This is a genomic window from Bacillus cereus group sp. BfR-BA-01310 (assembly GCF_022664325.1).
GTDB classification, from domain to species: domain Bacteria; phylum Bacillota; class Bacilli; order Bacillales; family Bacillaceae_G; genus Bacillus_A; species Bacillus_A paramycoides.
In genome coordinates this window covers 1-230,686 of record NZ_JAKUHD010000004.1, presented here as the reverse complement: position 1 = coordinate 230,686, position 230,686 = coordinate 1, and the positions used below count along the sequence as shown (strand labels likewise).

The window sequence follows — 230,686 nt, the reverse complement described above, 5'->3', positions numbered from 1 at the left end:
AATTAATGACAGGGCCACAACTTTTAGCTCATTTAGCGCAAATTCATGTTTGGTTTAAAGAGTATGGGGTAAATATTAAAGAGTAGGGAAAGGGCGGCTTGCATGTTGTGTAAGCCGCCTTTTCTTCTATTTCACTTGAATATAAATATATCTATTGTATTTTCCATCATCTGTTGTTGCGGTTAAAACAACGCGTCCAGTTTTTAAAGCTTTCACATGAGTCGTATTATTTTTGGTTTCCAGGGCAATGATGCTTGTGTCACTACTTTTCCAAACTATATTTTTATTTGTTGCATTTTCTGGAAGAACGGAGGCAGATACAAGTTTTTCATCTCCTTGCTTGATCTCAAAAGATCGTTCGTCTACTTTGATGTCTGTAACAGGTACATGATTTGGTTCGACAGTTACTTGACATGTTGCTACATATTCGCCAGTAGCAGTTGTTGCAGTAAGTGTTGCAGTGCCAGCTTGTACAGCATGGACAATTGCTTTTTCATCCGTTGCTTGTATTGTTGCAACAGTTGGATTGTCACTTTTCCAAATTAACTTTTTATTTGTAACGTTTGGAGTGATCTTCGCAACGAGTTCAAAGGTTTCTCTTTCTCTTAAAGAGTGTTCTGATTTGTTAAGTGTAAGGCTAGTAGGGAATGTTTCTAGTAAATTCTCAGGTGTTTTTGCATCCCAAGTCATAGGTTTATTCGAGCGTAGTGCTTGTGCTACAACTGCCGCTGTATCCATATTCGTCATAGGAGTTGTAATAGATGATTTTGCTAGAATTCCAGGGCCGTTCGCCGCCCAGAAAATTGTCTTTTCTTCAGGAGATTCTCCTCCATGTCCGTAGTCTTTTCCTCCATGATCCGTTGTCATAATAACAAGGCTATCTTCTAATAAACCAGCGTCACGAATTGCATCTAATACAATCCCTACATTTTTATCTGTTTTTTCAATTTGTTGCATATATGCGGGGCTGCCGTAGCCTTTAGAATGACCAGCTCCATCAATATCGTCAAAATGAATGAATGTGACCGCAGTATCTTTTCCTTCCGTTTTAATATAATTTGAGATTTTTGGTGCCAATTGGTCATCTGGGACAGACTCTAAGTGAGCGCCTACGGATTGTTCGATAATCCCTTTATTAATGGGACTCCATCCAGCAAATGAAGCCATTTTTGCGTAAGGTCGTTCTTGTTTTAGTACTTTCATAAAGGATGGATAAGGTGAATTTTCAGGGAATGCTATTGACCCTGCGATTGTATTATCCAGTTTTGTTTTATCAGGTGTTACACCATGTAAGATTCCGCCCCAGTTTTGAGCGCTAATCGTTGGTGAAAGAGCTTGCGCATTATAAGTGCTGGCACCATTAGCGATAAAATTTTTAATATTAGGGGCATTAGCATCTTTAACAGCAATACCAGCTCCATCTAACCCGATAATAAAGACATGTTTGTATGGATAGTTTGTAGATTGTTTTAGCTGTTCTTGAAGAGGGAGTATGTCCTTTTCATCAATTTTTCCATCTTCATTTAAATCAGCCCGCTTAATTTCATTCCAGTTTTGACTATTTACATCTGATCCGATGTATTGTTTTACAAAGTTTAAATCATTTTGTTCAAGTAAACCATCACGTGTTATATCTAAAGAATTTCCAACAGTTAGTTCTGCTGTAGCGGCTTTTTTTCCGTCTTCAGAAATGGCTTGAATTGTTGTTTTCCCAACGCCTTTTCCAATTACTTTGACTTTTCCATCTATCGCTTCAACGTCTGCGATGTTTTTATTACTGCTTGTCCAAGTTACTTTTTTATTTGTTGCGTCTAAAGGCTGGATATTGGCTTGTAAATAGGTGTAACCATCAACATTTAAATGAATAGTTGGTTGGTCAATGGAAATGTCAGTAACAGCAATCGGAGGAGCGGATTGATACATTTTTTGAACATCTGTAGCCGTTACTGCTTTTCTTAGGATAGATACTTCATCTAGTGTTGCGTCAAAGTTGTTTCCGAATAAAGTTCCTTTCCCATCAACTCCAATTTTTGTTGTGTAATTTGTATCGATTGTACCTTTCATTTTACTAATATCAATTTGTTGTTCTAGCTTTCCGTCTTTATAAATAGTTGCATATCCATCGCGGTCATGAGAAATCACAATATGATGCCAAACGTTATCAGCGATATTTGGAATAGAGGCATCCAGGCGGGAGCTACCGGATGTTTTGAAATTCCAAAGGAGAGCCTTATCCTTTAAACCGATAAACCACCCTAAGTTTCCACCGCTATTCCAATCTTTATTTGAAATGATGGCTGGATCAGCATTTACTCCGGAAGATTTTACCCAAAAGGCTATTGTGAAGTCTGTACGTTCTCCAAATTTTAATTGTGAAGTATCTCCTAAGTCGATATAGGAAGCATTTTTCTGTGAGGTTGATTTAAACTTGAGAGCTTTATTTATGCGTCCGTCTGTAAATGAAGGATTACCATTTTCATATGAAATTATGTGATTGGATGCGGAGCTATCATTTAGATTTTCCTCGAACGATAGCTTCATAATTTCGTCAGTGAGATTTTCTTGTTGCATTTGTATTGCTGGATTAGGTGCTGCTAAAACGTTAAATGGAATTGTTGTGGATAGGATTGTACTCATGGTAAGTGTAGAAATCAGTACTGCTTTTTTAATAAAAGGCTGTGTCATTTTAAATCCTCCTTATATGTTCCTTTAATTAGAATTCAACGGAATTCTGTTTCCTTTTCTAAGATAAATAGTAAAGTACAAATTTTGAGGAATAATAACCGAAATATTGAGATTTTTTTAAGTTGTTGTGAAGTTCCACAGTGATTAAGAATAATACGAGAATATGACAATTAATATTAAATAAATTGTCATATAAAATTTAAAATTATATTATAAATAATACTTAATTAGAATTATTATTTTGACGTATTTATTATTACTTGTTATAATTTGAAACAAACGTTCTTGAAAAAGATTCTCATTTCCAAAATTGAGGTGTTATATAGATGACGAAAAAGAAAATAGGTTTGCTTGTAATGGCGTATGGAACGCCAGAATCATTAGATGATGTAGAGGGATATTACACTCACATTCGCCACGGGCGTAAGCCGTCTGAAGAAGCGCTTCAAGATTTAATTGAGCGTTATACAGCAATTGGAGGAATTTCGCCACTTGCAAAAATTACGAAAGAGCAGGCACATAAATTAACAGATTCATTGAATAAAATGTATACAGAGTATGAATTTGTTTGTTACTTAGGGTTAAAACATATTGCTCCATTTATTGAAGATGCAGTAGAAGAGATGAAGCGAGATGGAATTGAGCAGGCGATTAGTATCGTATTAGCACCGCACTATTCTACATTTAGCATTAAAGCGTATAATGACCGTGCCATTCGTCTTTCAGAAGAAATAGGTGGTCCTGTTATTGAACCAATTGAACAATGGTACGATGAACCAAAATTTATTTCCTGTTGGGCAGATCAAATTAAAGAAACGTTTACTAAAATCATAGATAAAGAGAAGGCAGTTGTTATTTTCTCCGCACATAGTTTACCGGAGAAAATTATTGCAGCGGGAGACCCTTATGTAGAGCAATTACAGCATACAGCGGACTTAATTGCGGCAGAAGCAGATATAAAGCATTATATGATTGGTTGGCAAAGCGCTGGAAATACACTAGATCCATGGATTGGGCCAGATGTGCAAGATTTAACGAGAGATTTATATGAAGAGCATGGCTATGAATCTTTCGTATATTGTCCGGTTGGCTTTGTGGCGGAGCATTTAGAAGTTTTATATGATAACGATTATGAATGTAAAGTTGTAACTGATGAATTAAATGTTGCATACTTTAGACCAAATATGCCGAACGCTCAACCCACATTTATCGATTGTTTAACTGAAATTGTTTCCAAAAAAATGAAGGAAATAGTTGACAAGAATTTAGTTTTGAATAATAATTAGTTTATAATAATTTTAAATAAATAATAATTACTATGAAAGAAAGAGGAGGATCTCCCTTGATGAATCCAAATAATCGCTTAACAACAAACCAAGGTGCTCCAGTTGGAGATAACCAAAATTCTCGTACAGCTGGTCGACGTGGACCGGTATTGTTAGAAGACTATCATTTAGTAGAAAAACTTGCGCATTTTGATCGTGAACGTATTCCAGAGCGCGTTGTGCATGCACGCGGTGCAGGTGCTCATGGTGTATTCGTAACGAAAAACAGCATGAAGCAATATACAAAAGCAGCATTTTTACAAAATGAAGGAACTGAGACACCTGTATTCGTTCGTTTCTCAACGGTAATTCATGGTCAAGGTTCTCCGGAAACAGCTCGTGATCCACGTGGGTTCGCTGTTAAATTTTATACAGAAGAAGGAAACTACGATATCGTAGGTAACCATTTGCCTGTTTTCTTCATTCGTGATGCAATTAAATTCCCTGACATGGTGCATTCTTTAAAACCAGCACCTGATACAAACGTTCAAACACCAGATCGTTATTGGGATTTTATGACGTTAACTCCAGAATCTACACATATGATGACATGGGTATTTTCTGATTATGGTACACCGGCAAACTACCGTGAAATGGAAGGTTTCGGCGTACATTCATTTAAATGGATTAATGCAGAAGGTAAAATTGTATACATTAAATATCATTGGAAACCACAGCAAGGCGTACGTAACTTGAGTGCGAAAGAAGTGGAGCAAGTACAAGGGAAAGATTTCAATCATGCTACTCGTGACTTATTCGGTGCAATCGAAAAAGGAAACTATCCAAAATGGGATTTACACGTACAAGTAATGCAACTAGATGAAACGGATTCTTTAGATTTCGATCCACTAGATCCAACGAAAGTATGGCCAGAAGATCGCTTCCCATTAATAGAAGTAGGGACAATGACGTTAAATCGTAACCCGAAAAACTTCTTTGCGGAAGTAGAACAAGCGGCGTTTACTCCGAGTGCAACTGTAAATGGTATTGAACCATCTGAAGATAAATTATTACAAGGTCGTTTATTCTCTTATCCAGATACACAGCGTTATCGCCTTGGTGCAAACTATCTACAAATTCCTGTAAACTGTCCATACGCAGCTGTTCGTAATCAACAACGTGATGGTGCGATGCAAATTAATCAAAACCCATCTACAATAAACTACGAACCGAGCCGTCATACTGAAAATCCAGTTGAGGACCCAGCTTACCGTGATTCAACTATGAAAGTAGAAGGCTACGTATCTCGTGAAAAAATTGAGAAACCAAATGACTTCAAACAAGCGGGTGAGCGTTACCGTTCATTCTCTAAAGAAGAGCAAGACAATTTAATTGCAAACTTAACAAATGACTTAAAAGACGTAAATGAACGCACAAAACTACTCGCTATTTGCAACTTCTTCCGTGCAGATCATGATTACGGAATGCGTTTAGCTCAAGCGTTAAATGTTGATATTACGCAGTATGTAGGGAATGCTCCAAAATAAATAGGAAAAGACGTCCGATTCTCGGTCGTCTTTTTTTGTAAAATATGTTGTAATCTTGTCGAATAAATTTTACGTATAAGAGGTGTATTTCATGAATGTCGCTATTTTTATTATTGCGTTATGTGTCTTTTAATTTGTAGTATTTGCTATTGTAAAAATGTTTATAGCAATCGGGAAACAAGGTGATGAACGTGCTACGTTTATAAAAAATAAAGCGATGGCTGAGACATTCCAAATTGCTATGGGATTAATGGTACTTGAGATGATACCGTTTATTTATCATCGATTTAATGAAACAGTAGGAACGCCGTTTAATCCAGTTCGCTTTTTAGCTGTAATAGCGGTGGCGTTTCTTATTATATTAAGCGCAAATAAAAGGAAGTACGGTGATTCGTAATTTATGCGGGGGTATTGTTCATTTCAGTTATGTCGGAATTTGTTGGTAAATCGATATGTTGTATCGAAACGTCGATATAATTAAAGAAGCAATCGGTATAATTGAAAAATCGTCAATATATCCGAAAAGCCGTTGATATATTTACCATAATGCTAGATGGGATATGCACGGGCTTAAAAAAACAATATGTATCAATCCCGATATAAAGCAAAAACGATAATCATAACAATCCCTCCTTTATTTAATAGAGTTAAGCAGCCTGAGTTCTACATTGATAGGAACTCAGGCTTTTTTATGCGAAAAATTTATGAAATCGTTTCGGAATAAAGCTTAAGACAAGAAAGAGTGCGATTTCACCTAAAATAGCGACAATGATATTGAATAAGAAAGTACGGAAATTTACAGTAATGTGATTGAGGATAGCGTATTTCCAGTAGGATAAGCTCATGAAGATCCCTCCTTATAGCGTTTTTTATAGTATATAAAAATTGTTTCGTAAAAGTGCATGTCCTAGTTTGTAATTTGTAAAAATACAAAATAAATTCTCAACAAAATCTCAACAATTGAGTAAGAAAAGAACATGGAATATATTACCTGTTACATTACATAGAAATAGGAGTATTAACAAAAAATGTTTTTAGAATTAACATAAAATTTACAAAAAACAAATAAATTGTTGAAATAATACAAACAAAAATATATACTCGTTATATACTTTTTACAAAAAAAGGATGTGATAGGGTGATTTACACTTTTACTTAGGGATATATGATTGATTCATTTTACAGATTCGAAAAAAATTAAGTGAGGAGAAATGAATATGTTTCGATTTATGAAATCTCCAATCGGTATAGCGGTTGGGGTAGCAGCGGTAATATTGGCATCACCAAAAGCGAGAAAGGGATTACGAAAACTTGCAGTAAAAACAGTATCGGCTTTTCTTGGTGCAAAAGAACAAATGCAAAGTGCTGGTTCAGAAATGGAAGAAGCTTTGCCAAAAGTGAAAGAAGCGGCACGGAAAGTGGCTGTGAAAACAGTATCACCAATTATAGGAGCGGTAGAAGCTGTTCCAAATACAATTTCTAAATTCCAGGAAAAATGGGTTTCTCGTGTAAATGCGTATCATTCTGAGCAAAATATAGATTATGAAAATTTGCCCGTCAGTCCTTAAGTACTACATGAGCAATAAATCTTTTTACTTCCTTCAAGACGATAAGGAGGATGATGATGCAAAGTAAAACATTAAAAACGAGATTTATACGATCATTACCTGGAAGAATTCGAATTGAAATTTATAAGTTAAAATACAACAAGAATATGGCGAACTTGATATTAGACCGATTTAGTCAAGCGGAAGGTATTTATCAAGTAAGTCCCTCAATTTCTACAGGAAGAGCCCTTATTACTTACGATATCAACAAGACATCTCTACATAACATTTGCAAAATAATTCAGCTTATAGAAGAACAAGTGACGAAGCGAAAGAAAAGTAGTACAAATAACAGTGACGAAAAGAAGGAATTAATAGATTGTTCATCTAGTGTAGTTTCTCGTAATAATGACACTGTTCATAGAAAAAAGGATGAAGGTGTGCCGTTACCTCTAGCACTTTCGGTTGTTGGGTTAGGTGCTTTCGGCATAAAACAATTATTTATGGGTAGATCTGCCTTAGCTAGAAGTCCTGGTCTTTTTTATGTATCCGGAGCTTTATCCGTTGTGACGGGTTATCCGTTCCTGAAACGAGGATTCAAAAAAATGGTTGCTAGCAAAAAGGTGAATTCCGATCTTGTGCTTGGTGTAGGGACTCTTGCACTTGCGCTTGCGCGGGAGAATATTGTCGTGCTTGCCGGTCTTAGTCTATTAAACTACTTAAATTGGAAGCGTAGTCAAGCAAACATAAACGAAGAAAATGAGGCGTATAAAGAAAATCTCCTCTCTCCAGAGATTAAAGCGTATAGTGAAAAACAATCAAAGTGGGGAATGATTTTTGGAGGAGCAACTTGGGCTTTCACTAGAAATCCTTTGCGTGGAATGGCAGTGTTGTTAGCGGCTAATCCGAAACCAGCTGTCTCATCGGCAGAATATGCGTGGCGACAAGGTGACCTCGTCGCGAGAGAAAGAGGATATGTCATTCCGAGCGGTGGGTCGTTATCGCAATTGTCTCGAACAAAAACGATAGTATTAGATGATACATCTCGTATATTCCAGGCCTCAGCAGAGGGGATGAGTTGTATTTCGCAAGATGAAAATGAAGGGCAAGTTTGGTGCACGGTGGCTTCTCTTATTGAGAAAAGTGAGCATGTATGGAAAGAGGAAGTCGTGCAACGGGCTGCGCAAACTGGAAGAACATTAAGAAAAGCGTTTGAAGTTCAAGTAGAGAATGAAGGAATAAAAGGTGAAATTCAAGGAATAACTTCCTTTTTCGGAAGTAAAGATTTTGCCGAGCGAAATGGTGTAGATATAAGTGCGTATGAGCTGGAAGCGAAGAGGCTTGAAAAAGAAGGATTCCAAGTTCAGTACGTCGCTAAAAATAAAGAATGCCTCGGTCTACTAGTTGGATCAAAGGTTACTATTATTCCTGAATTCAAAGAAGTAGTGAATGGGTTACATGAAAACAAATGGAGTATAGGCGTTTTGCAAAATAGTTTACATGTAAATCGTAGCATTCTTTCTCAGTATGGTGTGGATGATAGCTGGCAGCAGGGGGATGCTGTCGAACGGGTAAAATTGCTTCGTTCAAATGGAGAAGAGGTAGTATTTGCAACTGATCAAAATACCGATTTTCCGTCTATATCATTTGAAGAAATAAAAAATATCTCTCAATCTACAGCGTATGCAAACCGAATCAATATGTTGGTGAATGAGCATTTCCGCGCAGCGAAAGTGTGGAATGTGGTGGGAGAGATGTTAGCGGTTTGGTCTATATTCACAGCACCTGTAATCGCTTTATTTGCAAATGCTTTATCGTTAACGTTTTTATCTAGGGCGAAAAGAATGAGCGAGAAGATATTTTCTTATGGAGAATTGTCGAAAATGGATTCTTCTCAGCCAAAAGTGATTCCTGCCAAACAAGATCAAATTCCGTGGTATACATTTAATCAAGAAAAAGTAATGAATAGATTACAAGTTGAGAAGCAATATGGATTAAGTAATGCACAAGTAAATATGCGAAAAGAAGAATACGGAATGAACCAAATTGAACCGAAACCGTCAGTTCCTTGGATTGTATCGTTTATGGGCCGATTTAAAGAATTTACATCGCTTATTTTACTCGGAGCAGCTGGATTATCTGTTATATCTGGTGGCTGGTTCGATGGATTAGCGATGGGGACAATTCTCGTTGTAAATGCAATAATTGGGACGCTTCAAGAGCGGAAGGCGGAAAAGGTAGTTGAGGCTTTAAATCAATTCCGAGCCCCTATTTGTAAAGTAATACGAGAAGAAGCGGAAATAGAAATATCAAGTAGTGAACTCGTTCCTGGAGATATTGTCTGCCTTGAAGCGGGAGACCGTGTACCTGCTGATCTTCGCGTTGTTAACTCTTGGAACTTAGAAATTAACGAAGCGATGTTAACGGGAGAATCACTTCCAGTTGAAAAGAAAGCGGACGCTGTGTTAGAAGAGTGTTCGTTAGCAGAGCGAAACAATATGCTCTTTATGGGGACGTCTGTAACACGAGGTAAAGCGGTAGCAATTGTAGTAGAAACAGGTATGCGTACAGAGATGGGCTATATGATTTCCTTAATGAAAGGGGAAGAAATAGAGCCTACGCCATTGCAGCAAAAGGTGACATCTATTAGTAAAACATTTATTAAAGGAGCGTTTGTGGCTGGCGGTCTTGTACTTGTGGCGGGGCTACTAAGAGGACTGCCAATTACGCAAATGATTACAACATCGGTTGCTCTTACTGCTTCTGCTGTTCCAGAAGGATTACCAATTATGATTACGATTGCTTTAAGTGCGGGTATATTCCGTATGCAAAAGCAAAATGCGCTCGTTCGAAAGCTTTCGAGTTTAGAAACACTCGGTAGAACGACGGTTATTTGTTCTGATAAAACGGGAACTCTTACGAAAAATGAAATGACGGTTAAAGTAATTGCTACGCCGAATCGTTTATGGAGTGTAACCGGTGATGGGTATGAACCAGTAGGGACGATTGCTGATGTAACTTCATCTAAAGTTGCTGCTGCTGTAGATACGGAGATAGAAGAGGCTATTTATCATAAAACGGAAAATGTGCCGCTAGAAAATCCGGATTTAGCTCGTATTCTTCAAATTGGTGTTCTTTGTAACAATAGTAAATTAGAGCAGGAAGATGATTTATGGGTTGTAAAAGGTGATCCGACTGAAGGAGCTTTATTAAGTTTAGCTTCGAAAGCGGGGGCATTACAGGAAGGTATGGCGTCGTTTGAACGCCATCATGAAGAACCATTTGATTCAGAGATGAAAATTATGAGTGTTGTTTGTAAAGAGAGTAACGCTGAAGAGTTATATAAGTTCTCAAAAGGTTCTGTAGAGGCGATTCTTACTCGTTGTAAATGGTATCAAGATAACGGTCAAATATATCCGTTATGTGATAAGCAAAAAGAAGTTATTTTACAACAAAATGAAGAGTTTGCAAAACAGGCATTACGAGTATTAGGTTTTGCGTACAGCAATGGCGAAAGTGATGATCTTACTTTTGTTGGATTAGTCGGTATGATCGATCCGCCAAAACCTGAAGTGGAAGAGAGTATTCGTGAAGCGATTGAGTTAGGTGTGAAGCCAGTAATGATTACGGGAGATCATCCGACTACGGCGATTTCTATTGCGAAACAAACTGGAATTTGGAATCGTGAAGATCGTGTTTTAACGGGATTAGAAATTGATAACATGACAGATGAGGAATTAAAAGAAGTTGTGAAAAGTACATCTGTTTTTGCTCGTGTGACTCCGGCTCACAAATTACGAATTGTAACGGCCTTCCAATCCGACGGTCAAATCGTCGCGATGACTGGAGATGGTGTAAATGATACACCGGCTATAAAAAAGGCGAATATCGGTATTGCGATGGGGCAAACCGGAACAGAAGTTACGAAAGAAGCCGCTGATTTGATTTTGAAAAAGGATCATTTCGGTTCAATTGTTGAAGGGGTAAAAGAAGGTAGAACGATCATCGGAAATATTCGTAAAGCAGTTGGTTGTTTATTGACGGGGAATTTAGCGGAAGTGTTAGTGACTAGTGCTGCTGTTATAGCGGGAATGCCGATTCCGTTAGTGCCAATTCAAATTTTATTAATGAATCTTATTACCGATGCTTTACCAGCGATGATTTTAGCTGTAAACCCTGGAAACAAAACGAAGCAAACGAAACGTCAAGATATTGTTGATAAAGATTTGTACAAAAAAGTTATTACAAGAGGAGTACTGCTTGGGGTAGGTTCGCTCGCTGTATTTGGTATTAGTTTAGCGGTTGGAGTACCTCTTCCAGTAGCACAAACATCAGCATTTGCAGCTTTAGTTGCCGGGCAGCTCATTCAAACTTTCTCTTGGAGACAAGAGGGATCAGAAGAAACAGTTCGCGATTGGTCAAAAGACCGGTTCTTTATTACAGCGTTAGGAACGTCTTGGCTTGTATTATTATCAGCTATATATGTACCTCCGTTAGCTCGTATATTCCATACTGTTCCGTTAACGCTCACACAATGGATACCTGTTCTTCTCGTGGCGGGCACAGTGTCTCAAATCGCGAAACCTATTATTAATTTAGTTTCATATAAGAATACTGATTTAGTAAAACCAGTAGTTTCTGAATCTGCATTATTAAAAACAGTGTAAAGGAGCAATGAAAATGATACGAAAAGTTGTTATTGGATCTACTTTAGCGCTAGCAAGTGCCGCTTTATTACCTGTCGTAAGAAATACACTTCGTCCGCTTGTTGAATCGGGGGCAAGGGGTGTGAAGTCTACTTTTGAAACAATTAAAGAGGAAGTAGAAGATATTATTGTGGAAGCGAAAATGGATAGAATGCAAAAGCAATTTGAGAAAGAACTTTCTTATGTGGAAGATGACATTACTGATGAACAAGAAGTGATAGAAGCGGCAGCTGAACAAGCGCAAGATGAAGTGGAGGAGATTAAACATGATGCATAAAGCTGTAGAAAAAGATGTAGATTACCATTTGGAAAAAGCGTTAGAGCACTTTGAACAGGCATTAGATTTAAGTATAAAAGCAGCATCGGAAAATAAAGCGATGCAAAAAGAAATTGCTACGAAAATGGGTTCATTCACTGGTGAGATTTTTCACTCGGTTCGTGAAAAAGGAAAAGAAAACCGTATGAATATTATGAAATGGTTCACTCTTCCTCGCTTTTAAGGGCGGAGTACGAAATGGAAAGAATATAGGGAGCTTTTAACTCCCTTATTCATATTCCATACTATATATGTCGCATTAATTTTCGGAATGTTCAGAATTATAAAATCATTAAGGGGTGAAAGAATTAAATGGCGGCATGGATGATGATATTAGCATTAACATTTTCATCAAGTATCGATAACTTAGGGGTAGGAATTTCTTATGGGATTCGCAACATACGAATTAGCCATTTTTCTAATCTTATCATTTCGGTTATTTGCTTTTTGTTTAGTGTGGCCGGGATTTATTTTGGATTATGGCTTTCAAAAATTTTGCCTGGGATTATGCCAGTAGTCATTGGTTCTTTCTTATTAGTTGTCATTGGTCTTCGAATTGTATTATTAGCAATTCCGCGTAAGGTGGTAGCTGAAGGAGCGGAAGGTGAAGTAGCATCTACGGAAATAAATGGTTTAACGAAAAATATAGGTGAATCTGGAGGAATCGGATTTGTAGAATCTATCTTTCTTGGCATTGGTCTGTCTGCTAATGCATTAACGAACGGATTAGGTGCTGGTTTATTCGGTTTGAATCCGATAGCAATATGTGTTACTGCGGCAATTGGTAGTTTCATAACAGTTTGGGGCGGAGTTGCATTAGGGAGAAAGATAGCTCACGTTCGTATTGGGAAATTTACTTTAGGGCAATTTGGAACATTGATCAGCGGAACGTTACTATTAATTATTGCATTTGCTGCCTTTTTTTGATTGATTTATCCCACTATTTTCGGGCTGATAATCAGTGGGGATGAACAAAACCCCCACTGATTAAAGTCTCACTTTATAGAAAGAGAAAGGGATGATAGTTTTAACATCAGATGAATAGAAGGTGAGAGAAAGTGAGATTGCTTTATAAAAGGTTGAAGTACTCTGAACTTGAGGCTGAATTACAATTAGTAGAAAGTGTTTTAAGTTCAGGATATTTTATTTTATTAGATATATTCTTTTTGTCTTCGTTATTAACAGTGTTAACTTTTTCCTTGCACCATTCATTTCTAGTTGCATTTTTCATTTTTATTAGTTCTTATATTGCTTGTAGTTGCATATTTTTTTTATTGAGAAAATGGTTGCAATAAGTTGCGCTATTAAACTTTGCAGAAGAAGCTGTCTTGAAAAATTTCGATTTTTTGAGGTGGCTTTATTTTATGAATTGTAATATATGTTTACAAAATGTAAACATATATTACGAATTCCTGCCTTGTAACTTGGCAAAAAAATTTGTTAATATGATTGTATAGAAGTTGTAGTTATCTTGCGTGTGTCAACTATGATTATTCTCATGAATAGAGGGGAATGGAATATGTCTGAAGGAATTGAAAGAAGTAATCTTGGGTTGTTATTAAAAGAATTACTGAAGGAAAAGTCTTTGTCAATGCGAAAACTGAGTGCGCTTACTGGGATCGATACTGCTACTATTTCAATGATTATAAATGGTAAACGAAAAGCAAATCCGAAGCATTTGCAAAAGTTTGCAGATTGCCTTGGTATTCCGATTGCGGATTTATTTGCGGCGGCAGGTTATTCTATTGAAACAAAGCAGGAAGAACAATCTGATATTCAAGTATCCATTAATAACATTGAACATTTACTTGAATCTTCACAGTTATATGATCAAAAGTTTAGTATCGCGAATGTAGAGCAACAATTGGCTAATTACGAACAATATTCGCAAACAGAAGAAGGAAAAGAAACGATTGAAAAGGGGTTTACTGAGAAGATTCTGAAGGTAAGTAGTATTGGACCATTTATTAATGATTTGAAAGAATTGTATGAGAGATTTACGAAAAAGAAGGGGACACCTGTAGAACTAGCTTTAATGGGAAGTGCTCTCATCTACTTTATTCTATCAGTTGATGTAATTCCGGATTACATTTTTCCTATCGGTTATTTAGATGACGCTGTTGCTGTGCAACTTGTTTTAAGTATGCTATTGAAAAGATAAGATACTTATATGAATAGATAGATAAAGATATTTATATACCAATAGTTTGGAATAGTTATGTTGTTATGAATATACGAAAAAGGTGTACCCCGTGTTAGAACGGAGTACACCTTTTTCGTATGTTGGTAAGTTTTAGTTCACGGATCTTTCTGTATACTCATAAGCTTTCTCGCCATGCATCGAAATATCAAGCCCCATTTGTTCTTCGTGCTCATCTACACGAACAGGGAGGAAGAAGTTAATGGCTTTAATGATGGCATACGTCATAATGATCGTGAATGCGTATGTTGCCCCAATTGCTATAAGTTGTTTGAAAAGAAGAGATACATTTCCGTAAAATAATCCGTTAGCGCCATCGCTATTTACAGACGTTGTCGCGAAAAGTCCAGTTGCAATACCGCCCCAAGTTCCTCCGATGCCGTGACATCCAAATGCATCGAGTGTGTCATCATATCCGAATTTGTTTTTTAAGAAGAAGACAGCGCTGAAGCATAATATACCCCCGATTGCCCCGATAAGAAGGGCGGAGAATGGTGTAACAAATCCGCAAGCCGGCGTAATTGCAACTAGACCGGAAATCACCCCACAAGCAGCTCCCATTGCGGTTGGTTTTGATTGGAAGAACCATTCTGAGAGCATCCAAGTTAATGCAGAGGCAGCGGCGGCTATATTTGTATTAATAAATGCAGTTAAAGCTACGTCATTTAAGGATAATGCACTACCGACGTTAAAACCGAACCAGCCGAACCATAGTAAGCCCGCTCCTAACATCGTAAATGGTAGATGGTGAGGGGAGGTACCGCTTATGTTTTTTCGTTTTCCAAGGAAAATCGCTAATACAAGACCGGCAACACCAGATGTGATATGAACGACATTACCGCCAGCGAAGTCTAACGCGCCGAGTTCTTTTAGCCATCCACCGACGCCCCATACCCAATGAGCGACAGGGTTGTAAACGATTGTTGTCCAGAGAAGGATAAAAATAAGAAAGGCTGAAAATCGCATTCTTTCAGCGAATGCACCTGAAATTAAAGCGGGAGTTAAAATAGCGAACATGAGTTGGAACATCATAAATAAATTGTGAGGAATAGTAGATGAGTAGTCTGGATTTGGTGCGTAGGTAACTCCGTTTAGGCCGAACCAATCAAGCGTACCTATAAGTCCGTGCCAATCGGGTCCGAATGATAAAGAATAACCAATAACAACCCATTGAATTGAAACGATAGCCATTGCACTATAGCTGTGCATTGTCGTGCTGAGTACGTTTTTACTGCGAACCATGCCTCCATAAAAAAGTGCCAATCCTGGTGTCATCAGCATGACCATTACTGTAGATACAAATATAAAAACCGTATCTCCTGTATTCATTCTTTTCCTCCTCCTGTAATGTTATAAAACATTACATAATTTTGTTATGTTTCATATCATATTGGAAATTAAAATAAAAATCAACTGAATTTTTAGATAATTTTATATTTTATGTAAGGAAATCTTACATGTGTTATTTTCGATGAAGGAAATTAGCCGTATGCGATTTGTTCTAATAATTGGTATAATATTCTTACAATTATAAATTTGGGGGATGCGTGTGAAAAAAATATGGGCTAAGGAACTATTCATTTGTTTTTGTTTAGCTGTCGCTTTGTTTGTACCAGTACATACTTTTGCGGAAGAAAAAAGAGAATGGCGAGATGAAGTTATATACTCCATTATGATTGATCGCTTCAATAACGGAGAGCCGAAAAATGATAAACAATTGGATGTTGGAAATTTAGAAGGGTACCAGGGCGGAGATATACGAGGGATTATAAAAAGATTGGATTACATAAAAGAAATGGGTTTTACTACTGTTATGCTTTCTCCACTTTTTGAAAGTCAAAAATACGATGGATATGATGCGCGTGATTTTCAAAAAGTAAATGAACATTTCGGAACAGAAGCAGATGTGAAAGAACTTGTAAAAGAGGCTCACGGAAAAGGGATGAAAGTTGTATTTCAATTTCCATTTGGAGAAAATGAACAACAATTAATTGATTCCATGAAATGGTGGATAAAAGAAGCCGATTTAGATGGAAGTTATGTTATACATAGTGAAAAAAAGCCGCGAGCTTTTTGGGATGAAGTGCAAAAAGATTTGCAGGCGATAAAGAAAGATTTTCGCATTATGACAAAAGAAGATAATGAATACTATAAAAAAATAGTAGAATCATTTTCAAAAGCAGATATGTCTGTGAAGCCTTTATATGATGTGAGTGAAAAAGAAGGAGAATTCGCTACGTTTTTAGATAATCAGGAAACAGAGAGATTTGCACGTATTGCAAAAGAAAATATGTATTATCCACCGTCTCGTTTAAAACTAGCGCTCACTTATTTATATACATCTCCGGGGATACCGAATTTTTATTACGGAACTGAAATTGCATTAGATGGAGGGAATGCTCCGGATAATAGACGATTAATGGATTTCAAATCAGATGAGAAATTTATGCAGCACATAACAAAGTTAGGTGAGCTTAGACAAACTAGACCATCTTTACGACGTGGTACGTTTGAACTTCTGTATGATAAAAGTGGAATGAGTGTGTTAAAGAGAAAATATAAAGATGAAGTAACACTAGTAGCGATTAATAATACGAAAGAAACGCAAAAAGTTTCCTTACCTGTAAGTGCAATCGGAGAAAAGCAAGAGTTAAGAGGGTTATTAGAAGATGAAATTATACGAGAAGAAAACGGGCAGTTTTATCTCGTTTTAAAGCGTGAAGAAGCGAATGTGTATAAAGTTGGTGAAGAAACGGGTATGAATTGGTTATTTATATCCTTAATCGTTGGTGTTAACGTATTATTTATTACATTTTTGATTGCGGTTAAAAAGAAACGTAAATAATGAGACATTCTCTTTTGAGATTCAATTGATAGTGTAGGGTGAGGTGTGGCGTTTGAGGAAAAAGAAGTTGTTCGTTCTATGTTTATGTCTTCTTATCGTATTTGTAAGTCTGTATTTTTGGGACAACGGTGACGATGGAAAGTTTGTTCAGTGGGGTGATAGTGTTCATTCTGTTGATACAGCAATTCTGAAGAGAAATAACATTAAATACAAAATAGAAAATGATAAAGTATACATTCCTGAAAAATCATTTAATGAAGCGATAATGTGTTGCTCTTAAAAATGTGTACAACTTAAAATGTGATAACTCTTAATAAGTAAAAAACTCCTCTAATGAGAGGAGTTTTTCTTTTTAGCGGTAGTTAATGAACTGTACGTCGATTGGTAAGTCAGCGCTACGAACGGCTGCGATTACTGCTTGCAAGTCATCACGGCTTTTCGCTGTTACGCGTACTTGGTCATCTTGAACTTGTGTTTTTACTTTTAATTTCATTTCTTTAATGATGTTGTTGATTTTTTTAGCGTTATCTTTATCGATACCTTGTTGAAGTGTTGCGCGTTGGCGAACAGTGTTACCAGTCGCAGCTTCAACTTTTCCGTAGTCCAAGTTTTTAATTGGAACGTTACGTTTTACAAGTTTAGAAATTAGAACGTCTTTTACTTGGTCTAATTTGAACTCATCGTCAGAAGTTAAAACAAGTACTTCTTTTTCTAATTTAATATCACTTTTACTTCCTTTAAAGTCATATCGGTTTTGGATTTCCTTTAATGCGATGTTAATTGCGTTTGTTACCTCGGGTAATTCTACTTTCGAAACGATGTCAAAAGAACTATCTTTTGCCATAGTTAGCACCTCCAAATAAAATTCTAATCTTTCTTGCGCCTAAAGGCTATGTACTGTACATACTAAAGTATAGCTGAAAACGAGTCTAGACTTAAGTGTTTTCATACTTATATTCATGTAACCTCATTTTATTATAGTGAATTTTGGGCAGTTGGACAAATAAAGGAAAAATCGTGTTATAATTAACTTTTGTTTGGAATGATAAAAAAGATAATTTTATATATATAGAAGGGAATTAAAAAATATGTATTTGCAATTAGGATCGATTGAACAGGTAACTGTTTTACGCGAAACGGAAATCGGATATATGGTTGGGAATGAAGAAGAAGAAATCTTCCTACATAAAAACGAAGTAGCTGGAGAAATTCAAGAAGGCGATACGATTGATGTATTCTTATACCTTGATCACCAAAATCGTATTTCAGCAACAATGAAGGAACCAATTATTACAACATATGATTGGAATTGGGTAAAGGTTGTAGAAGTTATTCCTAGTTTAGGTGTCTTTGTTGATATTGGTGTATCAAAAGATATACTAATTCCAGCCGATGAGTTCCCGATTTATATGCCAGTATGGCCAGAAGTAGGCGATGAATTATATTGTACGCTAAAATTAACGAATCGTGATCGTTTAATTGCTCTTCCGGCAAGAGATTCAGATATGCAAGAAATTATCGTAGATGCAACGCCATCTATGCGTAATAAAAACGTAAATGGACGTGTGTATCGCTCACTTCAAGTTGGTTCATTCATACTAACTGACGAGCATTTCCGTGCTTTCTTACACCATACAGAAAGAAAAGAACAAGTTCGCATTGGTGAACGTGTAACGGGCCGTATTATTGACGTGAAAGATGACGGTACAATCAACATTTCACTTCTTCCTCGTAAAGAAGAAGGAATGGAAGACGATGCAGCGGTTATTTATGAATATATGGAAGAACGAGGCGGAGCAATGCCGTTTTGGGATAAGAGCCACCCAGAAGATATTAAAGAACGTTTCAACATGAGTAAAGCTGCATTTAAGCGTGCGCTTGGTAAAATGATGAAAGAAGAAAAGATTTACCAAGAAGAAGGCTGGACTTACTTTAAGAAGTAAAGTGGATTAAAAAAGAGGAGGCTGTTTGAAACAGCCCCCTCTTTTTATTTTGTCAGTAAATCGATATATTTGAAAAATCGCCGATATAATTTCATTTACAATCATGCATACTGTTTAAAAAGTTTATACTCTCGCTTTTTAGTTCCCTTGCTCAGAAAGATGAGAAAATGTATCTTTTAAGTCACTATCGTTTATTTTAATATTTGCCTTTTTTAATTCATCTTGTAATAATTTTTGACTGTATGAAGGATCGGCAAGACGTTCTTCTTCTATGTTTTTACGTATAGAGTCTTTCACTTCATCGTAAGGTTTTAAATCTTTTTTGTCAGTTAGTTTAATAATGTGATAGCCGTTTGGTGATTTAACAGGATTGCTAATTTGCCCAACCTTTAATTTGTAGGCAGCTTTTTCAAATTCAGGTGTCATTTTGCCTGCCCCGAAGTATCCAAGGTCTCCACCCTTATCTTTTGATGCTATATCTTGAGATTCTTTTTTTGCTAATTCTTCAAATGAAGCACCAGCATCTAACTTTTTCTTTATTTCATTCGCTTCATTTTCGTCACTTACTAAAATGTGACTAGCTTTAATCTCTGGTTTATAGTAGTCTTTCACATCTTTTTCGGTAACGCTTTTCTTAATGGCCTCATTCATTGCCAGTTTGAATTTGATTTGCTTTTTGAAATCATCTTCATCTTTTAAACGATTGTTTTCTAGTACTGCTTTAAATTGTTCTCCATATTGATCTTTCGCTTTTTGTACTTCTTTATTCACGGCATCGTCAGATACTTTATATTTTTTAGTGATAACATCTTGTGCTATCATTTCGTATAGCATGTCTTTTCCGTAACGGTCTTTCAATTGCTTTTCGAAATCGCCCTTCGTAATCGTTGAGTCTGTTGCTGTAGCGATTGTGGCCGAGTCGTTTTTTTGTCCGCAAGCAGATAACGTTAATATACTTATTAGTGCAGTGATAATGAATATATGTTTCCCTCTCATGCTAACACCTCATCCGAATATGTTATCGCTATTGTAGAATATAGAAGTGAACATGAAGTGAATTTTTAATGTTTTTTCCCTGTAAAATGTAAAAAAAGTACACCAACATTAATGTTGATGTACGATGTGATCAAAGGTGATCTGTTTTCTTAGAATATGCACGCTTACCTTGCTCTATATTTTTTTGCTCTTGTTCATTTTTTTGAGTACGCTTTGCATTATTATCGCGTGCTTTTTTGTCGTTATCGCTCGTATGTGGCATATGTATCAACTCCATTTCTAAACGTTGTACGTTTATCATTTCCTTTTTCGTAAAGACTATGTATAGCGGTGCATTCATGAATAATAAAGGTGGATTAGAAATGGATTTGAAGCTGAATTATACTGAACTTATTAAGAAGTTAGTCGTCGTAATTATTGCAGGCTTATTAAATGCGATTGGGATGAATTTATTTTTAACACCAGCGAAAGTATATGCGAGTGGCTTTGCTGGATTGTCTCAGTTATTATCACAAATATTAGGTGACTTTTTGTCTATTCATATATCTACGGGGGTATTGTTTAGTTTATTTAATATTCCTGTCGTTATTTTGGCTTGGAAAAAGGTTGGGAAGGCTTTTACATTTTTTAGTTTTCTTTGCGTTATATTTATGACTTTGTTTTTAGAAATTATCCCAGTTAGAGCGGTTTCGAACGATATAATATTAAATGCCATTTTTGGTGGTATTATTTCAGCTATTGGGGTAGGAATTGCTTTAAAGTGGGGCGCCTCTACAGGTGGCTTAGATATTATCGCCATGATTTTATCAAAGATAAAAGATAAGCCTGTCGGTACGTACTTTTTCTTCTTTAATGCACTTATCATTATCGCTGCTGGTTACGTATACGGATGGGAAAAAGCGTTATATACTTTGGTCACTTTGTATGTATCGACGCGAATTATTGATGCAATTCATACTCGTCATGTGAAGATTACCGCATTAATTGTTACGAAGAATGGAGCGGATGTGCGAAAAGCGATTCATTCTCGTTTGGTGAGAGGGATTACAACTATACCAGCAACAGGTGCGTATACAAATGAAAATAAAGAAATGTTAATGATTGTTATTACTCGTTACGAGTTATACGAATTAGAGAGGGTCATTAAACAAGTGGACCCAGGTGCATTTACAAATATACTGCAAACGGTCGGAGTGTTTGGATTGTTTAGAAAAGATTAAAGAGGACCAAAGCTGGTCCTCTTTTTTAATGTGAATTCGTAATGTTTTGCAATTGCTCCTGCATTTCATGTAGCTGAACTTTTTCAGCAGTTGAAGAGTTTGCGTAAGCAGAGTGCAAAGCGTTTTTTGCCCTATAAACGAGTTCCTGTTGTTCAGCACCGCTTGAACAAGAAACGGCATTTGCAACAGCGTCTCTAGCTTGTTGGAATAGTAAGTTCCCCATTTAAACCCCTCCAAGAGAAGAGTTACTTCTTGCTTTTTCTGCCTCAGCTAATGTACCTCTGTACGGGAATCTTGCATCATGCTTCATAACAGCATCGGCTCCTTGTTGGATAAAACGTTTTGATTTGTTCTTTTTACCCATTCGAAAAACCCCCTTTATTTAGCTGAAAACAATTGACGCGCTTTTTCGCGTCTAATAATAGTATGAGCGTTTTGCGAGAAACTATAAGCAGGGAATTTTTAGATTACAATCCAAGAACCTCTTCTAAATATAGAGCGATACCATCTTCTTCGTTTGTTAATGTTGTGTGGTTTGCGAGTGATTTTAATTCAGGGATCGCATTTCCCATTGCAATTCCATGACCAGCAAATTCGATCATTTCAAAGTCGTTATCCTCATCACCGAAAGCGATGATTCGCTCTTTTGGAATGTTGTAATGACCTGAGATTTTTTGTAATCCGACAGCTTTATTTAGTCCGCTTTTTACAATTTCAATAATTGGCCAAGGTGCACCCCATTTTCGATGGTCAATTACTTCAGCATGCATATCTGTTAAATGCTGACGAATTGCAGCGGAATGCTCGTCATGTGCGTCGATTAATAAGCAAGTTGGATGGTCGTTTAAAATATTTAATAAATCTCCTGTGAAAATCTTTGGAGAACCGAATTCAAAAATATGTTTTTTATCTTCATCAATTTCACGAACATACACATCATCCATGACTTCGGCATATACATTTTTCACGCCAAAATCAAAGCAAGCTCGGACGATTTCTTGCGCTGTTGAAAGTTCAAGAGGAGAGTGGTGTGTTCCCCAACTTGAATCAAGAGGGTGATGCACGTAAGCTCCATTGAAGTTTACGATTGGTGTATTAAGACTAAGCTCTTTATAATAATCGTAACTAGCGCGGAATGGACGCCCTGTTGAAATAACGACAATATGTCCTTGTTCTTTTGCTTTTGCAATTGTGTTTTTAGTTCTTGGAGAAATTATTTTGTTGTCTGTTAATAGTGTTCCGTCTAAGTCTAATGCGATTAAATGTTGTTTGTTCATAATTTCACCTCTTATAATAATTTTTTTGTGTCTATCTGTATTTCCGTTTTTAATATGCAGAAATAAGAGGTTGGGCTAGGTGAAACCACCGTAGATGGAAGTTTCACTATATATCCATCTTACGTCGCAAAGTGCGGTGGTGTCCACTATTTCTCGCTGGAAATTAGGAAAAGTCAACATCTTTTTAGAAAGTTCAAACAATGTTTCTTTCATTATGTACAATTTGTGAAAAGGGTTACATTACTTGGGCGATGAGACATATAATGAACATGTAATCTTCTCGTATATGTTTGACTCTCCTTTGAAACTAGCCTAAAGATAGGTTGGTTTCTTTTTTTTCAACAAATATAACGGAGATTCCTGCTTAAGCTTGTGTAATTATATATGTAAGTGGATAAACAGTAGTACTTGTTTCCTAAACATGACAGAAAAGCTTTCTTTTAAAATGGATATACTAATGAGGCAAGACGTCATGGAAGGAGAATGAAAATGGGACAAAATCGTAGGTTTCGTTCTGGGCAAAAAGCACCAAATGATGGTATTTATGTAGAAATTGGTGAAACGGGAAGTATGGTAAAGGATCCGCAAATGGTGAAATTAACTGTCGGGGAGAGGTTTCCAGAGAATACAAATCATAACCGTCAGTGGGCATATAAAAGAAAACCGTAACAGAAGCCGCAATAGTTATTGCGGCTTTTTTGATTTGGAAAATGAATGTTACCTTTTTCTTTTTCCGATAATAAGTTTGAAATACATAAGCAAATTTATTGTATAAAAAAGTAAGTTGGCGTATAATCAAATCAAAGGTCAAAGAAAGTCAAACATTTGGAGGGCTGTAAAGATGGACTTAAATCAAATGACAACGAAAACACAAGAAGCGATTATGAGTGCTCAATCTTTAGCGGTATCTCATCATCATCAAGAAGTAGATACTGTTCATCTATTGCTTACATTATTAGAGCAGCAAGATGGATTAGCAGTACGTATTTTTCAAAAAATGAATGTCGATATAGAAGCATTAAAAACAGGTGTAGAAAGTTTAATTAAGAAAAAGCCTTCTGTAACTGGAGGCGGGGCAGAAGCAGGGAAATTGTATATAACGGGTGCTTTGCAACAACTGCTTGTTAGGGCAGGGGCTGAAGCAGAAAAATTGCAAGATGATTATATTTCAATAGAACATGTATTACTTGCCTTTTGTGAAGAAAAGGGCGATATAAATCAATTATTTATAAAATGTAACATTACAAAAGATACTTTATTACAGTCTTTAATGACAGTTCGGGGGAATCAAAGAGTGACTAGTCAAAATCCAGAAGCAACTTATGAAGCGTTAGAAAAATATGGCCGTGATTTAGTGGCTGAAGTAAGAGCGGGGAAAATTGACCCTGTTATTGGCCGAGATAGTGAAATTCGCCGTGTAATCCGCATTCTTTCACGCAAAACGAAAAATAACCCTGTTTTAATCGGGGAACCAGGTGTTGGTAAAACGGCAATCGTTGAAGGATTAGCGCAGCGTATCGTGAAAAAAGATGTACCAGAAGGGTTAAAAGATAGAACAATTTTCGCTTTAGATATGAGTGCGCTCGTAGCTGGAGCAAAATTCCGCGGTGAGTTTGAAGAACGTCTGCAAGCTGTATTAAATGAAATTAAAAAGAGCGAAGGCCGCATTTTATTATTCATTGATGAACTTCATACAATTGTAGGGGCTGGTAAAACAGAAGGAGCAATGGATGCAGGAAATATGTTAAAACCAATGCTTGCTCGTGGTGAACTGCATTGTATCGGGGCAACAACGTTAGATGAATATCGTAAATATATCGAGAAGGATCCAGCGTTAGAAAGACGTTTCCAACAAGTATTAGCAGAAGAGCCAACTGTTGAGGATACAATTTCAATTTTACGTGGTTTAAAAGAGCGTTTTGAAATTTATCACGGTGTAAATATTCATGACCGTGCAATTGTAGCGGCATCAGTGTTATCAGATCGATATATTTCAGATCGCTTTTTACCAGATAAAGCAATTGACCTTGTTGATGAAGCTTGTGCAACAATTCGAACAGAAATTGATTCTATGCCAACAGAATTAGATGAAGTAACGCGCCGCATTATGCAGTTAGAAATTGAAGAAGCTGCCCTTGGGAAAGAAAAGGATCTTGGTAGCCAAGAACGTCTAAAAACATTACAACGTGAATTATCGGATTTAAAAGAAGTTGCAAGTGGCATGAGAGCAAAATGGGAGAAAGAAAAAGAAGACATTCACAAAGTTCGTGACTTACGTGAACATTTAGAGCGCTTGCGCCGTGAATTAGAAGAAGCAGAAGGTAATTACGATTTAAATAAAGCAGCTGAGCTTCGCCACGGAAAAATTCCAGCTATCGAAAAAGAGTTAAAAGAAGCAGAAGAAATGGGCGCGCATAATAAACAAGAAAATCGTTTATTACGTGAGGAAGTAAGTGAAGAAGAAATTGCAGATATTGTTTCACGATGGACTGGTATTCCTGTCGCAAAACTCGTTGAAGGCGAACGCGAGAAATTACTACGCTTAGAGCAAATTTTATCAGAGCGTGTAATCGGACAAGAAGAAGCAGTAAGCTTAGTATCAGATGCAGTTCTTCGTGCTCGCGCTGGCATTAAAGATCCGAATCGTCCAATTGGTTCATTCATTTTCTTAGGTCCTACGGGTGTAGGTAAAACAGAGCTTGCAAAAACGTTAGCACAAACGTTATTTGATAGCGAAGAGCAAATGATTCGTATCGATATGTCTGAGTACATGGAAAAACACGCTGTGTCACGCTTAATCGGTGCGCCTCCTGGATATGTTGGATATGAAGAGGGCGGTCAATTAACGGAAGCAGTAAGACGTAAACCGTATTCTGTTATTTTGTTAGACGAAATCGAAAAAGCACATCCAGAAGTATTTAATATTTTATTACAAATGCTAGACGATGGGCGCATTACAGATTCACAAGGACGTACAGTAGACTTTAAAAACACGGTCATTATTATGACTTCAAATATTGGATCTGCGCATTTATTAGAAGGGTTAGAAGAGGATGGTTCTATTAAAGAAGAATCACGAGACCTTGTTATGGGACAATTACGAGGACATTTCCGACCAGAGTTTTTAAACCGTGTCGATGAAATTATTTTATTCAAACCTCTTACAACGAATGAAATTAAAGGTATTGTTGATAAAATTGTAAAAGAATTACAAGGTCGTTTAGCTGACCGTCACATTACTGTAGAATTAACAGACTCTGCGAAAGAATTCGTTGTAGAAGCCGGCTTTGATCCGATGTACGGAGCTCGTCCATTGAAAAGATACGTACAACGTCAAGTGGAAACAAAATTAGCACGAGAATTAATTGCAGGAACGATTACTGATAATAGTCACGTAGTTGTTGATGTAGAAAATAACGAATTAGTCGTTCATGTGAAATAAAAAAAGAGTTCGGATAAAATCCGGACTCTTTTTAGTGTTGTTCTACTGGCTCGTTTGGAATTGCAGCTGAAATCGCTAATACTAATACCGCAAGAACAACTGAGAAAATAGACGCTAGGTTAAAATCGTATGCACCGCCAGTCATAGAGCCGATTACATAGCTCATCATATGTACAAGCAAGAACGACCAAATTAATGCCCAAATAAAACGCATATTTTACACCTCTATTCGTTCAATCTGTCCTTATTGTAACACAATTGAAAAAAGAATATAGAAAAATATTTGTAGATTTTTCAACGCAAATTTGCATTCTGTTCATACAGTATAAAAGAGTGGTTTTATACGTTTAGAAAATAAGGCGGGAGAAAAATGAGTATTACGGAACGTTTCTTTTACTTAGAAAAAGAACCAAGTGTAATGTATTTACCGGAGAAGCCAAATGGATTTTCTGTTATGCTCCTTGGGGACTATAACTATTTCATTGAGAATGGTACAAGTTTATGGACACAGCATGCGGGAAGAGCTTGTTTTTTAAATGGCCTTATTGAAAGGGGCTACACGGTCTTTTCATCTAATTTATACGGAAGGCATTGGGGAAACGATCAATCTGTTCGTCTGGCAAAGCGTTTATATGATGTCGTTCTAAGAAAAGAGACATTAAATGCGAAAATGCACATTATGGCAGATGGTATGGGGGCGCTTGTAGCGCTTGAGATGATGAACAAATACCCTGAATGTATACGATCTGTCGTTATGTTAAATCCTTGTTTAGATTTACCAGAATATGTGGAATTTGAGAAGGAACACAAGTTTTTTTATAAAAGATTAGTTAAAGAATTAAGTTTGGCATACGAGTCAAAAGAAGCAGAGTTGGAATCAAAAATAAATAAGAAATCATTTGCATATCTTCCTTCTTGTGTACCGGTTAAAATTTTCGTATCCACACAAGAAAAAAGAGGGAGAAAACAATTATTACGTAAATATGAGCAAATGAGGCAATTAAAACAATGTGATACCTCCGTCTTATTCCATCTACAGGATGTGAAATATAAAATGGTTAGGCAAACGTGTGATTTCTTTAAAAAATATGAAGAAGAATTGTGAAGCTCCCATATACATAAATGAGGAGCTATTTGTTTAAAGGAGAAAGGGCTGGTGATATGAAACGCGTGCTTATTATAGGTGCACTTACGTTTGTAGGTTATCACCTTGTGAATAAAATGATCGCAGAAGAAGTGGAAGTGTATGGGCTTGATTTTGATGATTTAGATGGTATGACGAAAATTAATGAAGAGAAATTATTTTTAATTGGACGAAATGCGTTGTTTACGTACTATTCTATCAGGGATGAAGACGGATGGCGGGTAGTAGAAGAAGATAGTTTTGATACGGTTTACTTTTGCTTGTATGAGCCGAATCAGCAAAGTGGATTTCGGAATGAAAGGGTCATATTACAATATTTAAAGCGTATTGTAAGGCTGTGTAAAAAAAATAAAGTAAAGTTAAATTTAATTTCTTCTATTGAAATAGGGAGCACTGAAGAATCCGAAAATAAACGTCTATTTTCGAAAGTAGAAGAAGGGTTGAAGAAAGGAGAACTGCAATATAGTGTATTTCGAGTTCCTACATTATATGGACCGTGGCAACCATCATTTATGATGTATCATCAGCTCATCTTATCAGAACTCGATGAGAAAGAGTGCCATTGTATGAATGAAGAAAAAGGAAGCGATTTACTTTACGTTGAAGATGTATGTGAATACTTATGGGAAAATGGAACGAATGTAAAGCATCTTGGTGTATATAATTTACTTAGTGGAAAAGAAGCATTATGGGAAAAAGGTATGACCCTGTTGCATGCAGATGATAAAGTAAATAAAAAAAATGTGGAAGTAAGAGATGAAGCTATAGAGATTATTTCTATTAAAAGAAACACACCATTAGAATTCGGTTTAAATAAACAATTGGCACATATGAAAAAATATAAAGAGTTATACGAGGGCTAAAACACGTGTTACACTATTGTATGGATAATGGAATGAGAGCTTTTTATAGAGAGGAAGAAATAATATGAATGAAAAAAGCATGCAATTTTTACAAATCGCGATGAAGCATTTACCAGAAGCGAAGGCAATTTTAGATGATAACGGAATTGCACTTGATATGGAGAAAGCACAGCCGGTGTTAGAGTTATTGATGAAAGTAATGAGCGAAGCATATGAGCTTGGGAAAGCGGATAAAGAATAAAACCAAAACCTTCTTTTTTGGAGGGGAGAGAGGCTCGAACCGTGAGAAGAAGCGGTTAGGGCTTTTTTTGTCTCGATCGGGGAAAATCAGAGGGGTGAGGTAGTTGAGGGGAGAGAGGCTTGAGCCGTGAGAAGAAGTGGTTAGGGCCCTTTTTTTGTCTCGGGCGGAGTAAGGTCAAAAGTATGGGGAAGTTTATCTTTTGAAAGGACAGTGATTTTTCTGTTTCTTTTAATGAAAAATAAAGTTGATAATACGTTGGCTTTATTTTTTTTAGCTGAAATATATTCTAGACAAAAGTACATTTATGTTTTAAAATTAGTACCAAGTCATAATAATTGATATAAAACGGAGGGCTGCGATGTGAACGTAGGCATTTTAGGGATCGGAAGATATGTGCCAGAAAAAGTAGTCACAAATCACGATTTAGAGAAAATCGTAGATACATCTGATGAATGGATTCGTACGAGAACGGGAATTGCAGAAAGACGCATTGCCGATGATACAATAGATACGTCATATATGGCGGTAGAGGCTTCTAAAAAAGCACTTGAAGATGCAGGGGTTAGCGGAGAGGATATCGATCTTATTTTAGTGGCAACAGTAACGCCGGATCGCTCATTCCCAGCAGTTGCTTGTGTAATCCAAGAAGCGATTGGCGCAAAACATGCAGCTGCAATGGATTTAAGCGCAGCGTGTGCGGGCTTTATGTACGGAATGATTACAGCGCAGCAATTTATTCAAACGGGAACTTACAAAAATATATTAGTAGTTGGAAGTGACAAACTATCTAAAATTGTAGACTGGAACGACCGAAATACAGCAGTACTATTTGGGGACGGAGCAGGCGCTATCGTAATGGGAGCTGTTTCGGAAGGAAAAGGTGTACTTTCATTCGAATTAGGAGCGGACGGAAGTGGCGGTAAGCATCTTTATCAAGACGAGTATGTTATGATGAACGGACGAGAAGTCTTTAAATTTGCGGTTCGTCAACTTGGTGATTCTTGTCTGCGCGTGTTAGAAAAAGCAGGACTTACGAAAGAGGATGTGGACTTTTTAGTACCGCATCAAGCGAATATTCGTATTATGGAATCTGCAAGAGAGAGATTAAATTTACCGAAAGAAAAAATGAGTATGACAATTGAAAAGTTCGGTAATACATCGGCTTCTTCAATTCCAATTGCAATGGTAGAGGAATTGCAAAATGGACGTATTCAAGATGGCGATTTAATTATACTAGTCGGTTTTGGCGGCGGCTTAACATGGGGAGCAGTAGCTCTTCGTTGGGGTAAATAAGGACTGAGAGAAAAAAAGGAGTGTATTTTGTATGGAAAAAAAGAGGGTCGTAATTACAGGATTAGGTGCTGTTACACCAATCGGAACAGATGTTGAAACAGCTTGGGAAAATATTAAAAACGGTGTATCTGGAATTGGAAGACTTACAAGAATAGATCCAGAACTGTTTCCAGCAAAAGTAGCAGCAGAAATTAACGACTTTGAAGTCGAAAAATATATGGATAAAAAAGAAGCTCGCCGTATGGACCGTTTTACGCAATATGCAGTAGCAGCAGCGAAAATGGCAGTTGCAGATGCGAAGCTTGAAATTACAGAAGAAAATGCTCCACGCATTGGTGTATGGGTAGGTTCTGGTATTGGTGGTATGGAAACATACGAAGAACAATTTAAGATTTTTACTGAAAAAGGTCCGCGACGTGTGAGTCCATTTTTCGTACCAATGATGATTCCAGATATGGCAGCAGGTCAAGTATCAATTGCTACAGGAGCGAAAGGAATTAATACTTGCTCTGTAACAGCTTGTGCATCTGGGGCAAACTCAATTGGTGATGCATTTAAAGCCATTCAGCGCGGTGATGCCGATGCAATGATAACGGGGGGAGCAGAAGCACCGTTAACAAGTATGGCATTCGCTGGATTTTGTTCAGCGAAAGCATTAACATTTAATGAAGATCCAGCAACGGCTTGCCGTCCGTTCGATAAAAACCGTAGCGGTTTCGTAATGGGTGAAGGATCAGGAATTCTTATTCTTGAAGAATTAGAGCACGCATTAGCACGTGGTGCTCACATTTATGCGGAAATCGCTGGTTACGGTGCAACTGGTGATGCGTTCCATATTACAATGCCTGCTCCTGGCGGTGAAGGTGGAGTTCGTGCGATGCGTCAAGCTTTAGCTGATGCAGGTCTAGAGCCAGAAGATATTGATTACATTAATGCACATGGTACAAGTACAGATGCAAATGAAAAGTATGAAACGATGGCAATTAAAGAAACTTTCGGTGAGCATGCATATAAAGTAGCAATTAGCTCGACGAAATCAATGACAGGTCATTTATTAGGAGCGGCTGGTGCTGTTGAAGCGATCTTCTCTATTAAAACAATTACAGACGGAGTGATTCCTCCGACGATTAACTATGAAACGCCAGATCCAGATTGCGATTTAGATTACGTACCGAATAAAGCGAGACAACAAGAAGTAAACACAGTATTAAGTAACTCACTAGGATTCGGTGGTCATAACGCAGTATTAGTATTTAAATCGTATAAATAATAGATGAAATAAGGTGTTTTTTCGTAACATATTGCGAAAAAACACCTTATTTATTTTTACGCCTTTTTCTCCTTTTGCATATACATAAGAAAAAGGAGGGATAAAGATGGGGGTTATTGAAACAGCCGAGTGGTTACATCTATATTATGGACGTCCAGAAAAGATTTGTGAGAAATTTACGAAGTATATTCCATTGCCAAAAGAGAGGCTGTATCGCTTTTTAATTTCTAAAGGTATGTATCGCCCAGTAATGCGGGGAGAACAGGAAATTAAAGAATTAGAGAAAAAAGAAATTTGGAAAGAACTTAGCATGGAGTATGAAAAATTGAAAAGTTGGCTAAAAGGGCCAGATGTCCCTATCTTTATTTTGTTATCAGATTCCTATAATCGAACTGTACAAGAAGAGTATAACGGGAAGGCTGGCTTATCTATGCGCCACGTTATTTTCTTATTCGTATGTGGACGGAATTCGGTGGAAGAATTAAAAGTGTTATTGACACATGAATATCACCACATATGCAGGTTACATCAAATTGAGACGAAAGAAACGGAATATACATTACTTGATACGATGATTATGGAAGGATTAGCTGAACAGGCAGTAACGGAAAGATATACAGAAAAAAATAATGCACCGTGGACGACGTATCTTTCAAAAGAAGAAGCGATTTATTATTGGCAAAACGTTGTACAAGAAAGAATAAGCATAAAACGAGGAACAAAGGAGCATGACATTTTATTAAATGGACTTCATTCCTACCCGAAAATGCTTGGCTATGCACTTGGATTTTATATTGTAAAAGATTGTGTAGCGTTTGAAGGAGAGGATACACTTTCTTTATTATCTATAGATGCGAAAGAAATATTGAGTAAAGCAAATACATTTCATGTTTCATGAAAAAACAGGAGCTATATCTCCTGTTTTTTTAATATTATAGAAGAAAAAATAATAATTAGAATATATTTCCTAAAGTGGAATAAAGTTAAGCAAAAATGAACATAATGATTGGTACAAACAGTAGTGAAGTGAGGGGTAGAGAATGTTATATCTGCATGATGTATGGGTAAATTGGTTTGAAGGTGAAGAGAATGGGTATAACGTTTGTCATTTTTACGAATGGCGGAAAGATGATACGATTGAGCTATTAGATCAAGTGCCATTATTAAAAGTAGATTCTACATTATATCATTACATCGAGAACGAATTGTTAGAGCTTCCGCAAAAATTATTGGAAGACGTACATCATAAGGCTTATATTCGTAAAAATCACGAACGTTTGCAACAAGAGTATTGTTTTGTTGTTACAGATGGAAAAGGAATTATTGCGATTGATTCAATCGGCTATAATGTGCCAATTAGAAAAAGTAGGCTTATACCTCGTCAAGAACAGATGGTATATGAGATGGTAGAAAATGTGCAGGCAGAAAAGTATGAGTTCCAAGTGGAAAAAATTGAAAAAGAACATCACATTTTATCGCCGTCGCCTTTCATCATGAACGGCCTAACTCGCAAAGAACGACAGTTAAAACAATTATTATTTATGGCGTTAGATCAATTACATACAACGAAAAATCCAGCTGAAATTCGCTATTGGTTCACAGAGTGGGATCCATCGGCGTACGGAATGGTCCAACATATGGAGTTTGAAGATGTTTGGGCTAAGCTTTATGAGGAAGCGAAAGCGGGATGGTCCGAGAAGCACGAGCAATTATGTGAGCGCTTAGTGAAAGGACAGCCGTTTTTTGAAAAGTTATGGGAAATGGAAAATGAGCAGAAGGTAAATTAAAAAACCGCCAATTGGCGGTTTTTTTTATGGAGTCGGCAAGCTCTTCGTGCCTAAGAACCTTCCGCATAAGAAGACCAAAAGCGTCTTTTATGCGAAAGAGCCTTAGCTAATCAGAGCTGAACGAACCGCTTCCGCTTTATAATGAAATCCAGCTCTGGCTCCTAACCCTTCGCGTCTAAGAGCCTTTCCCACGAGAAGGCAAAAAGCACCTTCTGTGGGAAAGAACCTTATCCGTCAGGGCTAAACAGTCGCCTCCGCTTTATAAGTTAATCCAGCTCCGGCGGCAAGAATGTTCGGTGGTTTCGCGGTCTTCCTGCGAGGTAAAAAACACCTCTACGTCAGGAGCTCCATCCCCCTCGCATTCTGAACGAGCCGCCTCCGCCTTATATGTTATCTACGTTTTCTGCTTAGTCCCATTGCGTTTTCTACTTTGCGTAGTTGTTTGAATGCAACTCGGTTTGCTTTTTCGGCACCTTTGTCTAGAATTTCGTCTAGTTCTGGGGAGTTGATTAGTTCGTTATATTTGTCTTGGATTGGGCGAATTGCGTCCACAACTACTTGTGCTAGGTCACCTTTGAAGTCGCCGTATCCTTTTCCATCGTACATTGCTTCTATTTCTTCAACTGTTTTGCCAGAGAATGAAGAGTAAATTGTTAATAAGTTAGAAATTCCAGGTTTGTTTTCTTTATCAAATTTAACGATACCTTCAGAGTCAGTTACGGCACTTTTAATTTTCTTTTCGATTGTTTTTGGTTCATCAAGCATACTGATCATTGATTTTGGATTCGGATCAGATTTACTCATTTTTTTCGTAGGTTCTGTTAATGACATAACGCGAGCTCCTACTTTTGGAATACGAATTTCAGGCATTGTGAAGATTTCACGGTAACGTTTGTTGAAACGTTCTGCTAGATCACGTGTTAATTCGATATGTTGCTTTTGGTCGTCACCAACTGGTACGATTTCTGTGTTATAAAGTAAAATATCAGCAGCCATTAATGGTGGATACGTAAGTAATCCTGCTGGAACTGAATCTCTTCCAGAAGATTTATCTTTATATTGTGTCATACGTTCTAATTCTCCAACGTATGCAACAGATTGCATAATCCATCCTAGCTGAGCGTGTGCTGGTACTTCTGATTGTACAAATAAAGTAGCTTTTTCAGGATCGATGCCGCATGCAACATATAGTGCAGCAAGACTGCGGATGTTTTTGCGAAGTTGTACAGGGTCTTGAGGTACTGTAATTGCATGTTGGTTTACGATACAGAAATAGCAGTCGTGTTCGTTTTGAAGCTCTGTAAATTGCTTCATAGCCCCTAAATAGTTTCCAAGTGTAATCGTTCCGCTTGGCTGAATACCAGAAAAGATAACTGACATAAGTAATTCCTCCTAAAATTGAATGTGTGATGGGGAAGAGAAGGCATACAAAAAAGCCCATTCATCCCAAATTACATAGGGACGAATGGACCGCGGTACCACCCTAATTATTTCACAGCTGTGAAATCTCTCAGATCCATAATAACGTCTGGATATAACGCCAAAGCCTACTACTCTCGGTTCGGTTTGGTGCTCAAAAGCCCATTCCATATTGTGCAATTACTTGTTCACACCAGCCACAAGCTCTCTGAAATTGCTTCAATATGTACTCTTCTCTATCATCGCATACATATAAATTTATTTATTTTTAACTGAGCCCTTTTAATATGAAAGAACTAAAGTTTTATAACAAAATGTTTTGCTGATTATTATATCATATGGAATAGTGTTTGCAAACTACATCAAAATAGTAAAGCTAATGAGAGTCGAGAACAACCCAAGCACGATACCAGTAATACAAATCGGATACGTCCATTTGAATGAATATGTTGTATAAATACGTTCTTTCTTATCGATAGGTTCCTCTGCTTCTTCAATTAAAGAGTCAATTTTTTTATTCGTACCAAATACTCTTTGGAATGCGTAAATTGTTACGTTAAAAAATCCATTTTGAAATATGAATAAAAAACCACCTATAAGAATAAAAAACAATGCGATATAGAATGAAATGTTGACAAAATTCAACAAAAACTGAGAAGAAACGAGGAATGCGCCAACACTAGAAGCGATTATCGCTACAAAAAATAGTATACAAGTATGAAAAAAAACTTTATTCAAAATATTCCCCTCCGTCAAAATATTACTAGAATTATTATACTATAAAAGTTATAATAAGTAATATAAATAATTTTTTGAAAATTATACGCAATTGGAGTTCTAATTTCAAGATGATGGTATCAATGTTAACGTATTCCTTTACAAAAAAATAAAAATATTAGCATTTTATTAAAAATTTTAACAAAAAAACAAAAAACTATATTCACAATCGTCATATTATATGTATAATGAAAATTGTAGAAACTTGGAGATTATTCTTTCAATTCTGGTTTTTTACAAGTGAGGGTACAGGAAGTGCAATTAGGGGAGGCAACACAACATGAAGAAAAAGATACCGTTATTACTTGCATCAACTTTAACTGCAAGTATGTTGCTTGGCGCGTGTAGCTATCAGAAAGAGGACGCTAAAGCAAAAGGAAAAGAAACCGCTACTAGTAGTAGTAACGGAAAACAGATTCTTAATTTAACAGAGTTATCTGAAATTCCATCAATGGATGCATCATTAGCGTCAGATTCTGCGTCTTCAACAGCATTAAATAATACGATGGAAGGTTTATATCGTACTGGCAAAGATCAAAAGAGAATGCCTGGGGTTGCTGAAGATGTTCAAAAGTTGGACGATGGTAAAAAATACATATTCAAATTAAGAAAAGATGCGAAATGGTCGAATGGGGAACCTGTAACAGCGAAAGATTTTGTGTATTCATGGAAAAGAGCAGTAAATCCAGATACAAAAGCGACGTATTCGTACATTATGTTTGATATTAAAAATGCAGAAAAAATTCATAAAAGAGAATTACCAGCTGACCAATTAGGTGTAAAAGCGATTGATGATTATACATTAGAAGTGGAATTAGACAATCCTGTTCCTTACTTTATTGATTTAACAGTTTATCCAGTATTTTACCCACTAAATGAAAATTTTGTGAAATCACAAGGTGATAAGTTTGGTTTAGAGGCAAATACAACATTATATAACGGGCCATTCGTTATGAGTGATTGGAAACATGAACAAAGCTTCCAATTTAAGAAGAACCCATCATATTGGGATAACAAAACGGTTAAAATTGAAGAAATTAATTTCAATATTGTAAAAAACACATCAACTGATGTAAATTTATATGAGACAAATGCGATTGATCGTGCGGTTCTAACATCGGAATTTGTTGATAAGTTTAGACAAAATCCAGAGTTCCAAACACGAAAAGAAGCTGGAGTTGCCTATTTAAGATTTAATCAAAATAATAAGTATTTAAGTAATAAAAACTTAAGAAAAGCAATTTCGATGTCCTTTGACCGTGATAACATTGCAAAAGTTATTTTAAACAACGGTGCAATCGGTGCTTACGGATTTGTTGGAAAAGATTTCGCTGAAGGTCCGAATAAAAAAGACTTCCGTGCTGAAAATGGAAATCTAGTTGAAACGGATTCAAAAGAAGCGAAAAAACTTTGGGAAACAGCGAAGAAAGAGCTTGGCACTGATAAAATCGAACTAGAATTCTTAAGCTTTGATAATGAAGATGCTAAAAAAATTGGCGAATTCTTAAAAGGTGAGATGGAAAAGAACTTACCTGGTTTAACGATTAAAATTAAACAGCAGCCATTCGCGCAAAAAAATAAGTTAGAAGACTCTCAGCAATATGATATGGCGTTTGGTATTTGGGCTCCAGACTTCCCAGATCCAATCTCATATTTAGATATGTTTGTTACGAATGGTTCACAAAATAAAACAGGATATTCTAATCCGAAATATGATGAGCTAATTCTAAAAGCAAAAACAGATACAAAAGATTTACAAGCTCGCTGGAACAACCTTTTAGAAGTAGAGAAAATATTAATTAAAGAGGATGCAGTTATTGCTCCGATCTTCCAAAAAGGTTCAGCATATGTGGTAAAAGGTGCTGTAAAAGATATTATCCCAATTAATTATGGTGGTAAATTAACTTACAAATGGGCATCTGTTGAACAAAAATAATCTTTTTTCCATCGTTTACAAGGGTATATGCCTATGATGGGCATATGCTCTTATTTTAAAAAAATAAAAGTAAGAATATTTAAAACTATCTTATTGCTTTTGAGAAAAACGGGGAGGTGCTTGACTATGGGACGTTATGTATTAAAACGTTTCGTGTACATGGCTTTGACATTATTTTTAATTACTACACTGACTTTCTTCTTGATGAAATTGCTTCCGGGTTCTCCGCTTAAAAACCAGGAGAAACTATCGCCGGCACAAAAAGAAATCATTCTTGAAAAATATGGTTTAAATGATCCAGTGCCAGTTCAATATGCACGTTATTTAGGTAACTTAGCAAAAGGTGATTTAGGGGTATCATTCCAATATGATAACCGCCCAGTAACAGATATGATTGTGGATCGTATTGGACCATCGGCACAACTTGGTTTACAAGCGATTATATTAGGATCATTTATCGGGTTAATTTTAGGAATCGTTGCGGCACTTCGTAACAATACGTGGGTCGATTATGGTGCAACAGTTATTTCGGTACTCGGAATGTCGGTACCATCATTCGTATTCGCCGCATTACTACAATATTTCGTAGGGGTAAAACTTGGTTGGTTCCCAGTAGCATTCTGGAAAGGACCAGAGTTTACTGTAATGCCTACAATTGCATTATCGATGTCAGTTATCGCAACAATCGCACGTTTCTCTCGTGCAGAATTAATTGAAGTTATGCAGTCTGACTATATTTTAACAGCGAAAGCAAAAGGGATTAGTCAAGGTGTTATCATTGTAAAACACGCACTTCGTAACGCGTTAATTCCAGTTGTAACAATTTTAGGACCAATGGTTGCGGCATTAATTACAGGAACACTTGTTATCGAGCAAATTTATGCTGTACCTGGACTTGGGGAACAATTCGTTAAATCGATTACTTTAAATGACTATACAGTTATTATGGGAACTACGATTTTCTATAGTGCAATCTTCATTTTAGTTATTTTCATTGTCGATATTTTATACGGAATTATTGATCCTCGTATTCGTTTAGCGGGAGGGAAAAAATGATGAAAGATGTACAAAAATTATCTCCAGATTTATTTCAACAAGCCAATCAAAATAATGTTGATAATGAAGTCATTGCCCGTCCAAGCTTAACGTTTTGGCAAGATGTAAGAAGACGTTTGTTCCAACATAAAGGTGCGATGCTTGGCCTTGTATTATTAGTACTCATTGCACTATTAGCGATTTTTGGACCGATGGTAAGTAAACACTCGTATAAAGAGCAAGATTTAGGTCGTGCGAAATTACCACCAAAAATTCCAGTTATTGAAAATGTTCATTGGTTACCATTTGACGGTACAGATCAATATGGTGTTGACCAATATGCAAAACGTGATATTAAAGAGTACTTCTGGTTTGGTACAGATGATCTTGGCCGTGACTTATGGACAAGAACATGGGAAGGTACACGCGTATCATTATATATCGCTCTTTTAGCAGCAGCAATTGACTTAGTAATTGGGGTTGCATACGGAGGTATTTCAGCATTCTACGGCGGCAGAGTAGATAATATTATGCAACGTATTATGGAGATTATTAACGGTATTCCATACTTAATCATCGTTATTTTAATGGTAATCATTATGGGATCAGGTATTTGGTCTATTACACTCGCGATGGCGATTACAGGTTGGATAGGAATGTCGCGGATTGTTCGTGGACAAATCTTAAAGTTAAAAAACCAAGAATATGTATTAGCATCTCGTACATTAGGTGCAACAAATACACAATTAATTGTGAAACACTTAATCCCGAACGTAATGGGACCTATCATCGTAATGACAATGTTTACAATTCCATCAGCGGTATTTGGTGAAGCGTTCTTAAGTTTCATCGGTTTAGGAATTCAGCCACCATTTGCGTCACTTGGTTCTCTTGTAAATGATGGGTATAAATCTATTCAAACGTATCCACACATGATGTTCATCCCTGCGGTTGTCATCAGTATGTTAATTCTAGCATTCAACTTAATGGCAGATGGATTACGCGATGCGTTAGATCCAAAAATGCGTAAGTAAAAGAGGGGAGAGGCAAAAATGAAAACATTGTTAGAGGTAAAAGATTTACAAGTCTCCTTTGATACACATGCAGGTGAAGTACAAGCAGTGCGCGGAGTTACTTTTGATTTAAAAAAAGGGGAAACATTAGCGATTGTAGGAGAGTCTGGTTCTGGGAAATCAGTTACTTCTAAAGCGCTAATGGGTTTAATCCCAAATCCTCCAGGCCGTATTAAAAATGGAGAGATTGTATTTGACGGTCGTGATTTAACGAAATTAACGGAAAAAGAAATGCAGCAAGTTCGTGGTAAAGATATCGCAATGATTTTCCAAGATCCAATGACATCATTAAATCCAACGATGACAATTGGGAATCAAATTATGGAAGGTCTTATTAAACACCAAGGGATGAGTAGAGGAGACGCACGTAAAGTTGCGTTAGAATTAATCGACCTTGTAGGTATTCCAAATCCAGAAGCGCGTTTAAAACAATATCCTCACCAATTCTCAGGTGGTATGAGACAGCGTGTAGTTATTGCGATGGCGTTAGCTTGTAATCCGAAATTATTAATTGCCGATGAGCCGACAACAGCACTAGACGTTACAATTCAGGCGCAAATTTTAGAGCTTATGAAAGACATTCAGCAAAAGACAGAAGCAGCAATCATTTTCATTACGCATGACTTAGGTGTAGTGGCAAACGTTGCGGACCGAGTTGCGGTTATGTACGCTGGTAAAATTGTTGAAATTGGAACTGTTGATGAAATTTTCTACAACCCAAAACATCCGTATACTTGGGGATTAATCGCATCTATGCCAAGTTTAGACGGCTCAGAGGAAGAGCTATACGCAATTCCCGGAACGCCTCCTGACTTATTAAAACCGCCAAAGGGTGATGCTTTTGCACCACGTAACCCGCAGGCACTGAAAATTGATTTTGAAATGGAACCACCTTTATTTAAAGTAAGTGATACACACTATGCGGCAACTTGGTTACTTCATGAGCAAGCTCCAGAAGTAAAACCGCCGGCAGTCGTTGAAAAACGCATTCTTCAAATGAAAGCAGGTGAACAACATGACTAAACAACGTGAGAAATTAATTGAAGTGAAAAATGTAAAGCAGCACTTTGACGTGAGTGGTGGTGTTGTCAAAGCGGTTAATGATATTTCATTTGATATTTACCGTGGAGAAACATTTGGTCTTGTAGGAGAATCGGGTTGTGGTAAATCGACAACTGGAAGAACGATTATTCGTTTATATGATGCAACTGCTGGTGAAGTGTTGTTCGATGGTGAAAATGTACATGGTAAAAAATCACGCGCAGAATTGAAGAAATTCAACCGTAAAATGCAAATGATTTTCCAAGATCCATATGCATCATTAAATCCTCGTATGACAGTAGGGGATATTATCGCAGAAGGTATTGATATTCACGGATTGGCGAAAAGCAAAAAAGAGCGTATGGACCGTGTTCACGAACTGTTAAATACAGTTGGTTTAAATAAAGAGCACGCAAACCGTTTCCCACATGAATTCTCAGGTGGACAACGTCAACGTATCGGTATCGCTCGTGCACTTGCTGTAGAACCTGAATTTATCATTGCTGATGAGCCAATCTCAGCACTTGACGTATCGATTCAGGCCCAAGTTGTAAACTTGCTAAAACAGTTACAAAGAGAAAAAGGCTTAACATACTTATTCATTGCCCATGATTTATCGATGGTAAAATACATTAGTGATCGCATTGGTGTAATGTACCGTGGTCAAATCGTTGAGCTGACAACAAGTGAAGAGTTATATGCGAATCCAATTCATCCATATACAAAATCACTATTATCAGCAATTCCGCTTCCAGATCCAGATTATGAGCGCAATCGTAAACGTATCGTATACGATCCATCTCAGCATGAATACGGTAGCGAAGTACCAACAATGCGTGAAATTCGCCCAGGACATTTCGTACTATGTTCTGAAGCAGAGTATAAGAAATATAAAGAAATCTATCAATAAAAAAGTAGAGCCATTCTTCTGTTACAGGAGGATGGCTCTATTTTTTGTAATAAAGTGAAACTTTAATCAGTGGGGGTTTTGTTCATCCCCCACTGATTATTAGTTGAACCAATCAGGCTTTTACGGGCAGTTGATCTCCCACCTAACTTCCTCGCATTCTCCGAATTTTGAGGTGGGAGTCTTACTGCCCGTTAATGCGGGATAAAAGTAAGAGAAATGAGTTAATAGTAGTTATGTTGAGAAGGTTTGGCTTGTTCGTGAGGGAATGGATCGGTTCTTAAAACCAGTTGAAAAAGTATTAAGTAATTTTTCTATGTGTACTGCTGTCACTACTAATTAACTTAATTTAAACTATTAAAAAAGGAACTTTCTATGAGTTCTGTTTCTACTATATAAAACATTTCTATTATCAATATTTGTCGGTAAATCGATATATTTAAAGAATCGCCGATATAATTCGAGTTGCGGTCGATATATTCGAAAAACCGCCGATATAATTTCATTTACTGTGGTGATATCCTATAAAACGTACGTTTTATAGGATATCACCTGTATATTTTCTACTGCGCTTGAACAGAAGCACTATCTTCTTGTTCATCCGGTTTAACAAGTGCATAATTTTCCCACGCTCTACTTCTCCAACGGAAGAACATAATAATCGCCCGAGTCCATTCGTCGATAGCAATCGCTAGCCAAATACCAACGAGACCCATATCTAATTGAAAGACGAAAAAGTAGCCGAGCGGTAAGCTCATTAACACCATGGAGAATGCGCCGATTAAAACTGGATATTTCGCATCACCAGCTGCACGAAGGGAATTAATGATGACGATGTTCATCGTCCGTCCTGTTTCAAGTAGTACACTTAGTAAAAGAACGCTTGCCCCTAGAGAGATAATATGGGGATTATCCGTAAATAGTCCCATTAATTGTGTGCGGAATGTAATAACGAGAATGACCATAAATAAAGTTACACCAATCGCCCATTGTACACTTTTCCATACACGAGTGTATGCTTCATCCTTTTCATTTCCGCCAACTAGGCGTCCAACGATAATAGCTGTTCCCATACCGATAGCAATGGCGAATAAATAAGTGAACATAGAAATGTTGGTAGCGTATTGTCTAGCAGCTAACGACTCTGTTCCTAAGTATGTTGCGTAGTATAGGAAGACGATTTGGCAAGCTTGGTACATTACTTGTTCAAATGCAGATGGAATGCCGATCTTTAAAATTTTGCCAACGTATTCTTTTGATAAAGTGAAGTAGTATTGCAATTTCACGCGGTATTCCATAACGCGATACAGTAACCAGAAGAACACAATAAGTGCGATTAGCCGGCTGACGGCGGAAGAAATAGCTGCCCCTTGCACACCAAGTTCAGGGAAGCCGAATTTCCCAAAAATGAGTACGTAGTTTCCGGCGATATGAATAATATTCATTCCAAGTGAAATAAACATCGCTTGCTTTGTAAAGCCGTGTACGCGGATAATTGCAGCTAATGAGTTAATAATAGCTTGAAGAAAAATGGCTCCCCCGACGATGGATAAATAACTTTGCGCGTACGTTAATACATCATCTTGTAAGTTCATTGCCATCATCATATGTTTTGAAAATAAAAGAAAACCGGCGCTTATAACGAGACCGACTCCTAAATTTAATGTTACTGCTAATGCTGATATTTTGGATGCTTCCATAAAGCGTTTAGAACCGAGGTATTGAGATACGACGATAGCTGCGCCATTCCCGATGACTTCTAGTACTAAAATAGCGATATGGAGGTATTGATTTGCTGCACCAACCCCAGATACAGCATCGTCTGATAATGCACTTAACATGAAAGTATCAGCGATCCCCATCAGCATAAAAAGAAAAACTTCTAGAAAAATAGGCCATGTTAATAAGAATAAACTTAATTTTTCTGTTGGCCCGTTTTTTGAGCGAATTGCTGTCATGTCCGTCCCCTCTTTACCGATATCTATTTTTAGCAAAGTGTATCGTAACACACTTTCATATCCTTTGCACTCATTTTAGCCTACATATTTTCAATATGAACGGACCTTCATTTTATGACAAAAAAAGAAGAATAATTATACGTAAGATATAATGAGATATAAATTTCGTTATTCTCTGATAATTTAAAAAACTATAAAATTTGTTATTTTTAACACTTGACTGCAATAAAAACGTAGTATGAAACGTTTACAAATACACTGAATATTAACAGAAAATTTTAATGAAATAGAAATATAAATATACAAAGAATATATTTGTGTGTATAATATGAATTATTAGAACATACATATATTTCTTTCTGTTTGAAAATGAAAGGGCTAACATTTTTTGGAGGGTGGAAGTATGAAAAAAAAGATACCAGTTTTTGTAGCATCAACAGTAGCAATGAGCATGGTTTTAGGGGCATGTAGCTATCAAAAAGATGAACCGCAAGCAAGCGCAAAAGGGGATAGCGGTAAAAGCGGTGCTAAGCAAGTTATAAACTTAGTTGAAACACAAGAAATTCCAACGATGGACCCAGCATTATCAGCTGATGCAGTTTCTTCGAAAGTAATGAACAATACGATGGAAGGTCTATACCGCCTTGGAAAAGATGATAAATTAGTTCCAGGTGTAGCGAAAGAATTCCAAAAGTCAGAAGACGGTAAAAAGTATACATTTAAATTACGTGAAGATGCAAAATGGTCAAATGGTGATCCTGTAACGGCGAAAGATTTCGTGTATGCATGGCAAAGAGCAATTAATCCAGATACAGCTGCGAAATCAGCGTATATTATGTACGATATAAAAAATGCAGAGAAAATTAATAAAAAAGAGATGAGTCCAGATCAATTAGGCGTCAAAGCGATTGATGATCATACATTAGAAGTAGAATTAGATAATTCTATCCCATATCTTGTTGATTTAATGGTCTATCCAATCTTCTATCCTGTTAATGAAAAGTATGTGAAAGAGCAAGGGGCGAAGTTTGGCTTAGAAGCAAATACAACACTTTACAACGGTCCATTTACACTAAGTGATTGGCAACATGAACGTAGTTTCAAAATGACAAAGAGCCCATCTTATTGGGACAATAAAGAAGTGAAGCTTGAGGAAGTAAACTTTAACATTGTAAAAGATACATCTACACCAATTAACTTATATGAAACAAACGCAATCGATCGAGCTACATTATTAGCAGAGTTCATCGATAAATATAAAGGAAAACCAGATTTCAAAACAGTAGAAGATACATCTGTATTCTTCCTTCGTTTAAATCAAAAAGACCCAGCTTTAGCAAATAAAAATATTCGTAAAGCAATTTCACTTGGTTTTGACCGTAAACCATTCGTTGATACGTTATTAAATAACGGTTCTAAGCCAGCGACCGGATTAATTCCTGACAATTTCATTAAAGGACCGGATAAAAAAGATTTCCGTGCTGAAAATGGAGATATTGTAAAACCGAATGTGAAAGAAGCGAAAAAGTATTGGGAAGCTGGTAAAAAAGAGCTTGGTAAAAATGAAATTGAATTAGAGCTATTAAATGAAGACGTTGAATTATCGAAGAAAACTGGTGAATATTTAAAAGGTGAGTTAGAAAAGAATTTACCAGGTTTAACAGTGAAAATTAAACAACAACCATTCGCGCAAAAATTAAAATTAGAAGATGCGGGCGATTATGTAATGTCATTCTCTGGTTGGGGTGCAGACTTCCCAGATCCAGTTACATACCTTGATATGTTTGTAACTGACGGAGCGCAAAATAAAATGAAGTATTCTAATCCGAAGTACGATGAGATTATTACGAAAGCGAAAAAAGATGGAAGCGATGTAAATGCTCGCTGGAAAAACTTACTTGAAGCAGAAAAAATGTTACTTGATGATGCAGCGATTGTTCCAGTATATCAACGTGGTAGAGCATATTTACAAAGAGAAACAATTAAAGATATGTACAACCATAAATATGGCGGCGAAGTAAGCTTCAAATGGGCATCAGTAGGAAAATAAGAAAAAAAGCAGGTGATTACCTGCTTTTTTTAATACGTACGTTTTTTATAAATACCTTTTCCACCAACTTGGTTCCAACCGGATTGTACATCTAAACTTTTGTTAACAAACTTCATTTTTTCTTTCCCACCAAAGAGTTTTTCACCAATGCTATTTGTAATGACACCAATCAATGCTGTTATTCCGATGATGAGGGCAGCAACAATGACAAAATCAACAAAATAAGCAATCATATGCAAATTCCCCCTTTGCCTGTCTATATGTTTATTGTATGAGATAAAAGATAAAAAAGAAAGAAATGTCAGAAAAATACTGAATTTACTTTAGAAATCGTATGGGCATGAGTGAAGAGATTTGTTAAAATGAGAACAAGTGTTCCTTTTCGTTTTAACCTTGAGAGTCTTACATTTCTCAATTGTTTTGTTGGAAAAAGGTAAGAAAACGTTATCTTTTTGATAGGGGAAGATTATGAAAATGTAATTGTATATCAGGTGAAAATTATTGTAGAAAGCAAGTGTCAAAAGGGTTGAGGATCGTTGTTAAAGGACAGTTAAAGTGAGTGTAATCATGTTACATAGCAGTGGAATACAAGGAAGAGTTTTCTCAACTAGCAGTAAATTTACTGTATATTTCTTGCAAAAACTATTGTATAATGATTATAGAAGTTACTTATTAAAAGTAATTGTTGTTTGTAATAAGTTGTTGCTTACATGAACTGCGATTTTTTTACTTTGCTATAAGACAAGTTATTGTGAAGAATTGCTGAAGTTAGAAATTTAAACTGTAATTAGTACAGAATTTGTACTCTTTAAGGAGAGTGAGCTTTGTATGGTAACATTATATAGTTCTCCAAGCTGTACGTCTTGTAGAAAGGCGAAATTATGGCTAGAGGAAAATCATATTCCTTATACAGAACGTAATATTTTCTCAGATCCATTAACGATTGAGGAAATTAAAGAAATTTTACGTATGACAGAAAGCGGAACGGATGAGATTATTTCTACTCGTTCAAAAGTTTTCCAAGAATTGAATGTGAACTTAGAGTCTTTACCACTTCAAGATTTATATAAGATGATTCGTGACTATCCAGGTATTTTACGTCGTCCAATTATGATTGACGAAAAACGTCTTCAAGTAGGTTACAACGAAGACGAGATCCGTCGTTTCTTACCACGTACAGTGAGAACGTTCCAATTACGTGAAGCACAACGTCTTGTAAATTAATTATAATAATATGAAAACCTTCTACCTATTATATAGTAGAAGGTTTTTTTTTACTGTTTAACATTTCGTAATCGAACTTGTTGAACGATAAAGCCTATACATAAAACGGTGAAAATGAACAAATAAGGGATGCCGGTGGTAAAACTAGGATTATGATAGAAAAACGTTGCAAGTCTGTCTTCGTGTGTAATCATTTTTCCTGCTGTATAGGAGAGAACTGCTGCCCCACCATAAATGAGAAATGGAAAGCGTTCCATGAGTATTAAAATAAGTTTGCTTCCCCAAATGATAATCGGGATAGAAATGAATAAACCGATTATTACGAGTAAAAATCTTCCGTGGGCTGCTCCTGCAATGGCAAGAACATTATCAAACCCCATAACGAGATCTGCGAATACAATTGTACGTACAGCTTGGAATAAAGTCGTTTTTCCTTGGATAGAAGAAAGGTCATTGTTATTATCAGTTAGTAAATTTACCGCGATTAATGTGAGTAAAATTCCGCCAATGAGCTGTAAGAATGGGATATCGAGTAAATAGACGGCTAGTATTGTGAGGAGAATTCGTAGCACGATTGCTAAAATAGTACCAATCAAAATGGCTTTATTTCGTTTTTCTTCAGGTAAATTTCGGCTAGCTAGTGCGATGACAATTGCGTTATCGCCACCTAGTACAACATCGATACCGACAATCATTAGTACAGATGTTAAAAACTCTAAGTCCATTCGTCTGCCTCCATTTATGATGTTTTAATAAGCGAAATATATGTATGTGATGAAGAAAGTTTGTCTAGTTTTTCCCGCGTACTTGGGGGACTAAATAATCTCCTCTAATAGATGTTTCACTTTATTACAGTGTACGGGCGAATATGGAAATGTATGTCCAAATTTTTTGTGAACAGTGAATTGGTGTCATGATATATTTGTCACGCTATCTGGGGGCTAATCATCTGAGGATGAACAAAACCCCCACTGACTAAAGTTTTACTTTATGTAAGCAGCTGAATGAAGGTAGGCATATAACTATTTTTGTAAAATAAATCGATTTTATTTCCATTCTGGAGAATCTTATCATAAAATGAAAGTACAAGAATCTATTGATTTGTCATATGAGTGGGGGATCCCTTCATAACAATTCCAAACAGGAAGGGAGAGTTGTATTTTGGATATTGAAAGAATTAATGATCATACAATGAAATTTTTTATTACGTACATTGATATAGAGGATAGAGGATTTAACCGTGAAGAAATTTGGTATGACCGCGAACGAAGTGAAGAACTTTTTTGGGAAATGATGGATGAAGCCCGTGATCATGACGATTTCTTTATTGATGGACCATTATGGATTCAAGTGCAAGCAGTTGACAAAGGGATTGAAGTGCTTGTAACGAAAGCACAGCTTTCAAAGGATGGGCAAAAGTTAGAACTACCAATAGGTGTAGACAAAATTATAGATATTCCTCTAGATGAAGGAATCGAATCATTATTCCAGCAAGAATTAGAGGAAGAGGTAGTGGAACCAGCAGGTACAAACTTTAATGAAGATGGTACGTTTGGCTTTTTAATTAAGTTTAGTGATTTTGAAGATGTAATTTCATTAAGTCATCGTCTTATCTTTGAAGATATAAAAGATGAGCTGTATTCATTTGAGGACCGCTATTATGTATATGTAGAGTTTGATGAAGTGCTACATGATGAGGAAGAAATTGATCGTATTTTAAGTATTATTTTAGAATATGGAGAAGAATCTACTCTAACGATTCACCGCTTAAGTGAGTATGGAAAACAAGTTGTGAAAGAGCGTGCGCTTGAGACAATTCGTAATCATTTTCCTGCTAAGACGTAGGCCGATTTCTATAGTATGAAATCGGCTTTTTTTATGAAGCATAGGAAAGTTGTCTTTGTAAGGAGGTAAGAGATGAAAAATACGTTAAAACTACTTTTCTTTTTTCTATTATTGTTCGCATTATTTGTTTCGTTACGTATGTTTATTGATGTAGCATTTTATTCGGATGTAATTGGGATAGAAAACATTTCGATTTTAGGTATTATTAGTATTATATTTACGGTTTCTGCGTTTTTAATAGGGTGTGTTATTTTCTTAGAAAACCGCCACCCGTCTAAAACACTTACATGGTTAATCGTACTAGGTATTTTTCCAGTGTTCGGTTTCTTTGCTTATTTATTATTTGGACAAAACTTTCGTAGGAAAAGAATGTTCCAAAAGAAGGCATTACTTGATGAACAGGCGTTTTTACAATATAAGGGACACGAAGATCACGAAGAACGGATTTTGAGAAACCATAAGCATCAAGAATTGTTATTTCGCTTAGCAGATCGACTGGGTGCTTTAAATATTTCATTTCAAACTGAAACGAGGACATTAACAAATGGAGATGAAACGTTTCAGGCAATTTTAGATGGATTAAATCGAGCGAAACACCACATTCATATGGAATATTACATTGTACGTGATGATAAGCTAGGTACAGAAATTAAAGATATTTTAATAAAAAAATCAAAAGAAGGCGTTGTCGTTCGTTTTTTATATGATGCGGTTGGAAGTTTTAAATTATCAAATTCGTATATTGAAGAATTGAATGGTGCAGGAGTAGAAATGATTCCATTTTTCCCTGTACGCTTTCCGATTTTAAACGATAAAATTAATTATCGAAACCACCGAAAAATCGTTATTATTGATGGAAATGAAGGATTTGTAGGTGGATTAAATATTGGCGATGAATATTTAGGGAAGGATAAATATTTCGGTTTTTGGCGAGATACGCATTTATATTTGCGCGGTGAAGCAGTTCAAAGCTTACAGCTGATTTTCCTTCAAGATTGGTTTTATATGACTGGTGAGGCAGTATTAGCGCCTGAATATTTACAAGCGAAAGCAGTTGAGGGTGATCATTGGGGCGGAGTGCAACTAGTTGCGGGTGGACCAGATAATAAATGGGAAACAATTAAACATTTATATTTTGCAATGATTGCTTCGGCTCGGAAATCGATTTGGATTGCAACACCATATTTTATTCCAGATGATGATATTTTATCTGCATTAAAAGTAGCTGCACTTGCTGGTATTGATGTTCGTTTGTTAATGCCAAGTAAGCCAGATAAGCGTACTGTCTTTTATGCATCAAGATCGTACTTTCCGGAGTTATTAGATGCAGGAGTAAAAATATATGAATATGAAAAAGGTTTTCTTCATAGTAAAGTTGTCATCGTTGATTCTGATCTTGCTTCAATTGGGACAGCTAATATGGACATGAGAAGTTTTCATTTAAACTTCGAAGTAAATGCCTTTTTATATGATACAGATAGCATTCGAAAGCTCGTTCAAGATTTTAAAGATGATTTAGAAGAATCAAGTGAAATTCATGTCGATCGCTTTCATAAAAGGCGTCTTCATAGACGAATTGTTGAATCAACGTATCGGTTATTATCACCTTTGTTATAGAAAAAGATGTCCTAAATTAGGACATCTTTTTTTGAAGGGAATTTGTAGTAGTTTGTAGAATACAAGAAGCTGAAAGGGTGTGATTGCGATATTTATTGCAAGGAGAGAAAACGGAGAAAAAATTCATCTATTATATAACCGGGATGAAGAGTGTTTACGCAATATGCGTAAACAAGAAAGATTTTTTTGTACAGCTTGCGGAAAGGAAGTGCAAATGAAATTAGGAAAACAGAAGAGCTGGCATTTTGCTCATAAGAAAGTAGATTCATGCCTTGCGTTTTATGAAGCAGAATCTGTGTATCATATGCATGGTAAAGAGTTGCTATATAGATGGTTAAAGACGCAATGTTGTCATGTGGAAATTGAACATTATCTTCCAGAGATTCGTCAGCGCCCAGATCTGTTTATAGAAAGAGACGGGAGAAAGATTGCTATTGAATATCAATGTGCTGCGTTATGCGCGGAGCAATTATTCAAGCGAACATTATCGTATTGGAAAGCAGGTATACAAGTAATATGGATATTAGGCGGAAATCAACTGAAAAGGCATTCCGCTTATTGGTTTTCGTTATCTTCGTTTCATTCTTTTTGTCTACAGTCTTATCCTCAGCCATTACTCTTCTTTTTTTGTCCAAAGCAAAAAGCATTTATGAAATGTGTATTTATAACCGCATTTTCTTCAAATATTTATTTCTCACATACTATTTATTTACCTCTTCGTACTATTAGTCTTGAAAATCTTCTTCAGCCAGTTCCATTTCAAAAAAAACGATTAGAACAAGAATGGACGCATAAAAAGCAATATTTTCGGAAGAATGCTTTACCTATTTGGAATTATAATTATAAGTCACTACTACGAGTTCTATATCAATTCAAATTTACCCCAGCGAGTTTTCCTTCTGAAATTGGTGTTCCTCTTCCATCCTCATTTGCTTTTCAAACAAATCCATTTATATGGCAAGCTTCTCTTTATATGAAGTGCATAGGTAAACTTAAGGTGGGGGAGTATATTTCCCTTCAATACGTATGTAATGATGTAGCAAAATATACGAAGAGGCGTCTACTTCCGTATTTTGCACAACAAATATGGAAGGTAGCAGTTGCAGAGTATATGACATTTTTATGTGATGCAGGTGTGTTAAATAAAGTAGGTACTTATAAGTATCGAAAAATAAGAGATGTTGTTATGTTAAAAACAGAGGAAGAAATTATGAAATATGATGAAATTTGCTTAGCGCATGCACTATCTCTATTTGAGACAAAGTACAACATGAGAGAGGGAAAAGTGGATATAATAAAGACTGATCGTGAAGGAATTACATAAGAAAAATCGAATTGTACTTAAGTAGAGATATTTAAAGGAGGGCTTAAAGAATGGCTGAACAAAATACAGTAAAATCATTACCAGATCGCAATGAGATTGAAGAAGCAAACACATGGCGATTAGAAGATATTTTCCAAACAGATGGAGAATGGGAAACAGAATTTCAGGCTATTAAAGAGCTATTACCGAAGTTAATTGAATTCAAAGGGAAACTTGGTGGATCTGCAAGCAATTTACTTGAGGCGCTGCAATATGAAGATGAAATTTCAATGCGATTAGGTAAGCTATATACATATGCTCATATGCGTTACGATCAAGATACAACAAATTCTGTGTATCAAGCATTAAATGATCGTGCGACAAATTTATATTCACAAGTATCTAGTAGCACAGCATATATCGTGCCTGAAATCTTATCCATTTCAGAAGATACGTTACAAGCTTTCTTACAAGAAAATAGAGAACTAAGTGTATATGAGCATGCATTAGAAGAAATTACACGCCAACGTCCACACGTATTATCTGAAGCAGAAGAAGCTTTATTAGCAGAAGCATCTGAAGTGATGAGTGCATCAAGTAATACATTCGGAATGTTGAATAATGCGGATTTGAAATTCCCATCTATTAAAGGTGAGGATGGAGAAGAAGTAGAAATAACACACGGTCGTTACATTCAGTTTTTAGAAAGTGATGATCGTCGTGTTCGCCAGGATGCATTCGAAGCTGTTTATGAAACGTACGGAAAATATAAAAATACATTTGCAAGTACGTTAAGTGGTGCAGTGAAACGTAATAATTTCAATGCACGCGTTCGTAAATACGATTCTGCACGTCAAGCTGCATTAAGTAATAATAATATTCCTGAGGCGGTATATGATCAACTTATTGAATCAGTACATGATAATTTACACCTATTGCACCGTTACATTGATATTCGTAAGCGTGCTCTAGGTCTGGATGAGCTTCATATGTACGATTTATATACACCACTTGTACCAGAAGTGAAAATGAATGTGAAGTATGAAGAAGCGCAAGAAATGTTATTGAAATCTTTACATGTACTTGGTGATGAATATGTTGAAACTTTGAAAGAAGCATATGAAAATCGCTGGGTAGATGTGTATGAGAATAAAGGAAAACGAAGCGGTGCATATTCATCTGGTGCATACGGAACAAATCCGTATATTTTAATGAACTGGCATGATAATGTGAATAATTTATTTACACTTGCTCATGAGTTTGGTCATTCTGTGCATAGTTACTATACAAGAAAGACACAGCCGCACGTATATGGTGATTATTCAATTTTCGTAGCAGAAGTAGCATCAACTTGTAATGAAGCACTTTTAAATGATTACTTATTGAAGACGACAGAAGATAAGAAAGAGCGTCTATATTTATTAAATCACTATTTAGAAGGATTCCGCGGTACTGTATTCCGTCAAACCATGTTTGCAGAGTTCGAGCATATCATTCATAAGAAAGTACAAGAAGGACATGCCGTTACTCCAGATATGTTAACGGAGATTTACTACGATTTAAATAAGAAATATTTCGGTGATACTTTAGTAATTGATAAAGAAATCGGTTTAGAGTGGTCTCGTATTCCGCACTTCTATTACAACTATTACGTATATCAATACGCAACAGGATTTAGTGCGGCAACAGCTTTATCAAAACAAATATTAGAAGAAGGGCAACCAGCAGTAGAACGTTACATTAACGAATTCTTAAAAGCGGGAAGCTCTGATTATCCAATTGAAGTGTTGAAAAAAGCAGGAGTAGATATGGCATCGCCAGAACCTGTAAGAGAAGCATTACAAGTATTTGAAGAAAAGTTAAACGAATTAGAAGCGCTACTATTTGAAGAGAAGTAATTAAAAAGACGAGGATGAAATTCCTCGTCTTTTGTATTGTTTTGAACATTGATTCAGATATGTGTTGAATTTGTCGTTATTTGTCGAAAAGCTATGGGGTTTCGCTTATTTTTTCTAAATTAGAAGAGGTTTCGTGACTTGTTTTTGTAGTTAAAATCGTTTGAACCGTTTTCTATGGTTGAAATAAGAGAGAGCGATGACGATAACTCCGAATAAAAGAGGTAAGGCAATAATTTTAGGAAAAGCTTGTAATAGAGAGAGGATATACAAGAAAAAAGAAACAATAACGCCTAGAAAGATAAGGAAAATATGAGACTTTTTCATAAAGAACACCTCCTAAATTGCTTTTTCTATAGCTTATTCAGGAATGAAAACGTTTAGAATGTGACAAAAGTGTGAAATTCGACAAAAGGGGTTGTCATCTGACGTCGAATCTTGTAATATAATAAGCGTGAACGAATTCACATACAAACATATACCCCTTTGTTTGAACGTGAAAATTTCTCCCATCCCCTTTAATATTTTTATAAGCCGTAAAGAAAAAGACCTGGTGTTTACACCAGGTCTTTTTCTTTTGTAATCCATTTCCAATAACGTTCGCACTTTACTTCAATCATTTGTACTTTTCGCTTTAGTAGTAATTTTTTTAGTTCGCGTTCTATTTCTTGCTGAGAGCAGTCATATATAAATGAGATTTCCTTCGAAGAAATAAATTGTGTTGCTTCTAGTAATACCTCTAAGGGCGGTAATGGTTCTGGCTCAATCTCGCATTTCACAAGTTCTTTCAATAGCTGTACGTATACATCATAGGAATAAATCCCTGCGATTTTAATGCCTTCCTCATCTGAATTTGCATGGAAAAATACGAGGGAAGGAATTTCTGTAATGTGCATCTCATTTGTGAATTTTAGGTCACATTGGAAAGCTTTTTTTGCACTAATGGAATGTAAATCTTTTTTAAATTCCTCAACATCAATATCGCTATCTTTAGCACATGTAAGTAATAATTCACCGTCAGGGTTTGATACATTTTTAAGCAAAATGTATTCTTGGAGTTTTCGCAAAAACTTCGAACCTGCTTTTCGGCCTTGCAACTCCGCCGCCTTAATTGCCATCGAAACTAAATACGGTGTTGACGATGAATCTTGCATATGTACCTTTCCATCACATGAAAAGCCTTGTAAGCTTGTTGTTTTTTCCCACACAAATCGAATATTAGCAGGTTTATTCCATTTGTGTGAGGAAGCATTTGCTCCGTCCACTTTTCCTGTTACTATATGACGAATCGAGAAGTATTTCCCGTATTCGAGCCATAGTTTAATAATAAATGGCTCGATATCCCAGCAATCTTTACAAAGTGGATCAATAAATAAATATGCTTCTACAGATTTATGTTCGCATGTGGAAGGAGAAGGCATATTCATATGCTTAGCTTCCTGCTTATCCATTACACTTCACCTGTTTCATTTGGAGTATTAACCATATGTTGAGCAGTTAATGCTAAACGTTCAAAAACAAACTCTCTTATATGACCGTGCACTCCTGTATCATTCATTGCTTGCTCCATACATGATAGCCAAGCTTCTGCTCGTTTTGGAGTAATCTCAAACGGAAGATGGCGTGCTCTTAGCATAGGATGCCCATGTTCTTCAGTGTATAAATTAGGACCACCTAAATATTGTGTTAAAAATTGTTTTTGCTTCCTAGCGGTTTCTGTTAAATCATCCGGGAAGATCGGAGATAAGTCAGGGTGTTCACTGACATAGGAATAAAATGTATCCACTAATGTTGCAATGCATTGTTCACCGCCAATTGCTTCAAATGGTGTCATCGGTTGCTTGCTCATCCTTTATAAACTCCTTTTTCCATGAAATGTATATCTATTGTAGCAATGGAATGTTATGAAGAGCAACTAAACAGCCTTCATAACATTCTTTGCTTATTCTATAAGTTGCTAATAAATCTTTTTCTTTTCAAAAAGGTGAAACATAGTCACTGGTGAATTGTTTCTTCACTAATGGAATTTTCACTTTAGCGTGCTTTGTTTTGTTTGGCAAGGAAAAAGCGTTTTACTTTGTTGTTTGTATGACGAACTGGTACGTTATGTTGCTTTAGTAAACTCATAAATGCGGCTTTACCAGTCTTTTCATCTTGCACTTCGTATTCAATTTCATAATCATCGTGATTGTAATAGAAACTATGATCAAAGACAAGCGTTCCGCCTTCAAATAATGTTTCAGCTCTTTCTGTTGTTAAACTACCCATATAAGTTAAAGAGGAAACGGGGATTTGTAATTTGTGAAGTTGATCCATTACAGCGCCTTGAATAATTGTGTTTGTTTCCATCATAAGGTTAGCTTCTTTCTCTGTTACAGACTGATGAGTTTCTAATAAACCAATTTCAGCAGGTTGTTTTAATGTTAATGTATAAGTTCCATCTTTATGACGAATACGAAGTGCAGAGCCCGCATCTTTTAAAGAAAAGTGAGGCGTTTCAAAGTAGTGATTCACTTGTTTTGTAAATGCTTCAATAGAAAAAGATTTGCATAATGTTTGGAATTCGTCCTCTGTAACCATATTTTTAAATTCAATTTCAATTTCTTGTGTCATTGTATGCGCTCCTTTTGAAAAATAATTCTTTACACATTATCGCTTTTTCACAAATTTGGTTCAATGTTTTATTTGTTTGCGTCCATGTTATGATACAATAATACTGTTAAGTAAGACAGGAAGTTGAGATGGAGGAGTTCGAGCATGCAAAATAAAATCCAAGTTAAGAGCGTAAAAACGAGAGAGAATGCTCTTATTTTTTGTGCGGAAAATACTGACATAGAGGTAAAGGAGTTAAGTGCGCGTAATCACGTACTTGTAGACTCAGACAATTTATCATTTTTATATATCTTAGAAAATGAATCATCTTTCATTTATGTAAGCATTCCGCATACATGCTGGGAAGCAATGCATGAAGCGATGAATAAAGATACAGCGATGTTTATTTACGTGAATGATGTTGAAATGGAATTAGAAGGATTAAAAGAAGAAGTAGAATATTTAGTTGAAAATATTGAAGGTAATGCAAATTACGGAGAAGAATTAGTAACTGCTGTAGAAAAAGTGTTTCTATAAGCAAATGGATTGATTTTGGTGGTGGTTGAAATGAATCGTAATTGGGAAGAATTTTTAGCGCCTTACCATCAAGCGGTGGCAGAGCTGAAAGTGAAACTAAAAGGAATGCGTACTCAATTTACAATGTTAACGGAGCATTCTCCAATTGAGTTTGTAACAGGAAGGGTAAAGTCGGTTGCAAGTATTATTGATAAAGCGGAGAAGAGAAATGTACCGCTTGATCGGCTAAGAGAAGATATGCAGGACATCGCGGGCCTTCGAATGATGTGTCAATTTGTTGATGAGATTAAGCCTGTTGTAGAATATCTTCGAAAACGAAATGATTTTGAAATTGTGGAAGAACGTGATTATGTCACGCAAAAGAAAGACAGCGGCTATCGCTCTTACCACGTTGTCATTAGTTATCCTGTTCAAACGATACAGGGAGAAAAAAAAGTATTAGTTGAAATTCAAATACGTACGTTAGCAATGAATTTTTGGGCAACGATTGAGCATTCTCTAAATTACAAATATAGTGGACGTTTTCCTGAAGATATTAAAATACGCTTACAACGTGCAGCGGAAGCGGCATTTTTATTAGACGAAGAAATGTCTTCTATTCGTCTTGAAATTCAAGAAGCGCAAAAGATTTTTTCACGAAAGCAAGAAACGAAAGATTCTGAATCATAAACTAAAGGGTGTTGGGCGATGAAATTTGCAATTATGTCAAAGGGAGATCAATCATCAGATACACTTGCAAGTACGATGAAAGAGTACTTGCTAGATTTTGGATTTATAATGGATGAAAAGGAACCCGATATTGTAATTTCTGTTGGGGGAGATGGAACGCTTTTATATGCATTTCATCGTTACTATAATCGATTAGATGAAACCGCATTTGTTGGTGTACATACAGGTCATTTAGGTTTCTATGCAGATTGGTTACCGACAGAAGTAGAAAAGTTAGTGATTGCAATCGCTAAAACGCCATTCCAAGTGGTTGAATACCCGCTTTTAGAAGTGATTATTCGCTATGTGAATGGTAGTAAAGAGTCACAGTATTTGGCGATGAATGAAGCGACTGTAAAAAGTGCAGAAGGTACATTAGTAACAGAAGTGGAAATACGCGGAGAGTATTTTGAAACGTTTCGCGGAGATGGTCTTTGTATTTCTACTCCTTCAGGAAGTACGGCGTATAATAAAGCGCTTGGCGGAGCAATTATTCACCCGTCTATTGAAGCGATTCAAATTGCAGAAATGGCATCCATTAACAACCGTGTGTTTCGTACAGTAGGCTCGCCGCTCGTACTGCCGAAGCATCATACATGCGTTTTGAAGCCGGCTGCAGGAATGAACTTGCAAATTACGGTGGATCATTTAACGATGGTTCATCAAGATGTGAAATCAATCCAGTATCGCGTTGCGAACGAGAAAGTGCGGTTTGTTCGTTTTCGTCCGTTCCCATTTTGGAAACGTGTCCGTGACTCGTTTGTTGCAGATAAATAGAGAGGGTTTATATATTTGAACAGATTTACATTGAAATGGACTATACAATCTGTAGCAGAAGGAATCTTAGTTAGAGAATTTTTAAAAACAAAGGGGATTTCTAAAGCTGCATTAACGGATATAAAGTTTCATGGCGGAGCAATTGAAGTGAACGGTGAACATGCGAGTGTTCGTCATAAGTTACAAGCTGGTGAAGAGTTACAAGTCTTCTTTCCAGTGGAGGAAAGAAGTGAAGGGATGATAGCGGAAAATATCCCTTTATGCATTGTATATGAAGATGATGCAGTGCTTGTTATGAATAAAGAAGCTTATATGTCAACGATTCCGTCTAGGGAGCATCCGTCAGGAAGTGTTGCGAATGCTCTTTTATATCATTATGATAAACAACATCTCGCAAGTACAGTGCACATTGTGACGCGACTAGACCGTGATACTTCAGGGCTTATGTTAATTGCGAAAAATCGATTCGTTCACCATCTTTTATCAAAGCAGCATCAACAAAAAGGGGTGAAACGAACGTATGAAGCGATCGTTCATGGAATGATTTTAGAAGAGGTAGGAACGATTGACGCACCAATCGGACGAAAAGCGGATAGCATAATCGAGCGAACTGTCTGTGAGGATGGTCAAAGAGCGGTTACTCATTTTAAAGTAATGGAGAGTTTTCCTAATAAGACGCGTGTAGCGCTTGAGCTCGAGACAGGAAGAACACATCAAATCCGTGTACATATGGCGCATATAGGACATCCGCTACTTGGAGACGATTTATACGGGGGACAAAGAGATGTGATGAAACGCCAAGCGCTTCATAGTACGTCTTTGACGTTTTATCATCCTATTTTAGAAAAGGAAATGACTTTTACTTCCAGCATTCCAGATGATATGCAACATGCTTTACGTAACAATTAAAAGGGAACAAAATTCTTAATACAATAAGAATTTTGTTCCCTTTTTTCTTAGCGGAATAATATTAGAATTTGATTCTCACTAGTACGTTTTATAACGAAAAAGCCACTTTCAGCTTTTGTAGCAATGCCGTCATCATTTGGACGACAATATCCGTGTGTTTCGCAAGTACCGTCATCACGTACTAACATTTGTCCAATTAATCCGATAGGAAGCCACTCGGTGCGATTTCGTCTTGATATATACTTGCAAGCTGGATCCCATTCTGTATTTAAAAGAGGCAGTATTTCTTGCGTGTCCGTACGTGTATATTGACGTTTTCCGAAGCTATCTGTTGTATAGCGCTTTGCCCAACTTAAAGCACCGCTATTTCCTATGAGAGCGGGTGTAGCACTAGATATTCCTAATATGAATGAATCGTTTGAAGTAGCTATACGAATTTTTTCTTCCCTACTAAATGTAACGAAATAACCGACATCAATAGGGTTATGATCTGCTGTTTCAAACATTTGTGCATAATCAGTTCCGCTTGCATTGTAAGAAGCGCCATCGATATACATTTCTCCATTATGAGCAAGCCATTTTGCACCTATATTATGATCGGTTTCATTTGTACCATTTGCAATAAACCATGAATAAGCCTCTTCGGCTGTACCAAATTTCCCCATAATATGGCTACCGGCAAAATTAGCTGTTGATGTATGATTTCCTTCCGCATGAGATGAGAACCCGTTAGCGATAGTCGCGGTTCCTTCTGCATGTGCTGCTTCGCCTAAAGAAATCGTATGTTTTCCTTCCGCGTGAGAATAAGAGCCGCCTGCTGTCGTTTCACTTCCTTCACTATGCGAACTATGTCCAGTTGCTTTTGTTTTTGTCCCTTCTGCATGAGAAAAGGGACCCATTGCTTGTGTAAGAAATCCTTCGGCATGTGAGGCGATTCCGTCAGCTGTAGAGTGAAGGCCCTCCTTAAATGCATATCTCGCCACTTTTTTATTCTTTGAAGGAGTAGGTGAAGGTATGTGAGATTGAGTGATAGTAGGCTCTTCTTTTTTTGTGTCATCGGTTAAAGTTAATACTTCTTTTATTTTTTTTACTTGCTGTATAATATTGGCGGGGATTTCAGTCTGGATTTTTTCTTTAATTGCTTCAGGAATTTCAGTCTGGATTTTTTCTTTAATTGTTTCAGGAAGTTCTTTTTTTATTTTCTCTTGCACACTGTTTGACTCAAGTATAGGCTCATTTTTATGAGAAAGACGTTTCTTTTTTTGTAGTGCTTTTATTTTTCGGTTATCTATAATTCGCTTCATAACAGCACTCTCTAAAGAGATATACATTTCTCCCGTTTTATCTTTTTTTATTTCTTCTCGTTCTTCTATCTTTTCAATAGCTGCAGCTCGAATACTGCACCAGTTGTTAATTCCATACATGGGATGGTATAAAGGGTGGAATTTTCTTTTTTGTTTAGAAGATTTTTTCTTCATTCCGTCACCTCCTGCGACAGTATATGCCGCACAATTAAAAAAAGATGCACTTTATTGCATCTTTTTTTAATTGCTTTATCCAGTTTTAGTGTGGGATACGCCTAGAAAACACCATTTTTCCCTGTTACTTGTGAATTCAATAGGGGTATTTATCCCGCATTAACGGGCAGTAAGACTCCCACCTCAAAATTCGGAAGTAAAGCAAAGAAGTTAGGCGGGAGATCAACTGCCCGTAAAAGCCCGATTGGTGTGGGCTAATAATCAGTGGGGAATGAACAAAACCCCCACTGATTAAAGTTTCACTTTATGAAATTGGGCGGAACTTTTCAGGAACAAAAGGTAAGGAAGAAGGGACAGAAACAGTCTCCATCTCAGGGTAACGTAGTCCAGTTAGTTTACCACCAAATACAGCGCCGGTATCAATATTGACTGTATGATTCACAAAGCGGGGTTCATTGACAGGTGTATGTCCATAAATAATCCATGTTTCACCCATATACTCTTTCGCCCAATCTCGGCGGACAGGTGAGCCGTCAGGGTGTTTTTCGCCTGTAATATCACCATATAATACAAATGTTTGTACTTTTTTATCTTGTCTTCCTATGTAATCTTGCCGAATACCAGCGTGACAGACGATTAATTTTTTTTCATCCAGTATGTGATATAGCGGTGATTGTTCGTAAAGAGTAATGAATTTTTCTTTTATTATTTGTTGCTGATTAGAAGGCAATGCTTCATATTCTGCAACAGTTGTTTCGAGCCCATGAGCGATTGTAACATTACGCCCAAGGAAGAAACGATACAGTTTATTACAGTGATTCCCTGGCGCATAATAAGCATCTTTTCTATTTATTACGAGCTCCCATACAATTTCAATCATACGTAATGAATAAGGACCTCGGTCTGTAATATCACCAACGAATGCAAGCTTTCGTTTTGCGTTATGAATTGGGAGACCACTATCCCAGCTATACCCTAGTTTCGTTGTTAAATCTTGAAACTCTTGGAAGCATCCGTGAATATCACCTATAATGTCATATTTCATATTTAAACCTCCAGCTCATTTTTTTATTAGTATATCTAAAATGGACATAGAAAAAAACCATACCGTTTTTCGATATGGTTCATTTAAACATAAAGATTTTAGTTCTTGAGCGTACGTTTAAAATAAATCCAATAGCAATCAGATATGTGAGCAGTGAACTCCCGCCGTAGCTCATAAGCGGTAACGTTATTCCTGTAATAGGGAGTAAACCGATTGTCATCCCGATATTTTGGAATACCTGGAACGTGAACATTCCGATTGTACCAGCGCAAATATAACTACCGAAAGGTTCATTGCTTTCTAAAGCGATATGAATCATTCGATAAATGAGTAAGAAAAAAAGTGAAATGATGACACTTGCTCCTAAAAAACCGAATTGTTCAGCGACATTTGTGAAAATAAAATCTGTGTGTGGTTCCGGAAAATATACTTGTCCATTCTCCCATCCTTTTCCTTGCATCTCTCCTGATCCCGCAGCTAAAAATGCTTGTCTTAATTGAAATCCTTGAGCGTCATATTCATAAGGTGCTAGCCAACCGTAGAAACGGTTTAACTGATATTCTTTTAGAATGTATCCCTTAAAGAACTCTGTATGCGTGAAATAAATATATGTTAAGGTAGAGCCTATGGCGAAAACACCGGAGGTTAATCCGAAAATAAAGCGCCAACGTATACCAGAAACTAAAATCATTGCTGCGAGCATCGCAGAAATAACCATTGTGTTTCCTAAATCAGGTTCTTTAGCGATTAGAAGTAGTGGAGGCAAACTAGCTGCGAATATTTTTCCGAGTAAAATAAAATCTTCACGAGTTGTCCGGAAAGGGTACTTCTCATTATGGTTCGCTATAATTCGTCCAACGACGATAATCAAAAATAATTTCATAATTTCAGAAGGCTGAAAATTTCCGATGCCTGGAAGTCTGTACCACGCGGTAGCCCCTTTAATTGTAACGGCGCCAGGAACTTGAAGCTCTAGGCCAATAAGAAGTATCATTGCAAAGCCATACAAATACCAAGCAATTTTTTTATAGCGATCAAAATCGATAATCATAATAACACCAATGGCGATAAATCCAATAACGTACCACTGGATTTGCTTTAGGACAAAATTTACGTTTTGTAAAAATGGTGGTAAAGAAGGTTGTGCACTTGCAATAGCGAAGCAACTAACAGTCCCAATGGCAAATAAAATAAATATTAATATGTAGTCTATTTGATATTGAGGATTTGAGTCTTTCACTGTATGTATTCCTTTCTAATGCTCTTTATATTAGTGGATCTTAGTTGTTGTATCGCAGAGTTTAAAATGAATGCATGATCGATAACGTGGATTCACATATCGATTATATACTTTTATTTTCGTAGAATAGGCTAATGATTTAGCTCTTTTTATAATTATATCCAAATAATGAGAAAGACGTACATGTGCATTAGGAATGATATTTGAAATGTGACGGTATGTAAAGAAGTCTTTAAAATACTTAGAAATGGTACTGGAGGATCTTCAATTGAATGCGCAACCGAGGCGGAAGTTCTATAGATATATGTAATGAGGTAGGGAGATATGGCTCATACGCTACTCATATTTCAAACAAAGCTGTTCTTTTTAGCAATTCGTGGAAAGGTTGAACTACAGATTTGTTTTCTATATGTGAGCCTCCTATAAAAAGGTATACGACATTATGGCTAATGTAGAAAGAGAAGAAATAATGATTGAATACATAATAGAAAAAGCAGTAAAACTTATATCAGTTTTACTGCTAAGTAAAAATTAAGCGATTTTTTCAATAGTAATTGATGCACTCGTACCAGCAGTTAGTGATAATCCAGTGATGTTTGTAACAAATGCTTCAACTAATGATGGAGTTGATGTAATTTGTGTAATCGCTTGGATAACGATAGGTACTCCAGCTATAACTAAAGTTGTATTGGCGCCTGGTATAGGTGAGCCATTAACTTGAATTTCAATGTTACCTAATGCACTTGCCGATGTAGTATATACGATAACGGTAATTTTATAGAATCCAGTTTCGTTTATGTTGAAAGTATCACCACCTGAAAATGGAGAAATTGCTGTGCCGAATTGTGATCCCAATGTATTAAACGGTACAGGTCCGGTACCCGACAAAGTGACACCAGCCGAATCAGAGTTAAATGCGTACAAGCCTGCTGGAAGTCCTGCCCCAGACGGTCCAGTAGCCCCAGTCGGTCCAGTAGCCCCAGTAGTGCCAGTGGCGCCGGTAGCTCCAGTCGGTCCAGTAGCCCCAGTAGTTCCGGTAGCTCCAGTAGTGCCAGTGGCGCCGGTAGCTCCAGTAGTGCCAGTGGCGCCGGTAGCTCCAGTAGTGCCAGTGGCGCCGGTAGCTCCAGTAGTGCCAGTGGCGCCGGTAGCGCCAGTAGTGCCAGTAGCGCCGGTAGCTCCTGTAGCTCCAGTAGCCCCAGTAGTTCCGGTAGCTCCAGTAGTGCCAGTGGCGCCGGTAGCTCCAGTAGTTCCGGTAGCTCCAGTCGGTCCAGTAGCCCCAGTAGTTCCGGTAGCCCCAGTAGTTCCGGTAGTGCCAGTCGGCCCGGAGTTCCCAGTGATACTGGTCGGTCCAGTAGGAAAAGTAAATGGTGGAATTGGCGGTAATGTAGGTCCTATGAGATTAGGATCAAATGCACTGGCGGATAAAGATTCATCCGGATTTAAACCATCTGAATAAGTATGATTGGACATAAAGTCACCTCCATAAATCTCTCATTATATAGTAGGTGGGAATTAGTGAGAAAATACCATCGACATTAGAAGGATTGAAAAGAAATCTCGAATATATTGAATAATATAAAAAAAGGGGAAGTTTTTTGTATATATAACATATGATTGAGTGGGGAGCGGGTGATTATATTGAACAAGCATGAAATTACAATTAGCTTATGTATGATTGTTCGTGATGAAGGATGAAAGGGATTATTTTAGCAGGCGGGACAGGGTCGAGACTATATCCAATAACGAAAGTAACGAATAAACATTTACTTCCCGTTGGGCGATATCCGATGATTTATCATGCGGTATATAAGCTGAAGCAATGTGAAATTACAGATATTATGATTATTACAGGTAAAGAGCATATGGGAGATGTTGTTAGCTTTCTAGGAAGTGGTCAAGAATTTGGCGTGTCCTTTACGTATCGTGTGCAAGATGAGGCGGGCGGGATTGCACAGGCGTTAGGGCTTTGTGAGGGCTTCGTCGGGAATGATCGTATGGTAGTTATATTAGGAGATAATATCTTTTCAGATGATATTCGTCCATATGTTGAAGAGTTTACAAGTCAAAAAGAAGGTGCGAAAGTGCTGCTTCAATCTGTAGAAGATCCCGAACGATTTGGCGTAGCGCATATTCAAGGGCGGAAAATAATTGAAATTGAAGAAAAGCCGAAGGAGCCGAAAAGTTCTTATGCTGTGACGGGAATTTATTTGTATGATTCGAAAGTCTTTTCTTATATAAAAGAATTAAAACCTTCCGCAAGAGGGGAACTTGAAATTACAGATATAAATAATTGGTATTTAAAACGAGGGGTACTTACTTATAATGAAATGAGCGGTTGGTGGACTGATGCGGGAACTTATGCATCTCTTCAAAGAGCGAATACGTTAGCGCGAGATATAAACTTTGGGAAACAGTTTAATGGAAAATAGGTGAAAATATGAAAGTTGTAGAAACAAATTTTACCGATGCGAAATTGTTAGAACCGAGGTTATTTGAAGACGAGCGAGGTTTTTTTACAGAAAGTTATAATAAGAAAATACTAGAAACGTTAGAGATTACGTATTCATTTGTACAGGATAATGTATCTTATTCAGCTAGGTCGGGAACGATTCGTGGGTTACACTTTCAAAAAGATCCGAAAGCACAAACGAAGCTTATTCAAGTTATGCAAGGTGCAATATATGATGTTATCGTTGATTTGCGAAAAGAATCACCAACTTTTAAACAGTGGAGAGGGTATATTTTAAGTGCGGATAATCATAGGCAATTATTAGTGCCAAAAGGATTTGCTCATGGTTTTTGTACGCTTGTACCTCATACAATTGTTATGTATAAAGTAGATGAGTATTATAGTGCTGATCACGATTCAGGTTTGCTTTGGGAAGATAAAGAATTAGCAATTCCATGGCCGGTAACAAATCCTATCTTGTCTGATAAGGATCGAATATTACCATTACTCCAGGAATATGAAGATAGTTTTTAAGTAGGAGAGTTGTTTATGAATATATTAGTAACAGGTGGAGCGGGATTTATTGGAAGTAATTTCATACATTATATGTTAAAAAAATATGAAACATATAAAATTATTAATTATGATGCATTAACATATAGCGGGAATTTAAATAATGTAAAGTCTATTCAAGATAATCCTAACTACTCATTCGTAAAAGGGGAAATTCAAAATGGAGAGATGCTAGAGCATGTTATTCATGAATGTGACGCGCAAGTAATTGTAAATTTCGCGGCTGAATCACATGTGGATCGTAGTATTGAAAACCCAATCCCTTTTTATGATACGAATGTAATAGGTACAGTTACGTTATTGGAGTTAGTGAAAAAATATCCACATATTAAACTCGTGCAAGTATCAACAGATGAAGTATACGGTTCTTTAGGGAGAACGGGGAAATTTACAGAGGAAACCCCATTAGCGCCAAATAGTCCATATTCTTCAAGTAAGGCGAGCGCGGATATGATAGCCTTATCTTATTATAAAACATACCAATTACCAGTTATTGTGACGCGTTGTTCTAATAATTATGGACCGTATCAATATCCTGAGAAGTTAATACCGTTAATGGTTACGAATGCACTTGAAGGAAAGAAACTACCTTTATATGGTGATGGATTAAATGTAAGGGATTGGCTGCATGTAATGGATCATTGTAGTGCAATTGACACCGTCTTGCATAAGGGACGTGTAGGAGAGGTATATAATATTGGTGGAAATAATGAAAAGACAAATGTAGATGTTGTGGAACAAATTATAGAACTTTTAGGAAAAACAAAAAAAGATATTGAATTTGTAACAGATCGTTTAGGTCACGATCGTCGTTATGCGATTGAGGCACATAAAATGAAGAATGAGTTTGATTGGGAACCGAAGTATACATTCGAGCAAGGATTAAAAGAAACAGTGGAATGGTATGAAAACAATACGGAATGGTGGAAACCACTAAAAGAAAAGTAAGGGGCATGTAGATGAAAGAACGGATTATCATAACGGGAGCTAACGGTCAATTGGGGAAGCAACTACAAGAAGAGTTGAATTCTGAGGAATATGACATGTATCCATTTGATAAGAAGTCACTTGATGTAACAAATATATCTCAAATTGAGCAAGTCGTACAAGAAATAAGGCCGCATACAATTATTCATTGCGCAGCGTATACGAAGGTAGATGCTGCTGAGAAAGAACAGAATCTTGCGTACTTAATAAATGCGATTGGAGCTCGGAATGTAGCAGTTGCTTCACAATTAGTAGGGGCTAAATTAGTTTACATCAGTACCGATTATGTATTTCCAGGTAATAGGCCGAACGGATATCATGAATTTCATAATCCAGCACCGATAAATATATACGGATATTCTAAGCTTGCAGGAGAACAGTTTGTAAAAGAGTTACATAATAAATATTTCATAGTTCGTACATCGTGGCTGTATGGAAAATATGGAAATAATTTTGTGAAAACGATGCTGCGCTTAGGAAAAGAGAAAGAAAACATATCTGTTGTAGCTGATCAAGTTGGTTCTCCTACGTACGTGGCGGATTTAATTACTGTGATTAACAAGCTCATTCATACGTCCTTATACGGTACGTATCACGTATCAAATCTCGGTTCGTGTTCTTGGTTTGAATTTGCTCAAAAAATATTTTCGCACACAAAAATGAGAGTGAATGTGTTACCTGTGTCGACTGAGGAATTTGGATCGGTGGCAGCGAGACCGAAATATTCGATCTTTCAGCATAAAATGCTACAATTAAATGTTTTTTTACAAATGCCTTCTTGGGAAGAAGGATTAGAACGGTTTTTTATAGAAACAAAAAGTCATTAACAAATGTATGTTAATGACTTTTTTGTTTGCCTTTAAGAGGTTTTATGGTACTATAATTATAGTATCAGGTACTAATAACAAGTATAAGTATTTCTGGGAGGATATATCATGGAACTATTACAAGGGAAAACATTTGTTGTTATGGGCGTTGCGAACCAAAGAAGTATTGCATGGGGAATTGCTCGCTCTTTGCATAATGCAGGTGCAAAATTAATATTCACATATGCAGGAGAGCGTTTAGAAAGAAACGTTCGTGAATTAGCGGAAACATTAGAAGGGCAAGAATCACTTGTATTACCTTGTGATGTAACGAATGATGAGGAACTTACAGCTTGCTTTGAAACTATTAAGCAAGAAGTTGGTACAATTCACGGTGTTGCACACTGTATTGCTTTTGCAAATCGTGATGATTTAAAAGGTGAATTTGTAGATACTTCTCGCGATGGATTTTTACTTGCACAAAATATTAGTGCATTCTCTTTAACAGCTGTAGCAAGAGAAGCGAAGAAAGTGATGACAGAAGGCGGAAATATTTTAACTTTAACATACCTTGGCGGCGAACGCGTTGTGAAAAACTATAACGTTATGGGTGTTGCGAAAGCTTCATTAGAAGCTAGTGTAAAATATTTAGCGAACGATTTAGGACAACACGGCATTCGCGTCAACGCTATTTCTGCAGGACCAATTCGTACGTTATCTGCGAAAGGTGTAGGTGACTTTAACTCAATCTTAAAAGAAATTGAGGAGCGCGCACCACTTCGTCGCACAACAACTCCAGAAGAAGTGGGAGATACAGCAGTATTCTTATTCAGTGATTTAGCACGCGGAGTAACAGGTGAAAACATTCATGTTGATTCAGGATATCATATTCTAGGATAAATATAATATTGATTATAGTTTTTTAAAAAGGACAGTCTCTAAATATTGAGACTGTCCTTTTTAATTGTCCTAGGAAAGAACGATTTTTAACGAAAGTTCTTGCATTGTTATGAATATAACTATAATAGTACACGATTTATCCAGCTATGTATGGAAGTGGGAGGGACGAGTGTGAAGAATAAAAATAAAAGTTCAACAGTTGGAAAACCGTTGTTATATATTGCACAAGTAAATTTAGAACTTGCTGCACCGAAAATAAAAAGAATTATTCTTACAAACTTTAAAAATGATGGTAGGCGTGAGCAGCTCGATAGAGATCAAAGTATTGTCAGTAGTGCGATGGAAGAGACGGTAGAAGAAAAGCTTGAGCAAGAGGAGCATCAAGTAGAAGAAGAGCAGGTGAGGACAGTCCCGCACAATAAATCGTTTAAGGCTATGAGCAATAAAGAAAAAATTAACTTCTTATTAAACCGCCCTCATTACATTCCGAAAGTAAGATGCAGAATAAAAACAGCAACGATATCATATGTAGGGTCGATTATATCGTACCAAAATGGAGTCGTATCAATTATGCCATCAAATAGTATGAGAGACATTAAGTTACCTATAAAAGAAATAAAATCGATTGATATGGCCGGTTTATAAATATGTAAAGGTGGTAGAAAGACTCTACCTCCCCCCCAATAGTTTTTTAGTTTACTTATTAAATAGAAACGTCGCTTAAGCACTGAATAGCACAGAAACAGCTTAAATCAACAGTAATACAAGTAGGTGTTGATTTTAACTTTGCATTTGGTACATTTAAAAACGTACAAATTGGATCATCATCAGCTGGTACAGGGGAGCCATTACCTAATACTACAACTAATACGCGTAGCACAGCGCAGCTACCGTCATCTACGCTCTCAACACGGAAAACTGCAGACGTACAGTGCTTAGCTTCTCCTACTGCTACTGGTGCAAATGCTTTAAAAGGTTCTCCATCTTTTGTGTATAAAATAAAAGGACGTGTATTCGCTACTGATGCAGTGTTATGTGCTCCTAAAAATGGAATTTCACAACCAGATCCACACGTTGTAGTAGAACAATCTTGTAGTTCATTGATGAATTTTACGACGTCAACTACGCAGTGAGAAGAGCCATGGTGTTTATTTTCGTTACAGCTCATTAATGTCACTCCTTATCTTCTTGTTTGTATTTACATTAATAAGATATTGGAGTAGGAGAGATTTGGTCACAGTCTCAAGACCTTTTTTTTAAATAGGCTAAAGAAGATAGGGAAGGTGGAAGTATGTTAGTTACAAGCTGGCTTTTATTTTTTATTTTCGCGCTAGCGGCTTTTAGGTTAACTCGTCTCATTGTGTATGATAAAATTACAGCTTTTTTGCGAAGACCGTTTATTGAGGAGTTAGAGATTACGGAACCAGATGGAAGTGTATCGACTTTTACAAAGGTGAAAGGGAAAGGATTAAGAAAGTGGATTGGAGAATTATTAAGCTGCTATTGGTGTACAGGTGTGTGGGTCAGTGCTTTTTTATTAGTTTTATATAAATGGATTCCTATTGTTGCAGAGCCTGTACTAGCATTATTAGCCATTGCAGGTGCAGCGGCGATCATTGAAACAATTACAGGATATTTTATGGGAGAATAATAAAATGAAACTGGGGATCATCCACACTAACTATTAGCCCTCACCAATCGGGATAAATCTTCATGATGCTAGTAAAAGCGGAGTTTAAGAGGATGAGGGAACGGAAATAAGGAGTTGTTCATATAGTAAATAGACAGAATTGATAGTAGAGGAGATGTTTGCTGTGAGTAATAATCCAAGTCAGAATTCATATGACCTACAGCAGTGGTATAATATACAGCAGCAACAGCAACAGCAACAGCAACAAGCACAACAACAGGCATATCAAGAACAGTTACAGCAACAAGGATTTGTGAAGAAAAAGGGATGTAACTGTGGGAAAAGAAGAACATATTAAAATAATATGAAGAATGAAACACTCATGTTACTGTGAGTGTTTTTTATTATAAAAATAAAAAGCAGTATTTCGGTTAAGAAATACCGCTTTTTACTAACCGATTTGTACAACTGTTAATGCTGCAGCACGAACATCTACACTACCGAATAATTCGACTGGTACAATTTGAATGAAGTTGCTAGGGTTTAAGTTAATAAGGATAACACCGCTGGAGATATCTGCTTCACCAGTGCCAATAACGTTAGAGCGGACCGCAGTACTTGAGCCTGGAATAATATTGTGTGGTGTATCTAATGATAAGAAAAAACGATTAGCTTCAGGGATTGCATTGGAATTATCAAGGCTTATTGATAATTTATAACTGATTTGATAAATACCAGGTAGTTGAATTTTAATACCATCTCCTATACTTACCGTATCGTTTATTATCGGAACCGTAATGTTTGGATTGGGACTTGTGCTAGGTAATAGTAATGGTGTGAATAATGAAGCGAATTGAGGCGCAAAAGCATTAAAAGCAAAACCGAAGGCAGTTAGTGTACTAGCTGGTTTCGCCTCGCAATCAATTTTAGTAAATTCGCAATCAGAAGAGAATGTGTTTTTCACTCTTTTATCTGTTTCTACTCTCAGTTAATGTAGTGAACAAGTTCCAAATTTTATGAAAAATACATAATAATACCTTTTAAGCATGGATTGGGTGGCAGAGTTCTCTGCCACCCAATCCATACTTAAATCATTGTGTAGTTTTATATAGAAACATCGCGTAAGCATTGAATAGCGCAGAAGCAATTTAAATCGACAGTAAGACAAGAGGAGGTCGATTTTAATTTCGCATTTGGTACATTTAAAAACGTACAGATTGGATCATCATGAGCTGGTACAGGAGAGCCATCACATAATACAACAACTAATACGCGTAGCACAGCGCAGTCGTCATCATCTATGCTCTCAACGCGGAAAATCGAAGACGTACAGTGCTTAGAATTTCCTGATGGTGCAAATGCTTTGAATGGTTCTCCATCTTTTGTGTATAAAATAAAAGGACGCGTATTTGCAACTGCTGCGCTATTATGTGCTCCTAAAAATGGAATTTCGCACCCAGATCCGCATGTTGTGGTTGCACATTCTTGTAGTTCATGTATAAAACGAACGACATTAGATACACAGTTGAAATCAAAATTATGGTGATGATGATCTTCGTTACAATTGCAGCTCATTATGTTCACTCCTTATCGTGAGTTCTGACATACACTATTACAATATGAGTGGGATATGGTTGATATTACGTTAATTCTCAGGATAGAAACAGGGAATTTATATAGAGGGGATGTACATAACGTGATATGGAAAAAAGACATCCTTATTTTGTGGATGTCTTTTCAGGTAAATCTTTTCGCGTAGTATATAAAAAACGAGATATATCTAGTTTTTTTCCTCTGAAAAATTGCGGAGAGGAAATGTAAAGTTCTTCTTTTGCGCGTGTAATTGCGACATACAGTAATCGTCGTTCTTCTTCTAATGCTTCAGAAGTCTCAGTTACACGGTCATTTGCGTCTTTTAAAGAAGAAGTGTGAGGCAGAATGCCATCGCTTGCTCCGAGTAAAAAGACGCATGGGAATTCAAGGCCTTTCGCATTATGAATCGACATAAGCGATACGGCATCTTTTTGCGGCATTGTTTTTAATGCTTCCATTTCTTTTTGACCTTGAATTGCTTCATTAATAAATTGTAAATAAGCTGGAATATCCGTAAAGCGAGTGGCTGATTCCATTAATTCCTCTAGCATTTCTTCTTGTATGTCCTTATGCATCGTAAAGGAAGAACGATCATTACTTTGTAAGTACTCTAAATATTTTCCTTTACCATGAATAATTTCTTTCAATGCTTTTTTCGGTTCAAGTTCTTTTATAAATTTAATAAAATCGATTCGCTCATTTACTTTTTTTACTTGAAAAGGTTTTAAGCTTGGATTTAGTAATAGGAAATGAAGAAGAGAAGGGAAGCGGCCCTCACCATATTTCCATTGTTCACGTTCAATAAATGAAATGCACTCATCACGGCCAATATACATCGTTGGTAATATATTTGAAAGTGATTCGAGGCGGAACGGTTCCAGCACCAATCGTAAATGATCTAATACGGGCCTAATTAAAGAATGCTCGTAGAACGATTGGCTCGCCCCATGTTTTATAAATGGAATTTTATGAATTGTAAGCTGATCGAGTAAAGAACGACTTACAGAATGTGTACGATATAATAAACAAAAATCTTTATAGTTTCGTTCACCGCTATCTACTTTTTCTTGAATGAGTTGCAAAATTTGGTTTGCTTCATCAAGAGTCGTAGCGGGTCTTGCGTAAAATGGTTGTACACCTTCTTCACGAACAGAATACAGCTCTTTATCAAAGCGTTCTTGATTTAATTTAATGACTTCATTCCCAAGTCCAACGATAAATGGATTGGAGCGATAGTTCGTATTAAGGGCGATAATCGTTGTGTTATCAAATTCTTTCGGAAAAGATAAAATGATCTGGTGGCTTGCTCCTCGCCATCCGTATATCGCTTGATCGTCATCACCTGCGATAAACAAATTATTTCTTGGTGAAGCTAACAATTTTACAATTTCATATTGTGCATACGATGTATCTTGAAACTCGTCTACTTCAATGTAATGAAAACGCTCTTGTAATTGCGTAAGCAGGGGAGCGTTATTTTCTAACATATAATATGTTTCTAATAAGATGTCGTCAAAATCGATATAATTGTATCGTTGTTTTACCTCTTCAAAACGTTCATATACTTCTTTGAATTCTTGTTCAACCGGTGTTTTCGCTTGTACATCTTTCGGACGATTCAATTTGTTTTTCTCAAGTGAGATCATAGCGAGTATCGTTTCAGCATCATAATCGTCTTTTAAGCGCAATTCTTTCAAAATTTTCTTTATCATAATTTGTTTATGTTTTTCATTTGCTAAAATTTGCTGATTATATCCTTGACTACGAAGCAATTTTAAAAAGACAGAGTGGAATGTACCAGCAACGACATAGCTACTTGCGGCATGATTCATACCAGGCAAATTCGCTACACGGCTTCGAATTTCTTCAGCTGCTTTTTGTGTAAACGTTAGTAGCAAAATATTTCGTGGATGAACATGTTTTACATTAACTAAATAACCAACGCGAGTTGTTAAAACAGATGTTTTACCACTTCCAGCACCAGCTAGTGTAAGGACAGGTCCTTCTGTCGTTTGCACTGCTTCTAACTGTTTCTCATTTAAATAAACACCTTGCTGTTCTAAAGCGCGGAAATACGCCGCATCTGCATCTTCTTCCATAATTAAATGGGTAGATGTTTTCGGAATATGATACGTCGCTTGCGGAATGCCAGCGTGTGTTAACGATTTTTGTGAAAATTTTTCTTGTGTCATATATTCACCTTCAAAACTATAGCATCAACATTTAACTTTAGCGGAAGAAAAAGAAAATAGCAATGTAAAAAACAGGAGGGGGTACCTCCTGCTACAAAATTATAATTCTTTTATCATCACGATGTGCGGGATATTTGCTTCCATAAATACATCAGAAGTCGTCACATATCCGAGTTTTTTATAGAAAACTTCAGCATGTGTTTGCGCATGGAGTTTCAATTTTGGTAGAGACTCTTCCTTTGCGTGCGCTTCAAGTACATCCATAATGATTTTACCAATTCCTTTTTTGCGATGGGAAGCTAGTACGCAAATGCGTTCCATTTTTCCAACTCCATCAACAATGCGAAAGCGACCCGCACCGATTGGAATGTCATTGTCATATACAACAACGTGCGCCGAAGTATCTTCGAATTCATCGTATTCTTCTTCTGACGATACACGCTGTTCTTCTACAAAAACTTGTTTACGTACAGAGAATGCATCACTTAGCTGCTCGTCTGTTTGTACGATTTGTGCGTGCAAATTAGTTGTTCCCCTTTCCAAGGTGGAATGTTTCATGTACAGTCCAAGTTCCGTTTTCTAATTGATATAGAAGGTGGAAACGATCGATTGGTTGCTCATAATAGAAATCTTTCATACGTAATCGACCTAATACATCAGCGTGCTCTGCATCTGATAAGCTTTGACCGATTGTTAAATGCGGTACGAAAGCGTACTCGCGTTCATGTGTAAAGAATCCATTATGCATTTCTTCATTTAAGAAAGTAAGTTCAGGTGTTTTTTCTACTTTAAAATAAAGAACATTATTAACAGGTGCGAATGAACCAACTTTTCCAACATGAAGGGTAAATGGATTCGTTTTGTTTGCGATTGTATGTAACTCATCTACAATCGATTCTAATTGCTCATCTTGCGTCTCAAAGGGTGTTTTCAATGTAATGTGTGGCGGAACTAATGCGTAATGCGGATCATAACGTTTACGCAATCCGTTCGCTTTATCTTGAATCATTTTTGATGGAAAAATTACAATGCCTAATTTCATGTTCCAATTCCTCCCTTTGCAAGTCTAGTTAGATTTTGAGAATAAATCTCTTTATCTATTATATCAAATTATTCTGAATACTGCTCTCTATTATTTCATTGATAGAATATGAGAAAATGCTTTCGGTAAATCTGCTTGCCAATACTTCCAAGTGTGATTACCTTCAAACTCTTCGTAATGCGTGATGAAATTTCTGCCTGAAAGAAGTTTATTTAACTCGCGATTCGGTTCTACGAAATCAGATGTTTGTCCATCTGTACGTTTTACATTTGTTTCTTCTGTACCGATGACATGATAAATTTCTAGTGCTTGTGGGTCTTTGAAATCTTTCGCTAAGTTAAGAACTGTGTCATCAACAAATGGTGATTGCATAACGACCTTACCGAATGTATGCGGATACATAAGCGCAGTCATAAAGGAAACGGTACCGCCAAGAGAATCTCCAATTAAAACGCGGCCTTTACCCATTTGATACGTTGGATAATTTGCATCAATATATGGAGCAAGCTCATGAGCAAGGAAACGAATGTAAGCAGCATTCTTTACATCGTTCGGGAAATACTTCTCCTTACGATCGTGTACATTTTTATATGGAATACCGACAATAATTGTGCGGTCAATTTCTTCAGTTTCACGAAGACGCTCAATTACACGGTGCGCTTTACCAAGTTGAAAATAATCTCTACCATCTTGCGCAATAACAACCGTATGTTTATGGAGAGGTGTATAATTTACTGGTAAATAAACGAGAAGTGTAAGTTCCTCTTGAAGTGATGTACTAAAAAATGAAATTTCTTCAATTCTCCCTATTGTTTGATTCATGTATATCCCCCTAAATAAAAATTTACTGTAATGATTGTAAGAGCGACGCTTGTAGTGAAAAGGAAAGAAATATTCACTAATAGGTGCTTTCATTTCTATTTTACCATAATGGTACGAAGAATCTAAAAATTTGTATTTAAGTTATGAAAGAAAACGGATATAATGAAGTGGGATTTTTTACAGGTGAGAGGGGAGACAGGATTTGAAACAAGAAAGGTCAATCGCACTACCATTAGCAATTTCCATTATAGCCATTTCATTCGCAGCAGTTTTTGTAAAGATGTCCTCAGCACCATCTTCCATTTTAAGTATGTATCGTTTATGGATTATTGTACTTATTATGCTGCCTATCGTTTGGAAAAAACGGGAAGAGTTTAGTAAGATTCAAATAAAAGATTGGGGATTTTTAATTGGATCTGGATTCTTTTTAGCGCTACATTTTCTTTTATGGTTTGAGTCTTTAAAGCATACAACAGTTGCTAGTTCGACAATTATTTTAGCACTTCAACCGATCGTGTCTTTAGTTGGAGGTTTTTTTCTGTTTAAAGAAAGAACAACCTATTCAGCAATTGCGACGATGGGTATCGCTATATTAGGTGTAATGTGTATTGGCTGGGGAGATTTAGGTTTAAGTAAACAAGCAATTTATGGAGATATATTATCCTTTTTAAGTGTAATAGCGGTTGTCGGTTATTTATTTATCGGACAAACGACAGTAAAGAAAGTATCGCATTGGATTTATAGCTTTACAGTTTTTGCATTCGCAGGTATTTTCATGGGAATTTATAATGCCATACTGCAAGTGCCTTTTACAGGTTATACGAAGTGGGACTGGACTATTTTTCTTTTACTTGCGATTGTACCAACAGTGTCACACGTAATTAATAACTGGCTATTAAACTACGTAAATGCAACAACAATTTCAATGAGTATTTTAGGAGAACCAGTTGGGGCATCTATACTAGCGTTCTTCTTACTTGGAGAAAAATTAAACGCAATGCAAATTATCGGCAGCATGCTCGTATTGTTTGGTGTATCTGTTTTCTTACTACAGCAACAAAAACGAACATCAAAAAATGTGGTAAACGAGCAGGTGTATACACAGGAACTATAACGAATTTATTGTAATATGAGAAAAGAGAGGTTATTGGTAACTTCTCTTTTTTTGTTCTATGCTGAAAATAAAAGAGATTATATAGTGGAGTTAAATCATACGTTTCTCATACAAAGGGAAGGGGAAGCAAAGATGAAAGAAATTTTAATGAAATACATGACAAATCTTACAACATTAAGTGAAGAACAACAGCGCATGATCGTGGAAGAGTTACAAATTGAAGAATATAAAAAAGGAACAGTGCTCTTAAGACAAGGAGATGTTCCGTCTAAATGTTATTTTGTATTAAAAGGATGCATTAGGCAACATTGTATAGATGAATCTGGAAAAGAAGTTACATCAAATTTTTATACAGAAGAACAAGCGATCTCAAATTTTAACCATCATAAACAAGATAAATCATCCCCACATACGTTAACGTGTTTAGAAGACTGTATAGTAGTCGTGGGTGACCTTAATAATGAAAAGGACATGTATAATAAATATTCACAGTTAGAAGAAATGACACGCAAAATGATTGAATACAATTTTGGTGAAATACAAGAAGAGCTTACATTATTTATTGCATCGACACCAGAAGAACGCTACAAATCATTATTACAAAAACGACCTCATTTAATCGATCGTGTTCCTCAATATCAATTGGCAAGTTACCTTGGTATTACGCCAGAATCGTTAAGCAGAATAAAGAAAAGACTTAAGTAATAGATTTTCTGCCGCCTTTTAGAAGTAGCCATATGCTAAGTCCTAATTCACCTGCAATCATAGGCAATTGGAATAAAACTTTAGTAAACGAAATGATTGCATCATATTGTGAAAACATCGTATTCATTACGTTAATGACGATATAACCGATTGCAGCAATGAGCAGTAATACACTAATAGTTTTCGGTATTCTTTTAGATTGAAAGGTTACATATCCTAACGTGAGAAGGTGTAAGCCGAAAATGATTAATCCAACAGACCAAATGTATTCAAAAGCTTCTAGAAATAACATTATATATGCTTCTGGATTAGCGACTGTACTTTTAGAAAGAAGTAATGCAGATGTTAAATTGAATATGGCAATTCCAAGTAGTACTGTATACATAAGACGAAGCCAGGCAGTTAGTAATGAGAGACTAGCGTGGATAGGCTTTAGAAAGAAATAAAGAGCCCATGCGACGATAATATCAGTAATAAAAATGATAATCCATCCAAAGATTTCCGCTTTGAAAAGTGAATTTGAATTTTGAATATTATGGAGTGTCGTGCTCGCATCTCCTTGTACAACGAGATTTGCGTGAACAAAACCGTAAGAAAAAAATGCAATGAATGCCATAGCAAGAAGAGAAGTACCAGCAAATAAGGCATACTTTCGTTCAGTCATAATACGTCCTCCTATTTTAATGTTGCTTTCATTGTAATAGGAAAGAGAAGGGGGTTCATTGACTTAAATCAAGAGAGGAGAAGTTTAGTGGAATTTCCATCAAAAAAAGACGCATGGTTATATCCAATTTTTCTAGTTGTTATTGGTGCATGCATTGCTCCAATCTTTGCAGGGAGAGAATATTTTCTTATGTTTTTTACAATTCCGTTAGCTATGGTACTTACTTGGAGCTGGTTTACGACAAAGTATATTGTGGAGGAAGAAGTAATCATTATTAAATCAGGACCTATTAAGAAGCGGATTTTTATAAAAGATATAAAGAAAATTTCTAATACGAAAAATCCGTTAGCAGCCTATGCACTATCATTTGATCGATTAGAAATTCTATACGGATCATATGAAACAGAACTTATTTCTCCAAGAAATAAAGAAGAATTTAATTCGTTGTTAAAAAGAAAAAATCCTCAAATAGAAATAAAGTAAGAGAGTGGCTTCGTATCCACTCTCTTTATTTTACTTTGGATTTGTCATATAAGATTGTACGTGAACGATACATAATTCACGGAATTTTCCTTCGGCAGTTGTGACAATAACAACTGCTCTTCCCGCACTTTTTCCTGTAATTGTTACAGTCTCACCTTTTGGATATATGGTGATGACGTCGGAATTCATATTTGTCCATATAAGCTCTTTATTCGTTGCCTGCATTGGTAAAACGGAAGCTGATAAATCAGCGCTTTGTCCCATTTTTATTTTTAGCTTATTTTTTTGTATATGAATACCAATTACAGATATAACAGAAGGAGCAATTGAAATTTTAGGTGGATTTGGTTGTATGTTTAAGCAAGAAGCAGAAGTATTTGTGATAGGTGAAAATTTTCTTATATGTTGTCGCTGTAAAGATGCTAACATTTTGGAGTCCCCTTTCTGTATAAGTCTCGATATTAATAATATAAAGGAAGAATGTTATAGTAAATTTAACGAAACATAAAGAAATTGTTAAATTCGAGAAGAAAACTGTCTATAATAAAAAATAACCTCCGCTTGTATATTAAAAGCGGAGGTTATTTTTATAGGCTATGTTGTTTTTCAAAATCCTCAAATTGCTCTTCAACTTCTTTTGAAGGTTGTGTTAGTAAACTAACAATTACGATTACTAGTAAACTAATAGTGAAACCAGGAATCATTTCATATAAGAAGTCTTTTAAGAATTTAAATTGTGTCCATATAATAACAGTCGCGGCACCAGAAATCATACCAGCAAGCGCGCCCCATTTCGTCATACGTTTCCAATATAAGCTTAATAAAATAGCAGGTCCGAATGAAGAACCAAATCCAGCCCAAGCGTATCCGACAAGAGCTAAAATCGTATCATTTTGTTTAAACGCTAATGCGCACCCAACTAAGGCGATAACAAGTACAGCCATACGACCGACAAATACAAGCTCTTTATCAGAAGCAGAACGTTTAAAGAATGTACGATATAAATCTTCTGTTATAGCACTAGAAGTAACGAGCAACTGAGATGAGATTGTACTCATAATAGCTGCTAAAATAGCTGCTAATAAAAATCCAGTAATAAGTGGATGGAATAAAATTTTTCCAAGTTCAAGGAAAATTGTCTCTGGGTTAGATAATGTCAGCCCTTGTTGTGAATAGTAAGCAATACCGATAAGACCAGTAAACATAGCTCCGACAACAGAGAAAATCATCCAGCTCATACCAATTCTTCGTGCGCTTTTAATTTCTTTTACAGACGAAATTGCCATAAAGCGTACGATAATATGAGGTTGTCCAACATAACCAAGACCCCATGCAAATAAAGAAATAATTCCTAAAGTAGAGGCACCTTTAAAAATATCTAAACGTGTTGGATCTACAGATCGAATTGTATCAAATGCAGGTCCAAGTCCGTTCGAATTCATAATTGTTACGATTGGAACAAGAATAAGAGCAATTACCATAATGATTCCTTGCACGAAGTCTGTCCAACTTACTGCCAAGAAACCACCAAATAGTGTGTAAGCTACAACAACGCCTGCGACAATGAATAATCCAACATGATAGTTCATACCAAATGAATTTTCAAATAATACAGCGCCTGAAACTAATCCTGAAGCTACATAGAAAGTAAAGAAAATCATAATAACAAGTCCGGATACTAAGCGTAGCATATGAGATTTGTCGTGGAAACGGTGTTCCAAAAATTCTGGGATAGTAATAGAGTTGTTTGCCATTTCAGAGTAGGTACGTAAGCGAGGAGCGACATAAAGCCAGTTTGCGTATGCGCCTAGTGTTAGGCCGATCGCAATCCAACTACTACTTAATCCAACGCTAAACATTGCACCGGGTAATCCCATTAAAAGCCAACCACTCATATCGGATGCTCCAGCACTTAATGCTGTTACTGCGGGGCCTAGTGTACGCCCGCCAAGCATATAATCTGTTAAGTTGGACGTTCGTTTATAGGCGAAATAGCCGATTACTAACATCCCGAGCATGTAAATAGAGATAGAAGTTAAAGTTAACATCTGCGTACTCATGTAGTTCCCCTTCCTTTTGTCATGTCTTTTGATGCATTTTGCATATGTATAATCTATCATGATTATTCAGAAAAATCCATGTGAAAATATGAATTTTCTGAAATGTAAGCGTTTTTTGACAATGATTCATTTTTGTAATATATAATTTTCTGACAAAAAACCTTAATTTTAATAGAGTATTTATTATATTTACATAAAAACAGGTTGTTTTGTCAATATAATATTGAATGAAGAAAAAATATTTTTTTCGGAAAAAGTATTGACTTATTTGAAAAACGAGGAATATAATGAGTGCAACTTAAAAAAATGCAAGCGTTGATGAAGAAGAGTACACATGATGAACATGTCAGAGAGCTGATGGTTGGTGCGAATCAGTATGGAATTGATGTGGAATGGGCTTCGGAGCTTCCAAACCGAAACGAAAGAAGTAGGCTTTGGCGACATGATCTCATCGATACAAGAGACACGTATTGTTTTTGATACGGTAAAGTGCGTTACATTCGTAACGAATTAAGGTGGCACCACGGGAGTACCCGTCCTTTCTATAGGATGAGTACTCCCTTTTTGTGTATAAAAAATTGTTGAAAGCCTTATAAAAATTAAATATGTTAAATCGTTTAAGTAAGAAGAGTACGTATAATGGAGACGTTACAGAGAGCCGGGGATAGGTGGGAGCCCGGTGCGGTGCCATATACGGAATGGGCTTACGAGAGGTATGCTGAACAATTGTTTTCAGTAGGCAACCCGGGTTCCGCCGTTACAAGGATAAGGTATATATTTTGTACCTGAATAAAGCGGGATGCTTTTGCATCCAACATGAGGTGGTACCACGGTAAATTTATCGTCCTCTACATATTTCGATATGTAGGGGACTTTTTTATTTTTCAGAGTGAGGTGAAAGGCATGATGACAAAAGAGGAATTTTTGAAGGAAAAAGAACTAGGAAAGCCATTTTTAATAATTGCTGAAGAAGAAGGAGATAGCATTACGCCAATTTCTTTATATAGACGTTTGAAAGGGAAGAACAAGTTTTTATTAGAAAGTTCACAGCTTCATCAAGATAAAGGACGCTACTCTTACTTAGGGTGTAATCCATATGGAGAAGTGAAAAGCGTTGGTACAGTCGTAGAAATAACATTAAATGGTCAAACTGAAAAACTTCAAAAAAATGTATTACACGTATTAGAAGAAACGCTCGCACCAGAGCAAGTAGAGAGTCCATTCCCGTTTTGCGGAGGAGCGATTGGATATATCGGCTACGACGTAATTCGGCAGTATGAAAATATAGGAGAGGAATTAATTGACCCATTAAATATCCCAGAAGTACACGTACTACTGTATCGCGAGTTTATCGTTTACGATCATTTACGCCAAAAATTATCGTTTGTATATGTATACAAGAAAGACGATTCTAGCTCCTATGAAGAAGTCTATGAAAGATTACAAGTATACAAAGAGGAAGTACTAAGTGGAGAAGAGGCCGCGGTAAGTGAAGTGCTATCACCTTTATCATTTACTTCTTCAGTAACTGAAAAAGAATTTTGTGAAATGGTAGAAACAGCGAAAGAATACATTCGGGCTGGAGATATTTTTCAAGTTGTATTATCTCAGCGTTTGCGAAGTGAATGTAAAGGAGATCCATTTGCATTATACCGGAAACTTCGGATTGCGAATCCATCGCCATATATGTTCTATATCGATTTTCAAGATTACGTCGTTCTCGGTTCTTCACCAGAAAGTTTACTGTCAGTAAGAGATGATAAGGTGATGACAAATCCGATTGCTGGTACGAGGCCGAGAGGGAAAACGAAGCAGGAAGATGAGGAAATCGAAAAAGAACTGTTAGGAAATGAGAAAGAGCGAGCAGAGCATATGATGCTTGTAGACCTAGGCCGAAATGATATTGGCAGAGTAAGTGAAATTGGCTCTGTGACGATAGATAAATATATGAAAGTAGAGAAATACTCTCACGTTATGCACATTGTATCTGAAGTTTACGGAACATTGCGAAAACAAATGAGTGGATTTGATGCATTAGCGTATTGTTTACCAGCTGGTACAGTATCAGGTGCTCCGAAAATTAGAGCGATGGAAATCATCAATACATTAGAGCATGAAAAAAGAAATGTATACGCCGGAGCAGTTGGATATATTTCATTCTCAGGAAACCTTGATATGGCGCTAGCAATTCGAACGATGGTTGTGAAAGATGAGAAAGCGTACGTTCAGGCAGGAGCGGGCATCGTCTACGATTCAGACGCGATAGCTGAATATGAAGAAACATTAAATAAAGCGAGGGCGCTTTTGGAGGTAATGAAATGATTGTACTTATCGATAATTATGATTCATTCACATATAACTTGTATCAACTATTAGGCGAGTACGAGGAAGAAATTGTTGTCGTAAGAAATGATCAAATAACAATTGAACAATTAGAGGAGATGAAGCCGAAAGGAATTGTGCTCTCACCAGGACCTGGGAAACCAGAAGATGCTGGAATTTGTATCGAGATCATTCGTCACTTTTATAAGAACGTTCCTATCTTAGGTATTTGCCTCGGTCATCAAGCAATCATATCTGCATTTGGAGGAGAAATTGTTAGAGCAGAGCGCATTAAACACGGAAAAACATCGCGAGTGAAACATAACGGAACGTCAATCTTTTCATACGTTACGCAGCCGCTTACGGCAATGCGTTACCATTCACTCGTCGCAGCGCAAAATAGTTTGCCAAAATGCTTTGACGTATTAGCGACAGCGATGGATGACGGAGAAATAATGGCAGTTCGTCATAACTATTATCCGCTCTTCGGATTACAATTTCATCCGGAATCAATCGCAACAGAAGAAGGCGGGAAATTAATACGTGCCTTTTTAGCACAAGTGAAAGAGGAGGAAAGAGTATGAACAGTTATCTTCGAAAATTAGTAGAGGGACAGCATTTAACAGAAGGAGAAATGTATGAAGCAGGGCTCCTTTTATTAAGTGAAAACATATTAGAAAGCGAAATTGCTGCCTTTTTAGCACTGCTGAAAGCGAAAGGGGAAACAGCAGAAGAAATATACGGTCTCGTTCGTGCTCTTCGTGAAAAGGCATTGCCGTTTTCGAATCATATAAAAGGCGCGATGGATAATTGCGGTACAGGTGGTGACGGTGCGCAAACATTCAATATTAGTACAACATCGGCATTCGTACTTGCAGGAGCTGGCGTAAAGGTTGCGAAACACGGAAACCGTGCTGTTTCTAGTAAAACAGGAAGTGCTGATTTATTAGAAGAACTCGGTGTAAACATTAGCTGTACGCCTGGTGAGATTGATTACTTATTAGAAAATGTAGGAATTGCCTTCTTATTCGCACCAGCGATGCATCCAGCATTACGACGCATTATGAAAATAAGAAAAGAATTAAACGTTCCGACAATCTTTAACTTAATTGGACCGTTAACGAATCCAGTTAATTTAGAAACACAATTTGTCGGTATTTATAAACGAGATATGTTATTGCCCGTAGCAGAGGTATTGCAGAAACTTGGCAGAAAACAAGCGCTCGTTGTAAACGGAAGTGGATTTTTAGATGAAGCATCATTACAAGGCGAAAACTACGTCGCTATTTTAAAAGATAATGAAATAATTGAAACGAGTATTGCACCAGAGAACTACGGTTTTTCAAGAGTGAAAAATGAAGACATTAGAGGCGGGAATTCAAAAGAAAACGCAAAGATTACGCTCGGAGTATTAAACGGAGAAAAAAGCGTATACCACGATACCGTTTTATTAAATGCAGGGCTTGCTCTTTTCGCAAGCGGAAAAGCAGAATCGATTGAAGAAGGAATTAAACTAGCGGCACATAGCATTGACTCTGGAAAAGCATTAGAAAAATTAAACTTATTAATTACAGCAAGTTATGAAAAATTAGAAAGGGTGAATTAAAGTGGGGACGATTTTAGACAAAATTGTAGAGCAAAAGAAAGTAGAAGTTGCGGAGTTATATGAAACGTATTCACCAGTAAAAGCAAAAAGGCAAACACACTCACTTGTAAAAGCTTTAGAGCAGTTTACTGTAATCGCAGAGGTGAAACGAGCGTCTCCATCAAAAGGTGATATAAATTTACATGTTGATGTACCAAGACAAGTTAAAACATATGAAGAATGTGGTGCTGGGGCGGTTTCCGTTTTAACAGATAGTCAATTTTTTAAAGGATCGTTTCACGACTTACAAACTGCAAGAGCAGAAAGTAACATTCCGCTTTTATGCAAAGACTTTATAATCGATAAAATTCAAATTGATAGGGCGTATGAAGCAGGAGCGGATCTTATTTTATTAATCGTAGCGGCGTTAACGAAAGAGAAGTTAAAAGAGCTTTATAACTACGTACTAGAAATAGGATTAGAAGCGATTGTCGAAGTTCATGATGAACGAGAACTAGAAATTGCAATTGAATTAAATCCACATGTTATTGGCATTAACAATCGAAACTTAAAAACGTTCGAAGTAGATGTAAGCCAAACAGAAAAGCTCGGAAAACGATTGAATGAGGAAAAATTACTATGGATTAGCGAAAGTGGCATTCATTCAAAAGAGGATATTATTCGCGTCAAAAGAGCTGGTGCAAAAGGTGTATTAGTTGGTGAAGCACTTATGACAACATCTTCTATTAGCAGCTTTTTCGATGAATGTAAGGTGAAAATATGAAAGTGAAAATTTGCGGTATTACTGATGTTGAAACAGCGAAAAGTGCGTGCGAATACGGTGCAGATGCAATCGGATTTGTTTTTGCAGAAAGTAAACGGAAAATCACTCCCGAGCAAGCGAAAGAAATTATTCAGAAACTTCCAGCGCACGTTTTAAAAGTTGGTGTTTTCGTAAATGAATCAGTAGAAATGATCCAGAAAATTGCAAAGGAATGCGGGTTAACACATGTGCAGTTACATGGGGATGAGGAAAATTATTACATTAGAAGATTGAATATTCCGTCTATAAAAGCGGTAGGAGTAGTTGCGGAGAGTGAAATTAAAAACGCAAATATATACGAAACTGATTATGTATTATTTGATAGCCCGAAAGAAAGGTTTCATGGAGGAAATGGTAAGACATTCTCATGGGAGTTACTCGCACATATACCAAACGAGTTGCGAGAGAAAACGATATTAGCTGGTGGATTAAACATCCTTAATATAGAAGAAGCAATTCGAACCGTTCAGCCCTATATGATCGATGTGAGCAGTGGAGTAGAGACAGAAGGAAAGAAAGATATAGAGAAAATAAAACAATTTATACAAAAAGCGAAGGAGTGTTCCAAATGAATTATGCATATCCAGATGAAAAAGGTCATTACGGTATATACGGAGGACGATACGTTCCAGAAACGTTAATGCAATCCGTATTAGAACTAGAAGAAGCATATAAAGAAGCGATGCAAGACGAAGCGTTTCAAAAGGAATTAAATCATTATTTACAAACGTATGTTGGAAGAGAAACACCGCTATATTTTGCGGAAAATATGACGAAGTATTGCGGCGGGGCAAAGATTTATTTAAAGCGTGAAGATTTGAATCATACAGGAGCTCACAAAATTAACAATACAATTGGCCAGGCACTTCTTGCGGTAAGAATGGGTAAGAAAAAAGTTGTCGCTGAAACAGGGGCTGGACAACATGGAGTTGCAACAGCTACTGTATGTGCACTTCTCGGTTTAGAATGCGTCATTTTCATGGGAGAAGAAGATGTAAGACGTCAAAAATTAAATGTGTTCCGAATGGAATTGCTCGGAGCGAAAGTAGAAAGCGTAGCGGCCGGTAGCGGCACATTAAAAGATGCTGTGAACGAGGCGCTTCGTTACTGGGTTTCACACGTGCATGATACGCACTATATTATGGGATCAGTTCTCGGACCACATCCATTCCCGCAAATTGTCCGTGATTTCCAAAGTGTAATTGGAAAAGAAACGAAAAAACAATATGAAGCGCTAGAAGGGAAATTACCAGAAGCAGTCGTTGCTTGTATTGGCGGTGGTAGTAACGCGATGGGAATGTTTTATCCGTTCGTACACGATGAAGAAGTGGCTCTTTACGGCGTAGAAGCAGCTGGAAAAGGGGTCCATACAGAAAAGCACGCAGCGACTTTAACGAAAGGAAGCGTCGGTGTTTTACATGGGTCAATGATGTACCTTCTGCAAAATGAAGAAGGACAAATTCAAGAAGCGCACTCTATTTCGGCAGGACTGGATTACCCAGGTGTTGGGCCAGAACATAGTTTACTAAAAGACATTGGCCGCGTTTCTTACCATTCGATCACAGATGATGAAGCGTTAGAAGCGTTCCAATTATTAACGAAAAAAGAAGGCATTATCCCGGCATTAGAAAGCTCACATGCTGTTGCATACGCTTTAAAACTAGCACCGCAAATGAAGCAAGACGAAGGACTTGTCATTTGTTTATCCGGCCGTGGTGATAAAGATGTAGAGAGCATAAAACGTTATATGGAAGAGGTGTAAAAAATGGGAGTAGAAAAAATTAAAGCAGCGTTTGAAAATGGCAAGAAAGCATTTATTCCGTATGTAATGGGTGGAGATGGTGGCCTTGGAAAATTAAAAGAACAAATCCGTTTTCTAGATGAAGCAGGGGCAAGTATTGTTGAAATTGGTATCCCATTTTCAGATCCAGTCGCAGACGGTCCAACTATTCAAAGAGCAGGAAAAAGAGCGTTAGATAGCGGTGTAACATTAAAAGGTATTTTTCAAGCATTAGCTGAAGTGAGGAAAGAAGTACAAATTCCATTTGTACTCATGACATATTTAAATCCAGTACTCGCATTCGGAAAAGAACGTTTCATCGGGAGTTGTCTTGAGGCAGGTGTGGATGGCATTATCGTTCCAGACTTACCATATGAAGAACAACATATTATTGCGCCGCTTCTCCGCGATGCGAATATCGCTTTAATTCCACTCGTAACCGTAACGAGCCCAATTGAGCGGATTGAAAAAATTACGAGTGAATCACAAGGATTCGTCTACGCTGTTACAGTAGCGGGGGTAACGGGAGTACGTCAAAACTTTAAAGACGAGATTCATAGTTACTTAGAAAAAGTAAAATCACACGTCCACTTACCGGTAGTTGCAGGATTCGGTATTTCAACACGAGAACAAATAGAAGAAATGATTACAATATGCGACGGTGTTGTCGTAGGAAGTAAAGTCATTGAGCTGTTAGAAAATGAAAAGCAAGAGGAAATATGTGAGTTAATACATGCAGTAAAACAAAAAGAAGAGGCGTAAGTCTCTTCTTTTTGTTTCCTTTAAGAAATGTTAAAATATACAGAAAATACATATAGTTTAGAGGGTGAGAAGGCATGCTAAGATGTAAACTATTATATCTTCTTTTAACTGTACCATTATACGCTTGGCTCATTAGCATGACGAAAATAGAATTATTGGCTCTATTTCTAGGGTATGTATTCATCTTTTCCAACTTAAAGCGGATTCAAGAGCAATCTATTTTAGAAGTATGTATATTTTCAATTATTATAGAACTATTTAGTATCGTTTCGATTGTATTATTAAACGAATTATTCCGGGGAATTCATTCATTTGCATTAATGAAATTTGGGAATATTGTACTGCAAGTAGTATGTACTTATATTGTGTTTGCTGTTTTAGAAAAGATGCTTGGGCAGCAGACGGTTTTTCAGGATAAATAAGAGGCCTACTGTTAATAGGGGCCTCTTACTATTTTAACCTAATGGGTTCTCGCCGAAACGCTCCCATAACTTTGGAAAGCGCTCCGCTAGTTCATCTTCATCATCTTCCCAATCGAATTCCAGTTCAGGCATAGATGAATCATGCCCTTTTTCATCTAATAGGGAGTCAAATTTATTCCACAGATCATCGTCCCATTCTGTATCACCGATTTCTTTTAAAGAGAAGGCTTCAAGTCCGACAGATAGCATTTCCTCGAATTCTGGAATAAGCTCATCTTCTTCATAAAACTCCGGAATTAAGTTTGCTAGGGACTCAGGGTGTTCTACTGCGGATTCAAAGATTTCTTGTCCACATGCAATAAGCCAGCCTCTAAAGTAATCAAATGAATCATCAGAGCATCCACCTAAAATAATATAAGCGCTAGCCCATAGGTTAGACGTATAAGATTGCTTTAAAGCGTTTTGGAGATGAATCTCAAAATCTATAATTTCACTTGTAGGCTTTTTAGATAATTGTTTAATTAACCAATCACTCGTTTCATCTTTTGTATTCATTTCAGAAATAAATTGCCAAAATTGTTCTTTATTCATATGTATAACACCTCGAAAAAATGTATTTCTTAAAGTGTAACATTTTTTCGGTTATTCACTTCATTAACAATAACGAGAAAAACTGTTATAAAATTAATTGAAAATTATAACACCTGTTATATAATAGTTAAAATTGCATTTTTTACGAAATGAGATGATAGCATGGCAATATTGTTGGCACTTATCCCGATTATGATGATTTTCATTTGTTTATTTTTGTTTAAACAAACGTCATTAAGAGCCTCATTAATTTCTTATGCCGTTTCTGTCGGAATCGTTTTACTCTCGCCAACGTTTCAATTAGGGATAAGTGAAACTGTACACGCAACGATTAAAGGTTGGTTAATTTGTTTTATTGTCGGATACGTTTTGTTTTTCGGTATTTTTTTATTTCACCTCATGAACAAAATGGGGTATATCGATCAAGTAGCGAGATTTCTAGAACAAGTCACGCACGATCGATTATTGCAAATGCTTCTTATGTGTTTTGGTATTTGTCCACTTATTGAATCAGTAAGTGGGTTCGGAATTGGCTTTATGGTCGCAGCACCTATTTTTCTTTCTCTCGGCTATAAACCATTTCAAGCTGTGCTACTCTCGTTTATCGGCTTACTTGCAAGCTCATGGGGCGCGATGGCGACCGGTACAATTATCGGTTCTCAGCTTATTAACATGCCGCTCACAACTCTTGGCGCAAATACAGCATTATTAAGTATCCCGATGTTTGCATATTTTATCTTCCTTTCTTTATATGTTGTCGGTGGCTTTCAGGCAGTTATGGAAAAGTGGAAGGAAGGAGTTGGTTTCTTTCTATTATTTTCTATCGGAATCTATCTTTCTAACGTATACGTAAGTGTTGAACTAGCAGGGATATTAAGTTCTATCGTTACAATTACATTTGGCTTTCTTATCATTAAATTAAAAGGGAAAAATGAGCAGGATTTATTAACAGAACATGCTGCGGCTACGGAGAGAGAAGTATCCATTATAAAAATTATTAGCCCTTATATCTTTTTAACAGTTTGTATTTTACTTTCTCGCCTCGTTCCAGTATTACATGATTCGCTTAGGTCATATGCGGTTCTCGATTTAAAATCATACTCTTACAAATTAGAAATGCTGTATTCGCCAGGATTTTGGCTCGGTATGACTTGTTTATTTACAATTATTTTCTTCCGCATTCCATCTACTATTATTAAACAATCAATCTCACAAACGATAAAACAATGGATTCCTTTCGCTATTACAACGACGATGTTCATTGCAACTTCAGAACTAATGGGAGCATCTGGTATGCATTCATTACTCGCAAAAACAGCTGGTGAAACATTTGGTACCTTTTTCGTTTTCGTTGCGCCATTCATCGGCGGAATTGGTGGCTTTTTAACAGGTAGTAACGCAGGATCAAATGCGATGTTTATAAAACTGCAAATGCAAACAGCTCAAAACGTAGCACTCCCGTGGCAATACGTCACAACGCTTCAAAACACCGCATCATCAGTAGCGACAATCGCTTGTCCATCACGTATTACACTTGGTGCTTATTTATGTAATATCCCTTATCGTGAAAATGAACTATTAAAGAAAACGACGTTAATGATTTTTGGTGCGGTGTTACTTGTAGTGATAGAAGTTATTTTTTGGTACGTATTGATAAAGTGAAACTTTAATTAGTGGAGAGCGTTTTTCATCCCCACTAATTATTAGTTGAACCAATCGGGCTTTTACGAGCGGTCAGGCTCCCGCTGGATTTTTTTGTGGGGGGTCTTACTGCCCGTTAATGCGGGATAAAGTGAAAAATCCTCCTAACATAGGAGGATTTTCCTTATGATTGGATAATTTGTAAGTATGTAAAGCTGCTACTAAATGAATAGGAGATGAAAGAGATGCCCTTAAAAAACTACGGTGTGTTAAAAGGTACAGTTATACAATCTAAGATAGGAAAAGGGAAAACACCTCATTATCAAGTTCATTTACAAGGCGAAGTAGGAGTAGATTATCGCATTGCAATTAACGTAAAATCGCAAAGTTATCCGTCAGAAGTTTTATATTTTGCGAGCGAACATATTGATTCAGAAGCTATTCGAATTTTACCGACATTACCGTTTGGATTTACGGAAGTGAAAAATAACGAGCCGAGAGTTGCCTTAGATTATGTAAGGGGTAATTTATTTCATTCAAAACAAATGATTCCTTTGCCAGCTGAAAAATCGGGATCTGATAATGATTTAAATGAGAAAATAGAACATTATATAAAAAGAGCAATAGATGAGAAAGCAATTATTTATGCGTTTGGTGAAAGGTGGGGACCGGAAGAAAAGGTTCCGGATTCATATTTCCACTTTACACCTGGAAACGGTATACACGATATTCATATGAATCAAGGGAATGTAGAGAAATGGCAAGGTGATGACGGTATATGGCAAGATGGAGGTTTGCTCATTCATTTTGAGAAGAGGGAAGAGTGGATAGGTATTTTCCTTGCCTTTCAGTCACAGTCATGGTGTACCGATGAAGAGGGGCATGCTCGTGTTCCGGTTGAGAATTGTAGTTATAAGAGAGAGAAATGATTAGAGGAGGTAGTTCAAAATGAACTACCTCCTCTAATTTTATAAAATACAAAACTCACAAGTGTAGAAATACAAGAGAACAGCAGTGCCACACTAGAAAACGCAATGAGATACATATTATATTTCATTACTTTACCAATTAGTTGGTTACTATCGTACTGAAAGAGTCCCGCTATTATATTGAATAAAAATAACACGATAAACATGACGATGACACCGTCTATTGATCCTTTAATGTCTGGTTTACTTAAAGCGATATGTGCGGAAATACAAATAGCGATAAATAAAAATAACCAAAATGAAGGATTTAATAAATGGTTTAGCGTAAATAAATTTTTCAATAATACAAACGTTGATAGTAGCATGTTTTGGACCATTTCTACATTAATAGAAGTAGAGGCAATCGTTTTTTCGAGAGTTGTATTAAATAGAGAATATGAATCTGGTACGAAATAACGCATTAAAAGGATTAATGCAGTAATACCAGAAATAATAGGGCCGATTCCAATGAAGAAATTCCCAATTCGCTGATATACACTTTTTTGATTGTATTGGTGTTGTACGTAACCTAGAGCACCTTGACTTGTATCTGTTGGGAAGAACTGCGTTGCTACAATTTTATGACGAAATAGTACGCACATAATTGCATGTCCGAGTTCATGAATAGGAACACCAATCCACGCAGTTAATAGGAATCCTTTTCTTCCGAAAGCCCTCGACCAATACATTCGTGTGAGAGATTCTAAATAACCTAATAGAAATCCAATTACAATGATGACTCCAATTAAAGAAAATAGTTGGATCACACTTGTAAGGAGTATTTGAAAAATTGAGTTTACAAATTCCATTGTCTTTCATCCAATCTGTTTAAAGTTTCACTTTATTTGCTATGTTTCATAATAGCATTATTTTTCTAGATTACTAGTACATATATTTTCTTTCGAAGGGAGGATTTCATAATCTTTTTCTTGTAGTCATGTTTTATGTCCAAAGTCATATATTGAATCTGTAACACCCTATAAGGTATATGCTTAAGGAGGGATGAGAGAATGAAATGTCCGGTGTGTAGTACAGAGAATGCAGCGGAGGCAAAGTTTTGTGGGAATTGTGGACATTCGTTAACGGAAGAAGCGGAAGCAAGTGGTACACAGGAAGAAGGGCAACTATCGAGCGCAACGCAAGTAAAGGAAAGTCGGCCGAATGAAACGGTAGAGCAAGCGAAAAAATTTGCAAGTGGTTATTTTCAGTTCTTTCAAAATGCGTTAAAAGCACCGACAGCGATTATGAAAAGTGGAAGTATTGAAGTGCGAAATGGGATCGTGAGTCTTGTGCTTATTTGTTTTTTAGGAGCATGTATATTTTATAGAATAATGAGCGCAGCAACAGCCGTTACGAGAACATTTGCACCAGATATATCTACTCCCACATTTTTTGGAGAATCTGTAACGGTCTTTTTATTTTTATTAATTTTAACTTTATTTGTCGGATTTATTATTTTTGTAAGTGGTAAGATGATGAAATCATCTTTTTCTTTTCTTGAAGTATTCGGTATATGGGGAACGATAGTGACTCCGGCTATTGCTATATTAGTCCTTTCGTTTCTTTTTAGTTTCCTATTAATATTTTTCTTACCGATATTACTATGGGTAGCTACAACATATATAGGGATTAGTATAATTGTAGCTATATTAAAACTAGACAACGGCGGCTTAGATCCTGTTTACACACTTATTATCGCAAATGTTTTCATTGGGATTGCAACATGGATTGTACTTTGGTCTTACATTAACACGATAATTCAAACCTTTACCAGAGGATTAACTGGCTTCTAATGAAAAGGTGGTTGAACGGATGAATGTATGTACAAAGTGCGGAACTCAGTTTGAAGACGGAGTGCAATTTTGCCAAAACTGCGGGACGAAGAGGGGACGTCCTGTAGTACAAAAGCAGAAAATGGGCAAAGGGACAAAAATTGGAATTATACTTTTAGCACTTTTTGTGATAGTAATGGGCGGGTTGTATATGTATGGTGGTTCATATTATTCGCAATCAGCGCAAGTAGACCGTATGATTACTGTTTTACAAGAGAGGAACGGGGAGCAACTGGCTGAGATGGTCACGACAGATGATCCAGCGGTTATTGTAACGAGAGAGAGTTTAGCGCCTCTATTTTCATATATAAAAGAAAATCCGTCTTACGTTAATGAATTGAAAGGTTATATGAAGCAAGGACAAAAGCAGGGTGAGGGAATAGAAAGAGTAGATTTTTCTTTAACAAAAGACGGGAAGTATTTCTTTTTATTTGATCGGTATAAATTGAAAGCGAAGACGTATTATGCAACGTTACTTACAAATGAAAAAGATACATTTTTAAAGGTGAACGGAAAAGAGCTTGATAAGACGAATGATAAAAAGTTTGAGAAGCAGTATGGACCGTTTCTTCCAGGGGTACAACTGTTTCAATCAGAATATAAAAATGAATATGTGAAACTATCCCGTGAAGAAAAGGTTGTACTTATGAAACAAAGCCAAAATAATGTAACGGTAGATTTAACGTTACAAGGACAATATATTACAGTCCAAACGAATGCGCCTGGTGCGACATTATATGTGAATCAAAAGCCAGTTACAACGTTGACCGGAGAAGAGATTACGTGGGGGCCTATATCTACTGATGGAAGTGCAACGATTTATTTAGAACGAAATGGTGAAAACGGAAGAGAAATGACAAAGGTGGAAACTGTCACCGCACTGTCGACTTATAGTCTTCCATTTCAAAAGAAAGGTGCAGAAAAAACAGTTATTTACAATGTCACCCCGCCAGTTACGACTCAATATGTATATAATGGTTTCATTTTCCCTGATAGTGATATTCGTAAATTAACGAGTGCGGATTTGGGATATTTAACGAAAGAACAATTGAAAATTGCTAGAAATGAAATATACGCAAGACATGGATATATTTTTCAAACGAAAGATATGCAAACGTACTTTTCAAAACAGTCTTGGTACAGAGAAAATCCGTATTTTACAGGAGCGTTAACTAATATTGAATCTTATAATGTTGAACTTATTAAATCAAGAGAATAGAGTGCGTGAAAAAGGTACAGTGCATATTACTGTACCTTTTCTATAGTTATTTAGCTGGATTAGGATCTCTTGAGAAAAAATATGAAAGAGGAATGTGACTCTGCTTCAGAATGGGGTGGTACGACTATTTTAATTGTATCATCTGATCCTGCTGATGTAGTAAGCATTATTGTATTTGGAGATAAGTTAATAATTTTAACAGTACCGACCGGAAATATGGACTTACCGGCGTGTGATGCTGAGGCGAAGCGAGTGGCTTTCCAAATATCTTGTGCCACAAATTTGTAGAGGGAATTCTCTTTCTTTACAATAGAAGTAGGTGTTATTTTGATAAAATATGGAAAGCGTAAAGAGTATGTAAAAAAGAAGGAGTGGTAAAGTGAACTATGTCATTATTGGCGGAGATGCAGCTGGTATGAGTGCAGCGATGCAAATTGTTAGAAACGATGAAACTGCAAATGTTGTGACGTTAGAAAAAGGTGAAATATATTCATACGCTCAGTGCGGACTACCGTATGTGATTAGCGGTGCTATTGCTTCAACTGAAAAATTAATCGCACGCAATGTAAAGACATTTCGAGATAAATACGGAATAGATGCGAAAGTGCGTCATGAAGTAACGAAAGTGGATACTGAAAATAAAATTGTGTATGCAGTACATACGAAGACGAAAGATGCCTTTGAATTTCCATATGATCGATTATTAATTGCGACTGGTGTACGACCTGTTATGCCAGATTGGGAAGGAAGGGATTTACAAGGTGTTCATCTTTTAAAAACAATTCCGGATGCTGAGCGTATATTAGACACGTTACAAGCAAATAGTGTTGAGCAAGTAACGATTATTGGCGGCGGTGCAATTGGTCTAGAGATGGCAGAAACATTTGTAGAACTAGGAAAGAAAGTAAGAATGATTGAGCGAAACGATCATATTGGCACAATTTATGATGCCGATATGGCGGAATATATACATAAAGAAGCGGATAAACATAATATCGAAATTTTAACAAATGAGAATGTAAAAGCGTTTAAAGGAAAAGAGAGAGTAGAGTTAATTGAGACGGATAAAGGTACGTATAAAACAGATCTCGTTTTAGTATCTGTCGGTGTACAGCCAAATACTGATTTTCTTGAGGGGACAAATATACGTAAAAATTATAAAGGTGCAATTGAAGTAAATGCTTATATGCAAACGAATGTGAAAGATGTATATGCAGCAGGAGATTGTGCAACACATTATCACGTTATAAAAGAGATTCATGATCATATTCCAATTGGAACGACCGCAAATAAACAAGGGCGACTTGCAGGGCTAAATATGGTTGATAAACGAAGAGCCTTTAAAGGTACTTTAGGTACAGGAATTATTAAATTTATGGATCTTACATTAGCGAGAACGGGGTTAAATGAAAAAGAAGCGAGCGGATTAAATATTCCGTATAAAACAGTAAAAATAGATTCAACAAATATGGCAGGCTATTATCCGAGTGCTACACCACTTTATTTGAAATTACTATATCGTTCTGATACGAAACAATTATTAGGCGGGCAAGTAATTGGTGAAGAAGGTGTAGATAAGCGTATTGATGTTATCGCAATGGCACTTTTCAATAAAATGAGCATTCACGATTTAGAAGATGTCGACTTAAGTTACGCACCACCATATAACAGCGTTTGGGATCCAATTCAACAAGCGGCAAGGAGAGCGGAATAGCACTTTTTAAGTGCTATTTTTTCGTTAAAGGGGAATGATTATTTTTGTCGAATAAAGAGGGTTGGGAAATAGTTACATATAGGGGAGGGGATCATTAAAAATGGTTGTAGCACTTCAAAAAGTTCCAGAATCAGAAAAAACGATTTTACGTAATTTGTACTCACTATATCTTCATGACCTTTCTAGGTTCACTACTAATATAACTATTGGAGCGGATGGTTTTTTTGAATACGAAGATTTGGACACGTTTTGGAAAATCGACGGAATCACTCCATATTTCATAAAAGTTGATAATAGTATCGTAGGGTTTTTATTGTTATTAGAACGCCCATTTTTGAAGAAAGAAAATGACTTTGGTATTAATGATATTTTCATATTGAATCAATATAAAGGAAAAGGAATTGGTAAACAAGTTATTGAGAATTTACTAGAAGAGAAACGAGGACAATATTTTGTTATCGAACTTGTGGGAAATGTACCAGCAGTTTCGTTTTGGAAGAAAGTATATAAAGAACTGAATATTGAATTTGATGAGAGAGAGCAACTAATTGATGATGAAGAATGTCTCGTTCAGACGTTTAAAATATAATGAAATTGGTGCTCTTTACAATTACTTTGAAGTTGAACTTTATCCGCGTTAACGGGCAGCCCGATTGTGGTGAGGGCTAATAATCAGTAGGGGATGGGCAAAATCCTTGCTGATTAAAGTTTCACTTTATTTTGAATATAGCGTTCACCCTTGAAAAGTATAGTAGTTATCGCTTATATTGTCATATAGTATTTGTTTTTTTAACAAGCAATGAACGAACCAGGGGGTACAACATGGCAATAAATATGAAAACAATCGAAGAATGGATTGCTGAATCAAATACAAGACATGAAGAAGACTTTGGACACGTTGTTGAAGAGATGAAAGAAGTATGTGTCGGACTTGATAACGCGACGTTAATTTATACGAAAAATGTATTTTGTTTCGGCAAGAAAGCAGAAGTATTTTTCTTCTTCCAAGATCACGTTGTTATCGGACAAGAGAAGGAAGAGTATGTCGAAGTTGAGAAGTTAAAGTATGCTGATATTACAAATAGTAATTTAAAAACAAATGATAAAAATACTACATTAGAATTGAAGTTTTCTAATGGAAAAGCTATCAATTTAGATAGTTTAAATGATAACTACGGTACGAAAAACTGGTTATTTGCAAGACAAATTAAGAGTATCTTTAAATTAATCTAGTAAAAAAGCAGGCCTTGAACGGCCTGTTTTTTTACTTGTTTCCTATTACACAAAGGCAACCTCTCTCCTCATAACATTTCACACCTTTAAATCCTGTTTTATAAAAGAGGTTTACTAATTCTTCGGTCGCTTTAAATGTATCCATATGATATTGGATTTTGAAAGTTTCAGCGACTAATAAAAAGGATCCGTTCGGTTTTAAGACGCGAAACACTTCTTTTATATCGTGTTCAACATCAGGCCAAAAGTAGTGGGTTTGAAAAGCGGTAATGAGATCAAAGAAGTCCGGATGATATGGAATAGAGGAGACGCTTGCTTGATGAATAATTACTTTCGCTGCTTTTACATCCTTCATATTTGCTTTCTTTGAGTTTTCAACAGCTTGATTGGAGTAATCAATCCCATATATTTTCCCATGGGGAGTTAATCTTGAAAGTGTATGTATTGTTTTACCACCTCCACAACCAATATCTAAAATAATTGCATCTTCACGTATATGTATTTTTTGTAAAGCCCAATTTGTTAGTCTCGTATGTGCAGCATTCATAATGCAAAGCATAGAGGAACCGATTGTCCCACGAGGATTTTTCGCTTGCTCGATTAATCGTTGTAAAATACTCAATTCAAACTCTCCTTTTATATAAGAATATGTACTTATTTCGCTTCTAATAATTTAACTCCTTTAAAAAAGCACGCCATCAATTGGCGTGCTTCTAATTATGCAAGTATCCTTTTAGCCAATTCCGCGCCCGATACGCTCCAACTGGAATTTGAATGAGCGACGTTTCATTTCTGTCATCTATTCCATACAATTGATTACATAAATTTGTATCGAAACTAAGTAAAGGGTGACCGCCCATTCCCATAGCAGTCGCAGCTAAAACGAGTTTATGAACGAGTATACCAGCTTCCATTTGGTGAATACGGTATCCTCTATATCCTAATTCATTTTTATAGTAATCTTTATTTCCAATTACATGTAGACAAAGTGGTGCTTGAAACAGGTTTACGTTATCCATCGTCATACTGGATTGGAGGGGATAACGAAGGTCTCCATGCCGTATTGGCTGTATGGAATGTGTTTGACTGTTATAAGCGTAAGCGCCGTTTTCTATATCTTTTACGTTATAAAAGCATCCATATAATGAGACTCGTGCATTTTCATTTAAGTAATTACCATCAAGGTCGTTGTAATAAGGGAAGGAGAGGCTCGCTTCTTGTAGTAAAGTAGCGAGCTCGACTGCATCCCATTTCGTTAAAATGAAGTCGGCATCAGGTGAATATCGTTTTTTACAAAGGTGCAAGAAATCATATGATAAACGTTCTACTTTTGGTAGTTGTAAAGTGTGGGCATTATATTGATGTCGTTCTTCATGAGTTAATGTTTGGAAGTGTTCTGTCGATTCAATCATAGATGTCGCGTTTACTTTTGTTATCATCGGATATTCATCTACATGTTTTGAGCGAACGAAATGCTCATGTGTTAAAGGCGGAATTTGCTGCAGTAAGTCATGAGAAGTAACTGTTTTATTTTCATGATGATCATCGTGAAACCAATCTGTATGTGGTTCTGTACTTAAAGGAACGACCGCGTATACACTTTCTTCATTTTCTGATAGTCCGAGTAAATGATTAATTGCCCGGTCTAGAAACTGAAAATATACCCCATTTGTGTAGCCGAATTGTTTTGCGCATTCAAGCAATTGTCCGATTAGAACGCCACTATCTAACCCTTGCAGACGATATGAAAAGTTATTGTATTTAAAGAAGTTTTTCCAAAACATAGTAGATACGAATGCAGCGCCAAAACAAGAATGCATGTTGCAACGATTGCCGAGTGCTTCTGTAAGATAAGAATCAAAATTTCCTTCTCGAAGTAAGACGAGACGATGGTGTGCGGTGTCATAATGGTAAATTCCGTCTGGATAATGGTCAATCTTTAAATACATATATAATTCATTTGGATATAAAGCCCCCCCTGAAGGGATGAATCTTCGGAATAGAGTCGTTGTTTTATTATGTTCTAGGCTAGTAGTAGGTTGGCATAATTGTGTTAAACCAAACGAGTACCAAAGATAATGACCGATTTCCTCTAAGTTAGGTTTAGTAGAAGGATTACGTAATGTTAACGGGACTTCTAAAGAGAGAGGGATGACTGGTAAATTTCGATATAATTTATAAGGAAGTGGCGCATCTTCCCAATCAATCTCTTTATCGGGCGGCATAATTTCATTAATAGAGAAATGGAGATGGTGTAAAAAAGTATCTAGTTGCATCAAATTCCCTCCTTATTATAAATTATGGAAACGGATGCGGATGTGGATTTAATCCCTCATTCGTTAAAGGTTCATTTGTATAGCCGAGTGTCATCGGTACGGTATATACTCTGTCTAGTCCTGTAAGACGAGTGAGGTGGTGACCAAACGTCATCGGTAACATGCCTGGAATAATTACTTTTACACAATGTAAGCCATTCTTTTCTATGAGGGGGACAGTTTGATCTACAACAATTACTTCAAGCCCAGATTGATGTAGTCGGTTTAAAAGTTGATTCAGGTCAGATGTTAAATCCATATCAAATGATTGTAATGCATTTACTTCTTGGAACGTTTGCACCGGAGCATCGTCACGTAAAAGGAAGTGAAGACGTTCTTCAGCTTCTTTCAATCCGTATAGCATACTATGATCGCCCATTTGCGTAACAAGATAAGGATCGCGTAAACAGTTTTCATATTTTTCTTTGTTTTGATTCAGATCATCATCTGATATAAGTAACATGCCAGCTATTTCATGAATCGCAGTTTTGATTGCTCGAATGGGTTCCATATGAGCACCACCAGCACAGACGAGATTCATCCCATCTTGCCTCGTGTTTTTTGCAATCACCCAAATGCTCGGAATATCGTGTTCCATCGTTGCGTTGAAAACGTGTAATTCATATCCAGTAATCGTACGCAAGCGCTCAATCATTAATTGTAATTCAGTATCCTCTGCGGAACTAAGATCAAGACGAGGAAGAGGTAATTCTGCATACCATGTGAGTAAAAAAGCATCGCGCTCTACGATTTCTAATATGCCATGAAAAATGGCTTCTTCTAAACTACCACCAATCGCACATCCATTTGATGTTTCATACACAAAAGCATCTCGATGACCAAGGCTATAATAGGCGATTGATTCTGGGACTAGAAGTGGTCTATCTTGTGATAAAGAATATCCCCATACCCAACTTTGCTGATGATCAGGATCAAATGGTTTAAATGGAAAAGGATCACGATTATAATGTTCATTTGTATGTACACCAAGTGTGAGGGGATTCAGTGCGATATCCTCTAGTTCACGAAAACTACCATGTACATTTGTCTTTTTGCCACGAGGTGACATGCCGCAATATCGTTCTAATCCTTCCAAAATAGCAGTTGATTCACTGAGTGCGAATGAATTAGTTCGGCCCGCGACACCTTCATTCCCAAACATTAACGGCATATTTATAATGACATCAGCGAACGGTAATAAAGAATGCTGCATTTTGCCGTTTAAAATTCCGGTTCGATAATCTAAATAATCTTTCGTTAAAAATGTGTTTAGCTCATGAATCGAACGACAGCGATACGCCTCACTGCTCGTTTTCAAACTCGGTTGTAAAGAAATCTTTGATGCATCGGCTGTATCGTCAGACAAATTGCTACATACTGGACAGAGAGGATCTGGAAGAAAGGAATGCCGGGTACATTGTAATGTTTGTAAGTCTAGTAAAATAAGTTCGTTTTCTAAAGAAGAATGTTCAGTAGATAATATTTTCTCTGTTTCAGCATGAATGAGCTGGCACATTTGTAAAATTCCATTTTGGGTGGCGCGTACATCACGCCTCGTCACATCATTTGCTTTTAACGCATATTTTCGCTGTAATTCCCACATTTCTCGTTGATCAAAGCCAGCTATAAAGCGACGGCCATCAGCGCAGTTGGTACATCCTGTGGCAAGAGGGTGAATGTAAGGGCCGATAATCCCTTCACCAAATGAAGTGAACCCCCGAAGCCATGGAATATTACTTGAGCGAAAGATAAGTTCGGCATCATGATGAACGGAAGAAGGAGAGCCGTCATGTAATACAAGAGCGAGATGAATATTTTCAGGGAGAGTTTCTGTAATTGTATGTTGGCGGATGATGGAGTATTGTTTACACAATTGATCATGTACATAGTCTGCGAGTAGGCCATCTCCTATTAGTAGTATGTTTTGAGTCATTTGCTTTCACCCTCCTCAATTAATACCCCATATACACCATCTAAGTTATCTTTTAGAAATGACTCAATTGCTAAATCAAAAACGAATGGATAAAAATTGTTTTCTGCTAAATTTTGCAGGGCAACCTGTAAAGACTGTACGCCTGGAACTTCTTGCTCTTCTTGTATTTCTACCCTAAAAGAATCAGTACTACATAAAATAATGGATGATTCTGGCAAAATATTAGATCTATAAGGAACCTCTTCATTTTGAATATGAAGGAGTGCTTGTTGCAGAGCGTTTCTTAGTGCCAATGTCATATTAATATTTGCTGCACCATACCATCTATCGTTTATACCGACCCAAACGACAGGAAAACCGAGTAATTCCTCACTTATTCCAACTTTAGGCGTTTCATGAATTGTAGAGAGAGCATTGTAGTAAAATCTACAATGGTTATCATGTACTTCGGTTAAATCGAGTTCTGTAATTTCTTCTAGCATATGTGATTGCCGCTCACACAACTGATTGTTTAAATGTTTTTGTAGTGCGCGGTATACACCTTCTGTCATCGTTTCACCAGCACCAATACCGATATCATTATGTTCAGGAATAAGACGATGAATGATTTCCTCTACATATGTTTCAACCCCTGTTAAACCAGCTTCGCGGCGCGCTTCATTATGAGTTAGTCCACCACAAGTTATAGTAGGGAGGAGAGCGCTAGGTCCGTCTGATAATGGATTTGCGACTTGAATATAGCACTGTGATAAAGGTAATTGATATAAATTTTGTTCATCCCACATATGGAATATACCAGCTTCTCTAGATGTTAATGTATCAAAAAAGCGGAAAATTTCAGTTGAATCAAATTGTTCGGAACGATGTGCAAGGTTTTCATGAAGATTTTGCACCGTATCAATTGTAAAGCTTTCATCAGTTGCGAGAGGATGCTTTATAAAGGGATGCCACTTTCCCTCAAGTGTTTCAAAGTTTAATAAATAGAATTGCGGGTTATTCTGCCGATGTGAATCGTCAGCGACATGCTTAAATAATTCAAAAACGATAATATTTGCTAACATTGCACCTGTAATTGGCGAGAAAGGCTCTGTTGGATTTTCATTTTGTAAAGTAGTTTCATGTAGCCGATGCCATGCTGATTCCCAGCATTCTTCACGCTCTGCTATTACGACAGGTCCAGCTAAACCGATTCTTGATAAGCATATAGCAGGGATGAAATTTTTCCCTTCATCTCTACAAATAGCATGTATTGCTCTTAAACTTTCAATATCTCCATTTTGAGAAACGTATAAAATCCAGTCGAAAGGCTCGAATACTTCATGTAAAGGACGATCGATTGTAGTATCTATTTCTTGTATAAGTACATGATCATCATTTGCATAGGCACGTTCTATTAGTTCATGAATTCGATCGTAGTTTGTTTCAGCACGATCTGTAACAAGATAATGAAATGTAGGTAAGCCGGATTCAAGCAAAGAAGAAATTAGGGAAGTAAGCATATCCCCAGAACCAATTATAAGTACATTTGCTGTGCGGTACGTTTGGAATTTTAAAGCACCTGAATGGGAATCAGCTTCTAAAAATTCAATTTGCGAAGCATATCTGTCGAGCAGTGCATCGTTTAATTCGTGAGGAGCGTCTTGGCTTACATCACGAACGAAACCATTTTCATATAAAATCTCTCCAATTTCAAACACTCGATTTTGATAGGGGAGAGGGAGACCATCCGTCAATTCCTCTAAAGAGTGATTACCATTAAACATAGGCATTAATTTCTCAATCCAGTTATAAATTCCATCACCATCCATACGGAATGAACTGGAGTTATTTCGAAAATAGACACCCCCGTTTGAATCGGGGAGGAAGAAAGTATCTTTATTTGTTTTGAGTTTCGTGTGAGTCGGAAGAGTACTCATTTTTATCCCCCTTATGTTTTGTAAGCATACATTATTAGTCTATGTAGTGCGATTTGTCCCTTATGAGCATAAAAAAAGGCTGTAGAATGGATTCATTCTACAGCCTTTAATAGACTCTTAGTCTATCAACCTTCTAATAATAATGATTTTGGATCTTCAAGCATATCTTTAACAGCAACAAGGAAGCTAACTGCTTCTTTACCATCAACAATACGGTGATCGTAAGATAGTGCAAGGTACATCATTGGACGGTTTTCCATACGCTCGTTATCGATTGCAACTGGGCGTACTTGGATTTTATGCATTCCCAGAATACCTACTTGTGGGCTGTTTAGGATTGGTGTCGACATTAGAGAACCGAACACGCCACCGTTTGTAATTGTAAACGTACCACCTTGTAATTCTTTTAATGAAAGTTTGTTATCGCGTGCTTTTTTACCCAATTCACGAATTTCGCTTTCGATTTCAGCGAAGTTTAATTGGTTAGCATCGCGTACAACTGGAACAACTAATCCATCTGGAGCTGCTACTGCAATACCGATATCATAGAATTTTTTAATGATAAGCTCGTCGCCTTGAATTTCAGCATTTAATAATGGGAATTGTTTTAATGCTGCAACAACTGCTTTTGTGAAGAATGACATAAAGCCAAGACGTACATCATGTTTTTTCTCGAAAGCATCTTTGCGTTCTTTACGTAATTCCATGATTGCACTCATATCAACTTCGTTAAATGTTGTTAACATTGCAGATGTTTGTTGAACTTCTACAAGACGTTTTGCAATTGTTTGACGGCGGCGGGACATTTTCACGCGCTCAACTGGTTTTTCGAATTCAGTTTTTACAGCTGGAGCAGGAGCTGGACTTTTTGGAGCAGCTGGTGCTTCTTTTGGCGCTGCAGCATGAGCTTGTACATCATGCGGTCTCACACGTCCAAGTGGATCTGTGCTGCGCACATCGTTTAAGTCGATTCCTAATTCACGAGCCATTTTGCGAGCAGCTGGTGATGCGATAGGACGATTTGTATTTGGTAAACCTTGAAGAGCTTTATTTTGTTCAGCACTTTGCGCTTCAGCTTTTGGTGCTTCAGTAGTTTCTTGTTTTGGTTGCTCAGCAGCTGGAGCAGGTGTGCTTACTGCAACTGCTGCGCCATTAGCATCTAAAATTGCGATAGTAGCGCCAACTTCAACTGTATCTCCAGGTTCGCCTAGTAATTTCGATACAATACCTGAATCTTCTGCAATGATTTCTACATTGACTTTGTCAGTCTCAAGCTCAACAACGCTGCCACCTTTCTCAACTTTGTCGCCTACGTTGATAAGCCATTGTGAAATAGTTCCTTCTGAAATAGATTCTGCAAGCTCAGGTACTTTAATTTCGATCATTTTAAATGTCCTCCCCTTATTTGCCTAACGGTGTGTTTTGTCTTCTTTAATCTTCGGTAATCTCCATTTGTTAGCCCGACTTGGGCAGAATATCTGCCCAAGTAGAGCCTGAAAAATTCATTGTTACTTTCAGTTGCTGTAAACTTCAATTTCTTGTTTATCTTGACGGAAGTTGTACTTCACGTCTAAAGCGTGCGCAACGATTAGTTCTTGCTCAGCTTTGTGAGCGAATGGATCGCCACCAGATGGACTAGAACGATCAGGGCGTCCAATATAACCTGTTTTCACTTTATCGCCAGCAAGTTCGAACAGAATTGGGGCCATGTAATGCCATGCACCCATATTACGAGGTTCTTCTTGAACCCAAATGATTTCTTCTAAGTTTTTAAAGCGTTTAATAATAGATTGAACTTTTTCAGCAGGGAATGGGTACAACTGCTCGATACGAATCATATGAACTTCATCTAAGCTGTACTCATGCTTACCATTGTCGATCTCTGCTGCTAAGTCAATCGCCATTTTACCTGTGCTTAAAACAAGACGTTTTACTTTGTTTGGTTTCATACCAAGGTTTTCTTGTTCTAAAGCAGGTTGGAAACGTCCTTCACTTAACTCACTACCTGTTGAAAGTGTAAGTGGGTGACGTAATAAACTTTTCGGCGTCATAATTACTAACGGTCGAACAGCTTCTGTTCCTAAGATAGATGCTTGACGACGCAAGATATGGAAGTATTGTGCCGCGCTCGTTAAGTTTGCAACTGTCCAGTTATTTTCAGCAGCTAATTGTAAGAAACGCTCTGGACGTGCACTAGAATGCTCTGGTCCTTGACCTTCATAACCGTGTGGTAATAGAAGAACTAAACCTGATTTTTGACCCCATTTTGCTCTTCCTGCTGAAACATATTGATCAAATAACGCTTGCGCAGTATTTGAGAAGTCACCGTATTGCGCTTCCCACATAACAAGAGTTTCTGGAGCGAATACGTTATAACCATATTCGTAACCAACAACAGCAGCCTCTGATAACGGACTGTTATGAACAGAGAATGAAGCATTGATATTTGGTAAACGATGTAATGGTGAATATGTTTCGTTTGTATCAGTATCGTGTAATACGATATGACGATGCGCGAATGTACCACGCTGTGAATCTTGACCAGTTAAACGAATTGGCGTACCTTCTTGTAAAATAGAAGCGAATGCTAACGATTCAGCAAGTGCCCATTCAATTTTACCGTTCTCTTCAAGAGCATCTTTACGGCGCTCAAGAATTTTCTTCACTTTTGGATATACGTTAAAGCCTTCAGGCCAAGATAATAGACCTTCATTAATTGCACGAAGTGAGTCAAGTTCAACACCAGTGTCAATCGGCTGGATGCCTCTTGCAACAACATCTGGAACTTTAACGTGAATTGTTGCAGCACTTGTATCAGCAGGTGGTACTTGTGCGTATTCAGCTTTTAATTGCTCTTGTATAAACTGAGTAATTGTTTCAACCTCATCTGCATTTAGAACGCCAGCAGCTTGTAATTGATCTGCATAAATTGCTCTTACAGTTGGGTGATTTTTAATCTTTTTGTACACTTGTGGCTGCGTAACTGCTGGATCATCCATTTCGTTATGACCGTAGCGACGGTAACCGATTAAATCGATTAAGAAGTCTTTTTGGAACAGCGTACGATATTGGATCGCAAGGTTAGCAGCAGCAAGACAAGCTTCCGGATCATCAGCGTTCACGTGAACAATCGGAATGTCGAATCCTTTTGCAAGGTCACTCGAATATTTCGTAGAACGAGAATCATAGCTATCAGTCGTAAAGCCGACTGCATTATTTGCGATAACATGGATCGTTCCGCCAGTTTGATATGCGTTCAATCTGCTTAAGTTCAATGTTTCAGATACAATACCTTGACCAGGGAATGCAGCATCACCATGAACTAAAATTACGAATGACTTTGAAGTATCTTGTTCTGGAAGACCAGATTTTTTACGGTTCTCTTGAGCCGCACGTGCGAAACCTTCCACAACAGGATTAACGAACTCAAGATGACTTGGGTTATTTGCTAAAGTAACGCGAGTACTAACTTCTTCATTACCAACGACTTGTTCTCTACCTAAATGGTATTTCACGTCGCCAGTCCAGCCAGCATTTGCCTTTACGCCCTCTATTTTTGCATGTTTGAATTCAGCAAACATGTGACTATATGGTTTCTCTAATACGTGAGCAAGTACGCTTAGACGACCGCGGTGAGCCATACCAATCATGACATCTTCTACGCCACCTTTAGCACCTTCTCGAACAATTTCATCTAATACAGGTACAAGCATATCAACGCCCTCGATAGAGAAACGCTTTTGACCAACGAATGTTTTATGCAAGAATTGCTCGAAACCTTCAACAGCTGTTAAACGTTTTAAAAGAGCAGTTCGTTTTTTATTTGATAATGGTTGACGCAATGAATTTGATTCCACCATTTGATGCAACCACGCGCGTTCTTCACTATCTTGTATATGTGAAAATTCATAAGCTAAAGATTTTGTATAAACGTCTTTTAATCTATGAATTACATCAAGTGCAGTGTGAATACCTTCTGGTGCATCTTGCCATACTGTTTTAGCTGGAATCGCTTTCAAATCAGCATCGCTAAGTTCGCTCATTGTTTTCTCGATAAGAGATTGTCCATTTGCAGCATCTTCCATTGGATTAATGTGAGCCAACGTATGCCCGAAAGAACGAATCTGCTCAACAAGTTGAACGACTTTAAGAATTTTTTCAATGTTTCCAGTGTTTTGAGGAGAAAAATTTGTTGCTGTGTTGTCCCCTGTTACGACATCATCTTGGAACGAAGGAGCTCCAAAAATTTCAAAAAGCTCTTGTAATTCCGGATCAACAGAACCTGCTCCAGTTACGTAAAGATCATACTGTTCAATAACATAACCAAGGTTCGGACCATGGAACTTGGCCCAAGGGTTTGTCGTTGTATTCTTCCTCGTCATTTGTTTAAACCTCCCAATGCATATAATCCTTTTCCATACAAAAAGGTGCATTTTGCTCTTTTCAATAATTGATGAACCAATAATCAATGTAAATGTTTTCTTTACTCTTATGTTATTACAATAATTTACATAATACCAAACACTATTACTTATCTGTTTTGTAAAAAAACATTCACAATAACTTATCACCCAAGTTAATCTTTCATGTTATAAAGTAATTTTACAAAAAAAGGGGGTGGATATATTTGGTATACCTACATTAATAACTATAATTGTTGCATTTAAATATAGGTATAATCGTTGGAATGTTTCGATAAAAACTCGTTCGAATTATGTATATTGAAATAATAAGCGCTTTCATTGATATTATACAACAATACAACGGAATATAGTATAAAAAATAAAAAATTATGAATTTAGCATAAACTTTATTTCGATAGTGTTAAATATTAAAAGGAAAATGAAGGATTTCTACAAAAAAAGTGGCTATACATAAAAAATGCTTCATAAACTGTTAGTTTCTATAAATATGGCGAAAAACACCGTAAAAACAACAGCACATTTCATTGAATAAAGAGAAGAATGAAATGGTTTAAAAAGATAAAACACATATGGAGATATTAAATTTTTATAAAAGCGGGGAGGAGATATAGTAACGGATATATACATTGTTCCATGTTTCGTTTCAAAATAGACGTGTTGAAATTGAAAAAGTTTCTTCTATATAAAGGAATGTTCGTAACTTTTTTTGCATTAACAGCGTATTATCTTCTTTTCTCTATTGGCTTAAACTTAAATGTAATTACACTATCTGCAAAGGAACTATTGAACATATTAATAGCATTAACGATGAGTACTGTTTTCATCTCATTTGTTGTTTTATCGAAAAGATATTAAGATGGAAGAGAGAAAGGAAGATTAACATATGCAAATGATATATGCTTTTGGCATTGGACTGGTATTATTTTTAGCAGTATTCTTATTTATTCGTAAAGACGTCCAAGGCGGGACATTAACGAAAAGAGGATTTTATAAACTAATCGGCTGTTTAGTCGTTATGTTTATAGCGATTATCGTATTGATTGTTTTAATAAATCAGTCACTATAGAATTGAAAAAATGGAACCTTACTTCGGTAAGGTTTTTCTTTTTGGAAAGGAAACTAAATATTCCTACAAAATCTATTTGCTGTATATAACCTATAATATATAATCCAGTAAAATGATAGATAAGGAGTATAGTATATGAATAAAACAACTATTTTCTTTTTATTTGTATGTCTACTACTTATAGCTAATATTACTTATATAATATGTAACAAACGAGAACAAGTACCACCTATATTAATTAGTATGGGAGGGTCAAGAATACTATGTTACGAATGAACCTGTAAAAGCAGAAGAAGTTGGGTAAAGGCTTGGCGAAGTAATAAAGAAAATTGAAACAAGTAAAAGACCTACTAAAAATAGTGAATTCAACACATTACAAGAGAAAACAGAAGTATTTACAATGATTGAAAAAGAAAAAGATAATCAATCGCCTTTAATCATAAAGGAACCTTATAAAGATGAAATTGTACTCGCCGCTTTTAATAAAGGTGGAGAAATTATGTGGGGGCATTTTAATGCCGCAATAGAGGGTAAGAAGATGGCGCAAATAACCATTCTACTAAACACTTAAATGATCAAATAACTACTGATACAAATGATGATTCTACTAAAGTTTTACCTAAAACTGGTGGTAGTAATCAAACTATATGGTTAAATTCATTAGGTGCTCTTTTTACAGCTTTAGGTAGTGTTTTCTTCTTCTCAAATAAACGAAAAAGAAATGCTGCACAAAGGAAGTAATAGTAAATGAAAAAAGTAATAATGAATTGAAAGCACTAGCATGTACTTGGGAATCTATTATTTGGATGACAAGTACATGCAGTGCTTTTTTATTTATATTCTATTATCAATTCTTCATGAGGCATTATTTTGCTTGAGGTTACACGGTTTTAAAAAAGGTTTTTTAAGAGCATATGCTGTATATAGTTATTATTTACTTTGAAAATATTACTAATTTAGGAGGAACAATAATGAAAGCGATTACTGAAGGTGTTTTATTATGGGAACCATCGCAGCACCAAATTGAAAAAGCAGGGGTCAGTTTTTTTATGAAATGGCTCAAACAAGAGAAGGGTTTATCTTTTGGAAATCAAAAGGAGTTATGGGAATGGTCTGTTAAGGAACTTGAATCGTTTTGGGAAAGCATTTGGAGCTATTGCAAAGTCCAATCTAATACGCCTTATAATCAAGTTTTGGAATCAAGAAAGATGCCTGGGGCAAAATGGTTCACTGGTGCTACATTAAATTATGCAGAACATGTCTTTCGAGGTGGTAGAGGAAATAAGCCAGCGGTAATTTTTCAATCAGAAAAGAATCAGAGAACTGAAATAAGCTGGAAAGAACTTCAGGAAAAAACTGCAATGGTTGCAAATTCGTTAAAACGGTTAGGTGTAAAACCAGGGGATCGGGTTGTTGCCTATATGCCTAATATTCCCGAAACCATAATTGCTTTTTTAGCATGTGCTAGTATTGGTGCTATTTGGTCTAGTTGTTCTCCGGATTTTGGGACGGGTACTGTTATTGACCGATTTAAGCAAATTGAACCGACTATTTTATTTGCTGTTGATGGGTATGCTTACAACGGTAAAATTCAGAATAGACTTACAAATGTTTCGGAACTTCAATCAGAACTGTCTACTTTAAAGAAGACAATTTTAATTCCATATATCAACAGTAATGATTTTAAGTTGAATGATCAGACAATCTATTGGAATGACATCTTATGTGGGGATTCTGAGATTGTTTTTGAAAACGTTCCATTTGATCATCCTCTTTGGATATTATTTTCTTCTGGAACAACAGGTTTGCCAAAACCAATTGTGCAAAGTCAAGGTGGGATACTATTAGAACAGCTTAAGACATTATTAGTTGAACAGGGTGTTAACCAAGATGATGTGTTCTTTTGGTTTACAACGACAGGATGGATGATGTGGAATCTTTTAGTAGGTGGTCTTCTGGCTGGAGGTACCATTGTTTTATATGACGGTAGCCCATCTTATCCTAGTATACATATATTATGGGATCTTGCAGAAGAAGTTGGTGTTACTTTCTTTGGTACAAGTGCTGGTTTCTTAAGTGCATGTATGAAATTTGGAATTAAGCCAAAAGAAAGGCACAGTTTTTCAAAGTTAAGGTCTATTTGTTCAACTGGTTCACCTCTACCTATAGAAGGATTCTTATGGGTATATGAAAATGTGAAAAAAGATGTATGGCTTGTTTCAACGAGTGGAGGAACTGACGTATGTACTGCATTTGTTGGTGGTTCACCTATATTACCTGTTTACGCAGGAGAAATACAAGCTCGTTCTTTAGGTGCTCACGTACAATCATTCGATGATGAGGGAAAAGCAGTTATCAATGAAGTTGGGGAATTGGTTATAACTGCTCCGATGCCATCCATGCCACTTTATTTTTGGGGAGATGACAATAATAAACGTTATCTTGAAAGTTATTTCGATGTATATCCAGGCACTTGGAGACATGGTGATTGGATTAAATTTGATGATAAAGGCAGTTGCGTCATTTTTGGACGATCAGATTCCACTATTAACCGACTGGGGGTACGCCTAGGAACTAGTGAAATCTATCGCGTGGTTGAGGCTCTAAATGATATTATGGAAAGCTTAATAATTGATTTAGAACTCCTTGGGCGGAAATCATATATGCCTCTCTTTGTCGCGTTAAAACCAGGAGTAACTATGTGTGATGATTTAAAAGAAACAATAAAAGCTGAAATAAAAGAAAAGGTTTCACCCCGTTTTGTCCCCGACGAGGTGTATGTAGTAGAGCAGATTCCAAAAACATTAAGCGGAAAGAAACTAGAAGTCCCAATTCGTAAGATTTTATTAGGATTTCCGGCGGAAAAGGTAGTTAATCCAGGTTCCATGGCTAATCCTGAATCATTAAGTTTCTTTGTGGATTTAGCACGAATAATCAATGAGTAAGAATAATGGTATTTTTGATGAAGCAAGTATCTCTGCTCAAATGAGTAGAGATACGAATTTTTTATAAAGACAAACGGGAAGAATAAAAAATATAATAAAACAGCTATATCAAAGATTCGCTTTCATGATTTACGGCATACGTATGCAACCTTGTTGTTGGTGAAAGGTGTGAATGTAAGTTAGGGCACAGTAATATCAAAATCACATTAAATACTTACTCGCATGTGCTGCCAACGATGCAAGAGGAGGTAGTTAATAAAGTAGAAGAGATTTTGTGGGTAATGTGACCGATGGCCCTTATTCTTATAGAGTATGAAAGTAAATAAATAAAAACCGCATCAAATGTTGATTTGACACGGTTTCTACAAATATGACCCCGACTGGTCTCGAACCAGCGACCTCCACCCTGTCAAGATAAGAAACGTATGTTTTACGTTTTGGAAATGTCGAGCGGAAAGGTAGTTGTATCAAGGGTTTATAAGGTGTTCTATACTTTCTCATGCAAATCCTGTAACGTAGAAAAATGAAATTTCTTGACCAGAATCTTGACCAATTTTAAATTATATCCACAAGGTCAAAGGGATTATAGGTGAAAATATTGTAAGTTTCTAAGTATATGTTACTACTTTATGTAAGAGGAATGTTTGAAGGAAATCCACCAAATATTCGCTGTAGTTAAGACACCTTTTCTTGAGTTTAAGAAGAACATTTTACTTTACAAGAAAGGTATTTCTTTTTGTGTACAACTTGTTAAGGATACTCTAATGTTTTACTCCAATGGCACTAAAGAGTTCAGATTTAACTGTTTGAATAACTTTCTAATAAATTTGTTACTTTGTATTAATGACCAGTTCGCGCACTCATACCCCAATTTATCTGGGAAAAAAGGTGGATTGTCATCATCTGCGAGCAGTGTAGTTTCAAACTTAAATAAATTTTGACACAACGTCTCGATTTTTGTGGGATTTACTTTTTCACCGCCAGTATGCAGGTCTATCACAGGATGATAATGAATCAGGTGATTTCTCAATTCAATTAGAATGCTAATATCCTTCCACCAAACTCGATTTACATTAAAGGCTTGAGTGATTTTGAAAGCCTTGTTATGTAGGGTATCCTCTTTAATACGAACTGTATCTCTTATTTTTTGAAGTACCGATTCATTAACATTAGCCCCATATATATCATTGAATTCGTCTTTATTAGACGACAAAACATATATTTCATTTATTGTAGCTTCCATAAACGCAACGCTAGAAGTAATAGCGGAAAGAACGTAGGAGCGATAGTTGAAGATATTCTTTATCCTTTCTTCCTGATTTTTGAATTTGTTATCCATGTCAAAAATCTCTTTACTATTATCTACAAATAATTTAGCAGCTCTTAAATGGTCCAATGATAAAAATGTAGTAGTGTAAACATCTGAAGATAATACTTTATATTCGATTTGAGTTGGATCAACTTTATAGAGCATTTTAAAATATTCTTCATCGCTTATATCGTCGGGTCCGAGAGAAGAGTTTTCTTGATTAAGGTGATTGTTATTATTTTTTTGGTATTCACAAGATTCACGCGAATTGTCTGCGTTTTTTTGTGATTTTTTATTATCCATACTTCTACCTCCAAATGTATATTATGAAATCTTTAATCCTTTAATTAGTATATATCTTATTATTTGTACAATAAAGATGAAATTGTTATAAATTTTCTGAATTAACACTGTATAGGGTGAGATAAATATTTTTTATAGAGCATTTTTATGAGTTTAAAAAAACGAAAAATAAATTAATTATTTTGAAATTTAATCAAAAAGGGCAACAGTAGGAATTAAAACTATTTGAAATGGTATATCTGATTTTAGGATAGCTTATTAGTATTGAATTAAAAAGTGTAGATAATAAATCTGCAGAAAAAATATGAATAATCCCCCTTCGTTATGACGATGTTATTGATAAAGAGAGGGGATATATTTTATTGGATAATTTATTGACGGATTTTTGGGATAAAAAGGATCACTCTTTGAAAGTGAGTTTGTCAAAGGAATATTATCGTCAATTAAAGGAAATGGCGTATGATCTGGAAATCAGTATGAAAAAACTTGTGAATCAATCTATAAAAAAGGCATTAAAAGATATTGAAGTAAATGAGTGTTACAAAAGAAGTAAAGACGTATATGTAATTGGAAATGGTTTTAAACTGTACAGTCTAAAGATTAAAAGTAAGTATTACAAAGAGTTACAAAAGATAAGCAATGAAACGCAAATAACTATAAAAGGTATAGTGGAGGATATATTATCTGTGTACCCTGCTATAGTTCAAGATGAATTAGGATAAAGTAAAGAGACATGAAAGGAAGATGATATTGAATATTACAGATATTACCTGGATTTTAAAAGAAGGATTAAGATACTTATACTATGATAAAAATTGTGAAAGTTTAGATGAACTTTTAGATTATGTCAATGAAGAAGAATATAATAAATCAGAATTAGCGGAGGCGTTTATAAAATTTATTAAGCATTTACCAGAAGAAGTAAAAAAGGAATTGTATGAAAAATTACCTAGAAAAAACATGAAAGATGGAACTTTTCAATTGTAGGATAAAGATTTATTATACAGAAGATAACAAGAGTACAGTAAACTCCAACTTAATAAATATATATTATTTATATGAATTAATAGAAAAAAGGGTTGCTTTTCAAATGAAGAGCAATCCTTTTCTTATGATTGGAGGAAAAAAATGATATATCGTGAGATTAGAGCAGGAAATCAAGGGGTACTAGAATCACCTGTTGGTATGAATCAACCAGCAAAACGAGTCGACATCGTAAAACTAAAAATGGTAAAAGAGAGCAGTCTTCTTTACAAAGAAAGAAAAGTGAAATCTCCCGAAGATGCAAGTTTGTTGTTTAAGCAATTTCTAGATGGGGCTGATCGAGAGTATTTTATTGTACTCTGCCTCGATATTAAAAATCAGCCTACTGCTATCAACGTTTGTCATATTGGTAGTTTAAATTCTAGTATTGTACATCCACGTGAAGTGCTGAAACCCGCAATAATTTCAAATGCAGCTTCAATTATCGTTGCGCATAACCATCCTAGTAATGATCCCACTCCGAGTAGAGAAGATCTTGAAGTTACAAAACGACTTATTGAAGCAGGCAAAGTTGTAGGTATAGATGTGTTAGATCACCTTATTGTTTGTGAGGAGAGTTTTATTTCACTTAAAGAAAAAGGGCATATGTACGAAGAAAAATAATTTGCCTATGTCATTTAAATAAAAGGAGGAAGGACATATATGTTTGGTGTAAATCAGAGGCGTTATGCTACAAAAGCGGTACAGAATATAATTCCATTAGAATTACAACAATTTTTATGGCTTATTATTGATTGTCGAAAAGCCGCTGGAGATCGACTGGACTATTTGCAAGTATTTGAGTTGCAATCAGATCATGAATATCAACTCGTCTGTAATATACAAGAGTATCCACCTTTGCAATTAGAATACAAATTTAAGTTAAATTCTAAGGAGGTGATTAACTGTAATGTTTGGCTGGTAGACAATGGAGAATATGCAACTATGCTTTTACCATCAGATTATTGATAAATTATTACATTGGAAGTAGAGGTGAAAAGGATGAGTTCTAAACCTGGTGAGATCATACTTGAAGTGATTAAAGTTATTATACAAATAGTTGGTAAGAAAGATAAGTGATTAAAATTACATTTTATATAGAAGAGATTAAAATAATTCTTTTTACTTCTTTACTTCAAGTTGTCTTCGTGAGTGGAAGGATCATTTTATTTAGACAAGAGAGATTGTATAACTGCTAAGAGCTTATAAAGTAAATAAGAAAGAAATGTAAGTAGGAATACTAAAATGATAATATTTTGTTTATAGATAGATTACAGAAGGAGCAGTTAACAAATAACTTGTTCCTTTCTTTTTTTTGAGTCATTATTCTCTATAAAAAATTACAAGATTACAAGATTACATATTACAATATGGAACTTTATCTAGAAAGATAAATGTAATTTTATTATGATAATTATGTATATTTCTTATTTATCTGGTTTTTCCATTCCTATTGTAATGTTGTTTACATAGTAATTAAATTTTATTGGGGAGTTTGAAATGGACACTATAAAAACAAAAAAGCTATATAACAATTTAGAAAGTAAAAGACTTGAACGAAATGAAAGAGAAGCAATTTGGGGGATCAGTAAAGATTTTAAACGTATTTTTAAAAAGCATAAAATCAATATGTCGATAAGGTGGAATCTTGATATTACAGGTCCTAACGATCAGGTGATTAATAATTTTTTTATATACCCAACTCATAAGATATATTATTCAAATGGTAGGGAGAAAAAAGAAGTAGGATTAAGAATTCGAATTATAAAATTAAATGAGCGATTATATGATGTTTTTGACATTGATTTACGAACAGAAGTGTTAGAGAAAGCAGATTGGTTGACTTCGAATATTATTGATAAGCGGCTTAGGTTAAATATTAATAGCAACCTGATAAAAAAATATAATAAATATCTCCTTGTTATGCGTGAATATGCAGAAACAAAATTGAAGGAAAAATCGAAAATTATATACACAGATCAAATGGGATGGATAAAATATTGGGGTAAATGGGGGTATGTACCTGTTACGAATTCTCGAAGTAACTCTATTATATATGACAAAAATTTGCTATCTAAGTTTAAACTAAAGATGAATAAGGATATATTACCAGAAAAAGCTTTTCAAGATACGATGGCTATGATAGATGTTGCAGATAAGAAGATAACAATACCTTTGTTGGCATATACATTTCTTTCTGTAGTGACAAGTTTAATTAAATATAGTGAGTCAAGCTTAAACAAGTTCTGTATATGTATTACTGGGAATAATAGCGACTTAAATAGAGTTGAACTTGCGAATATTTTTTGTAATTTATATGATAGGCAGCCGAACATAAAAAGTATTAATGCAGCATTTCATTCTAATGGCCCGTGTAGTATTGAAGAATTTCGAAGTATGTCATCAAAAATTCGCGATAGTGTTTTTATTATAAATACTGAGAAGCAGAATCAGAAAATATCCATGGCCCGAAAGTTATTACATAATTACAATAATGAGAATATGTTTTTATTGTTAAACGAAGATGAAATCAATCAAGATTTCATTTTGAACTTGAATATAAGCGATATTCAAGTTGAGACATCATTATTAAATCAGGCTAAATTAAACCCTGAATCGTTTACAACATGTGTTGCGCATTTCATCAATTTTTTTGCTGAAGTTTTTAGTGATATAAAAAAAAGAGAGAAGATTAGAAAGGAACTGGTTAAACTTTATAAAGGTTACCAAGATTTTTTCAATAAAGACAATGTAGAATATGATATAAACAAAATACACATGGATTCACTTTTATTAGTTGGTTTCAATTTGTTACTACATTACGGAAGTAGTATTGAAGTAATAGATGATAAAATGATAGAGCATTATCATGAAGAAGCTTTACAAGTTTTTAAGCATAAAAGTACAACTGTTTTTTCAATGGATACAGAGCATATAAAAGCTAAACCTATTTATTTTCTTGAACACTTACTTCAATTGCTAGAAGAAAATGAACCTCAGGATAAAAACGATAGTTCACTTGATCATTCTAATAGTGTAGGTTGGTTTGAAAGTGAAGAAATTCTATACATTCCAAACAATGTTTTTAAGAGGATTGAAGAGATACCGAATGATAATCAACAAAAAATTAGTTCTTCAAGAGTGAAAAACGAAATTTATGGAGAACTATATAAAAATAGAGTTATATTGCAACCAGATCCTGATAAAGAAATGAAAAAAATTCAAGTTGGTACCATAGAGAAAACGATAAATGTAGCTAAGTCTTCTATAAAGGCTTTTAGAATGGATTGGGTAAGAGCGAAAGAATACATAAAAGAACAGAAAGAAAAATAAAAAAGTACACGTTTTTTTAACGTGTACTTTTTTATTTTGTATGTAACATTTCTTTGAGTTAAATTATATATCCCCCTCCGCGTACACTCTTTGTACCATTGCATTCTCTCTGCTCTACAGAATAGGAGGCGTTTGTATAGTGATTGATACTATGTACATTACTTTGGAACTCACTAAACGTGAGTATGGAGCAGCTGTTAATGCGTTAGATCTATTTTTAAGAAGTAACTCATTAGGTCCTATTCATAAAAAGAAAGGAAGTGATAATAATGCATTGATTACCTATGGTTTAGCGAAATATGGATTTAAAGAAATAAGATTAAGAAATAACAAGAGATATGGTTATAGGGCAATTGAAATTTTGTTAAGACCAAAGTTATTAGTAGATGAAGGTAATTATAATGATGTTACGCATCTTCATGAATTTGTAACTGTTCGGAATCGATTTAATTACATATTGAGAAATGAAATAGGTCTGGATGTTCCAGATCTATTTTATTGGAAAGTAAAAAGAGTCGATGATGCTATTGATTTAAAATTAGATGAGCAACTACTTTCTAAATATATGTTCTTGTTTAAAAAGGGGAATTTGCAAAATTATATGTGTAATTCAAATGCTCTACAATATTTTGATGCGGAAAATAATGTATACATTATAGGGAAAAACTTTAGGGTCAATTGGTACGATCGTTATATAACTCAACGTAGTAAACAAAAAAAGACAAAGAAGCAATATAACAATTTAGAGGAACTAAGAGGGAAATTTCGTTTAGAAATTCAAACTAGAGATGTAAGGGGTTATATAAAAACAAAGGATCATTCAGTTTTATCATTTTTAGACATAAAGCGAACCCAGCAAAGAATTATGTACTTCTATGATCTTATTGTGGGCGGTGGAACTTATTATACCTATGATCAAGGTATGGAGATTATTAATAAGGTTTCATGTCAAATTCAAAGGGTCGCATTGCGAAAATGCTATGAATTAATTAATCGAGAAGGAAGTATATGGAGGGCTAGAATGAAATATATAGAGATGCAACCAGATGCTAAAAAAGCTGCAGATTGGTTTAGTAAAAGATTAAATCAGATTAGAAATCTAGAAATTAATCCAGTTGCTTTACCTTCAGAGTGGGGAATATCAAAATTACCAAATCTGAGAGAGGATATCTTGAATTATTTCAAAGATTACCAGGAAACACAGACTAGCATTATAGTGGACGATTAAAAGCTTGCAAATGTTATGGGAGAGAAAGTCCTTTGTAAACAGCACAATAATGAAAGTGATGAAGAGATGGATGCTACGTTTTGTAGAAAAAACATCTCTTTTTTGTTTTTAAAAAGCTATAAAATACGACGAGGTGATTAAATTGAATAAGAATGACATTTTAGCTATTAAAAATATGGTAGTTAAGCGAATAAATGTACTATTAAAAGATGTGAAAAACAGTGATGAATTGAATAGGGAGTTATGTAATTATGTGATTGGGTTAGGAAGAAAATTTGGGTATGAAGGAGCAAGGATGAAACTAGAAAACTATGCTGTGAACAAAAGTGGTTATATTGACGTGATTTGGATAAATGAGTTAGGGCATATTGAGTGGGTGATATCAATAGACGGGGGGTTGCGTAAAAGATCGATTGCTAAATTGAAAGCAGTTCATACCGAAAATAAATTATGGCTATATTATGGGAATTCAAAGAAACTAAGAAAATTTATAGAGAAAAATGACCCAAATGGTGACATTAAGGTTATACATTTAGGTGATTTTAGAAAGCAAATAAGGAGTAAATCTGCTTCCGAAAATATATTGAATAAAGCTTTTTAATATCAAATAACGAAAGATAATTACATTTAATTTTCCGTAAACATTTAGGTAAAGATAGATTTTCTAGATATATATTATAAGTTTGAACGTTAAGAAAAGAGGTGATTGGCTGTGTTTGAGAATTATGATGATGTTGTACACGTAGAAGATTTAATGGAAATGTTAGACATTGGACGAAATAAAGCATACGAATTATTACAATCAGGAAAAGTTAAATCATTTAAAATTGGAAAGTCGTATCGAATTCCTAAGGTGTGTATTCAACAATATGTGCTTTCTAAAGTGAACATGAAAATAGAAGAGTTCACGGAAAATAGTTATTAATCTTTCAAGCAGCGATGAAATTGTCGCTGCTTTTTTATTTGTATATTTAGGAGGATGAAGATAATGGCAGGCAGAACAGTAAAGAAAGATCAAAATACAAAGACATGGTATTTTATTTTAACATATGGAAAAAAAGAAGACGGCAAACCAAGACAATTTAAAAAGAGAGGATTTAAAACAAAACAAGAAGCTCAGAAAGCGATGTTAGATTTAGAACAATCACTAACATTAGGAACATATATACAGCCAAATAAAATTCTCTATAAAGAGTATTTGTTAGAGCGATTTTTGGAGGATAAAATGACAAAGGTTAAGAAGCAAACTTTGAATACGTATAGATGGATTGTTGAGAAACACATTATTCCAGCAATAGGGGATGTGGAATTAACAAAACTTAATCCGATGAGTATACAAGGATTATATAACAAGTTAACGAAAGAACAGGCTTTATCGGATGAAAATATTCAAAAAGTACATATGCTAATTAATGATTCATTGAAAAAAGCCGAAAGATGGGGGCTAATAGCTCGTAATCCTGCTGCTCTTGTAGATCGGCCGAAAGCAGAAAAGAAAGGGATAACAGTATGGGATGTAGGAGAGGTAAGGCAGTTCTTGAAGTATGCCAAAAAGAGTGGAAGATACTATATAGCTTTTTTACTAGCTTTAACAACAGGAATGAGGCAGGGAGAAATATTGGGACTTCGTTGGAAAGATGTGGATTTTGAAAATGGATGTGTTCGTATTACTCAAACGCTTAGTAGTGATGGGAAAGAGTTGTTGCCTTATACGAAAACAAAATCAGGTTCACGAACAATTGATTTACCAGAAGAAACGGTTATAGCTTTAAAAATACATTGGCCATTTATAAGGAGAGAAAGAGAAAAAAATCGTTCTTATAAGAATTTAGATTTAGTAGTATGTACAGAATTTGGTACACCTACTCATAAAAGTAATATTCGTAGAGTCTTTAAATCTATCATTAAAAAAGCGGATATCCCTAAAATTCGATTCCACGATATGAGGCATACTCATGCGACATTGTTGTTGCTACAGGGGGTAAATCCTAAAATTGTCTCGGAGCGGTTGGGGCATGCTGATGTAAGAATAACGCTTGATACTTATAGTCATCTATTGCCGAGTATGCAGAAAGATACGGCAATCCAATTTGGGAAAATGTTGTTTGGTGAGGGTGATAAGTATCGTGTAGAAATTAATTTAGATTAAATTTGTAAATATCTACAGTTCAAGTTTAAAGTAATATTTGTTTAAAGGTGTTATTAGAGAAAAAGAAGAATCCCTGAACTTCCGGGGTTCTTCTTTTTTACGTATGTTTCGATAATAATTGCAATAGATCTAACTTCTGCGCTAATAACGTTATTAAAAGTTAAGAATAGACGACCTTGTATATCTTGTTGTGTTTGAAAAATACAACTTAATTATGAAAAGTTAATTGATGTGATAAAAAAGAATTAATTAAAGTCGACTACTCAGAAGACTTGATATATTATCACAGTTTAATGATTGGTACTTTATTCCTCAATTAGACTTATTTGGGGTTAGTAAGTATTATAGAATATAAGAATATGAGTATCTCTAAATAAGATAAAAGTAAAACAGGTATAGCTACTAAAAAAGAATTGAAATCTTAATTTATTAAACTTTTTGGAGATTCTAGCTGAAGTAAAACAACTAATGATGGAACTTAAAACTTTATTAGCATGCTATAGCAAAAAAACTAGGAGTGATGCTCATATGCATATATGGAAAAATGATGTAAATCTCAAAGTGGTTTAGAGAGGTTAGAACATAAAAAATACATAAATTATAGCGATTAGGATGGAGGGCTTACATTGAAAAGAAATAAGAAATACCCAATAAAACATCTTTCGTTAAGAGTGCCTTGGCATGACAATCGATGGAACGGTACAATTTGTAATCATCCTCGAGAAAACAGCTCATGTTTAATATTGAAGAATTGTGCATTATCACGTAATGATGAAAAAGAGGAGAGTTTAGCTGGTAAGAGCATTGAAGAATTACAGCAAGGTCAGTTCCCTAGTTGTATTGGCGAAAGAGGCACTTTCATGAGTGGCTTTTCATTTGCGAAACTGATAGAACATCCTTATAAGAAAAGGAATAATGATAAATATTTACATTTTAAAGAGACTCCTTTACGTTTTCCTGCGTATGGTGCAGCAGGTGTGCCATTTTTATGGATGATGCGTGAGGAAGCAGAGAAAAAAGCTCTATTTTACGATTTGGATTATGATATAAATCGTGAACCAGATTTACAGTTTTCTACTACTTGGTTACAGGATTATCATAATCAGAAAGCCTTGCTCGATTGTTTTTTTGAACATGTGGAGCCAATAAACTCATTATGTTTTATTTATGCAAAGGATGTTCCATTTGTTGAAACATCAGGACGTGTATTAATTGGGGTGGGGCGTGTAAAGCATATTAGTGATGGAGTTGAATATGAATATGAAGCAAAGGGCGGCATTCGCTCGATGCTTTGGGAACATATGATACAGCATAGTATACGCCCTGATTTTTCTGATGGATTTTTATTACCTTATCACGATGCTTTAGATCATGCGTTGGAACATCCAGAATTTAATCCTGCCGAGCTTGCAGTTATAGCACCAAATGAAAAAATGACGCAATTTTCATACGCAACAGAGCATGTGACAAATGATACAGCAATTAAAACGTTACTTTTGTGTGTCAATAGTTTAGAAAAAGCGAATCAATTAGGAATAGGTAATCGAGATTGGGAACCTCAAATTAAATGGCTCCATGAAAGAATAAATGAATTAGAAAAAATTCGTGGACACTACCCTGGGTTAGGTTCAGCACTAACTGCATTTGGTCTTAGTAAAGGGCACTTTATTGCTCAGCAATTAACAGAGCAAATGTCCAATGATAATGTTTGGGAATTAGTGAATAAAATGTTTGCTTCTCCAAGTCAATTGCTTTCTGCAGATTTGGCTAAGACAGTTACTGATACGATTCGACAATTATGGAGGAAAATATATCAAAATCCAAGCTCTACTCGTCTAACGCTTCTTCAATTAATCAGTAGGTTTGATTTAACCATTGAACAAGCAATAAAAGTATATGTTAAAGAAGAACGAGAAAAAGAAGGGATTTTTCTCTCTGATGATGATATTCTGGACAACCCATATTTATTAGTCGAACAAACAGTATACTCTGAGGAACCAATTGACTTTTGGACAATTGACTATGGGCTATTTCCTAAAAAGGTGTTAAATGAAGCAGTACTGTTGCCTAATAAAGTACAGATGACAGACCCTCTAAATCCTAAAAGAATTAGAGCATTGACTGTCATGCAATTAAGGAAAGCATCAGAGAAAGGTCATACATTACTACCTCAGAAGGAACTGGTACTACAAATTCGCGACTTACCTTTATTACCAGAATGTCAGGTATCAAAAGATTACTTTGATATCGCTGAGGATTTGTTTGGTGGTGTTATTATAAGAACAACATTTAATAATGGCGAAATATGTTACCAGTTAAACGAATTACACGAAATGGGAAAGCTTATTAATTCTACGGTAAGAAAGAGAAAAACAGCGACTCCTTTTTCTATAGAAAAAAATTGGAGAAAGATTATTGATAATGAATTTAAGAATGATCAACTTGATGAGTTAGAAGAACTAGCCAGGGTGGAAAAAGCAGCGGCCCTAGAAACTCTGTCTCAATCAAAGTTTTCTGTACTCGTTGGTTCAGCGGGAACTGGGAAAACAACAATTCTAGCTGCATTATGTGCACAAGAAGAAATTAAGAAAGATGGAGTATTATTTTTAGCACCAACAGGTAAGGCTAGAGTGCGAATGAAAGAGACAACCGCATCTCTCAATATTGAAGCTTACACACTTGCACAATTTTTAAGTAAGTATAACCGCTATGATACTAAAAAAATGCTTTATCAGAGATCGAAAGCAGAAAAATGTATAAGCTATGGGACTGTCATTGTAGACGAATCCTCTATGTTAACAGAAGAAATGCTTGCAGCTCTTTTTGACGCATGTAAAGGAGTTAAACGCTACATTTTAGTTGGTGACGATCGGCAACTGCCTCCAATAGGACCTGGTAGGCCATTTGTAGACATCGTTAACTATTTAAAACCAAATAACATAGATTCACGATTTCCTAAAGTTGGGCCATCTTATTCTGAGCTAACTATACAAAGAAGGCAAAGAGACGAACAAACAGCTGTGAGTATTCGAAAGGATATGATGTTAGCAAAATGGTTTAGCGGGAAACAATTAGATGTTAGTGACGATGAAGTATTCCAGGAGCTTATGTTAGGCAAGGAGTTTCCGGAACTACAAGTAATTTCTTGGAAAGGTGACCATGACTTTATAGAGAAGCTCAAACAGGTTCTTGTCAAAACGTTAGAACTAAATGATATAGGTGATGAGAAAGCGTTTAATAATAGTTTAGGGGCATTTGATGGAAAATACTTCAACTTTCAACAAGCAGTAGACAAAATAGAAGAATGGCAAATATTGAGTCCTATCCGTGGTACACAACAAGGAACCTTACTAATAAATAGATTGATTCATCAGTTGTTTCGAAAAGACACTGTCGACTATACAAAATGGTTAAAGTCGGAGTATAGAGCACCAAAGCTTCCAAAACCATTAGGTACAGAAGAAATAACTTACGGCGATAAAGTCATAAATACCATGAATCACTCTGTTTATTCCAATCGGGTCTATCCAGAAGGCGGACAGAATTACATAGCCAATGGTGAAATAGGAATTGTTGTAGGCCAATTTAAAAATAAATTCCATAAATTCAAAGGCCAACCTAAAAATACAGAAGTCGAGTTTGCTTCCCAAAAAGGTTATAAGTATACCTTCTACCAATCTGACTTTAAAGAAGAAGGGGAGTCAACTTTAGAACTTGCGTATGCAATAACTATTCATAAATCACAAGGTAGTGAGTTTGAGACAACATTTGTTGTTTTGCCGAAAAATAGCTTCAACCTATCTCGAGAGTTAATATACACTGCACTCACGAGACAAAAAGGAAAAGTGATTATCCTATTCCAAGGGGATAACATTATTGACTTAAAAAAGTACTCTACGGCTATGTTTAGCGAAACAACAGCTAGACTAACTAACTTATTGGAGCAACCAAATGTAAAAGAAATAGAAGGTAAATATTTATCTAACTACCTTATACACGCAGCAAGCGATTATACTATGCTTCGGTCCAAATCAGAATTAATTATTTATGAAACTCTTTTAAAACATCAACTCGACCCAATGTATGAACAAGAATTAACCATAAATGGTCAAACGAAGCTACCAGATTTTACGATTATTGATGATGATAGTGACATCACTTATTACTGGGAACATTGTGGGATGCTTACGAATGACATTTACAAACAGCGTTGGGAAGCAAAAAAACAATGGTACTTTGAGAATGGGATTTTACCACTCGAAGAAGGTGGCGGTCCAAATGGGACGTTAATAGTAACGGTAGACTCGCCAGAAAGTGGGATTTCTGTTCCGGAGATAGAAAGTATTATTAAAAAAATGCAGTAATGGTATCCATTAGACCTTAGAAAGTATTAATCATTTAAGGGTTTTGAAAGAGATCGAATTTACTTTGTCTTTACCGAAAAGGTAATTGGACAACGAAGCATTTGCCTGGATGGTATTTAAAATCGGAAGTGTTAAACCTTTTCTAACTTTATCGGTCAGGACAGCATCATTGTAAAAGGTGCTGTCTTTTTGTTTAAACGTAAGCCCGAATTATTAAAATTAAGCATACCTTTACGGTACATATCACAGGTAGTCGTATATCATTGTTTTTATCAGATATACGGCTATTTTATTTTCCACATGTTGTTTAGATGTTTTTTAACCAAGGCATACATTGATTTGAAATTTCTAGGTCTCGATGAATAGCTAGATTTGGTAGATCCGTCAGTAATTTCAAAAGGTATTGATAGAAGTCCACACCGTTCGCTTTTGCACCAGATTGCTTTTTGTTTTGTACATATTCTTCTAGATAAGACAATTAAATGACAACTATTCAAAAGACCATACTGTTTCTCAACAATTATATTCATGTGACCAACTTTGACTGTTAAGTGGGAAAAAATAATTTTATGTTCTTTATGATGAAGGGAAAATAAAATACTTATTTGAGGGAGAGATTTTTTAAAACGAAATTATACAAGAAAAGGAGCATCCAGGAGCTTTTTCTATAACTTTTATAGGAATTTTATAAGAAAATACTGAGAAATTGTTGCTGTACATACTATATAAGTGTGAATTATGATTGCCTTATAATAAATCGGTGAGGTGAATGTAATGAACAAAAAAACCTTTGAAGAATGGGGATTTAAATTAATTCCATCTAGTTACGGCGAATTAAAAGGACAAAAAAGGTATTATCGAGTATCCTATGGGATATCCCAATGGCATACATCAGATCCAGATAACATTCATAAGGCTTGTACGGTATTTGTACAATTTGGAACGACCTCTCACTTTGAGAGGGCCAGAAAAAGAGGAGAGATAAAGGATGATTATCCTTGTCATATCCTCGAACAAGATCTCAGCTTAGTAATCGATGCTATGGTGAAATTAAGAATACAGTTTGAAAAGGGTGATTGAGGTTATATAAGGGGGAATATAGTTAAGGGTAAGTACTTCCAAGTATTATGAGGGTTTATACTTGGAACGATCCACTATCCCCAAAATAATAAAGGTGGAAAAGTTATAAATGGTTGGCATGGAAGGAACTAGTTACAAAAGGCCCTTAATTTTTGATCGTTATTAATTTTAGTCTCTTACCATTTACATATAAAATAATAATGTAGAAAATCTATCGATATTTACTAGTGAACCAACCCTGGCAAACCAGGGTGTTTTTTCATAGAAGGAAAACATCACCATCTCATTGGCACACCTGATGAACCAAGACAAAATAGTTAAATGGTAATTGTTTATCAAATGGCCTTCTTCCCCCTCTGTTAGAAAGTTTAAAATGAAAATTTAACACAACCATCATCTTGGTGGCATAGTTTCTATCTTTTTATTCAATCTTTTATATTACTTAATTTGCATGTCCCCATCTATTGTTAAATGCTAATTATTCCCTTAAACTAAAGATTAGATTTAATATTTCAAGTCCCCATAATTAATGGTGTGACAATTATTGCATAATTTAGGAGTGAAGGAAATGCTAGGCTTGCAATTACGCAAGGAATTTAGGGGGCGTATTTTAAAAGGTACGGCTATTGACTTTAATAATGAAGTACACAATGAGAGAGCGGAAGAATTTTTGGATATTACCTATCCATCTAATGATCTTCTTAAAATGCTCGAAGCAGTGAGTCCTAACAATTCAAGACCTGTTGTTCTAATTGGGGAACGTGGGCAAGGTAAGTCCCATCTATTAACAACCCTATACCATTTTTTTGCTCATCCGAACGAGGCAGGGCAATGGCTAGAGCAGTGGGCAACACGTTTAAAAAGACCTGAAATTAGTAAAATTCCTCTACGTGGAGGGATGCACGTTGTAGCAGAGAGTTTGCAAAGGCAGAACTACAAGTTTCTGTGGGATATCCTGTTAGAACGTCACCCACACGGACAATACATACGTGGTAAATGGGAAGGACAAGGAGAAAGAAGGACAGAAGTCCTTGGATATGACCTTGTTTTAGAAATGGTGAAAATGCAGCCGACGGCTATCATCTTTGACGAATTTCAGATATGGTATGATTCATTGACTAATACAAAGCAGTATCCATGGAAAAACTGGGCTTTTAATTTTATCCAAATCCTTTCAGAAATTGCAGAGGATTATCCTGAATTACTTGTGTTGGTTGTATCTGTACGGAATGGGCATACAGATGCCTACCAGCAGATTCATAGAAGAAACCCTACCTTAGTAGATTTTAAAGGCCAATATGTAAAACGAGACCGCAAGCGGCTTCTCTTGCATCGCTTATTTGAAAACCGGATGCAGATAAGTGAGAATGACATTCTCCAACTTATCGATATTCATCTGAACGAGTATTTCCGTTTGCTTCATGTACCAGAGGCGGAACAGGAGGCAGTCACTCATGACTTTGTGGAATCTTGGCCATTTAGTCCGCAATTACTTCAACTGCTCGAAGATCAGGTTCTAGTTTCGACTGATGCACAGGAAACACGTGACTTGATTAAGATTCTCGCCAACCTGTACAAGCAGCAGGCAAATAGCCCCTGCATTATTACAGCTGCTTCTTTCTCTATTGAGGAAGACCGGGGCGGTGTGGCGGCTTTGCTAGACTCAATCTCTAATGAGTATCATAAGGAGCTTCGTGAAAGAGCACATCGAAATTTAAAAGCAGTAAGGGAAGCTGTTAAGGGGCAAGATCAAATTCCACATGCTTCTAGTATTATTAGTGCCTTGTGGCTCCGCTCCCTTGCTATGAATAAGTTTGCAGGTGCAGAACGAAATTTGTTACTATCTGATATTACGCAAAACAAGCGGATTGATGACAATACATTCTTCCTCGAAATGAACCTTATTATAAACAATAGTTTTAATATTCATGAACAGGGAGAAAAGCTTGTGTTTAAGAAAGAGGAGAATCCACAAGCCAAACTGTTAGCCTTTGCACGTAATGACCGTTTATTTCAAGATGCATCTGATATCGACCGTCTTGCAAAGGAGGTTGCTTATGTTATCAGTGGTTCCGGGGATGTTGCAACCAAATACCGTGTGATTGTACTGAGGAAGGATTGGCAAACAGACCCTTGGAAGGAGATTAGTGAAACAGAACATCCAAGCAAATGGGATAACCGAATTCCCCTCATTGTAGTGCCAGAACATGTAAATCCGTTAGAAGGGGTATTGGGAAGATGGCTTGGCAAACATATATCTGCTAAGAGAAATACGATCCGTTTTCTTTTACCAAAGAACGGTGCTGAGAGTATATATCGTAACAAAGAGCTCCTTTTATTTGCGCGAGCTGTACTAAAGGCGGATGAGTGGAAGCAAGAGGACCCAGAATATCGCCCGCTATTTAAGCAGTATCAAAATAAGTTGCGCGATCAGCTAGAAGGTTTGTTTGATCGCTTTGCAATCTTAGATATTTGGAGCTTTGGTACGCCAGAAGATTGTGAATTTCATATTGAGGCACATCAAGTGAAGGGAACAGACATCCCAGATGCAATTCATGAAATGATTCGCAAGTCCTTGTTCGAACCGGAGGATTTTGAAGAACTGGTTTTAGATAAAGCAAAAAATAATGACTCGGTAGACCGACTTTTGACTGAACTACAGGAGCCGCGTCCGGGTGGAAGAGAGTGTATCCCATGGCTAGGTGAGACGGAAGTGAAAGAGAAGCTTATCCGCTTATGCACTAAAGGTTTAATAGCCTTTGATCTGCGAGGTATGGAGAAGCTATATAAACATGTGGGAGAAAACGAAGAGGAAGCATGGAAACGGATGAGAGGAAAGCTTGGCACAGGCAGTCATCTCAAAGAAACATATATGATGTTGCCGTCAGCTATTCCGACTTCTTCTAAAGTGGAGATAAAAGAAGAACCATCGCCGGATGATGGAAGTTCTACACAAGGTGGAGGGTATGATGGGACATACTCAGCAACAGGCACACAAATAGGAGGAGTACAGCCTGATAATCCCGGTACAGTAACTCCAAATATCTCGAATTTGTTCGGAGGTGCATCAACACCTCCAGTGACACAGCATATAGCACCCGCAACGTCATCTTTAAACTTAATGGGAAAAGCAGAGGGTTGGGGTATCAATTCTGGTTCAAACCTTAAAAATGTTACATTTAAAGTAGATAAGATGACAGGAGCGCAGCTCCAAAAACTATTACGCTCACTCCCGGACGGTATTGCGTATGAACTAAAGTTAGATAAGGAGGAATAATATATGCTGTCTTCAGATTTATTGCAAGGTATTGTTGCAGATTCGGACCAAGAGGCGTGGATAACGATTATTGAGCATGCATATGAGGTATTCTCCATCCCCTTCGTGGATTCGGCCATACAGGAGATTTTACATCGGGAAAAGTATGTTAGCGATATTGAAACACTCTTATCTGGTTCATGTTGGGATTTATGGAGCAGCTTTGAGCAGGTTGTTCCAAAATCCAGTGAGCTGCTTATAGAGCGATGGAACCAAATATTAAACGGTAAAGCTGTTTTTATAATAGATGGTATGTCTCTAAGAGAATTACCATTCCTACTGGCTCAGGCTGAAAAACGGGGATATCAGGTGCATCAATCCCGGGTCAGTGCTTCTAGTCTGCCAAGTGAAACAACTTTCTTTGCAAGAAGTCTAGGGTTTTCACAACGTTCTGCTTTGGAGAATAATCAGGCTGGTACAAGACACCTCTTGCAAGGAGCTAAAACAGACTGTGTGAACATGCATTGGGAAGATTGCATTTCAATTATTGATGCGGAGCCAAACTGGGTACTTTGGCATACATGGTTTGATGATCGCATTCATGAGTATAATACCCCTGGTAAGGGAATTCGAGAACTTATCGCAAAAAGCGAAAAGGAATTTACTTCAGACAGCTTTTGGAGTTTAATTGATAAACTGGCTCAGGGTAGAAGGGTATTCATTACCAGTGATCACGGATATGCCTCAACAGGACATTTTGATAATGTTTTTGGTGAACAAGCAAGTTATTTAAAAGAAACTTATAAGAGTCAGCGGTTTGCGAAGGGTGGGCTTAAGCGAGAAAACTGGATTCCCCCCATAGATGCTGAAATCAAATCTATGCACGGCTTGCATTCCTACGTGCTTGGCAGAAGAAAATGGCGCAGCTCAGGGGGATATCCAACTCTTGCGCATGGAGGGTTGTCTCTCATGGAAACATTGGTCCCATTCATAGAAATATCGAAATAAGAAGGAGAACTACGATGGCGAAAACAAAAAAGCAAATTCTTGAAGAGAAGGTTGCACAAGCAGTCCGTGCAGGGAAGGAAGTCAGCATTGAGACGGTGGATTTCTCCGACCCAAACCGGCCAAAAACTGTACTGGAAGTCGATTTTCCAATTCTTCCTGTCAACCAAGTAGCTGTTATTGAAGGGAATGCGGGCAAACCAATCTATCAAATGTCAAAATGGTGGGCACGCAGACGTTCTAGTGTATTCCGTACGATGCTATTGGCTGGGGCGATGAAAGCACCGGATGACCCCATTGATGCAGCAAAAAAGGTATGGGAGGTTTACTATGGCAACCATCAGAAGAAAGGTGCACTTAGTCATTTAAAGGTAGCAGATGTGTTCATGGGCGGTGGGACTACACTTGTGGAAGGCACACGTTTGGGAATGCAAATGTATGGAAATGACTTGAATCCTATAGCATGGCTTGTAGTTAAGAATGAACTAGCACAAGTGAATTTGAAAGAAGTACAGGAACTTACCGAATATATAGAAAGAGAAGTAAAGCCGCATATAATACCATATTACGCCACTAACTGTCCTAGAGGACATAAGGGTCATTGGGTAAAGTTTAAAGACCCTCAGGTGCCTATTCAGCCTTTGTATGACGAATTAGTGATTGGTGAACCATCCGAAAAGGAATTAAAGACTTTTCAGAAAGAAGTCGCGACATATGAAGGTTGGTTAAGATGGTATAAAACACGAGGATATATATACGAAGTGATGGAAGACGACTTTAATCCACTTACCTTAACGGAAGAGGAACGTCCGTATTACCGCTATTGGGGACCGGAAATCATTTATACGTTTTGGGCAAAACATGGACCATGTCAGAATAGTAATTGTGGTCATAGAACACCTCTTATAACAAAACCTATAGTCGCTGTAAAAGAGTTAACGGTGAAAGTATGGAAAAACCATTCATGTGAGGCATGTGGGCATGAATTTGATGTAGAACAGAAGGAAGTTCGCATGAGCCCGAAAACCCCTTTTGTTATTTCTTCGAGTGAAGAACCATTTGTAACGGTAGACAGAAATGGAGACTACTTCTGCCCGTGCTGCGGAAATAGTGAGAATATATCTAAATTAGACAAAAAAAAGGCAAAGAGCAAGAAAGTGTCTCTAACACTGCTTATTCACCCTGATTGGTTAAAGGGTAGCAGTTCCTACAATTTGGATGGTAAACAATATGGAGGTACTTCTAATGATTCTGTAGAATCAACAATTCAATGGAATTATGAGAGAGCAAAAAAAATTAGGCTTGTGGAAGTTAGAGGAAAACTTCCTAATACTGTAACTTGTCCCGAAACGGGAGTAATCTTTTCAACTGGAGAGGAAGCAGGAGTAAACAAAGGCAGGGGTCAATTTGTTTGCGGTGATTGTGGCACGCAGCAACAATTAACAGCTTCTCTCGCGTATAGTGGAAAAGATGCACCAGCTGCTGCATATGCGTACCATTGCTATTGCCCTGAATGTGATAATAATGGTGAACTGTATAATGGAAGATCTTTTAAAGCAGCAACTAATATTGAGCCATATAATCAAGCTCTTATAGAATGGGAAAGGCTCAAAGATGACAGTTTAAAAGGATATTGGCCAGAAAGCTCTATTGAATTTGCCCATGAAACTCACCAAAGACAGAGTTTTCCTAGTCATGGTTATACCCATTGGTGGAAAATGTTTAATAAAAAACAGCTTTTAGTCCTATCTCGGCTTTTAAAGCAAATTATTGATGCACCTAACCACGCATGGGAGAATAAAGAGATTCTATTAGGGGCCTTTCAGCTATATTTAAGAAATCAAAACACATTTTGCATTTGGAACTCGCAGCGTGATACCCCGGAACCTCATTTTAGTAATAACAATTATTATCCTAAAATGAATTTTGTTGAGAATAGTGTGTTTTCAGATTTAGGTCGGGGAAATTGGAATTCTTCGCTACAAGCATTATATAAGGGAGAGGTGTGGAAAGACACGCCCTTTGAAACTATAGCAAAGGACTATCTTGATTTCATGGATAAGGATCTAGCCTCCGCTATTGCATCAAAAGGAGTGAAAATACAGACTCACGACCCTATAAAGGAAAACGTAAGGATAACTTGCGGCTCCTCAACTGAATTGTCTGAAGCGGACAATAGTTATGATCTAATTATTACGGACCCGCCCTTTGGGGACAATGTGCAATATGCTGAGCTTTCAGATTTCTTTTATGTATGGCTTCAGAATGTTTTGAGAGAAAAATATCCCGATTACTTTACGTCTCTCTATACGCCTAAAGCATTAGAGGCAGTCACGAATAAAGCTCGTCAACCAGAAAGTCCCGACAATTTCTATAAGAGATTGTTAACACAGGTTTGGAGTGAGAGTAATCGCCTTTTAAAAGTGGGAGGTATATTAGCTTTCACCTTCCATCATAGTGAAGATGAGCCGTGGATTGCTGTATTAGAGAGTCTTTTTGATGCAGGTTTCTATTTGGAAGCAACTTATCCAATTAGAAGTGATGAATCAAAAGGGGAAAAGGCCGAATTTGGATCAAAAAAGATTGAATATGATATTATACATGTTTGCAGAAAGAGGATGGAAGAGCCTCGTTCCATTAGTTGGGCTCGTCTTAGAAAGCGTATGATTCGGGATATCCGACAACTAGAAGAAATCTTACAAAATCACTTAGCTTCGGGTTTAACCGAGTCTGATATACAGGTTATTCGAAGAGGAAAAGCTTTGGAATATTTTTCAAAACATTACGGAAAAGTTTACGTTGAGGAAGGTAGAATATTTTCACTAAGAGAGGCACTAGTGGGAATTAACCAAATACTAGATGACGAGCGGGATAGTAATATTGAAGCGCCACCTATTGAAGCTGAGGTTATGACGCGGCAGTTCTTACGGATCTTTAATAAGGCTGTAACTGTACAGCGTAATGAAATGCAGAATTATCTGCGGGGAACAGGTGTATCAGCGAGCGATTTTATAGAGAAGAATTGGTGTCATGAGAAGAATCGAATATTTACATTAGCCTCTCCGCTAACTTTCGCTAAGGAATGGAAGGGCAAGCAGAGGAAAGGGTTATCCTATGATTTAGATCAGACACTGTTCTTTATCGGTGCTTGTTTTAGAGACAGTGGTATCAATGTACATGATACTTTGTCTAATCAAAGTTTTAATTTACACCCAGCCGTTGTACCATTGTTGAGTTGGTTCTCTCGTAATGGTGGAACGTCTGAAATCAAGCAGGCTGCCATGATGGCTGTTCAATTATGTGCAGTATGGCAAGCTAAAAATCCTAGTGAAACAAACAGACAGTTGGCTTTATTCGGTATGAATGAGGAGGAATAGGGTATGGTTTCGGTTTTGTACGGGGAGACTTGGACTCGCAAGGGCATTTCGCTCTTGTGGGATCCTGCTGAGGTAGGAAAGGTGGCAGAACTAGAAGATATATTGAGTGTTAGACAATATATGAATTTTTATAGAACAGAATGGCCAGACGAGCTACCATCCATAACCGGTGATGCCATGATCATAGCAGGATTAGATAGCATTTTAGAAATATTGGCGCCTGATGAACTTGTTAAATGGTTTGAGACAGAGTTTTACCCGACTCTGTTGTCATTCCAGAATATGTATGAGGGACAATGTGCGCTTATCTTTTGGTTACCACAAGCACAAAAAAGATTAGAGCTTAAAGCCGACGGTATTTATTATTGGAATTGTGGAGGACAGTATCAAGGAGTGCAAATTCCGTTGAGTAGTTGCTTATGGAATGGTGCTGCTATAGATGCCAAGCTAATCGCAACCAGTCAGAAGGTGCATGATATAAGGGATAAAAGTTGTATAGGCTTGTATCATCCGAGAATTTCATAGAAAGGTGAGGGAGTATGGACTTTACAGTTGGACAGCGGATTTATCATGAGGAGCATGGAGAAGGGGTTGTGCTTGGCTTTCCAAGTAACGGGTTCATGCAAGTATTTTTCGGTAGTGGCGAACGAAGGGTTGCTGTTTTGTCTATCTTACCTATTCTGAGCCGATCGGAATCTATTATAAACAATGTACAGTCGGACGAGAAACGTGCAAAGCGGGCATGGCTTACGTATCAATCCTACAAGCTACCATTGTTAAATAGCGCTGCGGCACTAACTTCTGCCCGCATTGATCTGCTACCACATCAAGTCGTTCTTACCCATCGGATCGCAACTGCTTCTCCACGGCGCTATCTCATTGCGGATGAGGTTGGATTAGGGAAGACAATTGAGACGGCTTTAATTCTTCGGGAGCTAGCGAGTCGAGGTGAGTTAAAGCGTGCGCTTATGATAGTGCCAGCTGGTTTAGTCAATAACTGGCATCATGAACTCAATGAGGTTTTTAATCTCGACTTTGAGGTGTTTGGAAGCGAAGGAGATGTTACTGACCGTCGATCCAATGCTTTTGCTAAACATAACAGGTTGATTGCCAGTGTCGACACGTTAAAGCGTAAAGCGAGGCTTAAGAAATTAAAAGAGGCACCTATGTGGGATTTGGTTGTGTTTGATGAGGCACATCATTTGACCGCATATCGGAATGGTGGGAAGGTGAAAAAAACTGAAAATTATAAGCTAGCCGAGGTGATGAAAGATATTGCGCGGGATATTATCTTATTGTCGGCTACCCCGCATCAAGGGGACAATTTCCGTTTTTGGATGCTTGTACAACTTCTGAACCCAGAATTATTTCGTAACGTAGATGAATTACTTGAGAATCGGCACAGGCTAAATGAGATTGTTTTTAGACGGACGAAAGCAGATGCCTGTCGTCCTGATGGTTCTACACTCTTTGCGCGACGTTCTGTACAAACGGAGTCCTTTATTATGTCTGAGGAAGAGCGAGCATTTTATATAGATCTGATTGAATACCTTGCAGATGGATTTGCGCTCGCGAAGCGGCAGGGAGGCAAAGGACAAGCATTAGGATTTGTAATGACTATCTTTCAAAAGATTGCTGCATCCAGCTTTGCAGCTGTACGCCGAACATTGCGTCGTAGACTTCTTGCTCTTACCATCCAAGAAGGGATTCTACATGATAGCAACTTAAACATTGAAGAGAGAGAGGAAACTTACGCACAGGCTCGGCAGATGATTCGGGAAGAATATGGTTTGGGTAATGACCGCTTAGAGGATATGGAGGTAGATCACATATTAGCGGATTATAAGCGGAAAATTGCGAAGAAGATGGACGAAGATGCAGCACAAGCTGTATTGGATGAAGGCGCAAGTGAAATTGATTTGAACAATGCAGAAGATGCGCTCATCGGCACGATTACCCATGCCTTACCTGAGGAAAGGTTTCGCATTCAGAAATTACTTAATAAGTTTCCGCAGACACAGGAAACAAAGGTGCAAAAGCTGCTTCATGCACTAGGGGTACTATGGAGGAACAATCCTGACGAGAAAATTGTCATCTTCGCTACATACTTAGGGACAGTTGAAATGCTAGCACAGGAGATTGAAATACATTATCCTGGGCAGGGAGTGACAGTATTAAAGGGTGGCGATCATGGAGCAAAGGTAGCTGCTGAAAAGAGATTCCGTCGTGTGGATGGCCCAAAGGTGCTTATATCAACTGCAGCTGGCCGTGAAGGAATTAACATGCAGTTTGCTCGCATTCTATTTAACTTTGATTTGCCTTGGAATCCGATGGACGTAGAGCAAAGGATTGGGCGTATCCATCGATACGGACAGAAGCATACGGCTCAAGTGTACAATCTAGTTCTGTCCGATACTATTGAGGGGAAAATCTTTCTTCTATTGGATGAAAAATTGAAGGAGATTGCACGCACTCTGGGTAAGGTGGATGAAATAGGAAACGTGGCAGAAAACCTGCAGTCACAGATTTTAGGACAGCTTTCTGAGAGGTTAAACTACGAGTCTCTTTACAAGAATGCTTTGGCCGACCCTGAATTGAAGAGAACAAAGTATGAGCTGGAGGTTGCTCTTGCAAACTCTGTTGAGGCTCGAAAAGTTGTCAAGGAGCTCTTTCAAGACTTAGAGCGTTTTAGTTTGGAGGAATATGCGCCATTTGCGAACGTGGAATCTGATCTTCAGCAGCTAGAAGTATTTGTGAGAGAGGCAGTGTTGCAGGACGGAGGACAATTTACTAAACAAGGTGAAAATTTATTCGAAATTAGCACGCCAACGATGCCTTCTACTGTGTTCACAACGGAAAGGGAAGTTTCTCTTGCAGGCAAAAAGATTGAGCTACTTGGTTTAGATCATCCTATGATAGAAAAATACCTGCAAATATACCGCAATCAGTCTCCTACAGAGCTAGGTATTCGAGTAAAGGGAAAAGATGAAGTAATGGGAGTTTTGGCTATTTGGCATGTAGATGTACAAGGTGAGAAGCGTGAAATAAAATCTCATGTTCTCGCACTGTCAGCAAGCACAGAAGGAGTTCGAATACCTCAATGGGAGCATAATGTGAATCAGTTGTTTATGTTGCCAGTGACACACAAGAAGAGTGCGGTAGATGGTAAACATCTTTTAAGTAATGTGTTGGAGCCCATGTTAGAAAGGGAATTACTCTATCGAGGGATTTTGACAGCTAATAGAGATTACAAAGCGGAACTGCTTGGTTGGATTGAAATAAATTAGTTTTATTTTTTTGAGTTTTCAATATTAGGTGTCATTTTGAAAAATATTGAATTTAAAAGGTAGAGAGTGAGGGCTAACTTATACTTTTATGAGTTAGCCTTCTTTTTTACTGGAATAGGTAGAATAAGAGATTTAATGAGTAATAATCTCCTTTTTAACCCTTTAACCACATCTCTAAGGGGCAACATTTATTTTTTTGTAAGAAAATATTAAGTTTTATTTAAATATAATGTTTCTTCATATCTTTTGTTAAGTGGAATTATGATGAGATAAATTTTTTAGTAATGCAGAAAAAAGGAGTTATCTACTTTCTACTCCTTTCCCTTTTTTTATCCGCACTCCTTCTCTGTTTGAAACAATCGGCATTATCATTATTGTTACAGTATATTTTATCTTTTCTACCGGAGATTAGACCTCCACATAATTCACATGTTTTAATAGGTATCTTTTCTACATTCACCAAATTATTTAATTCCCACTAAAAGTAACCTTCCCAACCGAAAATACGAGTAACATTTACTCTGGAATGAAAGATCTCATTATATCGTTCATGTTCGAGTAGTGCTTTAAAACAGTTCGCTGCTATGTTAAAACGTCCTTCGATGTTAAACGATAACGCTTCCAAACCTTCCGTTACTAGTGCAGTTGAGATTATTTGGTTTTCAAGAGTTGTCCATCCTACTGCTGTAAGTCTATTAGCTTGTGAAGCTACATTATCTAAGTTTTTCTCAAGGTTTTTTATACAATGTTTTAAGTGATTTTTATGATTTAATAAATCAATACCTCCACCTAATGGAAACATTTCTCTAAATGGTTCATTCCAAAGCAATGCAACGTGAAATGACTTTCTACCCTCTTTATTGACTACAATATTTAAACTGTTTGTTGTTGGCTTCTTTTCCCACATATATTCTCCAAATAACTCGCTACTTTCTGCTTCGGGACTGATACTTTCAATTAGTGTGCTCTTATCAGGGGGCTATTTTAATGCTACTCCACGTTTTTGAGTATCTAAGTTAGAAATTGGAATAGAGGGACCAGGAGGGAAGCTAAGCTCTATTTCTTTATAAGTAATTTTATTTTCGTCGAAAAACGGAAGCTCCATTTTAAAAGAATCTTTAGTATTGATGAAGTTAACGTTGCTTGAAGTTAGTCATAAGTTAAGTGAATTTTTAGGGAGCTTACCGCCCAAACCTTCTAGTATAGCATTTTCCACTGGTGGGTACATAGCTCGCTGCTTTGAAACATTAACAATAGTAACGGCATTGAATGTTTCACTCGGAATAGCGCATTCCCTGTAAGTAAAAATTTCAACCTGGCTTGACCATCGTTTTACCTCCTTTAAGCCTGGAATTAGCCAAATTTTATCTTCTCCTAACCAATTTCTCTGTGCACTCTCTTCTATAAAAGTGCTCCAGCCGTCTTCTAAGCGGTTTGGCACTTTTTATTTTCTGAATGAGGAGAGATTGAAATGAAAGGAACAATAAAAAAAGAAGGTAATAGTTGGTATTATCAGTTTACCATAGGATACAGTGCAGATGGAAAACGAAAGCAAAAGAAAAAACGAGGATATAAAACAAAGAAAGAGGCCCAGCAAGCCCTTACTGAAGCTCTTAATGCAGTTAATACAGGTACATATATTGAGCCATCTACTAGCCTATATAAAGAGTACTTGGACGATTGGTTTACAACAAAGAAAAACAGTATTGGCATTCAGACAGCAAGAGTTTATCAGGACTACCTTCGAAGTCGAATTGTCCCTGGATTGGGTAACTACACCTTATCAAAGTTATCAGCAATTCACATTCAATCATTTACTAATAATTTGAATAAAGAGGGCCTAAGTAGCTCGACCATAAAAAAAGTTTACGAAATTGTTAGGAACTGGCTTGAATATGCGGCGGACTTCGAACTGATTCCTAAAAATGTGGCAGCGAAAGTTAAGTTGCCAAAAGCAAATAAAAAAGAAATGGCGGTATGGAATGGAGAAGAAGTGAATCAATTTCTCAAGATAGCGAAAGAGGACCCTGTCTATATTGTCTTTCATTTGGCATTAACAACGGGAATGCGGCAAGGAGAAATACTTGGATTGCGTTGGAAGGATGTAGATTTTGAAAAAGGGCTAATCCACATTAGGCAAACATTAAGCCATGGTGGTAAAGAATTTATAAGAGGGGCTAAAACCAAATCAAGCCTACGAACCATTAACTTATCTGAGGCTACGGTAAGGGTGCTGAAGGGACGTAAATTAACTGTTTCAAAAGAGAATCTTAGTTTTGGGCCCATTTATGAGGACTTAGATTTAGTAGCTTGTACGTCGCATAAAACACCTCATAATCCAACCAATGTTAGAAGGACTTTTAATCGTCTGATTGAAGCAGCTGATGTTCCTAAAATCCGCTTCCACGATTTAAGGCATACTCATGCAACTTTGTTATTTTCCAAGGGAATAAACGTTAAGATCATTTCGGAACGGCTAGGGCATAGTAACATAAAAGTTATGCTTGACACGTATTCGCATGTGCTTCCAACTATGCAAGAGGAGGTCGTCCGTAAATTAGACGAGATTATTAAAGAAGTATAGGAGTGACCAAAGCGTTACCAAAAGGCATTTTCGCAAGAATGGTGATTCCTTAGAATGATAAAGAGAAAAAGAAAAGACTATGATAAATCAAGATTTTTTCCCCTCCTTTGTCAATAGAGTGGAGGGGATTTGAACACCAGACCTCTACGCTGCCAGCTTTAGGAAAGCCATTTTTTCCCCTGCTATTTTAATACATCTCAGAATTAGGAAGTAATATACATGGTTAATTAAAATTCACACAAAATACGGAACCGTTGACCCAAAGAGAGTTATTGACCAAATCTTGACCAAGAAGCAAAGAATTTACCTTTTAAAAAAAGACAAAGGTCTTCTACATAAAGAAAACCCCTTGACTATCAAGGGGTTTTTCGTATGATCCCGACTGGTCTCGAACCAGCGACCTCCACCCTGTCAAGGTGGCGCTCTCCCTACTGAGCTACGGGATCTTCAAAAATGCTTATGTATTAGCATCTTTAATAATTATGTTAAAGTAATTATATATAATTAACTGAAATTTTACAATATTTTTATAGTAAGTTTTTAAAGGGGAAGCATGTGCAATCATACTAGTAGTGAATAAAGGGATAATTAATAAGAAGGGAATTTAATAGAAAGTAGGTTTTGAATGTAGCTGTTATATTATTTCCGATACCAATCCAGAGGGCTTTCATCACTTAAATCAACAAGAAAAGGGAATAAGAAGCGTAAAGGTAAGCTTATAAGTTCTGGCATAGCGTTCAATGTTTTCTTTGATAGATATTGTCTTCCAAAACAATATGGACAATCTTTTTCAAAAGTCACGAGTATCGACCATACATCTTTTATTTTCCACTTCGTTTTACAATATGTACAACGCGCCATGAAGTTCCTCCTCATTTTTAATGTTTTCTAATATATTCCATTTCATTGTACTAAAGTTAATTGTATTTGGTGTGATAAAATGTAAGTTGTTTTGTTTTTATATGGATGTATTCAGTAATTTATGACCAATTATATATCGGATGAAGGTTATGTAGGATAAGAGATTTTTATTTTTAATATTTAAATTGGCCAATATATCCTTTTTACAATTTTCAAGAAATCATGTATAACAGAAGTACAAGATTATTTTATAAATATACAGGAGTAGAGGGAGAATAGTTGTAATGGTAAGAAAAACGTTTAAGATGCGTGTGTCTAGAAATAGAACGATTTCGATTAATGGTTCGATTCTTGATGTGGATGTTACACATGATGAGTTTTTGCAAGAGTTTGTTGAGTGGGTCGATTCTAAAGGTTGGTCATTTATGGGGATGACGGATGAGATTACGGCCGAGGAAGCTGGACAAAAGTTAATAGACTCGTTGATCGATGAGAAGGATAAGAAAGAGTAATTCCTTCTTATTTTTTATTGTATATTTATGTTCTTTATCGTAAAAATATGATATAGTAAAAAATAGTGAATATTCTTCCAATTTAATACAAATTATATATAGATTGGTAGAGTCATTTGATAGAGTGTGAAAGTAAAGTGAAAAGGGAGAGTCATATGGTTAATTTTAAGAAAATTTCGGCTTTTGTTATAGTTATTTGTTTATTTTTTTTGACACCTATGACGTTATATGCTGAGACGAATGTTGGAGTGAATCCAGAGCAAGTGGCACCGCCACCTGCGGAAGGGCCAAATGTATTTAGTCAGTTTGCGACTACGATTGATGCGAAAACAGGAGATGTCCTATATGACAAAAATGCACATCATCGTGCGTTTCCTGCTAGTATGACGAAAGTGTTAACGGCGATTTTGCTGATGGAGCATACGAAGCCAGAGGATCAATTTACGTTTTCGCAATTAGCATTAGATCAAGAGAAGAGTAATTATCAAATTGAGTTTCAAGCTGGTGAGACTATTAATAGAGATACTGCACTTATGATTTTAATGGTGTTAAGTGCGAATGATGTATCGTATGCGATTGCGGAGCATATTGGAGGAAGTGTTGAAAATTTCGCCAATATGATGAACGAAAAGGCGAAGCAATTAGGAGCTAAAGATAGTCATTTTGTAACGCCAAATGGGTTGCATGATCCGAATCATTATACGACGCCGTATGATATGGCGATGATTACGAGAGGTGTGCAAAAGTATCCTGAAATTTTGCAAGCGATGAATACGAAAAGAACGACGGTTACGACATCTAGGCAGACAGTATCTATTTTTAATAAGTCTACTTATTTTGAAAATCCATATAGTATTGGTGGTAAGACGGGTTTTACGAATGAAGCGCGTAATACGCTCGTTTTATTAAATGAGAAAGATGGAAATCGCATAATAAATGTAGTGATGGCTTCTCAAAGACCTGAAATTTATGAAGATTTAAAGCAGATGGCTGAATATTCTTTTGGCCAATTTGCGAAACAAACTGTACTAGATAAAAATAATTGGCATCAAAAGACAACGTATTTAAATAAAGATGTTGATAGTGAACTTGAAAAAAGTGTAGATCTTATGCTTAAGAAAGATGAAGGGAAAAATGTGAAAACTACTTTCCGAGCGGCGTCATTAGATAAAGAATCTTTGTATCATAAAGGAATTCATCGTGGTGAGATAGTTGGTGCAGTTGATATTACGAAAAACAATCAAACGATCGCGACTATTAACGTTCTTTCAAAAGAAGATGTTACTTTTGCGATGCCAAAAAAAGATACAGTGGAGCCTGAAGTAAAGGACTCGAATGTAAAAATGATAAGTATTGGAATAGGAGGTATTGTATTATTTGGCGCACTACTATATGTAATTTTGCGTCGTAATAAACAAGGGGTTAAATCAGAGGAAAAGTAAGTTGTTATGAAAACTGCGAAGAAATTTGTTCGCAGTTTTTTGTTGTATTAACATATGTTTAAAAAGAGATGTTGATTAAAAATTCGAATTTTACAAATAATTGTAAATTTCGACCTTGCATTTCTTATTTGTTCGTTATATTATTTGTATATGTTCTTTTTGAAGAACAATATGGATGTTATTAATTTCAAAATAATATAAAACAGCGGAGAGGGAGAGATACGATGAAATTAGTTTGGAAGATTATTAGCAACGTTATCTCATTTGTTTTATTTGCATTGATGGTTTTTTTAGCTTTTGTAGTTATTTCGTCAAAAGCGAGTGGCGGGGATCCGACTGTGATGGGATATCAATTTAAAACAGTGTTATCAGGATCGATGGAACCGACATTTTTAACAGGATCAATTATTGCGGTAGAGCCAACTAAAGATGGTTCTAAATATAAAAAAGGCGATGTTATTACGTTTAAAGAGAAAGATAACAAAATTATCACTCACCGTATTATCGGTGTGAAAGATACAAATGGAAAAGTAATGTATGAAACAAAAGGGGATAACAACAACGGAGCAGATTTAGAGCCAGTACTTGCAGAGAACGTAATTGGAAAGTACGGAGACATTACAGTACCGTATGTTGGTTATTTACTGAATTATGCGAATTCAAAAGCGGGAGCTGCATTACTTCTTATTATTCCTGGAGTCTTTTTACTTGGCTATTCCGCAATTTCTATTTTTGGTGCTATTCGTAGTATCGATGGGGAAAAGAAAGATAAAAAAGTAGAACAATCCGTATAGTTATTTTGGTTATATCTTCCTATTAGGAAGTTAACAAATATATATTATGGGGGATTTGGACATGACTTTAAAGAAAAAATTAGGAATGGGTATCGCATCAGCAGTACTAGGAGCAGCATTAGTTGGTGGAGGAACATTTGCATTCTTTAGCGACAAAGAAGTGTCAAACAATACATTTGCGGCTGGTACACTTGATTTAGCGGCAAACCCATCGACAGTTGTTGATGTATCGAATTTAAAGCCTGGCGATACAATTAAAAGAGATTTTAAACTAGAAAATAAAGGCTCTTTAGACATTAAAAAAGTTTTACTAAAAACAGATTACAAAGTAATCGATGCGAAGGGCGACAATAAAGATGATTTTGGTAAACATATTAAAGTAACATTCTTAAAAAATGTAGATAAGCATGAAACAATTGTAAAAGAAACAACGCTAGATAAATTGAAGGGTGACACACTTACAGCGGTAGATAATGATTTATCTGCTTGGTTCTGGGATGAAAAAGGTATTTCTGCAGGTAAGTCGGATAAATTTACAGTGAAATTCGAGTTTGTTGATAATAAAAAAGACCAAAATGAATTCCAAGGCGATAAACTAAATTTAACTTGGACGTTTGATGCACAACAAACAGATGGTACAGAAAGATAATATAATATAAAAGGGGCTATCACCTTGATAGCCCCTTTTATAGTTAAATAGCGTGGATTGGAATGTATTTTCTAGGATATGGCTATCATTTTGTACAAGTCTTTATTATAATGAAAGTAACGTTCTGTATAAAGAACACATTGTTCGATGGGAGAGATTCAGATGCTGAAAACACCTCGCAAATTAAAAAAGATGCTTATATTGCCGTGTATGTGCTCTATTACGTTTTATTTAGGCTCTCAAATGATGACGTATACAGAAGCTGCATTTATTCATGAAACGAAAGTAGAAGCCACTCTTTCTACAGCGATTATATTTCCGAAAACAGTTGATACGTTAAAGGAGCAAGCTGAGCAACATAAACAGTATATTGGACATGAGTATGGAGAAATGAAAGCGAAATTGAAAGTTACTTCTATTGAAGAAATAGAACAGGCAATTGTTGTATGGCAGCAAGGACGTGAGAGAATTGCTTCTGAGAAGGAGGCTTTACAAAAAGTATATACTTTAATAGAAACTCCTTACAATCAAATACAAGAAGAATTAAAAGTGAATAAAAGTGAATCAATTCAGCAAGTATCCTCGTATGTGAATGAAGGTTTTCATAGTATTAAAGAGAAGCGTGATTATGTTGATAAAGAGGCTAGTTTGCCAGCAATTGATCAACAAATTCAGGCTCTACAACAACTATTAAAAGATGAAACGGTAAAGAAACAGAATGAAATAGAAGAACAGAAGAAAGCAGAAGAACAGAAGAAGGTAGAAGAACAGAAGAAAGCAGAAGAACAGAAGAAAGCAGAAGAACAAAAGAAGGTAGAAGAACAGAAGAAAGCAGAAGAGCAGAAGAAAGCAGAAGAACAGAAGAAAGCAGAAGAACAGAAGAAGGTAGAAGAACAGAAGAAAGCAGAAGAACAGAAGAAAGCAGAAGAACAGAAGAAAGTAGAAGAGCAGAAAAAGCTAGAAGAACAGAAAAAATAGAAACAGATAAACAGTCTGATCAAATGGAGTATGAAAAGGCTACTTCAACTGATCCAGTGAAACAATTGAAAAATAATAATGTGGTGCAAGAGAAAACGAATGAATAAGCTGCAAATAGCTATAAAAAATATTAATGTTTATATGAGTGTGAGGGAACGTCAGCCCTCACCTTTTTGTCTTACTTTCTTTTTCTTATAAAATGTATTTGAGTGTGGAGCAAGTGCTAAATTAGTAAAGTATTAATCTTTTGTTTTCTGAAAAATCAAAACAATATTGAGAAATAAAAATACTTGAAAATATATATTGTGTTTACATAGATTTGTTCGTTATAATGAACATAAGGTCTTTAGAAAGAACAAATATTAGCTTAGCTAATATAGTTTTAGTTATATCTCTTATTTCAAATAAGAGATAGCAATGTAAAAATACAAAAAACAGCTAGGGGGAATTGATTGTGAGTCTGAAAAAGAAATTAGGTATGGGAGTTGCATCAGCAGCATTGGGGTTATCTTTAATTGGTGGAGGAACATTCGCTTACTTTAGCGATAAAGAAGTATCAAACAATACATTTGCAGCTGGGACGTTAGATCTTACATTAAACCCTAAAACGCTTGTAAATATTGATAATTTAAAACCAGGGGATTCTGTTAAGAAAGAGTTCTTATTAAAGAATAGCGGTACTTTAGCGATTAAAGACGTTAAATTAGCGACAAAGTATTCTGTGAAAGATGCAAAAGGCGATAATGCTGGAGAAGACTTTGGTAAGCATATTAAAGTGAAATTCATTTGGAACTGGGATAAACAAAGTGAACCTGTTTATGAAACAACATTAGCAGAATTACAAACGTTAGATCCAGACGTTGTTGCTAAAGATGTTTTTGCTCCTGAATGGAGTGAAAAAGGTGGTTTAGAAGCTGGATCAGAAGACTATCTATGGGTACAATTTGTATTCGAAGATGATGGTAAAGATCAAAATAAATTCCAAGGCGATTCATTAAACTTAGAATGGACATTCAACGCGAACCAAACAGATGGCGAAGAAAAATAATAAATCAAAAAGCGGGTATCTCCCGCTTTTTTTTTATAAAGAAAAAAGGAGCGCTAGTCTTATATGCTCCTTCATATATATATATATTATTTTTGATTTTGCTTCCACTGTGTAAATTCTAGAAATTCACGGAATTGTTCTTTTGAGACACCGGAGCTCATTGCATCTTTAACAAGTTGTGTCCATTCGGAGTCCAGGTGGCTTTCCGTTGTTGTTTCATCATGAAGTAAAGTATCAACTGGAATTTGTAGAACTGCTGCAATTTTTTCAAGAAACTGAATGGAAGGGTTTTTTTGTAAATTCCGTTCTATGGAACTAATGTAAGATTTAGCGACACCAGCTTTTTCGGCGAGTTCTGTTAATGAAATCCCTTTTTGTAAACGAAGGCGTTTTATACGTTCTCCAATCATATTTGCGCACCTTTCTATCAATGTGTAGTCGTCTTATGATGTCATTATTATAACATAAACTTCGTTAAAAAGAACGAGGCTATTGTGCTTGGCTCGTTTGCTTCATACGTTGAAAAAAGTATTCGATCTCTTGCAGGGCAATACCAGAATCTAGGGCTTCAAGTATTAAATCAATCCATTCTGGATCTAGTGAGTCCGCCTTATCTTTGTACAAGTGTGATTCCTCCCTAATTATTGGTCATAATTGCAGCTACATAGTAGACGATAATTGAACTGAATTTTATATTTATGTGTCAAATTATCGAATATTGTGTAGATAAAATCCCCATTAAATTCCCTCAGTAAAAATTATAAAGTGTTCGCTATAATTTATCAATATTTTCAGAAAACATTAATAAATTGTGATATATTCATATAATAACTAAGAAATTTTTACAAATATATTAAAAAAATTACATAATATGACTAAATATTGAAAAAATATTGAATTTTTAATAAAATTCAATATGTAATACATATTTTTTATTAGGGGAGGAAATAAGGGATGAAAAAGAAACCATTTAAAGTGTTATCAACAATTGCTTTGACAGCTGCTTTAGGCCTTTCATTTGGCGCTGGAAGCCAATCTGCGTATGCAGAAACGCCTGTGAATAAGACAGCTACGAGCCCAGTTGATGACCACTTAATCCCAGAAGAAAGATTAGCAAATGCGCTAAAAAAACGTGGGGTAATTGATCAGTCAGCTTCAAGTGAAGAGACAAAAAAAGCGGTCGAAAAGTATGTAGAGAACAAGAAGGGTGAAAATCCTGGCAAAGAACAGGCAAATGGGGACCAACTTACAAAAGAAGCATCTGACTTTTTAAAGAAAGTAAAAGATGCAAAGGCAGAGACGAAAGAAAAATTAGAGCAGCCAGCAAACGGGACTGCAGCAGGAACAGGTCCAGTTAAAGGCGGACTAAATGGTAAAGTACCAACTTCACCAGCAAAACAAAAAGAGTATAACGGTGAAGTTCGTAAAGATAAAGTACTCGTTTTACTTGTAGAGTACGCTGATTTCAAACATAACAATATTGATAAAGAACCTGGCTATATGTATTCGAACGATTTTAATAAAGAACATTATGAAAAAATGTTATTCGGTAACGAGCCGTTTACGTTAGATGATGGAAGTAAAATTGAAACGTTTAAACAATATTATGAAGAACAATCTGGTGGTAGCTACACAGTGGATGGAACAGTTACAAAATGGTTAACAGTTCCAGGTAAAGCAGCTGATTATGGTGCAGATTCTCCAAATGGCGGCCATGATAATAAAGGACCAAAAGGACCACGTGATTTAGTAAAAGATGCACTAAAAGCAGCTGTAGATAGCGGTATTGATTTATCAGAGTTTGATCAATTTGATCAATATGATGTAAATGGAGATGGAAATAAAAATCAACCAGACGGTTTAATCGATCATTTAATGATTATTCATGCGGGTGTTGGACAAGAAGCTGGTGGCGGTAAATTAGGCGACGACGCAATTTGGTCACATCGCTGGACAGTTGGACCAAAGCCATTCGCAATTGAAGGAACAAAAGCGAAAGTTCCGTATTGGGGCGGGAAGATGGCTGCATATGATTACACAATTGAGCCAGAAGATGGCGCAGTTGGTGTATTCGCACATGAATATGGTCATGACTTAGGTCTTCCGGATGAGTATGATACACAATATAGCGGTAATGGTGAGCCGGTTGAAGCTTGGTCTATTATGAGTGGCGGAAGCTGGGCTGGTAAAATCGCAGGAACAACGCCAACAAGTTTTTCACCGCAAAATAAAGAGTTTTTCCAAAAAACAATCGGTGGTAGCTGGGCGAATATCGCAGAGGTAGATTACGATAAGTTAAACAAAGGTATCGGTTTTGCAACGTATTTAGATCAAAGTGTTACGAAGTCGGATCGTCCAGGTCTGATTCGTGTTAACTTACCAGATAAAGATGTAAAAACGATTGAGCCAGCATTCGGTAAACAATATTATTACAGCACAAAAGGTGATGACCTTCACACAAAAATGGAGACACCGCTGTTCGATTTAACGAATGCAACGAATGCGAAATTCGATTTCAAGTCATTATATGAAATTGAAGCAGGTTACGATTTCCTTGAAGTACACGCTGTAACAGAAGACGGTAAACAAACGTTAATTGAACGTCTTGGTGAGAAAGCAAATAGTGGAAATGCAGATACGACAAATGGAAAATGGATTGACAAATCATACGATTTAAGTCAGTTCAAAGGTAAGAAAGTGAAATTAACATTTGATTACATTACTGATGGTGGTCTAGCATTAAATGGATTCGCTCTTGATAATGCGTCATTAACAGTAGACGGTAAAGTTGTATTCTCAGATGATGCAGAAGGTACACCACAATTAAAATTAGATGGTTTCGTTGTATCTAATGGAACAGAGAAGAAAAAACATAACTACTATGTAGAGTGGAGAAACTATGCTGGTGCAGATAAAGCATTGAAATTTGCTCGTGGTCCAGAATATAACACTGGTATGGTGGTATGGTATGCGGATTCAGCTTACACAGATAACTGGGTGGGTGTACATCCAGGACACGGTTTCCTTGGTGTAGTTGATTCTCACCCAGAAGCAATTGTAGGAACTTTAAATGGTAAACCAACGGTTAAGAGTAGTACACGATTCCAAATCGCTGATGCGGCGTTCTCATTCGATAAAACGCCAGCTTGGAAAGTTGTATCTCCAACGCGTGGAACGTTCACGTACAATGGTTTAGCGGGCGTACCGAAGTTTGATGATTCTAAGACGTATATTAATCAGCAGATTCCAGATGCAGGACGTATTTTACCGAATCTTGGTCTGAAGTTTGAAGTAGTAGGACAAGCTGATGATAATTCTGCAGGTGCTGTTCGTTTATATCGTTAATACAGTAAAACTACCGAGGGATTTTCTTTCGGTAGTTTTTTTTGAGCAATGAATTTTATATAAAAGAAAAAGTTATATATAATGTAACTTTACGAATAAAAAAGTTTTATATGTTGTTTCTATATAAATAATGAAAGAACTGGATAAAAATAGTGGGAGAAGGTGAATGAATGAGTATTTCTTCTATTGTAAATAAGCAAAAGGAATATTTTTATAAAGGACATACGAGAAGTGTAGAAATAAGAAAGAGTAATTTACAGAAGCTTTATGATGGCATTCAGCGTTTTGAGGATGAAATTTTTCAAGCACTGAAAGTAGATTTAAATAAGTCAATTCACGAATCGTTTACAACTGAAATCGGATATGTGCTAAAAGAAATTTCTTTTCAAATGCAACATATTTCATCATGGAGTAAACCAAGACGTGTTCGAACAGCTCTTACGCATTTTGGATCAAAGGGGAAAATAGTACCAGAACCGTACGGTGTAACGCTTATTATCGCACCATGGAATTATCCGTTTCAATTAGCAATCGCGCCTCTTGTTGGAGCCCTAGCAGCGGGAAACACAGTTATTTTAAAGCCTTCTGAGTTAACGCCAAATGTTTCAAAGGTTCTTGTGAAAATGTTAGAAGAGTTATTTACAGAAGAACTTGTGGCGGTAGTAGAAGGTGGTGTTGAAGAAAGTACGGCTTTGTTAAAGGAACCATTTGACTATATTTTCTTTACAGGTAGTGTTGGTGTGGGGAAAGTTGTCATGGAAGCAGCGGCGAAAAATTTAACGCCTCTTACGCTAGAACTTGGCGGGAAAAGTCCATGTATTGTACATAAAGATGCAAAGCTAGATGTAACGGCAAGACGTATTGTTTGGGGCAAGTTTTTGAATGCTGGGCAGACATGTGTAGCACCTGATTATATGTACGTTCATTCGTCAGTGAAAGAACAGTTAATCAAGGCATTGCGACATGAAATTGCAGAGCAGTATGGAAAAGATGCTTTACAAAATGACAGCTACGTACGAATTGTGAGTGAGCGTCATTTTGAACGTTTATGTACATTTTTACAAGACGGTAATCCAGTGATTGGTGGGAATTATAAGAAAGAAACGTTACATATTGAGCCGACAGTATTAACAAATGTTACATGGCAAGACTCTGTGATGGAAGATGAAATTTTTGGCCCGATTTTACCAATACTAGAATATGACAAAATAGAAGATGTAATTGAAACGATTCAGCAACATCCAAAGCCGTTAGCACTATATGTATTTTCTGAGGATAAAGGTGTACAAGAGAAGGTTACTAGAAATATTTCATATGGCGGAGGATGTATAAATGATGTTGTATATCATCTTGCAACGCCATATTTACCTTTTGGGGGCGTTGGAAGCAGTGGATTAGGAGGATATCATGGTAAAGAAAGTTTTCGAACTTTTTCCCATTATAAAAGCATTTTGTCCCAATCTACAGCGTTCGATATGAAAATTCGTTATTCTTCTACAAAAAGTGCTTTAAAATTTATACGAAAGTTGTTAAAATGATGATGGTGTTTATCAGTAGGCGTAGCCGTATGATAAAAGCCCCTTCGCAATGGAAGGGGTTTTTCTGTTCGACATATGTATCGTGCGAAAATGAATCAAACATACTACATAAAGAATAGAAGAGAACGCTTGCTAAATAACCATTTTTGTTTGGATCGAAACAAAAAATAGTCTATAGAACATAAATATTTATTCATGAATATAAAAATTTAAATTTAAGGTAGATAGGACGGGAAAATGAAAAAGATTATTAAAGTTGAAGCAGTAGAAAAACATTTTGGAAATCAAGTGATTATCCCACCTCTTTCTTTAGACATTAAAGAAGGAGAATTTTTAACGATTTTAGGACCGAGTGGTTGCGGGAAAACGACTTTACTTCGTATGATCGCGGGTTTTGAAACTCCAACTAAAGGGAATCTTTTATTAGACGATGAAAAAATTAATGATTTGCCGCCGTACAAGCGTCATATGAATTTAGTGTTCCAACATTACGCACTATTCCCACATATGAATGTCGAAAAAAATATTTGTTTCGGTATGAAAATGCAAAAAGTACCAGCAGCAGAACAGAAAGAACGTGCTGAAGAGGCAATGCGTTTAACGCAGTTACTTGAGTTCCGTAATCGTAAACCTTCGAAGCTTTCTGGTGGGCAGCAGCAACGTGTAGCAATTGCTAGGGCAATTGTAAACAACCCACGTGTATTACTATTAGATGAGCCACTTGGAGCGCTTGACTTTAAGTTAAGAAAAGATTTGCAACGTGAATTGAAAAACTTACAACGTAATTTAGGAATTACGTTCATATATGTAACGCACGATCAAGAAGAAGCGATGAGCATGAGTGATCGTATTGTCGTTATGAATAAAGGGCATATCGAACAAGTCGGCACGCCTAAAGAAATTTATAATCAACCGAAAACGTTGTTCGTTGCAACGTTCATCGGTGAAAATAATATCGTGAAAAATGGGGAAAACTACGTAGCAGTTCGCCCTGAAAATGTAAAAGTTCGTTCGGTTGAGCAACCGATTTTAAAAGAATACCATCTTGGGCATATTGAAGATATTGAGTTTGTTGGAAATATGGAAAAGCTTTATGTACGTGATGAGAAAACATCGGAATTACTAATGGCATACCAAACTGCTGAAGAAGCAGCGCAGTGGAGCATTGGAGATAATGTATACGTAGGCTGGGAGCAAGAGGACGAGGTGACCTTAAATTGAAAAAAGGGAAATTACTCGCATTACCTACGGTCACGTGGCTGTTAATCTTTTTCTTATTTCCGCTTCTATTCGTATTAGCATTCGCCTTTTTACAGCGCGGAGCATACGGGACAGTGGAAATGCAGTTTACGCTAGATAATATAGTGCGTGTGTTTGATCCGCTGTATATGGGTACGTTATGGGAAACAGTAAAGATAGCTGTTATTACAACAGTACTATGTTTATTAATCGGTTATCCATTTGCGTATACAATTACAATTGTTGATCGTAAATATCGTTCCATTCTATTATTATTAGCAACGATTCCATTCTGGATTAACTTCCTTGTTCGTTCATACGCATGGATTGTTATTTTACGTTCACAAGGTCTTGTAAACACATTGCTATTGAAACTAGGTATTATTAGTGAGCCTTTAAATTTACTATATAATACACCTTCTGTAGTACTAGGGATGGTTTATTCTTTATTACCATTTATGATTTTACCAGTGTATGCGGCTATTGAGCAGCTTGATAAGCGCAAGCTAGAAGCAGCTTATGATTTAGGTGCAACACCAGTAAAGGCATTTTGGAATGTAACATTACCGATGACAATGTCAGGAGTTGCTACTGGTTCTATTTTAGTATTCGTTTCTTCTATTGGAATGTTTGTTGTATCAGATGTAATGGGCGGATCGAAAGTAGCATTAATCGGAAACGTAATTCAAAACCAATTCTTAGGTGCGCGTGACTGGCCGTTTGGTTCTGCGTTATCAATTATCGTTGTTCTATTCTCTGTTCTGTTAATTTACTTATATTATCGTGCAACGAAGGTATATAAATATGATGAGAACGGAGGGGAATAGGCAACGATGAAGAAGTTTTTAGTTTCTTATTCTTGGTTAATTTTATTATTCTTGTATTTTCCAATGATGGTTTTAATGGTATATTCCTTCAACGATTCCCGTATTAATGCGGAATGGGAAGGCTTTACATTCCATTGGTATACAGATTTATTTCAAAAACAAGATGTTATTGATGCGTTTATAAATAGTATGACGATCGCGATTATAACGACGGTTGTAACGACCATTCTTGGTGTGATTTTTGCGATTGCATTACATCGTTATAAATATCGTTTTGAAGGGGCTATTAACGGCCTTGTATACTTACCAATTTTAATTCCTGATATTTTAATGGGATTATCTTTACTAATCTTATTTAGCCAATTAGGTATCGAACTTGGACAAGTAACGATTATTATTGCGCACATTACATTTAGTATTTCATTTGTTGTTGTTATTTTAGCGGCACGTCTTTCTAGTATGGGACGTGATTTAGAAGAGGCTGCAAATGATTTAGGTGCAACACCGTGGCAAACATTTCGCTATGTAACATTTCCAGCCATTGCGCCGGGAGTTGTTTCAGCAGCACTATTAACATTCACATTATCAATTGATGATTTTGTAATTAGTTTCTTCGTATCAGGACCAGGATCAACAACATTGCCATTATACATTTACAGTATGGTTAAGCGTGGAGTATCACCTGAAATTAATGCTCTTTCTACAATTTTAATTGTTGTTATCGTAGGATTAATGGTTTTATCTGAAATCTTCCGTAACAAAGGTGCAGATGGTGAAGAAAACTCTGGAGGACACCTTCCTTTATAATACGAATGATATAGAAAGTACGAGGGGGTAATAAACCGATGAAATTAATGAAGAGATTAGCTGGTGCAGCAATTAGCTTCAGTCTTGTTGCAGGTGTACTTGCTGGTTGCGGCGAGAAGAAAGAAGAATTAAATATTTATAGCTGGGCTGATAATTTTGATGAGCAAGTTCTAAAGGATTTTGAAAAGAAATATAACGTGAAAATTAACTATGATAAATACGCAAGTAACGAAGAAATGCTTGCAAAATTACAAGCTGGCGGTGCGAAATACGATTTAATTCAGCCGTCTGATTACATGGTTAAAACAATGGCGAAAATGGACTTATTAGAGCCGCTAGATAAGAAGAATATTCCAAATATCGAAAATCTAGTTTCTAATTTTAAAACACCTCCATTTGACCCAGAGAATAAATACTCTCTAGTATATACTTGGGGTGTAACAGGAATTGCATACAATAAAAAGTATGTGAAAGAAGCACCTACAAGCTGGGCTGATTTATGGAACGATAAATATAAAGGACATGTTACTTTATTAAATGATTCTCGTGAAGTATTAGGAATGGGACTTAAGAAAAACGGTTTCTCTAATAGTACAAAAGACGATGCGCAGTTAAAGACGGCAGCTACTGATTTACAGAAGCTACTTCCAAACTTACTAGCATTTGATACAGATAACATTAAACAAAAATTCATTACTGAAGATGCGTGGATCGGGACTGTATGGTCTGGAGACGCAGCATTTATCGCAAAAGATAATAAAGATGTAGAATATGTTGTACCAAAAGAAGGCGGTACAATTTGGGCTGATACGTTAGCGATTCCAAAAGGTGCAAAACATAAAGAACTTGCAGAGAAGTTTATGAACTACTTATTAGATGAAAAAGTAAGTGTGAAAAACTACGAGTCAATTGGTTACAGTAATCCAAATGAAAAAGCTCGTTCTCTTCATAGTAAAGAATATCGTGATAACCACATGATCTTCTTATCACCAGAAGAATTAAATCGTACAGAATGGCTTGTTGATGTAGACGATAAGTTAAAAGACTACGATCGCTACTGGACAGAGTTGAAAACAAAAGGTAAATAAGTAAGAAAATGCGGTTTCTGAATAGAAATCGCATTTTTTCATAAGTAGGAGGAAATCGTTTGAAGAAAAAGTTACATCGATATGAGTTCATGTGTATGATTTTATTACTTGCTTTATTCGGCATTATCGCTTGGAGAGTACAAGCATGCGGAGTTACAGCAGTGGATACATATGTCCGCGGGATGGTAAAAGGATTACAAACAGAAGGCTCACTTACATTCTTCACATACGTTACAAAGTTAGGATCTGCAATTGGAGTTATAACGACACTAATTATAAGTTTGCTCGTTTTTTGGAAAAAACGTTATTATGCTGCTATGATTGTGTATCCAATGGCTATATTAACGACACATCTTGTTACTAAAGGGATAAAAGAAATTGTAAAAAGAGACCGTCCGTCATTAAATGAGGCACTTGACGCACTTGGATATAGCTTCCCAAGTGGACATGCAATGCTATCTATTATGACATTTGGTTTTCTTGCCTATATCATTGCTGCCAATTTGAAGAGTGTAGCTGGGAAATGTGGTATTACGATTTTGCTGGGCATATTAATTATATTGATTGGATTAAGTAGAGTTATTTTAAATGTTCATTATCCGACTGATATTTTAGCTGGTTATTGCGTAGGTGGGATTTTGTTAATTATAGCGATTTATTGTCATCGTTTACTTACCGAGAGGCTTCAGCTTAATAAAGAGAGATAGAAAAATGTCTGGAAAAACTATCATTATAGTGTTTCCAGACATTTTTTGTTTATACAAAGATATGATACAGTATAAGTGACAATGGAATTATATAAAGTAGGTGGAAATGTGTGAAGACAAATGTACATAAAATTGATAAGTGGGGGAAGTTAGGGGCTTTTTTGTATAAATTCCGTTATACAGTAATCGTAGCATTAATAGTATTAGCGATAGCGCTCGGTATTTTTGCTCCGAAACTTCCAGGAGTATTAGGTGGTGATGGTTTCCAAACGGAAGGAGATTATCAAAAGACGAAAGAAATTTTAGATAAAGATTTTAAGCAGTCTCAGGATACACTTTTACTCGTCTTTGAGAAGAACAAGGATGCTTCACATGAGGAGTTTCAAAAAGGTATAGAGGGAATTATAAAACATATTCAAGAGAAAGAAACATATGAGTCTTTCCATCATCCAATAGAAAATAAAGAGATGCTACAAGATGATATCGGTTATGCGACGATTTTATTTTCCGGGAAAACAAATAAAGATCGAATGGAAAAGACATTGCAATTTGCTGATGAAATCAAGAAAGAAAGTAGTGCAGTATTAAAAGTAACATCGACAGGGTATCCGAAAATTAATCAAGAGATTAATGAAAGAACACAAAATGATTTAAAAGTAGCAGAGATGATCGGTTTACCTATTGCTTTTCTCGTACTATTATTCTCATTTGGGAGTCTGCTTGCGTCTATTTTACCGATTTTAAATGGGCTACTAAGTGTAATTAGTACGATGGGGATTTTATATTTTATCGGTATTGATAAAGAGCTATCTATTTTCGTGTTAAATGTTGCACCGATGATTGGGCTCGCATTATCAATTGATTTTGCACTGTTATTTGTAAATCGCTTTCGAGAGGAAGTTGCGAAGAGAACAGTGAAAGAGGCAATCGCGATTACGTATCAAACCGCGGGACGCGCTATCGTATTTTCAGGGTTATGTGTATTCGTCGGTTTATCCGGTTTATTTTTCTTTAAGATAGACTATATTCAATCTGTTGCCATTAGCGGGATGATTGTTGTCATTATGAGCATTTTATTTTCACTCACACTCCTTCCTGCACTGTTATCTTTAATCGGAAAAAGAATATTAAAAAAGAATCAGGTAGCACCTACTCCATCGAATGTATGGCGTAAATTTGCGCAGTTTGTAATGAAACATCCAATCGTAATGATTGTTGCTGTTACAACATTTATTGTTATTTGCTTATTACCACTACGTACAGCTAATTTGCAGTTTCCTGGTGTCGAAGCATTACCAGAAAAGAGTGATACGAGAGTTGCATTTGAGAAGTATGAAGAAGCCTTTAATAAGACTGTCAAAACACACGCCGATGTTACTTTAGTAGTAGAGACGAAGAATGATATAACAGAAAAAGAAAGCTTACAAAAGGTAGAAAATGTCGTTCAAAAGTTAAAAGATGATAAGCAAGTATATAAGGTGAAAAGTGTATATAACGAGCTAAATGGAATGAAAGCAGATCAAGTTGCGGGAATGTTAAAATCACCGGAAGCGGCGAAAATAGCTCCTGTATTTGAAGCGTATACGAAAGGGAATAAGACGACTATTCAAGTTTTCCTAGATACAAAACCACGTACGGAAAAAGCTAAACAATGGGTTCGTGATTTCAAAAAGAATTATAAAGAAAACGATGTTACTTATTATTTAGGCGGGATGACAACGTTCCAACAAGAGTTAGAAGATGAAATTAAAGATAAAGTTGCAATTGGTATGTCTGTTATATTTGGATCAACCTTTGTTATTTTATTATTCGCATTCCGTTCTATACTCATTCCAATAAAGGCAATTATTATGAATGTACTTAGTTTAAGTGCAACAATTGGAATTGTTATTTGGTTATTTGAAGGTGGTCATTTCGGATTAGATGAGAGTTCAGTTCTATTTGTTTTGCCAATCTTCATTTTCGGTCTCGTATTTGGACTAAGCATGGATTATGAAGTATTTCTTATTTCACGAATCCATGAGTTATATGAGGAAACAGGAGATAACGATCAAGCAACGCTAGAAGGGCTTGTCTCGACAAGCCGCATCATTACGTCCGCTGCTTTAATTATGATTGTTGTTACTGGTGCATTCGCCTTTACTGATATTTTACCAGTAAAGCAGATGGGTATTGGTGTTGCGTTAGCGATATTTCTTGATGCAACAATTATTCGACTTATGCTTGTACCAAGTCTAATGAAATTGTTTGGAGATTGGAACTGGTGGTTACCATTTCGAAAGAAAAGAGAAAAATCATCGTAAAAAATACTCATCTATAAGATGAGTATTTTTTTATGAATAGCAAGGCCTATATTTTGCAAATAGTATGTGATAAGAACAATACATACAAGTAGGTGAAGGCAATGTTTCGTTATTTTAAGTTTAAGCTAAATGATACAGTACAGTTTGCGGAAAACGATGGGCATATGTATCGCATTGTCGGTTATCGGTTAGAAAAAGGGTTTTATCCAAAAGATGAATGGACTCATATTATATATGAGTTGCTTAGAGAATTTGACGGGTATACGATGGATGCGGAAGAGGAGGAACTTGTAAAGGTTATTCAAGTAGAAGAAGAATATTACAAAATACAAGAAGTATCGGGGTATCGTTATCCAGTAAAAATGAAGCAAAAACAGCAAGTTATGAAAGTAGAGAAGATAGACGACTTATTAGATACGTACAACGACTATAAACGATTGGCAGATTTCTTTAAAGATTTATCGTATGAACAAAAAGCTGAAGAAGTGTTGCAGGAAATGAAAAGGATTAGAGCGTAAAGGACAGTCTGTTTGTAGGCTGCCCTTTATTTTTGACGGTGCATCATATAGTGTTTTCCGTTACAATAGGGGAATCAATAGAAATAAGGTGATATAGTATGGAAACGAAGAAAAAGGGCGAATGGTGCGAAATTACGGTTCCAGCGATATGGAATGGTATAAGCATTGAGTCGTTGTTAAAAGTAGAATGGGAAGTACCGAAAAAGTTATTACATCAGCTTCGTATGGAAAAAGGCGTTACAATTAACGGCGAACAGAGGAGATGGAGTGAACTTTTAAAAGAAGGAGATAAGTTGCAAGTTCATATGTTTATGGAGGAGGAGTACGGCGTAGAGCCGGTATACGGTGAATTAGATGTAGTGTTTGAAGATGATCACGTAATCATTGTAAATAAGCCGGAGCAAATGGATACGCATCCTTCTGAAAAAAATGGGACGGGAACACTTGCAAATCTTGTTGCTTTTCATTTTCAAATGCAAGGTTTAGAGACGAAGGTTCGTCATATTCATCGGCTAGATAAAGATACGACAGGCGGAGTTGTATTCGCGAAGCATAGAATAGCTGGTGCGATTATGGATCGTCTATTAATGGAACGAAAGATTAAAAGAACGTATACGGCACTTGTTGAAGGGAAAGTAAAAAAGAAGCAGGGCACAATTGACGTGGCCATCGGAAGAGATCGACATCACGCTACAAGGCGCCGCGTATCTGAAAAGGGTGACCAAGCTATAACATATTATAAAGTAGAGAAATATTTTAAGAAGCAAGATACTACCCTTGTAACGTTACAATTAGAAACCGGTAGAACCCATCAAATCCGCGTTCATATGAGCTATAATGGAAATCCATTAGTTGGGGATGTATTATACGGTGGACAAACAAAATATATGCCCCATCAAGCGTTGCATGCGATGAAAATTAACTTTTTGCATCCAATTACGAAAGAAGAGATCGAAGTTGAAGTACCGTTCCCTACAAGTTTAAACAATAAAATGAAAGAATTTCAAAGAACAAATGCGTAAAATGTAAGTTTTACATTGAGAAAGGTAGATTTTTGCAGGGATTTCTCTAAAAGAGGCGAAGCCGTAAAGAGAAAAGAGAGGTGAGAATCACTTGGTCAAATATAAATATATACTAGGAATATTTTTCGCTTGTCTTTTATTTACTCTATGCCTCTATCCATATTTATCAAGTCGCATGGCAGTACATTGGAACGAGAGTGGTGTGCCAAACGAGTTTATGAGTAAACAAGTTGTTATATTATTTATTCCTTGTCTTATTATTTTCTTACATGGATTAGTGTATATTATTTCACATAATATATATAAGTTTAATAAAGGAGAGCAGTTCATTATAAGTGGATTTATAAAGAGTGTTACTTTATTTATGTTGTTTATCCATATGCTCATTCTCTTGATTAATTTAGGAAATATTATATCCTTTCAAACAGGACTAACAATTGGAATTAGTATGTTTCTTTTTATGCTTAGCAAAGAGTTTAAAAAGGCGAAGGGTACTGAGAAAGAACCGATTAAATTACAAAAAATTCGTTTAGTTAGTAGACGAATCTTTCAAGTGATGGCATGCAGCATATTGTTGTCGTTATTTTTGAACTTGAAGTGGGGATTTTATCTGTTAATTAGTGTAATAAGCTGTGGGTCTATTTTGTTTATGTTCTACATTTTATACGCATACATATTAGAAAGTTATGAAACATAGAAAAGAGTCTTCTAGGAGAAGACTCTTTTTTTCTATTTACTTCGTAATAAATTGTTGTGTCCAGTAGTTTCCGCTTTCTACATAGCCAACACCGATGTGAGTGAAGCCGCTATTTAAGATATTTGCACGGTGTCCAGCACTGTTCATCCAAGCTTGTACAACTTCTTCTGGTGTACGTTGACCTTGAGCGATGTTTTCACCCGCAGATTTATAAGAAATACCAAATTTCTTCATCATGTCAAACGGAGACCCGTATGTAGGACTGTTATGATCAAAGTAGTTATTCTTTTGCATATCTTCAGATTTAATACGTGCTACTTTGCTTAATTCGGTATCGATTTTTAATGCTGGTAAGCCTTGTTTTGTACGCTCTGCGTTTGTTAATTCAACAACGCGTTGTTCGAATTCGCTTAAAGATTTTGCTTCTTCAGCAGGCTTTTGCTCAGCAGGTTTTTGTGTTTCGTTTTGATTGTTATTGTTTTGTGTACCGTTATTTTCAGCAGGTTTTTGAGCTTCTGGTTTAGCTGTTTCTTCAGCAGGCTTTTGTTCTACAGGTTTTTGTTCTACAGGTTTTTGTTCTACAGGTTTTTGAGTTTCTGGTTTAGCTGTTGGTTGTTCAGTAACAACATTTTCAGTAGGCTGTTGACCAGGAATGAAGCAACCTTGTTGGAACTGTCCTTGATTCCATTGTGCTAAAGATTCGATTCCCATAGATTGTAAGAATGCTTGTAATTCTTGTTGGCTCATTTGCTTCATAACAACTCTAGAATGCTGAATATTTTGAACCTTTATGTTAGATGGTTGTACTGTTGCAGCTTGTGCATCTAAAGATGATACTCCTAGAGTAAGAGCTGTTGCAGCAGCTACAGATAATAAAACACGCTTTTTCATGATGTGTGTGTCCCCCTATGTAAAGTTTTAAATTGTTTTCACACGATTTGTTTTTGACAGCCTGTCCGACTGACAAATTTATCGTAGCATATAATTTGCAAGAAAAAAGATGGAAAAAAATTCATAGACTTAAAATTTACCTAATTTATCCTAGAGTAGTAGAGAAGAGGAGAGAGGAGAAAGCTAGAGTATAAAAGGAATTTTCCGCATTTTCATCCTTACTAAAAATGGAGATTTTTTGGATGAAGTTTCCTATATGAAAGAATGAGAATCCTATTGTATCAACGGTTCATGTGTTTTTTTGAGGAATATACTGGATTGTTTTTTACAAAACTGTAATGTTTCTGTTGTTCTTTTTTATTATAAAGTAACATATTCTTAATTTTGTAGCGGACAAAAAAGCGGCTATCTCTTTACATAGACGGAAGAGATAGCCGTTTTCCTATTGTTACGTATGTTACGAGTTATTACGAGTTGGTTTCAATTGCTTCTAATAATAAGTCTACAATATGAATTCCACGCATTTTATGAGAGAGTTTTTCACGTTCAATACCTAGTTTCATTTGTAATAGACACCCAGGATTTGCAGTAACAATTGTCGCTGCATCTGTTTCATTCACACGGTCCATTTTGTAATCTAGAAATTCCATTGATAACTCTGAATGAACAATATTATAAATACCAGCAGAACCACAGCAACGGTCCGCATCTTTCATTTCACGATATGTTGCGCCTTGGATGGCCTCAAGCAACATACGAGGTTCAGAAGATGTTCGCATAACATTACGTAAATGACAAGAGTCTTGGTACGTAATAATTTGCGGCGAAAGTCGTAAATCAGTTCGCTTATGGAAATCTAGTTCTACTAGTATAGCAGTAATATCTTTAATTTTAGAAACAAACTGCTTTGCGCGCTCTGCCCATTTAGGATCATCTTTTAATAAATAATCATAATCTACGAGATAAGCTCCGCAGCCACCTGCATTCGTAATGATATAATCGATTTGTAAATCTTCGAATGCTTGTATATTTCGTTTTGCTAATTCTTTTGCACCACTTTTTTCACCAGCATGCCCGTGTAATGCCCCGCAGCAACTTTGTGTTTTCGGAATAACGACATCACAACCGGCAAGCTGAAGAAGTTTCATCGTTGCGTTATTTGTTTCTAAAAACATCGTATCCATTAAACAACCAGTGAAGAAAGCAACTTGTTTTTTCTTTGTAATTTCAGCATGTAAAAATTCAGGGCGATTTTTCATTTCTTTCATTTTAGGAGCTTTCGGTAAGACAAGATCCATTGTTGCCAGTGTTTCAGGGAATAGCTTCATAATCCCCGTTTTATGTGAGAGCGTCTGCAAACCAGAGCGTTGATAAAATCCGATGAGTCCAGTTAATGTTCTCATACGGTTTTGATGAGGGAATAACCCTTCAAATACTACTTTACGAACGGCTTTCACTGGCATTGAGAATTTTTTATTTTGATTAATAATGTCGCGAGCTTCTTCTAATAAATGTCCGTAATTCACACCGGATGGACAAACAGGTTCGCAAGCGCGGCAACCAAGGCAGACGTTTAATGTATTTTCAACATCTTCGTCTGGTTCAATTAAGCCATCAACGACTGCTTTCATTAAGGCGATACGTCCGCGTGGTGAGTGTGATTCTTTATATCCAGATTGAATGTAAGTAGGACAAGTAGGTAAACAAAAACCGCATCGCATACAATTTAATAGTTCATCTTCATTTAATCGTTCTTTAAATTCCTTTTGAATTTTCTCCTTATTTAATGTTGTCATCGCTCAACCACCACTCTTTTACGAGAGTCTTTCGCGAACATTTTTCCAGGATTCATAATGTTATTTGGATCAAAGGCTTGTTTAATACCGTGCATTGCAGCAATACCTTCTTTACCTAATTTCATTTCTAAATATGGAGCTTTCATCGCACCAACACCATGTTCACCAGTAATCGTGCCACCAAGCTCAATCGCTTTCGCAAATATTTCAGCGAAAGCTTGCTCAGCTCGGTGCATTTCTTCTTCGTTACGGGCATCTGTCATACAAGTTGGATGTAGGTTGCCATCACCAGCATGCCCAAAAGTACAAATAGGAATATTATATTTTTTTGCAATCGTATTAATTGCTTCAACCATTGGAGCGATTTGTGAACGTGGTACAGTTGCATCTTCTAATATTGTTGTAGGTTTTAGTCTTGCAAGTGCAGACAATGCACTACGGCGTGCTGTACGAAGCGCATCTGCTTCTGCTTCATCTTTTGCAACGCGAACATCAACCGCGTTCATGGTGCGGCAAACGTTAGCCATTTTTTCAATATCACGATTGACGACTTCAGGTGGACCGTCTTGTTCAATTAATAAAATTGCTTTTACGTCAGTTGGTAAACCGATTTGTGCAAACTCTTCTACAACTTCAATTGTCGGTTGATCTAAAAACTCAAGTGTCGCTGGAATGATTTTATTTGCAATAATGGAAGAGACAGCACGTGCAGCTTCGTTAATATCCTCATATAGTGCGAGCATAGTTTTCTTCGTTTCAGGCGTAGGAACAAGTTTTAATATCGCTTCTGTTACAACACCAAGTGTACCTTCAGAACCAATAAATAAACGAGTTAAATCATAACCAGCCACATCTTTTGCTAATTTACCACCAGTGCGAATGATGTTGCCATTCGGTAAGACAATTTCAAGCCCCATTACATAATCACGTGTTACGCCATATTTTAAACCACGCAATCCGCCCGAGTTTTCATTAATATTACCGCCAATTGTAGAAATTTTCATAGAGCTTGGATCTGGTGGGTAAAATAATCCTTTTTCTTCTACTGCTTTAATAATATCAAGTGTAATAACACCAGCTTGTACAGTAATTGTTAAATTCTCTTCGTCAATTTCCAAAATTTTGTTCATATGGCGGAAAATAAGGACGATACCGCCTTCTAATGGACACGTTCCTGCACAAAGGTTGGTTCCAGAGCCACGAATATATACAGGGATCTTATGAGTGTTACACACTTTTAACACTTCGGCTATTTCATTTGTATTACGAGGAGCAATGACTGCATCAGGCATCGCTTGGAAGTTTGGAGTGGCATCATAACTATAAGTTAAACGCCCCATATTGGATGTATCTACATTATTTTCGCCAACAATGGATACGAATGAATCAATAATTTGCTTTTCTAACATTAGAAATCCCCCTCAAACTGTTAACGTATTTAGTAATAATAAAAAACGTTGTAACAGTGCTCTCATTATAATGATAAAAAAAGTAGGGGGGTTCTTTCTATGGTTAATCATCTAAAGATTATTCTGTTTTCTCATTCTTTTTTGTATGATTATCTAATAATAGAAGTGCAAAGTACAAAACGTTTAAATCTTTAAATTGTTTAGGGTCAAGTCCTGTATGTTCCTCGATTTTTTTTAATCTATAATGCAGCGTATTAATGTGTATATGTAATTTTTCTGCTGTTTGTTTATAAGATTGGTTGTAATCAATAAATAAGTGCAAAGTGTGCATAAGCTCATTAGATGATAATAAGTTTTCAATTGTACGCTGGAGAAATTCTTTCCGAGTTCCAGTAGAAATATCTTGTAAGCACATCTCTAAACGTAAATCTTCATTAAATACAATTCCTTTTGTTTCAAGGGAAACAGAAAGAGCGCGTAATGCTTGTTCATATGATACATTCATATCGCTCGGGATAACTGTTTGTCCAATTCCGATATATAGTGTGATAGAAAATAAAGTTTCACAGTCTTGTTTTAACCGTTTTAAAAATTGAAAGGTTTGCTCTTTAGATTGCATTGTTGTAAATAAAATAAACCGATCATTTCCCCAGCGAACAAATAAATCTTCTTTTGCTAAAATGTTGCGCATGTGTTGCCAAATTTTACGCTGGAGCATCGTATTATCTTGGGCGATTGATAATAAAATAAGTTGTTTCTTTTTATATAAATCAATGCCAAGCGTTTTTGCACGATCAAGAAAACTTGGAGACCAGTCTGTGCTTTGAAGCCAATCAAAAACAAATGCTTCATAAGAACGTTGCTCAAGTTCTAGTTGTTCTAAAAAATAATTTTCGTGAATTAACAATTCGGTCATTTTGCGCAATATTTCTCCGTATTGGGAAATATCCCTAGGTTCCCCTGTAATTCCAATGACACCGATTACTTCGTCATGGAATAGTAACGGGAGATTCATCCCAGCCTTCACGCCTTGCAAACGTCGTTCATCATCTTTTGTAATAATGACAGTTTTCTTTTGTTTCGCACAGCGGAGCGCCCCTTCGTGAAATTGACCGATTCTTTCCGCATCTGTACTTGCGATAATAAATCCTTGTATATTAATGATAATAATATTTTCAGTAATTAGTCTGCGTACTTCACGTACAATTTTATTTGCTAAATCAGGAAAAAGCATAATTTGCACACCTCAAATTCTATTTGTTGTACATTATATATGTAAGTTTATTAATAATGGAAGATTTCACATTTTCCACACATTTATTTGTTATTTTACAATTATAACGAAATCATCCGAAGATGGAGGGAATCTTTTGAGAAAGTATTTTTTTCTTCTCTGTTTTTTATTTCTATTAGTAGGGTGCCAAGGAAGTTCGTATACACCAATTGCTAAAGATAAAAGTGTTATTATAACAACTAATATAAAAGAAGGTAGTATTAGTTTTATTAATAAAAAAACAAAGAAGCTAATAACAACATGGGAATTGAATGAACCGATTACGGGGGTTACACTACTTCGAGATGGTGAGGACATACTTGTTTATGGCAAGCAGTTAGAATATATGTATGTATACTCACTGGCAGAAGGAAGACAAGTAGACAAATACAAGACGGGAAAAGGAATTGCTAATGTTATCGCATCAGAAGATGGAAAACAATTATTTGCTGCCGATCAAAATGAACAAAAGGTAAGGTTCTTTACGGTAAAAGGGAAAGAGATGGGTAGTGTTTCAACAGGAAAAGGACCGTTAACGATGGTAGAGCATAATAAGCAGTTATCTGTATTGAACTTTTATGATACGAAACTAACGACAATTGATACGAAGAAAAAAGAAGTTATACAATCCTTTATGATTCCACCGGCATCAACAGGAGCAACGGTTAGTGCTAATGGGAAAGAAATATGGATTGGCGGACATGGTGATGGAAATCAAGTGAATGAGAAAGTATTAGTGTATTCTTTACAGAGTGGAGAGATGGTACGCTCTTTACACGCTCCGTTTATGCCTGTGAATATAACGAGGGATGATAAGTACGTATATGCATTAAGTCATGGTTCTAATATGCTTAGAAAGTTTGATGCAAGTACGTATCAAGAGGTAGGATCTACAGAAGTAGGATCTAATCCATTTGCATTTTTGAAAAGCGGTGCAGAAGGATATGTAGCTAGTTATGATAGCGATGAAGTATGCGTAATGGATATAAAGAATATGAAAATAAAACAAACAATTAAAGTCGGAAAAGGGCCGTTTCAGCTCATAGAGAGAGAAGGGAAAGGACAATGAGTAAATATAGAGTGCTAGTTGTAGATGACGAAAGTGATATGAGGCAACTTGTCGGTATGTACTTGGATAACTTCGGATACGAGTGGGGAGAAGCTGAAAATGGGAAAGAGGCTCTCCGAAATTTAGAGACGGATCATTATGATTTCGTTGTATTGGATATTATGATGCCAGAGATGGATGGGCTTTCAGTTTGTAAAGAGATTCGAAAAACGTCAGATGTACCTATTATATTTTTAACTGCAAAAGGTGAAGAGTGGAATAGGGTGAACGGCTTACGGATGGGGGCAGATGATTATATTGTAAAGCCATTTAGTCCCGGTGAACTAATTGCTCGTATGGAAGCTGTTTTAAGACGGTATACAAAGCAAGAGCAGCAAGAAGAGATTCAATTTGGACCGATTCTTATAAATGAAAAAAGTAGGAGAATCGAGACGAATGGAGAGTCGATTTCTCTTACGGTAAAAGAGTTTGATTTACTATATTTTCTTTGCCAACATAATGGACAAGTATTTAGTCGTGAGCAATTACTTGAAAAGGTGTGGGGATATGATTATGCAGGAAGTACAAGAACAGTAGATACGCATGTGAAAACGATGCGTTTGAAGCTCGGAGAAAGTGGAAACTACATTCAAACCGTTTGGGGTGTAGGCTATAAATTTGAGGTGTAACGTATGTTTACGATGGTACAAAAGCTTTGGCTTACAGTAGTATGTGCAGTATGTGTAACAGTCTCCTTTCTTTATTTTGTATCTTTATACTCGTATGAAAAGTTATACGTCGATAATTTAAAAGATTCATTAGTAATGGAAGGAAAGCGTCTCGCCACGCAATATGATAAACGTGAAGGAATATCCACTTTTGAAGAGAAAGTAAGGGCATATGATCAAATATCTAGTTCAGACGTCCTTTTTGTGTATAATCCACGTGATTTAAGTGCTTGTTTGCCTTTTGATGTGCACCATCATTCTCTTATAAGTGAAGGAGATAGACAAGCGCTACTAGATGGGAAAACTGTGACAAAGATAGGATATGAAGAGCATTTTGATCGTAATATTATGGGTGTTGTCATCCCTGTTTTAGATAATAAAAAATTAGTTGGAATTGTATACTCTTATATTCCTTTAAAAAGTATAAAAGACTTGATATTTGATATGGGTCTTATTTTAGCGCCGTTAGCAATTGCAATGATTTTAATTACGATATGGGTTGGTAGAAAAATTATTATTGCGATTACGAAGCCGCTCTCACAAATGGAACGGGTCGCGAATCATCTTGCTACCGGAGATTTCTCAGAGCGGATTACGATTTCTTCAGAAGATGAGATTGGACGATTGGGAAAAGCATTTAATAAAATGGCAAATTCTTTAGAGGCAGAAGACGTAAAGCGTAAGGAGTTTTTAGCTAATGTTTCGCATGAACTTAGAACACCACTTAGTTATATTAAAGGATATAGTGAAGCCATTTTAGACGGTGTAGCAAAAGGGCCGCAGCAGGAAAAAGTAACGCAGCTCATCCATAAAGAAGCAGATCGCATGCAGCGACTCGTTCATGATTTATTAGATTTAGCACAATTAGAAGGTGAACATTTTCCTCTAAAGAAGCAACCTATCGTTTTTTCACAGCTTATTGAAGATGTACTAGATACTTATGAGTTACAATTTATAGAAAAAAAGCTTCGTATTTCAACGGATTTAAATCCTGAAATTATCGTAATGATTGATGAGGATCGTATGCAACAAGTACTTCACAACGTGTTAGACAATGCGATACGGTACACAAATCAAAACGGGGATATCATAATAAGCTTAGATAAGAAAGATGATTATTGTGAGCTGAAAATAAAAGACACGGGAATAGGTATTGATATAGAGCATTTAGAAAATCTTGGTGAGCGTTTTTACCGAGTAGATAAAGCTAGAAGTCGTCAGCATGGTGGAACAGGTTTAGGTCTTGCTATTGTAAGGCAAATTGTTCATATACATGATGGACAGTGGAGAATAGAAAGTGAAAAAGGTAAGGGAACGACAGTTATTATTAAACTAAAAGTACAAGATGAGGAGAGCATGTTCTAACTTTGGGGACATGCTCTCTATATTGAGAGTTAATAATTGCACGGAAAGATATTAATTAATATCCAATAAATATTAAGAATTTGACTATTTTATGAACAAAACATTTGTACTTCTTACTAATTCGTTCTAAAATAGTTATGGATGCTAAATTCTTATAAATCGTTTCAATTGTTGTTTGGAAGATACTGAGGTGATTTAACTGGAGTACAAATCTATTAAACCGAAAAAAATTTACGAAGAAGTATCTGAAGCTATTTTAACAATGATTAAAAATGGCACACTAAAACCTGGTGACAAACTACTTCCTGTTCATCAATTAGCCGAGCAGTTTCAAGTTGGTAGATCTGCTGTTCGTGAAGCGCTAAGTGCGCTAAGGGCAATGGGCTTAATTGAAATGAAGCAAGGAGAAGGTACATATGTGAAGAATTTCGATTCTTCTTCATTAACGAAATCATTAAATAATAGGTTGTTAATGAAGAAAGAGGATATTTTGAACTTATTAGAAGTACGAAAGGTGCTTGAAGTGGGGGCAGTTCGAGCAGCTGCGGCAAAACGTACGGAAGATAATTTACAAAATATGAAGCATTGGTTAGATGAAATGGCAAAGAGCGTTGGAGATGAGAAAGCTGGTGAAAAAGCAGACTTTCAGTTCCACATGGGAATTGCACAATCTTCACATAATAACATCCTACTTGAACTCATGAATCATGTTTCAGAAATGATTGCTGAAACGATTGGTGAATCAAGACGCATTATTTTATATGGTGAACAAACAACAGCAGAACGACTTTTAGAAGAGCATCAAGTTATATATGATGCGGTGTTAAAGCAAGATGTGGAATTAGCACAGCAAGCAATGCTAGATCATTTAACAAATGTAGAACATATTGTCATAGGTAAAAGCGATATAAATTCGTAATTTAATCTTTTAAAATTCCATTTTTCTGATAAAATAGAGAAAGATTGAGTAAGCGTTTTCTTTAGAAGAGGGAGAGTTAGGCTATGGTTGAGCCTATTTCTTCTTTTCAAGTCATCTGATGACCATATGATTGTTGGCGAAGTTGTAATGAGGGGGAATAATAATTATGAAAGTTACTTTATTTGTTACTTGTCTAGTCGATATGTTTGAAACAAATGTCGGTAAGGCAACAGTAGAAGTATTGGAGCGTTTAGGTTGTGAAATTGAATTTCCAGAAGCACAAGTTTGTTGTGGTCAGCCTGCTTATAATAGCGGCCATGTAGAAGCAGCAAAAGAAGCGATGAAACATATGATTGAAACTTTTGAAGATGCAGAATATATCGTTACGCCATCCGGTTCTTGTGCGACAATGTTTCACGAGTATCCACATGTTTTTAAAGATGATCCGAAATGGGCAAAACGTGCACAAAAGATAGCTGATAAAACATATGAATTTACACAATTTATTGTAGATGTTTTAAAAGTTACAGATGTTGGCGCAAGTTTACCTGGGATAGCAACTGTTCATAAATCTTGCCATATGACACGTCTGCTTGGAGTAAAAGAGGCTCCAGGAATTTTATTATCAAATGTAAAAGGATTAACTGTAAGAGAACTACCAAACGTACAAAATTGTTGTGGTTTTGGGGGAACGTTTTCAGTTAAGATGACACCTATTTCTGAGCAAATGGTAGATGAGAAAGTTGATAGTGTTATGGAAACAGGTGCTGATTATTTAATCGGTGCAGATTGTGGGTGTTTGTTAAACATTGGCGGACGTATTGAGCGTTTAGGTAAAGAAGTAAAAGTAATGCATATTGCTGAGGTATTGAATAGCCGCTCATGAAGGGGGAACATAAGCTATGTCTATGAAAATCAGTGAGAAAAAATTTAATGATCGCGTAGGCGATGGAATTCAAGATTCGTTTATGCGCGGGGCTGTATCATCTGCACAAACGCGTTTATATACAAATCGATTAAAAGCAGCGGAAGAATTAGGAAACTGGGAAGAGTGGCGTGAACTTGGTGAACAAATTCGCCAGCATACGCTAGAAAATCTTGATTATTACTTAATGCAGTTAAGTGAAAATGTTTCGAAAAGAGGCGGTCATGTTTACTTTGCGAAAACGAAAGAGGAAGCAGCAAAGTATATTCAAGACGTTGCGAAAAAGAAACAAGCGAAGAAAGTTGTAAAATCAAAATCAATGGTAACGGAAGAAATTAGTATGAATCATGCGCTTGAAGAAATCGGTTGTGAAGTGTTAGAGAGTGACTTAGGAGAGTATATCTTGCAAGTAGATAACGATCCGCCTTCACATATTATTGCGCCTGCACTTCATAAAAACAGAACGCAAATTCGTGATGTGTTTAAAGAAAAACTTGGATATGAAAATTCTGATGATCCATATGAAATGACAAAGTTTGTTCGTAAACAACTTCGTGAGAAATTTATGGATGCAGAAATTGGAGTGACAGGTTGTAACTTCGCTGTTGCAAATACTGGCTCTCTTTGTTTAGTAACAAATGAAGGTAATGCCGATCTTGTTATGTCGATTCCGAAAACACAAATTGCAGTAATGGGTATGGAACGTATGGTTCCGACAATGGAAGAATTAGATGTTTTAGTTGGTTTACTATGTCGTAGTGCAGTAGGTCAAAAGTTAACAAGTTATGTAACGGTAGCAGGACCAATTCAAGAGGAAGAGGTAGATGGGCCAGAAGAGTTTCATTTAGTCGTTGTTGATAATGGCCGATCTCAAATTCTTGGATCTGAATTCCGTCAAGTGCTGCAATGTATTCGTTGTGCTGCTTGTGTTAATGTATGTCCTGTATATCGTCACGTTGGTGGACATTCATACGGATCTATTTATTCAGGACCAATTGGTGCAGTATTAACACCGCTTCTAGGTGGATATGATGATTACAAAGAACTTCCATATGCATCTAGTTTATGCGGAGCATGTACAGAAGCTTGTCCAGTAAAAATTCCATTGCATGATTTATTGTTAAAACATCGTCAAGTTATCGTTGAACAAGAAGGCCGTGCCCCACTTGCAGAAAAATTAGCAATGAAAATGTTTAGCATGGGTGCTTCTTCAGCAGCTTTATATAAAATGGGATCGAAAATGGCACCGGCAGCAATGAGTCCATTTACATCTGGTAACCGCGTATCAAAAGGTGTGGGACCACTTAAAAACTGGACAGATATTCGTGAATTCCCGGCGCCAAGTAAAGAACGATTCCGTGATTGGTATAAAGATCATAAGAAAGGCGGGGATAAATAATGACAGGATTAATTCAAAACCGTGAGTCCTTTCTAGATAATATCGCAAAAGAACTCGGACGTGGGCGGAAGACAGAAGGTGTAGAACGTCCAGTATGGAAAAATAATGTGAATGAAGAAACGTTAAAAGATTATTCACAAGAAGAATTGTTAGAAGTATTTAAAAATCAATGTACAAACATTCATACAACTGTTGTGGAAACGACAAACGACCGTTTACGTGAAGATATTCAAAAAGTAATCGTTGAAAACGGCGGGGGACCTATTATATTATCAGCAGACGAACGTTTTGATTCATATGGATTGACTTCTTTATTTAAAGAAGAGCTTCCGAAACAAAATGTTGAAGTAAATGTATGGGATCCTGAGAAAAAAGAAGAGAATATGCGTTTAGCGGAAAAAGCGAATATCGGTATCGCATTTAGTGATTATACTTTAGCTGAATCTGGTACGATTGTTGTACAAAGTCATAAAGGACAAGGGCGTTCTTTACACTTTTTACCAACTATATACTTTGCTATTATTCCACGTGAAACACTTGTACCTCGTATTACGCAAGCAGTTCAACATATGAACTCTCGTGTGGAAAAAGGCGAAGCAGTGGCATCTTGTATCAACTTTATAACAGGACCAAGTAACTCCGCAGATATTGAAATGAATCTTGTTGTCGGGGTACACGGACCATTAAAAGCAGTATATTTCATCGTATAAAATAGGGGAAAGCAGGCCGGAAAACGGCCTGCTTTTTTAATAGAATAAAGATAATATGAAGTAGAAGTTCTCTCCTTTTTTTGCTATGTTCTTTTGGAAAGGAGAGGAAGGGATGTTCACTTATTTATATGCATTGTTAGCAGGGATGGTGTTTGGTTCTTTCTTTATGGTGATTGCGATGAGAGTTCCAGTGGGTGAATCTATTATTACACCACGTTCATATTGTCATTACTGCAAATATACGTTAAAGCCAAAAGAACTTATTCCAATCATTTCATTTTGTATGCAGAAAGGGCGTTGTACGAATTGTAAAAGAAAAATCCCAAGTTTGTACATAACATTTGAATTTGTTACAGGGAGTTTATTTTTTCTTACTGTATATGTAATTGGAATTGAACGAGAGCTCATCATCATTTTATCGCTTCTTTCTTTACTACTTATTATTTCAGTTACAGATTTTGTGTATATGTTAATACCTAATCGTATTTTAATTTGGTTTGCACTTTTGCTTATTTTAGAATGTATTTTTGTACCGTTAGTTACTTGGATAGATAGTATAGCTGGTAGTGGAACTATATTCATTTTGTTATATTGCATGCAAAGGATTTATCCAGATGGTCTTGGTGGAGGTGATGTGAAATTACTTTCGTTGCTCGGATTTATAATAGGAGTGAAAGGTATTTTTATGACTTTATTTTTAGCATCTTTCTTTAGTCTTTGTATTTTTGGAATTGGTATAGCATTAAAGCGCATAAAAGTAAGAACCCCAATTCCATTTGGCCCTTTTATTAGCCTTGGAGCAATATGCTATGTGTTAGTTGTATATGCAAAATAGAAAGGAGCTAGAAAATGAATGTATATATGGATGATCAAAGAAGTTGTCCGTTCGGATATGTTTTGGCAACTACAGTAGAATCTGCGTTACAATTTGTTCGGAGTAATAAGGTAAACATCCTTTCTCTTGACTTTAACATGGGATGGAGGCAAAAGAGCGGGTTAGATTTTGTAGAAGCCTTTTGTACGGAAGGTTTATATGTTAATGAGATTCACCTTCATACAAATGATGTCATCGGTATGCACCAGATGAAGCAGAGAATTGAGAAAGCGAAAGAAAAAGGGGAAATTCATCCTCATATTGTCGTTAAATATGTAGGGAGTTAAAAACTCCAAAGTAAGACTTAAACATACTATAATTAGAAGAGGATATTATGTCCAATATAGGGCATATATCCTCTTTTTTTCTTACATAATATACTCCATAATCAGATATTAAAAAGATAGTCTATTATGTATATAATGATAATCGAACTTATTGGTTAGAGGAGCTCATAGCGGGATGCGTAGCAAAAGCTACGCTATACAACAACCGTGAAATGCGTGAACGGATTGAGAGCCTGCGCCAGCAACAAACAGAGGCTCCTACGCCGAAACAAATCAAACGTGAGATCGATGAGAATAATAAAGATGCAATTATAGAATCTTTAAAACGTAAAATTAAGAAATTGGATGAAGAAAATAAAGAACTACGTGAGCAACTAAAATTTGCTTATGCAGAAGTTTATAAAAAAATCTAAGGGAACACCGTTACCTGCATGTTCAACAATCGGGCTATATAACGGAATGAATTCTTGTTAAAATTAAAAATATTTGAAATAATTGTTATTAAGTTAAAGGAAAGCGATTGCAGAAAAAGGTGATACGTCTTTCTCTTACTTAAGAATTGTGGAATAGTTAAAAAATCCGATTAATTATATTCTGAAAGGGTGTGTGTAATATATTATCAGCTAATGTTTTTACTTATAAATCTAAGGATGGAAAAACAGTAATAATTAGAGAAGCTAAAGAACAGGATGCAGAAAGAATGCTAGATTCTGCTTCAAAAGCTTTAATAAACGCTCCATACATGCTAAGTACGGTTGAGGATGTAAAAAAGGTGAGTATTGATGCTATTAAAAAAAGATTAAAAACTTATCATGAAAATCCAAATTATGTACAGTTTATTGCTGAAGTTGATGGTAAGTTAGTCGGTGCAATAGATTTTAAGAACGGAGACAGAAAAAAAATTAGTCATCAAGGGGCTTTTGCGATGACCGTACTACCTGAATATCGAAATTATGGTATTGGAAGAGCTCTTCTAGAAACCTTAATCAATTGGGCTAAAAACAACAGTAAGATTGAAAAAGTTTCTCTTGAGGTAATGGAAGATAATTTAGGTGCAATCCAGTTATATAAGAATCTAGGTTTTTTTGAAGAGGGTAGACAAGCAAAGGGTGTAAAATTGGATGGTGGCTATCAAGATTTAATATTAATGGCTTTATTCGTTTGAAATTGAACATTATTCAACAATCGGGCGCTTTAATGGAATAAAAGAAGAGCACATATTATACATGTATAATATATGCTCTTCTTTTATTTTTAAGGATTTTTATAATTTAGGTCTTGATAAGGTTATCTTTGGAGTTTTTAATGTTTCACATGAGCTTGTAAAGGAATGATTTCCTCTGTTTGAGCGGCTACTAATTCAGTTTCTTCTTGCTTAACATCAGGTGCTTTCTTTGTTAAGTAATGATATACCATACCGACAAATACCGATCCGCCAATAATGTTACCAAGTGTAACTGGAATTAAGTTATGAATAGCACCCGCAAAAGAAATTGTATCAGGATGTGGTGAGACTAAAGATAAAGCAAACAGTGATAAGTTTGCAATGCTATGCTCGTAACCAGATAAGAAGAATGTGAAAACAAGTAGCATCATCATCATTATTTTTGCTGTATCACCTTTTACTTGAGAAGGTAAGAAGCAAGCAAGACATACGAGCCAGTTACATAAAATCGCTTTAAAGAATAATTGCATTGTAGGTGTATTCATCTTTCCTTCAACTACTTTATTCATTAAGTGACCATGATCAATTGCTTGGAAAATTCCAGTTGCGTAAAATAGTAAGGCAAAGAATAAAGCGCCAGCTAAGTTACCTGCATAACAAGCAACCCAGTTACGAAGTGTATCAGAAATAGTTGTTTCTTTTCTTAAAGTTGCCACTGTAAAGTACATTGTATTGCCAGTAAATAACTCAGCACCGCCATATATAATAAGTACGAGAGCAATTCCGAAAAACATGGATTCAGCTAAATAAGTTGCTGGTGAATCTGCAATGTGAAAAAAGTTACCTAATTTAAAACATAGTACAATAATAAAACCGATATAAATGCCAGCAAGTGCAGCGCGAATGAAATATTGCATTGAATTTGTATCCAGCATTTGCTTTTTGCTCTTAGCCAGTTTTACAACGTAGTCTAATCCTTGTTCTAGCATGAGTAATACGCTCCTTTAATACATCGTCTATAAATACTCTTTATATGAATAAAGTACATGGATTTGTTCTCAGTTTCAATAAGTTTGTTCAATGTTTCACAAAAAGGACATACATCTATGAAGGAAGCGTTTACAAAAGGCGGTATAATGGAATTTTTTCTGAAAATAGTGAGGAGGTTGAAACGAGAGAAAAAGAAAAAGCGCTATAATTACAGCGCTTTTTCGTCTAAATTCTTTTCGACTTTTACTTCTACCTCTTTCGAGAAGAACCAACCACAAACTGCGATTCCGATTAATACGCTCCAGAATGTAAGTTTCCACGGAGTAGATTCTGGGAATGAGTGCGGAAGGACACCTAAAGCAGGGTGTGCTAGCGTATAAACTGCTAATTTTACACCAACCCAGCCTACAATTAAGAATGCTGCCGTTTCAAGTCCTGGTTTACGTTTTAATATTTGTACGAAAGCAGATGCTGCAAATCGCATAATGATTAATCCGATAAGTCCACCTACAAAGATAACGACGAATTGCCCAGTATCAAGACTACCAATCGTACCTAATCCTGTTTTCGGTAATGTCATTGCTAATGCAACAGCCGCTAAAATTGAATCGACTGCGAAGGCAATATCAGCAACTTCGACTTTAAATACAGTCCACCAAAAGTTCTCTTGTTTTTTCTCTGTTTCTTTTTCTTCTGTTTCTTCATGTGTATTCTTTTTAACGTACGTTTTAAATAAGTGATTACCAGCGATAAACATAAGGTAAATTGCACCAATCGCTTGCACTTGCCATACATCGACTAAGAATGAAATCATAAATAGCGATCCGAAGCGGAAAACAAACGCTCCTGCTAATCCGTAAAATAGTGCTTTCTTTCGTTTGTCTTCTGGTAAATGTTTTACCATAATTGCAAGAACGAGGGCGTTATCAGCTGCTAAAATCCCCTCTAGTGCAATTAGGATGAGTAATACCCAACCATACTCCAATAATAATGATACATCCATGTACATTCTCCTCTCATTTCTCTAAATTCTAAACAAGTGAAGAATTTCCCCACTGTTTAGATTCCCCATACTCCCGCGCATCAACGGTGGAAGGAATTGGTAAAAACAAAAAAGACCTCTGCCGTTGATAGGCAAAGGTCTTGCTAGACATATGTAATGAAAATGTCAACAAAGCCGGAAGAACTATGTTCTACGTAATGACGACTTTGTTTCCAAGAAATATTCTTGGACGCTACTCCCCTTTGGAGATATGTTATTGTATTTTCATTATATGGATAATTTATACGGTTGTCAACCTGTTAAAATATCTTCGTTTGGATATTTTATTTTTCTTTGCTTTTTACGTGCAAATGAAAAAGCTAATGTTAAAGGCCCCATTTTTCCAAAAAACATCATAAAGATAATAATTGCTTTACCGATAATTGTTAAGTGTGGCGTCAAATTCATGCTAAGACCGACAGTTCCAAATGCTGAAAATACTTCAAAAGCACTCATTAGTAGAGGAACTCGCTCAGTAATACTTAGAATTAAAATAGAAAGGAAAATAAACGAAATTGAAATAATGGTAATGGTTAATGATTTGACAATGAGCGTATCTTTAATGGATTTTTTAAACACGACAATATCATCTTGTTCTTGCAAAAATTTAAATACGCCTAAAAACATAATTAAAAAAGTCGTTAACTTAATTCCGCCACCAGTTGAAGCACTGCCAGCACCAATAAACATAAGAAGCATCATTAATAAAAGAGAAGGCTTTGATAATGCAGAGATATCCACAGTATTAAATCCGGCAGTGCGCGTCGAAATCGCTTGAAAATAAGCAGCCATACCTTCTTCAAATGGGGTAAAACCTCTCATGGAAAGTGAATTATGGAACTCGAATATAAAAATAAAAGCTGTAGCAATAATATTTACGATAAGAGTAGAAGTAAGCATAAGTTTTGAATGTAAAGTAAGGTTTTTAAAGTTTTTCTTTCTTTTTATATCTACGATAACTGTAAAACCGATCCCTCCTAAAATAATGAGGGAAGAAATAACGAGATTGACGAGAATGCTATGGGAGTGGGACGTTAAATTGTCACTCCACACGGAAAAACCAGCATTGTTAAAGGCTGAGATAGAATGAAAAAAGCTGTAATATATTCCTTTGGCAATCCCGTACTTTGGTACCCATTCAAAGGAGAGAAGTAAAGTGGCAATACATTCTACAGTAAAAGAAAATATAAATAATGCTTTTGCAAGGCGAATGATTCCGCCGACATTTGTTTGGTTTAATGCTTGTTGTAATAAAATCCGATTTTGAAGACCGATTTTTCTACCGAGCATAATTGCGATTAAAACGGCGAAGCTCATAATACCAAGTCCGCCAACTTGTATAAGTGTTAAAATGACGCATTGTCCAAACAAGGTAAATACTTTTCCAGTGTCCACAACACCAAGTCCTGTAACAGTACAAGCAGAAACTGTTGTAAATAAGGCATCGAGCCATGAAATAGACGTTGTTGTAGCAATTGGTAATTTTAATAGGCATGTACCGATAATTGATAACATAATAAAAGATAGAGTAAGAACACGGGGAGGACTCATGCTAATGTTAATCCGTTTCATGTTACATATCGTTCCTTTCAATTTGTTCTTACTAGTATGTGAAAAAGCATTATTATGTATGTTAAAAAAGAAAGAGGCAGAGAATATCTGCCTCTAAGCCATATGTTATATGATTATCCACGTAATTGTTGCTGAGCTAAAGCAACAAGACGTTTCGTTACTTCACCGCCAACAGAGCCGTTAGAACGAGATGCTGTATTTGATCCTAAGCTTACACCGAATTCTTGAGCGATTTCATATTTAAATTGTTCAAGCGCTTGTTCTGCACCTGGAACTAGTAATTTGTTTGTTTTTACCATGTTGAGACACATCCTTCTTAGTAGTCCAGTTTATCCCACTATTGGCGAGCTGCCTATAAAAGCTCGATTGGCGAAGGCTAATAATCAGTGGTGATAAACAAATTACACGGATTAAAGCTTCACTTTATTTAAGTGCTATATAAACTGGTACCGTTATTTTATGTGGAAACGACGTACTCATACACGGAAGTAATCGGTGTGATTAGAAGTTCTTGGATAGAAAAAAGAGTAGCAAATTTGCTACTCTTTTTTCAGTATTGTCGCTGTACCTTCCACGACAATATCATCGGATTGATTATATATGTTTGTTTGCAATGTAATGATTTTTTTATCATCACGTTTTTTAATAACTTCTGCCACAACGCGAAGTGTATCTCCGATTTTAACAGGAGCACGGAATGAAACGTTTTGTGATAAATAAATCGTATTTTTGCCAGGGAGTTTCGTGCCAAGAATGGTAGAAATAAAACTTGAAACGAGCATGCCATGGGCAATACGTTCTTTGAACATTGTCGTTTTTGCAAAAGAATCTAAAATATGAATAGGATTTACATCTCCAGTCAATTTTGCAAAATTGATAACATCCTCATCCGTAATTTTTTTTGTTAGTGATGCTTGATCACCGACTTGAATCTCATCGTAACGAAGCTCCGGAACAGTTTGTGCTTCTTGAAATGGATTCATTTTGTCCTCCTTCTTTTCCATATCGAAAAATGTAAGCCATCTTGATGTAGTAGGAGGAAGAAAGAGTTTTGTTTGTGCTGCAGTTAGTTGCCACATTTTTCTTACTTGATGGAAGTAAATAGATTTTTTGAGTTTTCCTCGAACTGCTTTGCGAGTTCTAGTTGTTTGGACTTGAACTCTCCCAAAAAAACTTCTAACTGTTTTTGAACCTCTTCACGTTGCGACTGTTGTTGCTCGATAAAGTGCTTTGTTGTTTCTTCAAATTGACCGCTAGTTTGAGTAAGAATAGACAAAGATGTTTTCGTAGGAGAAACAGTAAGTTGGTGCATTTGAGTAGAAAGTTCATTCCATTTTTCTTGCCACTCGTTAATTTGATCATTTAAGGAGTTTCCAGTTAATTGCTTCACGTAATCTGTATATTGGTTATTGAACTGAGCTGTGAATTGTTGTAATTCTTTTTCTAGTTCATTTACTCCTGATGTTAATTTATGCAAAGCGTCTTGTTGTTGTTTTAACGTTTCTAAAGTAAGTTGCTCTAATTGTTTCCCAGCTGAAGAGAAGAGGGAAAGAGATTGAGACCAGTTTTTCCAAAATGCATCGACCAATTCGTATGGTTTAGTTTCCATTGTTTGACCTCCAAATGTTTTTTTGCATATTGTGAACGCAGATTACTCTGCTGTACCACCAGGTGAAGATGAAGAATCCTTTTCATCCTTTTCTGGAGAAGTAGTGGCAAATGGAAAGAAAGCGTTCGTATATAACGTGAAAAACGTCCGCAGCATATTTTGGTAATGCTCAAAAGAAGTTGCACATGTTGCTAAATATTTCTCTCCATATTCAGTTAAAGAATAAATTCTTTTTGCTGGCCCTCCTTCGCTTGTATCCCAAGTAGAAGAAATAAGGTTTTCTTTTTCTAATTTGCGTAGTGTCCTATATACATTACCTTGGTCCACAGAAGAAAAGCCGATATCCATTAGCATTTGAATAAGTTTGTAACCATGAAGACTCCAGTCTTTTAGACAGAGAAGTAAGAAGGGAACTAAGAAGTTTTTTGGCATGGAGTTTGGTTGTTTCGTTTGGTTGTTTTCCAAACTTTCGCGTTGTTCTGGTTCATTATGTAGCATGATTGTGCATCACCTCATGAATCAGTTAGATGGAATTTTTTACTTATAAGTGCAATTTACACCTATCTGTTTTTAATGTCAATACATTTGTTGGAAAATAAAGAAAAATAAAATATAGACTTGAAGTTTTTTTCAGAATATTAGAAAATAGTGAATAGGTTGAATTGTTTCAAAAACGAAAAAGGGAGTGTAGGCGAAGTGATTGATCAAAAATTCGATCCATTGCAAGCATGGAAAAATGCTTATGAACAAACCGAAACATTTTGGGGAAAAGCGCTCAATGAAACAATTAAAACAGAAGAATATTCTGCTTGGATGGGCAGCGTTCTAGACTTGAATTTGTTTTATCAAAAAGCATTAAATGATACAACAAAAAGTTATTTAGAACAAGTGAACGTGCCAACAAAAGAGGATATCGCTAGAGTAGCTACGCTTGTTATTAACTTAGAAAATAAAGTTGATAACATCGAGGAAGTTCTAGAAGAGAAAGTGGATTCATTAGGACAAGCTCCTACATTAAAGCGTGATGTTACGAAAGTGAAACAAGATATGCGCACGTTAGAAACGAAAGTTGATCAAATTTTAGAATTGCTAGAAAAGCAAAATGCAGTACTAGCTAAACTACAAGTACCTGTAAAAGAAGAGGTAAAACCTGCGAATAAGCCAGAAAATAAAAAATGATAATAGCGTTTGTTTATAACGTGTAAAAGAGAGAGGGAGAATCTCTTTTTCATGTATAAACAACGAAACATAATTAATATATGGACTCTATTAGTATGAGTACCAAAATGATTTATAATAATCGCTCACAAATTCATTTAAGGGGGAAAAGAAATGGTTCAATTAAATGGCAAAGTAGCAATCGTAACAGGTGGGGCAAAAGGAATTGGAAAAGCAATTACAGTAGCATTAGCACAAGAGGGAGCAAAAGTTGTTATTAACTATAACAGCAGTAAAGAAGCAGCTGAAAACTTAGTAAATGAACTAGGAAAAGAAGGGCATGACGTTTATGCAGTTCAAGCGGATGTTTCTAAAGTAGAAGACGCAAACCGACTTGTAGAAGAAGCTGTGAATCATTTTGGTAAAGTTGATATTCTTGTTAATAATGCTGGTATTACAAGAGATCGTACATTCAAAAAGTTAAATCGTGAAGACTGGGAGCGCGTAATTGACGTGAACTTAAGCAGCGTATTTAATACGACAAGTGCTGTACTTCCATACATAACGGAAGCAGAAGAAGGAAGAATCATTAGTATTTCTTCTATTATTGGTCAAGCTGGTGGATTTGGACAAACAAACTACTCAGCAGCAAAAGCAGGTATGTTAGGATTTACAAAATCATTAGCGTTAGAACTTGCAAAAACAAATGTAACTGTAAACGCAATTTGCCCAGGGTTTATTGATACTGAAATGGTAGCAGAGGTACCAGAAGAAGTACGTCAAAAAATCGTTGCGAAAATCCCGAAAAAACGCTTTGGCCAAGCTGACGAAATTGCAAAAGGTGTAGTATATCTATGCCGTGACGGTGCGTATATCACTGGTCAGCAATTAAACATTAACGGTGGATTATACATGTAATAAAGTAAGAAAAAAGTGCATATCCATGGCAGGAATGCACTTCTTTTTTAGAAAGAAATCGACCGAAAAGGAGATAAAAAAATGACTACATTCGTAACAGAATGGGAAAAGCAATTGGAGTTGTACCCAGAAGAATATCGCAAAGCATATCGCCGTGTGAAAAGAGCGAGCGAAATTTTATTACGCGAACCAGAACCACAAGTTGGTTTAACACCGAAAGAGGTTATTTGGACGAAGAATAAAACGAAGCTTTATCGTTACATTCCAAAACAAGAAAAAACACAGAGGGTTCCAATCTTATTAATATATGCTCTTATTAATAAACCGTATATTATGGATTTAACTCCAGGAAATAGTTTAGTGGAATATTTAGTAGATCGTGGTTTTGATGTGTATATGCTTGATTGGGGCACATTTGGTTTAGAAGATAGTCATTTGAAATTTGATGATTTCGTGTTCGATTATATTGCAAAAGCAGTGAAAAAAGTAATGAGAACTGCAAAATCGGACGAGATTTCTTTACTTGGTTATTGCATGGGTGGAACGTTAACATCTATTTATGCAGCGCTTCATCCGGACATGCCAATTCGTAACTTGATTTTTATGACAAGTCCTTTTGATTTCTCTGAAACAGGATTATACGGTCCTTTATTAGATGAGAAGTATTTCAATTTAGATAAAGCGGTTGATACATTCGGAAATATTCCACCTGAAATGATTGATTTCGGAAATAAGATGTTAAAACCAATTACAAACTTTGTTGGTCCATATGTTGCTTTAGTCGATCGTTCAGAAAATGAGCGCTTCGTCGAAAGCTGGAAGTTAGTTCAAAAGTGGGTTGGTGACGGCATTCCATTCCCAGGTGAATCATATAGACAATGGATTCGTGATTTTTATCAAAATAATAAATTAGTGAAGGGTGAACTCGTTATTCGCGGACAAAAGGTAGACCTTGCAAATATTAAGGCGAATGTCTTAAATATTTCAGCGAAACGTGATCATATTGCTCTGCCATGTCAAGTAGAGGCTTTACTTGATCATATTTCTAGCACAGATAAACAGTATGTATGTTTACCGACAGGACATATGTCTATTGTGTATGGTGGAACGGCTGTAAAGCAAACATATCCGACGGTTGGAAATTGGCTTGAAGAGCGTTCTAATTAAAGAAAAGAAATCCAACTAGCGTATGTTAGTTGGATTTTTTTATGAAAAATGACGAAACATAGGAAGGTGAAAATTACATTGTAGGAGTATAATTATGAAGCTTATGACTGGTAAGTTGTTTTGGAGTGATGGAGTTTCTGTACCTTGTTATCCAACGTTAGAAGATGATATGATATGTGATGTGCTTGTAATTGGAAGTGGAGAAGCAGGTGCTCAAATAGCGTATTCGTTAGCGAAAATTGGAATGCGTGTTATGCTCATTGAAAAAAGAGCAATTGCATGTGGAAGCACAGCTGCAAATACAGGATTATTACAATTTGTTCATGATAAATCGTTGACCTCTCTTATTCATACATTTGGTGAAGAGAAAGGGGTACGAGCATATAGAATTTGTTATGAAGCGCTGCAAACAATGGAGAAGGTTGTGCCAACTCTCGATATTGATCCCCATTTTATTCCGCGAAAGAGTCTGTATTATGCTAGTAGAGATGAGGATGTTTCATTTTTACAAGAAGAATATAATACGTTACGCCATTATGGATTTCCGGTTGAATATTTTACAGAGTCTGATATTAAAAAACGCTATTCATTTGCAAAACAAGCAGCGTTATATACAAGCGGTGATGCAGAAGTGAATCCATATTTATTAGCGCATAGTCTTTTGCATAAAGCGAAACAAATGGGCGCTACTATATATGAACATGCAGAGGCATTACATATTAAACAAATCCAAAATGATTTAATTTGTTACACGAAAACAGGAAATAAAATCGTAGCAAAGAATATTATTATGGCAACAGGTTATGAACCACTTTTTGGCAAGAAAGAAAAAAACACAACAATAGAAACATCTTATGCAGTTGTGACAAATACGATAGATCAATTTGAAGGTTGGCATGAGCAATCATTAATTTGGGAAACTGCACGTCCATACTTGTATTTTCGAACGTATCAAAATCGCATTATTGTAGGCGGATTAGATGAGGCACTGAAAATTCAAAATATCGGCGATACGAAATTATTGCATAAGCGTGATATCCTTATTAACATTGTAAAAGAAATGTTCCCACAGTTTAATAATATACAGGCAGAATACTATTGGGCAGCGGCATTTGGTGGTAGTCATGACGGTCTTCCTATTTTAAAAGAAGATAAAAAGATACATAATTTATATTACGCACTGCCGTATGGGGGAAATGGAACTGTATACGGAATGGTATTTGCGAAACTATTTCAGCAGTTATTTACAAATAAAGAAAGTGATGATTTTTCTTTATTTAATCGATAGAAAAAAAGGTAGCGAAGTGATGGAATGAGAAAGATAAAAAAGTTTTTACAAAAATTACGTCCCGTGCAGCTTATCGTTTTATTTTATTTACTAGCGGTAGTTGTATCGGTAATTTTGCTTAGTTTACCATTTGTTACGAAGCCTGGTGTGAAATGGACATTTATAGATGCGCTGTTTACATCTGTTAGTGCTGTAAGTGTGACAGGGCTTTCTGTTGTTACTATTCCAGATACGTTTACAACGGCAGGAATTATTGTTTTAGCCCTTATTTTACAATTAGGCGGACTAGGAATTATGGCACTTGGTACATTCGTTTGGATTATAACGGGTAAAAAGATTGGTTTGCAAAGAAGAAGATTAATTATGGCAGACCATAACCAAGGAAATTTGGCAGGTCTTGTGGAATTGATGCGTTCCATTTTAATTGTAATTATTTCAATAGAACTTATTGGAGCGTTACTGTTAGGTACAAGATTTCTAATGTATTTTCCGACTTGGCAAGAAGCGTATTTTCACGGTTTTTTTGCCGCTGTTAGTGCAACAACGAACGGAGGATTTGATTTAACTGGACAATCACTGATTCCATACAAAAAAGATTATATTGTTCAGATGATTCATATGTTGCTTATTATTTTAGGAGCTATTGGTTTCCCAGTGTTAATGGAAGTAAAGCAATTCCTGAGTAAGAGGAGACAGCAACTCTTTCGCTTTTCGTTATTTACAAAATTGACGACAACAACATTTTTTGCACTTGTTATTGTTGGAACAATTATGATTTTTCTATTAGAACGAAATCATTTCTTAGTAGGGAAGTCATGGCATGAAACTGTATTTTATACATTATTCCAATCTGTGACGACGCGAAGTGGTGGGCTTGCTACAATGGATATACGTGAATTGTCACAACCAACGCTTTTATTTATGAGTATATTAATGTTCATAGGAGCATCTCCAAGTTCAGTTGGGGGCGGGATACGTACAACGACATTTGCTGTTAGTATATTATCGTTATATACATTTGCAAGGGGCGGGAGAACAGTCCGAGTTTTCAAACGTCAGCTACATGAAGAAGATGTGTTGAAAGCATCAGTTGTTATGACGATGGGGATTTTATTATGTGCTTCAGCGCTATTTATTTTATCCATTACGGAAAATGTACCACTTATGAGCTTAATAGTTGAAGTTTGTTCTGCTTTCGGGACGACTGGATTATCAACAGGTATTACTCCAGATTTAACAACTGCTGGTAAACTTGTATTAATCGTACTTATGTTTATCGGACGCGTTGGTATTTTGACATTTATTTTAGCTAGTGGTGGAAGAGAGCAACCACCTCGCTATAAGTATCCGAAAGAGCGAATTATTATTGGATAGTATGAAACCATTCTACCTATGTTAGGTAGAATGGTTTTTTAGTCGTTAATTCCAAATTGAGGATGCATAAAAGTATCATTTTTGTTATCAACCTCGTTTTTTAGTAGTTCTTGATTTTCTTCTGAAATCCACCCAATATCATTTGTAGGGTGTATCCATTCTTCCCCAGCCATAATGGCAGGATCAACCTCATCACTCCAATTAGTAAGAGGGCTGTTTTCAGAATTATATTTACTATCACCAATAACAACGTCGTATTGATTTACAAAAGGTTGTTGCATTTGTTTTCCCGTTCCTTTAAATGATGGGAAATTCATTTGATGCGGGAGCGTTTCGTCTAAAATTGGCGATTGGATCGTTTCTTTTTCCTTCAAAGTAATCGCTCCTTTTTGTAATGATTTGTTCGTATGTAGTATTTCCATCTATAAGCTCTTATGTACTTGTTAACACTTCCCAGTAATAATTATTTTAAGTTGTATCAAACTAGAATAGAAAGTTATTTAGTGAGAGCAGGTGAGTGCGTTGGTAAAAAGAAAAGTAAAACAAAATGCAGCAATTAATAATAATAAAACTCCGAAAGAAAGCTTACCAGATGCAGAATTTGCATTAGAGTATGAAGGAGAAAATAGTGCAAAGTATGCTAATCGTAATTCAAAAAAAGGTAAACAAAAATGAGGCGTTTTTTACAAACGCCTCATTTTTTTGTGGGATTATAAAGGTTTTTTAAATTATTTGTAAATTCCGCATTTATTAATGGCAGAAAAATGCGAAAAAACATAGAAGTAGCAACGTATTACACAAAAACAAACAACAAATAAAAGATTAATGTTGGTTTAATACTGCTTTTACACTAGTTGTATATATTTGAGTTGTACATAAGATTTGTAAAAGGAGAGAGAAACAGTGAAAAAAACAATCTTTAAAGCTGTAGCAACTGGAATGGTATTTTCGTTACTAATGGGGTGTGGTGCAAAGAAAGAAGAAAGTGCTGGAGCAAAAGTGAAAGATGATAAATTATCTGGATCATTAACTGTTTACACAGCGATTGAAGAAGAGCTTGTACCAATTTATCTTGATTCCTTCAAAAAGAAATACCCAGATGTGAAGTTGAACATTGTTCGTGATTCAACAGGAGTTATTACAGCGAAATTGCTAGCTGAAGGAAAAAATACACAAGCAGATGTTGTATGGGGAACTGCGGCGTCTAGTCTATTAGCTTTAGAGAAAAAAGATATGTTAAAAGAGTACTCTCCTAAAGGAGCGGATCGTGTTCTTCCGCAATTTAAAGATGATAAGAAACCAGAAAAATGGGTAGGTAATACTGCATTTATGACGGGAATTGCAGTGAATAAAGAAGAGTTAAAGAAGAAAAATTTACCGATGCCAGAATCATATGAAGATTTAACGAAACCAGAATATAAAGGAACGCTTGTTATGCCACATCCAGCTTCTTCTGGAACAGGATTTTTGACGGTTTCTGCATGGCTACAAATTATGGGAGAAGATAAGGGCTGGGATTACATGAAGAAACTTCATGATAATATGGCAACTTATACTCATTCAGGTTCAAAACCAGCGAAATTAGCAGGTGCAGGTGAATATCCAGTTGGCGTATCAATGGTTTATAGTGCTTTGAAAGAGAAACAAAAAGGTGCACCTGTTGAAGTTGTTTTACCGAAAGAAGGATTAGGATGGGAAGTAGAAGCGAACGCACTTATTAAGAAAGATAATGCAAAAAATGATAAGTTAGCGCAAGCATTTTTAGACTGGGCAATTACAGATGATGTAATGAAGTTATACTTCGAGAAAAACGGATTTGCGACAATTAAAAATGATTATAAACTTCCAGATGGATTCCCTAAAGATGTAACAGAAAAGTTATACAAAAAGAATGACTTCAAATGGGCAGCAGAAAATCGTGACAAAATTTTAGAACGTTGGGAAAAAGAGTTTGGCCAAAAAGCAGAACCTAAAAAGTAAGTAAGTGGGAGAGAGAAAAATGAGCGAATATTTATCAATTCAACACATTCAAAAGCAATTTGATGCGTTTACAGCGTTAAAAGATATTTCTTTTACAGTGAAAAAAAATGAGTTTGTTTGTTTATTAGGCCCGAGTGGTTGTGGGAAAACGACGTTGCTTCGAATTTTAGCGGGGCTAGAAGAGGCAACAACAGGTAGTATAGCTGTGAATGGAACAGATATTACAGCATTGCCGCCTGGAAAGAGGAACTTCGGAATGGTTTTTCAATCATATGCATTATTTCCGAATTTAACAGCACTTGAAAATATTGAATACGGCTTAAAGACAAAAAAATATGGAAAAGCAGAAGTAAAAGAGAAAGCGCTAGCTGCGTTAGAACTTGTTGATTTGCTGAATGTAAAAGATAAATATCCTGCTCAAATGTCTGGTGGACAACAGCAGCGAGTAGCACTTGCACGTGCGCTCGCTCTGTCTCCGGATATTTTGTTACTCGATGAGCCGTTATCTGCTTTAGATGCAAAAGTACGTGAAAAATTGCGTAGAGAAATGCGTGATTTGCAAGGAAAAGTAGGAGTAACAACTATTATGGTAACGCATGATCAAGAAGAGGCATTAACGATGGCTGATAAAATTGTTGTAATGAATCATGCGGAAATTATGCAGATTGGAACACCAGAGGAGATTTATCAAAGACCAGCCAATCCGTTTGTGGCAGATTTTATTGGTTCTATTAATTTCTTTTCGAAAAATAACGAAGAACATGCAATTCGTCCTGAACATGTAACAGTTGTACAAAAGGATGGAATTAAGACAGTTGTGGAAAGTATGGAGTTTCGTGGATCTGTATACCGGACGGAAGTGCGGGTTATAGAAGAGAAAACACATCTTTATAATGAGAAAATTGTAGTGGATATATTGGCATCGGAAGTAGAGGCAGAGGCTATTAGAAAAGGAAAGCCCATTCAAATCTCTTTCTCAGAAAATCATATGTTGTCATATGGAAAGAAGGTCATTGTATAGATGGAGATGTTAGAGAACTATAAGGTAGAAAGTACGAAAAAAAAGATTAAGAGAAGTATAGGAAAAGAGGAATGGATCCAAAGGCTCGTAATTATTGGTATGATTTTTTCCTTTCTTATCATACTTGTATTACCGCTATTACAACTATTTACACAAGCTTTTTATGATAAAGATGGAGCTTTCGTTGGTTTAGCGAATTTCAGTAAATATTTCACAACACCAACTTTAGTTCAGTCATTACAAAATACCGTATGGATTTCGGGCGCTACAACAATCATTTCAGTTGCATTGGCTTTCGCTTATGCATATGCAATTGCTCGTACAAATGTTTTTGGAAAGCGTGTATTTCAATACGTAGCATTATTACCATTGTTCGCGCCAACGATGATGCATGGTATTGCGCTTACCTATTTATTTGGTAATCAAGGGTTAGTAACGAAAGGGATGTTTGGTTTATTTGAAGGTATACAAATCCCTTTATATGGCCCAGTAGGAATTGTAATGGCTGAAGTCATGTATACATTTCCACAAGCATTTCTTATATTATTAATTGCTTTTCAAGGCTCCGATTATCGTTTATATGAAGCTTCTAATATGTTAGGAGCGAGTAAAACAAAGCAGTTTTTCACTGTTACTTTACCTAGTGTAAAGTACGGATTAATTAGTGCAATGTTCGTTGTGTTTACACTTAGTTTCACTGATTTTGGAGCACCAAAAATTGTTGGTGGGCAATATAATGTACTTGCTACTGACGTATACAAGCAAGTAATTGGACAGCAAAATATGCCGATGGGTGCAACTGTCGGAATGATTTTATTAATCCCAGCTATTTTTGCTTTTGCAGTTGATCGTATTACGCAAAGAAAGCAGGCGAATTTCTTATCTTCAAAAGCAATGCCATACAGAATAACAGCTAATAAGAAAAGAGATGTAATCTCATTCATATATTGTAGTGTAATTACTCTTATGATTATTCTTTTGTTTGTTGCAGTCGGTATTGCTGCAAGTGTGAAAGTATGGCCATATAATATGAGCTTTACATTTGAGCATTTTAATTTTTCAAGTTTAACAGGAGATGGACTTGAAGCGTTTAAAAATAGCGTAATTGTTTCAGCAATTACAGCGGTTATTGGGGCGATTTTAACATTTGTATTCGCATATGCAATTGAGAAAATAGATCAGCTACAACTTTTCCGGAAAACAGGTTACTTTTTCTCTATCGTACCTTTGGCGATTCCAGGTTTAGTGCTTGGGTTAGGATACGTCTTTTTCTTTAGTCAACCAACGATTCAAATCCTTGGACTTTCAGTAACGAATCCGTTTCATTCCTTATATGGCACAATTGCCGTTTTAGTATTAGTAAATATCATTCATTTTTACTCTGTAACATTCGTTACGGCAACGACCGCTTTAAAGAAACTAGATCGAGAGTTTGAACTTGTTTCGCAGTCTATGGGCATTCCGTTTTATAAAACATTCCTTCGAGTAACAGTCCCGATGTGTTTACCAGCAATTTTAGAAATGGTTATGTACTACTTCGTAAATTCAATGGTAACTGTATCGGCAGTTGTTTTCTTGTACGCAGCTGATTTTAAACTAGCTGCTGTATCAATTGTAAATATGGATGATGCAGGAAATGTGGCACCAGCGGCTGCGATGAGCGTACTCATTGTTGTTACAAATATTGTAGTGAGAGTTTTATATGAATGGGGAACGAAAGCTCTTCGTAACCGAACGTCGCAATGGCAAAAAAGATAAGTAAGAAAGGTGATGGATAAAATGAAAATGGAAGCAGTTATTTTTGATTGGGCAGGTACGACAGTTGATTACGGATGTTTTGCACCACTGGAAGTATTTATGGAGATTTTTCATAAACGTGGTGTTGAAATTACAGCTGAAGAAGCTCGTAAGCCAATGGGATTATTAAAAATAGATCATGTAAGGGCACTAACAGAGATGCCTCGTATTGCGAGTGAGTGGAATCGTGTCTTCGGACAATTGCCAACAGAAGCAGACATTCATGAGATGTATGAAGAATTTGAAGAAATTCTCTTCGCCATTTTACCGCGCTATGCGTCGCTGATTAATGGAGTAAAAGAAGTGATTGCTTCATTACGAGAAAAAGGCATTAAAATTGGTTCAACAACTGGTTATACGAGAGAAATGATGGACATTGTAGCAAAGGGAGCAGCATTACAAGGATATAAGCCTGATTTTCTCGTTACGCCAGATGATGTTCCAGCAGGTCGTCCATACCCGTGGATGTGCTATAAAAATGCGATGGAACTTGGTGTATATCCAATGAATCATATGATGAAAGTTGGAGACACGGTATCAGATATGAAAGAGGGAAGAAATGCTGGAATGTGGACAGTTGGTGTAATTCTTGGCAGTAGTGAGCTCGGTTTAACGGAAGAGGAAGTTGAAAATATGAATCCGGTAGAGCTTCGCGAAAAAATGGAAGTGGTTCGTAATCGTTTCATTGAAAACGGGGCACACTTTACGATCGAAACGATGCAGGAACTCGAAAACGTAATTGAACATATCGAGAAACAAGAACTTATTATTTCATAAAAGGGGCACGGGATCATGAATGAAAATCACTATTTATTACTAACGCCAGGACCATTAACGACAACAAAAACTGTAAAAGAAGTTATGTTATATGATTGGTGTACGTGGGATGTTGAATATAATACGATGGTGCAAGATGTAAGAAATAGACTTGTATCATTGGCAACAAAGGAAGAAGAGAAATATACAACTGTTTTAATGCAAGGAAGCGGTACGTTTTCAGTTGAATCTGTAATTGGTTCTGTCGTTCCTAAAAACGGAAAGCTTCTCGTTTGTACAAATGGTGCGTACGGTAAGCGAATTGTGCAAATGGCAGAGATGTTACATATAGATGTGGTGGTCAGTCAAACAGAAGAGTGGGAGCCAACTAATATTATAGAAGTAGAAAAGTTATTGCAACAAGATAAAGAGATTACTCATATTGCAGTTGTTCATTGTGAAACAACAACAGGTATTATTAATCCAATTGTAGATGTATGTAAATTAGGGAAGCAATACGGAAAAGTTACACTGGTTGATGCAATGAGTAGTTTCGGTGGTATTGAAATAGATATTGCTGATTTGCAAATTGATTTTCTAATTAGTAGTGCGAATAAATGTATTCAAGGTGTTCCTGGATTCGGCTTTGTCATCGCAAAACGTGATGAACTATTGAAATGTAAAGGGCAAGCCCGTTCTTTATCATTGGATTTATATGATCAGTGGGAAACGATGGAAGAACAAAATGGGAAATGGCGTTTTACTTCACCAACTCATATTGTACGTGCTTTTTATCAGGCGTTGCTTGAATTAGAAGAAGAAGGCGGAGTAAGAGCACGTTACAATCGATATTATAATAATCAAAAACTATTAGTGAACAGAATGAAAGAAATCGGCTTTAAGCCATTAGTAGATGAAAAATATCAATCTCCTATTATTACATCTTTCATTTATCCAGAAGGGGAATTCGAGTTTCAACGATTATATAACGAATTAAAGCGTGATGGCTTTGTTATTTATCCTGGGAAAATTTCGAAAGTAGATACGTTCCGCATTGGAAATATCGGTGATGTACATGAAGAAGATATTAATCATTTAGTTGATAGTATTGCTAAAGGAGTTGTTATAGGTTGAAAGTATTTTGCTTAGGTGGAGCAGGTAAAATATGTCGTGAAGCAATTTTGGATTTAGTTCAATTTTCATCATTTGAGACGATTACAGTAGCCGATTTTAATGAAGAAGAGGGTCGTAAAGTAGTAGAGTGGTTAAATGATCCTCGTGTTGATTTTGTGAAAGTCGATGTGACAAATCATGAGGATACGGTCACAAAAATGAAAGGCTATGACATTGTAATGGATGGCACGACGATAAAGTTAAATGGACTGTCTACTCGCTGTATTGCGGAAGCTGGGTGTCACGGTGTGAACTTGAATGGATTTGGTGAAGAAAATGAATCCCATTCTATATTTGTTCAAAATGAAAAAACATGTTTACCTGGTTTTGGTATGACGCCAGGTGTAACGCAAATGATGGCAATGCATGCAGCAAACCAGCTAGATAGTGTAGAGTCAGTTCGTGTAAGTCACGGTTCGTATCGTCCAATTGCTTTTTCAGCATCAATTACAGAGACAACGACATATGAATATGATCCGCATTTACCATCGCGTACAGTGTATGAAGACGGTGAGTTTAAGCAAGTGCCTCCGTTTGCGCGCCCAAGAGAAATTGAATTGCCAGCGCCTTACGGTAAAACAACACAGTATATAATCCCGCATTCTGAAACGATTACGTTAGCAAAAGCACTAGAAAATAAAGGTGTCAAACTGATTGAAACAAGAGGAACTTGGCCAAAGCAAAATATGCAGCTCGTACGTGCCTTATATGATTACGGTATTTTACGTAATGATCAGATTGAAATAGACGGTAAAGAAATTGGTATTATGGATTGTATTTCGAAATATTTACTACAATCGAAAGAAGGACAAGAAACAAAAATTTATGGTTATGCACTTCATGTAGAAGTAATAGGTATGAAAAATAATGAGAAACAGCGACATGTTTTATATCATACACACCCGCTATCTGATGGATCAATCAAAGGATGGGAAGAATTAAGAGCCTATACGAGGAACGTCGGTATTCCATTTGGGATTGCTACAGAGTTAATGGCAAAAGGTGTTGTTAATAAAGTCGGTGTTTTAACGCCCGAAGAAGCTTTCGAAAATCCACAAATAATTTTTGATGAACTAGAAAAGCGCGGTATTCATATTCATGAAGAGGTTTTTACTGAAAAAGAGAATTATAACTTGGTATAAGCAAAGAATTTCATGAGGTAGATATAAATGGGGTGAAGCTATGTCTGTAGTAGGAGAAGAAAGAAAGCGAACCATTCTTGAAAAGGTAGAGTTTAAAGGGAAAGTGAAAGTTTCGGAGTTAGCGAGAGAGTTTGCAGTATCAACAGAAACAATTCGCCGTTATTTAGAAGAATTAGATCGTGAAAAAAAGCTGAAGAAAGTGTATGGAGGAGCTGTTCAACTTCCAGGAGCTGGGGTAGAGGCACCAATGCTAGAAAGAGAGATGCTGCATATAGAAGAGAAGAAAAGAATTGGTTATAAAGCAGCGACATTTGTGGAAGATGGTGATGTCATTGCCATTGATGATGGGAGCACACCACTTCAAATGGTTCCATACCTTGTTCATCGCAAAAACTTAACAATTGTAACAAGTTCATTTCCAGTAGCAACACAATTAATTTCTTCTATTAATAAAAAGATGTTTCATGGTGAAGTTCTATTTATTGGCGGAAAAGTATCTCCAAAGCATTCACGTGTGTCAGGATCTATTTCCCAGCAAGTTATCCATCAATTTCATTTTCATAAAGCGTTCGTTTCGATTGATGGATTGTTACCAAGTTTTGGGGTTTCCAGCTTTGAATTAGAAAAAGCGAAACTGTCAGAAGCGATGATTAAACTAGCTGAGAAAACATATATTTTATGTGATCATACAAAGGTAGGCGTAAAAGGGAATTATAGAATAGCGGGATTTTCTCGTATTCAACATGTCATTTGTGATAAGAAAATGCCATATAGTTTTGAAGAAGAAGCTAAAAAGCATAATATTCAATGGACTGTTTGCTAGCAATCCAGCTTTTATGGATAGGTGGAATCACTTAACATAAATTTTGATATGATTTTGAATAGTGGAAGAAAAGATTTGTATTCGTGCAAAAAGTGGACACATTTTCTCATTTCCTTCATATAATTTACCAATAGAAAAAAAGTTGGCTGGAGGAAAGAGGGGACGGGAATGTCGGAACGGATATATAATAAACTTGTATTGTACACGAATATTTTGCAAAAAATCGGTGTTATTAATGAAAAAGAAAAAAGTGAAATTCTTCATACGATAGGTAAGAAGGCCCTTTGAATAAAGGGCTTTTTATTTTTTATAGCCAGAAATATAAATTTAATGTGATTAAAAAATGTAACATACTTAACTTTAGCAGGTAATCAAATTGAAGATATTACACCGTTATACTCATTACATTTAAAAGATTTAATATTAACACGTAATAACGTTAAAGATTTATCGGGCACTGATCAAATGAATCAATTAGATGAATTATGGATTGGGAAAAATCAAATTGAAGATGTGACACCACTTGCTAAAATGACTCATCTTAAAGTATTAGATTTACCTAATAATGAGAAAAATACGTTATTCTTTAATAAGAAGAATAACGTATTTTTTATATGTACAAGATTAAGTAGGTAATAGACAGGAGTGTTTACATGTGAGTCGCCTATTTTTACGAGGAGTGGTGAAACCGTATTGACAAAAAGGCTTTCTCATGTAATAATTCAATTAAATTTTTAGAATAATCAAAAAATACTCCTTTTACATAGAAAGGATTTGAACATTATATTAATATTACGCCGGGGGTGACGAAATGTTATTTTTTCTGAAGAAATGGAATGAATTAAAAGATGTGAAAGCAGAATTGGCACTTCGCGATTGGTTTTATGGCACAAAAATTAGTTTATCGATGTGTACGTCAAAAGAGCCATTAACATTTTTAGTGAATGTAGAAGGAAGAGATAAAGGGTTATTTTCGGAAGAGGATTTTATCGTTGTAAATTGCATGTGTGAGCCAGTATTTGAGAACGAAGAAAAACCAGCTTCAGAATCTTTTATGCACGCGGATATTTATAAAAAAAGCAGTGCGGAATGTATTTTACAAGTGCAAACTGTAGATAGCCATTTAATGTCAGAATTATATGGGAAAGAAGGAGAAGTAACATTCGAGAAACGCAGCGTGGAACGTGTTTTTGGAAAAGAAGGTATTACAGAAATGACAATTCCAATTGTAGAAGATGAAAAAAAGTTCGCTAATTTATTAGAAAGTAATGTTCCGAATTTTGTTGAAGGCGGAGGGGTAGTTCTTGTTCATAATTACGGAATGATTGTGTGGGGGAAAACTCCAGAAGAAGCAAAAAAATGGTTGGAAGGTATAGAGTATTTAATGAACTATCACGTAAAGCTTTTAATGATAAAAGGGGCAAAAAGTTCTGTGATATAAAAATTTATTAACAATGGTTATCATTTCAAATAAATGAAAGCGTTTTAAAAATAATTTTACTCATAAAATATAGGTCTCCTTATTATATATAGATTACATGTTGACATGTAAGGAGGAACATATTTTGCGAGTTAAATATCATTTTCTGCCGAAACAGCAGGTTACCTTTTGCAAAATGAATGATTCCGGTGAACGAGCATTGCAAATTATGAATGAAACGGGATTTCGAGCAATCCCTGTATTAGCAGAAGATGAGAAGAAATTCACAGGGATTATTTATAAAGTAGACCTTTTAGAAAAGAAGTGTAATAGCGGATTAGAACATGTAAGTACGGGAGATGTGCTGGAAGATTCATATGCGTTTATTTTTGAAAAGGATTCTTTTTTCAGAGCTTTTTATGTTATTCGTCGTCTTCCATTTTTAGCGGTTTTAAATGATTATAATGAATTTGTTGGTATTTTAACACATTCTAATGTATTTGATGTTATTGAAGATTCGTTCGGTATGCGAACGGGTGGGTATATATTAACGATTGCAACACAAGATTGTAAGGGAACGATTAAAGAAATTGGGACATTGTTAAAGGCATACAATATCGGTGGAATGTTTACTTTAGATAACGGTGATCAATATATTCGCCGTGTTATCGTAAATATATCAGATGAGTTAAATGAGAAAACATTAAAGCAATTAATTGGAAGAATAGAGAAAAAGGGATTTCGGGTGAGTCACGTAGATTATATTTAAATTGAAAAAGGTACTCATCTACTATGTGTAGATGAGTACCTTTTTTAGTAGGGTATATGAATTTTATTTCGAAACGGGTGGTGGAGATAATGCTAAATCAGATAAAAAGATGAAGTCTGCATGCTCGCGAATTTTAGGAATAGAGGTTTCGATAACACGTGATGTAATTTCCCCTGGAGGGCCAACGTGTCCGATAGCTACCATAATGGGTTTTTCTTGAATTTTTTTTATGAGTAATTGGGCTTGTCTTGAAACATGATCTGCCGTATATACATCATCAAAAAATAGTTGGTTTTCAATAATAGGTACCCCTAATTGTTTACCGACTTTTGGGACAACACTATTAGGGTTTGTTTTACTATCTAAATAAAATAAACCGTGTTTTTTACAGGCAGAAAGTATAAGACGTACAATTCTTTCATCAGCGGTTACTTTTGATCCCATATGATTGTTCATTCCAATTGCATGCGGCACTTCTTGAATTGCTTGTTCGAGTCGATTGTTTATTTCTTCATCACTTAAATCTGTTGTAATCGCTTTTGGTCCAAGCCATTCTTTCTTTCCTTTAATTGGCTCCATTGGCATATGTATAATAACTTCATGACCTTTTTTATGGGCTGCTATCGCATCTTCTTTAGTGGAAGGCAGAAATGGCATAACAGCAATAGTAAGTGGAATAGGAAGTGATAACATTTTATCCGTTCCTTTCATATTATTGCCGAAATCATCGATGACAATAGCAACTTTATTCGTATGGGCGTTTGCTTGAATAGGAAATAAGAAAAAGGGTACGAACAGGGTAAAAACGAGCAATGTAATAGTATATTTGCGCATATAAATATTTCCTTTCTATTTTATAAATCATCATTATGTTTTGCGTTTTTATATAAATTAAACAAAAAATGTCGAAGAAAAGTATATGGAAAATGGAGAACCCACTGTTTACTTGGTATTTATAAAAAAAAAGATGAAAAAAATGTCTATTATTGCGAATGTATTTACAAAGATAGAATAATTTGTAATAATTCTCAAAGTGAGGGTAAAGATTTGTAAATTACAGGGAGAAAATGTTTAAATTTCTGATTTTTCAAATTTGAATGTGATTAAGAAGTTGAAAGATCAATGTAGAAGTGAAGTTGAGAGCATGGAAGAATACTAAGGGGGATATGGATGTTTACTGTAAAAAGGAAGTACACATTAGAAAAGCTTTCGCATGATATTCATATGAAACGTGAAGAAATGATTCAATCAGGATTGACAAGTGGATTAAATAGTATGGAGACAATTCAAGTTAGTCAAGAATTGGACAAGCTTATTTTACAGTATCAGCGTTATAAAGAAAAACAAACACCGAAATGGTTTTCAATTATAAAGGCACCTATTTTTCAAATAGGGTATGAAGGAAAATCGAGTAATTTTTGGCGAATGCTTGTGGCTGGTTTTATGAAATAAGTATAATTATCCTTTTGGGATAAGGATAATTATACTCTGTGCAATGGAATCTCGATATGAACTGTCGTTCCTTTGCTTTCTTTACTATCAATAAAAATGTGCCCATTGTACATCTCTACAATTCGTTTACATATGACAAGTCCAAGACCTGTTCCAGTATCTTTATTAGTAAAGAACGGATGAAAGAGGTGTTTTTGAATATGTTTTGGAATTCCTTTTCCGGTATCAATAATTTGCAATTGTGCGTGTTTTTCATTGTTTGTTACTACAATAGTTAATGTATCCCCAGAAGTCATAGCTTCAATTGCATTTTTGGTAATATTTAAAACCACTTGTTTCATATGGTCTTTTGAGCAACGTATATGAACAGGGTGGTCTGGCAAATGTAAATGGAATATAATATTATGCAAATTCGCCTCAGATTGAATAATTACTGCTACCTCATTAAGAATCGTTCTTACATCATTTGTTTGTTCAATGATGGCAGTTGGCTTTCCAAGAATAAGAAATTCGCTTACAATCTCATTAATACGTTCTATTTCTTGTTCAATCACTGAAAAGTAGAACTGATCCTGCTCATCTCTATATTTCTCTTTTAATAGAGCAACGAGTCCTTTAATTCCAGTAAGAGGATTACGGATTTCGTGAGCTGTACTAGCCGCAAAAGTTCCAACCAATTCAATTTTTTGTAGTTCATTTTGTTGTCTTTCTAGTTTTGTTTGCCGTTTTAATAACATATATTGAACAAGTAAAAATAAAATAGACATTAAAAATAAAGTAGCTGTACATTCTATTGAAACTAACCGGTATAAGGTTTGTTGATGAATAGGTAACGGAGAAACAGAGACCTTCCAGTTTAATCTTTGGAGTGGGGTAGTAAGCATATTAGAATGCTCATCGCTTGTTTCATTATTATCATCGGTTAGAAAAACTACATCATGTTTATCAGTCACTTCGAAATGATATTGTGGTTTAATAGCATTTAAAGAGGATGAAATGTAGTCAAAGCGTAAACTTGCTAACAATAATCCAGAGAGTTCCTTTTGTTTATTAAATATTGGAGAGGCAATCATAATAGCCTGATGCCCAAGGACGCGATCTGTTATAACTGATGATACAGTTGTTTTCTTAGATTGTAATGCATCTTGAATGTACTTGCGGTCAGAGACATCAACGTGCGTTGATTCACCTTCGGATGCGAGTGTAATTATCCCATCTGTCGTAGCGTAATATAGACCAGAAAAACGTTCATCATTTCCATCTGTATCGTGTACAATCTGTTTAATTCCATTTATGTTTCCTGTTTCGGTTCCTACAACTTTTGCGAGCATTTCTAAGGCAGAAATAGCTTCACCAAGGTGATGGTCCAAATAGTCTCTATATAAAAAGAGAACAGTATGAGCAGATAGTTTGTTTTCCTGTTTCATTTGATAAGTGTGATACGAAAAAAATGTGGCACCGATCCCTATCGTTGGCAGTATAACAAGCAGTATGTAACAAACTATGCTTTGTAATTTGACTTTCAAATTTGGTACTCCTTCTTTTTTATTATCATTATATATAAACTATGTTAAAATTGTCATGTTTTTATTTAAGAATCATTTGCATTATATTAGGGAAAGGAAAAGGGATGAGTGAATGTTCATTCGGAAATTGTAATGAAGTACTACATTGCTTTTCTTTTTGTTGCGGAGAATTTAAGTGAAGGGTTGAAATGGTATGACATCAAATAATGAGCGAGAAGATATTTCTCAATCTCTAAAAGTATTTATTGCATTATCCCGTGTACATCGTTCTGTTATGGATATTACAAATAAATCCATTCAAAGTAACGGATTAAATCCAACTGAGTTTGCTGTATTAGAACTCCTATATCATAAAGGAGGCCAACCACTTCAGCAAATTGGTGAGCGTATTTTAATAGCTAGTGGTAGCATTACATACGTTGTAGATAAGCTAGAGAAAAAAGGGCTTGTAAAGCGAATTCCATGTCCAAATGATAGACGTGTAATTTATGCACAATTAACGGAGTCTGGAGAGAACTTTATTGCTTCTATTTTTCCAGGTCATAAGCAAGTTATACATCAGTCTTTTGAAATGTTAACGAAGGATGAGAAGGATGAATTACTTGATCTATTGAAAAAAATCGGAAAGTATGAAAAATGATGTTATGTTCCAAAGGGGCTTTGGATAAAGAAATCCAAAGCTTTTTTTGTTTGCATATAATCAAGACAGTAACTGCCGAATTTTGGTGAAGAATAAGAGGAGATTCGTAAGTAAGCATTGAATTATAGTAAAGATACATATAACGGAGAGGGGGGCTCATTCATGTCATTTAAAGACTATGAATATAAACGGCCAAATATTGAAGAAATAAAAGAGAAATTTACTGTTGCTTTAGAAAAATTCGATAATGCAAAAACGATTGAAGAACAAAAACAAGTAATCAATTCAATTAATGAAATTCGCAATGATTTTGGTACAATGGGGAATCTTTGTTACATTCGTCATTCTGTGGATACGACAGATGCCTTTTATAAGGAAGAACAAGATTTCTTTGATGAATACTCTCCAGTTGTGCAAGGTTATGGAACGAAGTATTATAAAGCGTTAATTAATTCTCCATTCCGTGAAGAATTAGAAGCATATTATGGGAAACAATTATTTGCTTTAGCTGAATGTGATTTAAAAACATATTCAGATGAAGTAGTGAAAGATTTACAATTAGAGAATAAATTGTCTTCACAATATACACAGTTATTAGCATCTGCAAAAATTGACTTTGCAGGAGAAGAAAGAACGTTATCGCAACTTATTCCTTTTATGCAAGGAAAAGAAAGAGGCGAACGTAAAGCAGCAAGTGAAGCATACTACGGATTTTTAGCTGAGAATGAGGGAGAATTAGATCGTATTTATGATGAGCTTGTTAAAGTGAGAACGAAAATCGCGAAATCACTTGGTTTCAAGAACTTTGTTGAATTAGGATATGCAAGAATGTATCGTACAGATTATAATGCTGAAATGGTTGCGAACTATCGTCAGCAAGTATTGGATTACATAGTTCCGGTTGCAACAGAGTTAAGAAATAGACAAAAAGCACGCATCGGTGTAGAAAAGCTCGCTTATTATGATGAAAACTTTGAGTTTGCTACAGGTAACCCAACGCCAAAAGGAGATGCGGATTGGATTATTAATCATGGGAAAACGATGTATAAAGAGTTATCAGCTGAAACAGATGAATTTTTCAATTTTATGCTAGATAACGATTTATTAGATTTAGTTGCGAAAAAAGGAAAAGCTGGTGGCGGATATTGTACATATATCGAGAATTATAAAGCGCCGTTCATTTTCTCAAACTTTAATGGAACGTCTGGTGACATTGATGTACTAACACATGAAGCGGGCCATGCTTTCCAAGTATATGAAAGTCGTAAATATGAAATTCCAGAGTATAATTGGCCAACATATGAAGCGTGTGAAATTCATTCTATGAGTATGGAATTCTTTACATGGCCATGGATGAAGTTATTCTTTGAAGAAGATGCAGATAAATATTATTTCTCACACTTAAGTTCAGCTCTTCTATTTTTACCGTACGGTGTATCTGTTGATGAGTATCAGCATTATGTATATGAAAATCCAGAAGCATCGCCAGCAGAGCGTAAGTCAGCATGGCGTAACATAGAGAAGAAGTATTTACCACATCGTGATTATGAAGATAATGATTATTTAGAGCGCGGTGGTTTCTGGCAACGTCAGGGACATATTTATAGTTCACCGTTCTACTATATTGACTACACGCTAGCTCAAATTTGTGCACTACAATTTTGGAAACGTGCGAGAGATAATAGACAAGAGGCATGGGAAGATTATGTGAATCTTTGTCAACAAGGTGGAAGTAAGTCATTCTTAGAATTAGTAGAAGTTGCAAATTTAACATCGCCATTTGCTGAAGGTTGTGTAAAAAGTGTAATTACAGAAATTGAAGCATGGTTACGCGCAGTAGACGACACAAAATTGTAAAAAAGTATGCGTTTTTTTCACATGTTTAACATCGACATAATGGAAAAATGATGAGATAATAAAAGAAAATTCAGAATTATCAACGGGGTGTTTCTAATAAGGAGCACCTCTTTTCACCAACAAAAGGGGGGAAAGAATTATGCTTCAATCTAATATGGATGTTAGTTTAGAAACTTTAGTGCACTCATTACAGTCTACACGAAGCACACTGTTATCAGAAATTGAAATGTTAAACGATACGGAGGTGAATGTAAAGCCACGCCGTGATAAATGGAGTATTATTCAAATTTTGCATCACTTACATTTAGTTGAACAGTCTGTCACATCTGCCCTTGTATATGCTTTGCAAAAAAAAGAAAGAAAACTTGCTCCATTTAAAGACCTCCAGCTTACGCTTGATCGCACACATAAACGAGAAGCTCCTCAACAAATGAAACCAACAGAAACATTAATGAAAAAACTACAAGGCATTCAATTACTAGAACATTCACGACAAGAATTATTACACGCGCTGCATAGCGTAATAGATGAAAAAGAATTATTTGAAAACGGATTAAAGCATCCTGTTTTTAATGATTTGAATTTATACCAATGGGTTCAATTTCTTGATTTGCATGAGCAAAGACATCTTACACAACTAAAAGAAGCGAAACATGCAATTTTACAGCGTTAAAGTGAAACTTTAATCGGTGGGGAGGCATCCCGCATCAATCGGGCATTTACGGCAGCCTTACATCCGAATTTTGAGGTGGGAGTCTTACTGCCCACAAATAGCGGGATAAAGTGAAAGAAGTGGGGAACCGCTTCTTTTCTTTTTTACTTATGCATAGTTTTCTTTTACATTTTGGAATACTACATGGAGAAAAGAAAAGAAGGAGTTGAAAAACATGTCAAAGAAAAAGAGAGAAGAAGAGCGCGCTTGGAAAGCTCGAAAAGAAAATCAAAAGCCACATGGGAAAGTGAAAGCTTTTGCAGAATTAGTTGAAGGAACAGAAAAAACGTGATGAACTCCATCACGTTTTTTGTATGAGCGGGAAAGTTAATAAGAAGGTTGTACCTGTACCTTTTTCGCTTATAATATCAACTTTTCCATCCATTGCTTGAATGACACTGAAGACGACCATCATTCCGAGTCCGGTCCCTTTCTCTTTCGTTGAGTAGAAAGGTGACCCAAGGCGTTTTACTTGTTCTTGATCCATACCAATTCCTGTATCTTTTATATATAATTGTATATGTTTATGGTCTGGAACTAATGTAAGAATAAGGTCACCACCTGTAGGCATAGCCTCAATACAGTTTTTAAAAATATTTAATAAGCATTGGTTCAGTTTTTGTTTTTCGCCAGCGATAAAGAAAGAGGTACTTTGTTTTATGTAATGTATACGAACATTTGTTAAATTGGCGAGAGGTGTTATCAAAGACAACGCATGAAGTAATTCTTCTTCTACTTGTAATCGTTGTTCTTTTTCAATACTCGGTTTCGCAAAAGTTAAGTAATCGGTAAGAACATGATTTGCTTGTTCGATACCATTGATGGCTATGTCGATATATAATTTTCGCTCTTCCTCAGAACATGTATCCGACTGTAAAAGTTGCAAAAATCCTTTCGTTGAAGTTAAAGGATTGCGAATTTCATGAGAGATGGAAGCTGCCATTTCACCTATTAAATGAAATTTTTCGGCGTTCATAAGTTCATTTTGGAGACGAACTTGCGTCTGTAATATGTGTAGTAAATATAAAATAAGGATTGTGCCAATCATCGTACATAGTTCGTATACAATGATATGTGGTATATAATCTGCCCTATTCGTAACCTCTGAAAGGAAGAAAGGTATCCAACCAAACCCATATGTGAGACTGTAAAAAATAGCAAGTGTTATTTTTACATGATTAGAACTTCGATTAAAAAGTTTGTATGTCAATAGTAGAACAATAAATAGGAGAATAGAAGCGATAAAGGATGGAAAAACACCTATTCCTCCTAATAAAAAGCGATATATGTTTAATACAACTAAAATAGAACCCCCAGCAATAGGTCCTCCTGTTAATGTGCCGACAATTAATACGATATGACGCATATCAAATTGAAAACCATTATTTGTTTTTGCTGCAAAAGTGATACATAGTATGGTAGCGAGGCAACACAATACAATAAATATAGCTGAATTTAATTTAGGAGATCGTTTCCCTTTCTGATTCCAAAATAAATGATATACAAGCATTGTAACGAGAATGGATAATATATTTAAAAAGAGGTAAATAATAAAGAGCTTCAGTGGGGTGCCTCCTCTCTTCTAACATTAAATTAATCATACTATAAAATGATAGAAATGAAATATGAAATAGCGGAAAAATCAGAAATTTTTTCTGGTAGTATACAATATGTTACAATAATCTTTGTCAATGAAAGAAGAAATTCCGTGCACTGCATGGGAGAGGTTCGCGAACTCCCTCTATAAAAAACTATGGAAACAACAATATCCTTAGGTATTGTTTTGTTTTTTTATTGTGACAGTTCAAGAACGTTCTTTCTTCTTATTCGTAGTAGAGAAGGAGAATGAGTGAAATGAAAAAAGAAAAAGCAGTTGTTGTTTTTAGTGGTGGACAAGATAGTACAACATGTTTATTTTGGGCAATGCAACAGTTCGCAGAAGTGGAAGCTGTAACGTTTAACTACAATCAACGTCATAAGTTAGAAATTGATTGTGCAGCAGAAATTGCGAAAGAGCTAGGTATTAAACATACGGTACTAGATATGAGCCTATTAAATCAACTTGCTCCAAATGCGTTAACGAGAACGGATATGGAGATTACACATGAAGAAGGTGAATTGCCATCGACATTTGTAGATGGACGAAATTTACTATTCTTATCATTTGCTTCGGTATTAGCAAAACAAGTGGGAGCACGTCATATTGTAACGGGTGTATGTGAAACTGATTTTAGTGGTTATCCAGATTGCCGTGACGTGTTTGTGAAATCATTAAACGTTACATTGAATTTATCTATGGATTATCCGTTTGTTATTCATACACCACTTATGTGGATTGATAAAGCAGAGACATGGAAATTATCAGATGAACTTGGAGCATTCGAGTTTGTTAGAGAAAAAACATTAACGTGTTATAACGGAATCATTGGTGATGGTTGCGGTGAATGTCCAGCATGTCAACTTCGTAAAGCAGGATTAGATACGTATCTACAAGAACGCGAAGGAGCGAACAACTAATGGATAACTTTTTTGGATTTCGCATCGTAGAAAATTTGCAAAAAATGGACAAGGATATTCAGCGTGAACAACTCAAATATCATAATAAAAGAGTAATGGTCAGCAAGGAATTTACATTTGATGCAGCGCACCATTTACACTGTTATGAAGGGAAATGTAAAAATTTACATGGCCACACATATAAAGTCGTGTTTGGAATTAGTGGATATGTAAATGAAATAGGCCTTGCAATTGACTTTGGAGATATAAAAGAAATTTGGAAAAATGAAATAGAAATTTATTTAGATCATCGTTATTTAAACGAAACATTGCCAGCAATGAATACGACTGCTGAAAATATGGTCGTATGGATTTATGAAAAGATGGCAGAAGCATTAACAAAAGATAATCGTGTGAACGAATACAAGAGAGCTCGTGTTGAATTTGTTCGTCTTTTTGAAACACCGACTAGTTATGCGGAAGTAAGACGGGAGTGGATGCTCGATGAGTAAAATCCCCGTCTTAGAAATATTTGGCCCGACCATTCAAGGAGAAGGGATGGTTGTAGGACAAAAGACAATGTTTATCCGTACAGCGGGCTGTGATTATAGCTGCGCTTGGTGTGATTCTGCTTTTACATGGGATGGGTCAGCAAAAGAGCAAATTAGACAAATGACACCGGAAGACATTTGGAGTGAGCTTGTAGCAATTGGTGGAGAGAACTTTTCTCATGTTACGATTTCAGGTGGAAATCCTGTTTTACTGAAAAATATGCAATTTCTTCTTTCTATATTAAAAGAGAATGGTATGCGAACAGCGATAGAAACGCAAGGGAGTAAATGGCAAGATTGGTTACTTCAAATTGATGAGGTAACGATTTCTCCAAAACCACCAAGTTCAACGATGAAAACAGATTTTCAGATGTTAGATTCTATTATTCATAAACTAGCAGGGAAAGATTTTAGTTTAAAAGTAGTAGTATTCGATGATCAAGATTTTGAATATGCAGTCAAGATGCACGAGCGTTATCCGAATGTACCATTTTTCTTACAAGTAGGGAATGATGATACGAAAACAGTGGATGATGCAATGCTTATTAAAAACTTATTAGAAAAATATGAGTGGCTTATTGAAAAAGCTGTGCACTGTAAAGAAATGAATGATGCGAAAGTACTGCCTCAGCTTCATGCGTTAGTATGGGGAAATAAACGAGGGGTATAATGAGAAGGGATGTTTAAAATGGCAGGAAGATTAGATGAAGATTTAAAAGATGTAACATTATTAGGAAATCAAAATACAAAATATTTATTTGAATATAGCCCGGAAATTTTAGAAGTATTTGATAATAATCATCCAAACCGTGATTACTTTGTAAAATTCAATTGTCCTGAATTTACAAGTTTATGTCCAAAAACAGGACAACCAGATTTTGCGACAATTTATATTAGCTATATTCCAGAACAAAAAATGGTAGAGAGTAAATCATTAAAGCTATATTTATTTAGCTTCCGAAATCATGGTGACTTTCATGAGGATTGCATGAACGTTATTATGAATGATTTAATTAAATTAATGGATCCACGTTATATTGAGGTATGGGGGAAATTTACACCACGTGGTGGGATTTCAATCGATCCTTACTGTAACTACGGTCGCCCAGGAACTAAGTATGAGGAAATGGCAGACTACCGCATGATGAATCACGATCTATATCCAGAAACAATTGATAATCGTTAATATATAATAGAAAGAAAGGATCTGTATGATATACAGATCCTTTCTTTCTATTATATTATGCATGTTGATTAATAACAGTATAGTTTTTATGGCTTACAACTGTAAGAGGTTCCATATCTAGTTCTCTAAAATTCTCCATAATAGTTATATCAACAATCACGGAGTTTGTATTTACTTTTTGAACACGGCCTTGCATTCCACCTTTAAATTCAATGATATCTCCAGTTTCTGCGATCTGCATAAGCAACTCTCCTTGTTACAGTTTTCCCCAAAAAAGAATAATTTGGGCTTTTTATTTCCTCTTATTTTGAACTATATTTTCTAATTTGTAAATGTTTCCAAAGTAAAAATTCGAAAAATATTCACTTTTGTAAGGGAATATTCACAAAACATGTTGTTAGAAGAGGAATGATAAAAATGCATACATCTTTATATAGGAGTATAATAAAGATGTACAATGACCTATTAAAGTGGGAGAAACTAGGGGCGGTAAAATGATGTTTGAAGTTGTGGGGAGTTTTATAGCGTTATTTTTATTTTTATTTTCTTATATACAGTTGAAAAAAATTCGTCATCAGGAAACAACTACATATTTTGATGGTCTGGATGGGATACATGCTTCGGTAACACATGATAGTGGTGGTGATATGTAGTAATGTGTAACTTTCATTTTCAGCATGTTATGATGAATGTAAGAAATTGTACATAATATAGTTCGTAAGTGATGAATGGAGAGTGGAAAGAATGCGGATTTCTTTTATTCGTCATGGTCGTTTGAATAGTGCTATAGAACCGATGACAATTACTTCATTTCATGAATGGCTGAAGAGGTATGATGGAGATAATGGGAGCAGAGAATGTAACATACCAATAGAAACGATTGAGGCAATTGAATCAGCAAAGTTGATTGTATCGAGCGATCAAAGACGTGCTGTGCAGTCAGCAGCGGAATTAATGGATTCCTTGTCTTTTATACAAAGCTCACTTTTTAGAGAAGTAGAAGTGCCATCGACTTTTTTTGCACCATCATGGTTTAAATGTAAAACTGGGACGTGGTTTTTCATTGGACGTGCTTTATGGATGGTTGGATATCATAAAGAAGTTGAGTCTTATAAAGAAGCGAGAGAACGAGCAAGAGAAGCTGCTAACATGTTACATCGCTATGCGCTTGTACACGGGCGTATAGCGCTAGTAAGCCATAGTTATTTTAATACGATGATTGGTACGGAACTGAGGGCAATGGGGTGGTCTGGGCCTCCTATTTTTCATCGTAAGCCGTGGGGATGTACAGCGTATACATTCCGTGAGGCGATGAATGGAAATGTATTAAATACAAAATTAACTTAAAAGAGGCTGTCCAAAAAGTAGCTGAATAGCTACTTTTGGCAGCCTCTTTCTTTTTAAAACATGGAAACTAATATACGTAATGGCTTTATTAGATGGGCATATGGTTCGCCAACGAGCATAACGGTTTTATCTTCTTTGTAACCGAGTTTTTCATATAGTGAAAAAGCGCGTTTGTTTTCTAAGTTAACAAGTAAGGCGATTTTTTCATGACCTTTTTCAGATGCATGAAGTTCAGCTGCCTCGATTAATTTAGAGCCAATACCACGTCCACTGTACATACTTGAAACTGACAACGTGTCAATATAATACTCATCAAGTTCAGCTTCTTTTTCTAACGTAATGGATTCATCTCCATGTAACTCTCTTAAGTAGCGTACTATTGGTGCATCAAGTTGTTCAGCGTCACTACCGTGATAAACGACAATAACCCCAACTACCTTTCCGCCTTGTTCAGCCACTAAACAGTTTTCATAGCTCAATCGATTATTTTCTTTTGCGAACCATGTTTCAAGTCCTAGTATTACTTTTGCTTCAACTGTGCTACCTGTGATTTTTTCAGCAATTTCGTGCAGAGCGTTATACAGTAAAGGTGCTACTTCTACCGCATCTGTCTTTTTTGCTTTCCGAATCATAGTATCCCTCCTAGTTCTACATATATCATTGTAGCATAAAACAAAATATCAAACAGTGATTTGGAACTTTGTTATACAGGGCGTCAAAAAGTTTGATATAGAGAAGTAGCTATGTTAGTATATGATATTTAGTGAGAAAATAATAAAGTGATATAGCTATAAAAATAATGAAAGTGCATTACATAATAGTAACGGGATAATTTTACCGTTGTCGACCTATAGAAGATGCGATAAAATAAACTATTGCAGAGAGGTGAAATACATGGATGAACAATTAGCAAATACAATTTTGGATCAGCTGAAAAGTGGTGAAATAAAGGAGTATATTGCAACGAAAGATGTATTTTATACGTTTAGGGAAGTTGTTGTAAATCGAGAAGATTTTAAACATATTATTGGGAACGCACAGCGTGGTGGACAGGTGATTTATACATATTCAGAAACGCCACGTTCGTAAATAGAAGATAAGGGAGAGGAGAATTATGGGCGATTTTAAACAAGGCATATTACCACATTGGGATTATATGTGGAAAGATAGAGCTGGGAATAGATTTATGGGAATGGTTATGTATCCAGAGAAACGAAAGTGTTCAGCGAAAATGCTTCAGAAAATAAAACGGGCATATGAGCAAGCGGCAGAGATTAAAGTGACTGTACAAGTTCAGCGTACATACCAGTACGTAGAAGGAATGATCGTATACTTTGATGAAGAAGCTCCTGTATGTACGTTACTTGATAAAGATGAGAATCCCCATCATATATTTGTGAAAGATATTTTGCGTATTGAACATTGTGAATAAACATATAAAATTTTTTCATAAATAAATTGAAGCTCCATAATAATAATCCTTTTCTATAATAGTTATCTTTTAGTATGTAACGAGGAATAAGAGTATATGTATAATATTTAATAAAGTAAATTGGATAAATGTAATCGTTTTTTGGAACAGATTATCGTTTAAAGTCTGTTCTTTTTTGCGTGATGCTGGAGAAATATATTCCTCCAGCATTTACCGTTTTATGACAAAAAATATTGTTAACTTTTTTTAAAATAAGGTTAAATCCGTTGACAACTTTTTCGAAAAGCACTTTATTGACATGAGTTTTAGAATGTTGTTTCATAGTCATTGTATTGAAAAAAATCGGCGGTCATGTCGAAAAGTGAAAGTTAAAAAAAGAAAGAATTTATACATATATCTTGTGTCTTATTTTGAAACGTAATACAATATATAGAGAAATCAAGAAACGACATACAGAGAATATAGATTGGAGAGGGAGGGTCGGAAATGTTAGTTGCATATGATTCTATGACAGGAAACGTGAAGCGTTTCATCCACAAATTAAATATGCCGGCCGTTCAAATTGATGAAGATCTAGTACTAGATGAAGAATTTATTCTTATTACGTATACAACAGGTTTTGGCAATGTACCAGAACGTGTTTTAGACTTTTTAGAACGCAATAATGACAAATTAAAAGGCGTATCTGCAAGCGGCAATCGTAACTGGGGAGACATGTTCGGTGCAAGTGCTGACAAAATTTCTGCTAAATATGAAGTGCCTATTGTATCAAAATTTGAGTTATCTGGAACAAATAATGATGTAGAATATTTTAAAGAAAGGGTGCGGGAGATTGCGACACATTGAACTGAATAATGAAATCACGCAAATGCAGGACGGTTTTTATCAGCTTCATAAAGATAAAGAGGCATTAGAAGTCTTTATGGAAGAAGCTAGAGAGAATACCGTTCATTTTAATAGCGTGGCAGAGCGAATGGAGTATATGAAAGAACACGATTACTATTACAACGTTCTGGACGAGTATAGCTTGGAGGAAGTAGAAGAAGTATATAACATCGCTTATGGTGAAAACTTCGAGTTCCAATCTTATATGGCAGCATCTAAGTTCTACAAAGATTATGCGTTAAAAACGAATGATCAAAAACAATACTTAGAAAGCTATGAAGATCGTGTAGCAATTGTGTCATTATACTTAGGACGCGGTGAGGTTGCGAAGGCAAAACAATTCGCAAGCATGATTGTAAAACAAAACTATCAACCAGCGACACCAACCTTTTTAAATGCGGGAAGAAGCAGAAGAGGAGAAATGGTGTCTTGTTTCTTGTTAGAGATGGACGATAGCTTAAATTCAATCGGCTTTAACATTAATACTGCGATGCAGCTATCGAAAATCGGTGGGGGAGTAGCTTTAAACTTATCTAAGCTACGCGCACGTGGTGAGCAAATTAAAGGTATTGATAACGCAGCAAGTGGTGTAGTACCTGTTATGAAATTGCTTGAAGATTCGTTTTCATATGCGAATCAACTTGGCCAACGAAAAGGTGCCGGGGCTGTATACTTAAACATTTTCCATTGGGATATTATTGAATTCCTTGATACAAAAAAAATAAATGCCGATGAGAAGAGCCGTATTCAGTCTCTATCAATCGGAATTATCGTTCCAAGTAAGTTCTTTGAACTTGCTGAGAAAAACGAATCTTTCCATGTTTTCGCGCCTTATACAGTGTTTAAAGAATATGGCAAGCATTTAGATGATATTGATATTGATGAAATGTACGATGAATTAATGAGCAATCCGAAAGTGAAGAAGAAGCCGCTAGACATTAGTGCGCGTGATATGCTTATTAAAATTGCTATGATTCAACTTGAGTCTGGTTATCCATACTTAATGTTTAAATCAAATGCAAATAATCAACATCCACTGAAGGATATTGGAACTGTGAAGATGTCGAACTTGTGTTAAATATGTAGCACCTTCTAGTAGAAATGCTAGTCGAAAACTCCGTTAAACGGGGAAAGCCTCAATTTCGAGGTAACCTACCGTGCTAAATCTTATCTTAGAATGAAAATATAAAAGTTCAGAATGTATCTTATTATTTTGTATAGCAGAGTTATCGGACAACATAAAGTAATAAGAGACTTTCTGAAAGATTAAGATAAGTAAAAGCCTAACGACTATCCCTTATGGGAGTAGAGCGCAAGCGATTGGCGTTCGAAAAGCGGAGCACCTAATCAGGTAATGCTGTAGGTGATGATATAGTCTGTCCTGTATGGTGACATACAGCAGTTGCATGAGCAACGGACTGAGGAGTAGCGAACTCGGTTGAACATTCGAGACAGAAATCTTCCAGCTTCAAGAAACTTCTGAAATAAATGATTACGGTACGGATGACATTATCCGCCGCGATATTAACTGTAACTTAGGTTCATTAAATATCGTAAACGTAATGGAAAATAAAGAAATTCGTGAAGCGGTTCATGCGGGAATGGAAGCTTTAACAGCTGTTTCTGATATGACGATCATTCCGAATGCACCAACTGTGAAAAAAGCAAATGACGAGCTGCATTCAGTTGGACTTGGCGCAATGAACTTACACGGATATTTAGCGAAAAACAAAATCGCTTATGAAAGTGCAGAAGCGAAAGAGTTCGCTCGTACATTCTTTATGATGTTAAATTACTATTCTATTGAGAAAAGTATGGAGATCGCTAAAGAAAAAGGCGAAACATTTAAAGACTTTGATAAATCGGATTATGCAAAAGGCACATACTTTGCAAAATATGAAACGACAGATTATAGCCCAGTAACTGAGAAAGTTCAGCAACTATTTGAAGGAATTCATATTCCAACAAAAGAAGATTGGACAAGTTTAAAAGAGCAAGTGCAGAAGAATGGATTATATAACTCATATCGTCTTGCTATCGCTCCAACACAATCGATCAGTTACGTTCAAAATGCAACTTCAAGTGTAATGCCGATCGTTAGTCAAATCGAATCAAGAACGTATGCGAATGCGACAACATATTATCCAATGCCATATTTATCAAAAGATACGTTCTGGTACTATAAATCTTCTTATGATATGAATCAATTTAAACTAATTGATTTAATCGCTGAAGTTCAAGAACACATTGACCAAGGAATTAGTACAATTCTTTATGTTAATAGTGATATTTCAACACGTGAGTTAGCACGTTACTACATTTATGCACATAAAAAAGGCTTGAAGAGTCTGTATTATACGAGAACACGTAAATTAAGCGTGGAAGAGTGCGTAGCTTGTACTGTTTAATAAGAAAAAGTGAGACATTGTGAGCAGGGTTTTTCTGAACCCTGCTCATGCTTAGTTATCAATTTTTCATGTTTATTTAGAGAGAAGGGGCGATTTAATGCGTGCGGTAAACTGGAACAAAAAAGAAGATGATTTTAGTTTAATGTTTTGGAAGCAAAACATCGCTCAGTTTTGGACAGAAGAAGAAATCGCAGTGTCTTCTGACAAAAATACTTGGGTGCAATTATCAAAAGAAGAGCAAATTGCTTATAAGCGTGTATTAGGTGGTTTAACACTTTTAGATACGAAACAAGGTGGCGAAGGGATGCCTCTTGTACTTGTTCATCTTGAAAATTTACAAGCGAAAAGTGTATTAGCTTTCATGGGAGCTATGGAAGAAGTACATGCGAAGAGTTACAGTCATATTTTCACAACGTTAGCTACGGAAGAAGAAATTGATGATATTTTTGAATGGGTAGATAATCATCCATTACTTGAGAAAAAGGCTGGTATTATTACTAGTTACTATCGTCGTTTATTAAAGCCTGAAGTAACGAAAAAAGAGTTATACATGGCAATGGTAGCAAGTGTGTTCTTAGAAAGTTACTTATTCTATAGTGGATTCTTCTATCCACTTTACTTAGCAGGGCAAGGAAAATTGACTGCAAGTGGTGAGATTATTAACTTAATAATTCGTGACGAGTCAATTCACGGCGTATTCGTTGGTATTTTAGCACAACAAATCTTCGCGGAACTTTCTGCAGAAGAACAACAAGAAGTGCAAAAAGAAACACAAGAGTTATTAATGGAATTGTATGAAATTGAAATGGCATATACAGAAGAAATTTATACTTCTATCGGTCTTGTGGAAGATGTAAATCGTTTCGTTCGTTACAATGCGAATAAAGGACTTATGAACTTAGGACTTGAGCCGAAGTTTGAGGAAGAAGAAATTAACCCAATCGTTTTAAATGGTTTACGTACAGATACGAAAAACCATGATTTCTTCTCTGTAAAAGGAAATGGTTACGTAAAAGCAACAAACGTTGAAAAGTTATCGGATGATGACTTCGTATTCAATTTTTAATATAGTGTTATAGAAAAAGCTGTCTTTATAAAAAAGACAGCTTTTTTGTATAAGTAGTTTACATAATGTTATTATTTCGTAAAAATATTTTTATCCTATAAAAGCCCAATTTGTGAGGGATTATAATCAGTGGGAATAAAGAAAAAACACGGATTAAAGTTATATTTTTTATATTTAGTGGTATGAGAGATTGAATAACTTATGTCAAAATGAATAAAAAATGAGAAGAAATGAGGCCCAATTCCACCTATGCGTTCTTTTTCGTATTGAATTTTTAAATTCTAGAAATTTTGGCTCGAAAATTGCATGAATATTTAAAAAACGAAAAAAGGGGGGTAATACTTGGTGTGATATATATATAGTGATTTGAAAGCGTTTCCTTTCGACTGTCAATCTTTAAATGGAAATTAGATAGAGAAAGTAGGGGGAATGATAGGTGGGAAAAGTGGTTGGTCTAAAACGTTCATTAGGGCTTTGGTCAATTGTTATGCTAGGGGTCGGGTATATGACACCGATGGTTGGATTTGATACATTTGGGATCGTTTCTGAAAAAACGGGCGGGCATGTTCCAGGAGCTTATCTGATTGCATTAGCAGGGATGTTGTTTACCGCTGCAAGCTACGGCAAAATGGTAAAGGTTTTTCCTACCGCAGGATCTGCTTATACGTATACACAGAAGACAATTAGTGCAAAGCTTGGATTTCTTGTTGGATGGTCAGCATTATTGGATTATTTATTTCTACCGATGGTGAACGCACTATTAACAAGAATTTATATGTCAGCGTTTTTCCCGAGTGTTCCTAATTGGATATGGGTCATTGGCTTTGTTCTACTGATTACATTAATAAATATGATTAGCGTAAATGTTACTGCTAACTTCAATACGTTCTTAGTAATATTTCAAGTGCTAGTAATGGCCGTGTTTGTTTTTCTAGTTATAAAAGGTTTACTAGCGGGAGAGGGAACAGGAGAAGTTTTTTCCATTCAGCCGTTTTTTCAATCAGATATACAAATATCACCGTTAGTTGCAGGTGCGACAATTCTTTGTTTTTCATTTTTAGGTTTTGATGCAGTAACTACATTTGCAGAAGAGACACCAAACGCGAAGAAGACAATTCCTCGAGCTATTTTTCTTACTGCTTTAATCGGTGGGATTTTATTCATTACTACTACGTATTTTACACAATCTTTTTTTCCGGATACATCTGTATTTAAAGATCAAGAATCAGCATCTCCAGAAATTGCGTTATATGTTGGTGGAAAACTATTTCAAGCTTTCTTTTTAGTAGGAACGCTTATGGGTACACTTGCGTCCGGTTTAGCTTCTCATACAAGTGTATCCAGATTATTGTACGTAATGGGGCGAGATAATGTAATTCCGAAGAAAATATTCGGATACATCCATCCTCGCTGGCGAACTCCAGTATATAATATTATTTTGGTAGGAGTTATTTCGCTCTCCGCTATATTCATTGATTTAGAAACGGCAGCATCTCTTATTAACTTTGGGGCGCTTATTGCATTTACATTTGTTAATTTATCTGTAATTTCCTACTATATCATTAAGAAAAAAAGATATAAAACGATAAAAGACTGTTTAAATTTCTTAGTTATGCCTATTTTAGGTGCTGGTACTGTAGCAGTACTATGGTTTAACCTCAATATTCATTCACTTATTCTGGGACTTTGCTGGGCTGCTATTGGGATTGGGTACCTTCTATATATTACAAAGATGTTCCGTTCAGCTCCTCCGCAAATGCATTTTGAAGAAGTACAGGAAATATAAAAAGCAAAAGACATCGGATAAATTCCGATGTCTTTTGCTTTTTATATTTGATAATCATGCAATATTGCATAAGTCATTCAAAGATTCATAAGTAGGGGGATGACACGATATGATTAACATAGTATTTTCACTTGGCACGATTATTGCTTTGTACAATTAGTAAAAATATAAAGCGGGGTGTTATTGTGCCAATTCAATCAGAAAAACAAACAAATACAGTTGAGCTTGAAAATCCTTTAGAGGAATTTCAAGCTATATTAAAAGAGGCGCTTCATTTTTTACGTTATCCAGACGAAGTATTCGAATTTCTGAAAAAACCGATGCGCTTTTTAGAAGTAAGCATTCCTGTTCGAATGGATGATGGAACAACAAAGGTATTTCAAGGGTATCGCGCTCAGCATAACGACGCAGCAGGGCCAACAAAAGGCGGTATTAGATTCCATCCAGATGTTACGGCAGAAGAAGTAAAAGCACTTGCCGGCTGGATGAGCCTAAAATGTGGAGTGACAGGACTGCCATATGGAGGTGCAAAGGGCGGGATTATTTGTAATCCGCAGGAGCTGAGTTTTAGAGAGCTAGAGTTACTGAGTCGTGGGTATGTAAGAGCAGTAAGTCAAATTGTAGGACCGACGAAAGATATTCCAGCCCCTGATATGTACACAAATGCACAAATTATGGCTTGGATGCTAGATGAATATGATCATATAAGGGAGTTTGACTCTCCGGGCTTTATTACCGGGAAACCGTTAATGTTAGGAGGATCACAGGGCCGGGAAACAGCAACTTCTAAAGGTGTATTGTATACACTTCAGTTAGTAAGTGAGTTAAAACAAATTCCGCTGCAAAATATGCGGGTTATTATTCAAGGATTTGGGAATGTTGGAGGGTATTTGGCGAAATATTTATATGATATTGGTGTGAAAGTAGTTGGGGTATCAGATGCTATAGGAGGAATTTATAATCCAGATGGTCTCGATGTTCCTTATTTACTAGAAAACAGAGATTCTTTTGGTGTAGTATCGAATCTCTTTAGTAAAACAATTTCTAATCAGGAGTTGTTAGAAAAAGAATGTGACGTACTCATTCCAGCGGCAATTGGGGGAGTGATTACGAAACATAATGCAGGAAGGCTTGGATGTAAGATTATCATTGAGGCTGCAAATGGTCCAACAACAAAAGAAGCGATAACCATGTTAGAAGAAAAGGGAATTTTGGTTGTTCCAGATATTTTAGCAAACTCTGGTGGCGTTATTGTTTCTTATTTCGAATGGTGTCAAAATAACCAAGGATATTACTGGACAGAGCAATATGTTGATCAATGTTTAAAGGAAAAAATCACCTCTAGTTTTTCTAGCGTACTTGACACTTCTAAACGCTATGGAGTAAATATGAAAATTGCTGCTTACATTGAAGGGGTTCGCAAGATTGTAGAAGTATCTCGCCTAAGAGGTTGGTTGCATTTTTAACCTAAAGGAGGGCTCAAATGAAACTGGATATTTTATTAGAAGAAGTGGAGAGACAACAAATCGGTTATTATTGTATTTTGTCGAATAGTCATCGTTATGATATAGCTGTTACGTATTCACAACAGTTTCTTGGAAAAGCAATGGTTACCTCTATTCAAAATGGGAGAATGGTTTTATTAAGTCAAGAAGATATTGGAGAGGAACAATATTGGGCACCAAGGCTAGGAATTGAGGTAGAAGATATAGAAGAGTTTCAAAGTTTTTTCCATATGATTCTTCAGTCACAAAGGTTAGAAGAACAATATTAATAGAATAAAAGAAAGGGATGATTGATTATGTACTATGATATTATTACGAGCCCATGCTATGGAACAATTGAAAAAGTATCTATTGATAAGGATTCTCGAGTTTATGAATGGGAGCCAGTATTTTCTATTAAAGATATGAATGGTAAACTGGAAGTAATTAAGATGGGATGTAGTGGAGAAGTTCAATCTTTAGAAGTAGAGGCAGGAGATAAAGTAATTCCAGGTATGGTATTAGCTTATATTCAAGAAGACCTTTTCGTTAGTGGTAGTGATTAATGATAGAACAATGAGGAAGATGGAAGCGTTCATCTTCCTTTTTTTATTAAACAAAGGAAGAAATGTTTTATTTTCAGATTAATTAAAAAAATCTGTATTTAATGATACAATACAAGTTAATTAGTTCAAAGGAGGAATAGCAGAATGTTTTCCATTGCTCATAAAAAAATTAGACCTATTGTATCTCTACCTATCGATCAATCTGAAAAGGAATGGAATATAGATGTTGAAAATATAAAAGAATCTTTTCTATTTTTAAAAAGAGGAGAGAAATTATTTGCATACGTTCACGTTAAGGATCTGCTATCAAACAGTAAAGGATTAACTTCCAAGGCACTGCTTTCAAATGCTGTTTCGCTAGATACAATATGTCATCTTAGTAAAGATATTTCTTTAACAGCTCTTTTTCAAATTATTGGAGCGCCGATTGCCATAGTGAAAAATGAAATGGATGAGTTAACAGGATATATAAGAAGAGAGGATGTTTTTGCAGAACTATTTAAACAAGAAAATCAGAGTGTTGATATACTGAAAATTATTTTAACGTCTATTCCAATGGGGATTTTTGTAGTAGATCGTGAAAAAAGAATTGTAAATTGCAATGAATCTGGTCTGAAGATGATTAAATCGACGCCTGAAAAAGTTATGAATGTATCAGCAGAACAGATTTTTAATGAAGAACATATTAATAACGTATTTGCAACGGGAAAAACGATTTTGAATCAATTACAAATCACAAATGAGATGGGCGTATTAGTTGACTATAGTCCTATTCCAAACTTTGATCAAAGTATCGAAGGAATGGTTATTATTGTACAAGATTTGCCGATGGTTGAGGACATGGCGATGGAAATTGAATATATAAAGGATTTAAATAAAGATTTACATGCAATCTTGTCTAGTATTTATGATGAAATATTAGTTGTTAATCATAAAGGAGAATTAATTCGTTACAGTGAAACCGTTATCAATGATTTTTGGGGGAGTAATTTGAAAGATCTTTTAGGAAAAAATCTTTTAGACTTAGAGAAGAAAGGATTATTTAGTCCATCTGTTACGCGATTAGTATTGGAACAACAAAAAAAGGTATCAGTTGTACAAGAAACAAAAAGCGGAAGAAAAATATTAGCAGTTGGAAATCCTGTATTTAATGAAAGCGGAGAGCTTCATAGAATTATTATTGCCTCAAGGGATATTACCGAAGCAACGAGATTGAAGACGGAATTACATGAAATAAAGAAGATATCAGAGCAATATAAGAAGGAGTTAGATGACTTTAAAAATAAAGATCGTTTTCTTAAGAAGCTTATTTACTGTAGTCCGAAAATGGAACAAATTATTAACCAAGCTAAAAAAATAGCAGATTTTTCTTCCAATGTTCTTATTTCTGGAGAATCGGGCGTCGGGAAGGAAGTAATTGCCCAAGCAATTCATCAACTTGGAAAGCGATCTGCAAAGCCATTTTTAAAATTAAATTGTGGTGCAATTCCAGAAACTTTGTTAGAAAGTGAACTATTTGGTTATACGAAAGGTGCTTTTACAGGAGCAGATAAAAATGGGAAAGAAGGATATTTTAAGCGAGCTGATCAAGGTATTTTATTTTTAGATGAAATTGGAGAAATGCCCTTACATTTGCAAGTGAAATTGCTTAGAGTTCTGCAGGAACAAGAAGTAATTCCTATTGGAAGTACAATACCTACGAAAATAAATGTACAAATTATTGCCGCTACAAATAAGAGTCTTGAAAAAATGGTAGAGGCAGGAACGTTCCGTGAAGATTTATTTTATCGCTTAAATGTAATTCCATTGCAAGTTCCTCCTCTACGAGAGCGAATGGAAGATGTTCCGGTACTTGCCTTTCATTTCTTGCAACAGTTAAATGAAAAATATAATAAAAATTATCATTTAACTCCGGATGCGCTTAACTTACTAGAGTTTTACTCATGGCCAGGAAATGTACGTGAATTACAAAATATGATTGAACGTTTAGTAGTATCAGCAGACGATCCAGTAATTGAAGCGGAGTTTGTTAGTAAGTTTTTAACACCTGGTTATGACTTTAAAAAATCAAAACCAGTTATTACAAGAGTATTACCATTACAAGAAGCACTACATTCTGTAGAAGAACAATTGATTTTACTTGCAATGAAGCAGTATAAAACAACGACTAAGGCTGCAAAAGCCCTTGGAATCAGCCAATCTTCAGTGAGTCGTAAATATCAAAAAATTGTTAGCGAAAAAGGGATGGAGGCTGATATAATCTCTTATTCCTAAAAAAGGAGAAGGTCATATAGACTTCTCCTTTTTGTTAATGTGTAGAGTAATTTTGATATTTGCGGGTAGTAGGAATATCATTTCAAGTTTTAGCAAAATTAAAGATGATAGCGGAAATGATTAATGTTCCGTTTTATGCAAAATGGAATAACGCATGCGAAAATGCATAAATTTTTTGTTGATTTTAAGAAAATAGTCAGTCTTTGTATGATTCCTTTGCACTTTAAATATTGGCATGAAAATTGCTTATAAATATATAAACGATCGATAAAGGGGGATTCAAGATAGTGCTAGATTTAAAAATGTATGTAAACGGTGAATGGAGAGAGTCTAGTAATCAAGAGAAAAGAACGATTATTAACCCTGCGAATGGCAAGGGTATAGCATATGCACCTGAGGGAACAATCGAGGATGCAAAATACGCGATAGAAGTAGCAAGAGCGACTTTCGATAGCGGAATTTGGTCAGAAACATCCACTGCTGAAAGGGCATCATATTTATTTAAAATAGCAGATGAAATTGATAAAAATATGGAAGAATTAGCGTATCTTGAAACAATGGATAATGGAAAAACATACCGTGAGGCAGAAGGAGATATTGGAGATGCAGCGGCTTGTTTTCGTTATTACGCCGGATTGATTACAAAGCCAGATGGGCAAACATATCATGTAGCCGATCCGATACAAGCGATGGTTGTAAGAGAGCCAGTTGGTGTTTGTGGATTAATTGTTCCATGGAATTATCCGCTATTGATGAGTGTATGGAAAATTGCACCTGCTTTAGCAGCTGGAAATACAATTGTGTTTAAACCTTCTGAAGTGACACCAATTACTGCAACAAAGCTATTCGAAATTCTTGAAAAAGTAGGGCTACCAAAAGGGGTTGCCAATATGGTAATGGGGGCAGGTCCGATAGTAGGAAATGAAATTGCAGCGAGTCATAAAGTGGATATGATTTCCTTTACGGGTGGAACAAAAACAGGTAAACACATTATGAGAACAGCGGCAGATAATATGAAAAAGATTTCGTTAGAACTTGGAGGGAAATCCCCAAATATTATTTTTGCAGATGCAGATTTTGAGACTGCTATTGATTATGCTTTGTTTGGTATTTATGCAGGTAGCGGACAAGTATGTTCAGCAGGATCAAGAATCCTCGTAGAAGAAAATATTTACGATAAATTTGTTAATAGTTTTGTAGAGCGAGCACAGCAAATTAAAGTTGGACCTGGTGATAATCCAGAATCAGAAATGGGGCCACTTGTAAGTCAAGAACATATGGAAAAAGTATTAAGCTACATTGAAATTGGGAAAGACGAAGGCGCAGACATTGCTTGCGGTGGTAGACGGATAACGGAGGGTGGAAAAGGCGATGGTTTCTTTATTGAACCAACGGTCTTTGTCAATGTAAAACCGGAGATGCGCATTGTACAAGAAGAAATTTTCGGTCCTGTTGTAGTAATTCAAAAGTTTAAAGGTGAACAGGAAGCAATTGAGTTGGCCAATGGTACAGATTATGGCTTGGCTGGAGGAGTATTTACAGTTGATGGTGCAAAAGCAATGCGCGTGATTCGTAAACTTCGCGCAGGAATTACGTGGATTAATAGTTATCATCCAACATACAATGAGGCACCTTGGGGTGGATATAAGCAAAGTGGTATTGGGCGTAGCCTAGGAACGTTTGGTTTAGAAGAATTTCAAGAAATTAAGCAGATTAATATAAATCTAGAAGTAGAACCGATAGGTTGGTTTGTAAATAAAAAAAATGTAGGGGTGAATTAGATGGGAACGAACGTGAAAAATAAATTGAATGAGAAAGATGTAAAAGATTCAACTGTAAATGAGTACATTACGAAAGTACTACAGTTAATTGAAAAAGAAAAAGTCTCTGAAGAAGAGGCGAACTGGATTCAAAAAGAAACAGTAGATGGATTTAGAGAGCATGTAAATCCTGGTTTTCTTGCTTATAGAAAAACAGTAACAAAGGATGGACAATTTGCAGCAGTAGAATGGTCTGATGAAGGATCTTGCTTTATGGATATTAATGGTAAAAAATATATTGACTGTTTAGGTGGATTCGGAATTTACAATGTTGGTCACCGTAATCCAAAAGTAGTAAAAGCTGTGACAGATCAATTAAAGCGTCAAGCATTACACAGTCAGGATTTACTAGATCCACTTCGAGCAATTCTTGCAAAGATTTTAGCGGACATTACACCTGGTGATTTGAAATACGCCTTCTTTACAAACAGTGGTACAGAAAGTGTGGAGGCAGCGTTAAAACTAGCAAAAATGTATAGTGAAAGAACAACTTTCATTTCTACAACTCGTGCCTTCCATGGTAAGAGTCTTGGTGCCCTATCTGGAACGGCAAAAGGAATGTTCCGTAAGCCATTCTTACCATTAATTCCTGGTTTCCGCCACGTTCCATTTGGCGATATTGATATGATGAGAAAAACATTTGAGACATGTGCATTAGTGGGAGAAGATGTTGCAGCAGTTATTCTAGAACCAATTCAAGGAGAGGGCGGCATTATTTTACCTCCAGAAAATTATTTGAAACAAGTGCGAGAGCTTTGTGATGAGTTTGGATCACTCCTTATTTTTGATGAAGTGCAAACTGGAATGGGACGTACCGGAAAAATGTTTGCTGCAGAATTATATGATGTTGTGCCGGATATTATTTGTCTTGCGAAGGCGTTTGGTGGAGGTGTAATGCCAGCAGGAGCTATTGTTGCGAAAGAAAAAGTATTCCAAAGTTGGTTTGAAAATCCATTTATGCATACAACAACATTTGGAGGAAATCCTCTTGCATGTGCTGCTGCAATTGCAACAATTCATGTATTATTGGAAGAGAAATTACCGGAACGAGCTGCGGAAGTTGGGGAGTATTTCTTAAAGGGATTGAAACAAGCAGCAGAAGGGCATGATGATAAAATCTTTGAAATTCGTGGTCAAGGTTTAATGATTGGTATTGAATTCCATAAAGACGAGATTGGTTATGAAGTGTCAAAGGCGATGTTCGATCAAGGTATTCTTGTTGCTGGAACATTAATTAACTCAAAAACAATTCGTATTGAACCATCTCTTACAATTAGTTATGAAGAAGTAGATACAGTTATTAATACGTTTAAATCTGTGCTAACTCAAGTGAAAGTAAAATAATTTTCGCATAAGGTTATATGTGAATTCAAACGAGTGAAACTATCATTGAATAGATTTACTGATATTTTATTAAAGGAAGGCAGTGTAACGAAAGTTACACTGCCTTTTTATTACAAATTATATTGTAAGTATTTACATATAATTTGCCTTAGTGTACTATTTAACTAATACACTAAGACAGGAGGGAAGAAATGAAAATAGAGTTTTCTCCAAATACACCAATTTACATTCAAGTAATGGAATACATAAAAAAGGAAATTGTAACAGGACATTTATTGCCTGGTGATAAAATTTCCTCCGTACGTGAATTAGCGAGTGAATTACAAGTGAATCCGAATACGATTCAGCGTACATTTCAAGAGCTGGAACGGGATGGGGTTGTTGTTACACGTAGAGGAATGGGACGATATGTAACGAATGAAGGGGAGAAAATTATGGAGCTGCGCAAAGACATGGCGAAAGAATTGCTTCATTCCTTTATAGATGGAATGGACAATTTAGGTTTTTCAGAAGAAGAAATTCTTTCGATTCTTCGTTCTTCATTAAGTGAGAAAAGGGAGGAGAGCGAATGACAGAGCTATTAAAAATAGAAGACTTATGGAAAAAATATGGATTGAAAGCAGTAATCCGTGAGTTAAACATAGAGATTACAGAAGGGAAAATTATTGGGCTCGTTGGAGATAACGGGAGCGGGAAAACGACGTTATTGAAAATGATTGCGGGCTTACAACATCCTTCTGAAGGTAGCATTACCATTAACGGTAAAAAAGTTGGGTTAGAGACGAAAGAAATCGTTTCATTTTTGCCAGATAAGCCGATATTTGAAGAATGGATGACTGTAAAAGATGCTTTATTTTTCTATCGGGATTTTTATAAAGAATTTGATATTCAAAAAGCGGTAGATACGATAGTTGAATTTAAAATACCGCTAGAAGAAAGAATTACAGCATTATCAAAAGGAATGATTGAGAAGCTGCAAATTATATTAACATTTTCACGAAAAGCTAAGTTGTATGTTCTAGACGAGCCACTCGGTGGTATAGATCTTGTTTCTAGAGAACATGTATTGGAACTTATCCTTAAATTTTACAGAGAAGATTGCACGATGCTTATCTCAACTCATTTAATAGAAGAAATCGAGAATATATTTGATGAAGTGATTTTTTTGAAAGATGGAGAAATGATTTTGTATGAAAATGTAGAAGAGCTACGATTTCAAAGGGGTAAGGCGGTACATGAGCTGTTTAAGGAGGTCTATGAGAAATGAGTCAGCTTTTTCGTTATCTGTATAATTGTAATAAGAGAAAAATAGCCATTATTTACTTTGGATTTATTACAGCTTCATTAATTCTTTTATTTAATATGAAGGGAATTTCAGGGGTTAGAATTTCAGAGAGGCAGGATATAATAATTATTATATTTTTGATCGTACTAAGTATAACTGGATTTGCAATTCTTCTAACAGGTATATCGTCTTTTCGGAAAATGCTAAAAAACTCTATGCTTCGTTATACTTCTATTTCAGCACAAAAGTATATATGTGCAAATATTTTATTTTTTGTACTACTCTTTATGATTTTGCTAGGAATAGGAATCATTTTTCTATATTATTTTTCTTTAAATATTTACAAAGGAAAAACAGATTTAGGTGTCCAGCAAGAAATTCACAGTTTATATGATTATGGAATATTACAGCATACGATATCTATTTTCTTATGGGGACTAGATTTTGTTAATATGCTAGTTTCTATTTATTTGATTATGGTAATTGTAAAACTGTTCAAAATGAAATCATCAATGAGTAAGATCGTTTGCGTAGTTTTATTCATCGTTTTTGCCGCATTTAATTTGGAAATGATGTCTATCTTTCAGCAAGTAGAAAGGCATGTGTTTGCTATAAATAATATTGGATTTATAGATCAAAACGGCTTTTTAATTACATCATTTTATTCTGGTACAGAGATTACAGTTTTAAATCTATGTTTTAATTGTTTATTCACAATTGTATTAATAGTAGTTACAGGTCGCATCATCGACAAAAAGCTAGAAGTTTAAAGGGGGAATCATCATTGGGAAATGTAGTAGTGAAATTAGAAAATGTCCGAAAAAAGATCGGTAGAACAGAAATTATTCGTGGCTTATCATTTGAGGTTCGTGAAGGAGAAGTATACGGGTTCCTTGGGCCGAATGGTAGTGGTAAGACGACGACAATTCGTATGATGACAGGTCTTATTTCGATGACAGAAGGTGATATTACAATTTGTGGTCATAGTATTCGTACAGAGCGTGAAAAGGCGTTAGAGCAAATTGGAGCGATTGTAGAAAATCCTGAACTATATGATTATATGACTGGTATGCAAAACTTAAAGCATTTTGCGAATATGGCAATTACACCTATTAGTAAAGAGCGCATCGCTGCAATTGTAAAGCTTGTTGAATTAGAGCATGCGATTCATAAAAAGGTGAAAACATACTCACTTGGTATGAAACAACGTTTAGGAATTGCACAGGCGTTACTTCATCAGCCAAAAATATTAATTTTAGATGAACCGACAAATGGATTAGATCCAGCTGGTATTCGTCAAATTCGTGATTATTTACAACGATTAGCGAAAGAAGAGAATATTACGGTAATCGTATCGAGCCATTTATTAAGTGAGATTGAATTAATGTGTGATCGCGTTGTTATTATTCAACAAGGTGAGTTTGTACAAGAGTATAACTTACATGAACAAGCGAAACATGATGAAACGGTAGTTGTGGCATTTGAAGTAGACCAAGTACAGAAAGCAAATGAAATTATTAAAGGTAAGGAAAAAGGGAATGTAATTGTAACATCTATAATGAAAGAAGAGATTCCGCAAATTGTAAAACAGTTAGTGCAAGGTGATGTACTTGTGTATGGTGTTACAGTCCAAAATAAAACGTTAGAGGATGAATTCTTAGAGATTACTGGGGGAGTGAAAGCGTAATGTTTAAATTAATTCAAAGTGAATTTTTAAAGTTACATGCGAAAAAAAGTATGTATATTTTAATAGGTGTAGTTGCAGTGCTAGAGATTTTAGGAGTTTTAGTGATGCTGAAATGGGGAGAAGGAAATGAGTTTAAGGGATCATATTTAGATTTTGCAAGTTCAGAGATTGGTTTAATTATTTTATTTGCAACAATTTTTGGAATTACAATTGCTTCTCGTACAATTACGGATGAGTTTCAAAAAGGAACAATTAAGCAATTATTAATTCGTCCAAGAAAAAGAATCATGATTTTATTCTCTAAATATATTTCTGTGTTACTAACGATAACATTTATAGTATTTGCAGGTATGTTAATTGCAATGATTGTCGGTGCGATTATAATGGATGGTAGTAAAACAGAATTAACGTTAGGAATTGCATTGAAGTCCATTTTGTATCAATTACTTTCACCGTTCTTCTTTGCAACACTTGCCTTTTTCTTAGCGAATGTATTTAGAAAGTCTGTATTACCATTAATTATTACATTGTTCTTCTTTTTCCTACAAAGGCCAATTAAGATGATGCTTATGATGCTTGCAAAAGGCTCCGCAAAATTTGTTGTGCTTTTCCATTTAAATTTAAATGTTTACGATGGCAATAAATTAATTAATCGTGGTGCAGAACCGCCATTTACAGAATTTACGTTTACAACTTCATTATTACTTGTAGTTGCATATTTTGCAGTATTACTTGTAGCATCAAGTGTATTATTCCAAAAGCGTGACGTATTATAATATAAAAATCCCCGTGTTAACGGGGATTTTTATTAACCAGCTCATTCTTTAATCCCCCAGTATTCTCTGTATTTCAAGCTAGGTAAAATATCGGGTCTATTCCAGCTTTCTTTTGGTTTATATAGTCATTAAGTGCAGCGAATACATATTTACTTAGGAATATAATTATAACTAAGTTGAAAAACAGCGATATGGTATATCGAATAAGGTCATTATTATATAATTTAATAGGTATGTTGTTTGATAGTATTTGAGAAAAATAGGAAGATTTTCAACTATATTCATATTATAATTTAGTTATCCCGCCATTTGTAGGAGATGAGTTGCGCATAAAACAATGATTAAAGTTTTACTTTTTACTATCTTTGGAGGTGTTCCATATGCACTATGCATTTTCACGTATAAGACTACGAAGTTTTTTTGGATGGATGATTATAGGAATGTTCCTTACGATGATTCCATTAAGTTTGTCAGGAGCTTCTGACAGTACAATAGAATTCATATCACAAATATCTATATTTTTTGTATTTCCACTATTTTGGTTATACGTAAAAACAAATAACAATAATGTTGTTTTTAAAAGTTTTTTTGATAAGCCAGGACGTTTACATTGGGGGTTAATTTTATTAGCAACGATAATGGGAATGATTTTTTCAGTTGGCATATCCCATATTCAATTTTACATATTAGCACATACTTTACCTAATTTCTTAGTTAGTATGTTAGAAGATGGAAATGTAATTAATACGAGTAACATATATATGGTGATATTCAGTTTCATTTCAGCGTGCATTTTAGCACCTATTATGGAAGAAGTTATTTTTAGAGGTTTTTTCTTGCAACGAATGGCTTACAAATGGGGGATTAAACGAGCTGTTATTATATCGTCACTTATTTTCGGTTTGGGACATTTTGATGTTATTGGTGCTTTTATGTTTGGGGTTATTATGTGCCTTCTTTACATAAAGACAAAGAACATATGGACAAATATTGCGGTACACGCTGTAAACAATCTTATAGCAACTAGTATGCAATTTATAGGCGGAGATGGAAGTGATGCAATTTCGATTAAGGAATTACAGGCACAAAGCAATTTATGGATGGGTATTATTTTAGCTATTATCGGTTTATTATGGTTAATTCCTTTTATTTGGAAAAATTGGCGTGCCGTAAAAGAAGTAGGGGTGCCACCGATTCGTTTAATAAATGAGGAAAAAGTGATGAATTCATCGCAAGGAAATGAAATGTATAGCCAAGTTATAATAACAGATAGATTGATGGCGGTGGAACTGCCAGATGAAGCTGTAAACCAACTCAAGTTAGAAGAAAATGAGTATGTAACAGTAGCTGTAGAAGAAGATAAGATTATTATAAAAAAAGCAGATTATAGGCCATAAAAAAAGTAGCTCTCCGGTAAAAAAGGAGAGCTACTTTTTAATTTGTAATAATTTCTACGCGGAAATTATTTCCGTTTTTCACATATTTAATATCTGTAACGATCCGAACCGTTTTTAGAAGTTCAACTTTTTCACCAATTCGAGGGATGGTCGGAACATTGTCCCAAATACCAAGCAAATCATCTAATTGTGTTGTTTTTTCATAAAACCAGATTTTCAATGTAAGGCCCCTTTCTCGATCTTTATGTATTTTAATACATAATAAATCATTTTTATTCTTTTTGTAAGGGGTTTTTTATCTTTTTCATGAATAAAGATGAATTAATCTTCTGGGAAAATATGTTCAATATCAGGAGTAAGAGATACTTCTGATAATACGATATGAGAAACTGTTGTTGCATATGAAGAAACATCATTGATAAATTTTTCAAGTTCAACGAGTGAAGGGACAGAAATTTTAACGATGTAACATAAACTTCCCGTTACTCGATAACAAAAACTTGCAGATGGATAAGATTGAATAAATTGTTGCATACGTGTTGTATCACCATTCTTTAAGGTGATTTCTAAAATACAGTCTAATACAAGGCCTGCTTTTTTATAATCAATATCAATTGTATATTTTTGAATGACACCTTCATTTTCCAGCTTGCGAACACGTTCTGTAGTAGAAGGAGCGGATAAGTTTACTCGTTTCGCTAATTCACGCATGGAAAGGCGACTATCATTATATAATTCATTTAAAATTTTACGATCTACACGATCTAGTTGCATTTGTAAGTATACCTCCAGTAAAATGATGATTTTTGTAAAGAAAAGTTATAAATTAAGATTCATATGAAATGTAAAATATCATTTATTTATTTTACAATAAAAAGGAAGGAAATAGGAGGGGAAAATGATGGAGAGAATTTCATTATCAACTGTTGGAGAAACAAAGTTTCAAAGATTATTAGGGCATAATCCGGATATATTACATTCATGGAGTATGCTAGAGGATACATTAAATGAAACAGGTACTCTTTCAAAAGAATTAAAAGAACAGGTGCGAAGAACATTGGCATATGGGAATGAATGTCCGTACTGTGTGGCAAAGGGCAGACCAGATGACGTGCAAAAAGTTGAAGAGATAAGTGTAGCAGTTACTTTTGCCCATACATTTGTTCATAATCGTAACGCAATAGATGATCATATGTTTCATGTATTAAAACAATATTGGACGGAAAAAGAAATTGTAGAGCTTTGTGCTTATATTTGTTTTATTACTGCTTCACAACAACTTGGCTTTTTGGCACAATTACAGTCAAATTAAGAGGGGGGAGATGTTATGCTTAATCAAGCAGCACTTATAATGTAGTGTAGTGCTATCCTAAGGGGAAGTAAAAAATTCCTCTTGGTGAATAGCACTATTTTCATACCGTAAACAGTTGTTTTCTATCTTTTAAAACACTTACAGGAAATTAGTATTTTTTTATGTCTTAGTGTAGCTTTGAAATAATACTATTAATATTGATAAATCAACTAAAGAAATTCGCGTTTTGTTGGTGCTACCCCATCGCTATCAAGTTAAGAAATACATTCTTCCCCAAAACGAAAAAAATGAACTAAATTTCTATGGACAACTATGAAAGGATGAAATTTTCGTCATGGGGATACTTCAAAATCCTAGGTTAATGGGCATGGGGCGATACCCCACACCCATCAACTTAAGGGATATATTTATACAAAATGCGGTCTTTTCACGTAGTATTTTATTATCGTTTATAGATGTTATAAAAGTAGGC

The 230,686-nt window shown here is 35.9% G+C and carries 221 protein-coding genes, 1 tRNA gene, 9 pseudogenes, 2 riboswitches and 3 other annotated features (1 of these 236 cut by a window edge); of the genes and pseudogenes, 164 read left to right on the top strand and 67 right to left on the bottom strand.

Features of this window, described 5'->3' with window-relative positions; all coding sequences use genetic code 11:
- A pseudogene (locus tag MR109_RS30400) lies at nucleotides 1-86 on the top strand (aspartate--ammonia ligase); its annotated part reaches 4 nt to the left of the window's first position; the annotation flags it as partial.
- A 40-nt stretch (nucleotides 87-126) separates the two neighbouring features.
- Here the strand turns inward: MR109_RS30400 and MR109_RS11605 are convergent.
- A complete protein-coding gene (locus MR109_RS11605; protein ID WP_242272138.1) occupies nucleotides 127-2,685 on the bottom strand; it encodes an Ig-like domain-containing protein in 2,559 nt (852 codons plus the stop codon).
- A 326-nt stretch (nucleotides 2,686-3,011) separates the two neighbouring features.
- Between MR109_RS11605 and hemH the strand changes: the two genes are divergently transcribed.
- The 3 genes from hemH (at nucleotide 3,012) to MR109_RS11590 (ending at nucleotide 5,894) form a co-directional block, all read left to right on the top strand.
- The gene (gene hemH, locus MR109_RS11600; protein WP_242272137.1) at nucleotides 3,012-3,971 is read left to right on the top strand and encodes a ferrochelatase; all 960 of its coding nucleotides are present in this window, start codon (nucleotides 3,012-3,014) and stop codon (nucleotides 3,969-3,971) included.
- Between the two features lie 59 nt (nucleotides 3,972-4,030).
- Complete coding sequence (gene katB / locus MR109_RS11595) at nucleotides 4,031-5,497, top strand: catalase KatB (protein WP_242272250.1); 1,467 nt, start codon at nucleotides 4,031-4,033, stop codon at nucleotides 5,495-5,497.
- Nucleotides 5,498-5,654: 157 nt separating this feature from the next.
- On the top strand, nucleotides 5,655-5,894 hold the full coding sequence (locus tag MR109_RS11590) for a hypothetical protein (RefSeq protein ID WP_242272136.1): 240 nt from the start codon (nucleotides 5,655-5,657) through the stop codon (nucleotides 5,892-5,894).
- A 292-nt stretch (nucleotides 5,895-6,186) separates the two neighbouring features.
- On the opposite strand, the gene MR109_RS11585 is transcribed toward MR109_RS11590, so the two are convergent.
- Nucleotides 6,187-6,342, bottom strand: coding sequence for a hypothetical protein (locus MR109_RS11585; RefSeq protein WP_156185339.1), 156 nt, complete (start codon nucleotides 6,340-6,342; stop codon nucleotides 6,187-6,189).
- A gap of 372 nt (nucleotides 6,343-6,714) precedes the next feature.
- Between MR109_RS11585 and MR109_RS11580 the strand changes: the two genes are divergently transcribed.
- The 7 genes from MR109_RS11580 (at nucleotide 6,715) to MR109_RS11555 (ending at nucleotide 14,227) form a co-directional block, all read left to right on the top strand.
- Nucleotides 6,715-7,065, top strand: a complete 351-nt coding sequence (locus tag MR109_RS11580) for a YtxH domain-containing protein (protein WP_048369714.1) — start codon at nucleotides 6,715-6,717, stop codon at nucleotides 7,063-7,065.
- A gap of 56 nt (nucleotides 7,066-7,121) precedes the next feature.
- Nucleotides 7,122-11,711: a cation-translocating P-type ATPase gene (locus MR109_RS11575; RefSeq protein ID WP_242272135.1), complete on the top strand. Its 4,590-nt coding sequence runs from the start codon at nucleotides 7,122-7,124 to the stop codon at nucleotides 11,709-11,711.
- Between the two features lie 13 nt (nucleotides 11,712-11,724).
- Nucleotides 11,725-12,027: a hypothetical protein gene (locus tag MR109_RS11570; protein WP_002170806.1), complete on the top strand. Its 303-nt coding sequence runs from the start codon at nucleotides 11,725-11,727 to the stop codon at nucleotides 12,025-12,027.
- Nucleotides 12,017-12,250 carry a hypothetical protein gene (locus MR109_RS11565; RefSeq protein ID WP_242272134.1) on the top strand — a complete coding sequence of 78 codons (234 nt, stop codon included), beginning with the start codon at nucleotides 12,017-12,019 and terminating at the stop codon, nucleotides 12,248-12,250. The genes MR109_RS11570 and MR109_RS11565 overlap by 11 nt, the downstream gene beginning before the upstream one ends.
- Before the next feature lie 128 nt (nucleotides 12,251-12,378).
- Entirely contained in the window at nucleotides 12,379-12,993 is a 615-nt protein-coding gene (gene ytaF / locus MR109_RS11560) for a sporulation membrane protein YtaF (protein ID WP_033718808.1), read from the top strand.
- Nucleotides 12,994-13,124: 131 nt separating this feature from the next.
- Nucleotides 13,125-13,361 carry a hypothetical protein gene (locus MR109_RS30200; RefSeq protein WP_071717640.1) on the top strand — a complete coding sequence of 79 codons (237 nt, stop codon included), beginning with the start codon at nucleotides 13,125-13,127 and terminating at the stop codon, nucleotides 13,359-13,361.
- Between the two features lie 224 nt (nucleotides 13,362-13,585).
- A complete protein-coding gene (locus MR109_RS11555) occupies nucleotides 13,586-14,227 on the top strand; it encodes a helix-turn-helix domain-containing protein (protein WP_242272133.1) in 642 nt (213 codons plus the stop codon).
- 132 nt (nucleotides 14,228-14,359) lie between these two features.
- Here the strand turns inward: MR109_RS11555 and MR109_RS11550 are convergent, their stop codons facing one another.
- Nucleotides 14,360-15,595: an ammonium transporter gene (locus MR109_RS11550; protein ID WP_242272132.1), complete on the bottom strand. Its 1,236-nt coding sequence runs from the start codon at nucleotides 15,593-15,595 to the stop codon at nucleotides 14,360-14,362.
- Nucleotides 15,596-15,809: 214 nt separating this feature from the next.
- Between MR109_RS11550 and MR109_RS11545 the strand changes: the two genes are divergently transcribed.
- Both MR109_RS11545 and MR109_RS11540 read left to right on the top strand, forming a co-directional pair.
- Entirely contained in the window at nucleotides 15,810-17,111 is a 1,302-nt protein-coding gene (locus MR109_RS11545) for an alpha-amylase family glycosyl hydrolase (RefSeq protein ID WP_242272131.1), read from the top strand.
- A 52-nt stretch (nucleotides 17,112-17,163) separates the two neighbouring features.
- Nucleotides 17,164-17,391 carry a hypothetical protein gene (locus MR109_RS11540; protein ID WP_048369699.1) on the top strand — a complete coding sequence of 76 codons (228 nt, stop codon included), beginning with the start codon at nucleotides 17,164-17,166 and terminating at the stop codon, nucleotides 17,389-17,391.
- 72 nt (nucleotides 17,392-17,463) lie between these two features.
- Here the strand turns inward: MR109_RS11540 and MR109_RS11535 are convergent, their stop codons facing one another.
- On the bottom strand, nucleotides 17,464-17,955 hold the full coding sequence (locus MR109_RS11535; protein WP_001040146.1) for a YajQ family cyclic di-GMP-binding protein: 492 nt from the start codon (nucleotides 17,953-17,955) through the stop codon (nucleotides 17,464-17,466).
- Nucleotides 17,956-18,199: 244 nt separating this feature from the next.
- Between MR109_RS11535 and MR109_RS11530 the strand changes: the two genes are divergently transcribed.
- On the top strand, nucleotides 18,200-19,054 hold the full coding sequence (locus MR109_RS11530) for a CvfB family protein (RefSeq protein WP_002170815.1): 855 nt from the start codon (nucleotides 18,200-18,202) through the stop codon (nucleotides 19,052-19,054).
- A gap of 138 nt (nucleotides 19,055-19,192) precedes the next feature.
- On the opposite strand, the gene prsA is transcribed toward MR109_RS11530, so the two are convergent.
- Together prsA and MR109_RS11520 are read right to left on the bottom strand one after the other, a co-directional pair.
- Nucleotides 19,193-20,050, bottom strand: coding sequence for a peptidylprolyl isomerase PrsA (prsA, locus tag MR109_RS11525; protein ID WP_178940563.1), 858 nt, complete (start codon nucleotides 20,048-20,050; stop codon nucleotides 19,193-19,195).
- A 130-nt stretch (nucleotides 20,051-20,180) separates the two neighbouring features.
- The gene (locus tag MR109_RS11520; protein WP_001120850.1) at nucleotides 20,181-20,312 is read right to left on the bottom strand and encodes a DUF3941 domain-containing protein; all 132 of its coding nucleotides are present in this window, start codon (nucleotides 20,310-20,312) and stop codon (nucleotides 20,181-20,183) included.
- Between the two features lie 100 nt (nucleotides 20,313-20,412).
- On the opposite strand from MR109_RS11520, the gene MR109_RS11515 reads away from it, so the two are divergent.
- Nucleotides 20,413-21,270: a YitT family protein gene (locus MR109_RS11515; RefSeq protein ID WP_002170817.1), complete on the top strand. Its 858-nt coding sequence runs from the start codon at nucleotides 20,413-20,415 to the stop codon at nucleotides 21,268-21,270.
- A gap of 25 nt (nucleotides 21,271-21,295) precedes the next feature.
- Here MR109_RS11515 and MR109_RS11510 read toward each other — a convergent pair whose 3' ends face one another.
- The 3 genes from MR109_RS11510 to MR109_RS11500 form a co-directional block, all read right to left on the bottom strand.
- On the bottom strand, nucleotides 21,296-21,493 hold the full coding sequence (locus tag MR109_RS11510) for a DUF3813 domain-containing protein (RefSeq protein ID WP_002170818.1): 198 nt from the start codon (nucleotides 21,491-21,493) through the stop codon (nucleotides 21,296-21,298).
- Nucleotides 21,494-21,634, bottom strand: a complete 141-nt coding sequence (locus MR109_RS11505) for a hypothetical protein (protein ID WP_002170819.1) — start codon at nucleotides 21,632-21,634, stop codon at nucleotides 21,494-21,496.
- A 103-nt stretch (nucleotides 21,635-21,737) separates the two neighbouring features.
- On the bottom strand, nucleotides 21,738-22,547 hold the full coding sequence (locus tag MR109_RS11500) for a Cof-type HAD-IIB family hydrolase (RefSeq protein ID WP_001041222.1): 810 nt from the start codon (nucleotides 22,545-22,547) through the stop codon (nucleotides 21,738-21,740).
- A gap of 489 nt (nucleotides 22,548-23,036) precedes the next feature.
- Here MR109_RS11500 and MR109_RS11495 point away from each other — a divergent pair, with 489 nt between their 5' ends.
- Both MR109_RS11495 and clpB read left to right on the top strand, forming a co-directional pair.
- Nucleotides 23,037-23,216: a YjzC family protein gene (locus tag MR109_RS11495; protein WP_242272130.1), complete on the top strand. Its 180-nt coding sequence runs from the start codon at nucleotides 23,037-23,039 to the stop codon at nucleotides 23,214-23,216.
- 172 nt (nucleotides 23,217-23,388) lie between these two features.
- Nucleotides 23,389-25,989, top strand: coding sequence for an ATP-dependent chaperone ClpB (gene clpB, locus MR109_RS11490; protein WP_048369683.1), 2,601 nt, complete (start codon nucleotides 23,389-23,391; stop codon nucleotides 25,987-25,989).
- 31 nt (nucleotides 25,990-26,020) lie between these two features.
- On the opposite strand, the gene MR109_RS11485 is transcribed toward clpB, so the two are convergent.
- Nucleotides 26,021-26,203 carry a YjzD family protein gene (locus tag MR109_RS11485; RefSeq protein WP_242272129.1) on the bottom strand — a complete coding sequence of 61 codons (183 nt, stop codon included), beginning with the start codon at nucleotides 26,201-26,203 and terminating at the stop codon, nucleotides 26,021-26,023.
- A gap of 156 nt (nucleotides 26,204-26,359) precedes the next feature.
- Here MR109_RS11485 and MR109_RS11480 point away from each other — a divergent pair, with 156 nt between their 5' ends.
- The 7 genes from MR109_RS11480 to MR109_RS11450 all read left to right on the top strand — a co-directional run bounded on the left by MR109_RS11480 (nucleotide 26,360) and on the right by MR109_RS11450 (nucleotide 32,587).
- Nucleotides 26,360-27,094 carry a lipase family protein gene (locus MR109_RS11480; protein ID WP_048369680.1) on the top strand — a complete coding sequence of 245 codons (735 nt, stop codon included), beginning with the start codon at nucleotides 26,360-26,362 and terminating at the stop codon, nucleotides 27,092-27,094.
- Between the two features lie 29 nt (nucleotides 27,095-27,123).
- Nucleotides 27,124-27,996 (top strand): NAD-dependent epimerase/dehydratase family protein, encoded by an 873-nt coding sequence (locus MR109_RS11475; RefSeq protein WP_242272128.1) that lies wholly within the window; start codon nucleotides 27,124-27,126, stop codon nucleotides 27,994-27,996.
- Nucleotides 27,997-28,060: 64 nt separating this feature from the next.
- The gene (locus MR109_RS11470) at nucleotides 28,061-28,237 is read left to right on the top strand and encodes a ComZ family protein (protein ID WP_001003336.1); all 177 of its coding nucleotides are present in this window, start codon (nucleotides 28,061-28,063) and stop codon (nucleotides 28,235-28,237) included.
- Between the two features lie 360 nt (nucleotides 28,238-28,597).
- Nucleotides 28,598-29,530, top strand: a complete 933-nt coding sequence (gene fabH, locus MR109_RS11465) for a beta-ketoacyl-ACP synthase III (RefSeq protein WP_002170826.1) — start codon at nucleotides 28,598-28,600, stop codon at nucleotides 29,528-29,530.
- Nucleotides 29,531-29,561: 31 nt separating this feature from the next.
- Entirely contained in the window at nucleotides 29,562-30,800 is a 1,239-nt protein-coding gene (fabF, locus tag MR109_RS11460; protein WP_002170827.1) for a beta-ketoacyl-ACP synthase II, read from the top strand.
- 106 nt (nucleotides 30,801-30,906) lie between these two features.
- Complete coding sequence (locus tag MR109_RS11455; protein WP_048369674.1) at nucleotides 30,907-31,698, top strand: DUF2268 domain-containing putative Zn-dependent protease; 792 nt, start codon at nucleotides 30,907-30,909, stop codon at nucleotides 31,696-31,698.
- Nucleotides 31,699-31,840: 142 nt separating this feature from the next.
- Nucleotides 31,841-32,587, top strand: coding sequence for a YjbA family protein (locus MR109_RS11450; RefSeq protein WP_242272127.1), 747 nt, complete (start codon nucleotides 31,841-31,843; stop codon nucleotides 32,585-32,587).
- Nucleotides 32,588-32,977: 390 nt separating this feature from the next.
- On the opposite strand, the gene trpS is transcribed toward MR109_RS11450, so the two are convergent.
- Both trpS and MR109_RS11440 read right to left on the bottom strand, forming a co-directional pair.
- Nucleotides 32,978-33,967, bottom strand: a complete 990-nt coding sequence (gene trpS, locus MR109_RS11445) for a tryptophan--tRNA ligase (protein ID WP_178940560.1) — start codon at nucleotides 33,965-33,967, stop codon at nucleotides 32,978-32,980.
- A gap of 74 nt (nucleotides 33,968-34,041) precedes the next feature.
- Nucleotides 34,042-34,258: a binding site (T-box leader), on the bottom strand.
- A 105-nt stretch (nucleotides 34,259-34,363) separates the two neighbouring features.
- A complete protein-coding gene (locus tag MR109_RS11440) occupies nucleotides 34,364-34,744 on the bottom strand; it encodes a DUF3899 domain-containing protein (RefSeq protein WP_242272126.1) in 381 nt (126 codons plus the stop codon).
- A 319-nt stretch (nucleotides 34,745-35,063) separates the two neighbouring features.
- On the opposite strand from MR109_RS11440, the gene MR109_RS11435 reads away from it, so the two are divergent.
- The 5 genes from MR109_RS11435 to MR109_RS11415 all read left to right on the top strand — a co-directional run bounded on the left by MR109_RS11435 (nucleotide 35,064) and on the right by MR109_RS11415 (nucleotide 40,778).
- Nucleotides 35,064-36,719 carry a peptide ABC transporter substrate-binding protein gene (locus MR109_RS11435; RefSeq protein ID WP_025150372.1) on the top strand — a complete coding sequence of 552 codons (1,656 nt, stop codon included), beginning with the start codon at nucleotides 35,064-35,066 and terminating at the stop codon, nucleotides 36,717-36,719.
- Between the two features lie 126 nt (nucleotides 36,720-36,845).
- On the top strand, nucleotides 36,846-37,775 hold the full coding sequence (gene opp3b, locus MR109_RS11430; RefSeq protein ID WP_071717628.1) for an oligopeptide ABC transporter permease: 930 nt from the start codon (nucleotides 36,846-36,848) through the stop codon (nucleotides 37,773-37,775).
- The gene (gene opp3C / locus MR109_RS11425) at nucleotides 37,772-38,788 is read left to right on the top strand and encodes an oligopeptide ABC transporter permease (RefSeq protein ID WP_048369665.1); all 1,017 of its coding nucleotides are present in this window, start codon (nucleotides 37,772-37,774) and stop codon (nucleotides 38,786-38,788) included. The genes opp3b and opp3C overlap by 4 nt, the downstream gene beginning before the upstream one ends.
- A gap of 18 nt (nucleotides 38,789-38,806) precedes the next feature.
- On the top strand, nucleotides 38,807-39,850 hold the full coding sequence (locus MR109_RS11420; protein ID WP_242272125.1) for an ABC transporter ATP-binding protein: 1,044 nt from the start codon (nucleotides 38,807-38,809) through the stop codon (nucleotides 39,848-39,850).
- Nucleotides 39,843-40,778 carry an ABC transporter ATP-binding protein gene (locus MR109_RS11415; RefSeq protein ID WP_002170836.1) on the top strand — a complete coding sequence of 312 codons (936 nt, stop codon included), beginning with the start codon at nucleotides 39,843-39,845 and terminating at the stop codon, nucleotides 40,776-40,778. The genes MR109_RS11420 and MR109_RS11415 overlap by 8 nt, the downstream gene beginning before the upstream one ends.
- Nucleotides 40,779-41,338: 560 nt before the next feature.
- Here the strand turns inward: MR109_RS11415 and MR109_RS11410 are convergent.
- Complete coding sequence (locus MR109_RS11410; protein WP_242272124.1) at nucleotides 41,339-42,784, bottom strand: MATE family efflux transporter; 1,446 nt, start codon at nucleotides 42,782-42,784, stop codon at nucleotides 41,339-41,341.
- A gap of 352 nt (nucleotides 42,785-43,136) precedes the next feature.
- Between MR109_RS11410 and MR109_RS11405 the strand changes: the two genes are divergently transcribed.
- A complete protein-coding gene (locus MR109_RS11405) occupies nucleotides 43,137-44,783 on the top strand; it encodes a peptide ABC transporter substrate-binding protein (protein ID WP_242272123.1) in 1,647 nt (548 codons plus the stop codon).
- 29 nt (nucleotides 44,784-44,812) lie between these two features.
- On the opposite strand, the gene MR109_RS11400 is transcribed toward MR109_RS11405, so the two are convergent.
- Complete coding sequence (locus MR109_RS11400; RefSeq protein ID WP_002170839.1) at nucleotides 44,813-45,016, bottom strand: hypothetical protein; 204 nt, start codon at nucleotides 45,014-45,016, stop codon at nucleotides 44,813-44,815.
- A 595-nt stretch (nucleotides 45,017-45,611) separates the two neighbouring features.
- Here MR109_RS11400 and spx point away from each other — a divergent pair.
- Nucleotides 45,612-46,007, top strand: a complete 396-nt coding sequence (spx, locus tag MR109_RS11395) for a transcriptional regulator Spx (RefSeq protein ID WP_000258267.1) — start codon at nucleotides 45,612-45,614, stop codon at nucleotides 46,005-46,007.
- Between the two features lie 50 nt (nucleotides 46,008-46,057).
- On the opposite strand, the gene MR109_RS11390 is transcribed toward spx, so the two are convergent.
- Nucleotides 46,058-46,732 carry a TerC family protein gene (locus tag MR109_RS11390; RefSeq protein WP_002170840.1) on the bottom strand — a complete coding sequence of 225 codons (675 nt, stop codon included), beginning with the start codon at nucleotides 46,730-46,732 and terminating at the stop codon, nucleotides 46,058-46,060.
- Nucleotides 46,733-47,168: 436 nt separating this feature from the next.
- Between MR109_RS11390 and mecA the strand changes: the two genes are divergently transcribed.
- The 4 genes from mecA (at nucleotide 47,169) to pepF (ending at nucleotide 52,670) form a co-directional block, all read left to right on the top strand.
- The gene (gene mecA / locus MR109_RS11385) at nucleotides 47,169-47,852 is read left to right on the top strand and encodes an adaptor protein MecA (protein ID WP_071717625.1); all 684 of its coding nucleotides are present in this window, start codon (nucleotides 47,169-47,171) and stop codon (nucleotides 47,850-47,852) included.
- A 72-nt stretch (nucleotides 47,853-47,924) separates the two neighbouring features.
- Entirely contained in the window at nucleotides 47,925-49,469 is a 1,545-nt protein-coding gene (locus tag MR109_RS11380) for a cardiolipin synthase (RefSeq protein WP_071717624.1), read from the top strand.
- A 79-nt stretch (nucleotides 49,470-49,548) separates the two neighbouring features.
- Complete coding sequence (locus tag MR109_RS11375) at nucleotides 49,549-50,793, top strand: competence protein CoiA (RefSeq protein WP_242272122.1); 1,245 nt, start codon at nucleotides 49,549-49,551, stop codon at nucleotides 50,791-50,793.
- Between the two features lie 50 nt (nucleotides 50,794-50,843).
- Nucleotides 50,844-52,670 carry an oligoendopeptidase F gene (gene pepF / locus MR109_RS11370; protein WP_178940555.1) on the top strand — a complete coding sequence of 609 codons (1,827 nt, stop codon included), beginning with the start codon at nucleotides 50,844-50,846 and terminating at the stop codon, nucleotides 52,668-52,670.
- A 150-nt stretch (nucleotides 52,671-52,820) separates the two neighbouring features.
- Here pepF and MR109_RS11365 read toward each other — a convergent pair whose 3' ends face one another.
- The 4 genes from MR109_RS11365 to MR109_RS11350 all read right to left on the bottom strand — a co-directional run bounded on the left by MR109_RS11365 (nucleotide 52,821) and on the right by MR109_RS11350 (nucleotide 55,280).
- A complete protein-coding gene (locus tag MR109_RS11365; protein WP_082147722.1) occupies nucleotides 52,821-52,994 on the bottom strand; it encodes a hypothetical protein in 174 nt (57 codons plus the stop codon).
- Nucleotides 52,995-53,224: 230 nt separating this feature from the next.
- A complete protein-coding gene (locus tag MR109_RS11360; RefSeq protein ID WP_071717621.1) occupies nucleotides 53,225-54,118 on the bottom strand; it encodes a ClpXP adapter SpxH family protein in 894 nt (297 codons plus the stop codon).
- On the bottom strand, nucleotides 54,118-54,516 hold the full coding sequence (locus tag MR109_RS11355; protein WP_002170846.1) for a globin domain-containing protein: 399 nt from the start codon (nucleotides 54,514-54,516) through the stop codon (nucleotides 54,118-54,120). The genes MR109_RS11360 and MR109_RS11355 overlap by 1 nt, the downstream gene beginning before the upstream one ends.
- 185 nt (nucleotides 54,517-54,701) lie before the next feature.
- Nucleotides 54,702-55,280 carry a CYTH domain-containing protein gene (locus MR109_RS11350; protein ID WP_002170847.1) on the bottom strand — a complete coding sequence of 193 codons (579 nt, stop codon included), beginning with the start codon at nucleotides 55,278-55,280 and terminating at the stop codon, nucleotides 54,702-54,704.
- 144 nt (nucleotides 55,281-55,424) lie between these two features.
- Between MR109_RS11350 and MR109_RS11345 the strand changes: the two genes are divergently transcribed.
- Genes MR109_RS11345 through MR109_RS11330 form a run of 4 tightly spaced genes read left to right on the top strand, consistent with a single transcriptional unit; the run spans nucleotide 55,425 to nucleotide 58,190 of the window.
- Nucleotides 55,425-55,796: a UPF0738 family protein gene (locus MR109_RS11345; protein ID WP_071717620.1), complete on the top strand. Its 372-nt coding sequence runs from the start codon at nucleotides 55,425-55,427 to the stop codon at nucleotides 55,794-55,796.
- Between the two features lie 30 nt (nucleotides 55,797-55,826).
- Nucleotides 55,827-56,465, top strand: coding sequence for a GTP diphosphokinase (gene yjbM, locus MR109_RS11340; protein ID WP_048369638.1), 639 nt, complete (start codon nucleotides 55,827-55,829; stop codon nucleotides 56,463-56,465).
- A gap of 18 nt (nucleotides 56,466-56,483) precedes the next feature.
- Nucleotides 56,484-57,281: an NAD kinase gene (locus tag MR109_RS11335; RefSeq protein ID WP_002170850.1), complete on the top strand. Its 798-nt coding sequence runs from the start codon at nucleotides 56,484-56,486 to the stop codon at nucleotides 57,279-57,281.
- Nucleotides 57,282-57,296: 15 nt separating this feature from the next.
- Nucleotides 57,297-58,190, top strand: a complete 894-nt coding sequence (locus MR109_RS11330; protein ID WP_002170851.1) for an RluA family pseudouridine synthase — start codon at nucleotides 57,297-57,299, stop codon at nucleotides 58,188-58,190.
- A 47-nt stretch (nucleotides 58,191-58,237) separates the two neighbouring features.
- Here MR109_RS11330 and MR109_RS11325 read toward each other — a convergent pair whose 3' ends face one another.
- The 4 genes from MR109_RS11325 to MR109_RS11310 form a co-directional block, all read right to left on the bottom strand.
- Nucleotides 58,238-59,668 (bottom strand): peptidase G2 autoproteolytic cleavage domain-containing protein, encoded by a 1,431-nt coding sequence (locus tag MR109_RS11325; RefSeq protein ID WP_242272121.1) that lies wholly within the window; start codon nucleotides 59,666-59,668, stop codon nucleotides 58,238-58,240.
- 304 nt (nucleotides 59,669-59,972) lie between these two features.
- The gene (gene prpE / locus MR109_RS11320; protein WP_242272120.1) at nucleotides 59,973-60,713 is read right to left on the bottom strand and encodes a bis(5'-nucleosyl)-tetraphosphatase PrpE; all 741 of its coding nucleotides are present in this window, start codon (nucleotides 60,711-60,713) and stop codon (nucleotides 59,973-59,975) included.
- Nucleotides 60,714-60,792: 79 nt separating this feature from the next.
- Entirely contained in the window at nucleotides 60,793-61,953 is a 1,161-nt protein-coding gene (locus tag MR109_RS11315) for an FtsW/RodA/SpoVE family cell cycle protein (RefSeq protein WP_071717617.1), read from the bottom strand.
- A gap of 531 nt (nucleotides 61,954-62,484) precedes the next feature.
- Complete coding sequence (locus MR109_RS11310) at nucleotides 62,485-63,423, bottom strand: BclA C-terminal domain-containing protein (RefSeq protein WP_242272119.1); 939 nt, start codon at nucleotides 63,421-63,423, stop codon at nucleotides 62,485-62,487.
- Between the two features lie 221 nt (nucleotides 63,424-63,644).
- Here MR109_RS11310 and MR109_RS11305 point away from each other — a divergent pair, with 221 nt between their 5' ends.
- The 6 genes from MR109_RS11305 (at nucleotide 63,645) to MR109_RS11280 (ending at nucleotide 68,313) form a co-directional block, all read left to right on the top strand.
- Nucleotides 63,645-64,382, top strand: a complete 738-nt coding sequence (locus MR109_RS11305; protein ID WP_071720071.1) for a sugar phosphate nucleotidyltransferase — start codon at nucleotides 63,645-63,647, stop codon at nucleotides 64,380-64,382.
- An 8-nt stretch (nucleotides 64,383-64,390) separates the two neighbouring features.
- The gene (gene rfbC, locus MR109_RS11300) at nucleotides 64,391-64,936 is read left to right on the top strand and encodes a dTDP-4-dehydrorhamnose 3,5-epimerase (RefSeq protein ID WP_071720072.1); all 546 of its coding nucleotides are present in this window, start codon (nucleotides 64,391-64,393) and stop codon (nucleotides 64,934-64,936) included.
- Between the two features lie 15 nt (nucleotides 64,937-64,951).
- Complete coding sequence (gene rfbB / locus MR109_RS11295; protein ID WP_071720073.1) at nucleotides 64,952-65,923, top strand: dTDP-glucose 4,6-dehydratase; 972 nt, start codon at nucleotides 64,952-64,954, stop codon at nucleotides 65,921-65,923.
- An 11-nt stretch (nucleotides 65,924-65,934) separates the two neighbouring features.
- Nucleotides 65,935-66,789 (top strand): dTDP-4-dehydrorhamnose reductase, encoded by an 855-nt coding sequence (rfbD, locus tag MR109_RS11290; RefSeq protein ID WP_071720074.1) that lies wholly within the window; start codon nucleotides 65,935-65,937, stop codon nucleotides 66,787-66,789.
- A 108-nt stretch (nucleotides 66,790-66,897) separates the two neighbouring features.
- Nucleotides 66,898-67,668 carry an enoyl-ACP reductase FabI gene (gene fabI / locus MR109_RS11285; protein ID WP_025149155.1) on the top strand — a complete coding sequence of 257 codons (771 nt, stop codon included), beginning with the start codon at nucleotides 66,898-66,900 and terminating at the stop codon, nucleotides 67,666-67,668.
- 150 nt (nucleotides 67,669-67,818) lie between these two features.
- The gene (locus MR109_RS11280) at nucleotides 67,819-68,313 is read left to right on the top strand and encodes a CotO family spore coat protein (protein ID WP_242272118.1); all 495 of its coding nucleotides are present in this window, start codon (nucleotides 67,819-67,821) and stop codon (nucleotides 68,311-68,313) included.
- Nucleotides 68,314-68,371: 58 nt separating this feature from the next.
- On the opposite strand, the gene MR109_RS11275 is transcribed toward MR109_RS11280, so the two are convergent.
- Nucleotides 68,372-68,836 carry a CotY/CotZ family spore coat protein gene (locus MR109_RS11275; protein WP_002170865.1) on the bottom strand — a complete coding sequence of 155 codons (465 nt, stop codon included), beginning with the start codon at nucleotides 68,834-68,836 and terminating at the stop codon, nucleotides 68,372-68,374.
- Nucleotides 68,837-68,959: 123 nt separating this feature from the next.
- Here MR109_RS11275 and MR109_RS11270 point away from each other — a divergent pair, with 123 nt between their 5' ends.
- Both MR109_RS11270 and MR109_RS11265 read left to right on the top strand, forming a co-directional pair.
- Complete coding sequence (locus MR109_RS11270; RefSeq protein WP_002170866.1) at nucleotides 68,960-69,319, top strand: DUF1360 domain-containing protein; 360 nt, start codon at nucleotides 68,960-68,962, stop codon at nucleotides 69,317-69,319.
- 154 nt (nucleotides 69,320-69,473) lie between these two features.
- A complete protein-coding gene (locus MR109_RS11265) occupies nucleotides 69,474-69,656 on the top strand; it encodes a cytochrome C oxidase subunit III (RefSeq protein ID WP_242272117.1) in 183 nt (60 codons plus the stop codon).
- Between the two features lie 93 nt (nucleotides 69,657-69,749).
- Here the strand turns inward: MR109_RS11265 and exsF are convergent, their stop codons facing one another.
- From exsF to MR109_RS11235, 6 genes are all read right to left on the bottom strand, one after another.
- Nucleotides 69,750-70,262, bottom strand: coding sequence for an exosporium protein ExsF (gene exsF / locus MR109_RS11260; protein WP_071720076.1), 513 nt, complete (start codon nucleotides 70,260-70,262; stop codon nucleotides 69,750-69,752).
- 140 nt (nucleotides 70,263-70,402) lie between these two features.
- Nucleotides 70,403-70,873, bottom strand: coding sequence for a CotY/CotZ family spore coat protein (locus tag MR109_RS11255; RefSeq protein WP_002170869.1), 471 nt, complete (start codon nucleotides 70,871-70,873; stop codon nucleotides 70,403-70,405).
- 143 nt (nucleotides 70,874-71,016) lie between these two features.
- On the bottom strand, nucleotides 71,017-73,083 hold the full coding sequence (locus MR109_RS11250) for an ATP-dependent helicase (RefSeq protein WP_002170870.1): 2,067 nt from the start codon (nucleotides 73,081-73,083) through the stop codon (nucleotides 71,017-71,019).
- Between the two features lie 99 nt (nucleotides 73,084-73,182).
- On the bottom strand, nucleotides 73,183-73,605 hold the full coding sequence (locus MR109_RS11245) for a GNAT family N-acetyltransferase (protein WP_025149163.1): 423 nt from the start codon (nucleotides 73,603-73,605) through the stop codon (nucleotides 73,183-73,185).
- Between the two features lies 1 nt (nucleotide 73,606).
- Nucleotides 73,607-74,125 carry a YjcG family protein gene (locus tag MR109_RS11240; RefSeq protein ID WP_071720077.1) on the bottom strand — a complete coding sequence of 173 codons (519 nt, stop codon included), beginning with the start codon at nucleotides 74,123-74,125 and terminating at the stop codon, nucleotides 73,607-73,609.
- A gap of 90 nt (nucleotides 74,126-74,215) precedes the next feature.
- Nucleotides 74,216-74,947 carry an alpha/beta hydrolase gene (locus MR109_RS11235; protein WP_002170873.1) on the bottom strand — a complete coding sequence of 244 codons (732 nt, stop codon included), beginning with the start codon at nucleotides 74,945-74,947 and terminating at the stop codon, nucleotides 74,216-74,218.
- Nucleotides 74,948-75,149: 202 nt separating this feature from the next.
- Between MR109_RS11235 and MR109_RS11230 the strand changes: the two genes are divergently transcribed.
- Nucleotides 75,150-76,061 carry a DMT family transporter gene (locus MR109_RS11230; protein ID WP_025149165.1) on the top strand — a complete coding sequence of 304 codons (912 nt, stop codon included), beginning with the start codon at nucleotides 75,150-75,152 and terminating at the stop codon, nucleotides 76,059-76,061.
- A gap of 132 nt (nucleotides 76,062-76,193) precedes the next feature.
- Complete coding sequence (locus MR109_RS11225) at nucleotides 76,194-76,766, top strand: Crp/Fnr family transcriptional regulator (RefSeq protein WP_048370042.1); 573 nt, start codon at nucleotides 76,194-76,196, stop codon at nucleotides 76,764-76,766.
- On the opposite strand, the gene MR109_RS11220 is transcribed toward MR109_RS11225, so the two are convergent.
- Complete coding sequence (locus tag MR109_RS11220; RefSeq protein ID WP_242272116.1) at nucleotides 76,759-77,430, bottom strand: DUF4386 domain-containing protein; 672 nt, start codon at nucleotides 77,428-77,430, stop codon at nucleotides 76,759-76,761. The genes MR109_RS11225 and MR109_RS11220 overlap by 8 nt on opposite strands.
- Nucleotides 77,431-77,517: 87 nt before the next feature.
- Here MR109_RS11220 and MR109_RS11215 point away from each other — a divergent pair, with 87 nt between their 5' ends.
- The gene (locus MR109_RS11215; protein WP_242272115.1) at nucleotides 77,518-77,913 is read left to right on the top strand and encodes a PH domain-containing protein; all 396 of its coding nucleotides are present in this window, start codon (nucleotides 77,518-77,520) and stop codon (nucleotides 77,911-77,913) included.
- Nucleotides 77,914-77,943: 30 nt separating this feature from the next.
- On the opposite strand, the gene MR109_RS11210 is transcribed toward MR109_RS11215, so the two are convergent.
- Nucleotides 77,944-78,342 carry an Ig-like domain-containing protein gene (locus tag MR109_RS11210; protein ID WP_002170878.1) on the bottom strand — a complete coding sequence of 133 codons (399 nt, stop codon included), beginning with the start codon at nucleotides 78,340-78,342 and terminating at the stop codon, nucleotides 77,944-77,946.
- Nucleotides 78,343-78,500: 158 nt separating this feature from the next.
- Entirely contained in the window at nucleotides 78,501-79,973 is a 1,473-nt protein-coding gene (putP, locus tag MR109_RS11205) for a sodium/proline symporter PutP (protein WP_048369608.1), read from the bottom strand.
- A 306-nt stretch (nucleotides 79,974-80,279) separates the two neighbouring features.
- Nucleotides 80,280-80,517, top strand: a binding site (T-box leader).
- 63 nt (nucleotides 80,518-80,580) lie between these two features.
- Nucleotides 80,581-80,825: a binding site (T-box leader), on the top strand.
- A gap of 51 nt (nucleotides 80,826-80,876) precedes the next feature.
- Here putP and trpE point away from each other — a divergent pair.
- The 8 genes from trpE (at nucleotide 80,877) to MR109_RS11165 (ending at nucleotide 87,667) form a co-directional block, all read left to right on the top strand.
- Complete coding sequence (gene trpE, locus MR109_RS11200) at nucleotides 80,877-82,295, top strand: anthranilate synthase component I (RefSeq protein ID WP_242272114.1); 1,419 nt, start codon at nucleotides 80,877-80,879, stop codon at nucleotides 82,293-82,295.
- Complete coding sequence (locus MR109_RS11195) at nucleotides 82,292-82,879, top strand: aminodeoxychorismate/anthranilate synthase component II (protein ID WP_242272113.1); 588 nt, start codon at nucleotides 82,292-82,294, stop codon at nucleotides 82,877-82,879. The genes trpE and MR109_RS11195 overlap by 4 nt, the downstream gene beginning before the upstream one ends.
- A complete protein-coding gene (trpD, locus tag MR109_RS11190) occupies nucleotides 82,876-83,901 on the top strand; it encodes an anthranilate phosphoribosyltransferase (protein ID WP_242272112.1) in 1,026 nt (341 codons plus the stop codon). Before MR109_RS11195 ends, trpD begins: the two co-directional genes overlap by 4 nt.
- A gap of 1 nt (nucleotide 83,902) precedes the next feature.
- Nucleotides 83,903-84,664, top strand: a complete 762-nt coding sequence (gene trpC, locus MR109_RS11185; protein WP_048369604.1) for an indole-3-glycerol phosphate synthase TrpC — start codon at nucleotides 83,903-83,905, stop codon at nucleotides 84,662-84,664.
- On the top strand, nucleotides 84,661-85,275 hold the full coding sequence (locus tag MR109_RS11180; protein ID WP_242272111.1) for a phosphoribosylanthranilate isomerase: 615 nt from the start codon (nucleotides 84,661-84,663) through the stop codon (nucleotides 85,273-85,275). Before trpC ends, MR109_RS11180 begins: the two co-directional genes overlap by 4 nt.
- Nucleotides 85,272-86,465: a tryptophan synthase subunit beta gene (gene trpB / locus MR109_RS11175; RefSeq protein ID WP_025149175.1), complete on the top strand. Its 1,194-nt coding sequence runs from the start codon at nucleotides 85,272-85,274 to the stop codon at nucleotides 86,463-86,465. The genes MR109_RS11180 and trpB overlap by 4 nt, the downstream gene beginning before the upstream one ends.
- A gap of 3 nt (nucleotides 86,466-86,468) precedes the next feature.
- Complete coding sequence (gene trpA / locus MR109_RS11170) at nucleotides 86,469-87,245, top strand: tryptophan synthase subunit alpha (protein WP_242272110.1); 777 nt, start codon at nucleotides 86,469-86,471, stop codon at nucleotides 87,243-87,245.
- 74 nt (nucleotides 87,246-87,319) lie between these two features.
- Nucleotides 87,320-87,667, top strand: a complete 348-nt coding sequence (locus MR109_RS11165; RefSeq protein WP_242272109.1) for a DUF4029 domain-containing protein — start codon at nucleotides 87,320-87,322, stop codon at nucleotides 87,665-87,667.
- A 33-nt stretch (nucleotides 87,668-87,700) separates the two neighbouring features.
- Here MR109_RS11165 and MR109_RS11160 read toward each other — a convergent pair whose 3' ends face one another.
- Nucleotides 87,701-88,258, bottom strand: a complete 558-nt coding sequence (locus MR109_RS11160; protein ID WP_242272108.1) for a DUF4240 domain-containing protein — start codon at nucleotides 88,256-88,258, stop codon at nucleotides 87,701-87,703.
- A gap of 162 nt (nucleotides 88,259-88,420) precedes the next feature.
- On the opposite strand from MR109_RS11160, the gene MR109_RS11155 reads away from it, so the two are divergent.
- Entirely contained in the window at nucleotides 88,421-89,920 is a 1,500-nt protein-coding gene (locus MR109_RS11155) for an L-lactate permease (RefSeq protein WP_242272107.1), read from the top strand.
- A 224-nt stretch (nucleotides 89,921-90,144) separates the two neighbouring features.
- Nucleotides 90,145-90,828: a DUF2278 family protein gene (locus tag MR109_RS11150; RefSeq protein WP_242272106.1), complete on the top strand. Its 684-nt coding sequence runs from the start codon at nucleotides 90,145-90,147 to the stop codon at nucleotides 90,826-90,828.
- 14 nt (nucleotides 90,829-90,842) lie between these two features.
- Here MR109_RS11150 and MR109_RS11145 read toward each other — a convergent pair whose 3' ends face one another.
- On the bottom strand, nucleotides 90,843-91,676 hold the full coding sequence (locus tag MR109_RS11145; protein ID WP_242272105.1) for a hypothetical protein: 834 nt from the start codon (nucleotides 91,674-91,676) through the stop codon (nucleotides 90,843-90,845).
- Between the two features lie 201 nt (nucleotides 91,677-91,877).
- On the opposite strand from MR109_RS11145, the gene MR109_RS11140 reads away from it, so the two are divergent.
- Entirely contained in the window at nucleotides 91,878-92,660 is a 783-nt protein-coding gene (locus MR109_RS11140; protein ID WP_242272104.1) for a zinc ribbon domain-containing protein, read from the top strand.
- 19 nt (nucleotides 92,661-92,679) lie between these two features.
- Nucleotides 92,680-93,918 (top strand): TcaA 3rd/4th domain-containing protein, encoded by a 1,239-nt coding sequence (locus MR109_RS11135; protein WP_242272103.1) that lies wholly within the window; start codon nucleotides 92,680-92,682, stop codon nucleotides 93,916-93,918.
- A 46-nt stretch (nucleotides 93,919-93,964) separates the two neighbouring features.
- Here MR109_RS11135 and MR109_RS30395 read toward each other — a convergent pair.
- A pseudogene (locus tag MR109_RS30395) lies at nucleotides 93,965-94,193 on the bottom strand (hypothetical protein); the annotation flags it as partial.
- Nucleotides 94,194-94,297: 104 nt separating this feature from the next.
- On the opposite strand from MR109_RS30395, the gene MR109_RS11125 reads away from it, so the two are divergent.
- The 3 genes from MR109_RS11125 (at nucleotide 94,298) to MR109_RS11115 (ending at nucleotide 96,865) form a co-directional block, all read left to right on the top strand.
- Nucleotides 94,298-95,632 carry an FAD-dependent oxidoreductase gene (locus MR109_RS11125; protein WP_178940528.1) on the top strand — a complete coding sequence of 445 codons (1,335 nt, stop codon included), beginning with the start codon at nucleotides 94,298-94,300 and terminating at the stop codon, nucleotides 95,630-95,632.
- A 100-nt stretch (nucleotides 95,633-95,732) separates the two neighbouring features.
- Nucleotides 95,733-96,221, top strand: a complete 489-nt coding sequence (locus tag MR109_RS11120; protein ID WP_242272102.1) for a GNAT family N-acetyltransferase — start codon at nucleotides 95,733-95,735, stop codon at nucleotides 96,219-96,221.
- Nucleotides 96,222-96,454: 233 nt separating this feature from the next.
- Nucleotides 96,455-96,865 (top strand): DUF3908 family protein, encoded by a 411-nt coding sequence (locus MR109_RS11115; protein WP_048369578.1) that lies wholly within the window; start codon nucleotides 96,455-96,457, stop codon nucleotides 96,863-96,865.
- A gap of 31 nt (nucleotides 96,866-96,896) precedes the next feature.
- Here the strand turns inward: MR109_RS11115 and MR109_RS11110 are convergent, their stop codons facing one another.
- The 6 genes from MR109_RS11110 to odhA form a co-directional block, all read right to left on the bottom strand.
- Nucleotides 96,897-97,487: a class I SAM-dependent methyltransferase gene (locus MR109_RS11110; RefSeq protein WP_242272101.1), complete on the bottom strand. Its 591-nt coding sequence runs from the start codon at nucleotides 97,485-97,487 to the stop codon at nucleotides 96,897-96,899.
- Nucleotides 97,488-97,578: 91 nt separating this feature from the next.
- Complete coding sequence (locus MR109_RS11105; RefSeq protein WP_242272100.1) at nucleotides 97,579-99,141, bottom strand: SagB family peptide dehydrogenase; 1,563 nt, start codon at nucleotides 99,139-99,141, stop codon at nucleotides 97,579-97,581.
- 22 nt (nucleotides 99,142-99,163) lie between these two features.
- Complete coding sequence (locus MR109_RS11100; RefSeq protein ID WP_242272099.1) at nucleotides 99,164-101,113, bottom strand: TOMM precursor leader peptide-binding protein; 1,950 nt, start codon at nucleotides 101,111-101,113, stop codon at nucleotides 99,164-99,166.
- Nucleotides 101,110-103,029, bottom strand: a complete 1,920-nt coding sequence (locus MR109_RS11095; RefSeq protein ID WP_242272098.1) for a putative thiazole-containing bacteriocin maturation protein — start codon at nucleotides 103,027-103,029, stop codon at nucleotides 101,110-101,112. Before MR109_RS11095 ends, MR109_RS11100 begins: the two co-directional genes overlap by 4 nt.
- A 125-nt stretch (nucleotides 103,030-103,154) precedes the next feature.
- Nucleotides 103,155-104,414 (bottom strand): 2-oxoglutarate dehydrogenase complex dihydrolipoyllysine-residue succinyltransferase, encoded by a 1,260-nt coding sequence (gene odhB / locus MR109_RS11090; RefSeq protein WP_048369566.1) that lies wholly within the window; start codon nucleotides 104,412-104,414, stop codon nucleotides 103,155-103,157.
- Nucleotides 104,415-104,543: 129 nt separating this feature from the next.
- The gene (gene odhA, locus MR109_RS11085; RefSeq protein ID WP_242272097.1) at nucleotides 104,544-107,411 is read right to left on the bottom strand and encodes a 2-oxoglutarate dehydrogenase E1 component; all 2,868 of its coding nucleotides are present in this window, start codon (nucleotides 107,409-107,411) and stop codon (nucleotides 104,544-104,546) included.
- Between the two features lie 720 nt (nucleotides 107,412-108,131).
- Here odhA and MR109_RS11080 point away from each other — a divergent pair.
- The 7 genes and pseudogenes from MR109_RS11080 to MR109_RS11060 all read left to right on the top strand — a co-directional run.
- A pseudogene (locus MR109_RS11080) lies at nucleotides 108,132-108,308 on the top strand (permease); the annotation flags it as partial.
- A gap of 28 nt (nucleotides 108,309-108,336) precedes the next feature.
- The gene (locus MR109_RS11075; RefSeq protein WP_242272096.1) at nucleotides 108,337-108,519 is read left to right on the top strand and encodes a DUF3976 domain-containing protein; all 183 of its coding nucleotides are present in this window, start codon (nucleotides 108,337-108,339) and stop codon (nucleotides 108,517-108,519) included.
- A gap of 135 nt (nucleotides 108,520-108,654) precedes the next feature.
- A pseudogene (locus MR109_RS11070) lies at nucleotides 108,655-108,982 on the top strand (hypothetical protein); the annotation flags it as partial.
- Nucleotides 108,974-109,078, top strand: a pseudogene (locus MR109_RS30540) (TetR/AcrR family transcriptional regulator); the annotation flags it as partial. The pseudogenes MR109_RS11070 and MR109_RS30540, both read left to right, overlap by 9 nt.
- 20 nt (nucleotides 109,079-109,098) lie before the next feature.
- Nucleotides 109,099-109,260, top strand: coding sequence for an LPXTG cell wall anchor domain-containing protein (locus MR109_RS30390; protein ID WP_082147716.1), 162 nt, complete (start codon nucleotides 109,099-109,101; stop codon nucleotides 109,258-109,260).
- Between the two features lie 230 nt (nucleotides 109,261-109,490).
- Nucleotides 109,491-111,464: an acetoacetate--CoA ligase gene (locus MR109_RS11065; protein WP_242272095.1), complete on the top strand. Its 1,974-nt coding sequence runs from the start codon at nucleotides 109,491-109,493 to the stop codon at nucleotides 111,462-111,464.
- Nucleotides 111,465-111,566: 102 nt separating this feature from the next.
- Nucleotides 111,567-111,751: pseudogene (locus MR109_RS11060) on the top strand (tyrosine-type recombinase/integrase); the annotation flags it as partial.
- 482 nt (nucleotides 111,752-112,233) lie between these two features.
- On the opposite strand, the gene MR109_RS11055 reads toward MR109_RS11060, so the two are convergent.
- Nucleotides 112,234-113,076 (bottom strand): hypothetical protein, encoded by an 843-nt coding sequence (locus MR109_RS11055; RefSeq protein WP_242272094.1) that lies wholly within the window; start codon nucleotides 113,074-113,076, stop codon nucleotides 112,234-112,236.
- A 362-nt stretch (nucleotides 113,077-113,438) separates the two neighbouring features.
- On the opposite strand from MR109_RS11055, the gene MR109_RS11050 reads away from it, so the two are divergent.
- The 16 genes from MR109_RS11050 to MR109_RS10975 all read left to right on the top strand — a co-directional run bounded on the left by MR109_RS11050 (nucleotide 113,439) and on the right by MR109_RS10975 (nucleotide 137,178).
- Complete coding sequence (locus MR109_RS11050; protein WP_242272093.1) at nucleotides 113,439-113,798, top strand: hypothetical protein; 360 nt, start codon at nucleotides 113,439-113,441, stop codon at nucleotides 113,796-113,798.
- Nucleotides 113,799-113,826: 28 nt separating this feature from the next.
- A complete protein-coding gene (locus MR109_RS11045) occupies nucleotides 113,827-114,063 on the top strand; it encodes a hypothetical protein (RefSeq protein WP_242272092.1) in 237 nt (78 codons plus the stop codon).
- A gap of 141 nt (nucleotides 114,064-114,204) precedes the next feature.
- On the top strand, nucleotides 114,205-114,723 hold the full coding sequence (locus MR109_RS11040) for a JAB domain-containing protein (RefSeq protein WP_242272091.1): 519 nt from the start codon (nucleotides 114,205-114,207) through the stop codon (nucleotides 114,721-114,723).
- A gap of 39 nt (nucleotides 114,724-114,762) precedes the next feature.
- Nucleotides 114,763-115,068 carry a DUF960 family protein gene (locus MR109_RS11035; RefSeq protein ID WP_242272090.1) on the top strand — a complete coding sequence of 102 codons (306 nt, stop codon included), beginning with the start codon at nucleotides 114,763-114,765 and terminating at the stop codon, nucleotides 115,066-115,068.
- 531 nt (nucleotides 115,069-115,599) lie between these two features.
- On the top strand, nucleotides 115,600-117,432 hold the full coding sequence (locus MR109_RS11030) for a hypothetical protein (protein WP_242272089.1): 1,833 nt from the start codon (nucleotides 115,600-115,602) through the stop codon (nucleotides 117,430-117,432).
- 139 nt (nucleotides 117,433-117,571) lie between these two features.
- The gene (locus tag MR109_RS11025) at nucleotides 117,572-118,660 is read left to right on the top strand and encodes a hypothetical protein (RefSeq protein ID WP_242272088.1); all 1,089 of its coding nucleotides are present in this window, start codon (nucleotides 117,572-117,574) and stop codon (nucleotides 118,658-118,660) included.
- 142 nt (nucleotides 118,661-118,802) lie between these two features.
- Nucleotides 118,803-119,261: a hypothetical protein gene (locus MR109_RS11020; RefSeq protein WP_242272087.1), complete on the top strand. Its 459-nt coding sequence runs from the start codon at nucleotides 118,803-118,805 to the stop codon at nucleotides 119,259-119,261.
- Between the two features lie 111 nt (nucleotides 119,262-119,372).
- Complete coding sequence (locus tag MR109_RS11015; RefSeq protein WP_242272086.1) at nucleotides 119,373-119,585, top strand: helix-turn-helix domain-containing protein; 213 nt, start codon at nucleotides 119,373-119,375, stop codon at nucleotides 119,583-119,585.
- 63 nt (nucleotides 119,586-119,648) lie between these two features.
- Nucleotides 119,649-120,809 (top strand): site-specific integrase, encoded by a 1,161-nt coding sequence (locus MR109_RS11010; protein WP_242272085.1) that lies wholly within the window; start codon nucleotides 119,649-119,651, stop codon nucleotides 120,807-120,809.
- A gap of 626 nt (nucleotides 120,810-121,435) precedes the next feature.
- Nucleotides 121,436-125,173: an ATP-dependent DNA helicase gene (locus tag MR109_RS11005; protein WP_242272084.1), complete on the top strand. Its 3,738-nt coding sequence runs from the start codon at nucleotides 121,436-121,438 to the stop codon at nucleotides 125,171-125,173.
- A 774-nt stretch (nucleotides 125,174-125,947) separates the two neighbouring features.
- Nucleotides 125,948-126,253 carry a hypothetical protein gene (locus MR109_RS11000; protein ID WP_242272083.1) on the top strand — a complete coding sequence of 102 codons (306 nt, stop codon included), beginning with the start codon at nucleotides 125,948-125,950 and terminating at the stop codon, nucleotides 126,251-126,253.
- A 568-nt stretch (nucleotides 126,254-126,821) separates the two neighbouring features.
- Nucleotides 126,822-129,530, top strand: a complete 2,709-nt coding sequence (locus tag MR109_RS10995) for an ATP-binding protein (RefSeq protein WP_242272082.1) — start codon at nucleotides 126,822-126,824, stop codon at nucleotides 129,528-129,530.
- Between the two features lie 3 nt (nucleotides 129,531-129,533).
- Nucleotides 129,534-130,517, top strand: coding sequence for a PglZ domain-containing protein (locus tag MR109_RS10990; RefSeq protein WP_242272081.1), 984 nt, complete (start codon nucleotides 129,534-129,536; stop codon nucleotides 130,515-130,517).
- Between the two features lie 95 nt (nucleotides 130,518-130,612).
- Nucleotides 130,613-133,891, top strand: a complete 3,279-nt coding sequence (locus MR109_RS10985) for a DUF1156 domain-containing protein (RefSeq protein WP_242272080.1) — start codon at nucleotides 130,613-130,615, stop codon at nucleotides 133,889-133,891.
- Between the two features lie 3 nt (nucleotides 133,892-133,894).
- On the top strand, nucleotides 133,895-134,416 hold the full coding sequence (locus tag MR109_RS10980) for a hypothetical protein (protein WP_002203286.1): 522 nt from the start codon (nucleotides 133,895-133,897) through the stop codon (nucleotides 134,414-134,416).
- A gap of 14 nt (nucleotides 134,417-134,430) precedes the next feature.
- Nucleotides 134,431-137,178 carry a DEAD/DEAH box helicase gene (locus tag MR109_RS10975; RefSeq protein WP_242272079.1) on the top strand — a complete coding sequence of 916 codons (2,748 nt, stop codon included), beginning with the start codon at nucleotides 134,431-134,433 and terminating at the stop codon, nucleotides 137,176-137,178.
- Between the two features lie 478 nt (nucleotides 137,179-137,656).
- Here the strand turns inward: MR109_RS10975 and MR109_RS10970 are convergent, their stop codons facing one another.
- A complete protein-coding gene (locus MR109_RS10970; protein WP_242272078.1) occupies nucleotides 137,657-138,085 on the bottom strand; it encodes a hypothetical protein in 429 nt (142 codons plus the stop codon).
- Between the two features lie 564 nt (nucleotides 138,086-138,649).
- On the opposite strand from MR109_RS10970, the gene MR109_RS10965 reads away from it, so the two are divergent.
- On the top strand, nucleotides 138,650-139,762 hold the full coding sequence (locus tag MR109_RS10965) for a tyrosine-type recombinase/integrase (RefSeq protein ID WP_242272077.1): 1,113 nt from the start codon (nucleotides 138,650-138,652) through the stop codon (nucleotides 139,760-139,762).
- Between the two features lie 373 nt (nucleotides 139,763-140,135).
- Here the strand turns inward: MR109_RS10965 and MR109_RS10960 are convergent.
- Nucleotides 140,136-140,208 (bottom strand) — tRNA-Val (locus MR109_RS10960).
- A gap of 193 nt (nucleotides 140,209-140,401) precedes the next feature.
- Nucleotides 140,402-140,623 carry a hypothetical protein gene (locus tag MR109_RS10955; protein WP_098789069.1) on the bottom strand — a complete coding sequence of 74 codons (222 nt, stop codon included), beginning with the start codon at nucleotides 140,621-140,623 and terminating at the stop codon, nucleotides 140,402-140,404.
- Nucleotides 140,624-140,907: 284 nt separating this feature from the next.
- Between MR109_RS10955 and MR109_RS10950 the strand changes: the two genes are divergently transcribed.
- The 6 genes from MR109_RS10950 (at nucleotide 140,908) to calY (ending at nucleotide 146,046) form a co-directional block, all read left to right on the top strand.
- Nucleotides 140,908-141,135: a hypothetical protein gene (locus MR109_RS10950; protein WP_000251863.1), complete on the top strand. Its 228-nt coding sequence runs from the start codon at nucleotides 140,908-140,910 to the stop codon at nucleotides 141,133-141,135.
- A gap of 155 nt (nucleotides 141,136-141,290) precedes the next feature.
- A complete protein-coding gene (locus tag MR109_RS10945; RefSeq protein WP_071720126.1) occupies nucleotides 141,291-142,577 on the top strand; it encodes a D-alanyl-D-alanine carboxypeptidase family protein in 1,287 nt (428 codons plus the stop codon).
- Between the two features lie 224 nt (nucleotides 142,578-142,801).
- On the top strand, nucleotides 142,802-143,371 hold the full coding sequence (gene sipW, locus MR109_RS10940) for a signal peptidase I SipW (protein WP_071720128.1): 570 nt from the start codon (nucleotides 142,802-142,804) through the stop codon (nucleotides 143,369-143,371).
- 61 nt (nucleotides 143,372-143,432) lie between these two features.
- A complete protein-coding gene (locus MR109_RS10935; protein ID WP_048369551.1) occupies nucleotides 143,433-144,020 on the top strand; it encodes a CalY family protein in 588 nt (195 codons plus the stop codon).
- Between the two features lie 162 nt (nucleotides 144,021-144,182).
- Nucleotides 144,183-144,998 (top strand): DUF4047 domain-containing protein, encoded by an 816-nt coding sequence (locus MR109_RS10930; RefSeq protein ID WP_242272076.1) that lies wholly within the window; start codon nucleotides 144,183-144,185, stop codon nucleotides 144,996-144,998.
- 454 nt (nucleotides 144,999-145,452) lie between these two features.
- On the top strand, nucleotides 145,453-146,046 hold the full coding sequence (calY, locus tag MR109_RS10925) for a biofilm matrix protein CalY (RefSeq protein WP_242272075.1): 594 nt from the start codon (nucleotides 145,453-145,455) through the stop codon (nucleotides 146,044-146,046).
- Between the two features lie 86 nt (nucleotides 146,047-146,132).
- Here the strand turns inward: calY and MR109_RS10920 are convergent, their stop codons facing one another.
- Nucleotides 146,133-146,456, bottom strand: a complete 324-nt coding sequence (locus MR109_RS10920; RefSeq protein ID WP_002170931.1) for a helix-turn-helix domain-containing protein — start codon at nucleotides 146,454-146,456, stop codon at nucleotides 146,133-146,135.
- 79 nt (nucleotides 146,457-146,535) lie between these two features.
- A complete protein-coding gene (locus MR109_RS10915) occupies nucleotides 146,536-146,670 on the bottom strand; it encodes an anti-repressor SinI family protein (protein ID WP_002170932.1) in 135 nt (44 codons plus the stop codon).
- 330 nt (nucleotides 146,671-147,000) lie between these two features.
- Between MR109_RS10915 and inhA1 the strand changes: the two genes are divergently transcribed.
- The 11 genes from inhA1 (at nucleotide 147,001) to MR109_RS10860 (ending at nucleotide 160,137) form a co-directional block, all read left to right on the top strand.
- Nucleotides 147,001-149,391 carry a M6 family metalloprotease immune inhibitor InhA1 gene (gene inhA1 / locus MR109_RS10910; RefSeq protein WP_048369545.1) on the top strand — a complete coding sequence of 797 codons (2,391 nt, stop codon included), beginning with the start codon at nucleotides 147,001-147,003 and terminating at the stop codon, nucleotides 149,389-149,391.
- 170 nt (nucleotides 149,392-149,561) lie between these two features.
- Nucleotides 149,562-150,929, top strand: a complete 1,368-nt coding sequence (locus MR109_RS10905) for an aldehyde dehydrogenase (RefSeq protein WP_048369543.1) — start codon at nucleotides 149,562-149,564, stop codon at nucleotides 150,927-150,929.
- Between the two features lie 237 nt (nucleotides 150,930-151,166).
- A complete protein-coding gene (potA, locus tag MR109_RS10900) occupies nucleotides 151,167-152,150 on the top strand; it encodes a spermidine/putrescine ABC transporter ATP-binding protein PotA (RefSeq protein WP_025151015.1) in 984 nt (327 codons plus the stop codon).
- Nucleotides 152,147-152,995 carry a spermidine/putrescine ABC transporter permease PotB gene (gene potB / locus MR109_RS10895; protein WP_025151014.1) on the top strand — a complete coding sequence of 283 codons (849 nt, stop codon included), beginning with the start codon at nucleotides 152,147-152,149 and terminating at the stop codon, nucleotides 152,993-152,995. The genes potA and potB overlap by 4 nt, the downstream gene beginning before the upstream one ends.
- Before the next feature lie 6 nt (nucleotides 152,996-153,001).
- The gene (gene potC, locus MR109_RS10890; RefSeq protein WP_048369540.1) at nucleotides 153,002-153,802 is read left to right on the top strand and encodes a spermidine/putrescine ABC transporter permease PotC; all 801 of its coding nucleotides are present in this window, start codon (nucleotides 153,002-153,004) and stop codon (nucleotides 153,800-153,802) included.
- A gap of 38 nt (nucleotides 153,803-153,840) precedes the next feature.
- Nucleotides 153,841-154,890, top strand: coding sequence for a spermidine/putrescine ABC transporter substrate-binding protein PotD (potD, locus tag MR109_RS10885; protein WP_048369538.1), 1,050 nt, complete (start codon nucleotides 153,841-153,843; stop codon nucleotides 154,888-154,890).
- A gap of 59 nt (nucleotides 154,891-154,949) precedes the next feature.
- A complete protein-coding gene (locus MR109_RS10880; RefSeq protein WP_242272074.1) occupies nucleotides 154,950-155,597 on the top strand; it encodes a phosphatase PAP2 family protein in 648 nt (215 codons plus the stop codon).
- Nucleotides 155,598-155,707: 110 nt separating this feature from the next.
- Nucleotides 155,708-157,900 (top strand): MMPL family transporter, encoded by a 2,193-nt coding sequence (locus tag MR109_RS10875; RefSeq protein ID WP_242272073.1) that lies wholly within the window; start codon nucleotides 155,708-155,710, stop codon nucleotides 157,898-157,900.
- Nucleotides 157,901-158,001: 101 nt separating this feature from the next.
- On the top strand, nucleotides 158,002-158,418 hold the full coding sequence (locus MR109_RS10870; protein ID WP_002170941.1) for a hypothetical protein: 417 nt from the start codon (nucleotides 158,002-158,004) through the stop codon (nucleotides 158,416-158,418).
- Nucleotides 158,419-158,516: 98 nt separating this feature from the next.
- Nucleotides 158,517-159,440, top strand: coding sequence for an RluA family pseudouridine synthase (locus tag MR109_RS10865; protein WP_242272072.1), 924 nt, complete (start codon nucleotides 158,517-158,519; stop codon nucleotides 159,438-159,440).
- A gap of 91 nt (nucleotides 159,441-159,531) precedes the next feature.
- Complete coding sequence (locus MR109_RS10860) at nucleotides 159,532-160,137, top strand: DUF1648 domain-containing protein (protein ID WP_098304884.1); 606 nt, start codon at nucleotides 159,532-159,534, stop codon at nucleotides 160,135-160,137.
- 36 nt (nucleotides 160,138-160,173) lie between these two features.
- Here MR109_RS10860 and MR109_RS10855 read toward each other — a convergent pair whose 3' ends face one another.
- The 4 genes from MR109_RS10855 to MR109_RS10840 all read right to left on the bottom strand — a co-directional run bounded on the left by MR109_RS10855 (nucleotide 160,174) and on the right by MR109_RS10840 (nucleotide 165,467).
- Complete coding sequence (locus MR109_RS10855) at nucleotides 160,174-161,028, bottom strand: CAP domain-containing protein (RefSeq protein ID WP_002170944.1); 855 nt, start codon at nucleotides 161,026-161,028, stop codon at nucleotides 160,174-160,176.
- 467 nt (nucleotides 161,029-161,495) lie between these two features.
- Nucleotides 161,496-162,824: a (Fe-S)-binding protein gene (locus MR109_RS10850; protein ID WP_098304886.1), complete on the bottom strand. Its 1,329-nt coding sequence runs from the start codon at nucleotides 162,822-162,824 to the stop codon at nucleotides 161,496-161,498.
- The gene (glcD, locus tag MR109_RS10845; RefSeq protein ID WP_242272071.1) at nucleotides 162,821-164,233 is read right to left on the bottom strand and encodes a glycolate oxidase subunit GlcD; all 1,413 of its coding nucleotides are present in this window, start codon (nucleotides 164,231-164,233) and stop codon (nucleotides 162,821-162,823) included. Before glcD ends, MR109_RS10850 begins: the two co-directional genes overlap by 4 nt.
- A gap of 118 nt (nucleotides 164,234-164,351) precedes the next feature.
- Nucleotides 164,352-165,467: a CdaR family transcriptional regulator gene (locus MR109_RS10840; protein WP_242272070.1), complete on the bottom strand. Its 1,116-nt coding sequence runs from the start codon at nucleotides 165,465-165,467 to the stop codon at nucleotides 164,352-164,354.
- Between the two features lie 136 nt (nucleotides 165,468-165,603).
- On the opposite strand from MR109_RS10840, the gene MR109_RS10835 reads away from it, so the two are divergent.
- From MR109_RS10835 to MR109_RS10785, 11 genes and pseudogenes are all read left to right on the top strand, one after another.
- Nucleotides 165,604-166,575, top strand: a complete 972-nt coding sequence (locus tag MR109_RS10835) for a YncE family protein (protein WP_098789058.1) — start codon at nucleotides 165,604-165,606, stop codon at nucleotides 166,573-166,575.
- Nucleotides 166,572-167,243: a response regulator transcription factor gene (locus MR109_RS10830; protein WP_048369519.1), complete on the top strand. Its 672-nt coding sequence runs from the start codon at nucleotides 166,572-166,574 to the stop codon at nucleotides 167,241-167,243. The genes MR109_RS10835 and MR109_RS10830 overlap by 4 nt, the downstream gene beginning before the upstream one ends.
- Nucleotides 167,244-167,246: 3 nt before the next feature.
- The gene (locus tag MR109_RS10825) at nucleotides 167,247-168,647 is read left to right on the top strand and encodes a sensor histidine kinase (RefSeq protein ID WP_048369517.1); all 1,401 of its coding nucleotides are present in this window, start codon (nucleotides 167,247-167,249) and stop codon (nucleotides 168,645-168,647) included.
- A 229-nt stretch (nucleotides 168,648-168,876) separates the two neighbouring features.
- Nucleotides 168,877-169,566 (top strand): FadR/GntR family transcriptional regulator, encoded by a 690-nt coding sequence (locus MR109_RS10820; protein ID WP_255300125.1) that lies wholly within the window; start codon nucleotides 168,877-168,879, stop codon nucleotides 169,564-169,566.
- A 166-nt stretch (nucleotides 169,567-169,732) separates the two neighbouring features.
- Entirely contained in the window at nucleotides 169,733-170,452 is a 720-nt protein-coding gene (locus MR109_RS10815; protein WP_002170952.1) for a (Fe-S)-binding protein, read from the top strand.
- Nucleotides 170,453-170,468: 16 nt separating this feature from the next.
- Entirely contained in the window at nucleotides 170,469-171,890 is a 1,422-nt protein-coding gene (locus MR109_RS10810; protein WP_002170953.1) for a LutB/LldF family L-lactate oxidation iron-sulfur protein, read from the top strand.
- Nucleotides 171,890-172,600 carry a LutC/YkgG family protein gene (locus tag MR109_RS10805; protein ID WP_242272068.1) on the top strand — a complete coding sequence of 237 codons (711 nt, stop codon included), beginning with the start codon at nucleotides 171,890-171,892 and terminating at the stop codon, nucleotides 172,598-172,600. The genes MR109_RS10810 and MR109_RS10805 overlap by 1 nt, the downstream gene beginning before the upstream one ends.
- Before the next feature lie 112 nt (nucleotides 172,601-172,712).
- Complete coding sequence (locus tag MR109_RS10800; protein WP_002170955.1) at nucleotides 172,713-173,435, top strand: prepilin peptidase; 723 nt, start codon at nucleotides 172,713-172,715, stop codon at nucleotides 173,433-173,435.
- Nucleotides 173,436-173,449: 14 nt separating this feature from the next.
- On the top strand, nucleotides 173,450-173,761 hold the full coding sequence (locus tag MR109_RS10795; protein ID WP_098789054.1) for a cyclic-phosphate processing receiver domain-containing protein: 312 nt from the start codon (nucleotides 173,450-173,452) through the stop codon (nucleotides 173,759-173,761).
- Nucleotides 173,762-173,940: 179 nt separating this feature from the next.
- Nucleotides 173,941-174,174 (top strand): annotated as a pseudogene (locus MR109_RS10790) (DUF6262 family protein); the annotation flags it as partial.
- A gap of 191 nt (nucleotides 174,175-174,365) precedes the next feature.
- Nucleotides 174,366-174,926 carry a GNAT family N-acetyltransferase gene (locus MR109_RS10785; protein WP_242272065.1) on the top strand — a complete coding sequence of 187 codons (561 nt, stop codon included), beginning with the start codon at nucleotides 174,366-174,368 and terminating at the stop codon, nucleotides 174,924-174,926.
- A gap of 137 nt (nucleotides 174,927-175,063) precedes the next feature.
- Here the strand turns inward: MR109_RS10785 and MR109_RS10780 are convergent, their stop codons facing one another.
- The 7 genes from MR109_RS10780 to phaQ all read right to left on the bottom strand — a co-directional run bounded on the left by MR109_RS10780 (nucleotide 175,064) and on the right by phaQ (nucleotide 180,637).
- A complete protein-coding gene (locus MR109_RS10780; protein ID WP_048369510.1) occupies nucleotides 175,064-175,915 on the bottom strand; it encodes a formate/nitrite transporter family protein in 852 nt (283 codons plus the stop codon).
- 209 nt (nucleotides 175,916-176,124) lie between these two features.
- Nucleotides 176,125-176,919: a TerC family protein gene (locus MR109_RS10775; RefSeq protein WP_071720150.1), complete on the bottom strand. Its 795-nt coding sequence runs from the start codon at nucleotides 176,917-176,919 to the stop codon at nucleotides 176,125-176,127.
- 79 nt (nucleotides 176,920-176,998) lie between these two features.
- Nucleotides 176,999-177,172, bottom strand: a riboswitch (yybP-ykoY riboswitch).
- Between the two features lie 38 nt (nucleotides 177,173-177,210).
- Entirely contained in the window at nucleotides 177,211-178,530 is a 1,320-nt protein-coding gene (locus tag MR109_RS10770) for a TrkH family potassium uptake protein (RefSeq protein ID WP_048369507.1), read from the bottom strand.
- 113 nt (nucleotides 178,531-178,643) lie between these two features.
- Nucleotides 178,644-178,829 carry an alpha/beta-type small acid-soluble spore protein gene (locus tag MR109_RS10765; protein WP_000241212.1) on the bottom strand — a complete coding sequence of 62 codons (186 nt, stop codon included), beginning with the start codon at nucleotides 178,827-178,829 and terminating at the stop codon, nucleotides 178,644-178,646.
- A 240-nt stretch (nucleotides 178,830-179,069) separates the two neighbouring features.
- Nucleotides 179,070-179,513, bottom strand: a complete 444-nt coding sequence (locus tag MR109_RS10760; RefSeq protein WP_001067911.1) for a MaoC family dehydratase — start codon at nucleotides 179,511-179,513, stop codon at nucleotides 179,070-179,072.
- 101 nt (nucleotides 179,514-179,614) lie between these two features.
- Entirely contained in the window at nucleotides 179,615-180,139 is a 525-nt protein-coding gene (gene phaP / locus MR109_RS10755) for a polyhydroxyalkanoic acid inclusion protein PhaP (RefSeq protein ID WP_025150993.1), read from the bottom strand.
- 42 nt (nucleotides 180,140-180,181) lie between these two features.
- Nucleotides 180,182-180,637, bottom strand: coding sequence for a poly-beta-hydroxybutyrate-responsive repressor (phaQ, locus tag MR109_RS10750; protein ID WP_025150992.1), 456 nt, complete (start codon nucleotides 180,635-180,637; stop codon nucleotides 180,182-180,184).
- Nucleotides 180,638-180,835: 198 nt separating this feature from the next.
- Here phaQ and phaR point away from each other — a divergent pair, with 198 nt between their 5' ends.
- The 5 genes from phaR to MR109_RS10725 all read left to right on the top strand — a co-directional run bounded on the left by phaR (nucleotide 180,836) and on the right by MR109_RS10725 (nucleotide 186,044).
- Nucleotides 180,836-181,318, top strand: coding sequence for a polyhydroxyalkanoic acid synthase subunit PhaR (gene phaR, locus MR109_RS10745; protein WP_242272063.1), 483 nt, complete (start codon nucleotides 180,836-180,838; stop codon nucleotides 181,316-181,318).
- 153 nt (nucleotides 181,319-181,471) lie between these two features.
- Nucleotides 181,472-182,215, top strand: a complete 744-nt coding sequence (locus MR109_RS10740) for an acetoacetyl-CoA reductase (RefSeq protein ID WP_000250412.1) — start codon at nucleotides 181,472-181,474, stop codon at nucleotides 182,213-182,215.
- Nucleotides 182,216-182,296: 81 nt separating this feature from the next.
- The gene (gene phaC / locus MR109_RS10735; RefSeq protein WP_002170962.1) at nucleotides 182,297-183,382 is read left to right on the top strand and encodes a class III poly(R)-hydroxyalkanoic acid synthase subunit PhaC; all 1,086 of its coding nucleotides are present in this window, start codon (nucleotides 182,297-182,299) and stop codon (nucleotides 183,380-183,382) included.
- 94 nt (nucleotides 183,383-183,476) lie between these two features.
- A complete protein-coding gene (locus tag MR109_RS10730) occupies nucleotides 183,477-184,670 on the top strand; it encodes an NAD(P)/FAD-dependent oxidoreductase (RefSeq protein ID WP_242272061.1) in 1,194 nt (397 codons plus the stop codon).
- Between the two features lie 24 nt (nucleotides 184,671-184,694).
- Nucleotides 184,695-186,044, top strand: coding sequence for a TrkH family potassium uptake protein (locus tag MR109_RS10725; protein ID WP_002170964.1), 1,350 nt, complete (start codon nucleotides 184,695-184,697; stop codon nucleotides 186,042-186,044).
- Between the two features lie 38 nt (nucleotides 186,045-186,082).
- On the opposite strand, the gene MR109_RS10720 is transcribed toward MR109_RS10725, so the two are convergent.
- Nucleotides 186,083-186,466 carry a DUF3905 domain-containing protein gene (locus MR109_RS10720; RefSeq protein ID WP_142322795.1) on the bottom strand — a complete coding sequence of 128 codons (384 nt, stop codon included), beginning with the start codon at nucleotides 186,464-186,466 and terminating at the stop codon, nucleotides 186,083-186,085.
- 100 nt (nucleotides 186,467-186,566) lie between these two features.
- On the opposite strand from MR109_RS10720, the gene MR109_RS10715 reads away from it, so the two are divergent.
- The 11 genes and pseudogenes from MR109_RS10715 to cbpA all read left to right on the top strand — a co-directional run bounded on the left by MR109_RS10715 (nucleotide 186,567) and on the right by cbpA (nucleotide 196,925).
- On the top strand, nucleotides 186,567-186,719 hold the full coding sequence (locus MR109_RS10715; protein WP_000240799.1) for a hypothetical protein: 153 nt from the start codon (nucleotides 186,567-186,569) through the stop codon (nucleotides 186,717-186,719).
- Between the two features lie 228 nt (nucleotides 186,720-186,947).
- Nucleotides 186,948-188,024 (top strand): putative 2-aminoethylphosphonate ABC transporter substrate-binding protein, encoded by a 1,077-nt coding sequence (locus MR109_RS10710; protein ID WP_025150987.1) that lies wholly within the window; start codon nucleotides 186,948-186,950, stop codon nucleotides 188,022-188,024.
- Between the two features lie 19 nt (nucleotides 188,025-188,043).
- The gene (locus MR109_RS10705; protein ID WP_242272060.1) at nucleotides 188,044-189,045 is read left to right on the top strand and encodes a putative 2-aminoethylphosphonate ABC transporter ATP-binding protein; all 1,002 of its coding nucleotides are present in this window, start codon (nucleotides 188,044-188,046) and stop codon (nucleotides 189,043-189,045) included.
- Nucleotides 189,046-190,803: a putative 2-aminoethylphosphonate ABC transporter permease subunit gene (locus MR109_RS10700; protein WP_242272058.1), complete on the top strand. Its 1,758-nt coding sequence runs from the start codon at nucleotides 189,046-189,048 to the stop codon at nucleotides 190,801-190,803.
- A gap of 21 nt (nucleotides 190,804-190,824) precedes the next feature.
- Nucleotides 190,825-191,619, top strand: coding sequence for a phosphonoacetaldehyde hydrolase (gene phnX, locus MR109_RS10695; RefSeq protein ID WP_242272056.1), 795 nt, complete (start codon nucleotides 190,825-190,827; stop codon nucleotides 191,617-191,619).
- A gap of 15 nt (nucleotides 191,620-191,634) precedes the next feature.
- Entirely contained in the window at nucleotides 191,635-192,732 is a 1,098-nt protein-coding gene (phnW, locus tag MR109_RS10690) for a 2-aminoethylphosphonate--pyruvate transaminase (protein WP_242272054.1), read from the top strand.
- Nucleotides 192,729-193,913: a saccharopine dehydrogenase family protein gene (locus MR109_RS10685; RefSeq protein ID WP_098789047.1), complete on the top strand. Its 1,185-nt coding sequence runs from the start codon at nucleotides 192,729-192,731 to the stop codon at nucleotides 193,911-193,913. The genes phnW and MR109_RS10685 overlap by 4 nt, the downstream gene beginning before the upstream one ends.
- A gap of 40 nt (nucleotides 193,914-193,953) precedes the next feature.
- Complete coding sequence (locus MR109_RS10680) at nucleotides 193,954-194,736, top strand: DeoR/GlpR family DNA-binding transcription regulator (protein WP_071720163.1); 783 nt, start codon at nucleotides 193,954-193,956, stop codon at nucleotides 194,734-194,736.
- A gap of 336 nt (nucleotides 194,737-195,072) precedes the next feature.
- A pseudogene (locus MR109_RS10675) lies at nucleotides 195,073-195,306 on the top strand (leucine-rich repeat domain-containing protein); the annotation flags it as partial.
- Nucleotides 195,307-195,547: 241 nt separating this feature from the next.
- The gene (locus MR109_RS10670) at nucleotides 195,548-196,177 is read left to right on the top strand and encodes a class II aldolase/adducin family protein (RefSeq protein WP_002170975.1); all 630 of its coding nucleotides are present in this window, start codon (nucleotides 195,548-195,550) and stop codon (nucleotides 196,175-196,177) included.
- A gap of 124 nt (nucleotides 196,178-196,301) precedes the next feature.
- Nucleotides 196,302-196,925, top strand: coding sequence for a cyclic di-AMP binding protein CbpA (gene cbpA / locus MR109_RS10665; protein ID WP_025150980.1), 624 nt, complete (start codon nucleotides 196,302-196,304; stop codon nucleotides 196,923-196,925).
- A gap of 63 nt (nucleotides 196,926-196,988) precedes the next feature.
- On the opposite strand, the gene MR109_RS10660 is transcribed toward cbpA, so the two are convergent.
- On the bottom strand, nucleotides 196,989-197,759 hold the full coding sequence (locus tag MR109_RS10660; RefSeq protein ID WP_002170977.1) for a divergent polysaccharide deacetylase family protein: 771 nt from the start codon (nucleotides 197,757-197,759) through the stop codon (nucleotides 196,989-196,991).
- Between the two features lie 336 nt (nucleotides 197,760-198,095).
- On the opposite strand from MR109_RS10660, the gene MR109_RS10655 reads away from it, so the two are divergent.
- On the top strand, nucleotides 198,096-198,377 hold the full coding sequence (locus MR109_RS10655; protein WP_025150978.1) for an aspartyl-phosphate phosphatase Spo0E family protein: 282 nt from the start codon (nucleotides 198,096-198,098) through the stop codon (nucleotides 198,375-198,377).
- A gap of 29 nt (nucleotides 198,378-198,406) precedes the next feature.
- Here the strand turns inward: MR109_RS10655 and MR109_RS10650 are convergent, their stop codons facing one another.
- Nucleotides 198,407-199,903: a DUF3149 domain-containing protein gene (locus MR109_RS10650; RefSeq protein WP_242272052.1), complete on the bottom strand. Its 1,497-nt coding sequence runs from the start codon at nucleotides 199,901-199,903 to the stop codon at nucleotides 198,407-198,409.
- Between the two features lie 193 nt (nucleotides 199,904-200,096).
- Here MR109_RS10650 and MR109_RS10645 point away from each other — a divergent pair, with 193 nt between their 5' ends.
- The 4 genes from MR109_RS10645 to MR109_RS10630 all read left to right on the top strand — a co-directional run bounded on the left by MR109_RS10645 (nucleotide 200,097) and on the right by MR109_RS10630 (nucleotide 203,404).
- Nucleotides 200,097-200,543 (top strand): MarR family winged helix-turn-helix transcriptional regulator, encoded by a 447-nt coding sequence (locus tag MR109_RS10645; protein ID WP_002170980.1) that lies wholly within the window; start codon nucleotides 200,097-200,099, stop codon nucleotides 200,541-200,543.
- A gap of 162 nt (nucleotides 200,544-200,705) precedes the next feature.
- Nucleotides 200,706-202,400, top strand: a complete 1,695-nt coding sequence (locus MR109_RS10640) for a M3 family oligoendopeptidase (protein WP_071720166.1) — start codon at nucleotides 200,706-200,708, stop codon at nucleotides 202,398-202,400.
- A gap of 139 nt (nucleotides 202,401-202,539) precedes the next feature.
- Nucleotides 202,540-203,073: a DinB family protein gene (locus tag MR109_RS10635; RefSeq protein ID WP_002170982.1), complete on the top strand. Its 534-nt coding sequence runs from the start codon at nucleotides 202,540-202,542 to the stop codon at nucleotides 203,071-203,073.
- 214 nt (nucleotides 203,074-203,287) lie between these two features.
- On the top strand, nucleotides 203,288-203,404 hold the full coding sequence (locus tag MR109_RS10630) for a DUF6254 family protein (protein ID WP_000038354.1): 117 nt from the start codon (nucleotides 203,288-203,290) through the stop codon (nucleotides 203,402-203,404).
- 9 nt (nucleotides 203,405-203,413) lie between these two features.
- Here MR109_RS10630 and MR109_RS10625 read toward each other — a convergent pair whose 3' ends face one another.
- Nucleotides 203,414-204,622: an ATP-binding protein gene (locus MR109_RS10625; protein WP_048369482.1), complete on the bottom strand. Its 1,209-nt coding sequence runs from the start codon at nucleotides 204,620-204,622 to the stop codon at nucleotides 203,414-203,416.
- Nucleotides 204,623-204,829: 207 nt separating this feature from the next.
- Nucleotides 204,830-204,873, top strand: a riboswitch (PreQ1 riboswitch).
- A 93-nt stretch (nucleotides 204,874-204,966) separates the two neighbouring features.
- On the opposite strand from MR109_RS10625, the gene queC reads away from it, so the two are divergent.
- From queC to queF, 4 genes are read left to right on the top strand one after another with little or no spacing between them, the layout of a single operon-like run.
- Nucleotides 204,967-205,629, top strand: coding sequence for a 7-cyano-7-deazaguanine synthase QueC (gene queC / locus MR109_RS10620; RefSeq protein ID WP_048369480.1), 663 nt, complete (start codon nucleotides 204,967-204,969; stop codon nucleotides 205,627-205,629).
- On the top strand, nucleotides 205,629-206,120 hold the full coding sequence (gene queD / locus MR109_RS10615; protein ID WP_071720168.1) for a 6-carboxytetrahydropterin synthase QueD: 492 nt from the start codon (nucleotides 205,629-205,631) through the stop codon (nucleotides 206,118-206,120). Before queC ends, queD begins: the two co-directional genes overlap by 1 nt.
- Complete coding sequence (gene queE / locus MR109_RS10610) at nucleotides 206,113-206,829, top strand: 7-carboxy-7-deazaguanine synthase QueE (protein WP_002170987.1); 717 nt, start codon at nucleotides 206,113-206,115, stop codon at nucleotides 206,827-206,829. Before queD ends, queE begins: the two co-directional genes overlap by 8 nt.
- Nucleotides 206,830-206,847: 18 nt before the next feature.
- Nucleotides 206,848-207,345, top strand: coding sequence for a preQ(1) synthase (gene queF / locus MR109_RS10605; RefSeq protein ID WP_002170988.1), 498 nt, complete (start codon nucleotides 206,848-206,850; stop codon nucleotides 207,343-207,345).
- Between the two features lie 55 nt (nucleotides 207,346-207,400).
- On the opposite strand, the gene MR109_RS10600 is transcribed toward queF, so the two are convergent.
- Entirely contained in the window at nucleotides 207,401-207,586 is a 186-nt protein-coding gene (locus tag MR109_RS10600; RefSeq protein WP_025150969.1) for a YkvS family protein, read from the bottom strand.
- A gap of 229 nt (nucleotides 207,587-207,815) precedes the next feature.
- On the opposite strand from MR109_RS10600, the gene MR109_RS10595 reads away from it, so the two are divergent.
- Both MR109_RS10595 and MR109_RS10590 read left to right on the top strand, forming a co-directional pair.
- Nucleotides 207,816-207,998 carry a hypothetical protein gene (locus MR109_RS10595; protein WP_081806944.1) on the top strand — a complete coding sequence of 61 codons (183 nt, stop codon included), beginning with the start codon at nucleotides 207,816-207,818 and terminating at the stop codon, nucleotides 207,996-207,998.
- A gap of 91 nt (nucleotides 207,999-208,089) precedes the next feature.
- Nucleotides 208,090-208,692, top strand: a complete 603-nt coding sequence (locus MR109_RS10590; RefSeq protein WP_002170991.1) for a histidine phosphatase family protein — start codon at nucleotides 208,090-208,092, stop codon at nucleotides 208,690-208,692.
- Nucleotides 208,693-208,745: 53 nt separating this feature from the next.
- Here the strand turns inward: MR109_RS10590 and MR109_RS10585 are convergent, their stop codons facing one another.
- Nucleotides 208,746-209,324, bottom strand: a complete 579-nt coding sequence (locus MR109_RS10585; RefSeq protein WP_071720169.1) for a GNAT family N-acetyltransferase — start codon at nucleotides 209,322-209,324, stop codon at nucleotides 208,746-208,748.
- Between the two features lie 262 nt (nucleotides 209,325-209,586).
- On the opposite strand from MR109_RS10585, the gene MR109_RS10580 reads away from it, so the two are divergent.
- From MR109_RS10580 to MR109_RS10490, 19 genes and pseudogenes are all read left to right on the top strand, one after another.
- Nucleotides 209,587-209,781 carry a hypothetical protein gene (locus MR109_RS10580; RefSeq protein WP_048369473.1) on the top strand — a complete coding sequence of 65 codons (195 nt, stop codon included), beginning with the start codon at nucleotides 209,587-209,589 and terminating at the stop codon, nucleotides 209,779-209,781.
- 25 nt (nucleotides 209,782-209,806) lie between these two features.
- Nucleotides 209,807-210,124: a hypothetical protein gene (locus MR109_RS10575; protein ID WP_002170994.1), complete on the top strand. Its 318-nt coding sequence runs from the start codon at nucleotides 209,807-209,809 to the stop codon at nucleotides 210,122-210,124.
- A gap of 486 nt (nucleotides 210,125-210,610) precedes the next feature.
- On the top strand, nucleotides 210,611-210,970 hold the full coding sequence (nrdI, locus tag MR109_RS10570; RefSeq protein WP_002170995.1) for a class Ib ribonucleoside-diphosphate reductase assembly flavoprotein NrdI: 360 nt from the start codon (nucleotides 210,611-210,613) through the stop codon (nucleotides 210,968-210,970).
- A pseudogene (locus tag MR109_RS10565) lies at nucleotides 210,957-212,084 on the top strand (ribonucleotide reductase N-terminal alpha domain-containing protein); the annotation flags it as partial. The gene nrdI and the pseudogene MR109_RS10565, both read left to right, overlap by 14 nt.
- A 382-nt stretch (nucleotides 212,085-212,466) precedes the next feature.
- Nucleotides 212,467-213,417 carry a ribonucleotide reductase large subunit gene (locus MR109_RS10560; RefSeq protein ID WP_308197275.1) on the top strand — a complete coding sequence of 317 codons (951 nt, stop codon included), beginning with the start codon at nucleotides 212,467-212,469 and terminating at the stop codon, nucleotides 213,415-213,417.
- 97 nt (nucleotides 213,418-213,514) lie between these two features.
- Nucleotides 213,515-214,483 (top strand): class 1b ribonucleoside-diphosphate reductase subunit beta, encoded by a 969-nt coding sequence (gene nrdF / locus MR109_RS10555; protein ID WP_025150964.1) that lies wholly within the window; start codon nucleotides 213,515-213,517, stop codon nucleotides 214,481-214,483.
- A gap of 436 nt (nucleotides 214,484-214,919) precedes the next feature.
- Nucleotides 214,920-216,269 carry an APC family permease gene (locus tag MR109_RS10550; protein WP_242272050.1) on the top strand — a complete coding sequence of 450 codons (1,350 nt, stop codon included), beginning with the start codon at nucleotides 214,920-214,922 and terminating at the stop codon, nucleotides 216,267-216,269.
- Nucleotides 216,270-216,454: 185 nt separating this feature from the next.
- Nucleotides 216,455-217,735, top strand: a complete 1,281-nt coding sequence (locus MR109_RS10545) for a Glu/Leu/Phe/Val family dehydrogenase (protein ID WP_025150962.1) — start codon at nucleotides 216,455-216,457, stop codon at nucleotides 217,733-217,735.
- Between the two features lie 17 nt (nucleotides 217,736-217,752).
- Nucleotides 217,753-218,043: an SAV0927 family protein gene (locus tag MR109_RS10540; protein ID WP_242272048.1), complete on the top strand. Its 291-nt coding sequence runs from the start codon at nucleotides 217,753-217,755 to the stop codon at nucleotides 218,041-218,043.
- Between the two features lie 27 nt (nucleotides 218,044-218,070).
- The gene (locus tag MR109_RS10535; protein ID WP_098304902.1) at nucleotides 218,071-218,319 is read left to right on the top strand and encodes a biotin/lipoyl attachment domain-containing protein; all 249 of its coding nucleotides are present in this window, start codon (nucleotides 218,071-218,073) and stop codon (nucleotides 218,317-218,319) included.
- 144 nt (nucleotides 218,320-218,463) lie between these two features.
- Entirely contained in the window at nucleotides 218,464-220,593 is a 2,130-nt protein-coding gene (locus MR109_RS10530; protein WP_048369469.1) for a sigma 54-interacting transcriptional regulator, read from the top strand.
- Between the two features lie 287 nt (nucleotides 220,594-220,880).
- Nucleotides 220,881-222,374, top strand: coding sequence for an aldehyde dehydrogenase family protein (locus tag MR109_RS10525; protein WP_242272046.1), 1,494 nt, complete (start codon nucleotides 220,881-220,883; stop codon nucleotides 222,372-222,374).
- Nucleotides 222,375-223,757, top strand: coding sequence for a putrescine aminotransferase (locus MR109_RS10520; RefSeq protein ID WP_098304904.1), 1,383 nt, complete (start codon nucleotides 222,375-222,377; stop codon nucleotides 223,755-223,757).
- Between the two features lie 191 nt (nucleotides 223,758-223,948).
- The gene (locus MR109_RS10515; protein ID WP_048369465.1) at nucleotides 223,949-224,329 is read left to right on the top strand and encodes a GntR family transcriptional regulator; all 381 of its coding nucleotides are present in this window, start codon (nucleotides 223,949-223,951) and stop codon (nucleotides 224,327-224,329) included.
- Nucleotides 224,326-225,024 carry an ABC transporter ATP-binding protein gene (locus MR109_RS10510; RefSeq protein WP_071720177.1) on the top strand — a complete coding sequence of 233 codons (699 nt, stop codon included), beginning with the start codon at nucleotides 224,326-224,328 and terminating at the stop codon, nucleotides 225,022-225,024. Before MR109_RS10515 ends, MR109_RS10510 begins: the two co-directional genes overlap by 4 nt.
- Nucleotides 225,021-225,812, top strand: coding sequence for an ABC transporter permease (locus tag MR109_RS10505; RefSeq protein ID WP_242272044.1), 792 nt, complete (start codon nucleotides 225,021-225,023; stop codon nucleotides 225,810-225,812). The genes MR109_RS10510 and MR109_RS10505 overlap by 4 nt, the downstream gene beginning before the upstream one ends.
- A 14-nt stretch (nucleotides 225,813-225,826) precedes the next feature.
- Nucleotides 225,827-226,729 (top strand): ABC transporter ATP-binding protein, encoded by a 903-nt coding sequence (locus tag MR109_RS10500; RefSeq protein WP_071720181.1) that lies wholly within the window; start codon nucleotides 225,827-225,829, stop codon nucleotides 226,727-226,729.
- Nucleotides 226,729-227,505 carry an ABC transporter permease gene (locus MR109_RS10495; protein ID WP_071720183.1) on the top strand — a complete coding sequence of 259 codons (777 nt, stop codon included), beginning with the start codon at nucleotides 226,729-226,731 and terminating at the stop codon, nucleotides 227,503-227,505. Before MR109_RS10500 ends, MR109_RS10495 begins: the two co-directional genes overlap by 1 nt.
- A gap of 380 nt (nucleotides 227,506-227,885) precedes the next feature.
- Nucleotides 227,886-228,902 (top strand): CPBP family intramembrane glutamic endopeptidase, encoded by a 1,017-nt coding sequence (locus MR109_RS10490; RefSeq protein WP_242272042.1) that lies wholly within the window; start codon nucleotides 227,886-227,888, stop codon nucleotides 228,900-228,902.
- Nucleotides 228,903-228,939: 37 nt separating this feature from the next.
- On the opposite strand, the gene MR109_RS10485 is transcribed toward MR109_RS10490, so the two are convergent.
- A complete protein-coding gene (locus MR109_RS10485; RefSeq protein WP_025150950.1) occupies nucleotides 228,940-229,122 on the bottom strand; it encodes a DUF3913 family protein in 183 nt (60 codons plus the stop codon).
- A gap of 101 nt (nucleotides 229,123-229,223) precedes the next feature.
- Nucleotides 229,224-229,676: an Lrp/AsnC family transcriptional regulator gene (locus tag MR109_RS10480; RefSeq protein ID WP_242272040.1), complete on the bottom strand. Its 453-nt coding sequence runs from the start codon at nucleotides 229,674-229,676 to the stop codon at nucleotides 229,224-229,226.
- Nucleotides 229,677-229,800: 124 nt separating this feature from the next.
- On the opposite strand from MR109_RS10480, the gene MR109_RS10475 reads away from it, so the two are divergent.
- A complete protein-coding gene (locus MR109_RS10475) occupies nucleotides 229,801-230,214 on the top strand; it encodes a carboxymuconolactone decarboxylase family protein (protein WP_308197273.1) in 414 nt (137 codons plus the stop codon).
- Nucleotides 230,215-230,686: the final 472 nt, after the last annotated feature.

Coding starts and splice junctions, on each gene's coding strand:
- MR109_RS10815 (WP_002170952.1), top strand. CDS start 169,733: ATGAAAGTTACTTTATTTGTTACTTGTCTAGTCGATATGTTTGAAACA.
- MR109_RS11570 (WP_002170806.1), top strand. CDS start 11,725: ATGATACGAAAAGTTGTTATTGGATCTACTTTAGCGCTAGCAAGTGCC.
- MR109_RS11500 (WP_001041222.1), bottom strand. CDS start 22,547: ATGAACAAACAACATTTAATCGCATTAGACTTAGACGGAACACTATTA.
- MR109_RS11420 (WP_242272125.1), top strand. CDS start 38,807: ATGAAAACATTGTTAGAGGTAAAAGATTTACAAGTCTCCTTTGATACA.
- potA (WP_025151015.1), top strand. CDS start 151,167: ATGAAAAAGATTATTAAAGTTGAAGCAGTAGAAAAACATTTTGGAAAT.
- trpE (WP_242272114.1), top strand. CDS start 80,877: ATGATGACAAAAGAGGAATTTTTGAAGGAAAAAGAACTAGGAAAGCCA.
- MR109_RS11155 (WP_242272107.1), top strand. CDS start 88,421: ATGGCAATATTGTTGGCACTTATCCCGATTATGATGATTTTCATTTGT.
- MR109_RS10840 (WP_242272070.1), bottom strand. CDS start 165,467: ATGCTTTTTCCTGATTTAGCAAATAAAATTGTACGTGAAGTACGCAGA.
- MR109_RS11565 (WP_242272134.1), top strand. CDS start 12,017: ATGATGCATAAAGCTGTAGAAAAAGATGTAGATTACCATTTGGAAAAA.
- MR109_RS10955 (WP_098789069.1), bottom strand. CDS start 140,623: ATGGCGCGTTGTACATATTGTAAAACGAAGTGGAAAATAAAAGATGTA.
- queC (WP_048369480.1), top strand. CDS start 204,967: ATGAAAAAAGAAAAAGCAGTTGTTGTTTTTAGTGGTGGACAAGATAGT.
- MR109_RS10730 (WP_242272061.1), top strand. CDS start 183,477: ATGAAGCTTATGACTGGTAAGTTGTTTTGGAGTGATGGAGTTTCTGTA.
- MR109_RS11210 (WP_002170878.1), bottom strand. CDS start 78,342: ATGTTAGCATCTTTACAGCGACAACATATAAGAAAATTTTCACCTATC.
- queE (WP_002170987.1), top strand. CDS start 206,113: ATGAGTAAAATCCCCGTCTTAGAAATATTTGGCCCGACCATTCAAGGA.
- MR109_RS11515 (WP_002170817.1), top strand. CDS start 20,413: ATGGATTTGAAGCTGAATTATACTGAACTTATTAAGAAGTTAGTCGTC.
- MR109_RS11365 (WP_082147722.1), bottom strand. CDS start 52,994: ATGAAAAAGTCTCATATTTTCCTTATCTTTCTAGGCGTTATTGTTTCT.
- phaP (WP_025150993.1), bottom strand. CDS start 180,139: ATGGAAACTAAACCATACGAATTGGTCGATGCATTTTGGAAAAACTGG.
- MR109_RS11150 (WP_242272106.1), top strand. CDS start 90,145: ATGCCCTTAAAAAACTACGGTGTGTTAAAAGGTACAGTTATACAATCT.
- sipW (WP_071720128.1), top strand. CDS start 142,802: ATGAAATTAGTTTGGAAGATTATTAGCAACGTTATCTCATTTGTTTTA.
- MR109_RS10630 (WP_000038354.1), top strand. CDS start 203,288: ATGTCAAAGAAAAAGAGAGAAGAAGAGCGCGCTTGGAAAGCTCGAAAA.
- MR109_RS11275 (WP_002170865.1), bottom strand. CDS start 68,836: ATGAGCTGTAACGAAAATAAACACCATGGCTCTTCTCACTGCGTAGTT.
- MR109_RS10830 (WP_048369519.1), top strand. CDS start 166,572: ATGAGTAAATATAGAGTGCTAGTTGTAGATGACGAAAGTGATATGAGG.
- MR109_RS11455 (WP_048369674.1), top strand. CDS start 30,907: ATGGGGGTTATTGAAACAGCCGAGTGGTTACATCTATATTATGGACGT.
- ytaF (WP_033718808.1), top strand. CDS start 12,379: ATGGCGGCATGGATGATGATATTAGCATTAACATTTTCATCAAGTATC.
- odhA (WP_242272097.1), bottom strand. CDS start 107,411: ATGACGAGGAAGAATACAACGACAAACCCTTGGGCCAAGTTCCATGGT.
- prpE (WP_242272120.1), bottom strand. CDS start 60,713: ATGAAATATGACATTATAGGTGATATTCACGGATGCTTCCAAGAGTTT.
- MR109_RS11405 (WP_242272123.1), top strand. CDS start 43,137: ATGAAAAAAAAGATACCAGTTTTTGTAGCATCAACAGTAGCAATGAGC.
- MR109_RS10705 (WP_242272060.1), top strand. CDS start 188,044: ATGAGCGAATATTTATCAATTCAACACATTCAAAAGCAATTTGATGCG.
- MR109_RS10855 (WP_002170944.1), bottom strand. CDS start 161,028: ATGAAAAAGCGTGTTTTATTATCTGTAGCTGCTGCAACAGCTCTTACT.
- MR109_RS11065 (WP_242272095.1), top strand. CDS start 109,491: ATGAAAGCGATTACTGAAGGTGTTTTATTATGGGAACCATCGCAGCAC.
- prsA (WP_178940563.1), bottom strand. CDS start 20,050: ATGAGAGGGAAACATATATTCATTATCACTGCACTAATAAGTATATTA.
- MR109_RS10975 (WP_242272079.1), top strand. CDS start 134,431: ATGGACTTTACAGTTGGACAGCGGATTTATCATGAGGAGCATGGAGAA.
- MR109_RS11510 (WP_002170818.1), bottom strand. CDS start 21,493: ATGGGGAACTTACTATTCCAACAAGCTAGAGACGCTGTTGCAAATGCC.
- MR109_RS10795 (WP_098789054.1), top strand. CDS start 173,450: ATGAATGTATATATGGATGATCAAAGAAGTTGTCCGTTCGGATATGTT.
- MR109_RS10800 (WP_002170955.1), top strand. CDS start 172,713: ATGTTCACTTATTTATATGCATTGTTAGCAGGGATGGTGTTTGGTTCT.
- MR109_RS10540 (WP_242272048.1), top strand. CDS start 217,753: ATGAAACTGGATATTTTATTAGAAGAAGTGGAGAGACAACAAATCGGT.
- MR109_RS11355 (WP_002170846.1), bottom strand. CDS start 54,516: ATGAGCAAGCAACCGATGACACCATTTGAAGCAATTGGCGGTGAACAA.
- MR109_RS11250 (WP_002170870.1), bottom strand. CDS start 73,083: ATGACACAAGAAAAATTTTCACAAAAATCGTTAACACACGCTGGCATT.
- MR109_RS11360 (WP_071717621.1), bottom strand. CDS start 54,118: ATGGATAAGCAGGAAGCTAAGCATATGAATATGCCTTCTCCTTCCACA.
- MR109_RS10520 (WP_098304904.1), top strand. CDS start 222,375: ATGGGAACGAACGTGAAAAATAAATTGAATGAGAAAGATGTAAAAGAT.
- MR109_RS10990 (WP_242272081.1), top strand. CDS start 129,534: ATGCTGTCTTCAGATTTATTGCAAGGTATTGTTGCAGATTCGGACCAA.
- MR109_RS10930 (WP_242272076.1), top strand. CDS start 144,183: ATGCTGAAAACACCTCGCAAATTAAAAAAGATGCTTATATTGCCGTGT.
- MR109_RS11195 (WP_242272113.1), top strand. CDS start 82,292: ATGATTGTACTTATCGATAATTATGATTCATTCACATATAACTTGTAT.
- MR109_RS11575 (WP_242272135.1), top strand. CDS start 7,122: ATGCAAAGTAAAACATTAAAAACGAGATTTATACGATCATTACCTGGA.
- MR109_RS10510 (WP_071720177.1), top strand. CDS start 224,326: ATGACAGAGCTATTAAAAATAGAAGACTTATGGAAAAAATATGGATTG.
- trpA (WP_242272110.1), top strand. CDS start 86,469: ATGGGAGTAGAAAAAATTAAAGCAGCGTTTGAAAATGGCAAGAAAGCA.
- MR109_RS11075 (WP_242272096.1), top strand. CDS start 108,337: ATGCAAATGATATATGCTTTTGGCATTGGACTGGTATTATTTTTAGCA.
- MR109_RS11605 (WP_242272138.1), bottom strand. CDS start 2,685: ATGACACAGCCTTTTATTAAAAAAGCAGTACTGATTTCTACACTTACC.
- MR109_RS11105 (WP_242272100.1), bottom strand. CDS start 99,141: ATGCAACTAGATACTTTTTTACACCATCTCCATTTCTCTATTAATGAA.
- MR109_RS10965 (WP_242272077.1), top strand. CDS start 138,650: ATGAAAGGAACAATAAAAAAAGAAGGTAATAGTTGGTATTATCAGTTT.
- rfbD (WP_071720074.1), top strand. CDS start 65,935: ATGAAAGAACGGATTATCATAACGGGAGCTAACGGTCAATTGGGGAAG.
- MR109_RS10660 (WP_002170977.1), bottom strand. CDS start 197,759: ATGCGCAAATATACTATTACATTGCTCGTTTTTACCCTGTTCGTACCC.
- phaQ (WP_025150992.1), bottom strand. CDS start 180,637: ATGCTACATAATGAACCAGAACAACGCGAAAGTTTGGAAAACAACCAA.
- MR109_RS11485 (WP_242272129.1), bottom strand. CDS start 26,203: ATGCGTTTTATTTGGGCATTAATTTGGTCGTTCTTGCTTGTACATATG.
- MR109_RS10905 (WP_048369543.1), top strand. CDS start 149,562: ATGAGTATTTCTTCTATTGTAAATAAGCAAAAGGAATATTTTTATAAA.
- MR109_RS11530 (WP_002170815.1), top strand. CDS start 18,200: ATGTATTTGCAATTAGGATCGATTGAACAGGTAACTGTTTTACGCGAA.
- MR109_RS10495 (WP_071720183.1), top strand. CDS start 226,729: ATGTTTAAATTAATTCAAAGTGAATTTTTAAAGTTACATGCGAAAAAA.
- MR109_RS11505 (WP_002170819.1), bottom strand. CDS start 21,634: ATGGGTAAAAAGAACAAATCAAAACGTTTTATCCAACAAGGAGCCGAT.
- nrdF (WP_025150964.1), top strand. CDS start 213,515: ATGCGTGCGGTAAACTGGAACAAAAAAGAAGATGATTTTAGTTTAATG.
- MR109_RS10870 (WP_002170941.1), top strand. CDS start 158,002: ATGTTTCGTTATTTTAAGTTTAAGCTAAATGATACAGTACAGTTTGCG.
- trpS (WP_178940560.1), bottom strand. CDS start 33,967: ATGTCAGTTATCTTTTCTGGTATTCAGCCAAGCGGAACGATTACACTT.
- potC (WP_048369540.1), top strand. CDS start 153,002: ATGAAGAAGTTTTTAGTTTCTTATTCTTGGTTAATTTTATTATTCTTG.
- MR109_RS11115 (WP_048369578.1), top strand. CDS start 96,455: ATGGCAATAAATATGAAAACAATCGAAGAATGGATTGCTGAATCAAAT.
- MR109_RS10575 (WP_002170994.1), top strand. CDS start 209,807: ATGGGCGATTTTAAACAAGGCATATTACCACATTGGGATTATATGTGG.
- spx (WP_000258267.1), top strand. CDS start 45,612: ATGGTAACATTATATAGTTCTCCAAGCTGTACGTCTTGTAGAAAGGCG.
- MR109_RS10970 (WP_242272078.1), bottom strand. CDS start 138,085: ATGTGGGAAAAGAAGCCAACAACAAACAGTTTAAATATTGTAGTCAAT.
- MR109_RS10480 (WP_242272040.1), bottom strand. CDS start 229,676: ATGCAACTAGATCGTGTAGATCGTAAAATTTTAAATGAATTATATAAT.
- MR109_RS10505 (WP_242272044.1), top strand. CDS start 225,021: ATGAGTCAGCTTTTTCGTTATCTGTATAATTGTAATAAGAGAAAAATA.
- MR109_RS11390 (WP_002170840.1), bottom strand. CDS start 46,732: ATGGACTTAGAGTTTTTAACATCTGTACTAATGATTGTCGGTATCGAT.
- MR109_RS11480 (WP_048369680.1), top strand. CDS start 26,360: ATGAGTATTACGGAACGTTTCTTTTACTTAGAAAAAGAACCAAGTGTA.
- MR109_RS10740 (WP_000250412.1), top strand. CDS start 181,472: ATGGTTCAATTAAATGGCAAAGTAGCAATCGTAACAGGTGGGGCAAAA.
- glcD (WP_242272071.1), bottom strand. CDS start 164,233: ATGTTAGAAAAGCAAATTATTGATTCATTCGTATCCATTGTTGGCGAA.
- phnW (WP_242272054.1), top strand. CDS start 191,635: ATGAATGAAAATCACTATTTATTACTAACGCCAGGACCATTAACGACA.
- MR109_RS10725 (WP_002170964.1), top strand. CDS start 184,695: ATGAGAAAGATAAAAAAGTTTTTACAAAAATTACGTCCCGTGCAGCTT.
- MR109_RS10600 (WP_025150969.1), bottom strand. CDS start 207,586: ATGCAGATCGCAGAAACTGGAGATATCATTGAATTTAAAGGTGGAATG.
- MR109_RS11040 (WP_242272091.1), top strand. CDS start 114,205: ATGATATATCGTGAGATTAGAGCAGGAAATCAAGGGGTACTAGAATCA.
- MR109_RS11160 (WP_242272108.1), bottom strand. CDS start 88,258: ATGAATAAAGAACAATTTTGGCAATTTATTTCTGAAATGAATACAAAA.
- MR109_RS10580 (WP_048369473.1), top strand. CDS start 209,587: ATGGATGAACAATTAGCAAATACAATTTTGGATCAGCTGAAAAGTGGT.
- MR109_RS10590 (WP_002170991.1), top strand. CDS start 208,090: ATGCGGATTTCTTTTATTCGTCATGGTCGTTTGAATAGTGCTATAGAA.
- MR109_RS11280 (WP_242272118.1), top strand. CDS start 67,819: ATGGAAGTGGGAGGGACGAGTGTGAAGAATAAAAATAAAAGTTCAACA.
- phaC (WP_002170962.1), top strand. CDS start 182,297: ATGACTACATTCGTAACAGAATGGGAAAAGCAATTGGAGTTGTACCCA.
- MR109_RS10655 (WP_025150978.1), top strand. CDS start 198,096: ATGTTTACTGTAAAAAGGAAGTACACATTAGAAAAGCTTTCGCATGAT.
- MR109_RS11380 (WP_071717624.1), top strand. CDS start 47,925: ATGAAAAATACGTTAAAACTACTTTTCTTTTTTCTATTATTGTTCGCA.
- MR109_RS11555 (WP_242272133.1), top strand. CDS start 13,586: ATGTCTGAAGGAATTGAAAGAAGTAATCTTGGGTTGTTATTAAAAGAA.
- MR109_RS11535 (WP_001040146.1), bottom strand. CDS start 17,955: ATGGCAAAAGATAGTTCTTTTGACATCGTTTCGAAAGTAGAATTACCC.
- MR109_RS11265 (WP_242272117.1), top strand. CDS start 69,474: ATGTTTGCTGTGAGTAATAATCCAAGTCAGAATTCATATGACCTACAG.
- MR109_RS10980 (WP_002203286.1), top strand. CDS start 133,895: ATGGTTTCGGTTTTGTACGGGGAGACTTGGACTCGCAAGGGCATTTCG.
- MR109_RS10490 (WP_242272042.1), top strand. CDS start 227,886: ATGCACTATGCATTTTCACGTATAAGACTACGAAGTTTTTTTGGATGG.
- MR109_RS10670 (WP_002170975.1), top strand. CDS start 195,548: ATGTTATTTTTTCTGAAGAAATGGAATGAATTAAAAGATGTGAAAGCA.
- MR109_RS10680 (WP_071720163.1), top strand. CDS start 193,954: ATGTCTGTAGTAGGAGAAGAAAGAAAGCGAACCATTCTTGAAAAGGTA.
- MR109_RS10995 (WP_242272082.1), top strand. CDS start 126,822: ATGCTAGGCTTGCAATTACGCAAGGAATTTAGGGGGCGTATTTTAAAA.
- MR109_RS11240 (WP_071720077.1), bottom strand. CDS start 74,125: ATGAAATTAGGCATTGTAATTTTTCCATCAAAAATGATTCAAGATAAA.
- MR109_RS11450 (WP_242272127.1), top strand. CDS start 31,841: ATGTTATATCTGCATGATGTATGGGTAAATTGGTTTGAAGGTGAAGAG.
- yjbM (WP_048369638.1), top strand. CDS start 55,827: ATGAATCGTAATTGGGAAGAATTTTTAGCGCCTTACCATCAAGCGGTG.
- MR109_RS11225 (WP_048370042.1), top strand. CDS start 76,194: ATGAAAGAAATTTTAATGAAATACATGACAAATCTTACAACATTAAGT.
- MR109_RS11055 (WP_242272094.1), bottom strand. CDS start 113,076: ATGGATAATAAAAAATCACAAAAAAACGCAGACAATTCGCGTGAATCT.
- MR109_RS11255 (WP_002170869.1), bottom strand. CDS start 70,873: ATGAGCTGCAATTGTAACGAAGATCATCATCACCATAATTTTGATTTC.
- nrdI (WP_002170995.1), top strand. CDS start 210,611: ATGTTAGTTGCATATGATTCTATGACAGGAAACGTGAAGCGTTTCATC.
- clpB (WP_048369683.1), top strand. CDS start 23,389: ATGGACTTAAATCAAATGACAACGAAAACACAAGAAGCGATTATGAGT.
- MR109_RS11035 (WP_242272090.1), top strand. CDS start 114,763: ATGTTTGGTGTAAATCAGAGGCGTTATGCTACAAAAGCGGTACAGAAT.
- MR109_RS10775 (WP_071720150.1), bottom strand. CDS start 176,919: ATGGATGTATCATTATTATTGGAGTATGGTTGGGTATTACTCATCCTA.
- MR109_RS11030 (WP_242272089.1), top strand. CDS start 115,600: ATGGACACTATAAAAACAAAAAAGCTATATAACAATTTAGAAAGTAAA.
- MR109_RS11270 (WP_002170866.1), top strand. CDS start 68,960: ATGTTAGTTACAAGCTGGCTTTTATTTTTTATTTTCGCGCTAGCGGCT.
- MR109_RS10945 (WP_071720126.1), top strand. CDS start 141,291: ATGGTTAATTTTAAGAAAATTTCGGCTTTTGTTATAGTTATTTGTTTA.
- fabF (WP_002170827.1), top strand. CDS start 29,562: ATGGAAAAAAAGAGGGTCGTAATTACAGGATTAGGTGCTGTTACACCA.
- opp3C (WP_048369665.1), top strand. CDS start 37,772: ATGATGAAAGATGTACAAAAATTATCTCCAGATTTATTTCAACAAGCC.
- MR109_RS11095 (WP_242272098.1), bottom strand. CDS start 103,029: ATGAGTACTCTTCCGACTCACACGAAACTCAAAACAAATAAAGATACT.
- MR109_RS11100 (WP_242272099.1), bottom strand. CDS start 101,113: ATGACTCAAAACATACTACTAATAGGAGATGGCCTACTCGCAGACTAT.
- rfbC (WP_071720072.1), top strand. CDS start 64,391: ATGAAAGTTGTAGAAACAAATTTTACCGATGCGAAATTGTTAGAACCG.
- MR109_RS10645 (WP_002170980.1), top strand. CDS start 200,097: ATGACATCAAATAATGAGCGAGAAGATATTTCTCAATCTCTAAAAGTA.
- katB (WP_242272250.1), top strand. CDS start 4,031: ATGAATCCAAATAATCGCTTAACAACAAACCAAGGTGCTCCAGTTGGA.
- MR109_RS11350 (WP_002170847.1), bottom strand. CDS start 55,280: ATGACACAAGAAATTGAAATTGAATTTAAAAATATGGTTACAGAGGAC.
- MR109_RS11325 (WP_242272121.1), bottom strand. CDS start 59,668: ATGAAGAAAAAATCTTCTAAACAAAAAAGAAAATTCCACCCTTTATAC.
- queF (WP_002170988.1), top strand. CDS start 206,848: ATGGCAGGAAGATTAGATGAAGATTTAAAAGATGTAACATTATTAGGA.
- MR109_RS10640 (WP_071720166.1), top strand. CDS start 200,706: ATGTCATTTAAAGACTATGAATATAAACGGCCAAATATTGAAGAAATA.
- MR109_RS11305 (WP_071720071.1), top strand. CDS start 63,645: ATGAAAGGGATTATTTTAGCAGGCGGGACAGGGTCGAGACTATATCCA.
- MR109_RS11165 (WP_242272109.1), top strand. CDS start 87,320: ATGCTAAGATGTAAACTATTATATCTTCTTTTAACTGTACCATTATAC.
- MR109_RS11545 (WP_242272131.1), top strand. CDS start 15,810: ATGCGTGTGAAAAAAATATGGGCTAAGGAACTATTCATTTGTTTTTGT.
- MR109_RS10765 (WP_000241212.1), bottom strand. CDS start 178,829: ATGGTAAAAACAAACAAATTACTAGTTCCAGGTGCAGAACAAGCGCTT.
- MR109_RS10780 (WP_048369510.1), bottom strand. CDS start 175,915: ATGCTAGAACAAGGATTAGACTACGTTGTAAAACTGGCTAAGAGCAAA.
- MR109_RS10850 (WP_098304886.1), bottom strand. CDS start 162,824: ATGACAACATTAAATAAGGAGAAAATTCAAAAGGAATTTAAAGAACGA.
- hemH (WP_242272137.1), top strand. CDS start 3,012: ATGACGAAAAAGAAAATAGGTTTGCTTGTAATGGCGTATGGAACGCCA.
- MR109_RS10825 (WP_048369517.1), top strand. CDS start 167,247: ATGTTTACGATGGTACAAAAGCTTTGGCTTACAGTAGTATGTGCAGTA.
- MR109_RS11345 (WP_071717620.1), top strand. CDS start 55,425: ATGCAAAATAAAATCCAAGTTAAGAGCGTAAAAACGAGAGAGAATGCT.
- trpB (WP_025149175.1), top strand. CDS start 85,272: ATGAATTATGCATATCCAGATGAAAAAGGTCATTACGGTATATACGGA.
- MR109_RS11400 (WP_002170839.1), bottom strand. CDS start 45,016: ATGATTGCTTATTTTGTTGATTTTGTCATTGTTGCTGCCCTCATCATC.
- MR109_RS11145 (WP_242272105.1), bottom strand. CDS start 91,676: ATGGAATTTGTAAACTCAATTTTTCAAATACTCCTTACAAGTGTGATC.
- MR109_RS10530 (WP_048369469.1), top strand. CDS start 218,464: ATGTTTTCCATTGCTCATAAAAAAATTAGACCTATTGTATCTCTACCT.
- MR109_RS10810 (WP_002170953.1), top strand. CDS start 170,469: ATGTCTATGAAAATCAGTGAGAAAAAATTTAATGATCGCGTAGGCGAT.
- MR109_RS10535 (WP_098304902.1), top strand. CDS start 218,071: ATGTACTATGATATTATTACGAGCCCATGCTATGGAACAATTGAAAAA.
- MR109_RS11140 (WP_242272104.1), top strand. CDS start 91,878: ATGAAATGTCCGGTGTGTAGTACAGAGAATGCAGCGGAGGCAAAGTTT.
- MR109_RS10770 (WP_048369507.1), bottom strand. CDS start 178,530: ATGAAACGGATTAACATTAGCATGAGTCCTCCCCGTGTTCTTACTCTA.
- phnX (WP_242272056.1), top strand. CDS start 190,825: ATGAAAATGGAAGCAGTTATTTTTGATTGGGCAGGTACGACAGTTGAT.
- MR109_RS10585 (WP_071720169.1), bottom strand. CDS start 209,324: ATGATTCGGAAAGCAAAAAAGACAGATGCGGTAGAAGTAGCACCTTTA.
- MR109_RS11580 (WP_048369714.1), top strand. CDS start 6,715: ATGTTTCGATTTATGAAATCTCCAATCGGTATAGCGGTTGGGGTAGCA.
- putP (WP_048369608.1), bottom strand. CDS start 79,973: ATGAGTACGCAGATGTTAACTTTAACTTCTATCTCTATTTACATGCTC.
- odhB (WP_048369566.1), bottom strand. CDS start 104,414: ATGATCGAAATTAAAGTACCTGAGCTTGCAGAATCTATTTCAGAAGGA.
- MR109_RS10950 (WP_000251863.1), top strand. CDS start 140,908: ATGGTAAGAAAAACGTTTAAGATGCGTGTGTCTAGAAATAGAACGATT.
- MR109_RS11520 (WP_001120850.1), bottom strand. CDS start 20,312: ATGCCACATACGAGCGATAACGACAAAAAAGCACGCGATAATAATGCA.
- MR109_RS11310 (WP_242272119.1), bottom strand. CDS start 63,423: ATGTCCAATCATACTTATTCAGATGGTTTAAATCCGGATGAATCTTTA.
- MR109_RS11135 (WP_242272103.1), top strand. CDS start 92,680: ATGAATGTATGTACAAAGTGCGGAACTCAGTTTGAAGACGGAGTGCAA.
- MR109_RS11550 (WP_242272132.1), bottom strand. CDS start 15,595: ATGAATACAGGAGATACGGTTTTTATATTTGTATCTACAGTAATGGTC.
- MR109_RS10805 (WP_242272068.1), top strand. CDS start 171,890: ATGACAGGATTAATTCAAAACCGTGAGTCCTTTCTAGATAATATCGCA.
- rfbB (WP_071720073.1), top strand. CDS start 64,952: ATGAATATATTAGTAACAGGTGGAGCGGGATTTATTGGAAGTAATTTC.
- MR109_RS11585 (WP_156185339.1), bottom strand. CDS start 6,342: ATGAGCTTATCCTACTGGAAATACGCTATCCTCAATCACATTACTGTA.
- MR109_RS11435 (WP_025150372.1), top strand. CDS start 35,064: ATGAAGAAAAAGATACCGTTATTACTTGCATCAACTTTAACTGCAAGT.
- MR109_RS11180 (WP_242272111.1), top strand. CDS start 84,661: ATGAAAGTGAAAATTTGCGGTATTACTGATGTTGAAACAGCGAAAAGT.
- trpD (WP_242272112.1), top strand. CDS start 82,876: ATGAACAGTTATCTTCGAAAATTAGTAGAGGGACAGCATTTAACAGAA.
- MR109_RS11000 (WP_242272083.1), top strand. CDS start 125,948: ATGAACAAAAAAACCTTTGAAGAATGGGGATTTAAATTAATTCCATCT.
- MR109_RS11590 (WP_242272136.1), top strand. CDS start 5,655: ATGTTTATAGCAATCGGGAAACAAGGTGATGAACGTGCTACGTTTATA.
- MR109_RS10475 (WP_308197273.1), top strand. CDS start 229,801: ATGATGGAGAGAATTTCATTATCAACTGTTGGAGAAACAAAGTTTCAA.
- MR109_RS10920 (WP_002170931.1), bottom strand. CDS start 146,456: ATGATTGGAGAACGTATAAAACGCCTTCGTTTACAAAAAGGGATTTCA.
- MR109_RS11335 (WP_002170850.1), top strand. CDS start 56,484: ATGAAATTTGCAATTATGTCAAAGGGAGATCAATCATCAGATACACTT.
- queD (WP_071720168.1), top strand. CDS start 205,629: ATGGATAACTTTTTTGGATTTCGCATCGTAGAAAATTTGCAAAAAATG.
- potD (WP_048369538.1), top strand. CDS start 153,841: ATGAAATTAATGAAGAGATTAGCTGGTGCAGCAATTAGCTTCAGTCTT.
- MR109_RS11120 (WP_242272102.1), top strand. CDS start 95,733: ATGGTTGTAGCACTTCAAAAAGTTCCAGAATCAGAAAAAACGATTTTA.
- MR109_RS11010 (WP_242272085.1), top strand. CDS start 119,649: ATGGCAGGCAGAACAGTAAAGAAAGATCAAAATACAAAGACATGGTAT.
- opp3b (WP_071717628.1), top strand. CDS start 36,846: ATGGGACGTTATGTATTAAAACGTTTCGTGTACATGGCTTTGACATTA.
- MR109_RS11415 (WP_002170836.1), top strand. CDS start 39,843: ATGACTAAACAACGTGAGAAATTAATTGAAGTGAAAAATGTAAAGCAG.
- MR109_RS11220 (WP_242272116.1), bottom strand. CDS start 77,430: ATGACTGAACGAAAGTATGCCTTATTTGCTGGTACTTCTCTTCTTGCT.
- fabI (WP_025149155.1), top strand. CDS start 66,898: ATGGAACTATTACAAGGGAAAACATTTGTTGTTATGGGCGTTGCGAAC.
- MR109_RS10625 (WP_048369482.1), bottom strand. CDS start 204,622: ATGCTTGTATATCATTTATTTTGGAATCAGAAAGGGAAACGATCTCCT.
- MR109_RS10635 (WP_002170982.1), top strand. CDS start 202,540: ATGCTTCAATCTAATATGGATGTTAGTTTAGAAACTTTAGTGCACTCA.
- MR109_RS10865 (WP_242272072.1), top strand. CDS start 158,517: ATGGAAACGAAGAAAAAGGGCGAATGGTGCGAAATTACGGTTCCAGCG.
- MR109_RS10935 (WP_048369551.1), top strand. CDS start 143,433: ATGACTTTAAAGAAAAAATTAGGAATGGGTATCGCATCAGCAGTACTA.
- inhA1 (WP_048369545.1), top strand. CDS start 147,001: ATGAAAAAGAAACCATTTAAAGTGTTATCAACAATTGCTTTGACAGCT.
- MR109_RS10515 (WP_048369465.1), top strand. CDS start 223,949: ATGAAAATAGAGTTTTCTCCAAATACACCAATTTACATTCAAGTAATG.
- MR109_RS11235 (WP_002170873.1), bottom strand. CDS start 74,947: ATGAATCAAACAATAGGGAGAATTGAAGAAATTTCATTTTTTAGTACA.
- MR109_RS11495 (WP_242272130.1), top strand. CDS start 23,037: ATGGGACAAAATCGTAGGTTTCGTTCTGGGCAAAAAGCACCAAATGAT.
- MR109_RS10720 (WP_142322795.1), bottom strand. CDS start 186,466: ATGGAAATACTACATACGAACAAATCATTACAAAAAGGAGCGATTACT.
- MR109_RS10700 (WP_242272058.1), top strand. CDS start 189,046: ATGGAGATGTTAGAGAACTATAAGGTAGAAAGTACGAAAAAAAAGATT.
- MR109_RS11470 (WP_001003336.1), top strand. CDS start 28,061: ATGAATGAAAAAAGCATGCAATTTTTACAAATCGCGATGAAGCATTTA.
- pepF (WP_178940555.1), top strand. CDS start 50,844: ATGGCTGAACAAAATACAGTAAAATCATTACCAGATCGCAATGAGATT.
- MR109_RS10760 (WP_001067911.1), bottom strand. CDS start 179,513: ATGAATCCATTTCAAGAAGCACAAACTGTTCCGGAGCTTCGTTACGAT.